Source organism: Cellulomonas sp. SG140, assembly GCF_025770785.1.
Lineage (GTDB): Bacteria > Actinomycetota > Actinomycetes > Actinomycetales > Cellulomonadaceae > Cellulomonas.
The window spans coordinates 567,709-760,429 of record NZ_JANZLA010000001.1; the positions used below are offsets into that span (position 1 = coordinate 567,709).

Consider the following 192,721-nt stretch of genomic DNA (forward strand, 5'->3'; position numbering starts at 1 on the left):
ACCCATGCGGGTCTCGGCGGGCTTCTTGGTGAGCGGCCGGTCCGGGTACACGTTGATCCAGACCTTGCCGCCACGCTTGATGTGGCGGGTCATGGCGATACGAGCAGCCTCGATCTGCCGGTTGGTGACGTAGGCGGGCTCGAGAGCCTGGATGCCGAAGTCGCCGAAGGCGATGGACGTGCCACCGGTCGCGGCGCCGGAGCGCCCGGGGTGGTGCTGCTTGCGGTGCTTCAGCCTGCGCGGGACGAGCACGGCTCAGGCCTCCGTTCCGGTCTCAGGGGTGGTGTCCGACGACGGGGCGTCCGACTGCTCGGAGCGCTCCGGCCGACGGGCGCCGGCACGCGGGCCGCGCTCGGGACGGTCGCCCCGGTCGCCGCGCGGACCACGGGACGGGCGGGGAGCCGCCGTCGCCTGCTCGCGGGCGAACTCCTTCTCGGTCATGTCGCCCTTGTAGACCCAGACCTTCACGCCGATGCGGCCGAAGGTGGTGCGGGCCTCGTGGAAGCCGTAGTCGATGTTGGCGCGCAGCGTGTGCAGCGGCACCCGACCCTCGCGGTAGAACTCCGTGCGGCTCATCTCCGCACCGCCGAGGCGGCCGGAGACCTGCACGCGGATGCCCTTCGCACCGGCGCGCTGGGCGGACTGGATGCCCTTGCGCATGGCGCGACGGAACGACACGCGGCTGGCGAGCTGCTCGGCGATGCCCTGCGCGACCAGCTGAGCCTCGATCTCGGCGTTCTTGACCTCGAGGATGTTGAGCTGCACCTGCTTGCCGGTGAGCTTCTCCAGCTCTCCGCGGATGCGGTCGGCCTCCGCGCCACGACGCCCGATGACGATGCCAGGGCGGGCGGTGTGGATGTCGACGCGGACCCGGTCACGGGTGCGCTCGATCTCGACCTTGGCGATGCCGGCGCGCTCGAGGCCCGTCGACATCAGCTTGCGGATCTGCACGTCCTCGCGCACGTAGTCGCGGTAGCGCTGACCGGTCTTGGTCGAGTCGGCGAACCACCGCGAGCGGTGGTCGGTCGTGATGCCCAGGCGGTACCCGAGCGGGTTGACCTTCTGTCCCACTATCGGGCCCGTCCCTTCGTGCTCTGTGCCGTCGCCTGCTCGCGCTCGGCGACCACCACGGTGATGTGGCTCGTGCGCTTGAGGATGCGGCCGGCACGACCCTGCGCGCGCGGCCGGAACCGCTTCATCGTCGGGCCCTCGTCCACGAAGATCTCGGAGACGTAGAGGTTCGCCTCGTCGAGCCGCGTGCTCGCTCGCTTGGCGCCCTCGACCGCGTTCGCGATCGCCGACTCCACGGTCTTGAGGACCGGCTGTGCCGCGACCTGCGGGGCGAACCGCAGCACGGCCACCGCCTCGCTGGCCTGCTTGCCACGGACGAGGTCCACGACGCGCCGGGCCTTCTGGGGCGTGACGCGGACGAACCGCGCCTTCGCCATGGCTTCCATCGCTGTCCTGCCTTCTGTCTGCGCCGTCAGGGCGTCGTCACCGACCCGGGGGGTCAGCGGCGACGGCCCTTCCGGTCGTCCTTCTCGTGGCCGCGGAACGTCCGCGTGGGGGCGAACTCGCCGAGCTTGTGGCCGACCATCGACTCGGTGACGAACACCGGCGTGTGCTTGCGGCCGTCGTGCACGGCGAAGGTGTGGCCGAGGAACTCGGGCGTGATGACCGAGCGGCGCGACCACGTCTTGATGACGTTCTTGGTGCCCGCCGTGTTCTGGACGTCGACCTTCTTCTGCAGGTGGCCGTCGACGAACGGGCCCTTCTTCAGGCTGCGTGGCATCTCAGGCTCCTATCAGCGCTTCTTGCCGGTGCGCCGACGGCGCACGATGAGCTTGTCGCTCGGCTTGTTCGGACGACGGGTACGACCCTCGGGCTGGCCCCAGGGGCTGACCGGGTGACGGCCACCGGACGTCTTGCCCTCACCACCACCGTGCGGGTGGTCGATCGGGTTCATCGCGACACCGCGGACGGTCGGGCGCTTGCCCTTCCAGCGCATGCGGCCGGCCTTGCCCCAGTTGATGTTCGACTGCTCGGCGTTGCCGACCTCGCCGATCGTCGCGCGGCAGCGCAGGTCGACGTTGCGGATCTCGCCGGACGGCATGCGCAGCTGGGCGTACGGCCCGTCCTTGGCGACGAGCTGCACCGAGGCACCCGCGGAGCGGGCGATCTTCGCGCCGCCGCCGGGCCGCAGCTCGATGGCGTGGATGATCGTGCCGGTGGGGATGTTGCGCAGCGGCAGGTTGTTGCCCGGCTTGATGTCCGCCGTGGCACCGGCCTCGACGAGGTCGCCCTGGTTCAGCCGGTTCGGCGCGAGGATGTAGCGCTTCTCGCCGTCGGCGTAGTGCAGGAGCGCGATGCGCGCCGTGCGGTTGGGGTCGTACTCGATGTGCGCGACCTTGGCCGGCACGCCGTCCTTGTCGTGGCGACGGAAGTCGATCACCCGGTACGCCCGCTTGTGACCGCCGCCGTGGTGGCGGGTCGTCACGCGACCGGTCGAGTTGCGACCGCCCGACTTGGTCAGCGGACGGACCAGCGACTTCTCCGGCTCGGAGCGCGTCAGCTCGACGAAGTCGGCCACGCTCGAGCCACGACGGCCCGGCGTCGTCGGCTTGTACTTACGGATTCCCATGTCAGTAGTCCTCTCGGGCCGCTCAGCCGACCGGTCCGCCGAAGATGTCGATCGAACCCTCGCGGAGGGTGACGACCGCACGCTTCGTGGCCTTGCGACGACCGATGCCGAACCGGGTCCGGCGGGCCTTGCCCTGCCGGTTGGCGGTGTTGACCGAGTCGACCTTGACGCCGAAGACCTGCTCGACGGCGATCTTGATCTCGGTCTTGTTGGCGCGCGGGTCGACGAGGAACGTGTACTTGCCCTCGTCGAGCAGGCCGTAGCTCTTCTCCGAGACCACCGGGGCGATCAGGATGTCGCGCGGGTCCTTGCCGACGGTGCTCACTTGGTCTCCTCCTTGGCGGCCGCGGTGCCGGCGAGGAACGCGTCGAGCGCACCCTGCGTGAACACCACGTCGTCGCTGACGAGCACGTCGTAGGTGTTCAGCTGGTCGGAGACCAGCAGGTGCACCCGCTCGACGTTGCGCAGCGACTTCCACGTGATCTCGTCGGCCCGCTCCACGACCACCAGGACGTTCTTGCGGCCCGACAGGTTGTCGAGGACCTTGATGGCGGCCTTGGTCGACGGCGCCTCGCCCGGGGCGAACCCGGTGACGACGTGCACACGACCCGCACGGGCGCGGTCCGAGAGAGCACCGCGGAGCGCCGCGGCCTTCATCTTCTTCGGGGTCCGCTGGCTGTAGTCACGCGGCTGCGGGCCGTGGACGGTGCCACCGCCGGCGAACTGCGGCGCACGCGTCGAGCCCTGACGGGCACGGCCGGTGCCCTTCTGCTTGTACGGCTTCTTGCCACCACCGGACACCTCGCCACGAGTCTTCGTGGCGTGCGTGCCCTGGCGTGCCGCCGCGAGCTGCGCGACGACGACCTGGTGGATCAGCGGGACGTTGGTCTGCACGTCGAAGACGGTGCCGGGCAGGTCGGCCGTGCCGGCCTTGTTGCCCTCGGCGTCCAGGACGTCGACGGTCAGCGTGTCACTCATCGTGGTCACGCACCCTTCACAGCGGTACGCACGAGGACCACGCCGCCCTTGGGGCCGGGGACGGCGCCCTTGACGAGCAGCAGACCCCTCTCGGCGTCGACCGCGTGCACGGTCAGGTTCTGAACGGTCTGACGGGCGTTGCCCATCCGGCCGGCCATCCGCATGCCCTTGAACACGCGCGACGGGGTGGACGCCCCGCCGATCGAGCCCGGCTTGCGGTGGTTGCGGTGCGAACCGTGGGAAGCGCTGACGCCCTTGAAGCCGTGACGCTTCATCACACCGGCGGTGCCCTTGCCCTTGGTGGTGCCGGAGACGTCCACCGACTGGCCCGCCTCGAAGGCGGTCGCGGTCAGCTCCTGGCCGACCGAGTAGTCGGCGGCGTCCGCCGTGCGGATCTCGGCCACGTGCCGGCGGGGGGTGACCCCGGCCTTCTCGAAGTGGCCCTTGAGCGGCTTGGTGACCTTGCGCGGGTCGATCTGGCCGTAGGCCAGCTGCACCGCGACGTAGCCGTCGGCCTCAGCGGAGCGCACCTGCGTCACGACGTTCGTACCGACCTCGACGACCGTGACGGGGACGAGGCGGCCTGCCGCGTCCCACACCTGGGTCATGCCGAGCTTGGTGCCGAGCAGCGCCGTGACCGGGCGAGCGGTCTGCTGGGTTGCCATGAAGATCAGTCCTTCCCAGCGATCAGAGCTTGATCTCGATGTTCACGTCCGCAGGCAGGTCGAGACGCATGAGCGAGTCGACGGCCTTCGGCGTGGGGTCGATGATGTCGATCAGCCGCTTGTGCGTGCGCATCTCGAAGTGCTCGCGGCTGTCCTTGTACTTGTGGGGCGACCGGATGACGCAGAAGACGTTCTTCTCCGTCGGCAGCGGCACCGGGCCCACGACCTGCGCACCAGCTCGGGTCACCGTGTCGACGATCTTGCGCGCCGAGCTGTCGATGACCTCGTGGTCGTAGGACTTGAGCCGGATGCGGATCTTCTGTCCCGCCATGGCGTCGTCTACTTCTCTCTCTTCGAAACCGGTCCGTCCGACCCCCGCACTCGGGCGTGTCGCCTTGAGCGACACACTCTCGCGCTGCGCACCGTCAGGTACGAGGTCAGTGGTTGCGGTCGAGCCCCTCACCGCCGGGTGACCCCGGGGTCCGTGGGCTCTCCACGTCGTCGCGCCCACCTGTCTGCGGCGCGCGAACGCACCACACCCCAGCGGGCAACCCCGACAGTCTGCCAGACGGTCGGCCGATTGGCCAAACCCGGGTCGATGACGACCGCGTCACACCCGACCCGGCCCCACCTCCGCCGCGCCGCCACGAGCGGGCGGCACGTCCTGCGGCCACGGATCCAGGAGGCGTTCCCGTGCGGAGCGCCGCGTGAGGATGCCGAAGGGCCCGGGTGCGGTGTGCGCACCCGGGCCCTTCGTGGAACAGCTGCCCCGAGGGGCTCGGATCACTTGATGATCTTGGTGACCCGGCCGGAGCCGACGGTGCGGCCACCCTCACGGATGGCGAAGCCGAGGCCCTCCTCCATGGCGATGGGCTGGATCAGCTGGACGCTGATCTCGGTGTTGTCGCCCGGCATGACCATCTCGGTGCCCTCAGGCAGCGTGATGACGCCGGTGACGTCGGTCGTCCGGAAGTAGAACTGCGGACGGTAGTTCGAGTAGAAGGGGTTGTGACGGCCACCCTCGTCCTTGGCGAGGATGTAGACCTGGCCCTCGAACTCGGTGTGCGGGGTGATCGAGCCCGGCTTCACGACGACCTGGCCGCGCTCCACCTCCTCGCGCTTGGTGCCGCGGAGCAGCAGACCGGTGTTGTCGCCGGCCTCGGCGTAGTCCAGAGTCTTGCGGAACATCTCCACGCCGGTGACCGTGGTCTTGATCGACTTCTCCTTGATGCCGACGATCTCGACCTCCTCGTTCACCTTGAGGCGACCGCGCTCCACACGACCGGTGACCACGGTGCCGCGGCCGGTGATGGTGAAGACGTCCTCGATCGGCATGAGGAACGGCTTGTCGATGTCGCGCACCGGGTCCGGCACGTTCTCGTCGACGGCGTCCAGCAGGTCCTCGACGGACTTGACCCACTCCGGGTCGCCCTCGAGCGCCTTCAGCGCGGAGACGCGGATCACCGGGACGTCGTCGCCCGGGAAGCCCTGCGAGGAGAGGAGCTCGCGCACCTCGACCTCGACGAGCTCCAGGATCTCCTCGTCGTCCACCATGTCGGACTTGTTCAGCGCGACCAGCAGGTAGGGGACGCCGACCTGGCGGGCGAGCAGGACGTGCTCACGCGTCTGGGCCATCGGGCCGTCGGTGGCGGCGACCACCAGGATGGCGCCGTCCATCTGCGCCGCACCCGTGATCATGTTCTTGATGTAGTCGGCGTGCCCAGGGGCGTCGACGTGCGCGTAGTGGCGCTTGTCGGTCTGGTACTCGACGTGCGCGATGTTGATGGTGATACCGCGCTGCTTCTCCTCCGGCGCCTTGTCGATCTCGTCGAACGGCGTGAAGGGGTTCAGGTCCGGGTGCTTGTCGTGCAGCACCTTCGAGATCGCGGCGGTCAGCGTCGTCTTGCCGTGGTCGACGTGACCGATGGTCCCGATGTTGACGTGCGGCTTGGTCCGCTCGAACTTCGCCTTGCCCACTGGGTGTCCTCCTCAGGACTTGGTAGAGATTGCCCGTCGTCGCCTACGAACGGTAGCCGACGAGCGTGCGGTCCTCCGGGTCGGGTGTGTTGCTGGTACTGCGAGGGGTCGACCCTCGGGACTCACTCGCCCCGGGTCTTCTTGATGATCTCGTCGGCCACGTTGCGAGGAACCTCGGCGTAGCTGTCGAACTGCATCGAGTACACCGCACGACCCTGGGTCTTGGACCGCAGGTCGCCGACGTACCCGAACATCTCCGAGAGCGGGACGTGCGCACGCACGACCTTCACGCCGGTGGCGTCCTCCATCGACTGGATCATGCCGCGGCGGGAGTTCAGGTCGCCGATCACGTCGCCCATGTACTCCTCGGGCGTACGCACCTCGACGGCCATGATCGGCTCGAGCAGGGCCGGGTCGGCCTTGCGCGCTGCCTCCTTCAGGACCATCGAACCGGCGATCTTGAAGGCCATCTCGGACGAGTCGACCTCGTGGTAGGCACCGTCGAGCAGGACCGCCTTGACGCCGACCATCGGGAAGCCGGCCAGCACGCCCTGCTGCATGGCGCTCTGGATGCCCTGGTCGACCGACGGGATGTACTCGCGCGGGATGCGACCACCGGTGACGGCGTTCTGGAACTCGTAGACCTCGCCCTCGGCGGTGTCCAGCGGCTCGAACGACAGCTGGACCTTGGCGTACTGGCCCGAACCGCCGGTCTGCTTCTTGTGGACGTACTCGATCTTGTCCACCTTGCGGCGGATGGTCTCGCGGTACGCCACCTGCGGCTTGCCGACGTTCGCCTCGACCTTGAACTCGCGACGCATGCGGTCGACGAGGATGTCGAGGTGGAGCTCGCCCATGCCGCCGATGACGGTCTGGCCGGTCTCGTCGTCCAGGCGAACCCGGAACGTCGGGTCCTCCTCCGCGAGCTTCTGGATGGCCGTGGACAGCTTCTCCTGGTCGGCCTTGGTCTTCGGCTCGATCGCCACGTCGATGACGGGCTCGGGGAAGGTCATGGACTCCAGGACCACCGGCGAGCTCGGGTCGCACAGGGTGTCACCGGTGGTGACGTCCTTCAGCCCGATGAACGCGTAGATGTGGCCGGCCTGGGCCTCCTCGACCGGGTTCTCCTTGTTGGAGTGCATCTGGAAGAGCTTCCCGATGCGCTCCTTCTTGCCCTTGGTCGAGTTGAGCACCTGGGCACCCTGCGCCACCTTGCCCGAGTACACCCGGACGTAGGTGAGCTTGCCGAAGAACGGGTGCGCGGCGACCTTGAACGCGAGCGCGGAGAACGGCTCGGTCGCGTCGGCGTGCCGCTCGACGACGATCGACTCGTCCTTGACGTCGTGGCCCTCGATCGACGGGACGTCCAGCGGCGACGGCAGGTAGTCGATGACGGCGTCGAGCATGGGCTGCACGCCCTTGTTCTTGAACGCCGACCCGCACAGCACCGGGTACGCCTCGGACGAGATCGTCAGCTTGCGGATGCCCGCCTTGATCTCGGCGACGGTGAGCTCCTCGCCGGACAGGTACTTCTCCAGCAGCTCCTCGTCGGTCTCGGCGACCGCCTCGATGAGCTCGGCGCGGTACTGCTCGGCACGCTCGACCAGGTCGGCCGGGATCTCCTCGACGTCGTACTTCTCGCCGAGCGCCGTCTCGCCGCGCCACACCAGGGCACGGTTCTCGACCAGGTCGACGACACCGATGAACTGGCTCTCCGAGCCGATCGGCAGCTGGATGACCAGCGGGCGGGCCTTCAGGCGGTCGACGATCGTCTTGACCGTGAAGTAGAAGTCGGCGCCGAGCTTGTCCATCTTGTTGACGAAGCAGATGCGCGGCACGTCGTACTTGTCGGCCTGGCGCCACACCGTCTCGGACTGGGGCTCCACGCCCTCCTTGCCGTCGAAGACGGCGACCGCGCCGTCGAGGACGCGCAGCGAGCGCTCCACCTCGACGGTGAAGTCGACGTGGCCGGGCGTGTCGATGATGTTGATCTGGTTGTTCTTCCAGAAGCAGGTCGTCGCGGCCGACGTGATGGTGATGCCGCGCTCCTGCTCCTGCTCCATCCAGTCCATCGTGGCGGCGCCCTCGTGGACCTCACCGATCTTGTACGTGATACCTGTGTAGTACAGGATCCGCTCGGTCGTGGTGGTCTTGCCGGCATCGATGTGCGCCATGATGCCGATGTTGCGGACCTTGGTCAGGTCGGTGAGCACGTCGAGTGCCACGTTGTGTACGCCCCTTGTCGGTTGGCTCGGGTGGTCGGGCGGGGCGGCAGCCACGTGGGCCGCCGCCCCCCGACCCGCCGGTTGTTACCAGCGGTAGTGCGCGAAGGCGCGGTTGGACTCGGCCATCTTGTGCATGTCCTCGCGGCGCTTGACCGCGGCACCGAGGCCGTTCGATGCGTCCAGGATCTCGTTCATGAGGCGCTCGGTCATCGTCTTCTCGCGACGGGCGCGGGAGAAGTCGGTGAGCCAGCGCAGGGCCAGGGTGGTGGCGCGCACCGGGCGCACCTCGACCGGGACCTGGTAGGTGGCACCGCCGACACGACGGGACTTGACCTCGAGCGCGGGGCGCACGTTGTCGAGCGCGCGCTTCAGCACGACGACCGGGTCGCCGGAGGTCTTCTCGCGGACGCCCTCGAGGGCGCCGTACACGATGGACTCCGCGACGGTCTTCTTGCCGTCCAGCAGCACCTTGTTGATGAGCTGGGTGACGACGGGAGACCCGTAGACCGGGTCGACGACGAGCGGCCGACGGGGGGCCGGACCCTTGCGAGGCATTGGACTCAGCCCTTCTTCGCGCCGTAGCGGGAGCGCGCCTGCTTGCGGTTCTTGACGCCCTGCGTGTCGAGGGCACCACGGACGATCTTGTAGCGGACGCCGGGCAGGTCCTTCACACGGCCGCCGCGCACCAGCACGATCGAGTGCTCCTGCAGGTTGTGGCCGACACCCGGGATGTAGGCCGTCACCTCGACCTGCGAGGACAGGCGCACGCGCGCCACCTTGCGCAGGGCCGAGTTCGGCTTCTTCGGGGTCGTGGTGTAGACGCGGGTGCACACACCGCGTCGCTGGGGGGAGCCCTTGAGGGCAGGCGTCTTCGACTTGTTCGTCTTCGCCTGCCGGCCCTTGCGGACCAGCTGCTGGATCGTGGGCACTGCGTCTCCGTCTGTCGATGGATCTCTGGTCGACCGGACCCGTCACCCAGGACGGCCGGCAGGTTCCCGGATCGACGCTCGTCGCGCGACTACCCCGGCTGGTCTAGCGTCCCGCACCGACCCCCGCGCCCGGGCGTGTCGACCCGGTCCTCCGCGGCGCGGGCCAGGACGGGGTCCTGGTCGGTCGTGACGGTCGGGCTGTCACCCGGTGCCGCTGCCACCGCCTCGGAGCTGGTCCGAATCAGCGGCGCGATGCGTGCACGCACAAGGGCCCGACGACGCGGGCACGGTGTCCCAGGCTACCCGGCGGTCGAACAGGCGTCAAAGCAGCACGTGGGACGACGTGCGGTCAGCCCTACCTCCGTGCTGCAGGTGCGCCGAGGGGCCCACCGGCGAACCGGCAGGCCCCTCGGGCGATGCGATCGACGTCAGCGGTAGTCGCCGAAGTCGATGTCCTCGAGCGGGATCGCGTCGCCGGTCCCCATGCCGAGGGCCGGGAAGTCGATCTCGTCGTAGCCGAAGGCCGGGTACAGCTCGGCCTTCGCCTCCTCGGTCGGCTCCACCGCGACGTCCCGGTACCGGGCGAGCCCGGTGCCGGCGGGGATCAGCTTGCCGAGGATGACGTTCTCCTTCAGGCCGAGCAGCGGGTCGGACCGGCTCGACATCGCAGCCTCGGTCAGCACCTTGGTGGTCTCCTGGAAGGAGGCCGCCGACAGCCACGAGTCCGTGGCCAGCGACGCCTTGGTGATGCCCATCAGCTCCGGACGGCCGGACGCCGGCTGACCACCCTCGGACACGGCCTTGCGGTTCGCGTCCTCGAAGCGGCCGCGCTCGGACAGCTCGCCCGGCAGCAGGTCGGTGTCGCCCGAGTCGAGGACCGTCACCCGGCGCAGCATCTGCCGGACGATGACCTCGATGTGCTTGTCGTGGATGTCCACGCCCTGCGAGCGGTAGACCTCCTGCACCTCGTCGACCAGGTGCTTCTGGGTCGCCCGGGGGCCGAGGATCCGCAGCACCTTCTTCGGGTCGACGGCGCCCTGGACCAGCTGCGTGCCGACGGAGACGTGGTCGCCGTCCGCGATGAGCAGCCGCTGACGCTTGGTCACCGGGATGGAGATCTCCTCCGACCCGTCGTCCGGCGTCAGGACGATCCGGCGGGACCGGTCGCCCTCCTCGATCGCCACCCGGCCGGAGAACTCCGCGATGGGCGCCTCACCCTTGGGGGTGCGGGCCTCGAAGAGCTCCTGGACGCGCGGCAGACCCTGCGTGATGTCCTCGGCGGAGGCGACACCACCGGTGTGGAAGGTACGCATCGTCAGCTGCGTGCCGGGCTCGCCGATCGACTGGGCGGCGATGATGCCGACCGCCTCGCCGATGTCGACGAGCTTGCCGGTGGCCAGCGAACGGCCGTAGCACTTCGCGCAGGTGCCGACGCGCGACTCGCAGGTGAGCACGGAGCGCACCTTGAGCTCGGTGACACCGGACTCGATCAGCCGGTCGAGCAGCACGTCGCCGACGTCGTCACCGGCGTGGCCGATCACCTCGCCGTCGATCTCGATGTCGGTGGCCAGCGTGCGGGAGTAGACCGAGGTCTCCACCTTGTCGTGCCGGCGCAGCGTGCCGTCACCGGCGTCGACCGCGATCGGCATGGTCAGGCCGCGCTCCGTGCCGCAGTCCAGCTCACGGACGATGACGTCCTGCGACACGTCCACCAGACGACGGGTGAGGTAGCCGGAGTCGGCGGTCCGCAGCGCGGTGTCCGCCAGACCCTTGCGGGCGCCGTGCGTGGCGATGAAGTACTCCAGCACGGACAGACCCTCGCGGTAGTTCGCCTTGATGGGCCGCGGGATGATCTCGCCCTTCGGGTTGGCCACCAGACCACGCATGCCGGCGATCTGCCGGACCTGCATCCAGTTGCCTCGGGCACCCGAGCCGACCATGCGGTAGACCGTGTTGCGGGCCGGGAAGTTCGCCTGCATCGCCTTGGCGACCTTGTCCGTCGCCTCGGTCCAGATGTTGATGAGCTCCTGGCGACGCTCGTCGTCGGTGATCAGACCCTTGTCGTACTGGCCCTGCACCTTGGCCGCGCGGGCCTCGTTCTCCTCGAGGATCGCCTTCTTCTCGGTCGGCGTCGCGACGTCGGAGATGGCGATGGTCACGCCCGAGCGGGTGGCCCAGCGGAAGCCGGCCTCCTTCAGGGCGTCGAGGGACGCGGCGACCTCGACCTTCGGGTACCGCTCGGCCAGGTCGTTGACGATGGCCGAGAGGCGCTTCTTGTCGACGACCCCGTTCTCGTACGGGTAGTCCACCGGGACCAGGTCGTTGAACAGCGCGCGGCCCAGCGTGGTCTCGAACAGCAGGGGCTCGCCCTGCGTCCAGCCCTCGGGCGCCCGCTCCTCCTCGAGGACCAGGCCGTCCATGCGGATCTTCACGACCGCGTTGAGGTCGAGCGTGCCCTGGTCGAAGGCCATGATCGCCTCGGACACCGAGCTGAACGCGCGGCCCTCGCCCTTGGCACCCGGGCGGTCGGACGTCAGGTGGTACAGGCCGATGATCATGTCCTGGGTCGGCATGGTCACCGGACGGCCGTCCGACGGCTTGAGGATGTTGTTGCTGGACAGCATGAGGATCCGGGCCTCGGCCTGCGCCTCGGCGCTCAGCGGCAGGTGCACGGCCATCTGGTCGCCGTCGAAGTCGGCGTTGAACGCGCCGCAGACGAGCGGGTGCAGGTGGATCGCCTTGCCCTCGACCAGCTGGGGCTCGAACGCCTGGATGCCGAGACGGTGCAGCGTGGGCGCACGGTTCAGCAGCACCGGGTGCTCGGTGATGACCTCCTCGAGCACGTCCCACACGACCGGGCGGGCACGCTCGACCATGCGCTTGGCGCTCTTGATGTTCTGCGCGTGGTTCAGGTCGACCAGCCGCTTCATGACGAACGGCTTGAACAGCTCGAGCGCCATCTGCTTGGGCAGGCCGCACTGGTGCAGCTTGAGCTGCGGGCCGACCACGATGACCGAACGGCCGGAGTAGTCGACGCGCTTGCCGAGCAGGTTCTGGCGGAACCGGCCCTGCTTGCCCTTGAGCATGTCGGAGATGGACTTGAGCGGGCGGTTGCCCGGACCCGTCACCGGACGGCCGCGGCGGCCGTTGTCGAACAGCGAGTCGACGGCCTCCTGGAGCATCCGCTTCTCGTTGTTGACGATGATCTCGGGCGCGCCGAGGTCGAGCAGCCGCTTGAGGCGGTTGTTCCGGTTGATCACGCGGCGGTACAGGTCGTTCAGGTCCGAGGTGGCGAAGCGGCCACCGTCGAGCTGGACCATCGGGCGCAGGTCCGGCGGGATGACCGGGACCGCGTCCAGCACCATGCCGGTCGGCGAGTTGTTGGTCGTCAGGAACGCGTTGACGACCTTGAGGCGCTTGAGGGCACGCGTCTTGCGCTGGCCCTTGCCCACCCGGATCGTCTCGCGCAGCGACGCAGCCTCGGCCTCGAGGTCGAAGGCCTCCAGGCGCTTCTTGATCGCCTGGGCGCCCATCGAGCCCTCGAAGTAGTTGCCGTACCGGTCCTGGAGCTGCCGGTAGAGCATCTCGTCGCCCTCGAGGTCGGCGACCTTGAGGTTCTTGAACCGGTCCCAGACCGTCTCGAGGCGCTCGAGCTCGGTGTCGGCACGCTTGCGCAGCTGTGCCATCTCGCGCTCGGCGGAGTCGCGCACCTTGCGGCGGGCGTCCGCCTTGGCACCCTCGGCCTCGAGCTCGGCCAGGTCGGCCTCGAGCTTGGCGGCGCGAGTGTTGATGTCGTTGTCGCGGCGGTCCGCGATCTCCTTCTTCTCCAGGTCGATCTCGTTCTGGAGGTTCGGGAGGTCCTCGGCGCGGCCGTCCTCGTCCACCCACGTGATCATGTAGGCGGCGAAGTAGATGACCTTCTCCAGGTCCTTCGGCGCGAGGTCGAGCAGGTAGCCGAGGCGCGACGGGACGCCCTTGAAGAACCAGATGTGCGTCACCGGGGCGGCGAGCTCGATGTGACCCATCCGCTCACGGCGCACCTTGGAGCGGGTCACCTCGACGCCGCAGCGCTCGCAGATGATGCCCTTGAAGCGCACGCGCTTGTACTTGCCGCAGTAGCACTCCCAGTCCCGGGTGGGACCGAAGATCTTCTCGCAGAACAGGCCATCCTTCTCCGGCTTCAGGGTCCGGTAGTTGATGGTCTCGGGCTTCTTCACCTCACCGTGCGACCAGGCACGGATGTCGTCGGCCGTGGCCAGGCCGATGCGCAGCTCGTCGAAGACGTTGACGTCGAGCAAGGGGTCCTACTTCCTTCGCATGCCGGCCTCGCGGTGTGCGGGCCGACGGACGGAATGGTGCAAGGGGTGCGGGCTGACGGTGCGGGCCCCGTGAGGGACCCGCACCGGGCTCGTCGTCAGATCTCTTCGACGCTGCTCGCGTTGGGGCGCCGGGACAGGTCGATGCCGAGCTCCTCCGCCGCGCGGTAGACCTCGTCGTCGTTCTCCTTCATGTCGATGGAGACGCCGTCCGAGGACAGCACCTCGACGTTCAGGCAGAGCGACTGCATCTCCTTGAGCAGCACCTTGAACGACTCCGGGATGCCCGAGTCGGGGATGTTCTCGCCCTTGACGATGGCCTCGTAGACCTTCACGCGGCCCGGGACGTCGTCGGACTTGATGGTGAGCAGCTCCTGCAGCGTGTACGCGGCGCCGTACGCCTCGAGCGCCCACACCTCCATCTCGCCGAACCGCTGGCCACCGAACTGGGCCTTACCGCCCAGGGGCTGCTGCGTGATCATCGAGTACGGACCGGTCGAACGGGCGTGGATCTTGTCGTCGACCAGGTGGTGCAGCTTGAGGATGTACATGTAGCCGACGGCCACCGGGTCCGGGAACGGCTCACCGGAACGGCCGTCGAACAGCCGCGCCTTGCCGTCGTGGCCGACCATCCGCTCGCCGTCGCGGTTCGGCAGCGTCGAGCCGAGCAGACCGGTGAGGGTCTCCTCCGGCACGCCGTCGAACACCGGCGTGGCGACCGGGGTGCCGGGCGCGGACTTCGCCGCGATCGCCGGGACCTCGTCGCGCCACTGGACGTCGCCCTCGGCGAGCGAGATGTCCCAGCCCTGCTTGGCGATCCACCCGAGGTGGACCTCCAGCACCTGGCCGACGTTCATGCGGCCCGGCACACCCATCGGGTTGAGGACGATGTCGACCGGCGTCCCGTCCTCGAGGAACGGCATGTCCTCGGGGGGCAGGATGATCGAGATGACGCCCTTGTTGCCGTGACGGCCGGCCAGCTTGTCACCGGCGGTGATCTTGCGGCGCTGGGCGATGTACACCCGGACCAGCTCGTTCACGCCGGCGGGCAGCTCGTCGCCGTCCTCGCGGTTGAAGGTGCGCACCTCGATGACGGTGCCGGACTCGCCGTGCGGCACCTTCAGGGAGGTGTCGCGCACCTCGCGGGCCTTCTCGCCGAAGATCGCGCGCAGCAGGCGCTCCTCCGGGGTCAGCTCCGTCTCGCCCTTGGGGGTGACCTTGCCGACCAGGATGTCGCCGGCGTTCACCTCGGCGCCGATGCGGATGATGCCCCGCTCGTCGAGGTCGGCCAGCACCTCCTCGGAGACGTTCGGGATGTCCCGCGTGATCTCCTCGGGGCCCAGCTTGGTGTCGCGGGCGTCGACCTCGTGCTCCTCGATGTGGATCGAGGAGAGCACGTCCTCCTGCACCAGGCGCTGGCTCAGGATGATCGCGTCCTCGTAGTTGTGGCCCTCCCACGACATGAACGCGACCAGCAGGTTGCGGCCGAGCGCGAGCTCGCCGCCGTCGGTCGCCGGGCCGTCGGCCAGCACGGAGCCGGCCTCGACGCGGTCGCCCTCGTTGACCAGGACGCGCTGGTTGTAGCTGGTGCCCTGGTTCGAACGACGGAACTTCGCCACGCGGTAGGAACCGGTGGTCGCGTCGTCGTGCGCGATGGTGATCAGGTCGGCCGAGACCTCCGAGACCACACCGGGCTTCTCGGACACGATGACGTCGCCCGCGTCGACCGCCGCGCGCCACTCCATGCCGGTGCCGACCAGCGGCGCCTCGGAGCGGACCAGCGGCACGGCCTGACGCTGCATGTTCGCGCCCATGAGGGCACGGTTGGCGTCGTCGTGCTCGAGGAACGGGATCAGCGCGGTGGCCACGGAGACCATCTGCCGGGGGGAGACGTCCATGTAGTCGACGTTCTCGCCGGCGACGTACTCGATCTCGCCGCCCTTGACGCGGACCAGCACGCGCTCCTCGGCGAACGTGTTGTCCGCCTTCAGCTCGGCGTTGGCCTGCGCGATGACGTGGCGGTCCTCGTCGTCGGCGGTGAGGTAGTGCACCTCGTCCGTGACGACGCCGTTGACGACCTTGCGGTACGGGGTCTCGACGAAGCCGAACGGGTTGATCCGGCCGTAGGTCGCCAGCGAGCCGATCAGACCGATGTTCGGACCCTCAGGGGTCTCGATCGGGCACATGCGGCCGTAGTGCGACGGGTGGACGTCACGGACCTCCATGCCGGCGCGGTCGCGGGACAGACCACCCGGGCCCAGGGCCGACAGGCGACGCTTGTGCGTCAGGCCGGCGAGGGGGTTGTTCTGGTCCATGAACTGCGACAGCTGGCTGGTGCCGAAGAACTCCTTGATGGAGGCGACGACAGGCCGGATGTTGATCAGGGTCTGCGGCGTGATCGCCTCGACGTCCTGGGTGGTCATCCGCTCGCGGACGACGCGCTCCATCCGGGACAGGCCCGTGCGGACCTGGTTCTGGATCAGCTCGCCGACGGCACGGATGCGGCGGTTGCCGAAGTGGTCGATGTCGTCCGTCTCGACGCGGACCTCGATCGCCTCGCCGTTGCGCACGCCCGCCATCGAGGTGCGGTCGATGTGCAGGCTGGCCAGGTACTTGATCGTCGCGACGATGTCCTCGCGGGACAGCACCGAGTCGCTCAGCGCGGCGTCGCGGCCCAGCTTCTTGTTCAGCTTGTAGCGGCCGACCTTCGCCAGGTCGTAGCGCTTGGGGTTGAAGTAGAAGTTGTCCAGCAGCGCGCGGCCGGCCTCGACCGTCGGCGGCTCGCCCGGGCGGATCTTGCGGTACAGGTCGAGCAGGGACTCGTCCTGCGTCTGCACGTGGTCCTTGTCCAGGGTGTCGAGCACCGCCGGGAAGTCCGCGAACTCGGCGCGGATCTCGGAGTCCGTCATGCCGAGCGCCTTGAGCAGCACCGTGGCGTTCTGCTTGCGCTTGCGGTCGACGCGCACACCGACGTTGTCGCGCTTGTCGATCTCGAACTCGAGCCAGGCCCCGCGGCTCGGGATCATCTTGGCGGTGAGCACGTCCTTGTCGCTGGTCTTGTCGGCCACGCGCTCGAAGTACACGCCCGGGGAGCGGACCAGCTGGGAGACGACGACACGCTCGGTGCCGTTGATGATGAACGTGCCCTTGTCGGTCATCAGCGGGAAGTCGCCCATGAACACGGTCTGGCTCTTGATCTCACCAGTCGTGTAGTTGACGAACTCCGCCGTGACGAACAGCGGTGCGGCGAAGGTGAAGTCCTTCTCCTTGCACTCGTCGGCCGTGTACTTCGCCGGCTCGAAGCGGTGCTCGCGGAAGGAGAGGGACATCGAACCGCCGAAGTCCTCGATCGGAGAGATCTCCTCGAAGATCTCCTCGAGACCGGCGGTCTGCGGGACGTCCTGACGTCCCGTCTCGAGCGCGGCGGCCACCCGGGCCTGCCAGCGCTCGTTGCCGAGCAGCCAGTCGAAGCTCTCGGTCTGCAGCCCGAGCAGGTCCGGTACCTCGAGGGGCTCGGAGATCCTGGCGAAGGAGATGCGGCGAGAAGCGGTGCGAGTGGCGATGGCGTCGGCGGAGGGTGCAGAAGGGGTGCGCGAGGCAGCCAAGAGGGGTCCTTCCCTGCGGATCGAGTGCACGCTGCGCCGGTCCCGGCGAGATACGACCCCCCGGCCTCGGAACCACCCGGCGTCGCGCACGAACGACGAAAGGAAGGCTCGGGTTATACGGGATCGCGGACACAGGCCAGCGCAAAGCGCGAGCATACTCGCTTCGGCGCGCGCCGTCCAGCAGCGCACTCCCTCGTCCACTCTCCGGCCGCTGCCCCGCGACCGACCACCACGCCCCCGGCCCGATCGGCCGTGGACCTCAGGACACCGACGCCGGCGCCGTTGCCGTCCCCCCGCTGTCCCGCATGCTCACTCCTCGTGCTTCCCGGCGGGCGAGCCCGACGGGTGCGGCCCGGTGAGCCGTGAGGCCCGGTCCGGTGTCGCCGCGGCCCATGATGGCACACGACGGTCCGCGTCGCCGCAGGCGCCCCTCGATCGGTGGACAGGAACGCCGGGCACGACGAGGGCCCGCCCCCATGTGCGGGGACGGGCCCTCGTGCTGTCGGCGGCCGCGTCAGCGCGCGACCGCCGCGGGGGTCACTTGACCGAGACGGTCGCGCCAGCGCCCTCGAGGGCGGCGACGGCCTTGTCCGCGGCCTCCTTGTTGACACCCTCGAGAACCGGCTTCGGGGCGCCGTCGACGAGGTCCTTGGCCTCCTTCAGGCCGAGGCTCGTCAGGGCGCGCACCTCCTTGATGACCTGGATCTTCTTGTCGCCGACGGTCTCGAGGACGACGTCGAAGGAGGTCTTCTCCTCGACCTCCTCGGCCTCGGCGGCACCACCGGCGGCCGGCGCGGACGCGACGGCGACGGGGGCGGCGGCGGTGACCTCGAAGGTCTCCTCGAACGCCTTGACGAACTCGGACAGCTCGATGAGCGTGAGCTCCTTGAACGCGTCGATGAGCTCGGCGGTGGACAGCTTCGCCATGGTGGCGGTTCCTTCCGTGTGGGCCCGCCGGTCGCGGCGACCGGCGGTGATGCTGGGGTTACGGGGTACGGCCGGAGCGGAAGCTCAGGCCGCGGACTGCTCGGACTCGTCGCGCTTGGCGCGCAGGGCCTCGACGGTGCGGACGGCCTGGGCCGCCGGCGCCGTGAACAGGTAAGCGGCCTGGTAGAGCTTGGCCTTCATCGCGCCGGCCGCCTTGGCCAGCAGAACCTCGCGGGACTCGAGGTCCGCGAGCTTGGTGACGTCCGCCGCGGTCAGGGCGCGGCCGTCGAGGACGCCCCCCTTGATGACCAGGGCGGGGTTCGCCTTGGCGAAGTCACGCAGACCCTTGGCGGTCGCAACCGGGTCACCGGTGACGAAGGCGATGGCGGACGGGCCCTTCAGCTCGTCCGCGATCCCCTCGACACCGGCCTCCTTGGCCGCGATCGCGGTCAGCGTGTTCTTCACCACGGCGTAGTTCGCGTTACCGCTGAGCGCCTTACGCAGCTGCTTGAGCTGCGCGACGGTGAGCCCGCGGTACTCGGTCAGCAGGGCCGCGTTCGACCCACGGAACTGCTCCGTGAGCTCTGCGACCGCGGCTGCCTTGTCCGGCCTCGCCATGACGATCCTTCCGATGGTGGTGCCGCCGGTCTCCAGACGCACGACGAGCCCCGGCGCAGGCGCGGGGCTCGGACGGACTGCGCGCACGACGGCGCGGGACCGGGAACACTCACCTGCGCCGGTCTCCGCGTGAGCGGGACTTCGGACGACGGGTCGGTCCCGCGAGGCGGGCACGACGAGCCGACGACCGGCGGTCTTGGGCGCGTCAACGGTACGGCACGGTGCGGTGACAGCCAAATCCCGGCCGTCCGGCCGGGTGATGCGGGGTTCAGACGGGGGCGCCGAACACCTGCAGCGGGACGTGCCGGCCGGTGGCAGCCAGGTCCTCGGCCGTGGCCCGGGCCAGGGCCGGGGCGATCGGCTCCCCGTCGCGGAGCAGCTGGTGCGCGCGCGTCATCACCCGGATCGCCGTGTCGTCGGGCAGCGGCGCCGTCGCGGCGACCACGGCACCGACACCCGTCCGCAGCAGCACGCTCGCCATGCCGAGGGCCTCGCCGCCGGCGCGCACGCTCGTACGGCCGACCTCGCACGACGAGAGGACCACCAGGTGCGGTGGGCTGCCGCCGGCGTCGAGCTCGTGCGCGAACAGCGGACCGTCGGCCAGGCGGACCGAGGAGAACAGCGGGTTGTCCGGCTCGTGCCGGCCGTGGGCGGCCAGGTGCACGATTCCCGGGGACCCGAGCAGCTCCACCATCCGCCCCACGGTCGCCTGCTCCCCGACCAGCGCGTTCGCGGACGGCCACAGGCCCGCGACCCGGCGGGCCTCGTCCTCGCCGTGCACCAGGCCCGGTCCCGCCGCGGCGGTCACCCGTTCCGGACGGCGCGGCGCGCCGCCCGCATGCGTGAGCCAGTGGCGCACCGAGGGCGCCACGACCGTCGGCAGACCACGCCGCGTCGGCAGCATCGCCCAGGGCACCAGGCCGAGCCACCCTCCGGCGACGACGACCAGCTCGGCACCGCCCTCGTCGACCACCGCGCCCAGCCTGCGCTGCAGCGCCTCGAGCCCCTCGGCCAGGGACCGGGCGGCCGCCGCGCGCAGGTCGCGCGGCACGAGGGGGTTCGCCAGCACCTCCAGGTCCGCGTGCACCCGGTGCACGTGCTCCCGCAACGGCGCGGCGTCGCCGAGCCTGCGAAGACGGAGGCCCGACGCGTCGGCACGCACCCCGAGCACCTCGCCGCGGTGCTCGACCACGTCCACCAGGACCGCACCGGGGCGGTCGGAGAGCGCGCGCCGCACCTCCGCCGACCGGGCCGCACGGTCGTCCGCCAGACGCCCCTGCTCGTGCCACGAGCGCGCCAGGATCTCGTGCTGCAGGCGGCGGCTGTCGGCCAGCAGCCGGTCACGTCCCGGGTCGCTGGCCGGACGGCCCTGGAGGTTGCGGTTCTCGGCGACCAGCTGGCGCAGCTCGGTGAGCAGCGTCGCGGTGACGGGGTCCTCCGGTGGCGTGACCCGCGGTGTGCCTCCGATCACCGCACGCACACGCTCCACCGCGTCCAGCACGGATCCCGGGCGGCCGGTGGCGGTGGCGAGCTGAAGGTCCAGGTCGGCCAGGGCGGTGCCGTGCACCGCGCCGGCCGTGCGCAGGTCGAGCGAGCCGAACCGGGCCCGGTGCACGCGCAGGTCCCGCTGGCCGGCGCGCACGTCGCGGACCGCGGCCTCGCGCCGGCCTGCCGCGAGCTGGAGGAGGGCTCGGACACGGCGCGCCTGGAGCCGTACGGCGATCGGCGCCTCGACCGGCACGGGGCCGAGCAGCTCGAGGGTCGCCGCCGGGTCCTCGCAGGCACCGCGGGCGAGATCCGCCTCGACCCGGAGGCACGCGGCACTGAGCGCCCACAGCGGTCGCCCGGTCTGCCGGCACAGCTCCTCGACGCGGGCGGCCCGGCGCGACACCGAGGCCCACCGTCGACGCAGCGCGGCGTCGCGCGAGGGTTCCGCGGCCAGGAGAGCCGCGTCGGCCTGCAGCTCGCCGAGCGTCGCCCGCACCACCCACGTCTCGTCGCCCCTGCGGCGGAAGAGGTGCCGAGCCGCGGCCGCGTGCTGCCGAGCCGCCGCCGAGTCGCCACGCACGGCCGCGCACTCCGCCCGGCCCAGCTCGCACTCCCCCACGTCGTGCGGCAGGTGCTGGTCCGCGAACTGGGCGGCCGCCTCCGCGAAGGTGCGGTCCGCGACCTGGACCAGGCCCGCCTCGAGCAGCACGAGAGCGCGGTCGAGGAGCGCGATGGGCCACTGACCCGGCATCGTGCGGGCGGCCGCCTCCATCCGCGCGAGCGCCTGCGGCAGCCGACCGGCGTAGAGCTCCAGGTGGCCGCGGTTGTGCTCGGCCTTGAACTGCAGGCGGGCGAACCCCTCGGCACGCGCCCGCCGAGCGCACTCGGCGTAGTCCGCACGCGCCTGCGCGAGCTCGCGACGCTCGGCGTGGGCGACGCCGCGGTTCAGCAGCATGCGGCAGGCGTCCAGCGGCTCGGCGTCGGCGATGTGCGTCACAGCGGTGTCCAGCCAGGTCAGCGCCTCGTCGAGCCGACCCGCGCGCAGCGCGAGCAGACCGTGCAGGCCGGCCACCGCGGGCCGTAGCCCCGGCCACCCGGCGCCCGACGCCTGCGACCGGTGGCCGGCCTGGGCCTCCACCATCTCGTCGAGCCGCTCGACCGGGGCGTCGGCGCTGCCCTGCGTCTCGAACTCGCTGCGTGCGAGCTCCATCAACGCCCAGGCGCGCACGCGGACCACGTCCGGGTCCCCGTCCGGAACGGTGTCCAGCGCCCGAAGCACCGGGAGCAGACGACGGCGGGCTCGTGCCGGCCGGCCCTCGGCGTTCTCCTGTTCCGCCTCCCGCACGCGCAGCGTCAGCTCCGCCAGGTCCGGCGACCCGGCCTGCGCCGGGGCACCGGTGGGGCACATCCGGCTACAGCTCGATCTGCGGGGTCACGATCGGCACGGTGGGCTCGGCCGGACGGCGCAGGACGAACCTCGCCGGTCCGCGCTCCACGTCCGAGAACGAGAACCGGCCGTCCGCGTTCGAGCTGGTCACGACGACGTCGCCGTGCTGGTGCAGCTCGACCGTCAGCAGTCCCGCCGGGGCGGCCCAGCCGTCCACCCGCAACCGGTCCCCCTCCGGGTGCACGGAGACCATCACCGTCAGGACGTCGGTGGTGAAGGTGATGGTGCCGGCCTCGATGCTGGTCTCGTCGGCGCGCACGGCGCCTGCCGCCTCGCCGACCAGGTGCAGCTCGGCCACCTCGGCGTGCAGCGCCTCGACGGTCAGCGCGATGCCGATCCGTTCCACCAGGCCGGCCGGGACGGGGTCGACCGCGTCGACCAGGGCGTCGAGCCGGCGCAGCACCTCGAGGTCGAGCTCGTCGAGCGGGGCGTCGGCGAGTGCCTCGAGGTCACGGCCGTCGGCGTTCACACCAGGCTCCACGTGGGATCGGAGGTGAGCGCCTGGCGGAGCTTGGCCAGGCAGCGACCGCGCGTCGGCCCGATGCTCCCGACCGGCATGCCGAGGGAACGGGACACGACGGCGTAGTCGGGTCGGTCGACCGTCGCCACCAGCCCGAGCAGCTGCCGGCAACGCTCGGGGAGCTCCCGCACGTGCCGCCACAGCGCCCGGTCGCGCTCGTCCCGCACGGCGACGACGTCGGGCAGCTGGTCCGCAGGGGCGGCGAGCCAGTCGGTCACCGTCTCGTCCTGCTGCTGGCGCACCAGGTCGTCGCGGCTGCGGCGGACCGCCCGCCATGCCGCCCGGCGCGCGGTGACGAGCATCCACTGCAGCGTGGCGCGGGGGTCGCGGATCGTCTCGATGTCGCGCACCAGCGTGAGCCACACGTTCTGGACGACGTCCTGAGCCTGCTCCGGATCCGCACCCTGCGCGCGCACCGTGTGCCACAGCAAGGGCGTCATCACCTCGACGAGCTCGGCGAGCGGGGCACGGTCACCGGCGCGATAGGCGAGCACGGCGTGCGCCGCACGGAGCGCGAGCCCCTGCTCGTGGTCGCGGAGCCCGGCCTCGACCGGTCCCACCACCTCGTCACTCATCATCGACCCCTCGCACGTGTCCTCGGCGGGTGGCCGCCCCTGCCGTGCAGACTAGGACGACCCGGACAACCCCGACAAGGACGCAAGGGACCTCCGGCCCGTCGCGGTGCCCGCTCGCGACGGCGTCGACGTCCCCCACGTCCAGCCGCGTCGAACGTCAGGAGCGGCCGCGTCGCACGCAGATACACGACGCGGCGATCCCGCCCGCGAAACGGCCCTGTATCTGGCACGCCGCGGGATGCTCCTGTCGATCGCGTGGCGCCCCCGAGCCGCGCCTGAGCCATGAGGAGTGCGTACCCCATGACCGCACCGGAGCGACCAGTGCCCTCGAGCCCGTCGCCGACCGTCGCTGCCCCGTCGGCGGCCGCCGAGCCGCCGGGGCGCGCCGAGCTGCGGCCGGTGAAGCGCGCAGCGGAGGACGCGCTGCTCGCGCGACCTGGCGTCGTCGGCGTCGACATCGCGGAGAAGCTCACCGGTGGCCGACCCTCCGGCGTGCTGGCGATCGTGGTCCACGTCGAGGTGAAGCGTGGCGCCGACGAGCTCGGCCCCGGGGAGCGCATCCCCGAGCAGATCGAGGGCGTGCCGACCGACGTCGTGGTGCACCACGTCGGGCTCGAGCCGACGGCGCCCCCGCCGGTCAGCCCGGAGCGGTTCCGGCCCCTCGCCGGCGGCATGTCGATCGGCCCCCTGGACCCCGTCACGCTGCCGTCCGACGAGGGCGCCCGGCTCCGGTCCGTGAACGGCACGCTCGGGCTGCTGGTGACCGAGCCCGGGACGGACCGCACGCTGGCCCTGACGAACTGGCACGTGGCCGCCGGTGACGGCCTCGAGGACGTCGGCAGCGCCTGGGTGCAGCCGGCGGTCGCCGACGGCGGGTCCCGGGCCGACCGGTTCGGCTCGCTGGCGCGTGGCGTGCTGACGGAACGCGTCGACGCGGCCGTGGTCGCCCTCGCACCGGGAGCGCGGTGGACGCCCGCCGTCGTCGGCATCGGAGCCGTGACCGGCTGGGCCTACGCGGAGGTCGGCACAACCGTGCGCAAGCACGGACGCACCACGGGTCTGACGTCCGGCGTGGTCGCGTCGACCGACCTGACCGTCAAGGTCGACTTCGGCCCCGGCACGGGGCCGAAGATCCTCCGCGACCAGCTGCGGATCGAACCGGCGCCGGGCACCTCGCGGTTCTCGGCCGGCGGCGACTCCGGCTCGGCCGTGGTGGACCTGCAGGGCCGGGTGGTCGGGCTGCACTGGTCCGCCGAGGACGACGGCAGCTTCGCCGTGTCCAGCCCCATCGACGTGGTCCTGGCGACGCTCGGCGTCCAGGTGGCCACGCCGGCATCAGTCGCAGCGACCGCCGCGCGTCGCGCCGCGCAGGCCCGGCTGGTGGCGTCGATCCGGCGGGACGTCCTGCTGCCGCCGATCGAGGCGGCGTTCGGGATGGGTGGCGGCGGAGCGCGTCCGACGGCACCCGGAGGCGGTGCGGCCACGGACGGTGTGCGTACCGGAGGTCCAGGGGCGGCGCCGGCGGCCCGAGTCAGCGCCGCGTCGACCGGGGAGGACGTGACGTCGGCCGTGCGACCGGAGGCCGCGACGGAACCCTTCACCGAACCGTTCACGGAGCCCTTCACCGAACCGTTCACCGAGTCAACGGCCCAGCCGTTCACCGAGCCGTTCACCGAGCCGTTCACGGAACCGTTCACGGAACCCTTCACCGAGGCCGCGGCCCAACCGTTCACCGAGCCCTTCACGGAACCGTTCACGGAGCCCTTCACCGAGCCGTTCACCGAGGCCGCGGCCCAGCCGTTCACCGAGCCGTTCACGGAACCGGTCTCCGACGCGGCGGCTCAGCCGTTCACCGAACCCTTCACGGAGCCGTTCACCGAACCGGTCGCCGCCACGGTCACGGAACCGTTCACCGAACCGTTCACCGAGGCCTCGGGTGTGTGGGCCGCCGACCCCGCCGTCCGCGCACGCGCCGTCGCCACGCTGCGGCTGCGCCGGGCGTTCTGGGAGGGCTGGATGGCGGGCCTGCGACAGAGCCGGCGTCGATGACGGTCCCGCCGCACCGCCACCCACGCTGACCGTCGTGATGGCGGAACGGCCCCGCAGGGGGAGGTCGTTCCGGCACCACGAGCACCGCCCGCCGCCACGCGGCGGGCATCCCGGGCGGGCGGAGGGCCGTCCGGGAACGACGAAGGCCCGGTCCCTGCGGACCGGGCCTTCGTTCGTGCTGCGGGGAGGGCGACCGTCAGGCCGCGTCCTCCTCCGTGAGCCGACGCGTCTTGTTCTGGTCGAGCGGGATGCCCGGGCCGTTCGTCGTCGACATCGTCGCCTTGGAGATGTACCGACCCTTCGAGGCGGCCGGCTTGAGCCGGAGGATCTCCTCGAGCGCCGCGGCGTAGTTCTCCACCAGCTGCACGTCGGTGAACGACGTCTTGCCGATGATGAAGTTGAGGTTCGCGTGACGGTCCACGCGGAACTCGATCTTGCCGCCCTTGATGTCGGACACGGCCTTGGCCACGTCCATCGTCACGGTGCCGGTCTTCGGGTTCGGCATCAGGCCACGCGGACCCAGCACCTTGCCCAGTCGGCCGACCTTGCCCATCAGGTCCGGCGTCGCCACGGCGGCGTCGAAGTCGGTGTAGCCACCGGCGACCTTCTCGATCAGCTCGTCGCCGCCGACCTCGTCGGCACCCGCGGCGCGCGCCTGCTCGGCACGCTCACCGACGGCGAACACGACGACGCGAGCCGTCTTGCCGGTGCCGTTCGGCAGGTTCACCGTGCCACGGACCATCTGGTCCGCCTTGCGCGGGTCGACACCGAGGCGGAACGCGACCTCGACGGTGGACGGGTAGGACGTCGTCGACGTCTCCTTCGCCAGCCGCACCGCCTCGAGGGGGCTGTAGATGCGACCGGCCTCGATCTTCTCGAGAGCGGCGCGGTACTTCTTGCTGTGCTTGGCCATCTGCTTCTCCTTGTTCAGCAGTCGTGGTCGACGGGCCGCACAGGGCCCTGCCACTGGTGTGACGTGCCGGGGGCTCAGCCCTCGACGCGGATGCCCATCGAGCGGGCGGTGCCGGCGATGATCTTCGCGGCGGCGTCCAGGTCGTTCGCGTTGAGGTCCTCCAGCTTGGTGCTGGCGATCTCGCGGACCTGGGCGTTGGTCAGGGTGGCCACCTTGGTGGTGTGCGGCGTCGGCGAGCCCTTGGCCACACCGGCGGCCTTCTTGATCAGCTCGGCGGCCGGCGGGGTCTTGGTGACGAAGGTGAACGAGCGGTCCTCGTACACCGTGATCTCGACCGGGATGACGTTGCCGCGCTGCGACTCGGTCGCCGCGTTGTAGGCCTTGCAGAACTCCATGATGTTCACGCCGTGCTGACCGAGCGCCGGGCCGATGGGCGGGGCGGGGGTGGCAGCACCAGCGTTGATCTGGAGCTTGATGAGGCCGGTGACCTTCTTCTTCGGGGGCATTGCAGTCCGTTCTGGTCGTGGGCCGACGCCGTGGGCGATGACCCGGTTGCACTGCCGCGCGGCGAGCGCCGCCCGGCGGGATCAGGGGTGCAGGTCAGATCTTGGAGACCTGGCTGAAGGAGAGCTCGACAGGGGTCTCGCGGCCGAACAGCGAGACGAGCACCTTGAGCTTCTGGTTCTCGGGGTTGATCTCGGAGATCGTCGCCGGCAGCGTGTCGAACGGGCCGCCGTCGGTGACGGTGACGGACTCGCCGACGGTGAAGTCCACCTGCACCGGCGCCGCAGCCTTGGCTGCCTTCGCCGCGGCCGGGGCTGCCGGCTGCAGGCTGGGCGCGAGCATCGAGAAGACCTCGGACTGCGTCAGCGGCACGGGCTGGTGGGTGTGGCCGACGAACCCGGTGACGCCGGGGGTGTGGCGCACGGCGCCCCACGACTCGTCCGTCAGGTCCATGCGCACCAGGACGTAGCCGGGGATCCGGACGCGCTTGACGACCTTGCGCTGCGCGTTCTTGATCTCCACGACCTCCTCCATGGGGACCTCCACCTGGTAGATGAAGTCCTCCATGTTGAGGCTCTGGGTGCGGTTCTCCAGGTTCGTCTTCACGCGGTTCTCGTAGCCCGCGTACGAGTGGATGACGTACCAGTCACCGGGGAGCCGGCGGAGCTTGGCCTTGAACGCGGCGACGGGGTCCTCGTCGGGGTCCGGCTCGTCCTCGTCGGACGCCAGGTCCTCGTCGGGCTCCGCGGCCTCGTCCTGCTCGGCCTCGTCCTGCTCGAGCTCGTCCTGGACCGGCGCCTCGTCCGCGTCCGTGCTGGACGGAGCCACGTCCGACGTCCCCTCGACGGCCTCGACCGACTCGAGGGCGTCCTCGAGCTCGGCCTCGGCGCCCGGGGTGGGCTGCGGCGACTCCTGCGACACGTGCGAACCTGCTTCCTGCTCGGGGACGAACTGACGGGACCTCACGGGTCCCGGTGGGCGGTCAGCCGCCGAACACCCAGAAGGTGAGCTGGCCGGCGCCGAAGTCGACGACCGTGATGAAGGCCATCACGATCACGACGAACGCGATCACGACCATCGTGTAGGTGCCCAGCTCGGAGCGGGTGGGCCAGACCACCTTCTTCAGCTCGGCGACCACCTGGCGCCAGAAAAGGGCGATGCGGGCGAAGAGCCCACGACGCTCCGCGCCGGCGCGAGTGCTCGGTGCCGTGCTGCGGCGCGGCGCCTTGCCCTCGGACGCAGCCGCGGGTGCGGGTTCGCTCACGTCTGGCCTCTCCCTCTCATGACGGACGTCGCTGGCGCCGAGCCGGACATCCGTCGCGCGTCACGTCCCGGAGGGACCTGACGGCTGCGGTGCCGGCGTGACCCGCTGGACCGTCCGGCAGACCTGCTCGCGATCGGATGACCGCTTGCGCAGGGCAGACAGGACTCGAACCTGCAACCTGCGGTTTTGGAGACCGCTGCGCTACCAATTGCGCCACTGCCCTACGGTCGTTCGACGTCCGGCACGTGCGATCGGTTCCCGCCGAGGGCGCAACTGATCATGACGGACGTCAACCGCCGGGGGCCCACTGTACGCGACCGTGGACGCCCGGTCGAACCGCCCCCGGTCCGCGCGATGATGGCCCGGTGAGCCAGCAGACCTCGTCCCCCCGCCCCCGCGTGTCCGCCCGGGTCGGCGCCATCGCCGAGTCCGCCACCCTCGCCGTCGACGCCCGCGCCAAGGCGCTCAAGGCGGCCGGCCGGCCCGTGATCGGCTTCGGTGCCGGCGAGCCGGACTTCCCGACGCCCCAGCCGATCGTCGAGGCGGCGATCGCCGCGGCCGCCGATCCCCGCAACCACCGGTACACGCCCGCCGCGGGTCTGCCGGAGCTGCGCGAGGCGATCGCGGCCAAGACGCTGCGCGACTCCGGCTACGAGGTGCGCCCGGCGGACGTGCTGGTCACCAACGGCGGCAAGCAGGCGGTGTTCCAGGCGTTCGCGACGATCGTCGACCCCGGTGACGAGGTGCTGCTGCCCGCGCCGTACTGGACCACCTACCCCGAGGCGATCCGCCTGGCGGGCGGCGTGCCGGTGGAGGTGTTCGCTGACACGGACGCCGGGTACCTGGTCACGGTCGAGCAGCTCGAGGCGGCGCGGACCGAGCGCACCAAGGCGCTGCTGTTCTGCTCGCCGTCCAACCCGACCGGCGCGGTGTACTCCCCCGAGCAGACCGAGGAGATCGGCCGCTGGGCTCTCGAGCACGGCATCTGGGTGATCACGGACGAGATCTACGAGCACCTCACCTACGACCACTCGGTGTTCACCCCGATCGTGCGCGTGGTGCCCGAGCTGGCCGACACGACGATCGTGCTGAACGGCGTCGCCAAGACCTACGCGATGACCGGTTGGCGCGTGGGCTGGATGATCGGCCCGTCGGACGTCGTGAAGGCCGCGACCAACCTGCAGTCGCACCTGACGTCGAACGTGGCGAACGTGTCGCAGCGCGCGGCGATCGCGGCGCTCACCGGCGACCTGTCGGCGGTCGAGGCGATGCGGTCCGCGTTCGACCGACGGCGCCGGACGATGGTGTCGATGCTCGAGCAGATCGACGGCGTGCGGATCCCCGCCCCGCAGGGGGCGTTCTACGCCTACCCGTCGGTCAAGGGTGTGCTGGGCCGGACGATCCGCGGCGTCACGCCGGCGACGTCCGCCGAGCTGGCGGCGCTGATCCTCGACCAGGTCGAGGTCGCGGTGGTGCCGGGCGAGGCGTTCGGGCCGTCGGGGTACCTGCGGCTGTCGTACGCGCTGGGCGACGACGACCTGGTGGAGGGCGTCGGCCGGATCGTGTCCCTGCTGGGCGAGGCGAGCTGATCCGCGGGGTGCGCGGAGGGCCGACGCTCGCCGCGCACCACGACGGACCGGCCCGTCCACCGATCGGTGGACCCGTAGGGCGGTGACCCGGCCGTCGCGGCCGGGGTCTCCCGGCGACCACGCTCGTGGTCATGACGAGAGACACCGGCAGCCGCGCGGTCGACGTGGTCGGGCTGCACAAGAGCTACGGCGACAAGCACGCCGTCGACGGGGTGAGCCTGCACGTCGACACCGGCGAGGTGGTGGCGGTGCTCGGGCCGAACGGCGCGGGCAAGACCACCACGGTCGAGATCCTCGAGGGCTACCGGCACCGGGACGCGGGCGAGGTGCGGGTGCTCGGCGCGGACCCGCAGACGGCGGACCGAGTGTGGCGCTCACGCGTCGGGATCGTGCTGCAGAGCGTCAACGACCTGGCCGAGGCCACGGTCGAGGAGCTGGTGCGGCAGTTCGCGGCGTACTACCCGCGACCGCGGGACGTCGACGAGCTGATCGCGGCGGTCGGGCTGGAGGACCGGCGGCGCACGCGGGCGCGGCAGCTCTCCGGCGGGCAGCGCCGGCGGCTCGACGTGGCGCTCGGCGTCGTCGGGCGTCCTGAGCTGCTGTTCCTCGACGAGCCGACGACGGGCTTCGACCCGGAGGCACGCCGGGCGTTCTGGGACCTGGTCAAGGGCCTCCGCGACGGCGGGACGACGATCCTGCTGACCACCCACTACATGGACGAGGCCGAGCAGCTGGCGGACCGCGTCGTCGTGGTGAGCTCCGGGCACGTGGTGGCCGAGGGTGCACCCCACACGCTGGGCGGTCGGCAGGCGCACCGCGCACGGGTGCGGTGGCTGCGCGACGGTGAGCTGCAGGAGGTCGCCACCGACACCCCGACCCGGACCGTGTCCGAGCTGGCCACGCGGTTCGCCGCCGAGGGGGTCGACGAGGTGCCGGGGCTGCAGGTGGTCCGCCCCACCCTGGAGGACGTGTACCTCGGGCTGGTGGGCGCCGCCGAGGCTATTGGTGCGGGGGCCGGTGCGGCCGACGCGTCGGCCGTGCTCGTCGGCCGCTCGGCTGCGGAGCGGACGGGGGCCCGGCGATGAGCGCGCTCCCCGTACCGACCGACCGCGCGGCGGCCGTCACGACCCCTCCCCTGCCCGGTGTGCTGCGCCTGGGCCTGGTCCGTGCCGGGTACGAGCTGCGGGCCTACGCCCGCGAGCGCGACGCGGTGGCGTTCATCTTCCTGTACCCGGTGGTGATGCTCGGCATCTTCGCGACGGTGTTCGGCCGGGACGGCGGCACCGTCGGTCCGGTCAGCTTCGCCCAGTACTTCCTGCCCGGCATGGTGGCGACCGGCGTGATGCTGTCGAGCTTCCAGAACCTGGCGACGTTCGTCGCCGTCGAGCGCGACGAGGGCGCCCTCAAGCGCCTGCGCGGCACCCCCCTGCCGGCCGCGTCGTACTTCCTCGGCAAGGTGGGGCAGGTGCTGGTGACGGCCCTGCTGCAGACGGCGCTGCTGATCGGCGCGGCTGCCCTGCTGTGGGACGTGCCGCTGCCGAGCGACGCCGGCCGCTGGCTGACCTTCGCGTGGGTGTTCGTGCTCGGTACGGCCACCGGGTCGGTGTGCGGGGTCGCGTTCTCCTCGGTGCCGAGGTCCGGCCGGTCCGCGAGCGCCGTGGTGGTGCCGATCGTGCTGGTGCTGCAGTTCGTCTCCGGCGTGTTCTTCCAGTACGACCAGCTGCCGACGTGGATGCAGGACGTCGCGTCGGTGTTCCCGCTGAAGTGGATGGCGCAGGGCATGCGGTCGGTGTTCCTGCCGGACGGTGCGCTGTCGATGGAGCCGTCCGGCTCCTGGCAGCACGGGCCTGCCGCGGCGGTGCTCGCCGCCTGGCTGGTGCTGGGCCTGGTGCTCGGCGGCCGGCGGTTCCGGTGGCTGCGGCGGGACGACGGATGACGGTTGCACCTGGCGACGCCGGGGTCGGTCCGCGCGAGGTGCGGACCGACCCCGGCGTGGCGCGCGCGTGGTCCTCCAGGGCGTCGTGGTGGCTGCGGGGTCTGTGGGAGGGTCGGGCCATGCCAGCGCAGCTGCCGCACGAGGCGGTGAGCGGCCCGACCACGGTCGCGCAGCGGGTCGACCGCGCGGTGCGCCGGCTCAGCGGCTGGGACGCGCTGTTCTTCGCGCTGACCGCGGTCGCGGCCGTCGCGATCGTCGTCTCGGGGCCCGCCGGTTCGCGGACGTGGTGGGCCCTGGGCGTGATCCTCGCGCTGGTCACGGCATACGTGCTGGTCGGCCGGGCGGCGATGGACGGCCGGCACCCCGGCCGGGCGGACGCCTACCTCGCGCTGCTGCTGCCGCTGACGGCGGTCTCCACCGCCCTGACCAGCGCCGGGTTCGTGCTGCTGTTCGTCGCCTATACCCAGATCTGGTTCTTCAGCCGGAGCCGGTTGCGGGGCGCCGTGTGGTGCACCGGCCTGACAGTGGTGGTGATCGCGGCCGCGACCGTGGCCGCCGGGGGCTGGCGGGACGATCTGGTCGGCTTCGCCGCGCAGATGCTGGCCAGCCTGGTGTTCAGCATCGTGCTCGGCCTGTGGATCACCATGACGGCCGAGCAGAGCGAGGAGCGGGCCGAGCTGCTGCGGCGCCTCGAGGCGGCCCAGGCCGAGCTGGCGGCGACCCACCACGCGGCGGGCGTGGTGGCCGAGCGGCAGCGGCTGGCGCAGGAGATCCACGACACGCTCGCCCAGGGGTTCACCTCCGTGGTGATGCTCGCGCAGACCACGCAGGCGGAGCTCGACCGGGGTCGACCCGAGGCGGCGCGGACCCGGGTGACCCAGATCGAGCAGGTCGCGCGGGACAACCTCGCCGAGGCGCGCAGCCTGGTCGCCGCCTTCGGGCCGGCCGGGCTGCGGGACGCCTCGCTGGGCGAGGCGCTGGTCCGGCTGACCGAGCGGTTCTCCGCGGAGGCCGACGTGCAGGTGCGGCTGGTCGGGGACCGCACCGCCGGTGACGACCTGCCGCGCGAGGCGCAGGTGGTGCTGCTCCGCGCGGCGCAGGAGGCCCTGGCCAACGTCCGCAAGCACGCTGCCGCGAGCACCGTGACGCTCGAGCTGGTGCCGTCCCACGGCGAGGTGCGGCTCGAGGTGGTGGACGACGGTCGCGGGCTGCCCGCCGGCACCACCGAGGGGAACGGGCTGCGCGGCATGCGGGAACGCGTGCGCGAGGGCGGCGGCTCGCTCGACGTCGGAGCGGGACCGGCGGGTGGGACGCGCGTCGCGGTGACGGTGCCGGACGGGACGGCGAACGAACGACCGCCGGCACGCGGGCTCGGACCCGCACCGCAACGAGCTGAGCAGGAGGTTCCGTGATCCGCGTCCTGATCGCCGACGACCACCCGGTGGTGCGCTCCGGCCTGGCAGGCATGCTCGGTGTCGAGCCGGACGTCGAGGTGGTCGGCGAGGCGTCCGACGGCGAGGAGGCCGTGGCGCTCGCCACCGGGTTGCGTCCGGACCTGGTGCTGATGGACCTGCGGATGCCGCGGATGGACGGAGCCGAGGCGACCGCTCGCATCGCGCGGGAGGTGCCCGGCGTGCACGTGCTGGTGCTCACCACGTACGAGACGGACACCGACATCCTGCGCGCCGTCGAGGCGGGCGCGACCGGGTACCTGCTGAAGGACACCCCGCGCGACCAGCTCGTCGCCGGCCTGCGGGCCGCTGCTCGTGGCGAGTCGGCGCTGTCCCCGTCCGTCGCCCGCCGGCTGGTGCAGCAGCTGCGCGGCGGCGACGAGCGCCTGACGGCCCGTGAGCAGGAGGTGCTGGCGCTGGTGGCCCGGGGGCTGTCGAACGTCGCCATCGGACGCGAGCTCTACATCACCGAGGCGACCGTGAAGACGCACCTGCTGCGCGCCTTCGCCAAGCTCGGTGTCGACGACCGGACGCGCGCCGTCACGGTGGCGATCGAGCGCGGCATCCTGCCGGGGGCATGACCTGCGTCCGCCCCGACGGCGGGCGCCACGTAGGGTGACGGGCATGCTGGAGGCCCGCTGAGCACCGAGAGCGGGCGCGACCTGCGGGCCCTGCCCAAGGCGCACCTGCACCTGCACTTCACCGGGTCGATGCGCTCGGCCACGTTGACGGACATGGCGGCCCGCCGCGGCATCGTCCTGCCCGACCTGCTGCAGGAGGGCGAGCGGGTGCACGTGCCGGCCGACGAACGCGGCTGGTTCCGGTTCCAGCGGCTCTACGACGCGGCGCGTGCGTGCGTGCGCTCCGAGGCGGACATGCGGCGGATCGTCGACGAGGCCGCCGCGGACGATGCCGCCGAGGGCTCGGGACGGCTCGAGATCCAGGTGGACCCCACGTCCTACGCCCCGTTCGTCGGCGGCCTGACCCCGGCCCTGGAGATCGTGCTCGACGAGGCCCGGGCGGCCTCCGCCCGGCACGGTGTGGAGGTGGCCGTCGTCGTCGCCGCGTCGCGGCTGCGCCACCCGCTCGACGCCCGCACCCTGGCCCGGCTGGCCGCGAGGCACGCCGGTGAGGGGCCGGGCGAGGTGGTGGGGTTCGGGCTGTCGAACGACGAGCGCCGGGGCGACACCTCCGCGTTCGCGCCGGCGTTCGCCATCGCGCGCCACGCAGGCCTCGCCTCGGTGCCGCACGGCGGTGAGCTGCTGGGGCCCACCCACGTCGACCAGGTGCTGGACCAGCTCGAGCCGGACCGGCTGGGGCACGGCGTCCGTTCCGTCGAGGACCCCGCGGTGCTGGAGCGCGTGCTCGAGTCGGGCGTGGCGCTGGAGGTCTGCCCGGCGTCCAACGTCTCGCTCGGCATCTACGCCACGTCGGCGGACGTGCCGCTGCGCGCCCTGGCGCAGGCGGGCGCGCAGGTGGCGCTCGGTGCGGACGACCCGCTGCTGTTCCGGTCGCGGCTGGTGGAGCAGTACCGGACGGCCCGCGAGGTGCACGGGTTCACCGACACGGAGCTCGCTCAGCTGGCCCGGGGGTCGATCCTGGCCAGCCGCGCGTCGGCGACGACGAAGGACCGGCTGCTGGCCGGCGTGGACGACTGGCTCGCGACCCCGGCGGGCTGACCCGCGCGACGGCCGGCGGTCAGAGCGCCGCGCCCACCAGTACCGGCTCCGGCTCCAGCACCACGCCGAAACGCCGCGCCACGCCGTCCCGGACGGTGCGAGCCAGCGCCAGCAGGTCCGCAGCCGTCGCGCCGCCACGGTTGGTCAGCGCCAGCACGTGCTTGCCGGAGAGCCGCGCGGGACCGTCACCGAACCCCTTCGCGAAGCCGGCGTGGTCGATCAGCCACGCGGCGCTCGTCTTGACGCCGCCAGGCACACCGTCCCGCGTGCCGTCGTCCGGCAGCGGGAACCGCGGGGCGTCCGGCGGCAGCTGCGCCGCCTGCTCGGGCGTCAGCAGCGGGTTGGTGAAGAAGGACCCGGCGCTCCACGTGTCGTGGTCGGACGGGTCCAGCACCATGCCCTTTCCCGCGCGCAGGCTCAGCACGGCCTTGCGCACGTCGGCCAGCGGGGCACGCTCACCGAGCTCGACGCCGAGCGTCCGCGCCAGCTCGGCGTACGCGATCGGAGCCGACAGCGCGCCCTGCCGCAGCTGGAGCGTGACGTCGAGCACGACGTAGCGGGGGGTGGGCCACCACGGCGCCCCGGGGTCCTCGTCGGACGGTGCCGCACGCATGGACCGCTTGAGCAGCGAGCTGCGGTAGGACAGCTGCAGGTCGGACAGCGCGAGCGTGCGGACCCGGCCGCGCGCCCGGTCCCACGTGCGCACGCTGGCGATCGTCTGGGCGACCTCCTGCCCGTAGGCCCCGATGTTCTGCACCGGTGCGGCACCGACGGAGCCGGGGATGCCGGAAAGCGCCTCGATCCCGTAGAGCCGGTGCTCACCAGCGAACGCGACGACCTCGTCCCACGGCTGACCGGCTGGCAGCTGGTACGTCACCCCGGCGCACGCGGAGTGGTCCGGGACGTCGATGCCGGTGCGGACGTCGCGCACGACGACGCCGTCGAACCCCTCGTCGGCCACCAGCAGGTTGGACCCGCCGCCGACGACCAGCAGCGGCTCGCCGGCCTCGTCCGCGGTCCGTACGGCGTCGATCAGCTCCGCCTCCGTGGCCGTCTCCACGTAGCGGGCGGCGGGGCCACCGACGCGCAGCGTGGTGAGGTCCGCCAGCGTCGGCACCGGTGCCGGACCGTCCTGCGCGGGCTCGCTGGCGGACGTGGTGGTCGGCTCGGCAGTCACTCGGCCAGGCTAAGCCCGGTCGTGCTTGGCCCGGTCGCGCTGGGCCCGGTCGAGCTGGGTCCGGTCGCGCTAGGCCCGGTCGTGCTGGGCCCGGTCGCGACGCAGGGGTGCCGCGGCACCCATCACGGCCAGGCTCAGTGCGACGGGCACCAGGATCGCCAGCAGTGCGTGCCGGTAGCCGACGTGCTGCGCCAGGAGCCCGAGCAGCGGTGGGCCGCCGAGGAAGGCGGAGTAGCCGATGGTCGACACGACGCTCACGCGCGCCGGTGCCCGCCGCGGGTCGTCGGCGGCCGCGCTCATCCCGACCGGGAAGCCGAGCGCGGCGCCCATGCCCCACGCGACGATGCCCACCATCGCCAGCCACAACGGGCCCACCAGGCCGAAGACGGCGAGACCGACCAGCGCCAGCCCGGCGCACAGCCGCAGCACCGTCACGCGTCCGAACCGGTCCAGCAACGGGGTGCCGAACATGCGCATGGCCGTCATCGCCGTCACGAAGATCCCGAACGCCAGCGCGCCCACCGCGTGGCTGGTGCGGAACCCGTCGACCACCGACAGGCTCGCCCAGTCGTTGGCGGCACCCTCGGTCAGCGCCGCGGCGAGCACCACCAGGCCGATGAGCAGCGTCCGGGGCTCCGCCCAGGCGGCCAGGGCTCCGCGTGCGCCGCGCGGTGCACTGACGGCCGGGTCGGCCACCAGGTCCACAGGCTGCTCGACGACGGCGGTCGCCGCGCGCGAGCCGGTCGTCGGACCGGCGACGTCGGCATCCGGCACGGCGTCCCCCGGCCGCTCCGGCCGCATGAGGTGGTCGGCGTGCCCGGTCGGCAGGAAGCGCCGCACCGCCACGGCGACGAGGACCGTGCTGACCACCATCACGGCCGGCAGGTGCGTCACCACCGGCACGTGGGCCTCGGCTGCAACCGCGGCGATCCCGGCCGCCGCCATCGTCCCGAAGGAGAAGCCTGCGTGGTACCGCGGCATGACGGTGCGGCCCAGCCGCTGCTCCACCAGGGCGCCCTCGAGGTTCATCGAGGCGTCCCACACGCCGGCACCCACGCCCACCAGGACCAGCCCCGCGACCACCAGCGGGACCAGCCGCTGCTGCACGCCCACCGAGGAGAGCACGAAGCCGGCCGCGTTGACCACCGCGAACACCATGACCGTCCGGCGGGCGCCGAGCCGCTCGACCACCATGCCGGACAGCGGGAGCGACAGCAGCGAGCCGATGGAGGCGACGAGCAGCAGCAGACCCATCCGGTCGGGCGAGAACCCCAGGCCGTCACGGATGGCCGGCATGCGCGACGCCCAGCTGGCGAAGTTCACGCCGCTGAGCGTGAACACCGCCGCCACCGCCCACGACGCGGCGCGGACCGAACGGTCGGGTGCAGGGGTGCTCATCGTCAGCTCTCCACGGGGGTCTCGGGCATCCTCACGCATCGGCGCAGCAGTGACCAGGCTCGGATCAGGCCGCGGTCAGCGTGAGCCGGCGGGCTCGGGCAGGGCGGCGGCACCGGTCGGCAGTCCCGCCACGGACGGTTCCACCACGGACGGTTCCACCACGGGCAGCAGGTCCGCGGCCGGTCCGGGACGCGCGGCCGGCACCGCGGCCGGCACCACGGTCGGCACCGTCGCCGGTAACGGTGCGCGCAGCCGGGCGACCTGGCGGGACACCGAGACGCTGGCCACCATCGCGACGACGACGAGCAGCAGCATGTGCCGCGCGCCCATCGTCTCGGCGGCGAGGCCCAGCAGGGGCGGCGCCGCGATCGAGGCGCCCGACGCGAAGGTGGAGACGAGCGCGACGCGGGCAGCCGCCCGCCGGGGGTCGTCGGACGCGGCCGCGATGCCGATCGGCACGGCGAGCGCGGCGCCGAAGCCCCAGGCCACCACACCGAGGCAGGCCAGCGGCAGGGACGGTGCGAGCCCGAACGCCAGCAGCCCGACGAGGGACACGAGGCCGGAGGTCCGCAGCACGACCACCCGGCCGAACCGGTCGATCAACCGCGTGCCGAGCAGCCGGACCACGGTCATGGCGGCCACGAACAGGCCGAGCACCACGCCGCCCATCGACTCCGGCTCGCGGAAGCCGTCCACCACGGCCAGGGACAGCCAGGTGTTCGCCGAGCCCTCGGACAACGAGGCCGCCAGCACCACCACGCCGATCAGCACGGTGCGCCGCTCCGTCCACGCCGACAGCGCGGAGCCGAGCCGTCCACCGCTGGTCCCTGCCACCGGACGCTGCGCGGCGGCCAGCTCGTCGGCCGCCGGCTCGAGCACGACGCCACGCACGGACGCCAGCCTCCAGACCACCGCCACCGCGGCGACCGCCGTCAGCTGCGCCGTGACGGAGACGCCGAGCCGCGAGGCGAGCGCCCCGCCCGCCGAGCCGGCGACGGCCCCCACGGAGAAGCCGGCGTGGAAGTGCGGGATCACGGTGCGGCCCATCGCACGCTCGATCCGGGCGGACTCGAGGTTGAACACCATGTTGGCGAGCGACACGCCGACGCCGTTGAGGAAGATCCCCACCGCGAGCACGGCCGCCGAACCGACGCCCGGCCCGATGCCCATCAGGGCGTAGCCCGCACCGAGCACCCCGGTGGACAGCACCAGCGACCGCCTGCTGCCGATGCGCTGCACCAGCACGCCGGACGCCATGACGGTCAGCAGGGCGCCGACGGACCCGACCAGCAGGAGCGCCCCCAGCGTCGCGGTGGACAGGTGCAGCTGGTCGCGGACCGCCGGGATGCGCGCCAGCCAGCCGGACGTCATCAGGCCCATCAGCACGTAGCAGCCGATCAGCAGCAGGCGCGCACGGGGGACGGGGCCGGTCCGGGATCGGCGGGCGTGCAGCACGGCGAGGACTCCAGGTGACGACGACGAGGGACGGGTCCGGCGCCGCGAGCGGTCGAATCGATTCGATCGGAACCCACAGAGCCTGTCGAATCGATTTGAGGACGGGCGCCATTTTGGCCGGTACGCTGACCGACGTCAACCAGGTGGCCGCCTCGGTGACCCCGAAGCGCGGTGCCACCAGCGGCCTCATCTGCCCGGCGACGCGCCCCGGCAGGCGACCGACGAGAAGGAGAGCGCCCTGTCCTCCCAGCGGCCCACGCTCGCCGACGTCGCGGCCTCCGCCGGGGTCTCGGTGTCCACCGCCTCGCTGGCGTTCTCCGGTGCCGGCCCGATCGCGGCGGCCACCCGGCAGCGGGTGCTCGACGCCGCGCAGGCGCTCGGCTACGCCGGTCCGAACCCGCTCGGCCGGCAGCTGCGCCGCGGACGCTCCGGCATCGTCGGGGTGATCGTCGGGGACGCACTGCGGCGCGCGTTCCGGGACCCCGTGTCCATCCAGGTGCTCGACGGGATCACCAGCACCCTGGGCCCGATGGGTCTGGGCGTGCTGCTGATCGCCGGCCCGCACGACCCGACCGACCCGCCGGTGGACCCCCTGGTGGAGCTCGCGGCGATGGACGTCGCGGTGATGATGTGGGGCGGGACCACGGACGACCCGGTGCTGAGCGCGCTGCGCCGCCGCGGCATCCCGACGGTGCTGGTCGAGGGCAGCCGCCACCCCGACATCTCGGTGATCGGCATCGCGGACCGTGCCGGCATCGCGGACGTCACGCGCCAGCTGCTGGGCCTGGGCCACACGCGCATCGCCACCGTGACGCTGCCCTTCACCAACGACCGCTCCGAGGGGCTGGTCGACGCCGCCCGGCTCGACGCCTTGGAGTGGGAGCTGACCCGACGTCGGCTCGACGGCGTCTTCGACGCCGGTGTCCAGCCCGTCGCCATCTGGGAGACGCCCGCCTCGCTCGTCGAGCACGGAGCCACCGCGGCGCGCGCCCTGCTGGCCGGCCCGGACCGGCCGACCGCCGTGGTGTGCCAGTCGGACCTGCTCGCGGCCGGCGTCGTGCTGGGCGCCCGCGAGCTCGGCCTGCAGGTACCCCAGGACGTCTCCGTCGTCGGGTTCGACGGGCTCGACCTCCCCTGGTTCAAGCCGGACGTGCTGACGTCGGTCGCACAGCCGCTCGCCGAGAAGGGGCGGGCCGTCGGTCGGGAGGTCGCGAGGCTGCTCGAGGGCGAGCCGCCGCAGTCGCTGGACCTGCCGGTCGAGCTGGTGTGGGGCACCACGGCGGGGCCCGCACCGACGGCCTGACGCGCCGCCGACGGACCGCTCCGGCCGTCAGCCCAGCCGCACCAGCACCTGCGCCTTGCCGAGCACCCGGGTGCCCAGGGCGCTGACCTGCAGGTCGATGCGCGCCGTCCCGGCCTCCGCGTCGAGGCCGCCCACCGTCGCGACCACCTCGACCTCGGCCTCACCGGGGTCCGGCACCGGGATCGGGCGGGTGAACCGCACCTGGTAGTCGAGCACCGCACCGGGGTCGCCCAGCCAGTCGACGACGACGCCGACGGCGGCACCCATGGTCCACATGCCGTGGGCGATCACGCCCGGAAGGCCGACGGACGTGGCGAACCGCTCGTTCCAGTGGATCGGGTTGAAGTCACCGCTCGCACCGGCGTACCGCACCAGCCGGGACCGGTCGACGGTCCGCGTACCGCGAGCGACCTCCTGGCCGACGGACAGGTCGGCGAGCACCGGGAGCGCCATCAGCCCTCCTCCGGTCGCACCGCGAGCGTGGAGACGACCGTCGCGACGGCCTCGCCGTCCTCGGCCGCGATCTCCGCGCGCGTGGTCACCATCGCCAGCCCGGCGCGCTCGGTGATCGAGTCGACGTGCAGCGTGGTCACCAGCCGGTCTCCCGCGTGGATCGGCCGGTGGTGCGTGAACCGCTCGTCGGCGTGCACCACACGGCTGAAGTCGACGCCGGCCGCAGGGTCGCGCACGTACTGGGCCTCGGCCCGCTGGGCGATCACCACGGCGAACGTCGGCGGGGCCACCACGTCGGGGTGGCCCAGCGCCTGCGCCGCCGCCGGGTCGGTGTACGCCGGGTGGTCGGCGCCCACGGCCTCGGCGAACTCCGCGAGCTTCTCCCGGCCCACCTCGTACACGGGACCGGCCGGGTACATCCGGCCGGCGTACGACGCGTCGACGGGCACGAAGGTCAGCGGGTCTCGCGGTGGACGGTGTGCCGACCGTCGCGCGGGCAGTACTTCTTCAGCTCGAGCCGGTCGGGGTCGTTCCGGCGGTTCTTCTTGGTGATGTAGTTGCGCTCCTTGCACTCCGTGCAGGCGAGCGTGATCTTCGGACGGATGTCCTGGGCCTTGCTGGCCATGGTGCTGCCACCCTCTCGCGTGGTTACCCGACGCACGACGAGCGGCCGGGAAGCTGACAGCGGCGGGGTACCCGCACGCTGGACCCGTCAATGTTACGGCATGCCCGGGCCTTCGGCCGACGCCTGGTCTCCTTCCACCGACGGCGCCCGACGCGGCCGGTCCCGCGCTGCCGAGAGCGCCACGCCGTCGGGCGCCCGACGGGAGAAGATGTCGCCGATGCTCCTCGACCTCGTGCTCGCGCTGATCCTCCTCGCCACGCTGCTGGGAGGCTTCGGCCGCGGCCTGCTGGCCACGCTCGGCGGGCTGCTCGGCCTCGTCGCCGGCGGTGCCGCCGCGTACTGGGTGGTCCCCCTGGTCAACGACTGGGCGCCGGCCCGTTGGCGGGCCGCGCTGGTGGTCCTGACGGCCGTCCTGCTGCCGCTGCTCGGGTCGTCGGTCGGCGCGCGCATCGGGCACGCGCTGCGCCGCGGCGTCGACCGGACACGGCTGGCCGTGGTCGACCGGCTGCTCGGCGCGGTCGCCAGCGTCGTCGTGATGGCGCTGGCGATGGCGTTCGTCGGGTCGGCGATCGCCGCGACCGGCGTCCCGGTGCTGGCGCCCGCGATCGCCTCGTCGTCGGTGCTCCGCACGATCGACCGCCTGACGCCCGCACCCGTGACCCGCACCCTGGCGCAGCTGCGCGGTGCCGTGCTGCACTCCGGCCTGCCCCAGCTCGGCGACCTGCTGGGCCCGCAGCCGTCGCCCACCGTGCCGTCGGTGGACCTGTCCGCCGCACCGCTCGCACAGGCGTCCAAGGCGGTGGCCCGCATCCAGGGCACCGCGTACGCGTGCGGCATCAGCTCCAGCGGCTCAGGGTTCGTCGTCGCCCCGGACCGGCTGGTGACCAACGCGCACGTCGTCGCCGGGGTGGACAAGCCCGTCGTCGAGCTGCCCGGCCAGCGCGCGAAGGTGGGGCGCGTGGTCTACCTCGACCCGGTGAACGACCTCGCGGTGATCGCGGTCGACCGCCTCGGCGTCGCGCCCCTCCCCATCGTGCCGACGCTCAGTCGCGACGCCGTCGCGGTGGTGCAGGGCTACCCCTACGGCGGCCCGCTGACGTCCGGCGGCGCCCGCGTGCTGGCCGTGAGCACCGCCAAGGTGCCGGACATCCACGGGCAGGGCGACTCCGAGCGGGAGATCTACGCGCTGGCCGCCGTGGTGCGGCCCGGGAACTCCGGCGGACCGCTGCTGACCACCGACGGGAAGGTGGCGGGCATCGTCTTCGCCCGCTCGGACTCCAACCCCGACCTGGCGTACGCGATGACGCCGACCGAGCTGCTGCCCGTGGTCGCGCGCGCCCCGGGCCTCAGTGCGACGGTCCCCTCGGGCGCCTGCACCACCGGCTGAGCGCACCTACGCACGGATGCGGTGCACCGGGGCGGTGCACCGGGTGCACCGCGTGACCGACAGACGACAAGGGCCCGGGTTCCGAGGAACTCCGGGCCTGCCGTGCCGTAGCGGGAGCGGGACTCGAACCCGCGACACCACGATTATGAGCCGTGTGCTCTAACCACCTGAGCTACCCCGCCGCGCCGGTGGTGCGGCCAGCCGCCGAGGCGGCTTGACCGGCAACACACCAGAGAGCCCCGAAAGGGAATCGAACCCTTGACCTTCTCCTTACCATGGAGACGCTCTGCCGACTGAGCTATCGGGGCGGCGCGGATCAGAGTACACGGCGGGCCGGGGGCGGCGAAATCGCGGGCCCACGCGGCGAGCGCCGTGCCACGCGGCCCGCTCGCGCCCACGTCCGGCCTGCCGGCGGGACGCCGGCGCTGCCTCTCCGGCCGCGTCCGACGAGCCGGCTCCGACATGCGGACGGGGCGCCCTCTCCGCGGAGAAGACGCCCCGTCCGTGCGTGGCGGGTGAGGGATTCGAACCCCCGTAGGCGTTGCCAGCTGATTTACAGTCAGCCCCCTTTGGCCACTCGGGTAACCCGCCTCGGCCAACCCGTCCCCGCCGCCCACCCTGACCCCGAAGGACCGTCCGGGCGAGCCGACGCGAACGCGCGGATGGAAGGATAGCAACTCGCGAGGGCCACCCGGTCCAGGGGTGGACGACGACGGCGCCCAGGGGGCGCGAGGGAGGCACAGCGATGGCGAACGAGTCGTCGTTCGACGTGGTGAGCAAGGTCGACCGGCAGGAGGTCGACAACGCGCTCAACCAGGCCGCGAAGGAGATCGCCCAGCGGTACGACTTCAAGGGCGTCGGCGCCTCGATCGCCTGGAGCGGCGAGACCATCGTGCTGGTCGCCAACTCGGCCGACCGGGTCCGGGCGGTGCTCGACGTCTTCGAGACCAAGCTGATCAAGCGCGGCATCTCGCTGAAGTCGCTCGACCTCGGCGACGGCGAGCCGAAGCCGTCCGGCAAGGAGTACCGCCTGGTCACCTCGATCAAGGAGGGCCTGTCCTCGGAGGTGGCCAAGCAGCTGGCCAAGCTGGTGCGGGACGAGGGCCCGAAGGGCGTCAAGACGCAGATCCAGGGTGACGAGCTGCGGGTCTCCGCCAAGAGCCGGGACGACCTCCAGGCGACGATCGCGCTGCTCAAGGGCGCGGACGTGGACGCCGCCCTGCAGTTCGTCAACTACCGCTGACGGAGGCCGCCGTTCCTGCCGCGCCGAGGTCGGTGACGGGCCTCAGGCGGCCGGCAGACCTGCGGCGGCGCGGGCCGCTGCCTCGATGCGCGCGGAGTACGCCGCCCACTCCTGCGCGGTGCGCCCGGGGATGTTCGGGTCGTCGGGCTTCATGCCGACTCGCCCGTCGAGCGTCTCGCGCAGGATGTCCGCCTGGCCGGCGTGCCGGGACGTGTCGACGATCACGTGCACGGCGATGCGGTGCAGGGTCACGTCCTGGTGGCCGGGCCGCCACCACGGCACCACGCCGGGGGCGTCCAGCGGCAACTCCGTCAGCGTCGCGTCCGCCTGCTGCGCGGAGTACCGGTGCAGCTCCAGGATCGCCTCGCGGGACTCGTCCGCCTGCGCCCACATGTCGTCGTCGGGGTCGCCGCCCGCGCGCTCGTACGGCGCCAGCCGTCCCTGCGGCCGCCCGAACACGGTGGTGAAGTACCCCAGCTGGATCCAGGCCACGTGCTTGACCAGGCCGAGCAGGTTGGTGCCGGTGGGTGTCAGGGGTCGACGTACGGCGTACTCGTCGAGCCCGTCGAGCTTGCCCACCAGGCTGGTGCGCTGCTCGTCCAGGTAGTGCCGGAGGGCGTCCTTGGGGTCCATGAGCGGCAGTCTGCCGGTGAGGTCCGACACCTGCGCCTGCGGGCGTCTCCCGCCTGCGGCCCTGACGCCGCGCGACGGCTCAGTACCGGGTGATCGGCCCCTGGTTGCCGGCCATCGCCTCGAGGCGGGCGATCCGCTCGGCCATCGGCGGGTGGGTGGCGAACATCTTCGCCACGCCGGCGCCCCGGAACGGGTTGGCGATCATCAGGTGCGAGACGTCGACCAGCTTCTGGTCCTGCGGCAGCGGGCGGGCGTTGGTGCCCACCTCGAGCTTGCGCAGGGCCGACGCCAGGGCCAGCGGGTCGCCGGTGAGCGACGAGCCGTCCTCGTCGGCGTCGTACTCGCGGGTGCGGCTGATCGCCAGCTGGATCATCGTGGCGGCCAGCGGCGCCAGCAGCACCATCACCAGACCCGCGATCGGGTTGCCGCCGCGGTCCCGGTCGGAGCCGCCGCCGAAGAACAGGGCGAACTGGGCCAGTGACGTGATCACGCCGGCCACGGCGGCCGCGACCGACGACGTGAGGATGTCGCGGTTGTAGACGTGCATCAGCTCGTGGCCCAGCACGCCGCGCAGCTCGCGCTCGTCGAGCATCCCGAGGATGCCCTCCGTGCAGCAGACTGCCGCGTGCGCCGGGTCACGGCCGGTGGCGAAGGCGTTCGGGGACGACGTCGGCGAGACGTACAGCCGCGGCATCGGCTGCCGGGCCTTGGTCGACAGCTCCCGCACGATCCGGTACATGCCCGGCTGCTCGAGCTCGCTGACCGGGCGGGCGCGCATGGCCCGGATCGCGATCTTGTCCGACGCCCAGTAGCTGTACGCGGTGCTGAGCAGACCGATCGCGGTGAACAGCAGGAGGAAGCGCGGCGTGCCGCGGCCCAGCAGCCAGCCGATGCCGAGCAGCAGCGCCCACATGCCGCCGAACAGCGCGGTGGTCTTCAGACCGTTGAAGTGCCGATGACTCATGGTGGCGTCGAGCTCCTGATCCGTGCACGGCGCCGGGCGGCCCCTACGGGCCGACGCGTACCGGCGTCCTGTGCCTGACAACGCCCGCTCCGCTCGCGGCGTTCCCGAGGCGCCGCCCCGGGGCAGCGCAGGGCACCGCAGCCGTCAGCCGCGCCGACCCAGCGAGACGTCCACCATCTCCTCGCGAGGCACGACCTTGACCCGCTCCCGGCCCTGCACCTCGCCGAGCGCCCGCTCGTACGCGTCCAGCAGCTGCCACCCGGACCACTCGATCGCGTCGACGCCGCGCTCGTCGAGCAGCTTGGTGACCGCCTGCGGGTCGCGCTCCGTCGCCGCGGGCAGCAGCTCCGCCTCGGCGTCCTCGCGCAGGTGCGCGATCGTCTCCGTCGCGTCCGACTTGGTGTGCCCGATCAGGCCGACCGGACCCCGCTTGATCCAGCCGGTGGTGTAGAGGCCGGGCAGCGGCTCACCGCCCTCGTCGACCACCCGGCCCTCACGGTTGGGGATCACCCCGCCCGCCTCGTCGAAGGGCAGGTCCGGGAGCGGCGAGCCGAAGTAGCCGACGGCGCGGTAGACGGCCTGCACCGGCCAGTCGGTGGTCCGTCCGGTCCCGGTGACGTTGCCGTCGCCGTTCAACGCCGTGCGCTCGGTCCGCAGGCCGACGACGTGGCCGTCCTCCCCCAGCACCTCGACCGGCCGCTGCAGGAAGTGCAGGTGGATCCGGCGGCTCGCCGTCAGGTCCTCCGGCTCCTTCAGGGTCCAGTCGGTGAGGGTCTTGACCACCTGCTTGGTCTGGTTCGAGGAGTGGATGGCCGCCATCGACCCCTCGTCGAAGTCGAAGTCCTCCGGGTAGACGATCACGTCGACGTCCGGCACGTGGCCGAGCTCGCGCAGCTCCAGCGGGGAGAACTTCACCTGTGCCGGACCGCGGCGCGCGAACACGTGCACGTCCGTGACGGGGCTGGCCAGGAGCCCCTCGTAGACGTTCGGCGGCACCTCCGTCGGCAGCAGGTCCTCGGGGTGCTTGGCGAGGATGCGGGCCACGTCGAGCGCGACGTTGCCAGCACCGATCACGGCGACCTCGCGGGCCTCCAGCGGCCAGGTGCGCGGGACGTCCGGGTGCCCGTCGTACCAGGAGACGAAGTCGGCGGCGCCGTACGAGCCGACCAGGTCGACGCCGGGCACGCGCAGCGCGGCGTCCCGGATCGCACCGGTGGCGAAGATCACCGCGTCGTAGTGCTGCCGCAGGTCCTCCAGCGTGAGGTCGGTGCCGTAGTCGACGTCCGCCAGCAGCCGGATGTCACCGCGCTCCAGCACCTTGTGCAGCGCGACGATGATCTGCTTGATGCGCGGGTGGTCGGGTGCCACGCCGTAGCGCACGAGCCCGAACGGGGCCGGCAGCCGCTCGATCAGGTCGATGCTGACGTCGAGGCCCGAGCGGGCGAGGATGTCGGACGCGTAGATACCGGCGGGCCCGGCGCCGACGACGGCGACGCGCAAGGGCGTGGTGGTCACGGGACGAAGGGACCTTCCGCGAGGGGGTTCGGTAGCTGCCGGCCAGTCTAGGCGGGACGCCCTCGGCGCCCGCCAGCACGTCTCGCATCCGGACGGACGCACGGCGTGGATGTCGGCGGCGCCACCTACAGTCAGCCGGTGGCCGACGAGCGGACGACCCCTGCCCCGACCGACGGAACCAGCCCCGCAGCCCGCCCCGGCCGCGGCGGCCTGGCGGCCGGCATCGGCGCCTACCTGCTGTGGGGTGGGCTGCCGCTCTACTTCCCGCTGCTCCAGCCGTCCGGCGCGGTCGAGATCATCGCCCACCGCGTGGTGTGGTCCCTGCTCTTCTGCCTCCTGCTGCTAGTCGCCACCCGCAGCTGGCGGCCCTTCGCCGAGCTGCTGCGCCGACCGCGCACGCTGGCCACGCTCGGGGTCGCCGCGGTGATGCTGGCGATCAACTGGCTGGTGTTCGTCTACGGCATCCTCACCGACCAGGTGGTGGACGACGCGCTGGGGTACTTCATCAACCCGCTGGTGACCGTGGGCCTCGCGGTGCTGGTGCTGCGGGAGCGGCTGCGCCGGGTGCAGTGGGCGGCGCTGGCGTTCGGCGCGGCCGCCGTGGTGGTGATCACCGTCGGCTACGGGCGGGTGCCGTGGATCGCCCTCTCGCTGACGGCGAGCTTCGCGCTGTACGGGCTGATCAAGAAGCAGGTGGGCCGGTCCGTCGGCGCCCTGCCGGGCCTCGCGGCCGAGACGTTGGTGCTCACCCCGGTGGCCGCCGGCTACCTGGTGTGGCTGCAGGTGGCCGGCACCGGCTCGTTCACCGGGCACGGCGGCTGGCACGCCGCGGCCCTCGCCTCCGCCGGCGTGGTGACGGCCGTCCCGCTGCTGCTGTTCAACAGCGCCGCCCGCCGGCTGCCGCTGTCCGTGATCGGGCTGCTGCAGTACCTGACGCCCGTGCTGCAGTTCCTCACCGGCGTGCTGCTGCTGCACGAGCACATGCCGCCCGCGCGGTGGTGGGGCTTCGGGCTCGTGTGGGTCGCGCTGGTGATGCTGGCGGTGGACGGTCTGCGGCACCGGCGGACGCAGGTGCTCGAAGCCCGGGCGGCCGTGGACGCGAGCGGGGACTGCGAGGCGGTCGCGGGGCGCTGACGGCGCACCGTGGCCCGAGGACCGGCGGGCTCAGCCGACGACGTCGACGACGACGACCGTGACGTTGTCCCGGGCGCCGACGGCCAGCGCCGCGGCGACCAGGGCGTCCGCCGCCTGCTGCGCGTCGGGGTGCGCCCGCAGCTCCGCCTGGATCCGGGCGTCCGGCAGCGCCTCCGACAACCCGTCGCTGCACACGACGATGCGCTCCGTGGGGCTGACTGGAAGCGCGAACACGTCCGGCTCGACGTCCGGAGAGCCACCGCCGAGGACTCGCGTCACCACGTGCCGCTCAGGGTGCCGCGGCACGTCCTGCGGGTCGAGGAAACCGGTGGCCACCAGCTCCGCCACCCGCGAGTGGTCGGTGGTCAGCTGCTCGAGGACGCCGCCCACCATCCGGTAGGTGCGCGAGTCGCCGACGTTGAGCACCAGCCAGCACGGCAGCCCGTCGCGCTCGCTCAGCACCACGCCGGACACCGTCGTGCCGGGGCGCCGCTCACCACCGACCGGCAGCGCACGCACCCGCTCGTGCGCCGTGCGCAGCGCCGCGCGCACGTCGTCCTCGTCGGGAGTGCCGCCCGTGAGGCTGCCCAAGGACTCGACGGCCGTCGCGCTGGCCACCTCGCCCGCCTCGTGCCCACCCATGCCGTCGGCGACCAGGTACACGCCGTCATCGGCACGGTACGAGTCCTCGTTGTCCAGGCGACCGCCTCGGTGGCTGGCGGCGCCCACCCGCACCGTCGGACCGCCCTCCCGGGGCGCCGGGTCAGCTGCGCTCATGCGGTCTTCTCCGACGACGACCAGGTGGACGTCGGTCAGCATAGCGAGGGCCGGACGGACCGCTGACCACCCGATGACCGGCCCGTGACGGTGCTCGGCCGGCCGCTCCCCCGTCGCCCGGTCCGCGCCGCAGCAACGCCCGACCGGGCGCTGGACAGCTCAGGCCGCGCGGTCCACCAGCGCGTCGGCGAACTGCACCAGGGACTCCTTGACGGGGCCGTCCGGCAGCGGTGCGAGCTCCGCCACGGCGGCACGCGCCACGGCGACGGCGCGCTGCCGCGTCTCCTCCACCACCGGGTGCCGTGCGAGGGTCGCCACCGCGGCCGCCAGCCGGTCGTCGTCCGACAGGTCCGAGTCAAGCAGGGCCACCGCCGCACGGTCCTCGTCGGTGGCGTCGGGGCCTGCCGCCCGCGCGCGCAGCAGCAGCACCGGCATGGTCGGCACGCCGTCACGCAGGTCGGTGCCGGGCGTCTTGCCGCTGAGCGACCCGTCGGAGGTCAGGTCCAGCACGTCGTCGGCCAGCTGGAACGCCAGGCCGATCAGCTCCCCGAACCGGCCCACGGTCGCGACCACCTCCGGCGAGCAGCCCGACAGCATCGCGCCGAACTGCGCCGAGGTCGCGATCAGGGACGCCGTCTTGTCGGCGAGCACCTGCAGGTAGTGCTCGACCGGGTCCTCTTCCGTCGCCGGCCCGACCGTCTCGTGCATCTGACCCATGCAGAGCCGGACGAACGTGTCCGCCTGCAGGGTCAGCGCCGGCTGACCGAGGTGCGCGACCACCTGGGACGCCCGGGCGAACAGCAGGTCGCCCGTGAGGATGGCGATCGAGTTGCCCCACACCTCGTGGGCGGCGGGAGCGCCACGACGCAGCGGAGCGTCGTCCATCACGTCGTCGTGGTACAGCGACGCGAGGTGGGTCAGCTCGACCACCACGGCGCCGTCGATCACCTGCGGGCGGTCGGCGTCGCCCAGCTCCGCCGTCAGCAGCGTCAGCAGGGGACGCAGCCGCTTGCCGCCGGCCGAGACCAGGTGCGTGCTGGTGGCGCCGACCAGCAGGTCGGTGGTCGCCACCGCCTCACGCAGGCGCGCCTCGACCGTGCCGAGCCGCTCCGTCAGTCGCGCGGAGAGCTCGGGGTCGGCGAGGGCGAAGGCCGTCGTCGTCGTCACGGGATGAACCTATCTTCCGGACCCGGTGGCGGCGCAGCGGCGGACAGCCGTCACTGCAGGAACCGCGCCACCGCGTCGACCAGGTCGAGCACCGGGGTGGGGAACACGCCGAGCAGCACGGTGCCGACGGCGCAGACCGCGATGGCGATCGCCGCGAAGCCCTCGGACCGGACGACGACGGTTGCGGTGGCCCGCTCGGTGAGCGTCGGGGCCACGGCGACGGCCGTGGCGGTGCCGCCGCCGGCGACGTCGGTCGTGAGCAGCTCGTCGGTCGCGGCCGCGGGCACGGCCTCCCCGCCAGCGACCGCCGTGTCCTCGACCGCCGCCGCAGCCGTCTCCTCGTGCGCCGCCGTGAAGAACATCAGCACGATGATCCGGACGTAGAAGAACGCGGCAGCCGCCGAGGCGAGCACACCGATCAGCGCCAGGGGCCAGGCGCCGCCGGCCACCGCCGCGGAGAACACCGCGAACTTCCCCATGAAGCCGGCCGTCAGCGGGATGCCGGCGAACGACAGCAGGAAGAGCGTGAAGGTCAGCGCCAGCAGCGGGTGCGACCGGCCGAGACCGGCCCACTGGGACAGCGCCGTCGCCTCACCCGTGATCGAGTCGCCGCTGCGCTCCCGCACCAGCGAGACGATCGCGAACGCGCCGACCGTCGCGAGGCCGTAGGCCAGCAGGTAGAACAGCACCCCGCCGATGCCGCGCTGGTGCAGCGCCACCACGCCGGTGAGCACGAAGCCCGCGTGCGCGATCGAGGAGTAGGCGAGCAGCCGCTTCACGTCGTTCTGCACCAGGCCGGCGACCGTGCCGACCACCATCGTGGCGATCGCGACGATCCACAGCAGGGCGCCGAGGTCCCACTTCATCCCGGGCAGCATCGCGTAGACGATCCGCAGGATCGCGCCGAACGCGGCCACCTTGGTGCACGCGGCCATGAACCCGGTGATAGGGGTCGGGGCGCCCTGGTAGACGTCCGGGGTCCACATGTGGAACGGCACCGCACCGACCTTGAACAGCAGGCCCGCGAACAGCAGCACCGTGCCGACCAGCAGCAGGCCCTCGGTGCCGCCGGGCGTGCCGGTCGCGGCCGTGATGTCGGCGTACCGGATCGAGCCGCTGTAGCCGTACAGCAGCACGATGCCGAAGAGCAGCAGCGCCGAGGCGAACGCGCCGAGCAGGAAGTACTTCATCGACGCCTCCTGGGACAGGAGACGGCGGCGACGCGCCATGCCGGACAGCAGGTACAGCGGCAGCGACAGCACCTCGAGCGCGACGAAGAGCGTCAGCAGGTCACCCGCGGCCGGGAACACCATCATCCCGCCGAGGGCGAACAGCGTCAGCGGGTAGACCTCGGTCTGCGACAGCCCGGCGCGGCGCGCCTGCTCCTCGTAGTCCGAGCCCGGGACGGCCGCGGCCAGGGGCGCGAACGAGTCCTCGCCGGTCTGCGTCCGGTCCGCGATCACCAGGACGGACAGCAGGCCGAGCAGCGCCAGCGTGGCCCACAGCACCAGCGTCGGGCCGTCGACCAGCAGCGAGCCGCCGAGCACGACGGTGCCGCCGGAGCGGTGCACCCCGCCCCACAGGGCGGCGACGGCGACCAGCGCACCGGCCGTGGCGGCGATCGCGAGGGCGACCTGCGTGGTGCGGCGGAGGCGGTCGGGCACGAAGGCCTCGACCAGCACACCGACCACGGCGGCGCCCAGCACGACGACCACCGGGGCGAGCGCCGTCCAGGCGACGCTCGGCGCGGTGAAGGCAGCGGCGATCACTTGGCGGTCCCTTCGGATGCGACGGCCGGCAGGTCGGCGACGCCGACGTTCTGCACGGTGGTCTGCGCGGCTGGGCGGACCAGGTTCAGCGCGGGCCCGGGCAGGAAGCCGAGCACCAGCATGACGGCGACCAGCGGGCCGATCGCCCACCGCTCCACGGTGCTGACGTCCTTCATGGTGTCCAGTCCGGGCCGCACGGGACCGGTGAACATCCGCTGGTAGGTCCACAGGATGTACAGCGCGGCGAGCACCACGCCGATGCTGGCGACCACCGCGGCGGCAGGCACCGCCGGGAAGCTGCCGACCAGCACCAGGAACTCGCTGACGAACGGTGACAGGCCCGGCAGCGCGAGCGCCGAGAGGCCGACCACCAGGAACAGGCCCGCGAGCACCGGGGTGACCCGCTGCAGCCCGCCGAAGTCGTCGATCCGCTGCGAGCCGCGGCGCGAGATCAGGAACCCGGCGAGCAGGAACAGGGCGCCGGTCGAGAACCCGTGGTTGACCATGTAGAACGACGAGCCGGCGACGGACGTCGACGTGAAGGCGAAGATGCCGAGCACGATGAAGCCGAAGTGGGACACCGACGTGTACGCCACCAGGCGCAGCAGGTCGCGCTGGCCGATCGCCAGCAGGGCGCCGTACAGGATCGACACCACCGCCAGGACGATCACCACCGGTGCGGCCCAGCGCGAGGCGTTCGGGAAGAGCGGCAGGCAGAGCGTCAGCATCCCGAAGGTGCCCACCTTGTCCAGCACGCCGACCAGCAGCGTCGAGGTGCCGGCGGGCGCCTGCTCGGCGGCGTCGGGCAGCCAGGTGTGCACCGGGAACATCGGCGCCTTGATGGCGAACGCGACGAAGAACGCCACGAACAGCAGCCGCTCGGTGGTGGGGTCCAGGTGCAGGCCGACGAGGTTCTGCGTGAGGAAGCCTTGCGGACCGCCGGGGCCCTTGAGGTACAGCGCGATGACGCCGACCAGCATGACCAGCCCACCGGCGAGCGAGTACAGCAGGAACTTCACCGCGGCGTACCGGCGTCGGGGCCCGCCGTAGCTGCCGATCATGAAGTAGACCGGGATCAGCATCGCCTCGAACAGGATGTAGAAGAGGAACACGTCGCGCGCGGCGAACACCGCGACGACGAACGCCTCGAGCGCCAGCACCAGCGCGAGGTAGCGACGCAGGCTGTTCGACGCGGACGTCGTGCTGCCCTGCTCGTGCCAGGCGGCGAGCACCACCAGCGGCACCAGCAGCACCGACATGCCGATCAGCGCCAGCGCGACGCCGTTGACGCCGACCGCGTAGGAGACGCCGAACGCCGGGATCCAGCTGTGCACCTCGGTCAGCTGGTACTCACCGGCACGGTGGGTGTCGAAGGCGAGGAACGCCAGGCCGGTCAGCACCAGCTCGGCGATCGCGAAGGCCAGGGCCACCGGCCGGACGACGTTGCGCGGCGCGGCGGGCAGCACCCACAGCACGACGGCGCCGACCAGGGGCAGCAGCACCAGGACGGTGAGCCAGGGGAAGGAAGACATCGGTCGCTGCTCTCCCGTCAGCTCTGCAGGGCCAGGACGACGACCACCAGGGCGACCAGGCCCAGGAGCATCGTCGAGGCGTAGGAGCGGACGTAGCCGGTCTGTGGACGGCGGGCGAGGTCGCCGGTGGCGACCGTCCCCTTGGCGAGGCCGGACACGGCGCCGTCCACCAGGGCCCGGTCCCCGTACACGAGGGACCGGGTGAGCACCTGGCCGGGGACCACCAGCACGCCGTCGTTGACGACGTCCTGGTAGAGGTCCTTGCGGGCGGCCCGCGTGAGGGTGGTGCCGAGCGGCGGCGTGGTGGGCACCGCGGCGACGGCGTACCGGCGCCAGGCGATGACGACGCCGACCACGACGACCAGCAGGCTCAGCGCGACCAGCACCGGCGCGGGGATCACCGGCTCGGCGTGGTCGGTCGCGCCGACCGCCGGCTCCAGCCAGTGCGTGAACCGGGACCCGGTGGCGAGGATGCCACCGAGCGCCACCGAGCCGACGGCCAGGATGATCATCGGCACGGTCATCAGGGCCGGGGCCTCGTGCGGGTGCTGGTGCGACCCGTCGGCCTTGTCGGTCCACCGCTTGGTGCCCTCGAAGGTCATGAAGAACAGCCGGGCGATGTAGAACGCCGTGATCGCGGCGCCGAGCAACGCCACCGTGCCGAACAGCCAGGCGCGCCACGGCTGGCCGTCCGTCGGCACGAACGCCGCCTCGATGATCGGGTCCTTGGAGAAGAACCCGGAGAACGGGAACATCCCGACGATCGCCAGGGCACCGGCCATGAACGTCAGCCAGGTGATCTTCATCGAGCGCGCGAGGCCACCGAAGAACCGCATGTCCGTCTGGTCGTCCATCGCGTGCATCACGGAACCGGCACCGAGGAACATGCCCGCCTTGAAGAAGCCGTGCGTCACCAGGTGCAGGATCGCGAACGCGTACCCGACCGGGCCGAGGCCGGCGGCCAGGATCATGTAGCCGATCTGGGACATCGTCGAGGCGGCCAGCGCCTTCTTGATGTCGTCCTTCGCGCAGCCGACGATCGCACCGAACAGCAGGCTGATCGCGCCGACGATCGTCACGACGAGCCGGGCCGTGGGCGCCGCGTCGAAGATCGCGTTGGACCGCACCACCAGGTAGACCCCGGCCGTGACCATGGTCGCCGCGTGGATCAGCGCGGACACCGGCGTCGGGCCGGCCATGGCGTCACCCAGCCAGGACTGCAGCGGGAACTGCGCCGACTTGCCGCACGCGGCGAGCAGCAGCATCAGCCCGACGCCGGTCCAGAAGGCGGTGTCCTTCGACCCGGACGCCGCCGCGGCGTGCACCGTGGTGAAGTCCAGCGCACCGACCTTGGCGAAGATCATGCCCATGCCGATGATCAGGCCCAGGTCGCCGATGCGGTTGGCGACGAACGCCTTCTTGCCGGCTACCGCGTAGTCGAGGCGGTAGTTCCAGAAGCTGATCAGCAGGTAGGACGCCAGGCCGACGCCCTCCCAGCCGACGAACAGCAGCAGGTACGAGTCCGCCAGCACCAGCAGGAGCATCGCCGCGACGAAGAGGTTGAGGTAGGCGAAGAAGCGCCGGCGGTCGACGTCGTGCTCCATGTAGGCCACGGAGTAGACGTGGATCAGGGTGCCGACGAAGGTCACCAGCAGCACGAACGTCAGCGACAGCGGGTCGACGCGCAGGCCGGCGTTCAGGTGGAACGAGCCGGCGTCGATCCAGGTGCCGAGCTTGACGTCGAGCACCCGCTGGTCGGCGCGGCGGCCGAGCACCGTGACGAACGCGACGAGGCCGAGCACGAAGGCGGCGCCGGAGGCGAGCACGCCCACCCAGTGGCCCCAGCGGTCGGCACGCCGGCCGAGCAGGAGCAGCACGGCGGCGGACGCCAGCGGCAGGCCCACCAGCAGCGAGGCGTAGGAGACGGAGCCGCCGTCCACCGGGGAGGCGGAGGCGACCAGTTCGGTCAACAGATGCACGTGCCGGCCCTCAGCTCTTCAGCAGGTTGACGTCGTCGACCGACGCGGAGCGCCGGGTGCGGAAGATCGCGACGATGATGGCGAGCCCGACGACCACCTCGGCGGCGGCGACCACCATGACGAAGAAGGCCAGCACCTGGCCCGTCAGGTTGCCGTGCAGCCGGGCGAACGTCACCAGCGCGAGGTTGCTCGCGTTGAGCATCAGCTCGACGCCCATGAACACGATGATCGAGTTGCGTCGCAGCAGCACCGTCAGGGCGCCGATGGAGAACAGGATCGCCGCGAGGACGAGGTAGTGGGTCAGGCTCACGGCTTGGGCTCCGTCCGCTGGTCCTGCACGGTGGCGTCGCCGGCGTCCTGCGGCCCGCTCGGGGCGTGCACCCCGGGTACCGGAGCACCGACGACGGCCGCCTCGTGGTCCGCCGCCTCGGGCGGCGTGGTGCCGCCCGTCGGGCCGATCTGGGAGGCCGAGGTGAACGCACCGCCACCGGAGGCCCAGCCGCCCGCGAGCACCCGGTCGATGCGCGCGGCGTACTCGGCGGCGTCCGCCTCCTGGCCACGCACGCGCAGCACCCGCGGCACCGAGACGTCGAGCGGCTGACCGTCCGGTCCGAGCGCCGGCACGTCCATCGCGTTGTGCCGGGCGTACACACCGGGGGCGGGCAGCGGCGTCAGCGTGCGGCCGTCGCGCACCCGGGCGTCGGCCCGCTCCTTCTGCGTCACGCGGGTCGTCAGGCGGCGGCGGTGGGTCAGCACCAGCGCGCCCAGCGCCGCCGTGACCAGCAGCGCGCCGACCACCTCGAACGCGAAGACGTACTGGCCGAAGACGATCCGGGCGAGCTCGACGGGGTTGGAGTCGGCGTTGGCCTGGGTCAGGCCCTTCGCCGGACCGTACGTCGCACGTCCGACCACACCCGCCAGGACCACCACCAGGCCCAGGCCGCCGAGCAGCGCGGCGACCCGCTGCCCGCGCAGCGTCTCCACCAGCGAGTCCGAGGTGTCGACGCCGACCAGCATCAGCACGAAGAGGAACAGCATCATCACGGCGCCGGTGTAGACGACCACCTGGACGACCCCGAGGAACACCGCGTCCTGCGCGACGTAGAGGAACGCCAGGCTGATCATCACCACGACGACGGACAGCGCCGCGTGCACCGCCTTGCGGGCGAACAGCAGCCCGAGGGCGGCGATCACCATGATCGGGCCGAGGGTCCAGAACAGGATCGCCTCGCCCGTCGTCGTGACCCCTGCGCCCGTCAGGGAGGCCGGGACCAGGGCTGCCAGCGCGCTCATCGGGTGCCCTGCCGGGTAGCCGCGGCGGTGAGGTCGGCCTGCGCCTGCGCCGTCTCGCCACGGGGTGCCGGCGGCACGCCCTTGGCGACGTTGGCCGGCAGCGACGGGTCGTCGGGCCGGTTCTCCGTCACCCACGCCTCCTGCTGCTCGGTGGGGCCGGTGACGGCGCCGTTGTAGTAGTCGGTGTCCGTGGTGCCCTCCACCATCGGGTGCGGGGAGGAGAGCATCCCGTTGCGCAGCGGCGCGAGCAGGTCCTGCTTCTCCCAGATGAGCCCGGCACGGGTCGGTCCCGCCAGCTCGAAGTCGTTGGTCATGGTCAGCGCCCGCGTCGGGCAGGCCTCGATGCACAGCCCGCAGAGGATGCAGCGCAGGTAGTTGATCTGGTAGACGCGGCCGTACCGCTCCCCCGGCGAGTACTGCTCGTCGGGGGTGTTGTCCGCGGCCTCGACGTAGATCGCGTCCGCCGGGCACGCCCACGCGCAGAGCTCGCAGCCGATGCACTTCTCCAGGCCGTCCGCGTAGCGGTTGAGCTGGTGACGGCCGTGGAACCGGGGCTTCGGCGGGATCTTCTCCGACGGGTACTGCTCGGTCACCGTGGGCCGGAACAGGTTGGCCAGCGTGACGCCGAACCCGGCGACCGGCGCCAGCACGGCCTGGAGGCCCGTCGACTCCGGCATCCGGGACGTGTAGCCCTGGGCCGGGGCGCCGACCTCGCGGCCCGCGGCGGGCTTGGTCGAGGGCGTGCCGGCGGGTCGACGGACCGGCGTCGCCGTCGGGCGGGCGGCCGGGGTCTTGCTCGTCGCGCCCTGCTTCTTCGGCGTCGGCTTCTTGGGCGTCGGCCTGGTGGGCTCAGCCACGGGGCACCTCCTGCGTGACCTGGGGGGCGGTCGCGTCGGTCGCCGTCTGCACGGCCATCCGGCGCTGGGCGCGCGGCGAGGGCGGCAGCACCTGACCGGGCAGCGGTGGGACGGGGTAGCCGTCGGCGTACGGGTCGAACGCCTTGACCGGTGCGGCGCGCTGCTCGGGCTTCTTCTCCGGGATGAGGAACGACACGATCAGCCCGACGACGACCAGCCCGGCCAGCACGTAGAGCAGGGTGCTCAGCTGCAGGTGGGTGAACTGGCGCACGCCCTGGACGACGGCCACGCAGACCACCCACACCAGGGCGGACGGGATCAGCACCTTCCAGCCGAGCTTCATGAACTGGTCGTACCGGAACCGCAGCAGCGTGCCGCGCACCCAGACGAAGAAGAACATCAGCAGCCAGACCTTGGCGAGGAACCACAGCAGCGGCCACCAGCCGGTGTTCAGCACGCCGTGGTCGATCGCGGTCAAGGGCCACGGTGCACGCCAGCCGCCGAGGAACAGCGTGGTGGCGACGGCCGAGACGTTGAGCATGTTGATGTACTCGGCGAGGAAGAACCAGGCGAACTTCATCGAGGAGTACTCAGTGGTGTAGCCGCCGACCAGCTCGCCCTCGGCCTCCGGGAGGTCGAAGGGCAGGCGGTTGGTCTCACCGACCATCGAGATCACGTAGATGACGAAGGCGGGCAGCAGCGGCAGGAACCACCAGACCCGGATCTGGGAGTCCACGATCTGCGACGTCGACATCGAGCCGGCGAGCACGAAGACGCTGACCAGGGACAGGCCCATCGCCAGCTCGTAGCTGATCACCTGGGCGGTGGAGCGGACCGAGCCGAGCAGCGGGTACGTCGAGTTGGACGACCAGCCGCCGAGCACGATGCCGTACACGCCGACGGAGGCGCACGCGAGGATGTACAGCACCGCCACCGGGAAGTCGGTCAGCTGCAGCGGCGTGCTGTGGCCGAACATGCTCACCTGCGGACCCATCGGGATCACCGCGTAGGTGAGCAGCGAGCAGAACACCGCGATCATCGGGGCGACCAGGTAGACGATCTTGTCGGCCGCCGAGACGTCGATGTCCTCCTTGACCAGGAGCTTCATCGCGTCCGCGAGCGACTGCAGCAGACCGAACGGGCCGTGCACGTTGGGGCCGGGGCGCACCTGCATGCGGCCGACCACGCGGCGCTCGAACCAGATGGCGAACAGCACCGACAGCAGCATGAACACGAGGATCGCGACGGCCTTGATCGCCCAGATCCACCACGTGTCGTGACTGAAGTCGGCACCGGTCGGCGCACCGCCGACGGCCGCCGCCACGCTGAGCGCGTTCACGCCGTGACCCCTTCACCCGTCGCGTCGGCGGTGACCCCGTCGACGATGTCCAGCGCGGCCGCGCTCAGGCGCACCACCGCCCCGGCGTCCGCCCCCAGCGTGTCCCGCACCGCACTGCCCACCGAGTTGGTCGGCAGCCAGACCACCCGGTCCGGCATGTCGGTCACCAGGACCGGCAGCGTGATGCTCCCGGCGTCGGTGCCGACGGTCAACGACCCGCCGTCCGCCACGCCGGCCGCGGCAGCCGTGGCGGCGGACACGCGGGCGACCGGCCGCTTGGCGGTGCCGGCCAGGAACGGCTCACCCGTCTGCAGCCGGCCGGCGTCGACCAGCTGGTGCCAGGTGGCCAGCACGGCGGACCCGTCGGGCACGGCCGGCGGCTGCGCGGCGTCGACGGCGGGGGCCGCGACCCGCGCGCCGTCCCAGCCGCCGAGCTGGTCGAGCTCGGCGTGCACGGCGGCGACGGTCTGCAGCCCGAGCGGCTCGCCGAGGGCGTCGGCCAGCAGGTCGAGCACGCGGTGGTCGGCCATCTGGTGGCTGGCCAGCGCCTGCGGGAACGGCCGCGGACGGCCCTCCCACGTGACGAAGGTGCCGGCCTTCTCCACGGGCGGGGCGACCGGCAGGACCACGTCCGCCAGCGCCGTCACCTCGGAGGCGCGCACCTCGAGCGACACGACGAACGGGACCGCCTCCAGCGCCCGGCGCGCCTGCGCCGGGTCGGGCAGGTCGGCGAGCTCGAGACCGCCGACGACCAGACCGCCGAGCAGCCCGGCCTCCGCCGCAGCGAGGATCTCCGTCAGCGACCGGCCGCGCTCGGCCGGCAGGCCGTCGACGCCCCACACCGCGGCGAGGTCGACGCGTGCGGCGGAGTCGTCCACCGGACGGCCACCCGGCAGCAGGCCCGGCAGCGTGCCGGCCTCGACCGCACCGCGCTCACCGGCACGGCGCGGCACCCAGGCCAGCTTGGCGCCGGTCCGCTCGGCCAGGCGCAGCGCGGCGGACAGGGCACCGGGTGCTCCCGCGAGCCGCTCGCCGACGAGCACCACGGCTCCCGGGGCGGTCAGCGCGGCAGCCGCGTCGGACAGCAGCGAGTCGGACGAGCCGGCGACCAGGCCGTCCAGCACCTCGGCCTCGGTACCGGGGGCGGCCGGCAGGAGGGTGCCGGACAGCCGCTCGAGACCGCGGGTGGCGAAGGGCGCCACCGACAGCACGCGCTGCTTGCGGGCCCGGACCGCCTGGCGGAGGCGGACGAACAGGATGCCGCCCTCCTCCTCGGCCTCCAGGCCGGCCAGCAGCACCGCGGGGGCCGCCGCCAGGTCCGCGAACGTCACCTCGAGCGTGCGGCCGGCGACCGCGTGGGCGAGGAACTGCTCCTCCTCCGACGAGTGCGGGCGGGCACGGTGGTCCACGTCGTTGGTGCGCAGCACGGTGCGTGCGAACTTCGAGTAGGCGTACGCGTCCTCGAGCGTGACGCGGCCGCCGGGGAGCACGGCAACGCCGTGAGCGGTGCCGTCGGCACGCTGCGCCGCGGCCAGCCCGTCGGCGGCGACGTCCAGCGCCTCCTGCCAGCTGACCGGCTCCAGCTCACCGTCGCGGCGCACCAGCGGGGTGGTCAGCCGGTCGGCGGCCACCTGCCAGGTGAACGCGAAACGGTCCTTGTCGGTGATGAACTCCTGGTTCACCGCCGGGTCGTCCCCGGCTTGCCGGCGCAGCACCACACCGCGGCGGTGGTCGATGCGGATCGCGGAACCGTTGGAGTCGTGCTCGGCGATGCCCGGCGTCGACACCAGGTCGAACGGGCGGGAGCGGAAGCGGTACGCCGCCGAGGTGAGGGCGCCGACCGGGCAGATCTGCACCGTGTTGCCCGAGAAGTACGACGAGAACGGCTTGCCGCTGACGTCCAGGGTGGCCGGTCCGGCCGGCGCCTCGCCGGCGAAGTCGAGCACGTGCGTGTCGAACGTGCCGATCTGCTGCACCGCCCCGCGCATCTGCAGGTCGATGAAGGGGTCGCCCGCGACCTCCTCGGAGAACCGCGTGCAGCGCTGGCACAGGATGCAGCGCTCACGGTCCAGCAGGATCTGCGTCGAGACGTTGATCGGCTTGGGATACGTCCGCTTGACGTCGATGAACCGGCTGGTCGCGCGGCCGTTGCTCATCGCCTGGTTCTGCAGCGGGCACTCGCCGCCCTTGTCGCAGACCGGGCAGTCCAGCGGGTGGTTGATCAGCAGGAACTCCATCACGCCGTGCTGGGCCTTGTCGGCCTCGGCGGACGTGTGCTGCGTCTTGACCTGCATGCCCGGCGTCGCCTCGAGGGCGCACGACGGCTGCGGCTTCGGCATCTTGGACAGGTTGCCGTCCCGGCCGGGCGCCCAGACCTCGACCAGGCACTGCCGGCAGGCGCCGACGGGCGCGAGCAGCGGGTGGTCGCAGAACCGCGGGATCGCGATGCCCAGCTCCTCGGCGGCGCGGATCACCAGGGTGCCCTTGGGCACGGTGGTCTCGATGCCGTCGATGCTGAACGTCACCGTGGCCGCGGGGACCTCCGGAGCCGCCGGCGGCGCCGGCGGGACCAGCGGCGTCGCCGCGTCGGTACGGGATGAGGTGACGGTCATCAGTGCACTCCCGCCAGCTGCGCCTTGCGGGGACGCGGCGTGTACGCGAACAGGGAGCTGCGCTCCGGGGGGAACAGGACGTCGGCCGGGGTGTGCATACCGGCCTCGAACTCCTCGCGGAAGTACTTCACGGCGCTGGTGATGGGGCTGGTCGCACCGTCACCGAGCGCGCAGAAGGCGCGGCCGAGGATGTTGTCGCACTGGTCGAGCAGCAGCTCGATGTCGCCCTCGGCGCCCTGACCGGCCTCGAGGCGCTGGAGCACCTGGAGCAGCCAGTAGGTGCCCTCGCGGCACGGCGTGCACTTGCCGCAGGACTCGTGCTTGTAGAACGCGGTCCACCGCGTGACGGCGCGCACCACCGAGGTGGTCTCGTCGAAGATCTGCAGTGCGCGGGTGCCGAGCATCGAGCCCGCCTTGCCGACCGACTCGTAGTCCAGCGGGACGTCGAGGTGCTCGGCGGTGAAGATCGGCGTCGACGAGCCGCCCGGGGTCCAGAACTTCAGCTCATGGCCCTCGCGGACGCCGCCGGCCAGCTCGAGCAGCTCGCGCAGGGTGATACCGAGCGGCGCCTCGTACTGGCCGGGCCGCTGCACGTGCCCCGAGAGGCTGAACAGGCCGTGGCCGGTGGACCGCTCGGTGCCCATCGCGGTGAACCACGACGCACCGCCGCGCAGGATGCCCGGCACGGAGGCGATCGTCTCGACGTTGTTCACCACCGTCGGCCGCGCGTACAGGCCGGCGACCGCCGGGAACGGCGGCTTCAGGCGCGGCTGACCGCGCAGGCCCTCGAGCGAGTCGAGCAGGGCCGTCTCCTCGCCGCAGATGTAGGCGCCGGCACCGGAGTGGACCGTGACCTCGAGGTCGAAGCCGGACCCCAGGACGTTCTTGCCGAGGTAGCCCTTGGCGTAGGCCTCCGCGACCGCCTGGTGGAGCCGGCGCGCGACGTGCAGCACCTCGCCGCGCACGTAGACGAACGCGTGGTGGCAGCCGATGGCGTACGACGTGATCGCGATGCCCTCGATCAGCTCCTGCGGGCTGGCGAGCATCAGCGGGATGTCCTTGCAGGTGCCCGGCTCGGACTCGTCGGCGTTGACGACGAGGTAGCGGGGGCCGCCGTCCGGCGCGGGCAGGAAGCTCCACTTCATCCCGGTCGGGAAGCCGGCGCCGCCGCGGCCGCGCAGGCCCGAGTCCTTGACGGCGGCGATCACCGCGGACGGCTCCATCGCCAGCGCGGCGCGCAGGCCCTTGTAGCCACCGTTCTTCTCGTAGGTGGCCATCGTCCAGGACTTGTCCGCGTCCCAGTGGGCGCTCAGCACGGGGGTCAGGGTGGTCATCAGGACTCCTTCGCCTCGGACGGGCGACGTGCGCCCTTCTCGTCGCCGAACGGCGCCGCGGCCCAACCGTGCTCGTGGGCCACCTCGAGGCCGACGAGCGTCGCCGGTCCGGCGCCGACGCCCTCGTCCGCACGCCCGTCGGGGAAGCCGGCAAGCACGCGGCTCATCTCGCGGAACGGCACCACGGTGTCGGCGCCACGGGTGGGGTGCACCGGGCGGCCGGCCTGCAGGGTGTCCACCAGCTCGACGGCGGAGGCCGGCGTCTGGTTGTCGAAGAACTCCCAGTTGACCATCACCACGGGTGCGTAGTCGCAGGCCGCGTTGCACTCGATGCGCTCGAGCGTGATGGCGCCGTCGTCCGTCGTCTCGTCGTGGCCGACGCCGAGGTGCTCCTCGAGCTCCTCCCAGATCGCGTCGCCACCCATCACCGCGCACAGCGTGTTGGTGCAGACGCCGACGGTGTAGTCGCCGTTGGGGTGCCGCTTGTACTGCGTGTAGAAGGTCGCGACGGCCGACACCTCGGCGGTGCTGATCCCGAGCTGCTGCGCGCAGAACGCGATGCCGCGGGGGCTGACGTACCCGTCCTCGGCCTGCACCAGGTGCAGCATCGGCAGCAGCGCCGAGCGCTGCTGCGGGTACCGGGCCATGATCGCCGCGGAGTCGGCGGCGAGCCGGGCGCGTGTCTCCTCGTCGTACCCGGCGCGGTGCGCCTGGCCGTGGACGCGGCCGGTGACCTCGCCTGTGACCTTGCCCGGCACGGGTCCGGTCGTGTCTGCGGACATCAGCGGTCCACCCCTCCCAGCACGGGGTCGAGCGAGGCGACGGAGACGACGACGTCGGCCAGGTTGCCGCCCTCGCACATCACCGAGACCGCCTGCAGGTTGTTGAACGACGGGTCACGGAAGTGGGCCCGGTACGGCCGCGTGCCGCCGTCGGAGACGACGTGGCAGCCCAGCTCGCCGCGGGGGTGCTCCACCGAGACGAAGGCCTGCCCAGCGGGGACCCGGAAACCCTCGGTGACCAGCTTGAAGTGGTGGATCAGGGCCTCCATCGAGGTGCCCATGATCTCCTTGATGTGGTCCAGCGAGTTGCCCATGCCGTCGGTGCCGATGGCGAGCTGCGCCGGCCAGGCGATCTTCTTGTCCGCCACCATCACGGGAGCCTGGCCCAGCTTCTGCAGCCGCTCCAACGTCTGCTCGACGATGTGGATCGACTGCCAGCACTCCTCGAACCGGACGATCATCCGGTCCCAGGCGTCGGCGCCCGTGCCGGTCGGCACGTCGAAGTCGTACGTCTCGTACCCGCTGTACGGGGCCGCCTTGCGGACGTCGTACGGGAGTCCGGCGGACCGCAGCACGGGGCCGGTCAGCGCGAGCGCCGTGCAGCCGGCGAGGTTCAGGTAGCCGACGCCGACGAGCCGCGCCTTGAGGATCGGGTTGGCCAGCATCAGCTTCTGCAGCTGACCGAGGTAGTGCCGGACGCCCACCAGCGCCTCGCGGATGGTGTCGATCGACCCCGGCGGGATGTCCTGCACCACGCCGCCCGGACGGATGTACGCGTGGTTCATCCGCAGGCCGGTGATCAGCTCGAAGATCTGCAGGATCTCCTCGCGGGCCTGGAAGCCCAGCGTCATGATCGTGGTGGCGCCGAGCTCGTTGCCGCCGGTGCCGAGACAGACCAGGTGGGACGCGATCCGGTTCAGCTCCATCATCAGCACGCGGATGACGGAGGCCTTCTCCGGCACGTCGTCCGTGATGCCGAGCAGCTTCTCGGTCGCCAGGCAGAACGCCGCCTCCTGGAACAGGGGCGCGAGGTAGTCCATCCGGGTGCAGAAGGTCACGCCCTGGGTCCAGGTGCGGAACTCCATGTTCTTCTCGATGCCCGTGTGCAGGTAGCCGATACCTGCGCGGGCCTCGGTGACCGTCTCGCCCTCGATCTCGAGCATGAGCCGGAGCACACCGTGGGTCGACGGGTGCTGGGGGCCCATGTTGACGACGATGCGCTCCTCGCCGAGGCGAGCAGCCTCCTCCGCGATGTCCGACCAGTCGCCGCCGGACGCCTCGAAGGTGGGGATGCCGGCGGTCTGGTCGTCGACGATGTGCCCGGTGGCGTGCGGGACGCCCGGCCGGTGCGGTGCCTGCGTGCTCACGTGTACGACCTCCGCTGGTCCGGGGGCGGGGTTGTCGCGCCCTTGTACTCGACCGGGATGCCACCGAGCGGGTAGTCCTTGCGCTGCGGGTGGCCCGGCCAGTCGTCCGGCATCTCGATGCGCGCGAGCGCCGGGTGGCCGTCGAAGACGATGCCGAAGAAGTCGAACGTCTCGCGCTCGTGCCAGTCGTTGGCCGGGTACACGTCGACGGTCGACGGGATGTGCGGGTCGGCGTCCGGGGCGGCGACCTCGAAGCGGAGGCGCCGGCCGTGGGTCACCGACACCACGTGGTAGACGGCGTGCAGCTCGCGGTCGGTGTCGTGCGGGTAGTGCACGCCGCTGACCCCGAGGGAGACCTCGAACCGCAGGTCCGGGTCGTCACGCAGCGCCTGGGCCACCTCGTGCACGTGCTCGCGCCGCACGTTGAGGGTCAGCTCGCCGCGGTCGACGACGACGCTCTCGACGGCGTTGGCGAAGCCGGTGCCGGACTCGTCGAGCACCTCGGTCAGCACGTCGACCACCTCGTCGAACCAGCCGCCGTACGGCCGCTCGCTCGGGCCGGGGAGCGCCACCGTGGCGACCAGGCCGCCGTAGCCGGAGGTGTCACCCGAACCGTGCACGCCGAACATGCCGTGCCGGACGTCGACGACCTCGAGCGTCGGGGTGCCCGCCGGCACGGCGACCGTCGTCGCGGGGATGTTGGCGGCACCGGCCTCGGCCGTGGCGGCCGACGTGGCCTGCGCGGCGGCGGCGGCCGGGGTGGTGGCCTCGCCGGGCTTCGCGGCGTTCGCGGCGTCGGCCTTCTCCCCCGTCGGCGCGGGGGTCGCCGGCTCGTCGCGGGTCGCGTCCTTCGGGACCTCGACGGGTGCGCGGGTGTCCGGCGGGGTGGTGCCGACCTCGGCGTCGCCGGGGACGTCCTTCTTCTTCGGCGGCGTCATCGCAGCAGACCCGTCATGTGGGAGGTGGGGGTGGCCGCCAGGGCGGCGCGCTCGGCGGCGGCGGCCGCCTCCTTGCGGTCCACGCCGAGCGGGGAGTTCTGGATCTGCTCGTGCAGCGCGAGGATCGCGTGGATCAGCATCTCCGGGCGGGGCGGGCAGCCGGGCAGGTAGATGTCCACCGGGACGATGTGGTCGACGCCCTGCACGATCGCGTAGTTGTTGAACATGCCGCCCGACGAGGCGCACACGCCCATCGACAGCACCCACTTCGGCTCGGGCATCTGGTCGTAGACCTGCCGCACCACCGGCGCCATCTTCTGGCTGACCCGGCCGGCGACGATCATCAGGTCCGACTGCCGCGGCGAGGCCCGGAACACCTCCATGCCGAACCGCGAGATGTCGAACCGCGGACCGCCGGTCGCCATCATCTCGATCGCGCAGCAGGCCAGGCCGAACGTCACCGGCCACAGCGACGCCTTGCGGAAGTAGCCGACGAGCGTCTCGACGGACGTCAGCAGGAACCCCTGGGGTGCGCCCTCCTCCAGACCCATCTCAGGCCTCCCTTCCCATCGTCGTCGTCGTGCGCGTGCCTGCCGTGCCTGCCGGGGCGGGGGTCAGTCCCACTCGAACCCGCCCCGCCGCCACTCGTAGACGAACGGCACCGTGATCAGCGCGAGGAACCCGAGCATCGCGATCAGCCCGAACATCGCGAGCTCGGTGAACGTCACGGCCCACGGGTAGAGGAAGACCACCTCGATGTCGAAGATGATGAACGTCATCGCGACCAGGTAGTACTTCACCGGGAACCGGCCGCCGCCGACGGCGTGCGGGGTGGGCTGGATGCCGCACTCGTAGGCCTCGAGCTTGGCGCGGTTGTACCGCTTGGGGCCCAGGATCGCGGAGGCTCCGACGCCGCCGAGCGCCATGACGGCGGCGATCGCCATCATCCACAGCAGCGGGACGTAGGGGTTGTTCATCGGTGAGCCCTCCTCGACCGGGGCCGTACGTGATGCCGTGCGGGATGTGCGGAAAGACGGTGGTTCATGCTGCCGGGGCCATCCTCGCCAGCCCGGCGATGACGCGGTCCACCACGTCGCCGCCGTGCGGCTCGTAGCAGTCCGAGAGCAGCTTGAGCGTGAAGCGCATGACGAGCGGCCGGGGCAGACCGTAACGCGTGCAGACGCGCATGACCTCGGGGTGCTCGATCAGCCGGACGAACGTACGCCCCAGCGTGTAGTACCCGCCGAGGTCGTCCTTCATGCGGGACTGGTAGGAGGCGAGCGCGCGCTCGCGCCCGGCGGCGGAGCCCCGGGCGAGCCCCTGCGCGATCGCGTCGGCCGCCACCCGGCCCGCCTGCAGGCCGTACGCGATGCCCTCGCCGTTGAACGGGCTCACCATCCCCGCGGCGTCGCCGGCCAGCAGCACGCCGTTGCCGTACAGCGGACCGCGGTTGAAGCCCATCGGCAGGGCGGCGCCACGCACGGGACCGAGCTGGTTCTCGGGGGTGAACCCCCACTCGGGCGGGGTGTTGGCCATCCAGGTGGCGAACAGCGCCTTGTAGTCGACCTTGGTGGCGGCGTTCGTGGAGCTGACCGAGCCGAGGCCGACGTTCACGGTCCCGTCGCCGAGGGCGAAGATCCAGCCGTAGCCGGGCATCAGGTTGCTCGTGCCGGGTTCGCCGTCCCACAGCTCGAGGTGGGACTCCATCCACGGGTCGTCGTGGCGGGGGGAACGGAAGTAGGTGCGGACGGCCACCCCCATGGGGCGGTCCGGTCGGGTGGTGCGCCCCAGCGCGGTGGCCAGGCGGGACGAGACGCCGTCGGCGGCGACGACCACCGGCGCGCGGTACGTGGTCTCGCTGCCGTCCGCGGTACGGGCGCTGACGCCGACGACGCGGCCGGTCCGCTCGTCGTGCACCGGGCCCGTCACGCGCGTGCCCTCGAGGACCTTGGCACCGGCAGCGCGGGCGTGGTCGACCAGCAGCGCGTCGAGGCTGGTGCGCGCCTTGGCGAGGCCGTAGGACGGGTAGCTGGACAGCTCCGGCCACGGCAGCTCGATCGTGTGACCGCCGCCGTGCACGCGCAGGCCGCGGTTGCGGATCCAGCCGTCCTGCTCGCGCAGCGGCACGCCCATGCGGACCAGCTCCGCGACGGCGCGGGGGGTCAGCCCGTCGCCGCAGACCTTGTCGCGGGGGAACGTCGCCTTGTCCAGGAGCAGCACGTCGAGGCCTGCGGAGGCGGCCCAGAAGGCCGTCGAGGACCCTGCGGGACCGGCGCCGACGACGACGACGTCCGCGTCATCGTGTGCTGCGTCCACCACGAAGTCCCCATCTTGTGACGATGTTCACGTGCGACCCCCGGCGAGTGTAACCAGCGCCTCTGGGCATGTCTGCGAAGGCTTGGCTTACTTGAGGGTCTGGAGCGGGACGGTGGTCCCGGTTACCCCTCTTTACCTGCGATGACGCGGTGCGGGGGTGGCCGGCCTCGAGGCTCCGTCCACGACTGGAAGGGTCACGATGCGTCCTCCGGCCGCGTGGCCCGGTGCAGCGCCACGATGCCCCCCGAGAGGTTGCGGTACGCCACCTTCGACCATCCGGCCCGCTTGATCTGCCGGCCCAGGGCCGCCTGGTCCGGCCACGCCTGGATCGTGTCCGCCAGGTACGTGTAGGCGTCGGACTCCTTGGCGACGGCCGCCGCGACCCTGGGCAGCGCCCGGACCAGGTACTGCGTGTAGACCGCCCGGAACACCGGGTTGGTTGGGCGGCTGAACTCGCAGACCACCAGGCGGCCCCCCGGCCGGGTGACCCGCAGCAGCTCCGCGAGCGCCGTGTCGACGTCCGGGACGTTGCGCAGCCCGAACGACATCGTCACCGCGTCGAAGGAGCCGTCCGCGAACGGCAGGGCCAGCGCGTCCCCGTTGACGAACGCCAGGTCGGGACGGCGGCGGCGCCCCTCGGTCAGCATGCCGAGCGACAGGTCGCACGCCACCACGCGCACCCCGCGGTCGGCGAGCGGCTCGGCCGACGTGCCGGTGCCGGTGGCCAGGTCGAGCACCGTGTCGCCGCGCTGCGCCCCGACGGCGTCGAGGGTGGCGCGCCGCCACAGCCGGTCCTGACCCATCGAGAGCACGTCGTTGGTCAGGTCGTAGCGGTGCGCGACGGCGTCGAACATCGCCGCGACGTCGTGGGTCTGCTTGTCCAGGCTGGCACGGGGCATGGAGACATCGTCGCAGGTCCGGCTGACGGGACCGGCGGCGTGGGGCGTGGCGGTCGTGCCCCGACGTGGGAGCCGGGCCCCCGTGCGCGGGTGCGGTGCGCCAGCACCTACGCTGACGGGCGATGAGCATCACGTCCTCGGCGCCGTCCGCGCCGTCCCTCCCGCTGGTGGTGCGGACCGTCCCGCTCGACGACCTGGCGCAGCCACCCGGGCTCGGGGCGCCGTCCGCCGCCGGCGACCTCGCCGATCGTGCGGCCGACCTGCTGGCTCTGCTACCCACCCAGGCCCCTCTCGCGTGGGTGCGGCGCGGCGACGGGCTGGTCGCGTGGGGCGAGGCGATGCGAGTGGAGGTGCACGGGCCGGACCGGTTCGCCGACGCCGAGCGCGCCTGGCACCAGGTGCTCGCGCACGCCGTGGTGCGCGACGAGGTGCGGCTGCCGGGGACCGGTCCGGTGGCGTTCGGCTCGTTCGCCTTCGACGACGACTCCCCCGCCGGCGGCGTGGTCGTGGTGCCGCAGGTGGTGGTCGGGCGACGGGACGGCCGGGCATGGCTGACGACGCTGACGACCGGCGGCCATCTCGGCGCGGCGCCGCGGCTGGCCGACGTCGCGGCGGACGGCGCCGGTGAGCAGCCGCGGTCGCCGGGGGCGGTGACGTACGCCGAGGGCGCGGTGCCGGCGCAGCAGTGGCCGGACGTCGTCAGCGCCGGTGTCGCCGCGATCCGCGCCGGCGAGGTGGACAAGGTGGTGCTGGCGCGGGACGTCGAGGCGACCGCCGAGGAGCCGGTGGACGTGCGCTGGCTGCTGCAGCGGCTGGCGCGGCGCTACACGTCGTGCTGGACGTTCAGCGTGGACGGCATGGTGGGGGCGACGCCCGAGCTGCTGGTGCGCTCCGACCAGGGGCTGGTCACCTCCCGCGTGCTGGCCGGGACCATCCGGCGCACCGGGGACGACGCAGCCGACATGGCCCGCGCGGCGATCCTCGCGCACTCCTCGAAGGACCTCGAGGAGCACGAGTACGCGGTCGCCTCGGTGGCCCGGGCGCTGGCGCCGTTCTGCTCGTCCAGCAACGTGCCGGACGTGCCCTTCGTGCTGTCGCTGCCGAACGTGCTGCACCTCGCCTCCGACGTGACCGGCGTGCTCGCGACGCCGACCGACGGACGTCCGCACCCCTCGTCGCTCGCACTGGCGGCGGCGCTGCACCCGACGGCCGCGGTGTGCGGCACGCCCACGCAGGCGGCGGGAGCGCTCATCCGGCGCATCGAGGGGATGGACCGGGGTCGGTACGCCGGGCCGGTCGGGTGGTTCGGTGCCGACGGCGACGGCGAGTGGGGCATCGCGCTGCGGTCCGGGCGGGTGGACCCGGACGACCCGCGGCGGGTGCGGCTGTTCGCCGGGTGCGGTGTGGTCGCGGCGTCCGACCCGGCGGCAGAGCTCGCCGAGTCGGAGGCGAAGCTGGTGCCGATGCGCTGGGCGCTCGGCTCGGACTGACCACGGCAGGGCGGACGAGGATCCGACGACGACGGGCCGGCCCCGGGTGCTGAACCCCGGGACCGGCCCGTCCGTGGTGCTGACGAGCGTCAGCCCTGGTTGGGGCTGCTCCCGCCGGTGCCGCCGCCCTGCTGCTGCAGCCACTGCCACAGCTGCTCGGGGCTGAGGTTGCCCGGGGCGGTCGAGCCGTTGGACCGGTTCGATCCGTTGGAGCCGTTCGAACCCGAGCCGGAGCCGTTCTGGGTGGCGGTCTCCTGCTTGGTGGCCAGGGTGACCTTGACGTCCATCGCCTTGCCGTTACGGACCACCGTCAGGGTGGCCTGCTGACCGGAGGTCATCGCCCGCACGAAGGCCGTCAGCGACTCGGCGCCGCCGGTCGGGTTGTTGTCGATGGCGACGATCACGTCACCGTTCTGGATGCCGGCGTTCGCAGCCGGGGAGCCGGAGCTGACCGACTGGACCGCGGCACCACGGCGGGTGACCCCGTCGGCCGTGGCCGTGCCGTCCTTGAGGCTGACCCCCAGGAAAGCGTGCTTGGCGGAGCCGGAGTCGATCAGCTGCGCCGCGATGTTCTTCATCAGGTTCACCGGGATGGCGAAGCCCAGACCGATCGAGCCGGACTGGCTCGACGTGGTGGCGATGGACGAGGTGATGCCGATCACCTGGCCCTGGGCGTCGAACAGCGGTCCGCCGGAGTTGCCGGGGTTGATCGCGGCGTCGATCTGGATGGCGTTGGTCACCACCGGCTGCCCGCCCGACTCGGACGTGGACACCGGGCGGTCGACGGCGGACACGATGCCCGTGGTGACGGTGTTGGCCAGGCCGAGCGGGTTGCCGACCGCCATCACCGCCTGGCCGACCGCCACCTTGTCGGAGTCGCCGAACTGGGCGACGGTCAGGTCGTTCGGCGCGTTCTTCAGCTGCACGACGGCCAGGTCGGTGGTCGGGTCCGTGCCGACGATGGTCGCCTCGAACAGCCGGCCGTCGTCGAGCGTCACCTGGACGGTGTTGTTCTGGGCTCCGGAGACGACGTGGTCGTTGGTGAGCACGTGCGCCTTGGAGTCGATGATCACGCCCGACCCCTCGGCCTGACCCGACGCGGTGGTGACGGAGATGGCCACCACGGACGAGTGCACCGCCTGCACCACGGCCGGCCAGTTCGGGTTCTGGGAGCTCGAGCCGGACACCGGCACGGAGCTCGAGCCCGAGTGCCCGATGGTCGCCAGCGACGCCGGGTGCGATCCGCCCGCCGTGCTGCGCGAACCGCCCCGCGATGCCACGGCGACCGCGCCGATGGCGAGGAGCAGCACCACGACCAGCGTCGCGACCAGCGGCAGCCAGCGCCGTCGCGCCGCGCTGCCGCGGGGGGCGTTCGGGTCGACCTCGGCCGCCTCGGCCGTGCCGGTCGGCTGACCCGGACCGGCGTACGGGTCGAAGCCGGCGTACGGCTGGCCGGTGCCCTGCGACGGGTAGGGCTGACCGGGGTACGTCTGACCCGGGTACGCCTGACCCGGGTAGGACTGACCCGGGTAGGACTGACCGCCGTAGGGCTGTCCGGGCGCCTGGCCCGGGTACGGCTGGGCGCCGTACGGCTGGGCGTAGGGCCGACCCGCGACGGGCGGGTACGGCTGCTGGCCGGGCTGTGCGGGGCCGCCGTACGGCTGCTGGCCCGGCTGGCCGGGGTACGGGGTGCCGTAGCTGCGGATCGGGTAGCTGTGGCCGGCCTGCGGCGGCACCGGCGCCTGCGACGCCGTGGGCTGCTGCGCCGTGGGCGCCGTGGGCGGCTGCGCCGAGGTGGGCAGCGGCTGCGTGGGGTGCTCGACGGGCAGCGCCTGGGTGTCCGCGGCCTGCGGGTGCTCCGGCTGGGCCGTCGGCTCCTCGCCTGCGTCGGCCGTCCCCTGCGGTCCCTGGTCCGCCGGCGGCTGCTGCGCGCCCTCGGGGCGGTCGGTCCCGTCGGGTCCGGGCGAATCAGTGGTGGTCATGGGTCCCCTCCTTGTCACGACCATGAGACGTCCTCGCGCTGGAGAGAGCCTCCACCGAACCTGGGAATCCGCTGCGAGTTCGGCATGTGTCCGGCGACGATCCTGCCGCACGGCGCCCACAGCTCAGCTGGAGAGCAGCTCCCGGACGGCCTCGGCCACCTCGGCGGCGATGCGCTCGCCGAGCTCCCGACGGCCGGCGCGGTCCACCCGCACCTCCACGACGCTGAGCCCGGTCCCGGGCGCCGCCAGCGCCGGGAGCAGGCCGTCCAGGTCGTTCACCCGCGTGTGCCGCACCCCGTACCCGGCGCACAGCGCCGCGAGATCGGCGCCGTGCGGCGTGCCGAACACGCGCTCGAACACGGCCGCATGGGCGGGCGCGCCCGGCTCCAGCGTGCTGAACACCGAGCCGCCGTCGTCGTTCGCGACGACGACCTGCAGGTCCAGCGGCGGCTCTCCGGGTCCCCGGAGCAGCCCGCCGACGTCGTGCAGGAACGTCAGGTCGCCCACGTACGCGCGCACGCGGCGCGCGGGCAGGGCGAGCGCGGTCCCCGCGGCGGTGGAGAGGATGCCGTCGATGCCCGCGAGCCCCCGGTTGGCCAGCACGAGCGGGGCCGTCTCCCAGCGCGCGACCAGGTCGAGGTCGCGCACGGGGTTGGACGAGCCCGCCACCAGCACGTCCGCAGGCGAGCTCGCGGCGGCGACCGCCCGGGCCACCGCGGGACCGCTCAGCCGGGCCGACGAACGACCTCGCCGGCCCGCCGTCGGCCCGTCCTCCACCCCGAGGAGCCGGTCGAGCACCGCGAGTGCCGCCTCGTCGGCCGCGCGCCAGGCGTCCCACCACCCCTGGGGGGCGCCGGAGCGACGCCATCGCACCGGGACCTCGGGCAGCACGGCCGCGGCGTTGCGGGCGGCGTCCGGCCAGGGCGCCCCGCGCGGGGCGATGACGGCCACCTCGACGTCCGGGTCGGCCAGCAGCCGCTGCACCGGCCGCGACAGCGTCGGCCGGCCGAGCACCACCACGCGGCGGACCTCGCCACCGAGTCGGTCGTCGCCCAGCAGCAGGCGGTAGGTCGTCAGTGCCCGCGAACCGGCGCGGGCGCCGGACGACGGCTCGGCGAGCAACGGCCAGCCGGCGGCCTCCGCGAGCTGGCGTGCGGCCGGGCCGGCGCCGTCACCGGCGACGACGACGGTCGGCACCGGGCCACGCGAACGCCGGCGGCGGGCGGCAGCGGGGTCGACGACGGCCGGGATGGCTGCGGTCAGCGCGGGGAGCGGGGCACCGGCCGCCGCGGACCACCCGCCGACGGGCTCGACGACGCTGAGCCCCGCGGTGGACGGCGTCGGCCAGCCCTCGTCGTCGGGCGACGGCACCAGGGGCTCCCGGAACGCGAGGTCGAGGTGCACCGGCCCCGGGGTGCCGGTGCGGGCGCCCGTCGCGGCGGCGACGGCCCTGGCCGCGAGCGCCCGCAGGTCGCGGTCCTCGTCGGGACGCCCGGTCGGGGCGGGGACGTCCGCCGCCAGCCGCACGGCCGAGCCGAACATGCCCGGCTGCTCGGTGGTCTGGTTCGCCCCGGTGCCGCGCAGCTCGTGCGGGCGGTCGGCCGTCAGCAGCAGCAGCGGGACGCCGGCGTGGTGCGCTTCGAGGACGGCCGGGTGCAGGTTCGCGACGGCGGTTCCGGACGTGGTGACCACGGCCACCGGCCGGGCCATCGCCGGACGGCCCTCACCGGGTCCCGTCGGCACGTCGCTCCACGGAGAGGCCTTGGCCAGCCCGAGGGCGAGGAACGCGGCGTCCCGCTCGTCGACCCGCACGTGCAGGCGCAGCGCCGGGGCGTGCTGCGGCCGCTCGTCGTCCGGCAGCGCCGCTGCCGCCAGCGCGAAGGCCAGCGGTGCGCTCCGGGAGCCCGGTGCCAGCACGACGTCGCGCACGCCGAGCGCCGCGAGCGCCTGGACCAGCACGCGGGCGGCGAGGGTCGACGGGGTGGTCGACGGGGTGGTCACGGCCGCCATCATGCCCGAGGAGCGCGAACCGCTCCTGCCACGCGCGCGACCCGCTCCCGCCACCGGGCCTCGAGGTCGGGCCCGGCCGCGGCGGCCGTGAGCAGGTCCGCCTCGGGCAGCGGCCGGCGCACGTCGATCGCCCCGGCTCGCGGCAGCAGCGGTTCCGTGACCAGGTCGTGGGTCAGCAGCGCCGCCGTCGCCAGGCCGCAGGCGTACGGCAGCTCCGGCAGGGCCGCCGCGAGCGCGAGGCCGGCGGCGAGCCCGACGGAGGACTCCAGCGCGGAGGACACCACCACCGGCAGGTGCAGCTGCTCGGCCAGCCGCAGGCAGGCGCGCACGCCGCCGAGCGGCTGCACCTTGAGCACCACCACGTCCGCGGCGTGCCGACGGGCCACCTCGAGGGGGTCGGCCGCCCGACGCACGGACTCGTCGGCCGCCACGGGCACGTCGGTGCGGCGGCGCAGCGCCGCGAGCTCGTCGACGGTCCGCACCGGCTGCTCGGCGTACTGCAGGCCGCCGGCGGCGCGGTCGAGCGCGGTCAGCCGAGCGGCGGCGGTGTCGACGTCCCAGGCGGTGTTCGCGTCCACCCGGATGGCCCCGTCCGGTCCCAGCGCGTCGCGGACGGCCTCGAGCCGGGCCTCGTCGTCGGCCGGGGACTGCCCCGGCTCGGCGACCTTCACCTTGGCGGTCGTGCAGCCGCCGGACTCCCGGACGATGCGGTGGGCGGTGGCCGCGTCCACCGCCGGGACGGTGACGTTCACCGGGATGCGGTCCCGCAGCGGTGCCGGCCAGCCCTCGTCGGCGGCCTCCCGGGCCGCGAGCCACCAGCGACGCGACTCGTCGTCGTCGTAGTCCCAGAAGGGGCTGAACTCTCCCCAGCCCGCATCGCCGCGCACCAGGGTGCCGTCCCGGGACGTCAGCCCCCGGAACCGGGTGCGCATCGGGACGGACCAGACGACGAGGTCTCCGGGGACGGGCACGTCTGCCACCTTAGGCACCCGGCCCCGAGCCTAAGGTGACGGGCGTGACCCCCGCCGTCGCCCTGCAGCCCCTGACGCCCGAGCCCGCCGCCGTCTCGGCCACCTTCGACCCGTCCCGCTGGCGCAGCGTGGCGGGCTTCGAGCAGCTGACCGACCTCACGTACCACCGCGGGGTCGCACGCCAGGCCGACGGCCAGCGGGACCTGCCGGTGGTGCGCGTGGCGTTCCACCGGCCCGAGGTGCGCAACGCGTTCCGCCCGCACACCGTCGACGAGCTGTACGCGGTGCTGGACCACGCGCGGATGACGTCCGACGTCGGCACGGTGCTGCTGACCGGCAACGGGCCGAGCCCCAAGGACGGCGGCTGGGCGTTCTGCTCCGGCGGTGACCAGCGCGTGCGCGGGCGGGACGGGTACCGGTACGCGGCCGGCGAGACCGCCCAGACCGTGGACCCCGCGCGGGCCGGGCGGCTGCACATCCTCGAGGTGCAGCGCCTGATCCGCACGATGCCCAAGGTGGTGGTCGCCCTGGTCAACGGCTGGGCGGCCGGTGGCGGGCACTCGCTGCACGTGGTGGCCGACCTGACCATCGCCAGCCGCGAGCACGCCCGGTTCATGCAGACGGATGCGAACGTCGGCTCGTTCGACGCCGGCTACGGCTCGGCGCTCCTCGCCCGGCAGGTCGGGCAGAAGCGTGCGCGGGAGATCTTCTTCCTCGCCCGGGAGTACTCCGCGCAGCAGGCCTACGAGTGGGGTGCGGTGAACGATGTCGTCGCGCACGACGACATCGAGGCGGCCGGTCTGGAGTACGCGCGGATCATCGCCACCAAGTCGCCGCAGGCGATCCGGATGCTCAAGTTCGCGTTCAACCTGGCCGACGACGGGCTGGCCGGTCAGCAGGTGTTCGCCGGTGAGGCGACCCGGCTGGCGTACGGCAGCGACGAGGCCGTCGAGGGGCGCGACGCCTTCCTGCAGCACCGCGACCCCGACTGGTCCCGGTTCCCGTACGCGTTCTGACCGGGACGTCGCCGGTCGCCGAGCCGACTCCCGCGGGGCTCAGCGCCGCGCCGCCGTGCGCGCCGCCAGGTGCTCGGCGAACGTGACTCGGCCGTACGGCGTACCCGGCACGAGCCCCGCACCGGACCGGTAGCCGGCGAACGTCTTCCCGGGCAGCACGAAGGGCAGCACGGGACGACGACCGCCCGCCGCGCCGCGCCACAGCCGCGCCAGTTCCGGCACCGTCCGCTGCTCCGGGCCACCGATGTCCGGGACCCGCCCGGCCGGCCCGTCGGATGCCAGCTCCACGAGCCGGTCCGCCACCTCCTCGACCGCGATCGGCTGCACGGTGAACGCCGGGGCGACGACGACGGGCAGCGCGCGCTGTGCGGTGAACAGGGCCTCCACGAAGCCGTGGAACTGCGTGGCCCGCAGGACGGTGAACGGCACCCCGGACTCGCGCACCAGCCGCTCGATCACCACCTTGTCCCGGTAGTAGGCCAGCGGGATGCCGTCGATACCCACGATCGAGATCAGCACCAGGTGCCGCACGTGCGCGTCGGCCGCCGCCCTCAGCAGCGTCCGGGCCGCCTCGACGTCACCCTTCCCGCGCGGGGCGGTCGCCAGGTGCACCACGGTGTCGACCCCGGCGAGCGCCCGGTCCAGTCCGGCGCCGGTGACCAGGTCGCCGGTCGTCAGCCCGGGGCCGGTGCGCCGGCTGAGGGCGCGGACGTCGTGCCCGGCTGCGCGCAGCCGGAGGACGGTGGGGGTGCCGAGCGTGCCGGTCGCGCCGGTGACCAGGGTGGTCGTCATGGGTGTGCTCCTCTCGTCACCCCTCACGACCAGGCAGCGCGCCGATCCGTGACAGCTGCCGCTCGGCGTGGGCGAGCTTGTCCGGGTTCAGCACCAGATCCAGTGCCGACACCCGGCCGTCGCGCGCCTGCAGCACCAGCACGGCCCGGAGGTTCGTGCCGTCGGTGAAGGCCGCCGCCGGCACGCCGTTGACCTCGACGAGCACCCGCTGCAGCCCGGCGGCGAAGCGGTCCACCACGCCGGTGACGTAGCGGGACACCTTCTCGCGGCCCTCCACCGGACGGCGGCCGGCGCTGACGACCCCACCCCCGTCGGCACGCGCGACGACGTCCTCGCTGAGCAGCGCCTCGAGCGCGGCCAGGTCGCCACCGCGGGACGCGTCGAGGAACGTCTCGACCAGCTCGCGCAGGCGAGCGGGATCCGCCTCGCGCGGCGGCGCACCCGCGCCCGCGCCGGAGACGCGGCGCCGGGCCCGCGCGTGCAGCTGGCGCACGTTGGCCTCCGACGTGCCGATCAGCTCCGCGACCTCGGCCGCGCTGTAGGCGAAGGCCTCCCGGAGCACGTAGGCCGCCCGCTCCGGCGGGGACAGCCGCTCGAGCACCATGAGCAGGGCGAAGGACACGCTGTCCCGCTGCTCGGCGTGGTCGAGCGGCCCGAGCTCCGTGCCGGCCGGACCGGTCAGCACCGGCTCGGGCAGCCACGGGCCCACGTAGACCTCACGGCGAGCCCGGGCCGACGTCAGCGCCGTCAGGCAGAGGTTGGTGACGGTCCGGGCGAGGTAGGCCGCCGGGGTCTGCACCGCCGACCGGTCCGCCGCCTGCCAGCGCAGCCAGGCGTCCTGCAGCACGTCGTCGGCGTCGGCGGCCGATCCCAGCATCCGGTAGGCGATGCCGAACAACCGACCGCGCTGTGCCTCGAACTCCTCCAGCGCCCCGTCGCCGGCCACGGCCCCGACCCGGCTCAGCCCGCGGTGACCGACCCGTTGGTCGGCACCATCTCGACCCAGGTGTTCCCCGGGGCGAGGGACACCGGCTGGCCGTCCGCGCCGGTCAGCTTGAGGACGTCCGGCTTGGCGCCCTTGGTCCACGTCGCCTTGACGGTCTTGCCACCGGTCGCGACGAGCGCATCGCCGGACCCCGTCAGCACCGTCTCCGGCACGGGGTTGCCGGCCGGGTCCTTGGTTCCGGTGTCCACCAGCGTCACGCGCAGCACCACCACGTTGGTGGCCGCCAGGCGTGCACCGGACCGCACCACCGCCGGCGTGCCGCCCTCGGACCGCAGCCACGTGCCGCTGCCGGCGTCCCAGGTCCACGACGGCTGCGAGTAGCCGCTCATCGTGATCTTGACGGCGGCGGCCGGCGTCCCCCCCACCACGGCGGATGCGGAGGCGGCCTGCCGGGCGATCACGAACTGGGGTGCCGGGGGCGCCTGGTGCTGCGCGTCGGCGTTGGACCACCACGTCGACGGGGTGCCGTACACGTTGTGCGGTGCGGGCGCCACGCCGGCCTTGCGGGCGAAACCGGGTGCGCCCCGGTCCTGCGAGAAGAGCTGCAGCCCGGCGTCCGACAGCATCTGCACGAAGCCCGGCTGACCGCCGGAGAACGCGATGAGGCCGTGCATCGGCGCGAGGATCGTCGAGTCCATCGGCCGCACCGAGCGCACCGGGCCCACCTCGGCCGGCACCTGCGAGTCGAACACCGCGGCGAAGCGGGTGATGCCGCCCTCCACGACCTCCTCCCAGACCATGTCGGCCTGGTCGAGACCGGTCTGCGGCCGGGCCTCGCGCGAGTTCTCGATCTTGACCGCGAGCGCCGGCCGGTTCGCCACGGTGCCGGCGACACCGGTCAGCGGCCAGCGTGCCGGCACGGCGGCCGTGGGGGCCGCCTGCTTCTGCACGGCGACGCTGGGTCCGACGGTGACGTCCCCCGCCGTGGTCCGTGACGGGCCCGGGCCGCCGTTGGAGCAGGCGGCCAGGGCCGCCAGCACGGCGACGGTCGAGGCCGCCGCGAGCAGCCGGGGCAACGTGCCGGTGCGCCGCTCGAGCGGGCGTGCGGCGTCACCGCTCCGGACGGGCACGGCGTGGACGGCGTCAGGCACGGCAGCTCCTCGGGACGGGACGGCCGACACTCTACGGTGGACGACCGCCCCGGCGGGTCGGTCCGCCGTCGCGTCGCACCAGGTTTCCGCCGACGGGGTGGCCGCGGGGGCGGACCTACAGTGGCGGCATGTCCCGAGCCGTCCGCGTGCTGCCCGCGCGGGCGGACGTCCTGGTGGGAGCGCTGCGGGCGGCGCTCGAGGAGTCCGGCCCCGCGGTCCTGCCGGTCGCCGAAGGCTCGCACGGCGGCAGCTTCGACCACGGCGGGTCCGACGACGGCGGGTCCGGCGACAGCCGACCGGACGACAGCGAGGACGCACGTCCCGACGGCCGGCTGCCGGCCGACGGCGTGCCCGACGACGTCGTCCTGGTGGTGCGGACGTCCGGCTCCACCGGCGCCCCGCGCGGCGTGCTGCTCTCGGCGGCGGCTCTGCGCGCCTCGGCGGACGCGACCGCCGAGCGGCTCGCGGGCCCGGGTCGCTGGCTGCTCGCGCTGCCGGTCGACCACATCGCCGGCCTGCAGGTCCTGGTGCGCTCGGTGCTCGCGGGGACCGGACCGACCGTCCTGCCGCCGGGCCCCTTCCGCGCCGACCGCTTCACCTCCGCCGTGACGGCCGCCGTCGGCACGGCCCCCGGCGGCCCCTGGTACACGTCGCTGGTCCCCACGCAGCTGGTGCGCCTGCTGGACGACGCGGCCGGGACCGCGGCGCTGCGCCGGTTCGACGCCGTGCTGGTCGGCGGCGCGGCCACCGCCGGCAGCCTGCTGGACCGCGCGCGCGACGCCGGCGTGCGGGTGGTGACGACCTACGGCATGACCGAGACCTGTGGCGGCTGCGTGTACGACGGCCGACCGCTGGAGGGTGTGGACGTCCGGCTGGACGCGACCGGGCGGGTGTGGCTGGCCGGTCCCGTGCTGGCCGTCGGCTACCGCGGCCGGCCCGACCTGGACGCCGAGACGTTCACGGTGGACGACAGCGGCCGGCGGTGGCTGCGCACCGGCGACCTCGGCCGGCTCGCAGGCGGCGTGCTCACCGTGACGGGCCGTGCCGACGACGTGCTGGTCACCGGGGGTGTGAACGTGGCGCCCGGTCCGGTGGAGGACCTGCTGACCGGGCTGCCGGGCATCCGCGAGGCCTGCGTCGTCGGGGTGCCCGACGCCGAGTGGGGACAGGCCGTCGTCGCCGTCCTGGTCGTCGGGCCGGAGGGGCCCCCACCGCTCGCCGACCTACGACGGCACGTGGCCGACCGGCTCGGCGCGGCGGCTGCGCCCCGGCGGGTGGTCGTCGTCCCCGCCCTGCCGCTGCGGGGGCCGGGGAAGCCCGACCGCCGGGCCGCCGCCGCGCTGGCTGCGACCTCGGCGGGGGCCGAGGGCCGCACGGACCCGCACTGACCGACCCGACGGACCCCGACCGGCCCGACAGGGACGCCCCGGGCGGCACCGTAGGCTCGGCGCATGGCCACCTGGACGGAATGGGTCGCCGGCGCGCGCCCACGCACGCTGCCCGCGGCGGTCGCACCGGTGCTCGTCGGCACCGGGGCCGCAGCGCAGAGCCACTCCGCCTCGCTGGTGCGCGCGCTGCTGGCGGCAGGCGTCGCGCTCGCGCTCCAGGTGGGCGTCAACTACGCCAACGACTACTCCGACGGCGTGCGGGGCACGGACGTCGACCGGGTGGGACCGATGCGGCTGACCGCCTCCGGAGCGGCGCGGCCGGGACACGTGAAGCTGGCGGCCTTCGGGGCGTTCGGCGTCGCCGGGGTGCTCGGTCTGGCACTCGTCGCCCTGAGCGGTCACTGGTGGCTGCTGGCCGTCGGCGTGCTGTGCGTGCTCGCCGCCTGGGGCTACACCGGTGGGCGGCGGCCGTACGGCTACCGGGGTCTCGGCGAGGTCGGCGTGTTCGTCTTCTTCGGCCTGGTGGCCACGCTGGGCACCACGTACACGCAGGCCGACGGGCTGACCTGGCCCTCGTGGCTCGGCGCGGTCGGCGTCGGGCTGCTGGCGTGCGCGCTGCTGATGGTGAACAACCTGCGGGACATCCCCACCGACGCCGTGTCCGGCAAGCGGACGCTGGCCGTGCGGCTGGGTGACCACCGTGCCCGACGCGCGTACGCCCTGCTGGTGATGCTGCCGGTGCTGCTCGGGGCGGGCTGCGCGTTCGCCTCCGGCTGGGCGCTGATGGTGCTGGCCCTGTTCCCGGCCGCCGTCGCGCTCGCGGTCACCGTGCTGGTCGGCGCGCGCGGACGCGCGCTGGTGCCGGTGCTGGCCGGCACCGGGCTGCTGCAGCTCGGCTACGGCATGCTGCTGGGGCTCGCGCTGGCGCTCTGAGCGCTGCCGGGCCCGGCACGTCGGTCCCCGTCGGCCGGCCGCTCGGCGGCGCCCTCCTCGGGGGCGGCGGCGTCACCGGCCGCGTCGCCGGACGCCGCGTCACCGATCACCTCGTCGCCCATCACCCCGTCGCCGAGCGCCGCGTCCACAGCTGCGTCCTCCACGTCCGCGTCCTCGCGTGCGTGCGGCGACAGGACGGGCCGCCCGGCGTGCGCGGCACGCACCGCGGCGCGCTCGGCGAGGTACCGAGCCGCGGCGTCACGCGGGCCGCCGAGCGCCACGTAGGACAGCCCCCACGCGACGAACGCCGCGACCAGCAGTGCCGCGAGCGGGTGCAGACCCGCCCAGGTCAGCAGGAGCCAGCTGACCACCAGGAGGGCGACGCGCAGGACGGAGTAGACGACGACGGGCACGGATCCAGCGTAGGTGGCGCTACTTGAGGCCGGAGTACGAGTGCAGGCCCGAGACGAAGAGGTTCACCAGCGTGAAGTTGGCGATCACCACCGCGTACCCGGCGAACACCAGGTACGCCGCCCGCCGGCCGTTCCAGCCGCGGGTGGTGCGGGCGTGCAGGTAGGCGGCGTACACCACCCAGGCGACGAAGGTGCCGATCTCCTTGGGGTCCCAGTTCCAGTACCGGCCCCAGGCGTGCTCGGCCCAGATCGCGCCGCCGATCAGGGTGAACGTCCACAGCACGAAGCCGACGGCGTTCAGCCGGAAGGACAGCGCCTCGAGGTTGCGCGGACCCGGCACCTGCTTCAGCCAGGCGAACCGGGGACCCGTGACGCGCCAGCCGGCCAGCGGCCGGCGCAGCCCGTCCGCCGCACCCCACGAGCCGGCCAGGTGCGAGCGGCCCTCCTCGCGGGCCGCCGAGAGGAGCTGCAGGGCGGAGGCGGCGAAGGCGACGGTGAACACGCCGGTCGCGGAGATCGCCACGCCGACGTGGATCACCAGCCAGTAGCTCTGCAGCGCCGGCTGCACCGCCTCGGCCTTGACGTAGAACAGCAGCAGGTCGGCGGCGAGCGCCAGCACCGTGATGCCCATCACCACGACACCGACGAACGCGATCACGCGCCGCCGCTGCACCAGGCTCAGCACCACGGCGGCGACCAGGACGCCGACCAGCGTGAACTCGTACATGTTCGCCGTCGGCCAGCGGCCGGCGGCCACGCCGCGCATCACGATGCCGGCGATGAGCAGGGCCGTGCCGAGGTAGGTCGTCGAGCGGGCGATGCCCTCGCTGCGTGCCGACCGTCCCTCGGGACCGTCGGCGGCGCCGTCGGTCGACGCCGTCACGCGGTTGTCGTCGGGGCCGCCCGCGGCCACCGCCGCGGGGCGCGCCGCCGTGGTCGTCGCACCGCTGACCAGCCCGGCCGCACCGACGGCGACAGGCGCACCGGCCGCGACGGCGACGCCCGCCGGGACCGCACGAGCGCGGGCCGCCGAGGTCCGGCGCTGACCGGCCCGCCGCTGCCCCGCCTCGACGATGCCCGCCAGGTCCACCGTGTAGGCGATCCAGGCGATGGTGAAGGCGGTCGTCGCCGCCCACACCAGCAGCGTGCTCAGGTCCCCGGTCGTCATGGCGTGTCCTCTCCGAGCGTCGCGGCGAGCACGCGGTCCAGCTCCGGCTGCAGCCCGATGTCGTCACCCCGGGCGAGACCCGCGGCGCTGACCACTGTAGTAGGACCTTGGTCCCGCGCAGCACGCAGCCAGATGCGACGTCGGGGTGCGAACAGGGAGGCTGCGAGGCCCGCGAGCGCCAGGAGGGCGAACGTCAGCACGAAGGCCAGCGCCGGGTCGTGCCGCAGGTCGAGCGCGACGTACCGCGGCAGGCCGTTGAACGTGAACGAGCCCAGGCCGTCGGGCAGCTGCACCGTCTGACCCGGGTGCACGTACAGCGTCACGGGCTTCCCCGAGGCGTCCACCGACTGCGTCATGCGGCTCTGGTCGAGCATGTACACGTTCTGCGGCACCCCGGTGTCCAGGCCGAGGTTGCCCGACCAGACGGACAGCACCAGCACCGGGTCGTCCGACTGGGGGCTGACCGACCGCCACACCCCGCTGGCGACCTCCTTGCCGGTCGGCAGCAGGAACCCGACCAGGCCGATCTGCTTCTGCCCGCCGGACACGTCAGGCACCTTGATCACGCCGCGCGAGGTGTAGACGGTGTCCTGCGGCAGGAAGGGCACCGGCCCTGCGAAGGCCACCGAGCCGGACGCGTCCTTCACCGTGACGTCCGGCGCGTAGCCGTTGCCCATCAGGTACACGTTGGCGCCGCCGACCATCAGCGGGTGGTTGACCTTGATGGTGCTGGCCGACGAGCCGCCGCCCGGCGCCGTCACGGTGACGTGCGCGGTGAAGTCGCGCGCGGCGTCCGTCTCCGGGTCGAACCGCGCGTCCAGCTGGTCCAGCTTCAGGGTGAACGGCACCAGCGACGACGACGAGTAGAACCGCCCGTGCTCGAAGGGCGAGTACGCCACCTCGGCGTTGGCGAACCCGTGGCCCTGCACCACCAGCACCTGGCCGCGGTAGTGCAGCACCTGGCCGGTCGCCACCGAGACGAGCAGCCCGACGAGGGCGAGGTGGAACAGCAGGTTGCCCGTCTCGCGCAGGTAGCCGCGCTCGGCGGACACCGACCACGTGCCGGCCCCCTCGTCGTGCACGTCCACCCGGTACGCCGGCCAGAACGGGAGCCACCGGCCGCGGCGCAGGACCCGCGCGGCGCGCTCGACCACGACCTCCGGCTCGTCGTCGCTCGAGCCAGCGCCCTGTGCCGGGAACCGGGTCAGCCGGCGCGGGGTCCGCGGCGGCCGGCCCCGCAGCGCGGCGGCGTGGGCCCGCACCCGCGGCAGGATGCAGCCGACCAGCGAGATGAACAGCAGCAGGTAGATCGCCGAGAACCACACCGACGTGTAGGTGTCGAACATCCCGACGCGGTCGAGGAACGGCCCGAGCGCCGGGTGGTTGGTGAGGAAGGCGGCGACCTTCTCCGGGCTCTGCGCGCGCTGCGGGATCAGCGTGCCGGGCACGGCCGCCACCGCGAGCAGGACCAGGAGCAGCAGCGCCACGCGCATGCTGGTCAGCTGCCGCCACGCCCAGCGCAGCCAGCCGACCGGACCCAGCGTCGGGAGGGTCGGCGCCGACGCCTCCCTCGGCTCCGCGGCGCCGTCCTGCGAGGGCAGCACCGGCTCGGCCGAGTCCGCGTCGTGCTCCGGCACGAACGTGTCGTGCAGACCTTCCGGCCGGTACCCGCTCATCGCCACCTCTCGTCCGCCCCTGCCCGAACCTGCTCGAGCCTGCCCGAACCTGCTCGAACCCTGCCTCGCGCACCTGTGCGGTGCGCCTGACCGTGCCCCACCGTGCCTCAGACCACCGGCACGAACCCGTTCGTCCCGGTCAGCAGGCCCTGCAGCCAGCCCGCCCACGTGCTCCACACACCGGTGACCATCGCCAGACCCAGCACCACCAGCAGCCCACCGCCGATGCGGGTCACCGCGACCCGGTGCCGGCGCACCAGCGCCATCGCCCGGCTCATCCGCTCCACGCCCAGCGCGACCAGGAGGAACGGCAGGCCCAGCCCCGCGCAGAACACCGCCGCCAGCACCGCGCCACGCGCGGCCGAGCCGTCGCCGAGGGACAGGGCGAGGATCGCCGCGAGCGTCGGGCCGATGCACGGCGTCCAGCCCAGGCCGAACGTCAGGCCCAGGATCGGCGCGGCCCAGACGCCGGCCCGCGGAGCGAGGTGCATCCGCCGCTCCTGCTGCAGGAACGGCACGAAGCCCAAGAAGGCGAGACCGAGCAGCGCGACGACGACGCCGAGCACGCGCGAGATCGGCCCCTGCCAGTGCAGCAGCGCCGCACCGACCGTGCCGGCCAGCGCACCGAAGGCGACGAACACCACGGTGAACCCCGCGACGAACAGCCCGACGCCGGCCAGCAGCCGCCGCCGACCGGCCCGCGCTTGCGCCCGCTCGTCGGCCCGCTCGTCGACGGTGGCCGAGAGCGCACCGCCGGCACCGGGCACGGCCGGCGCACCGGCGAGCAGAGCCGTCGGCCGCGCCGTCACCCCGAGGGCGCTGCCGAGGTAGCCGAGGTACCCCGGCACCAGCGGCAGGACGCACGGCGACGCGAAGCTCACCACGCCCGCCAGCAGCGCCACCGGCACCGCCAGCAGCAGCGACCCGCTGGCGACCGCCTGCCCGAACGCGTCGCCGATGCCGGCGGCCACGCTCATCCCGCCGCCCCGGCGGTCGTCGAGGCGCTCGACCCCGAGGTGGCGCCGGACGTGGCCGTGGACCCGCCCGGCTCCGCCAGCAGCGCGTCGACCAGCGTGCGCAGCGTCGAGGGGTCGGCCAGCCCCAGGATGCGGGCCGCCACCTTCCCCTGCCGGTCGAGCAGCACGGTGGTCGGCACCGCGTTCACCGGCACCACGCCCTGCAGCGCCGCGATCGCCGAACCGCCGGTGTCCTGGATCGTCGGGTACGGGACGGAGAACTGGCGGACGAAGGCGTCGGCCGCGCCGGCGGCGTCGGTGCCGTTGATCCCCAGCACCTTCAGCCCCTTGGCGGCGTCCTCGTTCGCGAGCGCGACGAGGGTCGGTGCCTCGGCACGGCACGGCGGGCAGGCCGCGTACCAGGTGTTCAGCAGCACGACGTCTCCCCGCCACGCGCTCACGTCCTGCGCGGCGCCCGTGAAGTCCGTGCCGGACAGCGTCACCGGGCCCTTGCGCTGGCCGACCGGCCAGGTCGTGGTGCTGCCGTCGCCGGACTGGTAGCCCTGGTCCACCACGTCGGACGGACGGCTCGCGGGACGTGCCGCTCCCCCGCACGCCGCGGTGCCCAGGACGACGGCCAGCCCGAGGGCGGCCGCCAGGGGCGCCCGCCACCGGCGCCCGTGCAGCCGCGCCATCACGCCCCCGCCACCGTGGACGCACCGGCCAGCAGCGCCGCCGCCGGCTCGCAGTACCCGATGCCGATCAGCGTGTCGCCCTCGAACCGCAACGAGGTCAACGAGCCGAGGGCGCACTGCCGTCGGCGGGGGTCGTGCCACAGGTGCCGGCCCTCGAGCGCCATCCGGGTGATCCAGATCGGCAGCTGGTGGCTGACCAGCACCGCCTCGTGCCCGCGGGCGGCCGCCCGCGCATCGGCGACCGCCGCGAGCATCCGCTCCACCTGCTGGGTGTACGGCTCCCCCCACGAGGGGCGGAACGGGTTGCGCAGGTAGGGCCAGTGCCGGACGTGCCGCAGCGACCCGTCGCCGACGCCGAACGTCATGCCCTGGAAGTGGTTCTCCGCCTCGAGCAGGCGCGCGTCGCTGCCGATCGGAAGCCCGAACGCCGCGGCGACCGGCGCCGCCGTCTCCTGTGCGCGTTGCAGCGGGGAGGCGATCACCACCGTCACGTCGCGCCGCACGCCGCCGGCCTCGAGCGCGGGGTCGGCGTCGGGCCCGCTGCCCGCCTCGACACCGGCCAGGTAGTCGGCCACCACCTGGGCCATCCGCGCACCGGCCTCGGACAGGCGGTAGCCCGGCAGGCGGCCGTACAGAACCCCCTCGGGGTTGTGCACCTCGCCGTGGCGCAGCAGATGGACCGTGGTCGCGACCATGGGCCCAGTGTCGCAGCCCGCGCTGGGGGTGGTGCGCGGCGTCAGCGCTCGGGCGTCTCCCGCAGCCGGTGCTCGACGACGGCCATCGCCTCTCCGAGCGCGGCGAGCTGCTCGTCGCTCAGCACGTCGACCAGGTGCGCCCGGACGCTCTCCACGTGGCCCGGTGCTGCCTCCACCAGCCGCTGGAACCCGGTGTCGGTCAGCGCGCACTCCACGCCGCGCAGGTCGGACGCGCACGCCCGCCGCTGCACCAGGCCGGCTGCCTCCATCCGTGCGATGGTGTGGGTGAGGCGGCTGCGGGAGTGGCCGATCCCGCTCGCGAGCTCGGACATCCGCATCCGGCGGTCCGGCGCCTCCGACAGCCGTACCAGCACCTCGTACTCGTGCAGAGAGAAGCCGCTCTCGTCCTCGAGCTCGCGGCCCAGCGCCTCCATCAGCAGGGCGACGCCGTTGCGGAACGCGCGCCAGTGCCGCTGCTGCTCCGCCGACAGCCAGCGTGTGGCCCGTTCGGTCTGCTCGCTGCTCGACGTCACCGTCCTGCTCCTGTCCTGTGCTGCCTGCCCATCGGGGTCCACCTGTCGGTGCGCCCCTTGCATCCGACGTTCGAGTGTAGTAGAAAGTTCAACGAATCAGTTGACTGTTCAACCAACCGGCCGGAGACGGCCACGGAGGACTCCCATGACCACCACCGCCATCCCGCAGGGTCTCGCCACCGGCACCTGGACCATCGACCCGTCGCACAGCGAGGCCAGCTTCACCGTCCGCCACGCCGGCATCTCCAAGGTTCGCGGCACCGTCGCGATCGTGTCCGGTGAGATCGTGCTCGGCGACTCCCTGGCCGAGTCGCGCGTGACGGCCACGCTGGACCCGAGCACGGTCAGCACCGGCGACGCGAACCGCGACGGCCACCTGAAGAGCGGCGACTTCTTCGACGTGGAGAAGTTCGGCCAGTGGACCTTCGTCTCCACCGAGATCCGCCAGGCCGGCGGCAGCACCTACGAGATCGCCGGCGACCTGACCATCCACGGCGTGACGCAGCGCGTCGAGCTCGCCACCGAGTTCAACGGCACCGCGACGGACCCCTTCGGCAACCTCCGGGCCGGCGGCGAGGCGACCACCACCATCTCCCGCAAGGACTTCGGCCTCACCTGGAACGCGGCCCTCGAGGCCGGCGGTGTGCTGGTGGCCGACAAGGTGCGCATCGACCTCGACGTGTCGGTGATCAAGCAGGCCTGAGCCTCGGCTCGCCCCCGCGCCCGGGGTCCTGCCCCGGCGCCACGACCCGGCCCGGTCCGCCACGTGCGGGCCGGGCCTCGTCATACCCCCGCTCACGCCCCCTCGCCGTCGACCGCCCGGCGCCGCCCGTGCCCGTGGAACGCGAGGATCTGCAGCTCCGAGGCGACGTCCACCGACCGCACGTCGACGTCGTCGGGGACGTGCAGCACCGCGGGGGCGAAGGTGAGGATGCCGGTCACCCCCGCGGCCACGAGCAGGTCGGCGACGTGCTGGGCGGCCGACGGCGGGGTGGTGATCACGCCGATCGTCGCGCCCTGCACCGCCACCAGCTCGGCCAGCGCCTCGAGCGGCCGCACCGGCAGCCCCGCCACCACCGTGCCGACCACGTCCGGTGCGACGTCGACCAGACCCACCAGCGTGAAGCCGCGCTGTGCGATCCCGGCGTAGCCGGCCAGGGCGCGCCCGAGGTTCCCGACGCCGACCACGACGAGTCGCTGCGGCACCGCGACGCCCAGCACCCGTCCGATCTGCTCGCGCAGGTGCGGCACGTCGTACCCGACGCCTCGGCGGCCGTAGGTGCCGAGGAACGACAGGTCCTTGCGCAGCAGCGCGGACTGCACGCCGGCGCGGGTGGCCAGCTCCTCCGAGGACGTCAGCAGGTGCCCCTCGGCCGCCAGCACGTCGAGCGTGCGCAGGTACGCGGGGAGCCGGGCGACGGTGGCCGGCGGCACCTGGGGGCGGGCGCGCACCGGTGTCACCGGACCGAGGCTAGGGCGCCGACCAGGCGCTGACCAGGGCCAGCGCCGGGGGGAGCCGCGGCAGGTCGACTCAGCGTCCGACGAGAGCCCGGCGCAGCGCCTCGCCGTCGACGCGCCACCACGCGTGCCGGACCCCGTCCACCTCGACCACCGGCACCAGCTCGCCGTACTCCTCGAGCAGGTCTCGGCCGCCCGCCGGCGGGGCGTCGTCCACGTCCACCTCGGTCCACGCGGTGCCGGTGCGCGCGCAGACGTCCGCCACGACCACACGCGCCTCGACGCACAGGTGGCACCCGACACGTCCGTACAGCACCACCCGGGGAGAGCTCACGGGCCCACCGTAGGCGGCGCACCGGTCGAGCCGCCGCCCCACGACGACCCCCGGGACGGGCGGCACCGACCGCCTGGCTACAGTGGCAGGGTGGCCCCGACGAGCGAACCGTCCGACGTGACGGCGCCGGACGAGGGTCGCACGCCCGTCACTCGTTCGGGTGATCGCCGCCCCGCTCCGGGTCGCGGTGCATCCGGCGGCCCCGGTGCCGCCCCCGGGGTCCCCGCGCCGGCCGTCCCGGAGGACGACGAGAGGGCGGGACGCGCAGCGGTGCGAGAGGCCGTCGTGGGCCCCGGTGCGCCGCCGCACGGGTGCATCGGGGCGTTCTTCGACGTCGACAACACGATCATCCGGGGGGCGAGCGCCTTCCACCTCGCCGTCGGCCTGTACCGGCGCGGGTTCTTCCGGCGGTTCGACATCGTCCGGTTCGCGCTGCACCAGGCGCGCTACCTCGTGTTCGGCGAGAACAAGCAGCAGATCGACGAGCTGCGCTCCGAGGCGCTGGCGATCATGCGGGGGCACTCGGTCGCCGAGGTCGCGGTGATCGCCGAGGACGTCTACGACGAGGTGCTCACCCTGCGCATCTACCCCGGCACGCGACGGCTGCTCGACGAGCACGTCGCGGCCGGGCACGCCGTCTGGCTGGTGACGGCCACCCCCGTCGAGGTCGGTGAGCTGATCGCCCGCCGCCTCGACGCGACCGGGGCGCTGGGCACGGTCGCCGAGCACCGCGACGGCTTCTACACGGGCCGGCTGGTGGGCGACCTGCTGCACGGCGAGGCGAAGGCGGCCGCCGTGCGAGCCCTCGCCGAGCGGGAGGGCATCGACCTCGCGTCGTCGTTCGCCTACGGGGACTCGGCGCACGACGTACCGATCCTGTCGCTGGTGGGCCATCCGTTCGCCATCAACCCGGACCGCCGGCTGCGCCGGCACGCCGCGGACGTCGGCTGGCCGGTGCGCGAGTTCCGCGCCCGTCGCCGGGCCACGCGCCGCAGCATCAACGCCGCCAGCCTCGCCGGGCTGGCGTGGGTCGCCGGGCTGGTCGCGCGAGCCGTCCGTCGGTCCCTGGCGGACCGGCCGTGAGCGCGCAGCAGCCGGCCGCGCGGACCGGGCGGGGACCGCTCGGCGAGGAGGCCCGCGGCGCCCGGCGGGACGGGCAGCCCTCGCAGGGGAGACCCGTTCGCGTGCGCACCGCGCAGGTCGAGGACGCCGGCGCGCTCGCCGAGCTCGCGGCGGTGACGTTCCCGCTGGCGTGCCCGCCCGGCTCCACCGCCGCCGACCAGCAGGCGTTCCTCGCGCAGCACCTGTCCGCCGAGCGCTTCGCCGGCTACGCCGCCGACCCCTCACGGCTGCTGCTGGTGGCCGACGACGCCACCGGCCCCCTGCTGGGCTACACGATGCTGGTGCAGGCGACCCCGGCCGACCCGGACGTGCTCGCCGCGCTGACCCTCTCCCCCACCGTCGAGCTGTCGAAGTGCTACGTGCACCCCGACCACCACGGCTCCGGGGTGTCGAGCCGGCTGATGGCCGCGACCCTCGAGGCGGCCTGCGGCACCGGCGCGGCCGGCGTGTGGCTCGGCGTGAACCAGCTCAACGGGCGGGCCCAGCGGTTCTACGCCCGGCACGGGTTCGCCGTGGTCGGCACCAAGCACTTCCGGGTCGGCAGCCGGGTCGAGGACGACTACGTGCTGGAGCGCCCGCTCTAGCAGCAGGAACGACCTCGAGCGGCAGGGCCCTCTAGCGGCAGGAACGACGAAGGCCCGGTCGCGAGACCGGGCCTGTCGGGTGCGGCGCCACCCGGACGGGCGGCGCGGCGGTCACTTCTTGTTGCGACGCTGGTGGCGCGTCTTGCGCAGCAGCTTGCGGTGCTTCTTCTTGGCCATCCGCTTGCGGCGCTTCTTGATGACGGAGCCCATGTGGTCCTCACTCGCTTCGGTCGGCCCGCACGGGGCCTCGGTTTGGTCGATCGGCGCGGGACGGACGCACTGGATCAACCGAGGCGCCCACGCAGGAAAGTCCGGTCGCCTACCTTACGCCCTCGGCACGGGGCAGCGCGACGCGCGGTCGGGGCCTGCCAGCAGGCCCTGTCGACCCGGCAGCGGGCTGTTCAGGAGGTGCGGCGCTCCTCGCGCCGGGCCGAGCCCTCGTCGTCGACGAACGCCGTGGCGGACGAGCGGAGGTAGGCGTCCAGCGCGTCCTGCGGCACGCGGAAGGAGCGTCCGACGCGCACCCCGGGCAGCTCGCCCGAGTGCAGCAGGCGGTACACCGTCATCTTCGACACCCGCATGACCTCGGCGACCTCGAGCACCGTGAGGAACCGCACCCGGCCGGACTGCTCGCTCATGTCAGCTCTCTCTCGGGCGCGCGCCCGGGGAACGGTCGCGGCCGGGTGTCGCCGCGGGACGAGCCCGACGACGCCGGGTGCTCGGCGCACAGCGTAGTGGCTGGTGGGACGCGTGGGAAAGGGGTGACCGAAGGGTCCGGTGTGACGGAATTCATGCGTACTCGACGTCCAGCCCGAGGTGCGGGAACACCTCCGCTCGCGTCGCCCGGATCGCCCTGTCGACGTCGTCCGCGGGGTCGTAGCCGGCCGACCACGGGCGGAAGGTCGCGGGCTGACCGTCGGTCATCCGGTGGGTCGACAGCGGTCCGTACCGGGCCTCCACGATGGTCACCCAGTCCTCGGGCAGCGGGGTGTCCGGAGGCACCGACCGGTGCGTCGCCGTGGCGATCAGGTGGGACCAGACCCGCGGCACCACGTCGGCCATCGCGTAGCCCCCACCGCCCAGCGCGAGCCAGCGGCCGTCCACCAGCTCGTGCGCCAGGTCGTGCAGCAGCTCCGCCGCACGTCGCTGACCGTCCACCGACGTGCGCAGGGTGGTCAGCGGGTCGGAGACGTGCGTGTCGCACCCGTGCTGGGTCACCAGCACGTCCGGCGCGAACTCCCGGACCACCGGCGGCACCACCGCGTCGATCGCCCGCAGCCAGCCCGCGTCGCCCGTCCGGGAGGGCAGCGCGACGTTGACGGCCGTGCCGAGCGCGTGGGGCCCGCCGATCTCGCTCGCCCACCCGGTGCCCGGGAACAGGGCGTGGCCGGTCTCGTGCAGCGAGATCGTCAGCACCCGCGGGTCGTCCCAGAAGGCGGCCTGCACGCCGTCCCCGTGGTGCGCGTCGATGTCGACGTACGCCACCCGTTCGGCGCCCGCGTCCAGCAGCGCCCGGATCGCCAGCGCGGCGTCGTTGTACACGCAGAACCCGGAGGCGGCGCCCGGCATCGCGTGGTGCAGGCCGCCCCCGACGTTGACCGCGTGCTGCACGTCGCCCGTCCACAGCGCCAGCGCGGCGTCGACCGACCCGGTGACCACGCTCGCGGCGGCCGTGTGCATCAGCGGGAAGATCGGGTCGTCGGACGTCCCGAGACCCCGCGCGAGGTCCGGCAGACCCTGCTCGGCGGCGGCGTGCACCGCGGCGACGTAGGCCGGCTCGTGCACGGTGGTCAGCAGCGCGTCGGAGGCCGGCTCGGCACCGACCACCTCGACGTCCGGCTGGTCGAGCAGGCCCAGGCCGGCCGCGAGCGCGATGGTCAGGTCGATCCGCTCGCTGGTCATCGGGTGGCCGGGGCCGAAGTCGTACGCCAGCAGCTCGGTTGACCACACCACCCGAGCGACCGTCGTGGTGCGGGACAGCGAGGTCATGGGTTCACGGTCGCACCGCGGGGCGCCGGTGTCGATCCAGCGTCCACGCGACCGGGCCGGACCGGTCGCGCCGGAGGCGGCGCGGGACGAGGATCCGTGCCACGTGACGACGGTCCGCGGCACGCGCGGCACCACCGCGACGGCCGGGGCCCGCGCGGCAGAGGACACGGAAGGGGACGGCGATGGTGGCGGACGGCTGGTCGACCAAGGCGGCGGAGGCCCTGGCGGTGCACCCGGGGTTCCGGCTGGCGGACCTCGACACGCGCGGCACACCCGGGTTCGGCGACGGCAAGAGGACCGGCGCCGCGGTCACGCGCGCCATCGGAGAGCGGATGTCCGACCTGCAGGAGCGCCTGTTCGCCGAGGGGCGCACGGGCGGGAGCCGCTCGATCCTGCTGGTGCTGCAGGGCCTGGACACCGCCGGCAAGGGCGGGATCGTGCGGCACGTGATGGGGATGGTGGACCCGCAGGGCGTCGCGCTGCACTCGTTCGGCGTCCCGACGGCCGAGGAGCGCCGGCACGACTACCTGTGGCGGATCCGTCGCGCCCTGCCGCCGGCCGGGAGGATCGGCGTGTTCGACCGGTCGCACTACGAGGACGTGCTGGTCGCGCGGGTGAACGAGCTCGCGCCGCGGGACGAGATCGACAAGCGGTACGACGAGATCGTGGACTTCGAGGCCGGGCTCGCCAAGGCCGGCACCCGCGTGATCAAGGTGGCGCTGATGATCTCCCGCCGGGAGCAGTACCGGCGGCTGCACGAGCGCCTGGAGCGCTCGGACAAGCACTGGAAGTTCAACCCGGGCGACGTGGACACCCGCGCGCGCTGGGACGACTACCAGGAGGCCTACCAGGTGGTGTTCGACCGGACGTCGACCCCGGACTGCCCGTGGCACGTCGTGCCGGCGGACCGCAAGTGGTTCGCCCGGCTGGCCGTCTCGCAGCTGGTGCTGGACGCGCTCGAGGACCTGGACCTGCACTGGCCGTCTGCGGACTACGACGTGGCGGAGCAGCTCGCCCGGCTCGAGGCGACCCGCTAGGCCGAGCCGTCGGGCCGACGACGCGTCGTCCGGCGGGCGCTCAGGCGGTGCGCCGACGCAGCGTGCTGATGCCCAGCAGCAGCGAGCCGACGATGAACAGGGCGATCACCCCCACGTCGCCGCTCACCTTCGACCACCCGTCGCCGAAGGCGATGCGCTGCATCGCCTCGACGCCGTAGGTCAGCGGCAGCACGCGGGACAGCCACTCCAGCGCCGTCGGCATCTGGCCGCGCGGCATCAGGAGCCCGGCCGTGATCAGCTGCGGGAAGATGATCGCCGGCATCAGCTGGACGGCCTGGAACTCGGTGCGGGCCACCGCCGAGGCGGCCAGCCCGAGGGCGCAGCCCAGCACCGCGTCGAGCACCGCGACCAGCACCATCAGCAGGAACGGACCCTTGACGTCCATCCCGCAGACCCAGACGGCGAACCCGGTCACCACCAGCGACTGCACCAGCGCCAGCACCGCGAACGCGATCGCGTAGCCGATGACGAAGTCCCCGCGCCCGATCGGCAGGGTCATCAGCCGCTCGAGGGTGCCCGAGGTGCGCTCGCGCAGCGTCGCCACGGACGTGACCAGGAACATCACGATCAGCGGGAACAGGCCCACCAGCATCGGCCCGAACCGGTCGATCACGTCGGTGCCGTGGAACATCCAGGCGATCAGCCCGAGCAGCAGGCAGGGCAGCACCAGGATCAGCGCGATCGTCCGCGGGTCGTGGCGCAGCTGGTTGAGCACACGGCCCGTCGTCGCGGCCGTCAGCCGGGGGCTCATGCCGCCACCGGTCCCTTCCCGGACGCCCGGTCGACGAGGGTCAGGAAGGCGCCCTCGGCGTCCGACGCGCCGGTCGCCGCGAGCAGCTCGGCCAGCGTGCCGTCCGCCAGCACGGCACCGTTGCGCATCAGCACCAACCGGTCGCAGCGGGCCGCCTCGTCCATCACGTGGCTCGACACCAGCAGGGAGCGACCCGCGTCGCGGAGCCGGCCGAACAGCGTCCACAGGTCGCGCCGCAGCACGGGGTCGAGGCCGACCGTCGGCTCGTCGAGCACCAGCAGCGCCGGGGTGTTGAGCAGGGCGACGGCCAGGGAGACCCGGGACAGCTCGCCGCCGGACAGCGTGCCGGTCAGGCGGCGGTCGAACCCCGTCAGCCCCACCTCGTCGAGCACCCGTGCCGGGTCCGTCGCCGGGGCGCCGAGCAGCGCACCGGCGTAGCGCAGGTTCTCCCCCACCGTCAGGTCGGCGTACACGCTCGGCGCCTGCGTGACGTAGGCGACCTCGCGGCGCAGCGCCGGCGACCCGGCCGGCCGCCCGAGCACCGTCACCGTCCCGCCGGCCACCACCTGCGCGCCGACGATCGAGCGCATCAGCGTCGTCTTGCCGCTGCCGCTGGGCCCGAGCAGGCCGACCACCTCACCGGCCGGGACGGTGAGGTCCAGGCCGTCGAGCACCACGTTGCCGCCCCGGACCACCCGGAGCCCGCGCACCTCGACGGCGACGGACCGTCCGCCGCCGTTCCCGTTATTCCTCATGTGAGGAATAGTCCTCCTCCGCGTCCACGCCTGCAAGGGGCGCCCTGGGCCGATCGGGTGACCGGACATCACCGAGGGGGCCGGTGAGGGGGCCGGTGAGGGGGCCGGTGAGGGGCCCGGTCAGGTAGCCCTGCAGCGCCGGCCCGACGAGCGCCGCCAGCCGGTCGGTGCCCATCCCGGCGATCTCGGGCAGCTGCAGCACGTGGCGAGCGATGAGCACGCCGACCACGTGGGAGGCTGCGAGCGCCATCCGCAGGTCCGCGTCCGGCGTCGGCAGCACGGCCACGACGCGCGCGAACACCTGCCGGCCGAGGAACTGCGCCATCGCCTGCACGTGCGGCTCGCTGGAGCCCAAGGCACCGAACAGGACCCGGAACCGCTCGCCGTGCTCGTCCTCCCACACCTCGAGCACCGCCCGGGCCAGCCGTTCCCCGAGCCCGTCGAGCCCGCCCTCCAGCAGCCGGCCGACCACCTGCGCCGGCTCGACCCCCGTCGGCACCATCGCGGCGGCGAACAGCTCGGCCTTGTCCTCGAAGTAGTGCCGCACCAGCGCGGGGTCCACCCCGGCGCGGCGCGCCACCGACCGGACCGAGGCGCCGTCGTACCCGCGCTGCGCCAGCTCCGCCCGGGCCGCGGCGACGATGTCGCCCCGGGTGTCCGAGCCTGCGGGCCGGCGGCCGCGCGGCCTGGCCTGGTCCTCGCCGCCCCCGACCGCGCCCGCGGCACCGTCGGCCGCCCGCGCTCGTCCCGCCACGGCCCCAGCGTAGGGACTGGGGACGGCCGACGACCAACCCACCGAAGGGGCGGAGGGCGGGTCGTGGGCGCCGGGCGGGCGGGGGACGGCCGACGACCCGCCCCCCGAGGGGCGGGTGGGGGGGTGGTCGGCGCCGGGCGGGCTGTGCCCGGCGGTGAAGCCGTGCAGGTCAGCGGCTGACGCCGGCCCGCCGCTTGTTGTACACGTCGAACGCGACGGCCATCAGCAGCACCAGGCCCTTGATGGCCTGCTGGTAGTCGATGCCCACGCCCATGATCGACATGCCGTTGTTCATCACACCGATGATCAGGCCACCGGCGATGGTGCCGACCACGGTGCCGACACCGCCGGTGACCGCCGCACCGCCGATGAACGCGGCTGCGATGGCGTCCAGCTCGAAGCCGGTACCGGCCTTCGGGTTGGCCAGGTTCAGGCGGGCCGTGAACACCAGGCCGGCGAGCGCGGACAGCACGCCCATGTTGACGAAGATCCAGAAGTTGACCCACTTGACCTTGATGCCGGACAGGGTGGCCGCGTTCAGGTTGCCGCCGATCATGAACACGTGGCGGCCGAAGACGCTGTTCTTGGTGACGGCCGCGTACACGAGGATCAGCGCCGCCAGGATGATCAGCACGATCGGCAGGCCCTTGTAGTTGGCCAGCTCCCACGCGAACGCCATGACGACCGCGCCCATGATGACGATCTGGCCGATGAACAGCGGCATCGACTCGACGTCCTGCTGGTAGGCGATGCGCGCACGCCGCTTGCGCCACTGGCTGAAGGCGTAGCCGATCACGCCGAGGGCACCGAGAAGCAGGGTGAACGCGTCGTACCCGTTGCCGCCCAGCACCCCGTTGAGGTAGCCGGACGCGATGTTGCGGAAGTCGTCCGGGAACGGCGAGATCTGGGTGTTGCCCAGCGTCACCATCGTGGCGCCGCGGAACAGGAGCATGCCGGCCAGCGTGACGATGAACGCCGGGATGCCGACGAACGCCACCCAGTACCCCTGCCACGCGCCGACCGCGGCGCCCACCAGCAGGGCGGCGACCACGCCGATCCACCACGGCAGGCCGTGCCGGACGGTGACCACTCCGGCGACGGCACCGGTGAACGCCACCACCGACCCGACCGACAGGTCGATGTGGCCGGCGATGATCACGATGACCATGCCGATGGCCAGGATCAGGATGTACGAGTTCTGGACGACGATGTTCGTGACGTTCTGCGGCGTCAGCAGAACGCCGTCCGTCAGGAAGTAGAACAGGATGATGATCGCAACGAATGCGAGGTAGATCCCGCTCTGGCGGAAGTTCTTGGTGAAGGCGTCCTTCACCCCGGCGAGCGCGCCCATCGGCGTCAGTCCTTTACCTTGGTCATGAGCTGCATGAGGGATTCCTGGGTCGCCTGCTCGCGCGGCACCACACCGGTGATCCGGCCGGCGCTCATCGCATAGATGCGATCGCACATGCCGAGGAGCTCGGGCAGCTCGGAGGAGATGAACAGCACCGCCTTCCCGGCGTCCGCGAGGCGATTGATGATCGTGTAGATCTCGTACTTGGCGCCCACGTCGATGCCGCGGGTGGGCTCGTCGAGGATCAGCACGTCAGGGTCGGCGAAGATCCACTTGCTCAGCACGACCTTCTGCTGGTTGCCGCCGGAGAGCTTGCCGGCGAGCGCCAGGACCGACGGGGCCTTGATGTTCATCGAGACCCGGGAGTCCTGCGCGACCTTGGTCTCCTCGTTGTCGTTGACCCAGCCGCGGCGGGACACCTTGCCGAGGGCGGCGACCGAGATGTTCTGCTTGATCGTCTCGATCAGGTTGAGGCCGTAGCGCTTGCGGTCCTCCGTGGCGTACGCGATGCCGGCGGCGATCGCGTCCGGCACGCTGTGCAGGCGCACCTCCTTGCCGTCCTTGATCACCCGGCCCGAGATGTCGGCGCCGTAGGCCCGGCCGAACACGCTCATGGCCAGCTCGGTGCGGCCGGCGCCCATCAGACCCGCGAGGCCGACGATCTCGCCGCGCCGCACGTTCAGGGAGGCGTGGTCCACCACGACCCGCTCGTGCTGGATCGGGTGGTGCACGGTCCAGTCCTCGATCCGGAAGATCTCCTCGCCCACGCTCGGCGTGTGCTCCGGGAACCGGTGCTCGAGGTCGCGACCGACCATGCCGCGGATGATCCGGTCCTCCGTGACCTCGTCGCGCTTCATGTCGAGCGTCTCGATGGTCCGCCCGTCCCGGATGACGGTGGTGGAGTCGGCGATCTCGGCGATCTCGTTCAGCTTGTGGGAGATCATGATCGAGGTGATGCCCTGCTCCTTGAGCTGCCGGAGCAGGTTGAGCAGGTGCTCGGAGTCCGCATCGTTCAGCGCCGACGTGGGCTCGTCCAGGATGAGGAGCTTGACCTCCTTGGAGAGCGCCTTGGCGATCTCCACCAGCTGCTGCTTGCCGACCCCGATGTCCGCGATGCGGGTGGTCGGGTTCTCGGTCAGCCCGACGCGCGCCATGAGGCGCGCGGCCTCGGCGTTCGTCTTGTTCCAGTCGATGAAGCCACGCTGCGACAGCTCGTTGCCGACGAAGATGTTCTCCGCGATCGACAGCAGCGGGTTGAGCGCGAGCTCCTGGTGGATGATGACGATCCCGCGCTGCTCGCTCGCGCGGATGCTGTTGAACTGGCACAGCTCGCCGTCGAAGTAGATCTCGCCCTCGTAGTCCCCGTACGGGTAGACGCCCGAGAGCACCTTCATCAGCGTCGACTTGCCGGCGCCGTTCTCTCCGCAGATCGCGTGGATCTCGGCCCGCGCGACCGTGAGGTTCACGTCCTGGAGCGCCTTGACTCCGGGGAACGTCTTGGTGATGCCACGCATCTGGAGGATGTCGTCACTCATGTGCCCAACCGATCCTGCTGTCTCGGGGCGGGGGCCCCCCCGAAAGAGCCCGGGGGGGGCGCCCCGGGGGGGGGGGCGGGCGCGCGGGGCCGCCGGGAGGTTGTAGTAATTTATGTGCCCAACCTATTCTGCTGTCTCGGGGCGGCGCCCCGCCGTATGGCCGGGGGGGGCGCCGCGCTGCTGATCGTGGCGGGACGTCAGCTCAGCTGCGCCTCGGTGTAGTAGCCACCGTCGACGAGGACCTTCTTGTAGTTGTCCTTCGTGATGATCTGCGACTCGAGCAGGTAGGACGGGACCACCTTGACGCCGTTGTCGTAGGTCTTGGTGTCGGTGACCTTCGGCTCCTGACCCTTGAGGATCGCGTCGGTCATGGCAACCGTGACCTTGGCCAGCTCACGGGTGTCCTTGTAGATGGTCGAGTACTGCTCGCCCTTGATGATCGACTTGACCGAGGCCGCCTCGGCGTCCTGGCCGGTCACGACCGGGTACGGCTGGGAGGCCGTGCCGTAGCCGACGCCCTTGAGGGCGCCGAGGATGCCGATCGACAGACCGTCGTACGGGGACAGCACGCCGGCGACCTTGGAGCCGTCCGCGTAGGTGGACGTCAGCAGGTTCTCCATGCGGGACTGCGCCGTGGCCGGGTCCCACCGCAGCGTGGCGATGGTCTTGAAGTCGGTCTGGCCGGACTTGACGACCAGGACCTTCTTGTCGATGTACGGCTTGAGGATGCTCATCGCGCCGTTGTAGAAGAACGTCGCGTTGTTGTCGTCCGGCGAGCCGGCGAAGAGCTCGATGTTGAGCGGGCCGGTCTTGCCGGTGTCCTTGCCGCTCGCGTCGAGGATGCCCAGACCGGTCAGCAGCGAGGTGGCCTGCTGCACGCCGACCTTGAAGTTGTCGAACGTCGTGTAGTAGTCCACGTTCGCCGAGTTGCGGATCAGGCGGTCGTACGCGATGACCTTGATGCCGTTGGAGTGGGCCTGCTCGAGCTGGCTGGTGAGGGCCGTGCCGTCGATCGAGGCGATGATCAGGACCTTCGCGCCCTTGGTGATCATCGTGTCGATCTGGTTCACCTGGGTCGGGATGTCGTCCTCGGCGTACTGCAGGTCGACCTTGTAGCCCAGGGCCTCGAGCTGGCTCTTGACGTTGTTGCCGTCGTTGATCCAGCGCTCGGAGGACTTGGTCGGCATCGCGACGCCGATCAGGTCGCCCTTGGTGGCGGCGCCGCCGGCGGCGGCGGTGCTGCCGGAGGTGGAACCGGAGGTGGAGCCCGCGCCGCCGCCGCTGCACGCGGCCATCGTCAGGGACAGGGTGAATGCTGCCGCAATGGCAGCGATGCGCTTGAGGTGCATCGATGATCTCCTCGTTGAGATTCACGGCCATACGACGATATGACCGCGGGTACTGCGTCAGTGGAGCTCAGACGGACGAAGGTAAACCTCCGGCGTCACGTGTTCTCATGGTCCAGGTTAGCGCTCACATCTGCGTTTTCCCAAGGCCGTGGAGTCACATTTGGGTAACAGCTAGATTCGCTGCGCCAGGCGGTAATACGCGGCGTTGAAGCGCACCTGGTCGCGGAACCCGCGGGCCGTGGTGGCCTCGTCGATGACGAGCAGCTCGGTGCGCGCGATGGTCGCGAACACCTCGAACGCGTCGACACCGGCGGCCGTGGACAGGACCGTGTGGTGCGCCCCGCCGGCGGTCAGCCAGGCCTCCGCCGACGTGGTGAAGTCGGGGCGCGGCTGCCAGACCGCCCGGGCGACCGGCAGGTTCGGCAGCGCCGGGTGCTCCACCAGGTCGACGACGTTGGCGGTCAGCCGGAACCGGTCCCGCATGTCCGCCAGCGACACCACGACGCCGACGCCGGGGTCGGCGTCGAACACCATGCGGACCGGGTCCTCCTTGCCGCCGATGCCGAGCGGGTGGATCTCGACCTTCGGCGTCGAGGTGGTCAGCGACGGGCAGATCTCGAGCATGTGCGCACCGAGGATGCGCTCGTCGCCCGGCGTCAGGTCGTAGGTGTAGTCCTCCATCAGCGACGCACCACCGGGCAGGCCGGCGCCCATCACCTTGGCGGCCCGGACCAGGACGGCCGTCTTCCAGTCGCCCTCGGCACCGAAGCCGTAGCCCTTGGCCATGAGGCGCTGCACGGCGATGCCCGGGAGCTGGCGCAGCGCGCCGAGGTCCTCGAAGTTCGTCGTGAACGCCTTGGCGCCGAGCTCGCCGAGGAACGCCTCGAGCGCCGCCTCCTGGCGCGCCGCGTAGCGCAGCGACTCGTGCCGCTCGCCGCCCTTGCGCAGCTCCGGGACCACGTCGTACAGGTCCTCGTACTCCGCGACCAGGGAGTCGACCGTCGCGTCCTCGACCGCGTCGACCGCGGCGACCAGGTCGTTCACGCCCCACGTGTTCACGCTGACACCGAAGACGTGCTCCGCCTCGGTCTTGTCGCCCTCGGTGACGGCGACGTTGCGCATGTTGTCGCCGAAGCGCGCCAGGCGCAGCTCGTGCGTGGCGGCCCAGCCCGCGGCACCGCGCACCCAGGTGCCGACGCGCGCGGTGACGGCCGGGTTCGAGGCGTGCCCGACGACGGTGGTGCGGGCCACGCCGAGGCGGGCCAGCGCGTAGCCGTACTCGCGGTCGCCGTGCGCGGCCTGGTTGAGGTTCATGAAGTCGAAGTCGATGCCGTCCCACGGCAGCTCGACGTTGGCCTGGGTGTGCAGGTGCAGCAGGGGCTTGCTCAGCACGTCCAGGCCGGCGATCCACATCTTGGCCGGGGAGAAGGTGTGCATCCAGGTGATGACCCCGAGGACGTCGTCGCGGCTGTTCGCGTCGAGCATCGCCCGGCGGATCGCGGCGGAGTCGGTGAGCACCGGCTTCCAGACGATCTTCGCGGGCACGTCGTCGCTCGCGTCGAGGGTCCGGGCGACCTCCTGCGACTGCTCCGCCACCTGGCGCAGCGTCTCCTCGCCGTACAGGCCCTGGCTCCCGGTCAGGAACCAGACCTCGCGGTCGGCGTACGGCTTGCTCATGCTCGGGACTCCTCGTCGAGTGCGGAACCGGTGGAGACCGGGGCGCTGTCGCCCTGGCCGTAGACGTTCTGGTAGCGGGCGTACAGCGCGTCGATGTGGCGCTGGTCGATCGGGATCAGCTCGCCCAGCTGGCGGGACAGGTGCACCGTGCGGGCGACCTCCTCGACCATGACGGCCGCCTTGACGGCGTCCTTGGCGTCGCGACCGATGGTGAAGGGCCCGTGGTTCTGCATCAGCACCGCGCGGCTCCGGGAGCCGGACAGCGTGTCGACGATGCCGCGGCCGATCGAGTCGTCGCCGATCAGGGCGAACGGGCCGACCGGGATGGGGCCGCCGAACTCGTCGGCCATCATCGTCAGCACGCACGGCACCGCCTCGCCGCGGGCCGCCCACGCCGTCGCGTAGGTCGAGTGCGTGTGCACCACGCCGCCGACGTTCGGCATGTGCCGGTACACGTAGGCGTGCGCCGCGGTGTCCGACGAGGGGCTGCGGGTGCCGTCGACGAGGTTGCCGTCCAGGTCGCAGACGACCATCGACTCCGGCGTCAGCTCGTCGTACGTCACGCCCGAGGGCTTGATCACCAGCAGGTCCTCGCCGTCCTCCACCGGGACGCGCTGCGAGACGTTGCCCGCGGTCCACACGACCAGCTCCCAGCGCGGCAGCTCGGCGTGCAGCCGGGCGACCACCTCACGGGTGCGCTCGACCTCGGCGCGCACGGCGGCCGAGTGGTCGGACAGGGGTCGGACGGTCATCGGTGACGGCTCCTGGGTGGTGGGGGTCAGAGGGCCAGCGTCGCGGCGCGCTCGACGGCGAGCCCGGCCTGGTAGCGGTCGAGGTAGGCGGCGAACCCGGCCACGTCGGCCGCGTCCGGCTCGACGACGTCGAGGTCCGCACCGGCGAACACGCGGGTGCGCAGGTACTCGCCGAGGTCCTGCTCCGCGCCGGAGGTCAGGTAGGCGGCCAGCACGGCGATCCCCCAGGCGCCGCCCTCACCGGCGGTGCGACCAACGGCGACCGGCGCGCCGATCGCCGCGGCGAGGAACCGCTGGGCGACGCCCGCGGTGCGGAACACGCCCCCGTGGGCGAACATCGCGTCGAGGCCGACGCCCTCGGCCGCCAGCACGCGCATGCCGAGGCTGAGCGTGGCGAAGGCGCCGTAGATGCTGGCGCGCATGAACGTCGGCAGCGTCAGGCTGCTGCCCGGGGTGCGCACGACGAGCGGCCGGCCGGACTCCAGCCCGGTGACCGGCTCGCCGGCCAGGTAGTTGTAGGCGAGCAGGCCGCCGCCGTCCGCCTCGCCCTCGAGCGCGGCGCGGAACAGGGTGCCGAACACCTCGTCGGACGAGGACCCGTGGCCCGAGCGCAGCGCGAACTCCCGGAACAGGCCCACCCACGCGTCCAGCTCGCTCGCGCCGTTGTTGCAGTGCACCATCGCCACCGGGTCGCCGGCGGGCGTGGTGACCACGTCGAGCTCGTGGTGCACGTGCGCGAGCGGCCGCTCGAGCACCACCATCGCGAAGATCGAGGTGCCGGCGCTGACGTTGCCGGTGCGCGGCGCGACCGAGCTGGTGGCGACCATCCCGGTGCCGGCGTCGCCCTCCGGCGGGCACAGCGGGATGCCCGCGCGCAGGCTGCCGGTCGGGTCGAGCAGCGCGGCACCCTCCGGGGTCAGGTTGCCGGCCTCCTCGCCGGCGCACAGCACCTGCGGCAGCAGGGCGTCGAGGACGAGGCCGGGTCCGAGCCGCCGGTGGCTGGCGAGCAGCCCGTCGACCGCCGCCAGCATCTCCTTGTCGTAGCCGCGGGTGGCCGGGTCGATGGGGAACATGCCGGAGGCGTCGCCGACGCCGAGCACGCGGCGGCCGGTCAGCTGCCAGTGCACGTAGCCGGCGAGGGTGGTGACGAAGCGGACGTCGGGGACGTGGGGCTCGTCGTCGAGCACCGCCTGGTACAGGTGGGCGATCGACCAGCGCAGCGGGATGTTGTGGCCCAGCAGCTCGGTCAGCTCGGCCGCGGCGCGGCCGGTCGACGTGTTGCGCCACGTGCGGAACGGCACCAGCAGCCGGTCCTCGGAGTCGAACGCCAGGTAGCCGTGCATCATCGCGGAGACGCCGATGGCCCCGAACGTCGTCGGGCGCACGCCGTACTGGCGCTGCACGTCCGCGAACAGGTCCGCCACCGCCGCCTGCAGGCCGGCCCAGACGTCCTCGAGCGAGTACGTCCACACGCCGTCGACCAGCTGGTTCTCCCAGTCGTGGCTGCCGTTGGCGATCGGCGTGTGGTCGGGACCGATCAGGCACGCCTTGATGCGCGTGGAGCCGAGCTCGATGCCCAGACAGGTGCTGCCGGAGGTGACGGCATCCCGTGCGGCTCGCGTCACGTCGGTCTCGTCGCCTGCTCCGTGGGCACGGGCGGCACTGGGCACGACCACCATTGGTCAGCTCCTTCACGATCGGTCGTGGAGGATGTTAGCGCTCACATGCCCCGGTGCCAAGCTGCCTGGTGAGCAGGGGTTTCGCCGACGGGCGCAGGTGCGCGGGCGACGTGGCGAGACCGAGGACCTCAGGTCGGTGGGTGCGGCACCGCGCACCCGCTGCTCATGCGCGCGGACGCAGCGACGACGCGCGTACGACGAGGTGCGCGGGGATGATGCCCACGGTCGGAGGGCTGCCCGCCGTCGCTCCCATCAGCACGCGGACCGCCCGGGCGCCGAGCGCCGCCAGGTCCTGCCGGACGGTGGTCAGCGCCGGGATCGCATAGGCGGCGGTCGCCTCGTCGTCGAACCCCGCCACCGCCACGTCCTGGGGCACCCGCACGCCGGCCTCCCAGAAGGCGTGCAGCAGGCCGAAGGCGAGCTGGTCGTTCGCGGCGAACACCGCGCGCGGCAGCCCCTCCCTGATCAACCGTCGCCCGACCGCAGCGCCCTCGGCCGCGGACCATCCGGCCTCGATCGGCGCGGGCGGCTCGACGCCCACCGCGCGGCACGCCTCCTGCCACCCGGCGAGCCGCTCGCGGGCGTCGAACCAGTCCTGCGGGCCGGCGACGTGCGCCACCTCGCCGTACCCCTGCGCCAGCAGGTGCGACGTGGCGAGCCGCCCACCGCCCCGCTGGTCGACGGACACCTGGTGCAGGTGCTCCGCCTCCGTGCCGAGGTCCCCGGAGGACACGATCACCACCGGCAGCGAGGTCGGCGCCTGCTCCAGCACGCCCATCACCTCGACGGTCGGGGCGATCACGGCGAGGCCCTCGACACCCTGGGTGAGGAACTGCTCGACCGCCTGGTGCATCGAGTCGGCGTCGAAGCTCCGCAGCATCGCCACGGCGACCACCGCACCGACCAGGCGGGCGGACTCCTGCAGGCCGACCAGCGTGCTCGTGGGGCCGAACAGCGTGCTGGCGGGCGCGACGACGCCCAGGACACCGGTGCGCCGGGTGACCAGCGCGCGGGCGGCGCTGTTGCGGCGGTAGCCGAGCTCGGCGATGGCGGCCAGCACCCGGGCGCGCGTCTCCGGCCGGACGCTCGGGTGGTCGTTGAGCACGCGCGAGACGGTCTGGTGGGAGACCCCGGCGACGGCGGCCACGTCGCTCATCGCGGGCGGGCGCGGCGTGGCGGCGCGGGACGTCGGCACAGCGGGGACGTTCGGCACGGCGCGCGCCGTCAGTGCCGCGGCGACGCGGACTGGGCCGAGCCCAGCTCGCGGGAGCGCTCGTACGCCGCCCGGGCCGCCGCCACCACACCGGCACGCACCCCGTGGGCGTCCAGCTGGGCGACGGCAGCGACGGTGGTGCCGCCCGGCGACGAGACGCGCTCGCGCAGCACCACCGGGTGGTCGCCGCTCTGCGCCGCGAGCGCGGCGGACCCCTCGACGGTCGCGACCGCGAGGCGGGTCGCCAGGTCACGGGGCAGACCGAGCAGCACACCGGCCTCCGCCATCGCGTCGATCAGGTAGAACGCGTACGCCGGGCCGGAGCCGGAGATCGCCGTGACCGCGTCGAGCTGCTTCTCGGGCACCCGCACCACCAGGCCGGTGGGACGCAGGATCGTCTCGGCGAGCGCCAGGTGCCGCTCGGTGGCCGCCGAACCGGCGGCGAGCGCCGCGGCACCCTTGCCGACCACGGCCGGCGTGTTGGGCATCACGCGGATCACCGGGGTGCCGGCGGGCAGCCGCTGCTCGTAGAACGCGAGCGGCACACCGGCGGCGACGCTGATCACGGGGGCGCCGCCGCGCAGCGCGGGGCCGACCGCGGTCAGCACGTCCCCGACCACGTCGGGCTTGACCGCGACCAGGACGACGTCGGCACGGGCGGCCGCGTGCTCCGTGGAGGCCGCGGTGAGGACGCCGAGCCGGCGGCGCAGGTCCTCCGCACGGGCGACGTCCCGCTCCGCCACCTCGACGTCGCGCGGGGACCAGCCCGCCGCGAGCAGCGCCTCGACCAGCGTGCCGCCCATCACGCCGCCGCCGACGACCAGCACGTGGGCGCGCTGCGCCCGCTCGTCGTCCGCCCGGTCGGTCCCGGACCCCTCGGTCATGCCGGCCTCCCCCGTCGCGGCCGGGTGCTCCGGCCGTCCGCGCCGAGCCTAGTTGGGCCCGCCGATGGTCGGTGCCGACCGCGCGTCAGGGGAGCGCGCGGCCGGCACCGGGACGACGACGGCGCCGACAAGTCCGCCGCGTCGTCGGGCAGGGTGGGCCCGTGGACGGGGCCCACCCGGATCACCTGCCCGGCACTGCACCGCCGGCAGGCGGGCCGTTGAACGTGCCGCCGCCGAACTGGCGGTTGGCGCCGCCGTTGCCCCCCGACAGCAGCCCGGTGGACGACGAGGAGCGGGTGCTGCTCACCATCGGGACCGAGAGGTCCGCGAGCACCACCTTCTGACCCTCGGTCAGCCCGGAGGTGATCTGGGTCAGCTCGGAGCCGACCGCACCGCGCTGCACCGGCACGTCCTTGGCGGTGCCGTTCTCCAGCACCTCGACGGTCGCCGTCTGGCCCTCGACGTGCACGGCCGAGGTCGGGACGGTCAGCACCTGGCCCGTGCCGGCCACGGTGATCACCAGCTGCGCGGACGAGCCGCCGTACAGCTTCTCGGTGGTGGGCGTGACCGCGACGGTCACGGCGTAGGACGGCGTCGAGGTGGACGAGACGTCCAGCACGCCGATGCTGCTCACCGTGCCGGCGAGGGTCGCCGTGGTGGACGGCACCGTGATGGCCACCTTCTGGCCGACCTTGACCGCGTCGATCGAGCCGAGCGGGACGGTGGTGCTCACCACGTAGCCGTCGGTGCCGACCACCGTGACGACCGCCGACGTCGACTGCGCCCCGACGCTGCTGCCGACGGACAGCGAGACGGCTGCCACCGTGCCGGCGATCGGGGACGTCAGCGTCGTCAGGGACAGGTTCTGGGTGGCTATGTCGACCTTGGCCTGTGCCGAGTCGATGGCGGCGCGGTCGGACAGGATGTCCGCGGCGCTCGGGACCGTGGTGCCGGTGCCGCCGGCGGTCGCCGTGCCGGTCGAGGAGCCGGTCCGGGGCGCCGACGAGGTCGACGAGGCGCCGGACGTGGTCGATGCACCGCTGCGGACGGTGCCGGTCGAGGCGCCGGAGCCGGTCGAGGCACCGGAGCCGCTCGAGGACCCGGTGGACCCGGTGGAGGCCACCGCCTTCTGCAGCGCGGCGACCGCCTTGTCCAGGGCAGCTGCCGTCGTGTTGACCGAGGTCTGGGCGGCGCCCGTCGCGGTCTGGGCGGTACCGGCGGCGACGAGCGCCTTCTGGCAGGCCTGGAGCTGGGCCGCGGTCGGGGAGCCGGTGCCCGTGATCGCCGACGTGGTGGTGGCCGACGGGCTCGGCGTCGGCGTGGCCGACGCGGTGGGCGTCGGCGTCGGCGTGGGCGTCGCGCTGGCCGATGCGGACGGCGTCGGCGTCGGCGTCGGCGTGGCCGAGCCCGACGGGCTCGGCGTGGGGGTGGGCGTGGCCGTCGGTGTGGCGGTGGGGGTCGGCGTGACCGGGGCGCAGGCCGTCTGGGCGTCCTGCAGCGCGGTGGTGCTGGTCGCCAGGGCGGCATCGGCCGCGTCGTACGCCTTGAGCAGCGCCTGCTGCGCCTGCTGCACGGCCGCGAGCGCCGGGGCGACGGCAGAGCCGGAGGCCGCCGAGCCTGCGCCCGGGGCGCCGTTCGAGGAACCGGCGGAGGCGCCGGACGCGCCGGCGCTCGACGTGGTCGCCGCCGCGGACGAGGCGGTCGACGCGCCGGACGTGGTGGAGGTCGCGGCGCTCGTCTGCGAGTCGAGGTCCGTCTGGAGCTGCTGCTGGGCCGTCTGGAGGGTGGTCGTCGCCGAGTTCACCGCGTTCTGCAGCGAGGTCGGGTCGAGGGTGGCCAGCGTCTGACCGGCGGTCACCGTCTGCCCGACCGTCACGGCGACGGACGCGACCGTCCCGGCGACCGGGAAGGCGACGTCGCGCCGCGTGGCCGAGGAGACCGTCCCGACGGCGGAGACCGTCTGCGTCACCGAACCCATGCTGGCGGTCGCGGTGGTGTACCGGGTGTCCTGCTGCCGCGACATCGCGAGGGCCACCCCCCCGCCGGCGAGCGTCAGCACCACGGCACCGGCCGCGGCCAGCGCGGCGACCCGGCGCCCGCGGGACCGGCGCCGGCGCCTGACGACGGGCTCAGGCATTGGTGCCCGCCGCCGGAGCGCCCTGCTGGCCGGTCTGGCCCTGACCGGAGCGGTTGCCGCCGAACCCGCGGTTGGCGGTGACGCACGTGCCGTTGGTCGGCGGCGACACGACGATGCTGGTCGCCGTCACCTTGCCGGAGCTGTCCGCCTGGCCGCGGGCCGTGGCGCACTGGCCGACGACGATGGCCGACCCGTCCGCCGCCTTGGTGGTGCGGAACATGGTCGCGGAGTCGACCGTGACGGTGGCAGTCCCGGTGGTGGCTGTTCCGCTGGTGGCCGTGCCCCCGGTGCCGGTGGTCGTCTGCACCGTGATCGTGTCCCCGGACACGGCCGTGACCAGGCCGTCCACCGGCCGCACGAACCCACCCGCACCGCCTGTCGGCGCGCCGCTCGGCCGGGTGCCGTAGCGCTGTCCACCGGCAGGTGCGCCGCTGGGCATGCCGCCGCCCGGCGCGCCACGGGTGCCGGGCGTCCCGGCGCCGAAGCCGGCCGTGCAGGCACCGTTCACCGGCTGGCTGATGGCGACGGACGTCGCGGCGCCGGACGCCGAGGTGGTCGACGAGCTGCCGCTGGGCGCCGTGACGGCGAGCACGCACACCCCGGGCTTGACGTCGGCCAGGGTGCCGGCGACCTGCGCGGTGATGGTGGTGCTGGCCGTCCACGCGACCGCGGTCTGGCTCGAGGTGTCCTGCAGCTGCATCAGCTGGCCGGTGACGGCCGCGATGGTGCCGCGCACGCCGCCGCGGTCCTGCTGGGCGGTGCCGGACCCGGGTCGCGTGCCGGCGGAGGCCGAGGCGGCCGGAGCGGCGGCCTGCGCCTTGGTGGTGCCGGCACCGCCGCCGCAGGCGGCGAGGGCGAGGACCACGACGGCGCCGAGCGGAAGGGCCCAGGCGTGGTGCAGCCGGGCGGCCGTGGGACGGGACGACGACATGGCGGTGCTCCTCGACGTGTGGGTGGTGCTGGTACGGGCGCGGCGCATGCGGATCACTCCGACCGCAGCGCGTCGATGGGGGCGAGCCGGGCGGCCCGCGTGGCGGGGTACACCCCGAAGACGAGACCGATGGCAACGGCGATCACCACCGAGCCGGCGACCGCGACGCCGGACACGACGATGGTGCTGTTCAGCAGCTTCGGCAGCGTGTTGGCCGACACCACGCCGAGCAGGCAGCCGAGCAGCCCTCCGGCCAGGCCGAGGATCGACGCCTCGACCAGGAACTGCCGCCGGATGGCCCACGGCGGGGCGCCGAGCGCCTTGCGCAGGCCGATCTCGCGCGTCCGCTCGGTGACCGACACCAGCATGATGTTCATCACGCCGATGCCGCCGACCAGCAGGGACAGCGCTGCGATGCCGGTCAGCAGCACGGTCAGCGTGCGGGCGACCGCGGTGGCCGTCGACACCAGCGACTCCTGCGACGACACCGTGAAGTCGGCGTTGGACGCGCTGGTGATCGAGTGCAGGTTGAGCAGCAGCTGCGTCGCCTCCTGCGAGGCGCCGGACAGCTGGCCGGCGGAGGCCGCCTCGATGTAGATGCGGTTGACGGCGTCGCGGGTGCTGCCGCCCACCAGCTGCTCGGCGGCGGTGGACAGGGGCACGACGGCCATGTCGTCGAGGCTGGTGCTGCTGCTGGAACCGGCCTTCGACAGCACGCCGATCACCGTGAACTCGACGTTGTTCATGGTCACCGTGCGGCCCACGGCGTTGGTGGTGCCGTACAGCTGCGTGGCGGTGTCCGCGCCGAGGACCACCACGTCGGCGCGCGCGGCGTCCTGCGCGTCGGTGACGAACTGCCCGGCGGACAGCTGCCGCGCCCGGACGCCGAGCCACGACGCCGTGGTGCCGGTGACGGTGGTGGTCCAGTTGGTGGTGCCGTTGACCAGCGACAGCTGCGTGGACTTCTCCGGCGCGACGGCTGCGATGTCCGGCGCGTCCTGCTTGGACGTCAGGGCCACCGCGTCGGACCGCTTGAGGGTCGTGTTGGAGCCGAAGCCGCCGCGGATTCCGGTGGCGCTGGTGGTGCTGCCCGGGGTGACGATCAGCAGGTTGGAGCCGAGCGAGTTGATCCGCGCGGACACGTCCTTCTGCGAGCCGAGCCCGAGCCCGACGGTCAGGATCACCGCGGCGATGCCGATGAGGATGCCGAGGATGGTCAGGGTCGAGCGCAGGCCGTGCGAGCGCACCGCCGACCAGGCGGTGTGCAGGGTCTGGGTCCAGGTCATCGCCGGCCCCCGTCCTGCGGCCGGCCGGCGGCGTCCGCGTGGGCGCCCAGGTGCTCGTCGGGGTCGGTGTCGGACAGCACCAGGCCGTCCCGGACGCGCACCATGCGACGGGCCCGCTCGGCCACCTCGAGCTCGTGCGTGATGAGCACCACCGTCCGGCCCGCCTCGTGCAGCTCGTCGAACAGGGCGAGCACGTCCGCCGTGGAGTGGGAGTCGAGGTTGCCCGTCGGCTCGTCGGCGAGGATCAGGTCCGGGTCGCTGACCAGGGCCCGCGCCACCGCGACCCGCTGCTGCTGACCGCCGGACAGCTCGCCGGGCCGGTTGGCGGTCCGGTCCGCGAGGCCGACGCGGCTCAGCGCGTCCATCGCGCGGGCCTTGCGCTCGGCCGACGGGACGCCGGCGTAGACGAGCGGCAGCTCGACGTTGCGCCACGCGGACAGTGCCGGCAGCAGGTTGAACTGCTGGAACACGAACCCGATGCGCCGGTTGCGGATGTGGGCCAGGTCCACCTCGTCCAGCTCGGACACGTCCTCACCCGCCAGCCGGTACGTGCCCGTGGTCAGCACGTCCAGGCAGCCGAGGATGTTCATCAGCGTCGACTTGCCGGAGCCGGACGGCCCCATGATCGCCACGTACTCGCCCTGGTCGATCCGCAGGTCGACGCCGCGCAGCGCCTCGAACGTGATGCTGCCGGTCGTGTACGTCTTGCTCACGCGGAGCAGCTCGATCACCGGGGTGGCGGGCTGCTGGGACGGGTGGTCCTGCAGCGCCGTGGGGGCACCGATGGGGTGCGCGGCACCCCCCGAGCCGTCCAGCAGGTCCTCGAGCGCCGTGCCGTCGCGCCGCGCGCCGCCGTCAGCCATTCGACCGGCTCCCCGTCGTGCCCGCCTGCTGGCCACCCTGGCCCGACTGCGCGCCCTGACCCCCTTGACCGGGGAAGCCGCCCGGGAACTGACCCGTGCCGCCGTTGCCGTAGCCCCTGGTGCCGCCGTTGCCGCCGAAGCCGCCGTACCCACGCTGGCCGCCCGTGCCGGAGCCCGTCGCGCTGCGGGTGTACGTGACCTCGCGCACCAGGTCGCCCTCGGCCAGGCCGGACGTGATCTCGGTCAGCTGCCCGGACGTCTCGCCGACCTGCACCTCGACCGTCTGCACCGCGCCCTCGGCGTCGACCTTCTGCACGGTGCTCTTGCCGTTGGCGGTGGTGACGGCGGCCGTGGGCACGGCCAGCACGTCGGCGCGCCGCTCGTAGACGATCGCAGCGGTCACCGAGATGCCGTCGTGGAGCTTGCTGACGTCGCCGGTGACGTCGACCACCACCGGGTAGCTCGCCACGCCGGAGGAGGTCGACAGCAGGCCGATGGACGACACCGTGCCGAACACCGTGCCGGACAGGCTGGTCGACGTCATCTCGACCTGGTCACCGACCGCCACCTTGGCGATGTCGCTGTCGCTGACCCCGACCGACACCTGGTAGGCGTCCGTGCCGACGATGGTGAACTGCGCGCTCGAGGAGCCGGCGGACGCGGACGACGACGAGCCGCCGGCCGACCCGGTCCCGCCCTGCGCCCCCGCGCCCTGCGACGTGCCCGACGATCCCGAGGCGCTCGACCCGCCGGCGGTGCTGGTGCCGGTGCTCGTGGTGGTCGACGACCCGGTCACCTTCTGGCCGACGACCACGTTGACGGTGGTCACCAGCCCGGCGACCGGCGCGGTCAGCGTCGCCTGGCTCAGCGCGGTCGTCGCGCTGTCCACCTGCGACTGAGCGACGGCCACCTGGGCGCTCGCCGCGGCGATCTGCGCCACCTGGGCGGCGGTGCCGGTGGAGGCCGCCTGGAGGTCGGCCAGCTTGGCCTGGTCGGTGGCGAGCGTCGCCTTGGCCGAGAGCAGGTCGGCGTTCAGCTGCAACGTGTCGACGGTGGCCAGCGCCTGGCCCGCGGTGACCGTCGCCCCGGCGGCCACGTCGACCGCGGTGACCGTGCCGCTCACCGCGAAGCTGACGTCCTGCTTGACCTTGGGGGTCAGCGTGCCGGTGCCGGACACGGACTTCTGCATCGTGGTGAGGCTGGCCGCCACGTCGCGCGTGGTGGTCGTCGCCGTCGTCGCGGCCGAGGCGGAGTCGCGTCCCGCGAACCACCAGATGCCCGTGCCGGCGGCCGCCAGCACCACGGCCAGCAGCACCACCGCGATCACCCGACCAGCCGGGCGCGCCGACCTCCACCGCTTGCGCATGTCGTCCTCACGTCGTGTGCCGATGTTCGCGAGCGACGTTAGGGAGGGCTGCTGGACGCGCTGCCGATCCCGGCTGTGACGAGCCTGTGAATCCCGGGTGGGCGGTGCGGGGCGGACGCAGCAGAGCCCGGCGTGAGGGGGGTCTGCTCACGCCGGGCTCTGGGCCCGGGGGGCGCCGGGGGTGCGCCGCCCACGGTGGCCAGGCCGAACGGCCTTGGTGTGGGTCGGGTCGAGGGATCAGTCGAGGGACAGCTCCGCGCGTCCGCCGACGGCGTCGACGACCTGGTCGGCGGCCTGCAGTCGGAACGGCACGTCCGCGGGTCCCTCGGCCAGCAGCCGGTCGCCCTCGCGGCGCACGACGAACGTCGTCGTCGCCCCGCCGGTCGAGGACGGCACCACCACCTCGCGGCGGTCGCCGTCCGCCAGCTCGAACGCACGCAGCGTCACGCCGTCCGCCCAGTCGTAGTCCGGCCGGTCGGTGACGGCACCGACCGGCAGCACGGTGCCGGGCCGCACCAGCACGGGCAGCGAGTCGAGGCCGTGCACCTGGTTGACCCAGCGCGGACCGGTCACCGTGGACCCGTCGAGCAGGGAGGTCCACGTGCCCTCGGGCACGTACACCTCGGCGACGCCGTCCGGGGAGAGCACCGGCGCGACCAGCAGGCTGTCGCCCAGCATGTACTGCGTCTCGGCGGTGAAGGCCGACCGGTCGTCGCCGAACTCGAGCAGCATGTGCCGCAGCATCGGGACGCCGTCGGTGTGCGCCTCCTCGGCCACCCGGCCCAGGTACGGCATCAGCGAGAGCTTGAGGTGGGTGAACCGCCGCGTGATCTCGACGGCCTCGTCGTCGAACGCCCACGGCACCCGGACCGAGCCGGAACCGTGCAGGCGCGAGTGCGACGACAGCAGGCCGAACGCCAGCCACCGCTTGAACACCAGCGGGTCGGGCGTCCCCTCGAACCCGCCGATGTCGTGCGACCAGTACCCGAAGCCGGACAGGCCGAGCGACAGCCCGCCGCGCAGCGTCTCCGCCATCGAGGCGAGCGAGGAGTCGTTGTCGCCGCCCCAGTGCACCGGGTACTGCTGCCCGCCGACGGTCGCCGACCGGGCGAACAGCACCGCCTCGCCCTCGCCGCGCACGTCGCGCAGCACGTCGAACACCGTCTGGTTGTACAGGTGCGTGTAGTAGTTGTGCATCCGGTCCGGCTCGGAGCCGTCGAACCACGCGACGCCCTCGGTGGGGATGCGCTCGCCGAAGTCCGTCTTGAAGCAGTCGACGCCCTGGCCGAGCAGCGTGCGCAGCTCGCCGGCGTACCAGTCCGCTGCCGCCGGGTTGGTGAAGTCGACCAGCGCCATGCCGGCCTGCCACAGGTCCCACTGCCACACCGAGCCGTCGGTGTTGCGCAGCAGGTAGCCCTTGGCCTTGCCCTCCTCGAACAGGCGGGAGCGCTGGGCGATGTACGGGTTGATCCAGACGCAGATCCGCAGGCCCTTGGCCTTGAGGCGGGTGAGCATGCCCTCCGGGTCCGGGAAGGTCGCGGGGTCCCAGACGAAGTCGGTCCAGTGGAACTCGCGCATCCAGAAGCAGTCGAAGTGGAACACCGACAGCGGCAGGTCCCGCTCGGCCATGCCGTCGATGAACGAGCTGACCGTCTTCTCGTCGTACTCGGTGGTGAACGACGTGGTCAGCCACAGGCCGAAGGACCACGCGGGCACGCGCGCCGGCCGGCCGGTCAGCGCCGTGTACCGGCGCAGCACGTCCTTGGGGGTCGGACCGTCGATCACCAGGTACTCCAGCACCTGGCCCGGCACCGAGAACTGCGTGCGCTCCACCATCTCCGAGGCGACCTCGAAGGACACCTTCTCGGGGTGGTCGACCAGCACGCCGTAGCCCCGGGACGTCAGGTAGAACGGCACGTTCTTGTACGCCTGCTCGGAGGACGTGCCGCCGTCGAGGTTCCAGATGTCGACGGTCTGGCCGTTCTTCACCACCGGCCCGAACCGCTCGCCCAGGCCGTACACCAGCTCCCCCGGCGCGAGCGTCAGCTGCTCGTGCACGTACGTGTCGCCGTCGGGGCCGGTCGCCGCACCGACCGAGCGGGCGGCCGACGAGGTGAGCAGCCGGCCGCCGGACCGGAACTCCACCAGCCACCCGGGGCCGCGGCGCACGCGCACCGTCAGGTCTCCGGCGACCAGCTCGGCGACCTCGTCGTCCACCCGCACCTGCGGGACGAAGCCCGGCTGACCGGCGATCGCGAAGCCGGGGCGCCGCTCGGCACCGCCGTCGAAGTGCGCGATGCGCACCCGCACCACGCCGGGGGCGGGCGCGGAGTACGTGACGGTGATCAGCGGGAGGTTGAGCGTGTCGCCGCGGGTGCGGATCCGCTTCGCCGTGCCGTACACGGTCAGCGTGCCGGCCTCCGGGTCGGCGACGACGTCCCGCACCTCGGCGGGGCGGATCAGGGTGAACCCGTCACGGTCCATCCAGTAGCCGTTGGTGAACTTCATCGCAGGGGATTCCTTCGCGGGTCGGGTGCTACTTCACCGCGCCGGCGGTCACCCCACGGGTGAGCGTGCGCTGGAAGAACAGGAAGAACAGGAGGGTGGGGAGCAGGGACACCAGGGCGCCGGCGTTCAGGGTCGGCACGTCGAGCAGGCGGTCGCCCTGCAGCGAGCTGAGCGCGATCGGGACCGTCTGCGACGCCGGCGTGGTGAGCATCACCAGCGGGATGAAGAACTCGTTCCACGTCCAGATGAAGAAGAAGATCATCAGCACCGCCAGCGTCGGCCGGACGATGGGGAACACCACCCGCCACAGCACGCGCCAGCTGTTCGCCCCGTCGAGCGCGGCGGCCTCCAGCAAGGCCTTGGGAAATGTCCCGAGAACGCTGGCGAGTAGGTACGTGCCGAATGCCGACTGGATCACCGTGAAGATGATGACGATCGACCAGCCGCTGTTGTTCAGGCCCACCTTCTGGGCCATCGTGTACAGCGGGTACAGCAGCACCTCCTGCGGCAGCATGTTGGCCAGCAGGAACACCGCCACCAGCCACGCCCGGCCGCGCACCCGGCCGACGCCGATCGCGTAGGCGGTCAGCAGCGAGAGGCCGGTGCCGAGCACCGACACCGCGGCGGACGTCCAGATCGAGTTCCACAGCTTCACCGGGAAGTCGACGGTGGTCCAGAACTTCGTCAGGCCCGTGAAGTACAGGTTGGTCGGCAGGCTGAGCGGACCGTGCGTCGAGTAGTCGGCCGGCGACTTGAACGCGTTGATCAGCATCAGCACGAACGGCGCCAGCATCAGCACCGCGATGACGACGCAGCCGACCAGCACCACCCAGCGCAGCGCGCCGCGGTGGTGGCGGTCGCCGGTGCGGGTGCCCTTGACGGGTGCGGCGACCTGGGTCGGCGCCTGCGCGAGCGTGGTCATCGGACACCCTCCTCGTCCTTGCGGGCGGAGCGGTTCTGCAGCAGCTGGATGACGGCGGCGACCACGACGATCACCAGCGTCAGGACGGTGGCGACGGCGGCGCCGTAGCCCACCTTCGACTTGTCGAAGAAGTTGAGGAACGAGTAGTACGACGGCACCAGCGTCGACAGCTCGGGGCCGCCTCGGGTCAGCACGTAGATCGGTGCGAACACCTTCAGCGCCGCGATGGTGCAGGTCAGCGTGATGACGAAGGTCTCGGGCTTGATCTGCGGGATGGTGATCGCGCGGAACCGGCGGAACCAGCCGGCGCCGTCCAGCTCGGCGGCCTCGTACAGCTCGGGGTCCACCCGCTGCAGGGCCGACATGAAGATCACGGTCGGGTAGCCGATCTGGATCCAGACCAGCACCAGCATCACCGCGGGCAGCGCGGTCGACGGGCTGCCCAACCAGTTCGGCGGGTTGCTCACGCCCAGGGAGCGGAGAAGCGCGTTCAGCGACCCGGTCTCGGCGTTGAAGATCCAGTTCCAGACGATGCCCGCGACGGCCACCGGCATGATCTGCGGCAGGTAGTAGGTGGCCCGCAGGAAGCTGGCCGTCCGGTTGCCGACGTTCTTGCCGATGTAGTCGAACAGCACGGCCGCCAGCACCAGGCCGATCAGCGTGGGGACGACCACCATCGCGACGATCATCCAGACGGAGTTGCGGAACGAGCTCCAGAACGCGGCGTCGTGCAGCAGGTCGGTGTAGTTGCCCAGCCCGTACCAGTGCATGGGCGACAGGCCGCCCTTCCACCGGTGCAGGCTGTAGAACAGGTTGAGGCCGAACGGCACGATGATCACGGCCGTCAGCGCGATGACACCGGGCAGCAGGTAGAGCCAGTAGACCGCCTGGCGCCGGCGTGCGGCGCGGTGGACGCGGGGCGTCTGTACCGACATGAGGGATCTCCTGGTCCGGGTCGTCGGGGGTGTCAGCGCAGGTGGGCTCCTCGTCGGGCCCCGGGTTCCGTCCGGGGCCCGACGAGGTCACCTCACTTGCCCGTCAGGTCCTTACGACCGGAGTCGTAGAACGTGCCGAGGTCCTTCAGCGCGTCGGCCGGGGCCTTCGAGCCGTTGACCACCGTCTGGCCGAAGCTGACGAGCTGGTCGTAGAAGCCGGCGACCGGCCAGTCGGGGTAGAACGCGAGACCGTCGTTCTTCACCACGGAGTCGAAGTTGTCCTGCAGGGTCTTGGTGTTCGGGTCCGTGATCACGGACGAGTCACCGGCGACCGGCAGACCACCGAGCTTGGCCATCGTGTCCTGCGACGTCTTGCCCAGCGTGGCGTCGATGAACTTGGCGGCGAGCGCGGCGTTCTTCGAGTTCTTCGGGATCACCAGCAGGTTGCCCGACGAGCCCGGGTTCAGCTTGTTGCCCGGGAAGGTGAACTGGCCGAGCTTGAAGGAGGTGACCTCCTTGTTGAGGCGGCCGAACCACCACGAGCCGGAGACCATGATCGGGTACTTGCCGGCGATGAACGCCGTGCCCATGTCCTCGGCCTTCAGACCGGACGAGTCCTTGGAGATGTAGCCCTTGGACACCCAGTCGGCGAGGGTGTTGGTGCCGTCCAGCAGCGGGCCGGACGTGAAGTCCACGTTGCCCTTGAACAGCTGGAAGTTGTCGACGAAGGAACGGTCGGCCTTGTTCAGCACCAGCTCGTACCACAGCTGACCGAGGGGGTACTCGGCGCCGGCCTCGGCCAGCGGGGTCACGCCGTTCTGCTTGAACGTCGCCAGGGCCTTCTCGAAGTCGGCGAAGTTCGTCGGCACGGAGATCCCGTACTTGTCGAACATGTCCTTGTTGTAGAAGACGGTGACGTACTCGCCGTAGCTGGGGACGCCGTACCACTTGCCCGACCCCATCAGGCCGTTGTCGTCGTACTTGGCGGTGGTCTGCACGGACGACGACAGCTTGGTGTCCCAGCCGTACTTCTTGGCGTCGGCGCTCAGGTCGGTGAGCAGGCCCTGCGAGGCGAGCTGACCCGCGGTCGCGTTGCCCTTGTTGTACTCCATGACGTCGGGCACGTCGTTGCCCGCCAGCACGATCTTGGCGTTCTTCTGCAGCTGCTCGAACGTCTGCTTCTCGACCTTGACGGTGACGCCCGGGTTGGCCGCCTCGAACTCCTTGATGGCGGCGTTCCAGCCCTGCGTCATCGCCGAGTCGTCACCCTCGTAGTGCCAGAACGTGAGGGTGGTGGGGTTGGCGGTGCCGCCGGCGGCAGCGCCGGAGCTCGAGGACGAGCTGCCCCCGGACGAGCAGGCGGCCAGCGAGAGGGCCGCGAGGGCGGTCGCGGCGACCACCTTCAGGCGGGTCGAACGGGTCATGACTTTCCTTCCGTCGTGCGGCTCGGCATCGAGCAGCGGGTGGGATGGAGCGGGTGCGGCTCGTCAGGGGGTGGTGAGCCGGGTGACCGGACCGGACGTCTCCCGGACCTGCAAGGTGCAGGGCAGGTTGACGCCGGCCGGGGCTGGGCGGCCGTCGAGGACCTCGAGCAGGCCGTGCACCGCACGTCGGCCCTGGTCGGGGCCCGGTGCGGCGAGATAGGTGAGCGGGTGGTCGTACATGTCGCTGATCTCGCCGGAGATCGCGATGCCCACCACGGACACGTCCCGCGGGACGGAGCGGCCCGCCTCGCGCAGGGCGGAGGCGACGCCGAACAGCGCGAGCTCGTTCATCACGATCACGGCGGTCAGCTCGGGGTGCTCGGCGAGCAGCGCTGTGGTGGCACGACGACCGGCACCCGGGTTGACGTCGCACGGCGTGCTGACCGGGGTCAGCCCGCGCTGCGCCATCGACTCCTCGTAGGCGTGCAGCGCGCGGACCGACGGGCCGTAGCCGGCGTCGAGGTCGGCCTGCGAGCGGTTGACGAAGGCGATGTGGGTGTGGCCCTGACCCACCAGGTGGTCCACCGCCACCTCGAGGCTCTCCTCGAAGTCGATGTCCACCCAGACCCGGTCGGCCGGGTCGGCGGAGCGGCCGATCAGCGCGCACGCGAGGCCCTGGCTCTCGACGGCCTCGATACGGGGGTCGTCCAGCGCGACCTCCATCAGCAGCACGCCGTCGGCGGTGCGACCCGCCGCGAGCTCCCGCAGCACCTCGGGCTCGCTGCTGCTGACCGGCCACAGCACCAGCTCGTAGTCCGCCTCGCGGGCCGCCTCGACGGCGCCCTGGACGATCTCGTTCAGGGTCGCGCCGAGCGAGACGCCGTAGACGGGGTAGGCGAGGGCGAGCACGTGGGTGCGACGCGAGGCGAGCGCGCGGGCGACCGGGCTACGACGGAAGTCGAGCTGGGCCATCGCCTGCTCGACGCGGGCGCGGGTGGCCGGTGAGACCGGCCGCTTCCCCGTGAGGGTGTACGACACGGTGCTCAGCGAGACATGGGCCAGATCGGCCACGTCCTGCATCGTCGCCATGGCGAACCCCTTCGTTCGAAGCGCTTCCGCGAAGCGCTTCGACAAGAATGCGCGGCGAAGGAGATAACGTCAAGCGCGCGAACAAACCCGTGACCTGATCGAGACCGTCGGTGACTGGACGGCCGTCCAGAGGGACGCTCAGGGCGCCGGGTGACCCGTCACCGGGCGACCCGGGCGCATCGGGTGCGACGTCGGCGGGGCCCGCGCGCGCGGGCGGCCGGAGCCACGGCGCGAGCACGCGCCGGCGCGCTGCGGCTCAGACCGGCAGCAGGAACCCGTCGGCGACCAGGCCGCGCACGGTGGGCAGCACCTCTCGGGCGACGTCGTCCACCGACCGCTCCAGCAGGGCGCCGAGCGCCCCGACGATCGTGCCGACGCTCAGCTCGCCGTCGCACGCCCCCACGAGCCCCGCCACGGCCGTGCCCACCTGCACGGCACGACCGAATCCGCCGCCCTGCCGCAGCAGCACCACGCGCGGGTCGGACTCCCCCGGCACCAGGTGCCGCTCCTCGGTGACGTCGCCTGCGACGACGAGGTGCTCGCCGGCCAGCGCGTCGTCGGCACGCGCGCCCAGCCAGTCGTGGGCCGCGAGCCCCGCGGCGATCGCCGGGCCGACGGGGCCGGGCAGGGGGTTGGTCAGCTCCTCGAGGCGTCGGAGCCGCGGCCGGTGCTCGTCGACCACCGACGGCCGACGCAGGGTCACGATGCCGAAGCCGATCGCGGTGACGTCGCGGGACGCCAGGTCGTCCAGCCAGGCGCCGTACAGCGACCGCCACGCGGTCCGGTCGGTCGCCGACGTGGTGCCGGCGTCGCGGATCCAGGTCTCGGCGTACTGGGCCGGGTCGAGCAGCTCGCGCTGCACCACCCACGCGTCCAGCCCCGAGGCGTCCACCCAGGCGCCGATCCGCTCGGTCCAGTCGGCCTGCCCGTGCACCTCCCAGTTGGCCAGCAGCTGCGCGACGCCGCCCGGTGCCAGCACGCCACCGACCCCGGTGACCAGCTCCTCGACCAGCGAGTCGCCGGCGCGACCGCCGTCGCGGTACTCGTACACCGGCACACCCGGCGTGCGCGGGGTGATGACGAACGGCGGGTTGCTCACCACCAGGTCGAACACCTCGCCGGCGACCGGCTCGAGCAGCGAGCCGCGGCGCAGGTCCACGCGGGAGTCGTCGAAACCGGCCAGCGCGAGGTTGAACGCCGCGAACGCCAGCGCCCGGTCGGACACGTCCGTGGCGGTGACGTGCCGCGCGTGCCGCGAGGCGTGCAGCGCCTGCACACCGCAGCCCGTGCCGAGGTCCAGCACCCGGTCGACCCGCGTGGGGACCGTGGCGGCGGCGAGCGTCACCGACGCGCCGCCGATGCCCAGCACGTGGTCGGTGCCCAGGGGGCCGCCGGTCGCCAGCTCGCCGAGGTCGGAGGCGACCCACCACGTCGTCTCGTCGGCACCGTCGACCGCCGTCCACGGGCGCAGGTCGACGAGGGGCCGGAGCCGGTCAACTGTCGCCTGGCCCGGTGCGCCCGCACCAGGCGTCTCCGCGCCCGCCGTCACCTCGCCCGGTACGCGCTCACCAGGCGTCGCCTCGCTCGCTGTCCCATCGCCCGGTGAGCCCTCGCCCGATGAGCCCCCGCGCGCTGTCCCGTCGTGGCCGGCACGCGCACCTTCGGCGCTCTCCACCTCGTCCGCGCGGGCGACGAGCCCGAGCGCCAGCGCACCCGCCGCGCCGGCCGTCGGCAGCGCACGGTCGAGATCCGCCCTCGTCACGGCCTCGCCGAGGAGGAAGGCCCGCACCAGCGTCGCGACGGGTGGGGCGTCCGGGCCGGCCGTCGCCCGCAGTGCTGGGGTCGGCTCACCGCGCTGCAGAGCCGCCGAGGCGACCGGGCCGAGCAGCGCCTCGACGGCGTCGACGGTGAAGGCGGCGAGGTCCGCCCGGAGGGCCGCGACGGCGGTCTCGTCGACCACGGGGACGCGACGCGGCGTGCGGTCGTCGGACGTCGCGGCAGACGTCGTCACCGCTCCTCCCCGACCACGAGGTCGACGACCACGGGCAGGTGGTCGCTGGCCACGCGGGCCGCCGGGACGTCGAGCACACGGGCGGCTGTCACGCGCAGACGGTAGCCGACCGGCGCGGCGTCGACGCCCTGGGCCGGAGCGGACGGCGGGGACGTCGGGCCGACCAGCACGGCGTCGATCCGCTGGGCCGGAGCCGAGGCCGGGAACGTCGGGCCGGCCTGTGCAGCCGCATCCGTCAGCTCCTCGTCGAGCAGCGTCCGCCACGACGGCTGGTCCGGCAGCTCGTTGAGGTCGCCTAGCACCACCAGCGGGTCGGTGCGCGGCAGCCGGTCCAGCACCAGGCGCAGGTGCCGCTCCCGCTCACCGGCGTCCAGGCCGAGATGGATCACGACCACCCGGACCGGCTCGCCGCCCGGCAGCACCCGGGCCGTGCTGGCACCGCGCCGGGTGCGCGGAAGCTCCCAGGGCAGCCGGTAGGCCGCCGCCTGGTCGGACGGCAGGTCCGCGCGCACCAGCAGGGCGGTGCTGCGGGAGGCGCCCCCGCCGACGACCACGCGGAGGCCCGCTCGGCCGGCGACGCGGCGCAGGCGCCAGCGACCGAGGGGGCCGAGCGGACGTTCCTGGACGCCGACGACGTCCGGAGCCGTGTCCCGCAGCACGCCGACGACGGCGTCCACGCAGCGTCGGGTGGTCAGCCAGGGCGTGCCGAGGGCGTGCAGGTTCCACGTCATCACCCGCAGCGGCCGGTTCGCCTCGGCGGCCTCGGTCGCTCCCCCGGGCTCCGGCACGGCCGCGGGCTCCGTCACTCCCGCGGGCGCGGTCCCCGCGGAGCCGTGTCGGCGAGGCTGTCGTCGTCCAGGTCCTGGTCAGGCAGGTCGGCGGCGAGCTCGGCGTCCGAGAACTCGTCCGTCTCGTCGAACTCGAGCTCCGCCTCGAGCATCTCCGGGTCCTGCGAACCGTCGGACGCGCGCCGTCCTTCGGCCGACGCCGCGGCGACCGACTCGCGGTCCACCCGCGCCGCCCGGAGCCGGGACACGATCACCGCCCCGAACGCCACCCCGGCCGCGAGCACGGCGATCACCAGACGCAGCGCGTGGTTGGCGCCGGCGCCGGCCGACACTGACACGACGGCCGGCGCGACCAGCAGTGCCACCAGGTTCATCACCTTGATCAGCGGGTTGATCGCCGGTCCGGCGGTGTCCTTGAACGGGTCGCCGACGGTGTCACCGATCACGGCCGCGGCGTGCGCCGCCGAACCCTTGCCGCCGTAGTGCCCGTCCTCGACGATCTTCTTCGCGTTGTCCCAGGTGCCGCCGCTGTTGGCGAGGAACACGGCCATCAGCACACCGGCGCCGATCGCACCGGCGAGGAAACCGGCGAGCGGGCCGATGCCCAGCCCGAACCCGACGGCGATCGGTGCGAACGCCGCCAGCAGGCCGGGGGTGGCCAGCTCCCGCAGCGAGTCGCGCGTGCAGATGTCGACCACCCGGCCGTACTCCGGCCGCTCGGTGCCGCCCATGATGCCGGGGTGCTCGCGGAACTGGCGGCGCACCTCGAAGACGATCGCACCGGCGGCGCGGGTCACGGCGTCGATCGCGAGGCCGGAGAACAGGAACACGGTCGCGCCGCCCAGGATCAGGCCGACCAGCGTGACCGGGCTGATGATCTGGTAGTCCATCATCGCGGTGACCAGGTCGTCGCCGATCCGGCCGCTGACCCCCGCGAGCGACGTGCGCACCGCGTCGGCGTAGGAGCCGAACAGCGCGGTCGCGGCGAGCACAGCCGTGGCGATCGCGATGCCCTTGGTGACGGCCTTGGTGGTGTTCCCGACGGCGTCGAGGTCGGTGAGGATGCGCGCACCCTCGTCGGTGACGTCGCCGGACATCTCCGCGATGCCCTGGGCGTTGTCGCTGACCGGACCGAAGGTGTCCATCGCGACGATCACGCCGACCGTCGTCAGCAGGCCGCAGCCCGCGAGCGCGATGAGGAACAGGGCCAGCGGGATCGACCCGCCCGCCACCAGGAACACGGCGCAGATCGCCGCGGCGATGATGCCCGCGGTGTAGACGGCGGACTCGAAGCCCACGCCGATGCCGGACAGCACCACGGTGGCGGCACCGGTCAGCGTGGTCCGGGCGACGTGCAGGGTGGGGTTGCTGGTGGTGTTGGTGAAGTAGCCGGTCACCCAGAGGATCACGCCGGCCAGCACCACGCCGACCAGCACCGCGATCGACGCGATCAGGCGCGGGTCGCCGTGGTGGGTCTGCAGCCCGGCGGTGCCGTCCGTGAAGGCCGAGAACGACGACGGCAGGTAGACGAAGGCGGCGACGGTGGCCAGCACCACGCCGAGCAGCGCCGCCGTGTAGAAGCCGCGGTTGATCGCCTGCAGCCCGGACTCCTGGCCACGGACCCGCGTGATGAACACACCGAGGGCTGCCACGAGGGCGCCGACGGCCGTCACGAGCAGCGGGAACACCATGCCGTGCTCGCCGAACGCCGCCTTGCCCAGGATCAGCGCGGCGACCAGCGTCACGGCGTACGACTCGAACAGGTCGGCCGCCATGCCGGCGCAGTCGCCGACGTTGTCACCCACGTTGTCCGCGATGGTGGCGGCGTTGCGCGGGTCGTCCTCCGGGATGCCCTGCTCCACCTTGCCCACCAGGTCGGCGCCGACGTCGGCCGCCTTGGTGAAGATGCCGCCGCCCACCCGCATGAACATCGCGAGCAGCGCGGCGCCGAAGCCGAAGCCCTCGAGCACCGCGGGCGCGTTCCCCCGGTAGACGAGGACGACGGCGGACGCGCCGAGCAGCCCGAGGCCGACGACCGACATGCCCACCACGCCGCCCGTCCGGAAGGCGATCCGGGCACCGGCCGCCCGTCCGTCGGGACCGGAGGCCGCCGCCGCGACGCGCAGGTTGGCACGCGTGGCCAGCCACATGCCGAGGAACCCGATCGATGCGGAGAAACCTGCCCCGAACAGGAAGAAGATGCTGCGGCCCAGCTTGACGCCACCGTCGCCCGGGAGCAGCAGCAGCAGCGCGACGACCACCACGGCGAACAGGCCGAGCGTGCGCAGCTGCCGACGGAGGAACGCCGAGGCACCCTCCTGCACGGCGTGCGCGATGTCCTGCATGCGGACGGTCCCCTCGCCCGCGGCCAGCACCTGACGGGCCAGCACCGCGGCGACCGCCAGGGCAGCCACCGCCACGGCGGCGATGCATCCGACGATCACCAGGCTCGTGGTGCCGAGCTGCAGCATGGATCCTCCCCCAAGGACGTCGCACGGCTCTCGGCCGAGTCGTTCCTCGGCACCGTTGCCGGGAATCCGGGCAGTCTAGCCAGGGAGTGTGACCTTGGTCCTACCGAGGGCCGAACGAGAGGTGTCTAGGCCGACGTCCTGCGACCGGCGGCGTCAGCGCGTCGGCTCCTCGACCAGCGCGTCGTCGAGGGAGGGCCTGATGGTGAACACCTGCTCCAGCGCCGTGATGCGGAACACCATGAGCAACCGCTCCGAGTCGACGACCAGCTGCAGCCGGCCACCGGCGGTTCGCACCCGCTTCAGCGTGCCGACCAGCAGGCCCAGGCCCGTCGAGTCCATGAAGGTGACGCCCCGCAGGTCGACCACCAGGTCGACCTGCTGCCGGTCGATCAGGGCGTTCAGCCGCTCGCGCAGGGTGTCGGCGGTGGCGACGTCGATCTCGCCGTCGACCTCGACCACCGTCTGCTGGCCGACCTCACGGCTCACCACACGCAGCGCCACGGCCTGCCCCTCCACGTCCGCTCGGCACGACACCGGAATTGAAACATCCGCGCCGGCCAGGAGCCACAACAGCGACAGTGGCACTCGTCACCGCGACCGAGCTTCGGGTCAGAAGGGTGGGACGTCCGGGTAGGCAGCAACCGCACGACGAGCACCAGGCATCGCTGAACGAGCAGGAAGGCGAGCGGAGGCATCCGCCCGGGGACGGTCGGCGGTTGACGGCGGCGGCCCGGTGTCGAGACGTACAGCCGGCTCGTCGTGGTAACGCCGACCCGACGGCGTCTGCCAAACGACCTCACCGCCGCGCCGATGCGTCACCTTCCATCGACCCAGGTGCTTGAGCCGGTGGTGCTTGCGGCACAGATGGGCGAGGTTGTCCGCCGCCGTCTCGCCGCCGGCCGCCCAAGCCGTCGAGTGGTCGACGTCGCAGCGAGCGGCCCGGCGCGCGCAGCCGGGGAACCGGCAGGTGACGTCCCGCACCGCCAGCGCGGTACGGAGATCTGCCGGCACCCCGTACCGGCGGCGACCGACGGACAGCACCGTCCCCGTGTGCGGGTCGGTGAGAACCCTGATGAACGACGGCGCGTCCGCCGCCAGGCGACGAGCCGTCTCGATGTCGATCGGTCCGTGGCCCTCGAGCACGGCCGGCTCGTCATCGTGTCCGAGCAGCGTCAGAACCGGCACCGTGAGCACCACGGTCGCCCGGATTCCGCGCGCGCTGTCCGGGAGCGAGCTGCCGAGGCCACTCGGGTGGGCGTCCACGTGGTCGGAGCGGCTCGGATCGTCGCGTCCGTCGACGCGGCCGGGGTGCCGCTGCTGCTCCGGCGGCCGCCGCGGGGCGGCGGCGACCGACCGGACGGCGTCCGAAGCGTCCGGGTCGATGAGGAGGGCGGACATCACGTCCGCACGCAGCTGCGGCAGCGAGCGGCCTTCATCAGGGCCCTGGACCTCCGCGGCCAGGTCGGAGATGCGGTGGAACGCCGCATAGGCCTGCTCGGCTGGCAGGAGGGCACTGAGCCACGCGAGGTGGTCGTCAGCAGGCGTCACGGTGACGTGCCGGTCGGCAACCGCCGCGCGGCGCGCCTCCGGGGTCACCGGACCGGCGTGCCGCGCGCGCCACCGACGGGCCACGGAGCGGAACCGGGACGGGTCCAGCGCCAGCGCCCGCGGGGTCAGCGCCTCGTCTGCCGCTGAGCGCACCTGCTCCGGGCACCGCTCGAACAGCTCGAGCATCACGTCGACGTGCCACCGGGAGACCTCACCGTCGGCGTTCGCCTGCGCGAGACGCGGGAAGCACCTGGTGAGGACGGCCGTGCGGCGCACCCGCGACGAGACGGTCGACTCCGGCAGACGAAGAGCGAGCGCGAGCTCCGCGATCATGTCGGTCCGGGCCCACTCCCAGGCGACGCTGTCGGACAAGGTGTCCGACAGCTCGGCACGACGCATGGCGGCGCCGCTCCGGAACGCCTCGACGACGAGAGCGTCACGCCAGGCCGAGATGCGGTTCACCAGGCGGTCCGCCGCCGAGACCGCCGAGATCATGTCGTCGACCGGATCGCGGTCGTCCCCGTCCGCGAGCTCGGCGGGCACGGCGGGCACGGCGGGCACGGCGGGCACGGCAGGCACGGCAGGCACGGCAGGCACGGCAGGCACGGCGGGCACGGCAGGCACGGCAGGCACGGCGGGCACGGCGGGCACGGTGGGCACGGCGGGGAGCGTCCCCGCCGGTGCCAGCCGCCCGTCATCCATGGGGAGATCCCATCACCGACCACTGAAATAGCAACCCAAACCGGGCGCCGGGCGCTCGCCGTCGGCGATCAGCCGTTGCTGAGGTGACGTGGTAGTCGGTCACGGCTGGGCGGGCAGGCGACAGCAGGCGGGTATGCAGACAGCAGGCTGCGCAGGCTGCGCAGGCAGGGCAGGCGGGGGAGGCAGGGCAGGCAGGCAGCGCAGCGCAGAGCGTGCTCAGTCCGAGCCGACCACAGCCCCGTCAGCGAGCGCCCCGGACCGCCGCCAGCGCAGCCCGGTACTCCTCCGTGGTGCCGTCCGCTCGTACGGTCTGCAGCACGTGCTCGCGGACCCCCCGCTCCGCGAGCACGGCAGTCAGCTCGACGACGTCGTCGTCGGACATCACCGTCGGATCCACCGTGGTGCGCACCTGCACGTCCACGCCCGACGCGAGCACCAGCTCGAGAGAGGAGAACGCCTGGTCGGCACTGGTCGTCGGTCCACCGGTCCGCGTGATCGCGCGGTACAGCCGCGCCGGCGCCTTGATGTCGAGCCCCACCCAGTCCACCAGCGGCAGCAGCTGCCGGAGCCGACGTGGATAGGTGCCACCCGTGTGCAGTCCGACGAGGAAGCCTGCCTCCTTCACCTCACGCATCGCGGCCACCAGCCCGGCCTGCCGGGTCGGCTCACCGCCCGAGAAGACCACGCCGTCCAGCAGCCCCCGACGTCGCGCGAGCAGGTCACGGACCGCCTGCCACGGGACCACGCCGGGCGTCCGCGGATCGAGGATCGCGCTGTTGTGGCAGTAGGTGCACCGCCACGGGCAGCCCTGCAGGAACGCCGTGGCGACCAGGTGGCCTGGCCAGTCGACGGTGGAGAGCGACACGAGACCGGCGATCTGCAGGTCGTCGGCAGCGGCGCCACGAGCGTGCGAGCCGACCGGTGCCGTCGAGGAGTCCGAACCGCGCCGCGCGGCCTGCGACGGCGAGCCGGCACGGGCCGACGACGAGGCAGCGCGCCCCGTCGTCGGCCCGGTCGTCGTCATCGTCATGCACCCACCGCGACGGGCTCGCCCGCGCCCACGATCTCGTCGTGCGCGTACGCGTGCATGCCGGGGTCCGCACCGAACGCGACCCGCTCCTCGAAGGAGACCCGCTCCGCCTGCTCGCCCTTCTTGCCGACGTTGAACGAGCTCACGGGCCGGAAGTAGCCCATGACGCGCGTCCACACCTCGCACTCCACCGGCGCGGCGTCCGGGTGCGCCTCCGCGCAGCGCGGGCACGTGTGGTGCTCACCGGCGAGGTAGCCGTGGTTCGGGCAGATCGAGAAGGTCGGCGTGATGGTCAGGTACGGCAGGCGGAAGCTCGACAGCGACCGCTTCACCAGCTCGCGGCAGGCCTCCGCGGTGCTGATCCGCTCCGACATGTACAGGTGCAGCACCGTGCCGCCGGTGTACTTGGTCTGCAGCTCGTCCTGCCGGGCCAGCGCCTCGAACGGGTCGTCGGTGAAGCCCACCGGCAGCTGCGAGGAGTTGGTGTAGTACGGGTTGGCGTCCGTACCGGCCTGCAGGATGCCGGCGAACCGCTTGCGGTCCTCCTTGGCGAACCGGTACGTCGTCCCCTCGGCCGGCGTCGCCTCGAGGTTGTACAGGTGACCCGTCTCCTCCTGGAACTCGACCATCCGGCCGCGCACGTGGTCGAGGATGCGCAGCGCCAGCTGGTGGCCGCGAGGGTCGGTGATGTCGTACTCGTCGCCGGTGAAGTTGCGGATCATCTCGTTGATCCCGTTGACGCCGATCGTGGAGAAATGGTTCTCCAGCGAGCCGAGGTACCGCTTGGTGTACGGGAACAGGCCCTCCTCGAGCAGCCGCCCGATCACGTCGCGCTTGAGCTCGAGCGACGTGCGAGCCAGCTCCAGCAGCCGGTCGAGCGCCGTCGTCAGGCCGGCCTCGTCTCCCGGGAAGAGGAAGCCCAGGCGCGCCATGTTGACCGTCACCACGCCGACGGACCCCGTCTGCTCCGCGGAGCCGAACAGGCCGTTGCCGCGCTTGAGCAGCTCGCGCAGGTCCAGCTGCAGCCGGCAGCACATCGACCGCACGTCGCCGGGGTTCATGTCCGAGTTGATGAAGTTCTGGAAGTAGGGCAGCCCGTACTTCGCCGTCATGGCGAACAGCCGCTCGGCGTTCTCGGACTCCCAGGGGAAGTCCTTGGTGATGTTGTACGTGGGGATCGGGAAGGTGAACACCCGGCCCGACGCGTCGCCGGCCGTCATCACCTCCATGTACGCACGGTTGATCATGTCCATCTCGACCTGCAGCTCGCCGTACGTGAAGTCGCACGGCTCGTCGCCGACGAACGGCACCTGCTCCTTCAGGTCCTCCGGGCAGGTCCAGTCGAACGTCAGGTTGGTGAACGGGGTCTGCGTGCCCCAGCGGCTCGGGACGTTCAGGTTGTAGATCAGCTCCTGGATGCCCTGGCGCACCTGCTCGTAGGTGAGCTGGTCCAGCCGGACGAAGGGGGCCATGTACGTGTCGAACGAGCTGAAGGCCTGGGCGCCGGCCCACTCGTTCTGCATGGTGCCGAGGAAGTTGACGATCTGGCCGATGGCCGACGAGAAGTGCTTGGGGGCGGTCGCCTCGACCTTGCCGGGCACGCCGTTGAGACCCTCCTGCAGCAGCGTGCGCAGCGACCAGCCGGCGCAGTAGCCGCTCAGCATGTCGAGGTCGTGGATGTGGATGTCGCCCTCGCGGTGGGCCGCACCGATCTCGGCCGGGTACACGTGGGACAGCCAGTAGTTGGCGACCATCTTCCCGGCGGTGTTGAGGATCAGACCACCGAGCGAGTAGCCCTGGTTCGCGTTGGCGTTGACCCGCCAGTCGCTGCGGTCCAGGTACTCCTCGATGGACGAGCCGACCTCGACCATGACCGGCGCGGCCGGCTGCTGCGGCACGGTGGACGTCGTCGTCCCACGCTGCGCCTCGACCTGCTGGGGCTCTGCACCGAGCCCCGACCCCTGCGTCGCGTGCTGCGACGACTCCTGCACCGACATCTGCGCCCTCCTGAGCCTGCGTCACCCGCGGTCCGGGTGGAGCCCTATCCGAGCGCACCCGACACAAGATGTTGTGGTCCGACTCGCCCGACACGCCCACATGTGCCACGAAGACATTCCGTTCAACGCCCGGCGCGGGCGGCAGGCCCGGGACCAACGTCCCGGAACGCGGGTGATCTTGACGCCCGACGAGGGCACCACGCGCGGATGCGACCATGAAGAGGTGGGGACCGGCGAGCTGCTCGACGTGCTGCTCGCGGGAGGCCGCCGAGCGGACCGGATGACGCACGTCCGGCACCTGCCGAGCCGGCCCGGCCGCACGGTCGACTGGCCGGCCTGGGCCGACCCGGCACTGGTCACCGGCTACCGGCGCCTCGGGGTCGAGGCGCCCTGGGCGCACCAGGCCGAGGCGGCGGACGCCGCGTGGTCCGGCACCCACACCGTGCTCGCGACGTCCACCGGCTCGGGCAAGTCGCTGGCGTTCTGGCTCCCCGCGCTGAGCGCCGTGCGCCGCGCTGGCACGGACGCCGCGACGGGCGCCGGCCAGGGCCGCATCGAAACGGTCCGGCGACGTGCCACGACCCTCTACCTGTGCCCGACGAAGGCGCTGGCGGCGGACCAGCTCGCCGGGCTCGAACGGCTGTTGCACGCCGCCGAGCTGCGCGACGTCCGCGTCGCCACGTGCGACGGCGACACCTCGCGCGAGGAGCGTCGTTGGGTGCGCGAGTACGCCGACGTGGTGCTGACCAACCCCGACCTGCTGCACGTCACCCTGCTGCCGCAGCACCAGCGGTGGTCGCGCCTGCTCTCCTCGCTGCAGTACGTGGTGCTCGACGAGTGCCACGCGTTCCGCGGCGTGTTCGGTGCGCACGTGGGGCTGGTGCTGCGCCGGTTGCGACGCGTCGCCGCGGCCTACGGGGCGCACCCGACCTTCGTGATGGCGTCCGCCACCACCGCGGACCCGGCGGCGAGCGCCGCCCGGTTGATCGGCGTGGGTCCCGACGAGGTGCGGGCGATCACCGACGACGCATCGCCGGCCGGCACCAAGACCGTGGTGCTGTGGGAGCCACCCGAGCTGCCGGGGTCCGATGCGCCGTGGTCGGCGCTGCTGCCGGAGGACGACCCCTGGGCACAGGTCTCGGTGGTGCCGGCTCCCCTGCCGGTGCTGACAGGCGCGCAGGTCCCGGCCGTCGTGCCCGTGCCGACGGCCGCGCAGGCCGCCCCGGCGACGCAGACGTCGGGATCGGGTTCCCTCGCGACCGGCACGCCGCTCGCCGGCCTGCCGTCGGGCCCGCTCGGCACGGGCGAGCAGCTGGTGGTCGAGCGCACCGACGCCCCCCGGCGCACGGCGACCGCCGAGGTGGCGGAGCTCCTGGCGGACCTGGTCGCCGCCGGCGCCCGCAGCCTCGCGTTCACCCGCTCACGCCGAGGGGCGGAGTCCGTGGCCACCACGGCTCGCGCCCACCTGGAGCGCAGCGTTCCGGAGCTGGCCGGACGGGTCTCGGCGTACCGCGGCGGCTACCTCCCCGAGGAGCGACGCGCGCTCGAGCGGGCGATCGGCACGGGCCAGCTGCGCGGGCTCGCCACGACCAACGCCCTGGAGCTCGGCGTGGACATCTCCGGCCTCGACGCGGTGCTCATCGCCGGCTGGCCCGGCACCCGCGTGTCGTTGTGGCAGCAGGCGGGCCGCGCGGGGCGGGCCGGCGCCGACGGGCTCGTCGCGTTCGTCGCCCGCGAGGACCCGCTCGACACCTATCTGGTGCACCATCCGGAGGCGGTGCTCGACGCACCCGTCGAGGCCACCGTCTTCGACCCGGGCAACCCCTATGTGCTCGCGCCGCACCTGTGCGCCGCGGCGGCCGAGGTGCCGCTGCGCACGGACGAGCTCGGGATGTTCGGGCCGGCCGCGCCGGCCCTGCTGGACGAGCTCGTGGAGCGGGGCGCCCTGCGCCGCCGAGCCTCCGGGTGGTACTGGACCCACGCCGAGCCGGCGAGCGGGCTGACCGACCTGCGCGGCACCGGCGGTGACCCGGTGCGCGTGGTCGAGTCCGGCACCGGCCGACTGCTGGGCACCGTGGACGCCGCGTCCGCCGACTCCACCGTGCACGAAGGCGCCGTCTACGTGCACCAGGGCGCGACCTTCGTCGTCGACGAGCTGTCCCTGGACGACGGCATCGCCCTGGTGACGCGGCGCGACGTGGACTACGGCACGTGGGCCCGATGGGTCACCACGACGCAGATCCGCCAGGTCCGTCACGAGCTGACGTGGGGCCCGGTGACATGGGGTTTCGGGGACGTGGACGTCACCAGCCAGGTGCTCGGCTACCAACGCAAGCGCGTCCCGGACCTGCAGGTGCTCGGCTCGTCCGACCTGGACCTGCCCGCACGAACCCTGCGCACCACCGCCGTCTGGTGGACAGCACCGCCTGAGGTCCTCGAGGCCGCCGGCGTGACCCTGGAGCAGACGCCCGGCGCCCTGCACGCCGCCGAGCACGCCTCGATCGGCCTGCTCCCCCTGCTCGCGACGTGCGACCGCTGGGACCTCGGTGGCCTGTCGACTGCCGTGCACGTCGACACCGGCACCGCCACCGTCTTCGTGCACGACGCGTACCCCGGAGGGGCCGGGTTCGCCGAGCGGGGGTTCGGCCTGGGCGCCGTCTGGCTGCGGGCCACGCGTGACGCGATCGCGTCCTGCCCGTGCAGCTACGGGTGCCCCGCCTGCGTCCAGTCGCCCAAGTGCGGCAACGGCAACGACCCGCTCGACAAGGCGGCTGCGATCCGGCTGCTCGACGTGGTCCTGGCTCACGCACCGGGCTCGACGGTCGGTCCAGAGGCGCTCGCACCGGGTTCGACGGCCGGTCCACGGACGCAGGAACCCGGCTCGACGGTCGATCGAGCACCGTCCGACCTGAGGCCGACGGTCGATCGGGCGGGGTCCGAGCCGCGCTGAGCGCGCGGTCACGGCGCCCGTGGGTCGACCGCAACCAGGCTCGGTCGCGCGTGGTCACGGCGTCCGCGGCCCGACCGCAACCGGGCGCGGTCCCGCGCGGGCGCGCGCTCGAGCGGCGCCAGCAGGCCCGTCCACCGTCACCTGCACGGTCACCGTTCCGAACGCTGCCGTCCCCGACGCGTCCGTCTCGCACCGCGTCGCGCGGCCGCCGTTGCGCTCGGCGACGGCGGCGGCGAGGACGCACGGGCCCCCGGCCGGTGCGGACGCGGGTTCGGCGTCGTCGGGGAACGCGGACTGCCGCTGCAGCCGTTCCGCGGCCGCGAGCGCCGCGAGGTCCGCAGCCGCCTGCGCACGTGCGTGCCCGAGGAACGACGCCGCCAGGACCCCGAGCAGCCCCGCGACCAGGACGACCACTGCGGCCACGCCGAGAACGAGAACGGTTCCGGACCCGCGGTCGCCGTGCGGACGCCGTCGCCACGCCGGCGCGACCTGCCCGGGTGGCGTGCTCACGGCTCCACCGGTGTGCTGCTGCGCGCCCGCGCCTCGAGACCGCCGAGGCCCCATGCGCCGGTCACGGGCCGGTCGACCGTGACCGTCACCCATCCGTCGGCGCGGACGACGGCGACGGACGCGCCGTCACCGGCCGAGCGTCTGACGACGCCCACCACGGTGGCATCGTCCTCACCGAGCGCGGCGCTGCGCGCACCGGCACGCGCCGCCTCGGTGCACCGCAGCTGGGTGGTGGCCGCCGTGGTGAGCAGCAGTACCAGCCCGAGGAGCACCACGACGCCGACCAGGCCGACCGCGAGCTCCACGGTGACGGCGCCCCGATCGGTGACTGCCCCGCGAGCGCCGCCCCCGGGAGGACGTCGCACCGCGCGGTCCCGCCGTCGCACCGGAGGCTCGGCGACAGCACGCGGCGTCACGACGACAGCGCGCGCCGCACGATGCCGAGCAGCAGTCCGCGCACCTCGTCGCTGCGCAGGATCGCCACCAGCAGCCCCGCGAACCCGACCGCCGCCAACGTGGCGATCGCGTACTCCGCGGTCGCCATCCCGGCGTCCCGCGCGCCCGCCCGCAGCGCCCACAGCCTCGCGACGACCCACCGCGCGAAGCCCCGGAGTGGCCCGACGCCGAGGGGACCCTCCGCGCCCGAGCTCGTCGTGCCGGCACGCACCGGCCCCACGTTCGCCACGTCAGCACGCACCGGCTCGCCGCTCGTCGTACCGGCACGCGCCGCCCCCGCGCTCGTGACGTCAGCACCGCTCGCCCCGGCATCGGCCACACCCGCACCGATCACGTCCGCACCCATCCACGTCTCCTTCCGACCAGGCCGGTCCCGCGACCGGCGGGCCGAGCCTGGTGGCCCGAGGCCCGGCGGCTCCCCGCCCACCGCAGGCCCGGATCGCCCACGGGATCGCCCCGGGCTGTGGACGGGTGGCGTGCCCGGTCACCCGAGCACGCGACCCGCGATCGACAGCACCACCGGCACCACACCCAGCAGCAGGAAGGCGGGCAGGAAGCACAGGCCCAGGGGCAGCACCAGCCAGACGCCGAGCCGCCCGGCCGCCGCTCGACCGGCAGCCCGGCGCCGGCGACGTGACGCCGCGGCGGCGGCGCGCAGGAGCGGTACCGGTGACGCCCCGGCCACCGCGGTGGGCTCCAGGGCGTCCGCCACCGCACGAGCTGCCGGCGGCGCGTCTGCCCACGCGGCCTGCCACGTCGACCCGAGCGTCAGCGCGCCCGCCGCGCGGCGCAGCGGGGCACCGACGCGCCCGGGAAGCGCGTCGGCGACGGTCGAGAGTGCTCGCGGCATCGGTGCACCCGCCGCCAGTGCGGCTGCGACCAGGTCCAGCAGCAGCGCCGGGTCCGGACCGGCCTCCAGCGCTCCGGACCCGCGCGGTGCGCCTCCCGGCCGCCACCGGGCGCACCCGGACCCGCGCCACCCGCGGCGTCGCCGGGCAGCGGCGGCGTCGTGCTCCCGCGACACGGGCGATCCTCGACCGACCGACCGCGCCCTGTCGCCGACGCACCACCACGGGGCGCTGCCGAGCACAAAGAGCGCCACGAGCACCACCGGGCCGCCGGTCACGGGGCTGCCGCTCTCCGTGCCCGGGCGACGAGGAGCCTGGTCCAGCCCCATCCCCCGGCGACGAGGCCGCAGCCCAGCACCCCGGACACCGTGCCGAGCCGGCCGTCGAGCAGCACGCCGACGGGGTCCGCGCCGGCGGCGGCGCCCAGCAGCACACCGAGCACGGGCAGCCCGAGCAGCACGCGCACCGATGCGCGCGGACCCGCGAGCGCCGCGGCGAGCTCCGCCTCAGCCTCCGCGTCGGCCGCGACTGCCGCGGCGACCTCGTCCAGCACGGCGGCGAGCGGAGCTCCCAGCTGCTGCGCCACGACGGCCGCTGCGACGACCGCCTGCGCCCGCGCCCGTTCACCGGGAGGCACCCCGCGACGTCGTCGACCACGGGCCGGCGGCGCAGCACCGTGCAGGAGCTGGTCAACCGTCGGGACTGCACCGCACGCGGACAGGCGGAGCGCTCGCGCCCACGCGTCGGCAGGTCGCGCACCGGCTCGCAGCAGGGTGCTGACGGTGGTGACGACTGCCGCCAGGTCGACCGTGCCGGTCGACGCACCACGGCGGGACGCCAGCCGCGCCGTCCAGCCGACGGGCGTCGCTCGGGCGCGCGCCGCCACCGCAGGAGGCGGTTGCTGCCGCTCCCCGCCGTCGGTCCGTGGCCGGGCCCCGTCCTGCGCTCCACCCCTGCCCGCCGAGGCCCACCCCCGCTGCTCGGCTGCGGGAAGGAACCCGCGCCGAACGCTCGGGCCCGCGACGAGCAGCACCGCCAGTGTCACGAGCAGCCCGAGGACGGCCGTCACGACGCAGTCCGGTCGAGGCGTGCCGCGAGGCGATCCCACGCCGGGCCGCGTTCCACGGCTCCCGCACCGTTGCAGCGCACAGCAGGCTCGACGGCCAGGGACCCGTCGTCGGCCCGGCGCACCACACCGATCTCGGTCAGCCGGCGCTGCGCCCGGTCCGGGCCGGCCCGGCGCAGGTGCAGCACCGCATCGACGGCGCTGACGGCCTGGGCTGCCAGGGCGTCCCGCGACATCCCGGCGAGGGCCGCCAGCGCCTCGAGCCGCGCCGGGACGTCGGCCGCCGTGTTGGCGTGCAGCGTCGCGCAACCGCCCTCGTGCCCGGTGTTCAGTGCCGCCAGCACCTCCCGGATCTCGGCACCGCGCGCCTCGCCGAGCACCAGCCGGTCGGGACGCATCCGCAGCGCCTCCCGGACGAGCCGCGCGAGGTCCACCGCACCGGCCCCGTCGACGTTGGCGTGGCGGGTGGTGAGGTGGACGACGTGCGGGTGGTCCGGCCACAGCTCGCCGGCCTCCTCCACGACGACGATCCGCTGGTCCGGCGGGACGGCGGTCAGGAGCGCTGCCAGCAGGGTCGTCTTGCCGGACCCCGTCGGGCCGGACAGCAGCAGGTTGGCGCGGCGGTGCACCAGCGCCTGCAGGAGCGGCATGACGGCGGGCGCGAGCGTGCCGCGGTCGACCAGCTCCTCCAGCGTGAACGGCTGCCGGCGCAGCACCCGCAGGCTCAGCACCGTGCACGGCCCCGCCAGCGGAGGCAGCACCGCGTGCAGCCGCGTCCCGTCGGGCAGGCGGGCGTCGACCGTCGCCGTCGCGTCGTCGAGCCGCTGGCCGCCCGATGCCGCCAGACGCACCGCCAGCTCCCGCACGTCGGCCACCGAGCCGAGGTCGGCGTCGGTGCGCACCAGGCGCCCGGCGCGCTCCACCCACACGTCGGCCGGTCCGTTGACCAGCACGTCGGTGACGAGCGGGTCGTCGAGCCACCGCTGCAGCGGCCCGGCGCCGAACAGCACCGCACGGACCTCCCGCACGGCCGTGGCCAGGGCGGACGGGCCGAGCAGCGTGCCTTCCTGGTGCACCGCGTCACCGACGAGCGCGGCCAGGAGCTCGTCCGACGGGACCGTCCCGCCGCCGCCGTCGGCTCCGCGACCGGACGCAGCAGAGGTCGAGGACACCGGCGGCGCTCCGAACCCGTCCTGCAACCGCGCGCGCACCCGCTCGGCGAGCTCTGTCAGCCCGTCGCCCGTCAGCACCGCCGCACCACGGGCCGCCGACCCGGGCTGCGCGTCCCGAGGCACCAGCCGCCCGGCACTCATCCGCTCACCACCGCGCCGTCATCCGAGCAGCCACGACGCCTCGACCTGCGCCGCGACCGCACGGGCTGCCCGAACCGCCGTCCCCCGGCTCGGCAGCGCGCCCCGCTCCGCCGCACGCGCGAGCCGGCGCGTCGTCCCGCCGGCCCAGAGCACGGGGAGGTCGACGGCGGCCGAGAGCTCCGCCACGGAGAGCCCGCCGGGACCCCGCCCGAGGACGACCAGCCCCACCGAGGCACCGGCCGCGACCAGCCGTGGTCGAACGGCGAGGGTGCCCGCGACCGACCTGAGGTCCCGCCGCGCCACCACGACCACGACGTCGCACGCCCCGAGCACGGCGGCACCGCCCGACGCGCCGCCCCGCGGCAGGTCCAGCACGATCGCGCCGACGGCACCGGCCAGCGCCTGCAGCACGTCGGCCACCAGACCGGGCTCGGGCTCGGAACCGTCCCGGTCGGCACTGAGCACCGCACAGGCGCCCCACCGCGGCAGCAGCGCGAGCACGTCCTCACCCGGCACGTCGCCACGCGCACCCGCCAGCTCCGGCCACCGCGCACCGTCGGCGTCCTCCACCCCGACGGTGACGTCCAGGCCGCCGCCCCCGGGGTCGAGGTCGACCAGCACCGTGCTGGTGCGGCGGGCCAGCCGGGCCGCGGTCAGCGCCGCCAGCGTGGACGTGCCGGCACCGCCGCGGGCTCCCACCACACCGACGACGGCGGCCCGCGGCGCGGGCCCCGCGCCGGTGGCGGCTGCGCCCGGCCCGGGCGGCAGCAGCACCCTGCTCGACGACATCACGCACCTCCTCAGCGGCCGCCCAGCCTGCCGTCCCGGCGCCGCGAACGGCGGCACCGGGGCGACGTCCCGACGCGGGCCGACGTGCGGAGCCGGGCTGTGGGTGGGTGGCCGCCGATACGCTCGCGGGAGCCGGCGCCCGTCGGGTGCCGCCGCAGCACGTGGTCCCGGGCCGCCGAGGAGGCCGATCGATGAGCGACGCCACCGCGGAGCCCACAGCCGACCCCGCCGCCGAGGAGCCCACGGGCGACCCCACCGCCGACCGCGCACCGGCCGACCCGCACCGGGCGGCGGCCTTCTTCGACCTCGACAAGACGATCATCGCCACGTCGTCGGCCACGGCCTTCTCGCGCCCGTTCCTCGCCGGAGGCCTGCTGACCAGGCGCGCGATGCTGCGCGCCGCCTACGCGCAGTTCCTGTACCAGGTGGGCGGCGCCGACGAGGTGCAGACGGAGCGCATGCGCGCCCAGCTGTCCCGGATGGTGACGGGCTGGGACGTGGACCAGGTCTCGGCCATCGTCGAGCGGACGCTGCACGAGTCGATCGACCCGGCGGTGTACGCGGAGGCGGTGGTGCTGATCGACGAGCACCACCGCGCGGGCCGGGACGTGATCGTGGTGTCGGCGTCGGGCCGGGAGCTGGTGGAGCCGATCGCGCGGCTGCTCGGCGCGGACGGCGTGATCGCCACGCACATGAGGGTCGCGGACGGGCGGTACACGGGGCTGATCGACTTCTACGCGTACGGGCCCGCCAAGGCGGAGGCGATGGCCGACCTCGCCCACCTCAGGGGGTACGACCTGCAGGCGAGCTACGCGTACTCCGACTCGATCACCGACGAGCCGATGCTCGCCGCCGTCGGCCACGCCGCGGTGGTCAACCCCGACCGGGCCCTGCGGCGGCTCGCCGAGGAGCGGGGCTGGGAGACGCTGCGGTTCGTCCGCCCGGTGTCGTTGCGGCTCATGTCGCGCCGCGACTCACGGACGGCGGCGGTCGTCCTGCTGCTGCTCCTGGCGGCGGGCGCTGTGGTGTGGGTCCTCGCGGGCCGGTGGCGCCGGAACGGCGGACGCGGCCGCGGACTCGGCTGAGCGCACGGCTCGTCCACATGCCGGTCCGCCGTCCCACCAGGTGACCGCGCCCCGGCCCTGACCTCGTCGGACACCGCCAGGGGTAGGCAGACGGCTCGGCAGGAGGTACCAAGGGTGCACAACTGAACGTGCGGGGGCACCCACGCGCAGGAGTGCCCACCTACAGGGCAGGTCGACCGGGCTGGACCCGTAGCGACCGAATCGGTGCACGCCATGTTCACCCCCGCACCTCGGTACCGACGGCGGCGTCCTGCGGGGCGCCGTCGCTGGCGTCCCCGGGCAGCCTCGACCCCGGGGCCGACCCGACCCCCGAGCGGTGCGACACGCTCGCATCCCGCGCGCCGACGGGCGCAACGGCCTCGCGTCGTGACAATGACCGCATGGTGGCTGCCCCCAGCGTCTCGTCGTCCATCACCGCGCGCCTGAAGGTGACGGCGCGCCCGACGGCGGTCAGCGAGCTGACCACCGCCATCGAGACCGCCGGCGGGATCGTCACGGCGCTCGACGTGCAGTCCTCGGGCCACGAGCAGATGACCGTCGACGTCACGTGCGCGACGCGCGGCGAGGAGCACGCGGCCACCATCGTCGCCGGGCTGGAGCAGCTGCACGGGGTCGTCGTCGAGCGGGTGTCCGACCGGACGTTCCTCATGCACCTCGGCGGCAAGCTGTCGATCGAGTCGAAGGTGCCGCTGCGCACCCGCGACGACCTGTCGATGGCCTACACGCCCGGCGTGGCCCGGGTCTGCGAGGCGATCGCGGCGCACCCGGAGGACGCCCGGCGGCTGACCATCAAGCGCAACACCATCGCCGTGGTGACCGACGGCACCGCCGTGCTGGGCCTCGGCGACATCGGCCCCCTTGCGGCGCTGCCCGTGATGGAGGGCAAGGCCGTGCTGTTCAAGCGGTTCGCCGACATCGACGCGTTCCCGATCGCCCTGGACACCACGGACGTCGACCAGATCGTCGAGACGGTGGTGGCGATCGCCCCGGTGTTCGCGGGCATCAACCTCGAGGACATCAGCGCGCCGCGGTGCTTCGAGGTGGAGCGCCGGCTGCGCGAGCGGCTGGACATCCCCGTGTTCCACGACGACCAGCACGGCACGGCGATCGTGGTGGTCGCGGCGCTGACCAACGCGCTGAAGGTGGTGGGCAAGGCGATCGGGGACGTGCGGATCGTGCTGTCCGGCGCCGGGGCGGCCGGGACCGCGGTGCTGAGGCTGCTGCTCGCGGCGGGTGCCCGCGACGTGGTCGTCGCCGACATCGACGGCGTGGTGCACCCCGCGCGGCCCGGGCTGGCGCCGTCCTTGCGGTGGACGGCGGAGAGCACCAACCCGCGCGGCGTCACGGGGACGATCGCGCAGGCGCTGGCCGGGGCCGACGTGTTCATCGGCGTCAGCGCACCGGACGTGATCACGGGCGACGACGTGGCGACGATGGCCGACGACGCCATCGTCTTCGCGCTGGCGAACCCCCGACCCGAGGTGGACCCGGACGACGCCGCCCGGCACGCCGCGGTGGTGGGCACCGGCCGTTCCGACTTCGCCAACCAGATCAACAACGTTCTCGCCTTCCCCGGGGTGTTCCGGGGGCTGCTCGACGCGCAGTCGCACAAGGTCACCGAGCACATGCTGCTCGCGGCGGCCAACGCGCTGGCGTCGGTGGTGCGCGACGACGAGCTCAACCCGACGTACATCGTCCCCAGCGTGTTCAACCCGGAGGTCACCCGCGTCGTCGCCGCCGCCGTGGCGAACGCTGCACGCCTCGCCGAGTGGGGCTGATCACAACCCGCGGTCCTCGCACTGGTCAGCGCCCCGCACCGGACCATTCGTCCCAGGAATGACCCCCGGCGAGCCGTCACCCTGGTCGGGTGCTGACCATCCCGCAGACCGTGGACCTCGAGGCGGACGCCGCGCACCACAAGGTGGACCTCACGCACCGGCCGGGGGTGTTCCTGGTGCGCACCATGCTCGCCGGCGCCTACATCGGCATCGGCGTGCTGATCATGGTGACCGCCGGCGGGCCGCTGGTGCAGGCCGCATCGCCGTGGGCGCCGTTGGTCCAGGGCCTGGTGTTCGGGGTGGCGCTGACGATCGTGGTGGTCGCCGGGGGTGAGCTGGCCACCTCGGCGATGATGATCCTGACGCAGGGGGTGTTCCGGCGGTCGGTGCGGCCGGGGCGGGCGGCGCTGACGCTGCTCGCGGTGCTCGTCGGCAACCTGGTCGGTGCCGCGGTGTTCGCGGCCCTGCTGCGGGGCTCCGGGGTGCTGGCGCCGACGACGGCGGCGGGCAAGACGATCGCCGCGATGATCGAGCACAAGGCGGCCGAGACCACGGGCCAGCTGTTCGTCCGCGGCATCCTGTGCAACCTGCTGGTCTGCCTGGCGATCTGGTGCGCCGGCCGACTGGAGAACGAGGGCGCCAAGATCGCCGTCATCTTCGCCTGCGTCATGGTGTTCATCACGTCGGGCTTCGAGCACGTGGTCGCCAACATGACCACCTTCTCGTTCGGCCTGATCGCGGGGCTGCCGCACGCGACCGTCGGGGAGTTCGCGCGGAACCTGCTGGCCGTCGGGCTGGGCAACCTGGTCGGCGGCGGGCTGCTGGTGGGCGCGTCGTACGCCTACGGCGTGCACGGGCCGCGCGGTGCGGCGTCGGACGCGAAGCCGGGTGCCGTCGAGCCGATGCCGGGCGCCTCGGCCGTCGCGGACCCGGAGATCGACGAGCAGCTGACCCCGGTCGCCGCCGCTCGCTGACGCCTCGGCACCCCGTGCGGGTGCCCTCACCTGCGCGGTCGCATCGCGGCGCGCCCGCCCGTGCGAGGGCGCGCCGGGCCGCAGCGCAATAGCGTGACCTCGACGCGCCCGCGCAGGGCGCCGACGACCAGCCGAGGAGCATGCGCGCGATGAGCACCAGCGACCCCCAGGACCGCCCCGCTCCGACCGAGCCCGTGTCCCCGGCACCGGACGCCGGCGCCGCTGCCGGCACGGCGCCGACCCGCCCCGCCGGCACCGCAGCCGGCACCGAGCCCAGCACCGAGCCCGGCACAGCACCCGGCAGCGAGCCTGCCGCCGCGCACGAGAGCGCGGCACCGGCGGACCTGCCGCCGTCGGGCGAAGGTCTGACCGTCACCGACGAGACCGCGCACCGGCACGCGCAGGCGCGGCCGCTGCCGACCCCGCCGGAGCCGGAGGCTGCCGACCGCCGCCTGCCGCCGCCGCGGTTCACCGCCGCCCGGTCGGAACGCCAGGAGCCGGCACCGGACTCGCGCAGCACCACGGCGCTCCCCGCAGCGGGCGCACCAGTCTCCACCCCGGCCCGCGACGTGCCCCCGGCGCCGACGCCCGGGCCGGCGCTCGCGGCCGGCGCGGCCGCAGGTGCGGCGGGTGCGGCCGGTGCGGCCGGTGCGGCGGGTCGGCCGGGTGAGCGCACCGGCGCCGCGCCGCTCGCCACCCCGGCCACCGTCGCGTCGACGCCGGGAACCGCGGACGACGGGACGCTCTTCCCGGACCCCAACGCACCGCGCACCATCGGGGCGGGCACCCACGTGCTCGGCCTGATCGTGGGACTGCTGCTGCCGGCCGTCGCCGCCGTCGTCACGCTGCTCGGGGTGTCCCGCATCCTGTCCGTCGAGGCGGACGGCTGGGTGGCACGGGTCGAGGTGCTCGGCATCGTGCTGGTGACGCTGGGCGCGCTGCTGCTGGCCGCGGTGGCGCTGCTGTCCCTGTGGACGCCGTGGGTCGGCTACACGGGCGGGGTGCTGCTGACGCTGGCCGGGGCGCTGGCGCTGTTCGCACCGGGCGTCAGCCGCAACGCGATGCTGCACGTGGTCAGCACCGAGGGGTGGCAGCCCACCGTGGTGCAGACGTCGGTCGCGGCGACGTCGGGCACGTTGCTGGTGATCGGGGTGATGGTGCTGGCCAGCGGCATCGTGTCGCACGTCGCCCGCCGGCACGGGATCCACCTCGGTGCCTTCCGGGAGCGCAACGCCCACTGAGGTCCAGCCCGACCCGCAGGCACGAGATCTGGGGCTAAAGTCCCAGTCACTCGACCGATCGCATCATCGTCGCTGCGGAGGAGACACCGTGACCGAGCCGGACACCGGGGACAACGGCCTGGAGAACCTGCTGACGGAGGAGCGCCGGTTCCCGCCGTCCCCGGAGTTCGCCGCCCAGGCGAACGCCACCCGGGACCTGTACGCGTGGGCCAACGCCGACCCGGAGGGGTCGTGGGCGGAGCAGGCGCGCCTGCTGCTGAGCTGGAGCACGCCGTTCACGCAGACGCTGGACTGGTCGGACGCGCCGTTCGCCAAGTGGTTCGCCGACGGGACGCTGAACGCCTGCGTCAACGCGGTGGACCGGCACGTCGAGGCGGGCAACGGCGACCGCGTCGCGCTGCACTTCGAGGGCGAGCCGGGCGACACGCGCACGCTGACCTACGCCGACCTGCTGCGCGAGGTGTCGCGGGCCGCCAACGCCCTGGAGTCCCTGGGCGTGCGGACGGGCGACCGGGTGGCGATCTACCTGCCGCTGATCCCCGAGGCCGTGATCACCATGCTGGCGTGCGCGCGCATCGGCGCCCCGCACTCGGTGGTCTTCGGCGGCTTCTCCGCCGAGGCGCTGCACTCGCGGATCCTCGACGCCGAGGCGACGCTCGTGGTCACCGCCGACGGCGGTTACCGCCGCGGCCACCCGAGCGCGCTCAAGCCCGCGGTCGACGAGGCGCTCGCCAAGGGCGCCCCCACCGTCCGCAACGTCCTGGTGGTCCGCCGCACCGGCCAGGACGTCGACTGGACCGACGGCCGCGACGTGTGGTGGCACGACGTGGTGGACGGCGCCTCCGACCAGCACACCGCGGTCGACCTGCCGGCGGAGCACCCGCTGTTCATCCTCTACACGTCGGGCACCACCGGGAAGCCGAAGGGCATCTTCCACACCACCGGCGGGTACCTGACGCAGGCGGCGTTCACGCACCTGAACGTGTTCGACCTCAAGCCCGACACGGACGTGTACTGGTGCACCGCCGACATCGGCTGGATCACCGGGCACACCTACGTCGTCTACGGCCCGCTGGTGAACGGCGCCACGCAGTTGATCTACGAGGGCACGCCGGACACCCCGGACCGCGGCCGCTGGTGGGACATCGTCGAGAAGTACAAGGTCTCCATCCTCTACACGGCGCCGACGGCGATCCGCACGTGCATGAAGTGGGGCGACGACATCCCGGCGGCACGCGACCTGAGCAGCCTGCGCGTGCTGGGGTCGGTCGGTGAGCCGATCAACCCCGAGGCGTGGATGTGGTACCGCCGCGTGATCGGCGGCGACCGCACCCCCGTGGTCGACACGTGGTGGCAGACCGAGACCGGCGCGATCATGATCACCCCGCTGCCGGGGGTCACCGAGGCGAAGCCCGGCTCCGCGCAGGTGCCGCTGCCGGGCATCGCCGCCGAGGTGGTGGACGACGAGGGGCACCCGGTGCCCAACGGCGCCGGTGGCTACCTGGTGATCGCCAAGCCGTGGCCGTCGATGCTGCGCGGCATCTGGGGCGACCCGGACCGGTACGTCGACACCTACTGGTCCCGGTTCCGCGGCCTGTACTTCGCCGGCGACGGCGCCAAGAAGGACGAGGACGGCGACATCTGGCTGCTCGGCCGCGTGGACGACGTGATGAACGTGTCCGGCCACCGCTTGTCGACCACCGAGATCGAGTCGGCGCTGGTCTCGCACCCGTGGGTGGCCGAGGCCGCGGTGGTGGGCGCGCACGACGAGACGACCGGCCAGGCCGTCGTCGCCTTCGTCATCCTGCGCGCCGGCTCCGAGGGACTCGACAAGGGCCCCGACGAGGTGGAGACGGAGCTGCGCAACCACGTCGCCACGCAGATCGGCCCCATCGCCAAGCCCCGGCAGATCCTCGTGGTGCCCGAGCTGCCGAAGACACGCTCCGGCAAGATCATGCGGCGGCTGCTGCGGGACGTGGCCGAACACCGGCAGGTCGGGGACTCCACCACGCTGGCGGACGCCTCGGTGATGGAGCTGATCTCCCAGGGCCTCGCCAAGGGCGCCTGACCGCTTCGGCCGAGCCGGGGTTCCCGCCAGGGCTCCGGCTCAGCCGCCGGCCGCCTCGTTGGCGGGGCTGCGTGCCAGCACCACGCACCCCGCCAGCGCGACGCCGACCGCGAGCACCACCGCGGGCAGCCAGCCCGCCCGCACGGTGTCGCCGAGGAACGCCGCGCCGACCAGGCCCGGCACCAGCACCTCCACCACGGACACGGTGGCGGCCGCCAGCCCTACCGGGCCGCGCTCGAGCGCCCGGACGTAGGCGACCACGGCGATCACGCCGCAGCCGACGACCACGGCGGCCATCGGCTGCAGCACCACGTGCAGCAGCGGACCGTCGGTGCGGGCGCCGCGGGCGCCGATCGCCACCCCGGCGTAGCCGAGGGCGCTGACCAGGCCGAGCAGCCACGCCGGCCCCGTGGCGTACGCCGCGGCGAGCAGCACCGCGAGCGCACCCGCCCCGACGACCGTCGCGGTGAGGAACACGCCGTGCGCCTGCACGGGCGGCTGGTCGCCCGAGGCGGCGGCCAGCACGACGAGGGAGAGCACCACGCCGACCGCGGCGGCCAGGTCGACCGGCCGCAGCGGGGCGCCGAGGAACGGCCGGGCGAGGAGCACGACGACGACGACGGAGGCTGCGATCACGGTCTCCACCGCGAACAGCGGCAGCCGCGCGAACGCCAGCAGCGACAGCAGGAAGCACGCGCCGTCCAGCGCGAGACCACCGAGCACCAGCGGGTTGCCGAAGGCCGCCATGCCGTGCGCCCGGCGCGTGCCGACCGCCTGCATGATCGTCGCCACGCCGTACCCGATGCTGGCGCCGACCGCCGCGAGGAGCCCGACGATCATGCGGTGGTCCGGCCGAGGAACCGGCCGATCACCGGGATCTCCGTGACGCCCTCGGCACCCGCCATCACCAGCGCCTGCGTGCCGACGAACTCGGCGGCGTCCAGCACCACGTACCGCGGCTGCCAGGACGGGCCGAACTTCTCGTTGAAGCTGGCCAGCGAGCTCATCTGGGTCTGCTGCGACAGCCGCTGCAGCATCGGCCGCACCAGGTCCTCCCACCGCGAGTCGCCACGGCCACCGAGCACGTCCCGCATCACCGCGAAGTTCAGGCCGACCGCCCGCTGACCGCGCGCCGCCACCTCCTGGATGGTGCGCACCACCGTGAAGTCGATCAGCCCGTTGGGCAGGTCCGGCACGTCGAGCCGGCGACGCATCACGTCCAGGGACCACCCGTCGATACCGGGCGCCGGCGCCCACTGGCAGAAGGCGTCCACCCGGCCCTCCGGTGACGTGGTCACCGAGAGCATCAGGCCGACGTCGTGCGGGTCGAACAGGCGGGACAGCGTCATGGAGAACCCGCGCTCGGCCTCGCCGCGCCGCGACTGGTCGGCGACCTCCTCGATCTGCTGCCGCAGCGCCGGGTCCACCGCCGTCGACTCGACGAACGTGGTCGTGTAGCCGGCCTTGCCGACCCGGTTCACGGCCTGCCGCAGCGACTTGCGGGCGTGCCCCTCGAGGCTGAAGCCCGGGCAGTCGACGATCGCCTCGTCGCCCAGGTACACCGAGCGCAGCCCGCTGGCCTCGTAGACCGGCAGCCAGTCGGCCGAGGCGCCGAGCACCGCGACGGACCAGCCGCAGTCGACGGCGTAGTCCAGGAACTCCGCCCACGCGTCGGCCTGCTCCCCCGGCGGGCCGATCGGGTCGGGCGACACCAGGCAGACGCCGCCGCGGACCGCGTGGGCCACCACCGACTCGCCGACGAAGAACCAGTCCTTGTCGTCCCGCAGCGCGAAGTAGTCCAGCGTGCCGCGGCCCCACCGCTCGATCACCCGGCGGGCGCGCTCCCGCTCGTTCAGGTGCGCCGCGGTGTGCAGCCGTCCGGGGCGCTGCGGCGACATCACGAACCAGACGAGCGCGACGACGAAGACGACGACGAGGGCCAGGTCGATGTCCGCCGACAGGTCCCGCAGCGCCGACCGGTGCTCCGGCTCGGAGCGCAGCACGAGCCGGAACAGCACCTCCGCGGCACCGGTCAGCAGCAGCCACGTGCCGGCGATCAGGGCGACCCGCCGTGCCTCGCGGCGGGTGGCCCGCACGGGGAACGACCGGCGCTGCAGCGCCAGCCAGACCGCGGCGCCCAGCACCAGCACGGTCGGGATCACGTCCACGCGGTGCGCCAGGTGCAGCACCGCGGAGACGGCCAGCACCGCGAGCGTGCCGGCCCACGCGATCGAGTGCCCGCGGCGCAGGCCGCGCGACGTGCCGAGCATCACCACGGCCGCGAGCACCAGCGACGGGCGCGCCACGTGCGGCCGGGCGTTCCAGGCCACCTGACCCAGCACCGCGACGGGCTGCCACAGGTGCGGCCGCGCGGCGGAGATCAGCGTGATCACCGCGAGCGCGAGGATCGCGCGGGACGCGACCGTGCGGACACGCACCTGACGACGGTGCCGGGCGAGGGCCTCCATCCGGTCGTCCGTGGCCACCCGCCCGGCCCCTCGAGAGCCTGCTGTCGCCGCCGTCGCCACGGCCCCAGTCTCGCACCGACCCGGCCGTCGCATGGGGCAGGATCGGCCCGGTGAGGAGCGACGCCGACCCCGTGCTGCCGCCGGACGTGCTGCACGAGCTCGGTCAGGGCGGCGACTTCCTCGGGTCCTGGTGGACGGCGGTGGGGCTCGCCCTGCTGACGGCGGTGCTGGTCACGGTCGCGGTCCGCCGGCGGCGCCCGCGTCCCGGGCGGCGACGTCGACGGGTCTGGCCCGCCTGGACGGCGGCGGTGACCGCCCTGGTGCTGTGCCTGGCGATCGCCACCAACGTGGTGGTCGGGTACATGCCGAGCGTGGCGGCGGCACGCGTGACCCTGGCGGGCTGGGGCATCGGGCACGCGCACGCCCTGCCGCACGGCATCCCCGTCGCCAACGCGGCGTCGGTGGCGACCGGGGCCACGCAGCCGGTCACCATCCCGGCGCCGCCGGAGCTGCGGATGGGCACCGCACCGAGCTGGGTGTACACGCCGCCGGGGTACGCGGAGAGCGCCGACCGGTACCCCGTGGTGTACCTGGTCCACGGCAGCCCCGGGCACGCCGGCGACTGGTTCGCGGCCGGCAACGTCGGGCACGCGATGGACACGCTGCTGGCGCACGGGCTGGTGCAGCCGATGATCGTCGTCTCGGTCGACGTGAACGGCACCGGCCCGGCCGCCCGGGACACCGAGTGCCTCGACTCCACCACCGGCGGGGCGCTCGTCGAGACGTACCTGACCACCGTCGTGGTCCCGTACGTGGACACCCACCTGCGCACGGTGGCCGACCGCACCGGGCGGGCGTTCGGCGGCTTCTCCTCCGGCGGGTTCTGCGCCCTCGACCAGGTGCTGCGTCACACCGGGCTGTACAGCACGCTGCTGGCGATGGCGCCCTACGGCGACCCCGGCACCGGCGGCACGGCGATGCTGGCCACGGGTGCCGAGTGGGCGACCCACCACGTGACGGCGTACGCACCCACCATCCCGTTGCCGCACCCCGTCGCCGCCTTCGTCGCGGTGGCGGGTGCCGACCACGGTCAGGACTCCCGGGACGCCCGCACGATCGCGGCCGCCCTGCGCGAACGCGGTCAGGACGTGGTGCTGCACGTCGCCCGTGGCGACGTGCACACCTGGAACATGGCACGCGCGACGCTGCCGTACGCGCTGGTGTTCGCCTCGCACCACCTGAGCGCCGCCTGAGCTCTCATGGCGCCGGCACAGGATCCGTGCGCACCATGAGGCGGTGAACCCCGGCCGGCCCCGCCCGTGGTGAGCTCCGTGCGGTCCCCGATCAGCCGGCTCGCCGACCCGCCGAGGCTGCTGCGCGCCCGCTGGCCGGTGGCCGTGGCGGCCGGGCTGACCGCCGCCGGTGTGCTGCTGGGCCGCCGCTCGGGGGGCCGGCGCTGGACGCTCGGTACGGGCGGCGCGCTCGCGCTGACCACGGCGCTCGCGGTCAACCGGTACGTCGGCTACGTGCCGACCCCGGGCGCCGTCGGCATGTACCTGGCGAGCTGGTCGGCCCGGCTGCACCGCAGCACGCCGCCCCCCGGCACCGTCCGCACGTGGCGGCAGGCGGAGGACGGCTCCGGACGGGTGCTCGCGGCGCAGGTGCCGGTACCGCGCGAGCTGCGGCTGCCCGCCTCGATCACGTGGGTGTGGACGCCGCCGGGCTACGACGACGAGCCGGAGCGCCGGTACCCGCTGCTGCTGATGCTGCACGGCACGCCGGGGTCGTCCGCCGACTGGTTCGCGGCGGCGGAGGTGCCCCGGCTGCTGGACGAGCTGGTCACCTCAGGCGCGATCCCGCCCGTGGTGGCGGTGGCGCCGGACCTCAACGGCACCGGCCTGTCGTGGCTCGACACGGAGGGCCTGGACTCGACCACCGGCGGCGCCCAGATCGAGACGTTCCTGTGGCAGGTGCTGCTGCCCTGGGTGCAGCAGCACCTCCGGGTCAGCGACGACCGGCGGCGGCGGATGCTCGCCGGGTTCTCGGCCGGCGGCTTCGCTGCCCTCGACCAGGGGCTTCGGCACCCGGAGCTGTTCGCGACGCTGCTGACGTTCGAGCCGTACGGCGACCCGGGCCTGGGCGGGCGGCTGATGCTGCGGACGCCGGAGGAGTGGGCCGAGCACGACGTGTCGTCGTACGTCGGCGACGTGCCGCTTCCGCCGGACCTCGGCGTGTTCGTCGACATCGCCGGCCATGCGCGCGGGCGCACCAACGGCCAGGTCGCCCGCTCGATCGCCGGCGTGCTGCGGGCGCGCGGCGCCCAGGTGCTGGTGCGCAACGAGCCGGGGCACGACCACACCTGGGTGATGGCCAAGCACGGGCTGCCGCACGCCCTGGCGTTCGCCGCCTCCCGGCTGCCCGCCGACGAGCGCCGGCTCACGACCGAGCCGGCGCGGCACCCTCGACGACCGTCGGCGCAGCCTGCGCCGCCGGCGCGCGAGCCCGGGCCGCCGCCGACGAGCGCGCCCGACGCGGCCTGACACCCCTACAGCGCGAGCGTCCGCCGCAGGTTGCGCACCGCCTCCCGGCCGGCGCGGTTGGCCCCCACCGTCGACGCGCTGGGCCCGTACCCGACCAGCTGGATCCGCGGGTCCGCCACCACCTGCGTGCCGTCCATCACGATCCCGCCGCCCGGCGCCCGCAGCCCCAGCGGTGCCAGGTGGTCCAGCGACGCGCGGAACCCGGTGGCCCACAGCAGCGTCCGGGCGGGCACGTGGGCCGGGCCGGTCACCCACCCGTCGGCCGCCGGGTCGGGGTGGTCCCACTCGACGCCGTCCGGGACGATCCGGTCGAACATCGGCCGGGCGCGCAGCACGCCGGACTCGATGCCGGCGCGGTACGCGGCCGTCAGCGGCAGCCCGGTGACGCTGACCACGCTCGCCGGCGGCAGCCCCGCCCGGGTGCGGGCGTCCACCTGCGACACCGACTCGCGGCCGTGCTCGGGCGTGAACTCGGCGTCGATCCACTGCGGGGGCCGCCGGGTGACCCACGTGGTCGGCGTGAACGGGGCGATCAGCAGCAGCAGCTGCACCGCCGAGGTGCCTCCACCGACCACCACCACCGGCCCGTCGGCCAGCTCCTCCGGCGTGCGGAAGTCGTGGGTGTGCAGCTGTCGTCCGGCGAACGTCGACCGTCCGGGATAGGCCGGCCAGAACGGCTTCTGCCACGTGCCGGAGGCGTTGACCAGGCCGCGGGTGCGCCAGACGACCTCCGCGTCGGACCCGTCGAGCACCCGGCTGCGCACCAGCAGCCGGCCGCCGCCGTCGTCGGACACCCGCTCCACCCGCACCGGACGCTGCACCTGCAGGTCGTACGCGTCCTCGTACTGCGCGAAGTAGTACGGCACCGCCTGCGCCGCCGGCTCGGACTCGTCGGGCACGTGCAGCGGCATGCCGGGCAGCTCGTGCACCCGGTGCGCCGCCGCCATGGTCAGCGCCGGCCAGCGGTGCTGCCAGGCGCCGCCCGCGCGCGGGTTGTCGTCGAGCACCACGAACGTCGCCCGCGCCTGCTCCCAGCCGCGCGAGCCGACGGCCACCAGTCCGGTGCGGCGCAGGTGGTAGGCCGCCGAGAGCCCGGCCTGCCCGGCACCGACCACCACCACGTCCACGTCGACCGTCCGGGGACCCGCAGGCGGCCCGGAACGCCGTGACCGGCGCGACCCGGACGGCGGGGCGGGCGTGGACTCCATCGCCCGCCCACGGTAACCCAGCCCCCGGCGCCCCTGCCGTCCGTGCGCGCCCCGTGATGGGATCGCCCCATGCACCCCGAGCAGCTGACCGGTCCCCTGCCGGCGGCCACCGCCGCCCGGGTGCGCGCGCTCGCGGCCCGCGCCGAGGCGGCGGACGGCATCGCGCCGCTGTCCGAGGAGCCCCTGCTGCGCCTGACCGACCCGGAGGCGCCCGTGCGGCACCTGCTGGTGCACGAGCCCGGCGTCCCGGAGATCCGCGGGTACGCGCAGCTGGCGCTGGACGACGCAGCGGCACCGCTGGTCGAGCTGGTGGTGGACCCGTCGTCCCGCCGCCACGGCGTGGGTCGCGAGCTGCTCGCCGCCGCGCACCGCATCGCCGGTCGGCCGCCGCTCGTGTGGGCGCACGGGGACCTGCCCGCGGCGCGGGCCCTGGCGACGGCCGCGGGCCTGGTGCCCGTGGAACAGCTGTGGCGGATGCGCGCGCCGCTGGCCGTCCCGCCGCCGGCACCGTCGCTGCCGGACGGCGTCCGGGTGCGGGCCTTCGTGCCCGGACAGGACGAGGACGCCCTGGTCGGGCTCAACGCGCGGGCGTTCGCCGACCACCCCGACCAGGGGCGGTGGACGCGTCACGACGTGCTGGCCCGGGAGGCGGAGCCCTGGTTCGACCCCGCCGGCCTGCTGCTCCTGGAGCGCGGCGGGGTGCCGGTCGGATTCGTCTGGACCAAGGTGCACCCGGCGGGGGACCTGGAGCCCGGGCCCGTCGGCGAGCTGTACGTGGTGGGCGTGGACCCGGACGCGCAGGGGGCGGGGCTCGGCGGCGTGCTGACGGCGCTGGGCCTGCGGCTGCTGGCGGGACGAGGACTGACCGCCGCGGTGCTGTGGACCTCCGGGGACAACGTGCGTGCCGTCCGCACCTACCGTCGCGCCGGCTTCGAGCCGGTGGTGGTGGACGTGCGGTACGGACCCCGCCTGACGTCCGACGGCGCCGCACCGGACGTCGGCGGACCCGCCGCGCCCCCGGCCTAGCCGGGCCCACCGGACCGGACCCGCGCGAGGGTGCCACGATGGGCGCATGAGCGACGCGACCGTGCTCCAGAACTCCTTGGCGGCCACCATCGCCGAGCACCTGGACACCTCCGCCATGCCGGTGGTCCCCGTGGACACGACCCCGCTGCCGGAGGGCCGGTTCCTCGACCGCGAGCTGTCCTGGCTGGCGTTCAACCAGCGGGTGCTGGAGCTGGCGGAGGACCCGACGGTCCCGCTGCTGGAGCGCGTGCGGTTCCTGGCGATCTTCGCGTCGAACCTCGACGAGTTCTTCATGGTGCGGGTGGCCGGTCTCAAGCGACGCATCGCCACCGGCATCGCCGTCACGGCCGCGTCGGGCCTGTCCCCGCGGCAGGTGCTCGAGGCGATCAGCGAGCGGGCGCACCAGCTGATGACCCGCCACGCGCAGGTGTTCACCGAGCAGGTGCAGCCCGCGCTGGCCGCGGAGGGCATCACCATCGTCCGCTGGGACGACCTGGGCGACGCCGAGCAGGACCGGCTGCACAAGTACTTCCGCCGGCAGATCTTCCCGGTGCTGACCCCGCTGGCCGTCGACCCGGCGCACCCCTTCCCCTACATCTCCGGGCTCTCGCTGAACCTCGCCGTCTCGGTGGTGAACCCCACCAGCGGCAAGGAGCACTTCGCCCGCGTCAAGGTGCCGCCCCTGCTGCCGCGGTACGTCGCCGTGGACGCGTCCGGCCGGCCGAGCGCCCCGGACCTGCAGACCGCCGCGGTGGAGAAGGGCCCGACCAGCTTCGTACCGGTCGAGGACGTGATCGCCCAGCACCTGGACTACCTGTTCCCCGGCATGGAGATCCAGGAGTTCCACACGTTCCGCGTCACCCGCAACGAGGACGTGGAGGTCGAGGAGGACGACGCCGAGAACCTCCTCAAGGCGATGGAGAAGGAGCTGCTGCGCCGCCGGTTCGGCCCGCCGGTGCGGCTCGAGCTCGCCGCCGGCACCAGCGCACGCGTGCGCAAGCTGCTCGTCCGTGAGCTGGCGATGGCCGAGGAGGACGTCTACGAGCTCCCCGCCCCGCTGGACGCCACGGGCCTGAACCTGATCGCGGACCTGGACAGGTCGTCCCTGCACTTCCCCACCTACGTGCCGACCACGCACCGGCACCTGGCCGAGGTGGAGTCGGCGACGCCGACGGACGTGTTCGCGGCGATCCGCGCGCGGGACATCCTGCTGCACCACCCGTACGACTCGTTCTCCACGTCGGTGCAGGCCTTCCTCGAGCAGGCCGCCGCCGACCCGCAGGTGCTGGCGATCAAGCAGACGCTGTACCGGACGTCGGGCGACTCCCCGATCGTCGACGCGCTGATCGACGCCGCCGAGGCCGGCAAGCAGGTGCTGGCGCTGGTGGAGATCAAGGCCCGGTTCGACGAGCAGAACAACATCTCCTGGGCCCGCAAGCTCGAGCAGGCGGGCGTGCACGTGGTGTACGGCATCGTCGGGCTGAAGACGCACTGCAAGCTGTCTCTCGTCGTGCGCCAGGAGAGCGACGGCCTGCGCCGGTACAGCCACGTCGGCACCGGCAACTACCACCCCAAGACGGCGCGCCTGTACACCGACCTGGGCCTGCTGACCTGCGACCCGGAGGTCGGCCAGGACCTGACCCGCCTGTTCAACCAGCTGTCCGGCTACGCCCCCAAGTCCCGGTTCCACCGGCTGCTGGTCGCCCCGCGCTCGGTGCGGGCCGGCCTGATCGAGCGGATCGAGCGCGAGGCCGCCTCGGCCCGCGCCGGCCGGACGGCGTGGATCAAGATCAAGGTCAACTCGATGGTGGACGAGGCCACCATCGACGCGCTGTACCGGGCCTCGATGGCCGGCGTGCCGATCGACATCAGCGTGCGCGGCATCTGCGCGCTGCGGCCCGGCGTGCCGGGTCTGTCCGAGACGATCCGGGTGCGCTCGATCCTCGGCCGGTTCCTCGAGCACTCGCGGATCTTCGCGTTCGCGCACGCCGACGGCACGCCCGAGGACGGGTTCGACTTCGCCGGCCCCGAGGTGTTCATCGGCTCCGCCGACCTGATGCACCGCAACCTCGACCGCCGGGTCGAGGCCCTGGTGCGGGTGGCCGACCCCGACCACGTCGTGGAGCTGCTCGACCTGATCGACCTGCAGATGGACGACGGCGTCTCCTCCTGGCACCTGCTGCCCGACGGCGCGTGGGAACGGCACTCGACCGGGCCCGAGGGACCGCTGGCGGACGTGCAGGCGGTGCTGATCGCGCGGCAGCGGCGCCGGCCCGGGCTCGGCCAGTGAAGGCAGCAGCTGCGCCGGTCGTCGTCGAGGCGGCCGGCGCGCTCGTGTGGCGGGTGCGTCGCGGCAGGCTGCAGGTGGCGCTGGTGCACCGCCCGCGGTACCGGGACTGGTCGTGGCCCAAGGGCAAGCTGGAGGCCGACGAGACGGCGGTGGAGGCCGCCGCACGCGAGGTGGCCGAGGAGATCGCGCAGGACGTGGTGCTCGGCATGCCCCTGCCGCAGCAGGAGTACAAGCTGCGCGACGGTCGCATCAAGCGGGTGCAGTACTGGGCCGCGCAGGTCGCCGGGCGGTCCGACGCCCCGGCGGTGCACGCCAGGCACCCGGTGCCCCCGGCCGCGCGCACCGAGATCAACGACGTGCGCTGGTTCGACGCCCCGGACGCCGCGCGGCAGCTGACCCGCTCCTCCAACATGGCGCCGCTCGACGCACTGATCGACGCCTACGCCAAGCGCCGCCTGGACACCCGGGCGCTCGTGGTGGTGCGGCACGGGTCCGCCCGCAAGCGGGCCGCGTGGACGGGGACGGAGGCGGACCGACCCCTGACGTCCGACGGTGAGCGGCAGTCGGGCCACCTGGTGCCGCTGCTGTCCGCGTTCGGCGTCACCGGCATCGTCTCCAGCGAGTGGCTGCGCTGCGCGGCCACCGTCCAGCCGTACGCGCAGGCCGCCGGCATCCCCGTGCGCACGTCGCCCACTCTCACCGAGCTCGGCCACCGCACGAGCCCGGGGCTGGTGGCTGCGGAGGTCGCGGACCTCATCCGCGGGCGCCACGACGTCGCCCTGTGCACCCACCGACCCGTGCTGGCCACCGTCATGGACGTGATCGCCGAGCACTCCCGCCGCGAGGTGGCCGACGGGTTGCCTGCCGAGGACCCGTTCCTGCACCCCGGTGAGATCCTCGTGGCCCACGTGGCCGACACGATGCCCGGCCCACGGGTGGTGGCCACCGAGCGCCACCGGCACGTCTGAGGCAGGACCGGCCGGGTCCCCGCGGAAGGCGCGGGCCGGCGGGCCGCCCTGCAGGCGGATCAGCCGATCAGCGGTCGCAGCGCGAGGTAGCAGAGCGCCGCGACGGCCGCCGCCGCGGGGATGGTGAGCACCCAGGCCGTGGCGATGTTGCCCGCGACGCCCCACCGCACGGCGGACAGCCGCTTGGTGGCGCCGACGCCCATGATCGCGGACGTGATGGTGTGCGTCGTGGACACCGGGGCGTGCAGGCCGACGGCGTTCACGTAGAGCAGCACGGCGGACACACCCTCCGCGACGAAGCCGCGCGCAGGGTCCAGCTCGATGATCCGCCGGCCGAGCGTGCGCATGATCCGCCACCCGCCGGAGTACGTGCCGGCCGAGATGGCGGCGGCCGCCGCGAGCTTGACCCACACCGGGATGCCCGTGTGCGGGTTGGCCCAGCCGACGCTGATCAGCGCGAGGTAGATGACGCCCATCGTCTTCTGCGCGTCCTGCAGGCCGTGGCCCAGCGCCATGCCGGCGGCGGAGACGGTCTGGGCGAGCCGGAACCGGCGCAGCGTCCGGGCCGGCGGCCGGCGGCGCACCGCCCACAGCACCCCGATCATCACCACGAAGCCGAGGCCGAAGCCGAGCAGGGGCGAGACCACCATCGGCAGGACGACCTTGTTCTCGATCGCCTTGCCGTACACCCCGAACCCGGCGACGAGGCCGGCACCGACGAGGCCGCCGATGATCGAGTGCGTCGAGGACGACGGCAGCCCCAGCCACCAGGTGATGAGGTTCCACACGATCGCGCCGATCAGCGCGCAGAGCACCACCACCAGGGCGTCGTGCGACGAGGCGTCCTTGAGGTCGACGATCGACTTGGCGATCGTCTCCGCCACCCCGGTGCCGAGCAGGGCACCGGCGAAGTTCATCACCGCGGCCATGATCAGCGCGACGCGCGGCGTCAGGGCCCGGGTCGAGACGGACGTGGCGATGGCGTTCGCCGCGTCGTGGAAGCCGTTGGTGAAGTCGAACCCGAGTGCGAGCGCGACGACCACGACGACGAGCGCGACCTCCACGGCGGCTCAGGACTCCTTGACGGCGATGGTCTCGATGGTGTTCGCCACCCGCTCGAACGCGTCGGCCGCGTCCTCGAGCTTCTCGACGATCTCCTTGAGCTTCATCAGCAGGATCGGGTCCGCGATCTCCTCGAACATCTGCGCGAGCAGCTTGCGGTGCGCCTTGTCCGCCTGGTTCTCCAGCCGGTTGATCTCCACGACGTACTCCGACAGGGAGCTCATGGAGCGCAGCCGCGGCATCGCCTCGGCGGTGAGCTCGGCGGCGCGCTGCAGCGCCTGCACCTGGTCGGCGACGCGCGGCGGCAGGCCCTCGATCTTGTAGAGGACGACGAGGTCGGCAGCCTCCTCCATGAAGTCCATGCAGTCGTCCAGGCCGGAGGCGAGCGTGTAGATGTCGTCCCGGTCGAACGGCGTGATGAACGTGAGGTTCAGCTGCCGCATGATCGTGTGCGTCGCCTCGTCGGCCTGGTGCTCCGCCTCGGCGAAACGCTTGCCGATCTCCTTGCGCGCGGCACGGTCGGCGCCGAGCATCTCGCCCAGCAGGTTCGCACCGGTGACCAGGTGCTGGGCCTGGGCGGCGAAGAGGTCGTAGTACGAGTTCTCGCGCGGTGTCAGGCGCAGGCGCACGGCAGGCTCCGGTCGAGGAATGGGGTGCCCGGGCGAGCCGCTCGGACGTCCGACAGCCTAACGGCACCCGACCGGGACATGGACGCCGGGTGTCTGGTACGTGCAGGTGATGTGCGCGGGGCGAGCGGCCGTGGGCGCGGCAGGTCGGTCTGCCGGAGGAGTGGGTGCGTCGGGCCGCAGAGCGCCTCTCGGCGCGTGGCCGCTCGAAGCGGCGAAAAGTGGAGCCCGGGGCTACCGCGACCCGACGCCCGCCCAGTGTAGGCACGCGCCCGGACGGGACGCCGGGCCGGCCCGTCAGTCGAGCGTGCCCGCCCGCCACGAGCGGGCGTCGTCCGCCAGCTCGTCGGCCGTCCTGAGCAGGGCGGACGCGCCGTGGGTCTGCCGTGCGGCCGCAGCCGGGTCGGCCAGGTCGAGGTGGTCGGCGTCCAGGGCGGCGCCCGCGGCGAGGACCCGGCAGAAGGCCGCCGCCCGCTCCAGCGCCACCGCGAGGTCGCCGGAGTACACCCCGCCGAGCACCTCGTCGGCCGCGCGCCGCACGTCCTCCGGTCCGGGCGGCGTCACCACGCCGGCCACCGCGTCCTGCACCGGCGCCACCGCCATGCCCTGCCGGTACCGGTCGGCGACCGTCCCGGGGTCCCGGCGCACCCACTCGCGCAGCACGTAGAGCCGCCACAGGGCCCCGGGCAGCGTCCCCGCCGGGCTGTGCGACCACAGGTCGGCGACGACGTCGAGGCCCTCGGTCTCCACCAGGGCGGTCAGCCGGGCCAGCACCTGCGGGTCCTCGCTGGCGCGGCCGCGGTGCACCAGCAGCCGCGCCGTGGTGTGCGCCACCTCCTCGCGCAGGCGCGCGTCCGACGGGTCGGCGAGCCCGTCGGTGGACGCGGGGTCGACCAGCACCGGCCGGTGGTGGCGGGGGGCGCCGGAGCCGGTCGGTCGGCTGCGGTTGTCGTCGGGCACGGCGCCGATCATCCCTCCCGCACGGCCGCCCTGCCCGCGGCGGTCGTCGCCGACGACGCCTCGGCCCGGCGTGCGCACGCGCAGGTGCGGACGGAAGGTGAAGGTCACAACGCCGCGACCACAGGGGGTCCACACATGTCCAGCCCGAGCGACCGCCCACGTCCCGCCCACCACAAGGCCGCCATCGGGCTGGCGGTCGCCGCGGCGACCGGGGGCTTCCTGTTCGGGTTCGACAGCTCGGTGATCAACGGCGCCGTGCAGTCCGTCACCGAGCACTTCCACCTCGGTGGCGTGGTGACCGGCCTGGTCGTGGCCGTGGCGCTGCTCGGCTCCGCGCTCGGCGCGTGGCTCGGCGGGCGGCTGTCCGACCACTGGGGCCGCACCCGGGTGATGCTGCTCGGCGCGGTGCTGTTCTTCGCCTCCTCGATCCTGTCGGGGCTGGCGGTCACGCCGTGGGACCTGGCGCTGTGGCGCGTGCTGGCCGGCGTGGGCATCGGAATCGCGTCGGTCATCGCGCCGGCCTACATCGCCGAGATCTCCCCGGCCGGCGTGCGTGGGCGCCTCGGCTCGCTGCAGCAGCTGGCCATCACGCTCGGCATCTTCGCGGCACTGCTCTCCGACCAGCTGCTGGCGACGTCCGCGGGCGGCGCCTCGCACGTCCTGTGGCTGGGCATCCCCGCCTGGCGGTGGATGTTCGGGGTCTGCGCCGTCCCCGCCGCCGTCTACGGCTTCCTCGCGCTGCGCCTGCCGGAGTCGCCGCGCTACCTGGTCGCGCAGGGCCGGCACGACGAGGCGCGCGAGGTGCTCGCCAGCGTGCTGGGGCCCGACGAGGACGCCGGCCGCCGGGTGGAGCTGATCCGCGAGACCATCCGCGCCGACAAGAAGGCCTCGGAGCGGGTCACCCTGCGCGGGCCGGTGCTGGGGCTGCTCGGCGTGGTGTGGGTGGGCATCCTGCTGTCGGTGTTCCAGCAGTTCGTCGGGATCAACGTGATCTTCTACTACTCGACGACGCTGTGGCAGGCCGTCGGGTTCGGCGAGCAGCAGTCGTTCCTGTTCTCGACGTTGACCAGCGTGACCAACGTGCTGGTCACCCTGATCGCCATCGCGCTGGTGGACCGGCTCGGCCGGCGTCCGCTGCTGCTGATCGGGTCCGCCGGCATGGCCGCGATGCTCGGCCTGATGGCCCTGGCGTTCGCCCACTCCGGCGGCACCGCCCAGCACGTGACGCTGTCCCACGGCTGGGGTGTGACGGCGCTGGTGGCCGCGAACGCCTTCGTCGTCTTCTTCGGCGCGACCTGGGGACCGCTGGTGTGGGTGCTGCTCGGCGAGATGTTCCCCAACCGCATCCGGGCGGCGGCCCTCGGCGTGGCGGCCTCGGCGCAGTGGCTGGCCAACTTCGCCATCACGGTCAGCTTCCCGCAGCTGCTCGCGCAGTTCGGGCCGAGCGTGCCGTACGTGCTCTACGCGGTGTTCGCGGCCGTGTCCTTCGTGTTCGTCCTGGTGCGCGTCCCGGAGACGAAGGGCGTCCAGCTGGAGGACATGGAGTCGCTGCACACGGTGCGGCAGGAGCAGCGCGCGCACAGCGGTGCGGCAGCCCGGGCGTAGGGCAGCCGGCGGTCGGGCCGGTCAGCCCATCCAGGTGGTGCGGCGGCGGGCCACCTTGGCCAGCGCGGCCACCCGTGCCTCGTCCAGCACCGGCTCCATCCGCCGGAAGACCGCCGGGACGTCGCTGCGCGGCACCGCCAGCGGGTCGCTCGGGCTGGTCGCGGCGACGTCGAGGTCCAGCTCGCCCTGCAGCACCAGCACGCCGCGCACGTGGATCTGCGCGCAGCCGGCGGCCATCAGCCGGTCCTGCGTGCGCGCCGCCTCGAGCCGGCAGTCGCGCAGGTAGCTCACGGGCTGACCGGACACGGTCACCGTGCGGCCGCGAGCGCGGACGCGCTCGCCCGGGTGCCGGCGCTCGGTCACGGTGAACAGGCCGCCCGGGCCGATCAGCAGGTGCTCGACGAGGCTGCCCTGGCGGCCCAGCGGCACGTCGTGCACCGTCTCCCAGCCCTCCTCGGCCAGCCGGTCCAGGCGCTGGGCGACGGAGCTGCCGCGCTGCGCGGCCGAGCCGGTGGCGAGCACGCTCTTGCCGAGCCACTCCTCGATCGCGGCGTCCAGCCGGCGCAGGTCCTCCTGCGCACGGACGGTGGTCGCGGGCAGCACCAGCTCGGTGACGTCGGCCCGCAGGAACTCCTGGGCGGCCCGGCGCAGCTCGTTCTCCATGCCCGGGTCCGCGGCGACGACCTCGCCGGACTGCAGGTCGACCGACCCGACCGGACGGCCGCTGTCCTGGGTGACGTACAGACGGTCCGCGCCGTAGCGGCGCCAGCGGCGCACGGTCAGCAGATCATCCACGACCTGATTATCGGCACCGGGCGGCCTGTGCGTGAGGTGAGAGGACCGGCGCGTCCGGCACCGGATGTGCGGTTCTGCACACCCGGTGCCGGCTCACCCGGGACCTCAGCCCTGCGTGACCTCAGCCCTGCGTCGGCTCGAACGTCAGGCTGACCGAGTTCATGCAGTAGCGGTCACCGGTCGGCGTCTGGGGGGCGTCGTCGAACACGTGGCCCAGGTGCGAGCCGCACCGGGCGCACCGCACCTCGGTCCGCACCATCCCGAGGGTCCGGTCCGTCAGCAGCTCCACGCGGTCACCGGCGAGCGGGGAGAAGAAGCTCGGCCAGCCGCAGTGCGAGTCGAACTTGGTGTCGGAGCGGAACAGCTCCGCACCGCACGCCCGGCACCGGTACACGCCCTCGCGGTGCTCGTCGAGCAGGGCGCCGGTCCACGGCCGCTCCGTCGCGGCCTGCCGCAGCACGGCGAACTCCTGGGGCTCGAGCTCCAGCCGCCACTCCTGCTCGCTCTTGTCGACCTGGTAGGTCATCACGCCTCCTTCGCGTCAGCCGGTGCAACACCCGGCGCCACCATGACGTTCCCCGCCGTGGGTGTCCGCGGTTATCGCCCAGCGGCGGGACCACGCCATACCCTGTCCGCAGGTGCCCCGCCGGGCGCCCCCCGCCGTCCAGCGAGGTCCCCGTGCCACGTGCAGCCCGACGACGCTCGAGCCTGACCCGATACTTCGTCGTGGTCAGCCTCGTCGCCACCACGCTGCTGGGTTGTGCCCTCGTGTGGGTGTCCTCGTCCGTGATGCGGCAGCAGGCGGTGCGGCTCGGCACGGTGACGGCGTCGTCGGTCGGCTCGTACGCGGTGGCACCGCTCAACGCGGAGATGTTCCGCACCGGCATCCTCGACGACACCCAGCGCGCCGCCGTCACCGCCGCGACCTCGGGGTTCAAGGACAAGCTGGTCGAGCTGCGGCTGTGGAGCATCGACGGCCGGCTGATGTACTCGACGGCCCGCAACACCACCACGGGGCTCCCGGACAACACCCGGTTCGAGCGGATGCGGGCCTCCGGCGAGCCGGACGCACGGATCGTCACCGACGTGCGCCGGCTGCCCGGCGGCTCGGCGCTCGCGTCCACCGAGCAGCCGGTGCTGGACGTGTACGTCCCCGTGCGCGCCGGCGACACCAGCGACCCGACCACCAGCGTCGGCGTGCAGCCCAAGGACGCGATCATCGGCGCGGCCGAGGTGATGATCGACCAGACGGTGTCGCAGCAGTCCCTGGCAGACGCCGTGCGCACCGTCACGTACGTCGTCGTCGGCGGTCTGGTGCTGCTGTGGCTGCTGCTGTTCCGCACCGTGCACTCGACGTCGAAGCGGCTGCACAACACCGCGCTGGAGAACGCCCGGCTCGCGCTGCTCGACTCGTTGACCGGCCTGCCGAACCGGCGGCTGCTGGCGGACCGGATGCGCCGCGGCATCCAGCAGGCGCGTGACGAGGGCACCCGCGTCGGCCTGGTGCTGCTGGACATCGACCGGTTCAAGGAGATCAACGACACCCTGGGCCACGACCGCGGCGACGAGCTGCTCGAGCTGGTGGCCGAGCGGCTGCGGCACTCCCTGCGCGACGAGGACGTCGTGGCCCGGCTGGGCGGCGACGAGTTCGCGATCCTGCTGCCGGACGTGCGGACCGTCGAGAACGCGGCACGCCTCGCCCACCGCGTCCGCGACGTGTTCGGCGCGCCGTTCCGGCTGGGCGGCATGGAGCTGCACGTCGAGACGTCGATCGGCGTGGCGTGCCTGCCGGACCACGCCGACGACGCGTCGTCCCTGATGCGGACCGCCGACGTGGCGATGTACACCGCCAAGACGCACCGCACCGGCGTGGCGGTGTACGACGCCGACGACGACCACTCGTCCCCCGCCCGGCTGATCCTGCTCGGCGACCTGCACCGGGCCCTGGAGCAGGCCGAGTCCGGGGCGTCCACCGAGCTCGAGATGCACTACCAGCCGAAGATCGACCTCGCGTCCGGCCGGACCGTCGGCCTGGAGGCGCTGATCCGGTGGCGGCACCCCGAGCACGGGCTGCTGCTGCCGAGCTCGTTCATCCCGCTCGCCGAGCAGTCGGGGCTGATCCACGTGGTCACCCGGTTCGCCCTCGAGGAGTCGATCCGGCAGCTGGCCGCCTGGAACGGGCAGGGCTCCACCACGCCGGTCGCCGTGAACCTCTCGGCGCACGACGTCGCGACGGACCACGTGGTGGACCTGATCGAGACGTTGCTGCAGCGGTACCACGTGCCGGTCGGGCAGCTCGAGGTCGAGATCACCGAGACGGCCCTGGTCTCCGACCGGTCCCGGGTGATCCCGGTGCTGCAGCGGCTGGCCGGGATGGGCGTCCGCGTGGCGATCGACGACTTCGGGATCGGCAACACGTCGATCTCCCAGCTGCGGGACCTGCCGGTGGACCAGCTGAAGATCGACCGCCTGTTCATCGCGGACCTGCGGGACGACACCCGCGAGGGCTCGCAGGTGGTGGTGCAGGCGATGGTGGACCTGGCCCACTCCTTCGGCCTGCGGGTGGTCGCGGAGGGCGTGGAGGACGAGTCGACGTCGACGATCCTCGCCCGCCTCGGTGTGGACGAGGCCCAGGGCTTCTTCTACGCCAGGCCCGCGGCGCCGACCGAGCTGCCGGTGCAGGTGCGGCTCCCCGGCCAGCGCGTCGGCAGCGGCCGGGGCCGACGGCCCGCGGCACCCCGAACCGCCTGACCGCGGCGCGCGGCGGAGGCCGCGGCCCGATCGACCACCTCGACCCGTCCGGCCGCCACGCCGCCCGGCGTGCTCGCGGTCGGTGGGCTCGCGGTCGGTCTGCCACGGTTATGACCCTTTTGACCGGTGCCGGAGCGGTGTCGACCGCCCGATAGAGTGAAACCCCGGCCGAAGTGCTCAAGAACCGCGCAGCGCGCGTCGATAGGGATCGACGACCGGACGTGTCGCACGTCGATGCCCGCCTTCGAGGAGACCCGCTCGCGATGGACGAACTGCTCCAGGAGATGATCGACCCCGAGCCGCCGCGCCGTGACGGTGCGCGCCGGTGGCGGCTCTGGACGACCATCGGGGTGTTCACCCTGGTCGGCGTCGGGGTCACGTCGCTCACCACGAGCGCGGTGTTCACGGACACGGACTCCGTCGCGGGCGACCTGCTCTCCGGGACGGTCGTCGTCACCCTGGACCCGACGGACCCCACCTCGACGCTGGCGCTCAACGCCGGCAACGTGGCGCCCGGCGACGTCGTGAACGCACCGCTGGTCGTGACGAACTCCGGCTCGCTGGCCCTGCGGTACGCCGTCTCCTACTGGTCCGAGAACACGACGCAGAACCCGCCGACCGGGGCCGGCGACCTGCGCAACATGCTGTCGCTCGCGATCCTCCCGCTGGGCACCTACGCCAGCTGTGCCGACGTGCCCGCGGGCACCACGCCGCTGGGCTCGGTGACCACCCTCGGCACCGTCGCGGTGAGCGACGCCACGGCGGCGAAGATCGTCGGCGACCCCGCCACCGGTGCGCAGACCGGCGACCGGGACCTGTCGGCCGGCACGCAGGGCGGCAACACCGAGACCCTCTGCGTCCGCCTCGCGTTCGACAAGAGCGCCACCAACATCTACCAGGCGACCAGCGCCAAGCTGCACCTGCGGATCGACTCCGAGCAGACCGTCAACAACTGATCTGGATGACCCAGCTCACCGGCGCGGAGGAGTCGGCGTTCGTCGATCGACGAGTGCCCACCCCTGTCGCGATCCGGCGGCGGCGGCGGTCCCACCGACCGCGCTGGCGGGTGGCCGTCTCGGCGGTCCTGTGGACGGTGGTGGTGCTCGGCACGGTGGCCTACGCCTCCACGCTGGCGGTGCCCCTGTCGTTCCAGCTGCAGGGCGAGCGGCTGCTCATCGTCACCTCGGGCTCCATGGCACCGACCTTCGTGGCCGGTGACGTCGTGGTGCTCAAGGCCATCACCGACGAGTCGCAGCTCAAGGTCGACCAGGTGGTGACGTTCCGGCCGGTGGGCAGCCAGACCCTGGTGACCCACCGGATCGTCGAGCTGCACAAGCTCCCGGCGATGACCCAGACCGCGGGCGGTCGAGCGGTCCCCCGGCTGGACTCGAACGGCAACCAGATCCTGCAGCCGTACATCATCACGCAGGGCGATGCGAACAAGAGCCCCGACCCCGACGCGACGCCCGTGAGCCGCGTACGAGGCGTCGTGCTGGGCTGGCACCACGGGTGGGGTCGCGTGCTGCTCTGGGCCGGTTCGCCGCAGGGACGTGCGACCATGCTGGTGCCGCCGCTCGTGGCGCTCGGGCTGCTCGAGCTGCTCAGCGTCCTCGAGGCCAGAGGTCCCGGCGCGCACCGCCGTTCCCGAGCGAGAGGGCCGCACGATGAGCTCCTCCTCGACTGAGCCCACGCCGCCGAGCGGGACCGCCGCACCGGAGGGTGGCCCCGGAGGTCCGCGCTTCCTCCCGACCGGCCGGACGGGCTGGCTGCGGCTGGTGGTGGTGGTGGTCCTCGCGCTGGCGGCGATCCTCGCACCGCGCCTCATCGCCACGACGGGCGCGATCTACACGGACAGCGACAGCGTGAGCGGTGCCATCACCGCCACGGCCTCCATCAGCCCGTAGGGCCTCTTCCGAGCTCCCGTGCCGCGTGCGCGCTCGGGAGGGGTGCAGACGACGGAGGGCGGGACGCCGGCCCTCCACCGGCGTCCCGCCCTCCCCGCAGCGACAGGGGCTCAGGCCCCCAGCACCAGCTCCTCGTCGGTGGCCCCGACCGTCGGGTGGCCCACCGGCAGGTCCCGCACGTTGCGGCTGCCGAGCAGCACGCCGTCCGGGTCGTAGCGCAGCGAGACCTCGCGCAACCGGCGGGCACCGTCCTGACCGAACACCTCGCGTGCCCAGTCCGGGCCGCTCCCGGCGTGGAAGTTCGGCAGCGCGCCGGGGCGGCGCCACGGCGCCAGCCCGTCGACGATGCGCCGCGCGTCGGCGCCGACCACGTCGGCGGTCTCCGGGACGCCGAGCCCGACGGCCAGCACGGTCCACTGCGCGTCGCGGTGCGGGAACACCGTCCGACCGCGCAGCGGGGTGGTGACGGCACCGCCGAGGCGGCGCACCTCGACCATCAGCTGCGCGGTGACGGCGTCGGGACCGACCAGCTCGAGCAGCCGCTCGACCGCGTCGGCGTCGAGCTCCTCCAGCAGCAGGTGGGTCTCGACGGCGGGCATCGGGTCCTCCGGGTCCGCGTGCACCAGCCCGATCTCGGCGTAGGGGCGCAGGGCGACCAGGTCGACGAGCGGTGCCGCGACCGAGCGGATCGCGCGCAGCAGCTCCTCGCCGACCACCGGGTCGCCGGTCCACGCGAAACGGACGGAGACGGTGGTGCGGCCGGCGAGCATCGGCGGGACGCCCGGCATGGCGGGCAGCCGCATGACGGCGACCGACGTGGTGCCCTCGTCGGGAAGCAGGCGGGACCACGCTGCCCAGGTGCGCACCACGGCCGGGATGTCCGGGGCATCGAACCACAGCGCACCGGCGTAGACCTCCGGCTGGCGCACCAGCTCGAGCTCGAGGCCCGTGACGATGCCCAGCGTGCCCTTGCCGCCGCGCAGCCCCCAGTACAGGTCCGGGTTCTCGGTGGCCGACGCGCGGCGCAGCACGCCGTCGCCGGTGACCACGTCGAACGAGAGCACGCGGTCGGCGGACAGCCCGTACGTCCGGGCGAGCGGGCCGTGGCCGCCCCCGGTGAGCAGACCGACCACGCCGACGGACGGTGAGGAGCCGCAGAGCGGCGCGAGGCCGTGCGGCGCGGCCGCCTCGATGACGGCGGACCAGCGCACGCCGGCGCCGATGCGCGCGATGCGGCTGACCGGGTCGACCATCACGCCGTCCAGACCACGCGTGGCGACGAGCACCGCGCCGGCCATGGTGGCCCACGGACCGTGGCCGGTGCTCTGCACGCCGACCGGCACGCCGTGCTCCCCCGCGACACGCACGGCCGCGGCCACGTCGTGCACGGTCTGCGCCTCGACGACGGCCAGCGGGGTGAGCCGCGTGCACAGGTTGTAGGTGGCGGTCAGCTCGGCGTAGCCGGCCGACCCGGGCAGGTGGACGCGCGAGACGGCAGCGCCCAGCGCGTGGGCGAACGCGCCGGTGGTGTCGGGGGCGACGGACATCGCAGGGACTCTCCTGGGCATCGTGGACGCCGGTCGTTCGGACCGGGTCGCGGTGGACGGGGGCACCGGTTCTCGGTGCACGAGTCGTCAGGAGTCGCCGTCCCGCTGTCTGATACGTCCGGTTCCGGTTCAGATACGGACCTTGGTCCCGGGAAGCGGAATACGGTGGCCGGGCACGGCGTTCGGTGCGATGTTCATGCAAACGCATAGATCGTGAGGCGACCTGATATGCAGTTCGGCATCTTCTCCGTCGGCGACGTCACCACCGACCCGGTCACCCGGCACACCCCCGACGACACCGAGCGCGTGCGGAACATGCTCACGATCGCCCGGCACGCCGACGAGGCCGGCCTCGACGTCTTCGCCACGGGCGAGCACCACAACCCGCCCTTCGTGCCGTCGTCCCCCACGACGATGCTCGGCTACCTCGCCGGCGTGACGAAGCACATCACGCTGTCCACGGCCACCACGCTGATCACCACCAACGACCCGGTCCGGCTCGCCGAGGAGTACGCGATGCTCCAGGTGATCAGCGACGGCCGCATGGACCTGATGCTCGGCCGCGGCAACACCGGCCCCGTGTACCCCTGGTTCGGCAAGGACATCCGCCAGGGCATCAACCTCGCGGTGGAGAACTACGCGCTGCTGCGCCGGTTGTGGACCGAGGACGTCGTCGACTGGTCCGGCAAGTTCCGCACGCCGCTGCAGGGGTTCACCTCGACGCCCCGACCGCTGGACGGCGTGCCGCCGTTCGTCTGGCACGCGTCGATCCGCTCCCCCGAGATCGCCGAGCAGGCCGCCTACTACGGCGACGGGTTCCTGCACAACGCGATCTTCTGGCCGATGGAGCACACGGCCGCGATGGTGAACTACTACCGCCAGCGGTTCGAGCACTACGGCCACGGCCGTGCCGACCAGGCGATCGTCGGCCTCGGCGGGCAGGTGTTCGTGCGGCACGACTCGCAGAAGGCGTGGGACGAGTTCCTGCCGTACTTCAACGAGGCGCCGGTGTACGGGCACGGCCCGTCGATGGAGGAGTTCACGCGGGACACCCCGCTGACCGTCGGCAGCCCGCAGCAGGTGATCGACCGGTACGGCGCCTTCTGGGAGCAGGTCGGGCACTACCAGCGCCAGCTGTTCCTGGTGGACCACGCCGGCCTGCCGCTGAAGACGGTGCTCGAGCAGATCGACCTGCTCGCGGGCGAGATCGTGCCCGCGCTGCGGCACGAGGCCGAGCTGCGCCGTCCGGCGGACGTGCCGTCGGACCCGCCGTCGCACGCCGCGATGGTGGCCGCGGCCCGGGCCGCCGGCCAGGTGCACGAGCAGCTGGTCGCCGCGGGTGACCACTGGACCGGCAAGACGGCCGAGGACGACATCGAGGCGGCGGACGAGGTGACGGCATGAGCGCCCGCTCGATCGTCGTGGTCTCCGCCGGCGTCTCGCAGCCCTCGTCGACCCGGTTGCTGGCGGACCGCCTCGCGGAGGCGACCGTGACGGCGCTGGCCGACCTCGGTCAGCAGTCGCAGGTGACCGTCGTCGAGGTGCGTGAGCTGGCGCACGACGTGGTGAACATGACGCTGACCGGCTTCGCGGCGGCACCGCTGGCGGCGGCCCAGCAGGCGATCGCCGAGGCAGACGGCGTCATCGCGGTCACCCCCGTGTACACGGCGGGGCCGGCCGGGCTGTTCAAGTCGTTCGTCGACGTGCTCGGCACCGACGCGCTGACCGGGACGCCGGTGCTGCTCGGCGCCACCGGCGGGACCGCCCGGCACTCACTGGTGCCGGAGGTTGCCGTCCGCCCGCTGTTCACGTACCTGCACGCCGACGTGGTGCCGACCTCGGTGTTCGCCGCGACGGACGACTGGGCCGACGAGGGCGGCGACGACGTCAAGCCGCTGCCGGCCCGGATCACCCGGGCGGCCACCGAGCTCGCCGAACGGGTGGCCCGACGGCCGACAGCCGCCCGGCCCGGGCTGTACGACGCGGTGCCGGACTTCAGCGAGCTGCTCGGCGGCGCCTGAGCCGCCGCAGGGCGGGCGCGTAACCGCCCGGGTCGCGGCTGGACGACGGCGCCGGACCGGCGCCCGCCCGCTCCCGGCCGGCGTCGCGGCGGACGGTCCCGGTCGGCTGCTGCGCGCCGGCCGACCCGGCGTGCGCCGCGCCGGCACGGGCGGCCGCCGCACCGATCCGCACGTCCACCACCAGGGCGCGGTGGTCGGACAGGCCGAGGTCGACCGCCTCGGCCGGACGGACGGCGGCGACCGCGCCGTCCCCGAGGATGTGGTCGAGCTGGCGCACCGGCCGGCCGACGGGGTAGGTGGGCGCCGTGGCGAGCGGCGTCATCCGGGCGAGCTGCGCCGGCTGACCGTCCTCGAGGTTGAGGTCCCCCAGCACCACCAGGGGCCGCGGCAGCTCCTCGACGGCGCTCGTCAGGCGCCGCAGCTGCAGCCCGTTCCACCGCGGGATGAACGTCAGGTGCGTGCACACCACCGTCAGGGTGCCGCCGGGCGCGTCGAGCACCGCGGCGATAGCGGCGCGCGGCTCGTCGCGCACCAGCTCCGGCCACCGACGTCCCGGGAACCGGACGGGCGCCCGGCGGTTCAGCACCGGGAGGGTCAGCACCCGCCACTCGCGCACCGGGTGCCGGCTGAGCAGCGCGATCCCGTAGGCCGCGCCGCGGGGCTGGTGGGCACCGGTGGCGGCGACCCACAGCCCGGGCTCGCCGTGCAGCGTCGCGGCGAACCGGTGGGCGTGCGCCCCCATCGCCTCGGCGGCGATCGACGTCAGGTCCGCACCGTGGGACCGCGCCTGGTCGCGGTCCACCTCCTGCAGGCCCAGCACATCTGCGTCCAGGCGCCGGACCGCGGCGGCGAACCGGTCCAGGTCCACCCGGCCGTCGGCAGGCGAGCGCGCGTGCAGGATGTTGAACGTGGCCAGCCGCACCCGTCGAGTGTGGCCCGACGGGCCGCTCACGTCCTGCTGAGGCGCGATGCGCGGGCAGGGAGCCGGCGCCGGGACCGAGCCGGGACCGTGCCGCGCTGCGGGCCGACGCCCAGGGGTGTAGACAACCGAAGGTGACGGACCACGTGACGACGCCGGCAGACGAGCGCGCCGCCCTGCAGGACGGCCTGCGCCGCACCGCCGTGGCTCTGCTGGAGGCCGGCATCCCGTTCGCCCTGGTGGGCGGCTATGCGGCCTGGGCGCGCGGTGCGCCGGAACCGAGCCACGACGCCGACTTCGCGGTGACGGAGGAGGACGTCGGCCGCGCCAAGGAGGCGCTGACCGCGGCAGGTCTCGAGGTGGTCCAGCCCGCCGAAAACTGGCTGTTCAAGGCCTACCACCACGGCCAGCTGATCGACGTGCTGTTCCGGATGGTCGGTGAGCCGATCACGCACCAGATGCTGGCCACCGCCGAGGAGCTCGAGGTGCTCGCGGTGCGGATGCCCGTGCTGCAGGCCACCGAGATCGTCTCGGCGAAGATGCGCGTGCTCGGCGAGCACTACTGCGACTTCACGTGGCTGCTGCCCACGGCGCGCGCGCTGCGCGAGCAGATCGACTGGGACCGCGTGCGCCAGGAGGTCGGCGACCACCCGTACGGGCGGGCGTTCCTGTTCCTGGTGGACGAGCTGGGGATCACCGGCGGGGGGCCGCGGTCCACGTCCTCACCCGGACGCGCCGAGCTGGCCGACGAGGACTGACGCCTCGCGGCGCAGGGCCTGCGGCGTCGCCCGTCAGACGGCGCGCCTGGTCAGGCGGTGTGCTCGGTCAGCGGCGTGCCCGGTCAGGCCGCGACGGGACGGGAGGCCGAGCGCCGGACCACAGCGCCCGCGGGGATCGTCTGGTCGGAGTGGACGACGACGCCGGGCTCCACCCGTGCGCCGGCGCCGACGGTCACCCGCGTGCCGAGGCGCGCACCCGCGCCCACCACCGCGTCCGCCTCCACGTGCACGTGGCTGCCGAGCCGCGCACCGGCGTGCACCACCGCGCCGCGCTCCAGCCACACGTGGTCGCCCAGGTGGGCGCCCGCGTTCACGTGCGCACCCGGGTCCACCCACGCCGTGGCCGCCACGTAGGCGTCCGGTGCCGCGTGCGCGCCCGCGCCGATGAGACCGCCGCCGTTGTCGTGGCGCCGGTACCGGACGACGGTGCCGTCGTCGTTCTCGAGGTCTTCGTATCGCTTCATCTCGGCTGGCTCAACGATGCGCGACACGCCGGTGTTCCCGCCTGTGCACAGGCTGTGCCACGCCGTGCGCGACGGCGCGTCCGGACGTCGTCACGCCCTCCAGGTGCGGCTCGGCGGGGATGGCGGCGAGGATGGCCGCATGACGTCCTCCCCCACCCTGGCCCTGCCCGGCGGCACCATCCCGATGCTCGGCCTGGGCACCTGGCAGTCCACCGGTGACGAGGCGGTGCGTGCCGTCAGCGGCGCCCTGGAGCTGGGCTACCGGCACCTGGACACCGCCACCGGCTACGGCAACGAGGGGCAGGTGGGACGCGCCCTGTCGCTGGTGGACGTCGACCGCGACGACGTCTTCCTCACCACCAAGCTGCCGCCCGAGCACGCCGGCCGCGAGCGCCGGACGATCCTCGAGTCGCTCGCCGCCCTGGGAACGGACCACGTCGACCTGTGGCTGATCCACTGGCCGCCCGGCGGCAAGGCGGCGCCCGAGGTGTGGCAGGAGCTGCGCCGGGCCCGCGACGAGGGCCTGACCCGGTCGATCGGGGTGTCCAACTACTCGATCCCGCAGATCGACCAGCTGATCGAGGCGACCGGTGAGGCCCCGGCGATCAACCAGATCCCGTACAGCCCCGCGGACCACGACCCCGAGCTGCTCGACGCGCACCGCGAGCGTGGCATCGCCGTCGAGGGCTACTCGCCGCTGAAGCGGACCGACCTGGCGTCGGACGCGATCACCAAGGCGGCCGCGGTGCACGACGCGACGCCGGCTCAGGTGGTGCTGGCCTGGCACCTGGCGCACGACGTGGTGGTGATCCCCAAGACGACGCACCTGGCCCGCCTCGAGGAGAACCTCGCGGCGCTCGACCTGCAGCTGACGGCCGAGGAGGTCGCGGCGATCGACGCCCTGGGCTGGTGAGCGGCCGGCGTCAGGAGACGGGCGCCCAGGACGCGGCGGTGACCAGGACGTCGCCGACCACCGACCTGTCGAGCCGGTCGATCACACCTCGCTCCAGCGGCCGCACGGCCCGGCGGACCACGGTGCCACCGCTCGAGTAGGTGATCGCCACGGGTCGCCCGAGGCAGGCGGCCGGGACGTCGTCCACGCGGATGCCCTCGATCGAGAAGCCCCCGTCAGCCCCCGGGACGAGCCCAGCCTCGTACCCCCACCGCACCTGGTTGCCGTCGCAGCCGGACGGCGCCGCACCGGCCGCGGACGGCGGGGCCTGGGCCATGGCCTGGGACGAGGCGTAGAGACCCGCCACGGCGAACGCCGTCAGCACCGCGGCCAGCTTGAGCCGGAACGCGCGCGAGCGCAGGGACCGGATCGGCGCCCAGAGCGCGGTGCGCGCAGAACCTGCGGACACCTGTGTCACGGTCGCCTCCCCTCCGTGGGCGGCGGATCGTCGGCGGACCGACGTGTCAGCGTCGTGCTGACAGCACAGAGGCTAGGTGCTAACACCCAGAGGCCGCGAGCCGGGATACCCGATCGGGGCAGAACTTCACCCCTCTGACCTGGTACGACGCGTCAGGCGCAGCTCAGACCGACTCATCGGTCGGGCGTCCCCGATGCTGAGGGCTTCGGCGAGACATCACCCGTTCGGAGCAGCGGCCTGTCGGGTCAGAGCACCTGTCGGGTCAGGCGCAGACGAGGCCGGAGGCGCCGGTGCGGTTCTCGACCGCGTCGAAGTACACCTGCGCACCGTTGGCGGCCCAGCCGGGCGCGTAGGCCTGGAGCATCGGGAGGGCCGAGCAGCGGTCGCCGGGATAGGGCGTCAGGTTGCCCGTCGTCACCCCGGCGTTGCCCCACTGCCAGTTGTTGGGCAGCCCCGACGCGGCGCCGAGGTTCAGCACCAGGTAGGCCTTCTCCGAACCGTCCGTGGCCATGGTCGGCGCGGACAGCACCAGGTACATGTGGTCGGTGCGGTAGCCGCGACCGGCACCGTCCCCGTTGCTCACCGCCGTGAGGCTGGTGATGGAGCACGGCTTGGTGGTGCTCGCTCCCGTGGCGGCGGCGACGACGACGCAGCCGCCGTAGGTGGACGGCATCCACGTCGCCTTGATCGGCCAGGTGTTGCCGGAGACGAACAGGCGCGCGTTGGCCGTGCTCGGCGGCGTGTACTGGCCGGAGCTGGTGGACACGGAGAAGACGCCGCCTGAGATGGTGCCCGTGCCGGAGATCAGGCTGGTGCCGTAGTTGTCGCGCAGCTCGAGGTACCCGGTGGAGCAGGAGCCCGACAGCCCCGTGACGGCCGCCTGCGAGTACTTCCCCGCACCGTTGGGGTTGCCCATCGGTGTGACCAGCACCGGCCCGGCGCACGGCCGGGAGAAGGTCGCGGAGTGCCACACCGCCCCGACCGAGCTGAGCGGGATCTGGGAGGCGGACGCCTCGGCAGCGCCGAGCAGGCCCAGCACCAGGACCGTGAGCGCGGCGAGCAGCCGGAACCGCGGGTGTCGCGTCATCGGGCGTGGTCCACGGCCACGGGTCGGCTGCCCGCGGAGACGTCACCCGCGACGTCCCCAGCGCCGACCGTGACCACCTCCGCGACGTCGTCGGGCACCCCGGACGGCGCGGCGTCGACGCCCGCGTCCGCGTCGTCGTCGTGCGGCTCGTCCTCCGCGGACGGCCAGATCAGCAGCACGATCGCCGCCAGCACGGCGAACGCCCAGAGCCACGGGTTGAGGAGCAGCACCGACAGCCGGCCGAGCTTCGGGATGTGCAGCACCGCGACGCCGACCACGTCGGCGTTCGTCGGGGAGAACGGGTCGGCGTACGTGTTGTTGTCGCCCTTCAGCTGCCAGCCCGTGGCACCGTCACCGCCGACCACCCGGTGGATGATCCGCGCCGACCGGTCCACCGCGGTGGGCCGGTAGACGGCCACGTCCCCGACCTTGGGGGTGCCGCACCGCGCCACCACCAGGTCGCCGGTGTAGTACGTCGGCTCCATCGAGTGCCCGGAGACCACCGTCAGGGTGGTGCAGCCGCCGAGCGACGAGGGCCAGACGAGCCACAGACCCGCGGCCAGCAGCACCCAGCCCAGGACGCCGCGCACCACTCGCAGCACACGCGGCGCGGACGACGCCGGTGCGCTGGTGCGGTGCGCGGCTTCCTGCACGGCCGAACCCCCTGGTTCGTGGGTGTGCGCGAGGGCGGCCGCCTCGAGTCGGCCGCCCTCGCCCGGGACGTCAGCTGTGGATGGTCAGCGCCCAGCCGGTGATGGTGCTGGGGTCGGTCACACCGCTCGGCAGCGCGACGGCGATGGAGCCGGTGGTGTCGACCTTGGCGCTCGGCGTGGTCAGGCCCGTCTGGACCCAGCCGTTGCTCGAGGAGGTGGAGTAGGCCACCTCGTAGGTCTTGCCCTGGCAGGCCGTGTCGATGGACGAGAACGTCACGTTGGAGACGGTCCAGCCGGTGGAGGAGAACGACGGCGTGCCGTACGCGACGCCGACGGTGCTCTTCTGGCAGTCGCTCATGACGGTCGGGACCGAGCCGGACTGGAAGCTCTGCGTGTTCCAGTTGAAGTTGATCTGCGACGCGGAGGCCAGGGAGAGGCCGGCCACGCCGACGACGGCCAGGCCGATGGCCAGGGACTTGCGACGGGTGGACCACTTGCTGCGAGACATGGACGTGCTCCTCTGGTTCCGGGGGGTTCTGACGACGATCCGCCCGGAACGTAGGGCTTCACATAACCAAGTTGGACAAGTGTCTAGGTGGCAGCACCCAAGGGTGTCGAAATTGTCCGATTCTTTCACCCAGCCGCAGGTCAGCGGCTCACTCCGGCGGGTGAAGAGGCGAGCGCGGCAACCGCTCCGGTGGCCTATAGCAGGCCTAATCCGCGCCATTTTCCACGGCTGCCCTGCCACGCCGATCGTGAGGCCCACGACGGGGCTCGCGCACCCCCGTGCGGCCGTCCTCAGCGACCGCGGAGCGCGTCCACGGGGAGCGTCGCGACCACCTCGGTACCGACCCCGAGCACACCCTTGACGTCGAGCCGGCCGCCCACGATCGACAGCCGCTCGGCCAGCCGCTTGGTGCCGGACCGGGTCACCGCCGCCGGGTCGAAGCCGCCGCCGTCGTCCCGCACCCGCAGCGCGATGCCCGTGCGGTTCACGCCGAGCCGCACGTCCACCTCCGTCGGGGTGCCGTGCCGGAGCGCGTTGCTGACGGCCTCCTCGACCACGCGGACGGCCAGCAGCCGCTCCGCCTGGGTGAGCTCCGGTGCGGCCGGGTCGTCGAGCGCGCGCAGCTCCTCGTCGACCTCCAGGTGCGTCGCGATCGCCGGCGGCACGCGGCGGAGCAGCGCGCGGACCGCCGGCACCATCCCGATCTCCAGCTGGTCGGGGTAGAGCAGGCGGCTCATCTGCCGCACGTCCTGCTCGCGCACGTTCTCGATCTCGGTGCGCACCTCGCGCAGCGTGGTGAGGTCCTGCGCCGGGGCACCCGCGGCGGCGAGCCGGGCCAGCGCACCGTCCAGTCGGGCGGTCACCAGCACCAGGCGCTGCTGCATCGACGAGTGCAGCCCGTCGGCCACCTCGCGCCGCACCCGGACCTCCTCGTCCTCGAGCGCCTGCACCGCCGTCTCGACCGCGTGCGCCGTGCGCACCCGCTCGCGGACCTCCGCCCGCAGCCGACGGCGCGACATCATCACCCAGGTGCCGAGCACGGCCGAGCCGACGCCGATCGCCGCGCCCGTCACAGCCTCGGCGGCCACCGTCTTCGGCCCGAACGCCGGGTACACCCCCAGCAGCACCTGCAGTGCCACTCGCGTGAGCGCGGCGATCAGCCCGGCGAGCACCGCCCCGAGCATCTTGCCGAGCCGGGTGATCCGGTGCGGCTGGCGCCACAGCGCCAGGACCCCGATGAGCACCAGGACGGTCAGGGCGTTGACGACCACGCGCGAGACGACGGAGACGAACTGCCAGCCCGGCACGAACGCGGCGAAGATGTAGGTGGACTGGGCGACGGCGCCGAGCGCGAACATCGAGGCGACGGCCCCGGTGGTCACCCAGAGGGTGCGCCAGTCCGACGCCTCGTCCGCGGGGTCCGAACCGCCGTCCGGCGCGCTCTGGGCGGGCACGCTCACCTCAGCTCTCGTCGGCCGGTGCGACGTTGCGCCACAGCATCCGGTCGGCACAGACGATACTGAGCAGCGATGCCGAACCAATCCCCCGCCGCGCTGCGCGTCGCCGTGGTCGAGGACCAGCCACTCTTCCGCTCGATGCTCGAGCGGACCCTCGGCGAGCAGCCGGGGCTGCAGGTGGTGGCCAGCGTCGGGAGCGTCGCCGCGGCCCGGAACGTGATCACCCCCGGCCTGGCGGACGTGGTGGTGCTGGACATCGACCTGCCGGACGGCAACGGCATCGCGCTCGGGGTGCAGCTGCGCCGCGGCCAGCCGTCGCTCGGCATCCTGCTGCTGTCCGCGCACGACGCGATGGACCTGCTGCTGGACCTGCCGGCCGACGTGGCGGTGGGCTGGGGCTACCTGTCCAAGACGTCGGCGACCACCGTGGAGGCCCTGGTCGGGGCGCTGCACGCCGCAGCACGCGGCGAGACCGTGCTGGACCCGGCGCTGCTGGCGAAGATGCGGCCGCGACGCGGGTCGGCGGTGGCGGCACTGACTGACCGGCAGTTCGAGGTGCTGCAGCTGCTGGCCCAGGGACTGAGCAACTCCGGCATCGGCGAGCGGCTGGGCATCACCGAGAAGTCGGTGCAGAACCACGTGAACGCCATCTACGGCACGCTCGGGATCGACTCCGACCCCGAGCGGAACCCGCGGGTCAGCGCGGCGCTGCGGCTGATCGAGGAGACCGGCCCACTGGGCTGAGGCGCAGGCGCAGGGTCGTCGTCCTGGGCCTCGGCGCCGCCGCGGTCGGCGTCCTGGATCACCCGGTAGACCGTGGCGCGGGACGTGCCGAGCGACTCGGCGATCTCCCGCACCGTCGCGCCCTGGTCGCGCAGCATGAGCACGCGCTCGACGTTGGTGGCCGACAGCGCCCGGGGACGGCCGCCGACCCGGCCACGGGAGCGTGCGGCGTAGACGCCGACGATCGTCCGCTCCCGGTGCAGCCGGCGGTCCAGGTCGGTGAACGCCGCGACGAAGCGCAGCAGCGCAGCACCGTCGGGACCGGTGGTGTCGAGCTTGTCCGCGACGCTGACCACGCCTACCTGTCGTCGGCCGAGCAGGTCGAGCAGGGAGATGACGGCGGAGGTGGTCGCACCCAGCCGGTCGAGGCGCCACACGAGCAGGGTGTCGCCGGCGTGCAGCTCGTCGAGCGCATCGGTCAGGTGCTCGCGCATCTGGGTGGACGTGTGGGCGCTGACGTCCTCGAACAGCCGCTGCGCCCCGCGCTCGAGCAGCAGCGCCCGCTGGTAGTCGGCGTTGTGCTCCAGCGGGCCCACCCAGACGTAGCCGACGGTGGTCATGACCCGGGGCCCTTCGGACGGCACTTCGGACGGCGCGGCGGTGGACCGCCTGGCGGACGCGGCGAGCGTACTACCGCCGACCGTGCGGAGACGGGCGAACCCTCGACTTATGGACAGGTTTTCGGAACACTGTCCGATGGCGGTCCGGGGAGGACCGCCCGGGGGCAGCGCCCTCGGTTCAACAAGGAGGTTGGGCCACATGCACGTACCCAGACCACGGCGCGCACCCGGTGCGCTCCTGGCGTTGGCCGCAGTCTTGACCCTCACGCTCCCGGCCGCGACCGCAGACGCCGCGACCGGCACCACCACCACCGCATCCGCCGCCACGACCGTCGCCTCGACGGCGGCGTGGACCAAGGGGACGCCACCGCTGAGCACGCCCTGGACGGCCGACGTCTCGCCGACCAACGCGCTGCCCGACTACCCCCGTCCAGAGCTCGCCCGCCCGAGCGCCGCGGCTCCCGAGTGGGCCAACCTCAACGGCCTGTGGCAGTACCAGCCGTGGGACGGGTTCAGCCCGCTGCCGTTCGGCACCGACCTGGCCAAGCAGATCCTGGTGCCCTACCCGATCGAGTCCGCCCTGTCCGGCATCCAGTCGCACTCGGACTACATGGTGTACCGCCGGACCGTCACCGTCCCCGACCCGTGGAAGCACGGTGACCAGCGCATCCACCTGAACTTCGGCGCCGTCGACTACGAGGCGACGGTGTACGTCAACGGGCGCGAGGTGGCCCACCACACCGGCGGGTACACGGCGTTCACGGCGGACATCACCGACGCGCTGGTCGCCAAGGGTCCGCAGGAGATCCTGGTGGCGGTGCACGCCCCGGCGAACAGCGAGAACATCCCGGTCGGCAAGCAGAGCCTGACGCCAGGCGGCATCTTCTATACCGCGTCGTCGGGCATCTGGCAGACGGTGTGGATGGAGCCGGTCTCGACGACGAGCATCTCCGCCCTGACCGCCACGCCGACCGCCGACCTGACGGGCTTCGACGTCAGCGCCACGACCCTCGGCGACGCGGCCGACGCCCGGCTGCGGGTCACCGCCTTCGCCGACGGGCAGCAGGTCGGCAGCGCCGAGCGCCCGGCCGGTCAGCCGCTGCACATCGGCATCGACCATCCGCACCTGTGGACGCCGGACGACCCGTTCCTCTACACGTTCACCGCGACCCTCACGGGCGCCGGCCGTGCGGACCAGGTGGAGAGCTACGCGGGCCTGCGCACCATCGCCGTCGCGAACCTCAACGGCAAGCAGCGCATCACCCTCAACGGCAAGCAGCAGTACCTGCTGGCCACGCTCGACCAGGGCTTCTGGCCGGACGGCATCTACACCGCCCCGACGGACGCGGCGCTGAAGTCCGACATCCAGCACACCAAGGACCTGGGCTTCAACACCATCCGCAAGCACATCAAGGTGGAGCCGGCCCGCTGGTACTACTGGGCCGACCGCCTCGGGATGATGGTGTGGCAGGACGCACCGTCCATGCCGGCCGGCAGCACGCCGCGGCTGAACACCGCCGACAAGGCGACGTTCCGCTCGCAGGTCTCCGACATCGTCACGCAGCTGCGCGGCGAGACCTCGGTGATCGGCTGGATCCCGTTCAACGAGGGCTGGGGCCAGTGGAGCATCCAGGCGGCCGCCGACCTGACGACGCAGATCAAGTCCCTCGACCCGACCCGTCTGGTCGACTCGCGCAGCGGCGCGAACTGCTGCGACATGGCCGGCGACCCCGGCAGCGGCAACATCATCGACTGGCACCAGTACCAGGGCCCGGCCCTGCCGTCGCCCGACGCGAACCGTGCGGCGATCGACGGTGAGCACGGCGGGCTGACCCTGCCCGTCGCCGGTCACGCCTGGCCGGGCGCCGACGTCAACCCCTACGGCGCCGTCAAGGACTCGGCCGCCCTCACCCAGGGCTACGTCGACAACACCACGGTGCTGAAGGACTACGCGCCGTGGGGCCTGTCGGGCAGCGTGTACACGCAGATCACCGACGTCGAGGGCGAGCAGAACGGCTTCTGGACGTACGACCGCCAGGTGCTGAAGGTCGACGCCGGCGCGGTGAAGGCGATCAACCTGGCGACCATCGCCGCGGGCTCGTCGTCGTCGGCGCCCCAGCCGCCGGCCGGGACCCCGGGGCTCAACGGCATCGGGCACTGGCCGCTCGACGACGGCAGCGGCACCACCGCCACCGACGTCTCCGGCAGCCACCCGCTGACCGTGGTCAACGGTGCCTGGAGCGCCGACGGGCTGACGTTCACCGGCAACGGGTACGCGCACTCCAGCGGCCCGGTGATCGCCACCCAGGGCACCGACTACGCGGTGTCGGCGTGGGTCAAGCTCGCGGCCGCGGGCGGCGGGTTCCAGACGGTGGTCAGCGAGGACGGCGTCACCAACAGCGCCTTCTTCCTGCAGTACTCCGGCGCGGACCACCTGTGGGCGTTCTCGTTCGCCGGCACCCGCGCGCTGGCGACCGGCGTGGGCACCCCCGTCGTCGGACGCTGGTACCACCTGGTCGGTGTCCGGGACGTCGCGGCGTCGACCCTGACGCTGTACGTCGACGGCCAGCAGGCCGGCGTGGCGCACGTGCTCGGCTCGGTCGACGCCGGGACGGGCGACTTCACCGTCGGCCGCGGGCGGTACGGCGGCAACCCCGTCGACTACCTGACCGGCACCGTCGACGACGTGCGGGCCTACGACCGGGCGCTCTCGTCCGACGAGGTCGCGCAGCTGTTCGCCGCGGGTCGCGTCTGACGTGCGTGGGGTGGCCGGGTCGCCTCGACCCGGCCACCCCACGGCTCCCTCCGGCCGACCGGGCTGTCCTCAAGGCCGGGACGTCGGCGGCCGATCCCCAGAGCGGGGGGTGACGCATGAGGACCAGGACGCGCGACGACGGCCACGGCGCCGCGACGGCGAAGCGCCACGCTCCCGCGGCCGTGCTCGCAGCAGCGGTGCTCACCGGCCTGTTCACCGTCGCATTCCTGGTCGAGGCAGGTATCACGGCGGACATCCTGTTCGGGCACAAGGCGGGGCTCGCTCACGCTGCCGCCGTCGCCGATCGTGGTGCGGCGACCGTCCTCGTGCTGTTCCTGGTGGCGGCGGGATGGTCCGTCGTCGGGACCGCCCGGCTGCTCCGCGGGCAGGACGTGAGGGCGGTGGCCATCCCGCTCGGCGCCGTCGTCCTCATCGGCATCCCCGGAGAGATCGCGGACGCGATCGGCACGGCGAGCGGCAGCAGCCTCGCCATCGGCGCGGGGATCGTCGCGGCGGCGGGCCTCACGCTGGCGCTGCTCTTCACACCCGCCGCGCGCGCGTGGCGACGTGCTCCGGCGCCTCGCGGACCAGCCACGCCGACCGGACTCTGACCGGGGCCCCTGCGCCGAAGTACAGGGCGCGGGCGCCGCGAGCACCCTGGTCGCGGCACCGACCGCGTCCGCAGGCATCGCCTGCGCACCGGCGGCGCACTGTCAGCGTGCGGCTGCCCTGGGTCAGGTGGCGGCATCCGACGCCGGCGTGGACGCCGAGCAGCGCCGGCACGACCAGGGCCAGCAGAGACGCCGTGCCGAGCCGTCTTCGCAAGACCCCGGTGCACTTTGGCTAACTGAAGCGTGTGACACGGGGAAAGTCCGGGTGGTTCCGTTTTGAGATCCACATATCGAATGTGGATGGGAAGCGCAGGGGCACGTATTTTGCCTGGTAGGGCGTTAGCCCAAGGTACGCTCCGGCGCTTCGCGTTGCGACGGTCGTCAGTCGAACTCGAATAACAAAAAGGACAACCGCCACCAGGAAGAAGACGGCCGATGCGGCAACTCCAAAGGAGGAGCGGACGATCTGCGACCAAACTTCGCCAAGCACAAAGGCGCCGCCAGATGCGAGACCCCAGTGTTGATAGTGCATCGCTCTTTGCAAGGCGACAGCCGCTTCTGGGCCGATTCGCGGCGTCCAGTCCGCGAGGATCCGAGGCTGGTCGTGTCCCGTTGTCATGAACCGCAGGACCTCTCTTCAGTGGTCAGGCACACGGTGCGGGCGGCACGGCAGTCGAGTGAAGCTGTAGCGACACCATCGGGTCGCGGCTTGCTCGCAACGGCACCGCGTACCAGGTCATCGTGACGTCGTTGTGCTCCGTATCGCGCGACAGTGCTGTCTCCAGAGGCCATCCGGATGGCTGAAGTCACCACGCACGTCCGCCTTGCCCGTCGGCCGTCCACGTGTACTGATCGTCCCGCCCGGCCCAGTCGGTGGCCTTGGTCAGCTGCCCGGTCTTATCCTAGGCAGAGGAGACCGCATTCCCGCCCGGGTAGGTCAGCACCAACTTCGGGATCGCCGAGTCGTATCTTCGCAACTGCCTGCGTGACGCCGATGTCCGGACGGCAACCGTCCAGGCGCGACCCGGTCGGAGTCGACGGAGCTGCGCGAGGCGAATCACCGCATCCGTCTTCTGGGGCAGGTGAACGAAGTGCTGCGCCGCGCGGTGGCGTACTTGTCCCAAGCGAATCTGCCGGGAAAAGGCTCTACCCGCTCGTGAGTGAGCTCGCCGCCGACGGGGTGCCCGCCGCGGTCCTCAAGTTCGCCAGGCAGCCGTACTACCGCTGGCTCGCCGCACCCGTGACCTCCGGTGAGCTCGGGCAGGCGCACCTGGCCAACACCGTGTTTGACGCCCACCTCGACGACCCGGGGTCCGGTCACCGACTCCTGGCTGACGAGGCGGCCCGGGAAGGGATGGTCGCCTGCGACCGCAGTGACACCGTCGGTCCGAACCCTCGACGCGAGCCCGTCCACAGACGCGGTCCAGTCGTTCAGGTGCGAGGCGTCGGCGCAGGCCAGCACACCGTTTTGGCAATCGGGGCTTTCACCAACCGAAAGCTGGACCTTCACCAACCACACAACAGAAGAGAGAGTGGTTGGATGACCTGGTCAGGATAGAGCGGTCGGGTGGGCGCCAGGGGCTTGGTGTCTGAACTCCAGGGGATTGGCATTCTTCGGAATGGCGCATGGGTTACGCCGCTGCGGCCTGCGGCGTTACGGGTCCTAGCGTTCTCCCCGGCGTGTCGCGCGGAATCCCTTTTGCCCCTTTTGCTTGTCTGATCTCCAAGGGTTCACTGCGCGTCACGTTCGCCGTCGCGTCGTAAGATATTCAGCGACGGGCGATCAGTGCTTCATGCCCCGCATTGCGCGCTGAATGCGATGCTTCCTTGCGCGCCTCGCGGCCAACCGTGGGGTGTACGGCATGTTGTCCACCAAACCGTAACGGTCCACCACGTCCTCTACTCGCACCATGCTTTGCATCCCGGCCGTGGCTGCGGCGAGGAACCCGACGCGGGCTCGGCCCATCGTCTGAGTTGCTGACACGTCGAGGTTGCCGATGTCGAATCGCTTCACCTCAGCGTTCTGCCGTTCGATACCGCTGCGGGCCATGAACCGGTCGGTGTGCTCGAAGAAACCTCGGATGTCGTTGTCCGAGTGCTTCAATATCTTCGGGGGATGTGAATGCGGGTGTACGTGTTCTGCCACACAGGGTACTTCTGGTCTGGTGCCATGTGCGCGTCTGCGTCGGTGACGCGGCCCGCCGGCGCACGGCACTGAGCCGTCGTTCTCCCGCTTCGCACTCGCGGTGACAGCCAGGACCCCAAGGTGCGGGCTTGAGCTCCACTGGCGTCTTCGGCCATACAGGTGAGCGGACGCCCCACGCTCAAGCGCCAGAGAGCAACCGCCGACGAACTGGTGTGCGCTCGTGTGTCCAGCTTTCAATCGTCAGCATCGACTCGACCCGCGTGGCCGTCCACGCCACTGGCAAGGCACCGTGCAGTCCTGAGGCTCCGGTGTGCCCCGAGACTCAACCCAGACTCCCGGGGGATCGCTGGTGAGCAGACCGACCCACACAGAGCGCGACGAACCGCACGCATCACTGCGACATCCCGACCTGCGTTCCCTCATGTCACAACGGGTTGCCGCCGCCCAGTTCGACGGGGCCACATCCGTCGGAGGTCCTCCCCGTGTCTCGGCAGCTGCGGGCCATTGTCGTCTGCCGACAGGCCTAGACGCTGCACTGCGCCGATACGTGGCTGTTGGTGTGACGGAGGGTGCGGCCGAGTGCCTCCGCAGCCTCATCGCTGGGGAGGCGTGGGCGAAGGACCGTGGGCTCCAACTCCACCCCCGGGTCTCAGTACGAAGCGGTGCCGAGCTGCTGGATGCCCTACGGGTGTCACAACTAGGCGAGGGTGACCTCCTCCATATCGAAACGCACGGAGCATGGGAACCGGACGGCTCGTGGGGATTCTGGTTCGGCCGCGGCTCAGAAGTCTTCTCACCAGGCGCACCCGCCGCACCAGCGGTCGGCCCCTTCTGCCCTTCGTTGGTGCTGATCGGCGCCTGCAAGGCAGCGACCCCCGGCGCAAGAGGAAGCCTCAACGCGTTGTTCGGCCCGGGCGTGCCGGTCATCGCATGTCATGGCCGCGCCACGTCGAAACACCTGATCAGCCGCGTGTTCCCTTCGTTGACGGCCGCGCACGCTGTGCAGAACGGGCCGCCCCGGCCGGGCACAGAGGAGTACCGGGACCTGCAGAGTGCCCTCGCCGGGAGAAAAATGTCGCGGACGGTCCAGTGGCAGCTGGTCTCCGCCGGTAGCTAGGTTGAGTGTTGGGCCGTCTGTGCGGAACCCGGGGTCGGCGGAATTTCGCGGTCGCCCCGGCCTGCCGCCGTCTGCACCTGGTGCTGTCAGCACATTACCGCGGCCGGTCCACCCACCGGCCGGTCGGCGGACACCCCAAAGCAGCGGCGATCGTCGTGTGACCCCGACCCTCGCGTTGGTGTTGACGAATGGCGACTCCCTCGCACAACTCACGGCACAGATGATCCCAGATCACCGATCCGAGAACACCGAGTTCCTGAAGAGACTCAGCCTCATTCGTTCTCCGCCTCCGGATGTGGTCCGTTGGTCGTCATGATGATCGAGCCTCAGCACCCGGCCGGACTCTGGGCCCGCAGTCCCAAAGACCTAGCCCGGGGCACGGCCGGCAGTTGGAGGATGCCCGTATGGCAAGCGTTCCTTGGTCGGTACGGCGACTCAGTACCCGAGAGCAGCAACTGGCTGTAGACCTGTTCGAGCAAGAGGTCTCGATCTTCACTCGCGAGCAGTATGAGAGCGACCTCGTCGAGCAACGGAAGGTCTCCCGGTGGATGACGAGCCGCGGCATCTCAGCGCCACTCGATACGTGGATGGGCGTGCTCGAGAACGACCGGTTGGTTGCCGCAGCGCATGCGGGGCCGCACTACGGCCAGGCGCGTGACGTGCTCCAGCGTCAGGAGGCCGATGCGCCCACTGCCTGGGGTTCGCTCTGGCTACAGTCGTATCTGGCGCAGGTGGCAAACCTCGATGACATAGCTGTGGCCCCGGACTACCGGCGCCGCGGCATCGCTTCGGCGCTTGTGCGCGCCGTCTGCGCGGACTTGCGTGATCGCGGCGCGCACACCGTGGCCGGATTCGCGTCAGGTGCGGCCAGCATGGGGCTGTTCAAGCGCCTCGGCTTCACGATTGGTCAACCGCGCGAGTCTGTTCCGGAAGAGTTCGCCAACGGATTGCGGACCTTCTGGTACCCGGGCGCTCCGGTCGACGGTAGGTACTTCTGGAAGCGACTTGCTTACCCCGCCGGCGCGTCGTTCATCCGAACGTGATCAACCGCACATCGCCCGACAAGCGCCGAGGCGCTACCACCATAATGGTCCATCGGGCCGACTGCGAATGCCCGGACCGGGAATGCAACGGTGATCACGGACGTCAACCGATGCGGCGGGTGCCACTACGGGTCCCCTACCTGCACGTGGGGGCCACTGCTGACCCGAACCGCGGGGCGGTGGCCATCCCCGGTCGAGGCTTCCCGAAGCGAAGCGCCACTGCTCGGTCAGCGGTCCTCTGTTGTCGCGTGCAAGACCGTCGCGCCGGGCATGGTTGGACGCCAACCGGGGCGCCATCGTTGAATTCAGCAGTTCCCTATCTCGATGCCGCCAGGTGGGCTACATCACCCACTCCACCGCCGAGTCCGGGCTGGACGGATTCATGCGGTCTTTGGCCCTCGAGCTCAGCCCGAGCGGCATCCGGGTCAACGTCGTGGCTCGGGGCATGACAGAGACCGACGTAACAGCGCACGTCCCTCCACGTCAAGGCGGCGCTGGCCTCGTTCCCACCGTTGGGGCGGATTGCATGCGCGGACGACATCGCCGGCGCCGTGGCACTGCTCGCCTCCGAAGACGCCGGCTTCCTCACCGGGACGTACCTCTGCGCATCCGGTGGCTCACCAATGAGCTCAACCAGTAAGTCGGCGCGGTGGATGCGCCGACATCGCCGCAGCCGTTCGCCGCGGAGCCGTGTGTACCGCGCCCGCTCGTCCCCCGTGCTCCGACCCGTCGGCCCGAGGTTGCGCAGCTAGCCGGCGGCCCGTGTCATTGGCCCGGGGACAGCAGCACTCGAACGTTACCCGAGACGCTCGTCGGAACCGCGAGATAGCCCCGGTTGAGGAGAGACTTCAGCACACCGTCGGCCACCGCACCCTGAGCCGCGCGAACGCGCCACCGGAACGTTTCGCGCCGCTAGAGGTCACTAGCGGAATCGACGGCGTCCTCGTCGGCGGTATCAGTCCACCACTGCGGCGAGGGCCGGATGGCGCGAATGTAGTCAGCGGTGAACTCGAGCCGCGGCGACGGTTGGAGCACAAGGCCCAGCGCTTCGTCACGGAACTCCCGCACGGAACGCATGTGCTTCGCTATGGACGCCCAGCGCAGATATGCAATGTCGTCAACGCGGCGTAGACAGTCGAGCACTCCGGAAGCAAGTTGTTCAGTCAACACGACTCGCTGTCCAGCGATGCCCCACAGGATCCACCGCGCAACTTGCATGCTCGTCCTCTCAGCCCGAGGTCGGCCTGCGAGTGCCACCTCGATGCTGTGGGAGAACCTGTCGAGGTCGAACGGCTGGCGAGCACGAGTGCCTCTCTTCACGACTGTCTGAGGGACAGGCGGCTCGGAGGGTGACCACCAGACGTCTTTGGCCACCGGCACTTCAGCCGGCGGCAGTTCGATTGCTAGGCGGGGGTAGTTGCTGCTGTGCCCAATCCATTCGAGCACTTGCCGCGCACCAGCGAACCCGGGACGCCCGCGACGGTCGGACCGGCCCAGGGTGCTGAGGGCGTACTGGACGTGCTGCATGCGGTCTGTTCGCCGCAATCGCGCCTCCACAGCCTCGCGGATGTCCGAGTCGAGGATGCAGTGCCGGTATGGCGTGTTGTTGCGCAGTTCGGACTCGTCGAGGTCCTTGGCCAGGCGAGGGAGTGCATGCTCTAGGTCTTCGATGACGAGCCCCGCGAGCTTCCGGACCTCGTCTCTGTCCATCTGGGCCAAGAGGCCGACGTAGATGTCTTCCTCAAGGCGTTCACGGTCGAACGGTCCCTTGGCGAGCCGACCGTCACCAGTGCGGCGCACAAGCATCCGATCGATCGCTTCCTTTGGCTCTTCGACGGTCTCGAAGACATGAAGCCGGGGTTCTTCCACGCAGTAGCGCCTGCGTCGAACGGCGGCGCCTTCGCGCTCCGGTGTCGTTCGGTCGACCTTCGTCGCAGCTCGGCACCATGGGCACCGCATGGCGGTGGTCCCCGCGTCAAGACCTGTAGCAGACACTGGTTCGCCCTCCATCAGATGGTCGGTACATCCACAGCTCCGCGGTCGCCGTGTCATCTCACCACGGCGCATGCACGGGTCCGGGTCCCCTTTCGGGTGACATCTGCGGCACCCAGTCCGCTTCGTCCGGATTGCTGAGACGCTGTGCCTGCCCGCACGACCCAACGGAAGGCAGGCCCGGCCATGTCCATCGACGCTACAGGTTCGACCGAGACGCTCAGGCTCTTCGCCGAAGACCTCCGACGCACGGCGGTCGAGTCCGCCGAGGCTTCGACCATCGCGGTGCAACAGGAACTAGCTCGAGGACTCTCCGACGCTGAGGACGCCCTCGAAGACTTCCTCATGTCGTACGCCGAGGGGCACACCGGAGCCGCACCCGAGCCTATCGACGAGGCGGCGAAGGACGCGGCCGAAGAGCCCCTCCGAGAAGGCCTGCGACGACTGGGCATCTCAGAGCGCCAGGTCCTGTTCGCGGGCGAAGAGGCCGGCAATGCAACTCGAGCCGTCGTACCCAACATGATCATCTGCCGACAGGACGCGCTGGACGGGACGAGCCCGGCCCTCCTGCGTTGGGACGGTCACGCGTCGGTGTGCATGATCGACCAGGTCCGGGCTGATGGTCGCCGCGGGGGCATCTACGCCCGTCACATCGCTGGCGCGATCTCCTGCGCGACCGGGTGGGTTGTCAGCTGGGCGCAGTGGAGCCGGCACAACGGAGTCGACGGCTACCGCAACATCCTCGGCGCGGTCCACCTGGCGAACCCGAGGGCCGGCGTGGCGGAGTTCCAGTTGTCGTCTCTGCGGTGGGACCGCCGGCAGGGGACTCTCGCTGCGGTGGCGGCCACGGCATCGCGACGGTCCAAGACTCAGCAGCTCGCGAAGAGGTTCGGCATCTCATCGGAGAAGGCGTTCTACACCACGTCAGGGACGCCGCTTGCCCCTGCGCTTCTCGTCGGCGCGATCAGCGCGGTCATTGAACCGAACGCGGTGTCACTCCACGACAGTGCACTCCTGCTGCCGTTCCAGATCCTGGGCGGCCCGATCTCGTCGCCGGACGGGAGTGCGCTCAACTACCTGCGCGTCTACGAGGCGAACGCACTCGATCTCCGCGCCAGTTCCCGTCCCGTCGGCGGCTACATCGCCTGGGTCAAGTAGGTCCCAGCCCGCGACGCGCTCGGCTCCTCGATGCGCATGCGTTGCGGGCGGATATGACATGCGTGCCGGAGCAGGACTTGCTGGTCGGCGCAGACCAAGGCGCCCCGAAGCCTGGCCCAGGGATGCGCGGGAAGCCGCACATCCCTGGGCCAGCGTTACTTATCGCGACCGAACGGGCTCGCTGACCGGTGCGGAGGGTGCGGGGCGCGTCGATCAGCCGGCCGCTGGCAGTACGATCCGTGAGAACCGTGAACGAGAGACGGTTGCCAGAGCTGGCGACCTGTGGCAATCTAACCGTGAGAACCGTGAGCCGGAGGAAGTCGGGATGGGTACCGTTCGCAACGCCAGGACGAGCGAGGTCGCCCGCGCTCTGGGAGTATCACCGGCTAGCGTTCAGGCGTACGCACGCCAGCGACGCATCCCCTTCCGCACGACACCGGGCGGCCAGTACCGCTACAACGTCGAAGAAGTGATCGCCGTACTTGCACCGCCGGCCATCGAGCTCCGGGACGACCTCGCTGATCTCACATCAGCGAGCTCATCCGTGATCACGGACGAGCTCTCGGCCTACAGAGTCGGCACGTTCGACGAGGCGACGATGTCCCGCCTTCGGATGCGAGGCCACCATCACCAGCGGGGCACAAGCATCGCCCCTATCGAGGTCACGGACGGGCTCGCGGAACTTCGCGACGCCGTCAGCCGCGCCGGGGGCGCCGCGGTAGCCGTCCTGCACCGATGACGTCGGCCACACAAAGTCCGGTGATCCTCGGCACCGCGGCGGCACCCGTTTCACTGACCGCGCTGTCCCCGCTGCAACAAGGGGACGCCATCTCCGGGCTTGTGCTCGCCGTTGCGGGTGTTGGGCCTGCCGCCTCGACTGGCCTACCGCTGGCTGACTGGCCTACCGGCGTGGACGCTGGTGATGCTTGGGGGGTCACGTTCGGAGCGGACACCGGCTGGTACGTGCTCATCTCCCAAGACTGCGACGCGGTGCGCGCACCCGCTGACGAACCGACAGTCGTGGTTGCCCCGCTGACGTTGGTGGAGCTCGGAGAGTGGCATGACCTCGTTCGTAACGGTTACTCGGCTCGCAAATGGCCGTATCCGGCAGAGAAGTTCGCTGGTCTGCCCGAGGGCAAGGGCCTCGTCGTGGACTTGGCGTGGACGACAAGCATCCTCAAAGGATCGCTAGCGGCACCGTCCGTGCATGCCCAGCGACCCCTCACCGGTCCGAACCGAAGGGCTTTCGGGGAGTGGCTCGCCGCCCGCCACGGGCGCATCCCGTTTCCGGACGACGTCGTGAGGTGCGTGCTCAACCCGTGCTATGAAGTGCGAAACAAGTTGGCGGCACGGTACGTGCAACATGGGAAGTCCGCACCGTTCGAGGCTCGGGCGGTCGGAGCGGTCTTGCGGTGGTTCGCTCAGGTTGATGGGCACGTAGTTCACGTCTTCGGCCAGACGTCCGGGCCCTTGCTCATCCACGCGGGCTTTGTAGACGACGAGGGCGCAGTCAAGGAAGAGTTCACTAAGGCAACGCAGCGTCTCGAAACTGCTATCAACAAAAGGATCGCCGCCGTGGCGCCGCAGGAGGGCTTCGTCTTCAGATTGACCCTGGGCGATCTGGCAAAGGTCTCGGCCGAGTCGTTCGTGAAGTTCGCACTGCTTCTTCGGTAAAGGGCTGTAGCCCGCACACCCCATAGCCGCGGGCCGTTGCGCGCCGCCGATCGCGACACGCATGTCCGATGCTGACCGTCTACGGGGTGCCGGTCAGGGTCGTCGGGCCTGCTTACCCAGCCGCGTCGGAATCGCTCTCGACAAGCGGCGACGGAGTTCGCCGCCCCCGCGCGCCTGAGAGATGGTTGACCCACCGCGTCGTACTCGCGCATCACGCGGGGGTTCACGTCCTTGGTGCCGAAGTTGACCCGGCGGCGAGTGCATGTTCGAGGATGCGCATCGTCTGGCCGGTAAGGCCGGCCGCTTTGTCGATCACGTACCAGATGACCGGCGCCGCCGACCGTGCCGCTCGGCACCAGCCACCCGGCCGGCCGCGCCACGCCAAACGCAGGCACCGTGATGAAGGACGAGTAGTGGGCGCGGATGGAGCGGTTGCTGCCCTCGAACTTCGGTAAGGTGGGTCGCCCGTTCCGGCCGTGGCAGACGGTTTGGAAGCGGCACAGGAAGTTTGCCGACGACGGGACCTGGGACCGGGCTTTGGCGCAGTTGATGGCCGAGGCCGACGTAGCTGGGCCGATCGACTGGACGGTGTCGGTGGACTCCACGGTCAACCGGGCTCACCAGCACCGCGACGAACACGACCCGCCCCGAGCAGGACACAGGGGGCTTCGTCGAATCACAAGGAACTCCCCCGCCGCTCCGATACTGAACCTGCAGGTCACGGCATCGGGCGGTCCCGCGGTGGGCTGACCAGCAAGATCCACCACGCCGTGGACGGCCGGGGTCGTCCGCTGGCTGTCGTGACCCCGGGCCAGTCGCACGACGGACGTGCGCTCGAACTCGTCCTGGCCGACATCCGCGTCCCGCATGTCGGCGTTGGGCGTCCTCGGACGACGCCGGAAGTCGTGCTCGGCGACAACGCGTACTCGTCGCGCGCGACCCGGGCGATGCTGCGCCGGCGCGGGATCAAGGCCGTCATTCCCGAGCCGTCCGACCAACAGGCCAACCGTCGACGCCACGGCGCCCGAGGTGGGCGGCCTCCGAAGTTCGACGGCGAGACATACAAGCCGCGCAACGTCGTCGAACGATCGTCCAACCTGCTCAAGCAGTGGTGCGACCTTGCCACCCGCTACGACAAGCGCGCCGCCATCTACCGCGCCGGCGCGGTCCTGGCCGCCATCGTCGTCTGGCTGCGCCGACTCTGATCAGGCAGAACGTGCGCCGGGCGCCTCGGCCTCCATGGGAGCATGCGTCTCGTGGACGCTCTGGAGCTGCGCGGTCGACTCTTCGCCATGCTGGTCTGTCTGGACGATCGCCTCCCAGCCGACCAAGCCGCGCTCATTCACAAGTTCGTCGACGTCGGCGAGTGGGGCTTGGCCCTGGAGCAGATCGCCGACGTCCTCTCCGAAGACGAGATCGGACTGCACGACGAGGAGCGAGCGGAGTTGCTCGCGCACAACTCACGCATGGAGATGGGCGACCGAGTGCCGAATGCGCTGGGACTCTGCCCATCCATCCACTGACGGCTGGCACCGAGCTGTTGGGAGACACGCCCTAGTGGCCTGGCCGGAGGTCGCCTCTGCTCGTTCGCCTTGGGATCTCGGCTTGCGGGAAGGGTTCTTCACCGAGTTCTTCGCGCATCAGGTCTCTGAACGTGCCGATGGCATGACTGACGTCCGCCAACCGCTCCTCGAGTGCGGCTTCCTGGGACTTGAGCGGCCACCAAGGTGCGACGCTCATCAACAGACGCTGCCCCGTGGTCGTGGCAACGGCTGTGTTCACGTACGTCGAGACGGACTCGGCGACGGTCGCTGCTGCGGCCGCCGCAGCGGGCGTTCCGCACGCCAGCACGCGGACCTGGGCGTCAAGGAGCGGCCTCAGCTCGGCGGCGATCCGCCAGCCCTGGCCGACTAGATCTGTTGGTTGGCGAAGTCCCATCAGGATCGCGAGGGCCGCACCGCCGCCTGACTGCACCCGGTTCACCGTTCGCATGACCTGCCCGGCAAGGAGCACACCGTTCGCCGCTACGAGAAGACCCTCGTAGGTGACGCGACGCGTGTCGACGACGCGTTGAGACTGACCCTCTGACGACGGATTGGGGCTGACCCCTCCGGGACTCTGGAGGGGTGATCGCACTGGAGGATTGGGCGGAGATCCGTCGGCTGCATCGGGCCGAGGGGATGC

At 72.8% G+C, this 192,721-nt stretch carries 173 protein-coding genes, 4 tRNA genes and 1 pseudogene (1 of these 178 cut by a window edge); 49 read left to right on the top strand and 129 right to left on the bottom strand.

From position 1 onward, the window contains the following. The 20 genes from rplP to N0B34_RS02780 all read right to left on the bottom strand — a co-directional run. Positions 1-252: the 5' portion of a 50S ribosomal protein L16 gene (rplP, locus tag N0B34_RS02685; RefSeq protein ID WP_263729691.1), read on the bottom strand. The gene continues 168 nt to the left of window position 1, outside the view; only the first 252 of its 420 coding nucleotides appear in the window; the start codon lies at positions 250-252; its stop codon lies off the left edge, out of view. Between the two features lie 3 nt (positions 253-255). Beyond that, complete coding sequence (gene rpsC, locus N0B34_RS02690; protein ID WP_263729692.1) at positions 256-1,071, bottom strand: 30S ribosomal protein S3; 816 nt, start codon at positions 1,069-1,071, stop codon at positions 256-258. Further along, the gene (gene rplV, locus N0B34_RS02695) at positions 1,071-1,457 is read right to left on the bottom strand and encodes a 50S ribosomal protein L22 (protein ID WP_263729693.1); all 387 of its coding nucleotides are present in this window, start codon (positions 1,455-1,457) and stop codon (positions 1,071-1,073) included. Before rplV ends, rpsC begins: the two co-directional genes overlap by 1 nt. Positions 1,458-1,510: 53 nt before the next feature. Next, a complete protein-coding gene (gene rpsS / locus N0B34_RS02700; RefSeq protein WP_263729694.1) occupies positions 1,511-1,792 on the bottom strand; it encodes a 30S ribosomal protein S19 in 282 nt (93 codons plus the stop codon). Positions 1,793-1,804: 12 nt separating this feature from the next. After that, on the bottom strand, positions 1,805-2,641 hold the full coding sequence (rplB, locus tag N0B34_RS02705) for a 50S ribosomal protein L2 (protein WP_263729695.1): 837 nt from the start codon (positions 2,639-2,641) through the stop codon (positions 1,805-1,807). A 22-nt stretch (positions 2,642-2,663) separates the two neighbouring features. Next, positions 2,664-2,966 (bottom strand): 50S ribosomal protein L23, encoded by a 303-nt coding sequence (gene rplW / locus N0B34_RS02710; protein ID WP_263729696.1) that lies wholly within the window; start codon positions 2,964-2,966, stop codon positions 2,664-2,666. Beyond that, entirely contained in the window at positions 2,963-3,619 is a 657-nt protein-coding gene (gene rplD / locus N0B34_RS02715) for a 50S ribosomal protein L4 (RefSeq protein ID WP_263729697.1), read from the bottom strand. The genes rplW and rplD overlap by 4 nt, the downstream gene beginning before the upstream one ends. Before the next feature lie 5 nt (positions 3,620-3,624). Then, positions 3,625-4,284, bottom strand: coding sequence for a 50S ribosomal protein L3 (gene rplC / locus N0B34_RS02720; RefSeq protein WP_263729698.1), 660 nt, complete (start codon positions 4,282-4,284; stop codon positions 3,625-3,627). A gap of 22 nt (positions 4,285-4,306) precedes the next feature. After that, positions 4,307-4,615, bottom strand: a complete 309-nt coding sequence (gene rpsJ, locus N0B34_RS02725) for a 30S ribosomal protein S10 (RefSeq protein WP_263729699.1) — start codon at positions 4,613-4,615, stop codon at positions 4,307-4,309. Positions 4,616-5,067: 452 nt separating this feature from the next. Continuing rightward, positions 5,068-6,261, bottom strand: coding sequence for an elongation factor Tu (tuf, locus tag N0B34_RS02730; protein ID WP_263729700.1), 1,194 nt, complete (start codon positions 6,259-6,261; stop codon positions 5,068-5,070). A gap of 122 nt (positions 6,262-6,383) precedes the next feature. Then, positions 6,384-8,486 (bottom strand): elongation factor G, encoded by a 2,103-nt coding sequence (gene fusA / locus N0B34_RS02735; RefSeq protein ID WP_263729701.1) that lies wholly within the window; start codon positions 8,484-8,486, stop codon positions 6,384-6,386. An 84-nt stretch (positions 8,487-8,570) separates the two neighbouring features. Beyond that, positions 8,571-9,041 (bottom strand): 30S ribosomal protein S7, encoded by a 471-nt coding sequence (gene rpsG, locus N0B34_RS02740; protein WP_263729702.1) that lies wholly within the window; start codon positions 9,039-9,041, stop codon positions 8,571-8,573. 5 nt (positions 9,042-9,046) lie between these two features. Further along, the gene (gene rpsL, locus N0B34_RS02745; RefSeq protein WP_263729703.1) at positions 9,047-9,415 is read right to left on the bottom strand and encodes a 30S ribosomal protein S12; all 369 of its coding nucleotides are present in this window, start codon (positions 9,413-9,415) and stop codon (positions 9,047-9,049) included. A 428-nt stretch (positions 9,416-9,843) separates the two neighbouring features. Further along, positions 9,844-13,713, bottom strand: coding sequence for a DNA-directed RNA polymerase subunit beta' (locus tag N0B34_RS02750; protein WP_263729704.1), 3,870 nt, complete (start codon positions 13,711-13,713; stop codon positions 9,844-9,846). Between the two features lie 116 nt (positions 13,714-13,829). Further along, complete coding sequence (gene rpoB, locus N0B34_RS02755; RefSeq protein WP_263729705.1) at positions 13,830-17,336, bottom strand: DNA-directed RNA polymerase subunit beta; 3,507 nt, start codon at positions 17,334-17,336, stop codon at positions 13,830-13,832. A 537-nt stretch (positions 17,337-17,873) separates the two neighbouring features. Beyond that, positions 17,874-18,263, bottom strand: a complete 390-nt coding sequence (gene rplL / locus N0B34_RS02760; RefSeq protein WP_263729706.1) for a 50S ribosomal protein L7/L12 — start codon at positions 18,261-18,263, stop codon at positions 17,874-17,876. Positions 18,264-18,347: 84 nt separating this feature from the next. Further along, positions 18,348-18,881 carry a 50S ribosomal protein L10 gene (rplJ, locus tag N0B34_RS02765; protein WP_263729707.1) on the bottom strand — a complete coding sequence of 178 codons (534 nt, stop codon included), beginning with the start codon at positions 18,879-18,881 and terminating at the stop codon, positions 18,348-18,350. A gap of 268 nt (positions 18,882-19,149) precedes the next feature. After that, on the bottom strand, positions 19,150-21,777 hold the full coding sequence (locus N0B34_RS02770; protein ID WP_263729708.1) for a CHAT domain-containing protein: 2,628 nt from the start codon (positions 21,775-21,777) through the stop codon (positions 19,150-19,152). Between the two features lie 4 nt (positions 21,778-21,781). Beyond that, entirely contained in the window at positions 21,782-22,285 is a 504-nt protein-coding gene (locus N0B34_RS02775) for a carboxypeptidase regulatory-like domain-containing protein (protein ID WP_263729709.1), read from the bottom strand. Continuing rightward, positions 22,282-22,911, bottom strand: a complete 630-nt coding sequence (locus N0B34_RS02780) for an RNA polymerase sigma factor (RefSeq protein ID WP_263729710.1) — start codon at positions 22,909-22,911, stop codon at positions 22,282-22,284. The genes N0B34_RS02775 and N0B34_RS02780 overlap by 4 nt, the downstream gene beginning before the upstream one ends. A gap of 300 nt (positions 22,912-23,211) precedes the next feature. Here N0B34_RS02780 and N0B34_RS02785 point away from each other — a divergent pair, with 300 nt between their 5' ends. Then, positions 23,212-24,960 carry a peptidase S32 gene (locus N0B34_RS02785; RefSeq protein ID WP_263729711.1) on the top strand — a complete coding sequence of 583 codons (1,749 nt, stop codon included), beginning with the start codon at positions 23,212-23,214 and terminating at the stop codon, positions 24,958-24,960. 196 nt (positions 24,961-25,156) lie between these two features. Here the strand turns inward: N0B34_RS02785 and rplA are convergent, their stop codons facing one another. From rplA to N0B34_RS02810, 5 genes are all read right to left on the bottom strand, one after another. Continuing rightward, the gene (gene rplA, locus N0B34_RS02790; protein WP_263729712.1) at positions 25,157-25,873 is read right to left on the bottom strand and encodes a 50S ribosomal protein L1; all 717 of its coding nucleotides are present in this window, start codon (positions 25,871-25,873) and stop codon (positions 25,157-25,159) included. 74 nt (positions 25,874-25,947) lie between these two features. Then, the gene (gene rplK, locus N0B34_RS02795) at positions 25,948-26,379 is read right to left on the bottom strand and encodes a 50S ribosomal protein L11 (RefSeq protein ID WP_263729713.1); all 432 of its coding nucleotides are present in this window, start codon (positions 26,377-26,379) and stop codon (positions 25,948-25,950) included. Positions 26,380-26,473: 94 nt separating this feature from the next. Beyond that, a complete protein-coding gene (nusG, locus tag N0B34_RS02800; protein ID WP_263729714.1) occupies positions 26,474-27,298 on the bottom strand; it encodes a transcription termination/antitermination protein NusG in 825 nt (274 codons plus the stop codon). 61 nt (positions 27,299-27,359) lie between these two features. Then, complete coding sequence (gene secE, locus N0B34_RS02805; RefSeq protein WP_263729716.1) at positions 27,360-27,641, bottom strand: preprotein translocase subunit SecE; 282 nt, start codon at positions 27,639-27,641, stop codon at positions 27,360-27,362. A 150-nt stretch (positions 27,642-27,791) separates the two neighbouring features. Continuing rightward, positions 27,792-27,864, bottom strand: a tRNA-Trp gene (locus N0B34_RS02810). 142 nt (positions 27,865-28,006) lie between these two features. Here N0B34_RS02810 and N0B34_RS02815 point away from each other — a divergent pair. The 6 genes from N0B34_RS02815 to N0B34_RS02840 all read left to right on the top strand — a co-directional run bounded on the left by N0B34_RS02815 (position 28,007) and on the right by N0B34_RS02840 (position 34,296). After that, entirely contained in the window at positions 28,007-29,230 is a 1,224-nt protein-coding gene (locus N0B34_RS02815; protein WP_263729717.1) for a pyridoxal phosphate-dependent aminotransferase, read from the top strand. Between the two features lie 131 nt (positions 29,231-29,361). Next, positions 29,362-30,315, top strand: coding sequence for an ABC transporter ATP-binding protein (locus tag N0B34_RS02820; RefSeq protein ID WP_263729718.1), 954 nt, complete (start codon positions 29,362-29,364; stop codon positions 30,313-30,315). After that, the gene (locus N0B34_RS02825; protein ID WP_263729719.1) at positions 30,312-31,166 is read left to right on the top strand and encodes an ABC transporter permease; all 855 of its coding nucleotides are present in this window, start codon (positions 30,312-30,314) and stop codon (positions 31,164-31,166) included. Before N0B34_RS02820 ends, N0B34_RS02825 begins: the two co-directional genes overlap by 4 nt. A 119-nt stretch (positions 31,167-31,285) precedes the next feature. Further along, positions 31,286-32,578, top strand: coding sequence for a sensor histidine kinase (locus tag N0B34_RS02830; protein WP_263729720.1), 1,293 nt, complete (start codon positions 31,286-31,288; stop codon positions 32,576-32,578). Beyond that, positions 32,575-33,198, top strand: a complete 624-nt coding sequence (locus N0B34_RS02835) for a response regulator (protein ID WP_263729721.1) — start codon at positions 32,575-32,577, stop codon at positions 33,196-33,198. The genes N0B34_RS02830 and N0B34_RS02835 overlap by 4 nt, the downstream gene beginning before the upstream one ends. Before the next feature lie 57 nt (positions 33,199-33,255). After that, positions 33,256-34,296, top strand: coding sequence for an adenosine deaminase (locus tag N0B34_RS02840; protein WP_263729887.1), 1,041 nt, complete (start codon positions 33,256-33,258; stop codon positions 34,294-34,296). A 19-nt stretch (positions 34,297-34,315) separates the two neighbouring features. On the opposite strand, the gene N0B34_RS02845 is transcribed toward N0B34_RS02840, so the two are convergent. From N0B34_RS02845 to N0B34_RS02855, 3 genes are all read right to left on the bottom strand, one after another. Continuing rightward, positions 34,316-35,413 carry a UDP-N-acetylmuramate dehydrogenase gene (locus N0B34_RS02845; RefSeq protein ID WP_263729889.1) on the bottom strand — a complete coding sequence of 366 codons (1,098 nt, stop codon included), beginning with the start codon at positions 35,411-35,413 and terminating at the stop codon, positions 34,316-34,318. 129 nt (positions 35,414-35,542) lie between these two features. Beyond that, positions 35,543-36,871 carry an MFS transporter gene (locus N0B34_RS02850; RefSeq protein WP_263729722.1) on the bottom strand — a complete coding sequence of 443 codons (1,329 nt, stop codon included), beginning with the start codon at positions 36,869-36,871 and terminating at the stop codon, positions 35,543-35,545. A 75-nt stretch (positions 36,872-36,946) separates the two neighbouring features. Next, positions 36,947-38,326 carry an MFS transporter gene (locus N0B34_RS02855; RefSeq protein ID WP_263729723.1) on the bottom strand — a complete coding sequence of 460 codons (1,380 nt, stop codon included), beginning with the start codon at positions 38,324-38,326 and terminating at the stop codon, positions 36,947-36,949. Positions 38,327-38,564: 238 nt separating this feature from the next. Between N0B34_RS02855 and N0B34_RS02860 the strand changes: the two genes are divergently transcribed. Then, positions 38,565-39,629 (top strand): LacI family DNA-binding transcriptional regulator, encoded by a 1,065-nt coding sequence (locus N0B34_RS02860; RefSeq protein WP_263729891.1) that lies wholly within the window; start codon positions 38,565-38,567, stop codon positions 39,627-39,629. Positions 39,630-39,656: 27 nt separating this feature from the next. Here the strand turns inward: N0B34_RS02860 and N0B34_RS02865 are convergent, their stop codons facing one another. From N0B34_RS02865 to rpmG, 3 genes are read right to left on the bottom strand one after another with little or no spacing between them, the layout of a single operon-like run. Next, a complete protein-coding gene (locus tag N0B34_RS02865) occupies positions 39,657-40,082 on the bottom strand; it encodes a MaoC family dehydratase (protein WP_263729724.1) in 426 nt (141 codons plus the stop codon). Further along, complete coding sequence (locus tag N0B34_RS02870) at positions 40,082-40,531, bottom strand: MaoC family dehydratase N-terminal domain-containing protein (protein WP_263729725.1); 450 nt, start codon at positions 40,529-40,531, stop codon at positions 40,082-40,084. Before N0B34_RS02870 ends, N0B34_RS02865 begins: the two co-directional genes overlap by 1 nt. 5 nt (positions 40,532-40,536) lie before the next feature. Further along, entirely contained in the window at positions 40,537-40,707 is a 171-nt protein-coding gene (gene rpmG / locus N0B34_RS02875; RefSeq protein WP_263729726.1) for a 50S ribosomal protein L33, read from the bottom strand. A 217-nt stretch (positions 40,708-40,924) separates the two neighbouring features. Here rpmG and N0B34_RS02880 point away from each other — a divergent pair, with 217 nt between their 5' ends. Continuing rightward, positions 40,925-42,094: a MarP family serine protease gene (locus N0B34_RS02880; RefSeq protein WP_263729727.1), complete on the top strand. Its 1,170-nt coding sequence runs from the start codon at positions 40,925-40,927 to the stop codon at positions 42,092-42,094. A 108-nt stretch (positions 42,095-42,202) separates the two neighbouring features. Here the strand turns inward: N0B34_RS02880 and N0B34_RS02885 are convergent. From N0B34_RS02885 to N0B34_RS02895, 3 genes are all read right to left on the bottom strand, one after another. Beyond that, positions 42,203-42,276 (bottom strand) — tRNA-Met (locus N0B34_RS02885). 53 nt (positions 42,277-42,329) lie between these two features. Beyond that, positions 42,330-42,402, bottom strand: a tRNA-Thr gene (locus tag N0B34_RS02890). A gap of 201 nt (positions 42,403-42,603) precedes the next feature. Next, a tRNA-Tyr gene (locus tag N0B34_RS02895) sits at positions 42,604-42,685 on the bottom strand. A gap of 154 nt (positions 42,686-42,839) precedes the next feature. Between N0B34_RS02895 and N0B34_RS02900 the strand changes: the two genes are divergently transcribed. Beyond that, positions 42,840-43,337 (top strand): YajQ family cyclic di-GMP-binding protein, encoded by a 498-nt coding sequence (locus tag N0B34_RS02900; protein ID WP_263729728.1) that lies wholly within the window; start codon positions 42,840-42,842, stop codon positions 43,335-43,337. Between the two features lie 42 nt (positions 43,338-43,379). Here the strand turns inward: N0B34_RS02900 and N0B34_RS02905 are convergent, their stop codons facing one another. The 3 genes from N0B34_RS02905 to N0B34_RS02915 all read right to left on the bottom strand — a co-directional run bounded on the left by N0B34_RS02905 (position 43,380) and on the right by N0B34_RS02915 (position 46,449). Next, complete coding sequence (locus N0B34_RS02905) at positions 43,380-43,970, bottom strand: DinB family protein (RefSeq protein ID WP_263729729.1); 591 nt, start codon at positions 43,968-43,970, stop codon at positions 43,380-43,382. 79 nt (positions 43,971-44,049) lie between these two features. Then, a complete protein-coding gene (htpX, locus tag N0B34_RS02910; protein WP_263729730.1) occupies positions 44,050-44,934 on the bottom strand; it encodes a zinc metalloprotease HtpX in 885 nt (294 codons plus the stop codon). Between the two features lie 144 nt (positions 44,935-45,078). Then, positions 45,079-46,449: an FAD-dependent oxidoreductase gene (locus tag N0B34_RS02915; protein ID WP_263729731.1), complete on the bottom strand. Its 1,371-nt coding sequence runs from the start codon at positions 46,447-46,449 to the stop codon at positions 45,079-45,081. Between the two features lie 138 nt (positions 46,450-46,587). Here N0B34_RS02915 and rarD point away from each other — a divergent pair, with 138 nt between their 5' ends. Next, entirely contained in the window at positions 46,588-47,583 is a 996-nt protein-coding gene (gene rarD / locus N0B34_RS02920) for an EamA family transporter RarD (RefSeq protein ID WP_263729732.1), read from the top strand. A 30-nt stretch (positions 47,584-47,613) separates the two neighbouring features. Here the strand turns inward: rarD and N0B34_RS02925 are convergent, their stop codons facing one another. The 18 genes from N0B34_RS02925 to N0B34_RS03010 form a co-directional block, all read right to left on the bottom strand. Further along, positions 47,614-48,360 (bottom strand): PP2C family protein-serine/threonine phosphatase, encoded by a 747-nt coding sequence (locus N0B34_RS02925; RefSeq protein WP_263729733.1) that lies wholly within the window; start codon positions 48,358-48,360, stop codon positions 47,614-47,616. Positions 48,361-48,519: 159 nt separating this feature from the next. Further along, positions 48,520-49,527, bottom strand: a complete 1,008-nt coding sequence (locus N0B34_RS02930) for a polyprenyl synthetase family protein (RefSeq protein WP_263729734.1) — start codon at positions 49,525-49,527, stop codon at positions 48,520-48,522. Positions 49,528-49,577: 50 nt separating this feature from the next. After that, on the bottom strand, positions 49,578-51,296 hold the full coding sequence (gene nuoN / locus N0B34_RS02935; protein WP_263729735.1) for an NADH-quinone oxidoreductase subunit NuoN: 1,719 nt from the start codon (positions 51,294-51,296) through the stop codon (positions 49,578-49,580). Beyond that, the gene (locus tag N0B34_RS02940) at positions 51,293-52,828 is read right to left on the bottom strand and encodes an NADH-quinone oxidoreductase subunit M (RefSeq protein WP_263729736.1); all 1,536 of its coding nucleotides are present in this window, start codon (positions 52,826-52,828) and stop codon (positions 51,293-51,295) included. Before N0B34_RS02940 ends, nuoN begins: the two co-directional genes overlap by 4 nt. A 17-nt stretch (positions 52,829-52,845) precedes the next feature. Beyond that, complete coding sequence (nuoL, locus tag N0B34_RS02945; protein ID WP_412175687.1) at positions 52,846-54,798, bottom strand: NADH-quinone oxidoreductase subunit L; 1,953 nt, start codon at positions 54,796-54,798, stop codon at positions 52,846-52,848. Between the two features lie 19 nt (positions 54,799-54,817). After that, on the bottom strand, positions 54,818-55,117 hold the full coding sequence (nuoK, locus tag N0B34_RS02950; protein WP_263729737.1) for an NADH-quinone oxidoreductase subunit NuoK: 300 nt from the start codon (positions 55,115-55,117) through the stop codon (positions 54,818-54,820). After that, positions 55,114-56,100 carry an NADH-quinone oxidoreductase subunit J gene (locus N0B34_RS02955; protein WP_263729738.1) on the bottom strand — a complete coding sequence of 329 codons (987 nt, stop codon included), beginning with the start codon at positions 56,098-56,100 and terminating at the stop codon, positions 55,114-55,116. The genes nuoK and N0B34_RS02955 overlap by 4 nt, the downstream gene beginning before the upstream one ends. Continuing rightward, the gene (nuoI, locus tag N0B34_RS02960) at positions 56,097-56,777 is read right to left on the bottom strand and encodes an NADH-quinone oxidoreductase subunit NuoI (protein WP_263729893.1); all 681 of its coding nucleotides are present in this window, start codon (positions 56,775-56,777) and stop codon (positions 56,097-56,099) included. The genes N0B34_RS02955 and nuoI overlap by 4 nt, the downstream gene beginning before the upstream one ends. Positions 56,778-56,949: 172 nt before the next feature. Continuing rightward, the gene (nuoH, locus tag N0B34_RS02965; RefSeq protein WP_263729739.1) at positions 56,950-58,296 is read right to left on the bottom strand and encodes an NADH-quinone oxidoreductase subunit NuoH; all 1,347 of its coding nucleotides are present in this window, start codon (positions 58,294-58,296) and stop codon (positions 56,950-56,952) included. After that, complete coding sequence (locus tag N0B34_RS02970; RefSeq protein ID WP_263729740.1) at positions 58,293-60,908, bottom strand: NADH-quinone oxidoreductase subunit G; 2,616 nt, start codon at positions 60,906-60,908, stop codon at positions 58,293-58,295. The genes nuoH and N0B34_RS02970 overlap by 4 nt, the downstream gene beginning before the upstream one ends. After that, on the bottom strand, positions 60,908-62,245 hold the full coding sequence (nuoF, locus tag N0B34_RS02975) for an NADH-quinone oxidoreductase subunit NuoF (protein WP_263729894.1): 1,338 nt from the start codon (positions 62,243-62,245) through the stop codon (positions 60,908-60,910). Before nuoF ends, N0B34_RS02970 begins: the two co-directional genes overlap by 1 nt. Next, the gene (gene nuoE / locus N0B34_RS02980) at positions 62,242-63,024 is read right to left on the bottom strand and encodes an NADH-quinone oxidoreductase subunit NuoE (RefSeq protein ID WP_263729741.1); all 783 of its coding nucleotides are present in this window, start codon (positions 63,022-63,024) and stop codon (positions 62,242-62,244) included. Before nuoE ends, nuoF begins: the two co-directional genes overlap by 4 nt. Further along, positions 63,024-64,391 (bottom strand): NADH-quinone oxidoreductase subunit D, encoded by a 1,368-nt coding sequence (locus N0B34_RS02985; protein ID WP_412175688.1) that lies wholly within the window; start codon positions 64,389-64,391, stop codon positions 63,024-63,026. Before N0B34_RS02985 ends, nuoE begins: the two co-directional genes overlap by 1 nt. Next, positions 64,388-65,089 (bottom strand): NADH-quinone oxidoreductase subunit C, encoded by a 702-nt coding sequence (locus N0B34_RS02990; RefSeq protein ID WP_412175692.1) that lies wholly within the window; start codon positions 65,087-65,089, stop codon positions 64,388-64,390. The genes N0B34_RS02985 and N0B34_RS02990 overlap by 4 nt, the downstream gene beginning before the upstream one ends. Positions 65,090-65,325: 236 nt before the next feature. Beyond that, positions 65,326-65,880 (bottom strand): NuoB/complex I 20 kDa subunit family protein, encoded by a 555-nt coding sequence (locus N0B34_RS02995; protein ID WP_263729743.1) that lies wholly within the window; start codon positions 65,878-65,880, stop codon positions 65,326-65,328. A 63-nt stretch (positions 65,881-65,943) separates the two neighbouring features. Next, positions 65,944-66,306, bottom strand: a complete 363-nt coding sequence (locus N0B34_RS03000) for an NADH-quinone oxidoreductase subunit A (RefSeq protein ID WP_263729744.1) — start codon at positions 66,304-66,306, stop codon at positions 65,944-65,946. Between the two features lie 64 nt (positions 66,307-66,370). After that, positions 66,371-67,645 (bottom strand): geranylgeranyl reductase family protein, encoded by a 1,275-nt coding sequence (locus tag N0B34_RS03005; RefSeq protein ID WP_263729745.1) that lies wholly within the window; start codon positions 67,643-67,645, stop codon positions 66,371-66,373. 194 nt (positions 67,646-67,839) lie between these two features. Next, positions 67,840-68,544 carry a demethylmenaquinone methyltransferase gene (locus N0B34_RS03010; RefSeq protein ID WP_263729746.1) on the bottom strand — a complete coding sequence of 235 codons (705 nt, stop codon included), beginning with the start codon at positions 68,542-68,544 and terminating at the stop codon, positions 67,840-67,842. A gap of 122 nt (positions 68,545-68,666) precedes the next feature. Here N0B34_RS03010 and N0B34_RS03015 point away from each other — a divergent pair, with 122 nt between their 5' ends. Further along, positions 68,667-70,034: an isochorismate synthase MenF gene (locus tag N0B34_RS03015; protein WP_263729747.1), complete on the top strand. Its 1,368-nt coding sequence runs from the start codon at positions 68,667-68,669 to the stop codon at positions 70,032-70,034. A gap of 89 nt (positions 70,035-70,123) precedes the next feature. Here the strand turns inward: N0B34_RS03015 and N0B34_RS03020 are convergent, their stop codons facing one another. The 3 genes from N0B34_RS03020 to N0B34_RS03030 all read right to left on the bottom strand — a co-directional run bounded on the left by N0B34_RS03020 (position 70,124) and on the right by N0B34_RS03030 (position 74,997). Beyond that, a complete protein-coding gene (locus N0B34_RS03020; RefSeq protein ID WP_263729748.1) occupies positions 70,124-72,016 on the bottom strand; it encodes a S1C family serine protease in 1,893 nt (630 codons plus the stop codon). Positions 72,017-72,139: 123 nt separating this feature from the next. After that, positions 72,140-74,029: a 2-succinyl-5-enolpyruvyl-6-hydroxy-3-cyclohexene-1-carboxylic-acid synthase gene (gene menD / locus N0B34_RS03025; RefSeq protein ID WP_412175689.1), complete on the bottom strand. Its 1,890-nt coding sequence runs from the start codon at positions 74,027-74,029 to the stop codon at positions 72,140-72,142. Then, complete coding sequence (locus N0B34_RS03030) at positions 74,026-74,997, bottom strand: o-succinylbenzoate synthase (protein WP_263729750.1); 972 nt, start codon at positions 74,995-74,997, stop codon at positions 74,026-74,028. Before N0B34_RS03030 ends, menD begins: the two co-directional genes overlap by 4 nt. Positions 74,998-75,041: 44 nt before the next feature. Between N0B34_RS03030 and N0B34_RS03035 the strand changes: the two genes are divergently transcribed. After that, positions 75,042-76,013 carry a 1,4-dihydroxy-2-naphthoyl-CoA synthase gene (locus tag N0B34_RS03035; RefSeq protein WP_263729751.1) on the top strand — a complete coding sequence of 324 codons (972 nt, stop codon included), beginning with the start codon at positions 75,042-75,044 and terminating at the stop codon, positions 76,011-76,013. 39 nt (positions 76,014-76,052) lie between these two features. Here N0B34_RS03035 and N0B34_RS03040 read toward each other — a convergent pair whose 3' ends face one another. From N0B34_RS03040 to N0B34_RS03050, 3 genes are read right to left on the bottom strand one after another with little or no spacing between them, the layout of a single operon-like run. Continuing rightward, entirely contained in the window at positions 76,053-76,805 is a 753-nt protein-coding gene (locus N0B34_RS03040) for an SDR family oxidoreductase (protein ID WP_263729752.1), read from the bottom strand. 16 nt (positions 76,806-76,821) lie between these two features. Then, positions 76,822-77,751: an RNA polymerase sigma factor SigJ gene (gene sigJ / locus N0B34_RS03045; protein WP_263729753.1), complete on the bottom strand. Its 930-nt coding sequence runs from the start codon at positions 77,749-77,751 to the stop codon at positions 76,822-76,824. Between the two features lie 14 nt (positions 77,752-77,765). After that, positions 77,766-78,902 (bottom strand): DUF3048 domain-containing protein, encoded by a 1,137-nt coding sequence (locus N0B34_RS03050; RefSeq protein ID WP_263729754.1) that lies wholly within the window; start codon positions 78,900-78,902, stop codon positions 77,766-77,768. 128 nt (positions 78,903-79,030) lie between these two features. Between N0B34_RS03050 and menE the strand changes: the two genes are divergently transcribed. Further along, entirely contained in the window at positions 79,031-80,290 is a 1,260-nt protein-coding gene (gene menE / locus N0B34_RS03055) for an o-succinylbenzoate--CoA ligase (RefSeq protein ID WP_263729755.1), read from the top strand. A 63-nt stretch (positions 80,291-80,353) separates the two neighbouring features. After that, on the top strand, positions 80,354-81,223 hold the full coding sequence (locus N0B34_RS03060; protein WP_263729756.1) for a 1,4-dihydroxy-2-naphthoate polyprenyltransferase: 870 nt from the start codon (positions 80,354-80,356) through the stop codon (positions 81,221-81,223). Here the strand turns inward: N0B34_RS03060 and N0B34_RS03065 are convergent. The 7 genes from N0B34_RS03065 to N0B34_RS03095 all read right to left on the bottom strand — a co-directional run bounded on the left by N0B34_RS03065 (position 81,187) and on the right by N0B34_RS03095 (position 87,359). Then, positions 81,187-81,636 carry a DUF4229 domain-containing protein gene (locus N0B34_RS03065; RefSeq protein ID WP_263729757.1) on the bottom strand — a complete coding sequence of 150 codons (450 nt, stop codon included), beginning with the start codon at positions 81,634-81,636 and terminating at the stop codon, positions 81,187-81,189. The genes N0B34_RS03060 and N0B34_RS03065 overlap by 37 nt on opposite strands. Positions 81,637-81,655: 19 nt before the next feature. After that, the gene (gene ccsB / locus N0B34_RS03070) at positions 81,656-82,804 is read right to left on the bottom strand and encodes a c-type cytochrome biogenesis protein CcsB (protein ID WP_263729758.1); all 1,149 of its coding nucleotides are present in this window, start codon (positions 82,802-82,804) and stop codon (positions 81,656-81,658) included. After that, a complete protein-coding gene (locus N0B34_RS03075; RefSeq protein ID WP_263729759.1) occupies positions 82,801-84,480 on the bottom strand; it encodes a cytochrome c biogenesis protein ResB in 1,680 nt (559 codons plus the stop codon). Before N0B34_RS03075 ends, ccsB begins: the two co-directional genes overlap by 4 nt. A gap of 107 nt (positions 84,481-84,587) precedes the next feature. Further along, the gene (locus N0B34_RS03080) at positions 84,588-85,457 is read right to left on the bottom strand and encodes a cytochrome c biogenesis CcdA family protein (protein ID WP_318529956.1); all 870 of its coding nucleotides are present in this window, start codon (positions 85,455-85,457) and stop codon (positions 84,588-84,590) included. Continuing rightward, on the bottom strand, positions 85,454-86,131 hold the full coding sequence (locus tag N0B34_RS03085) for a TlpA family protein disulfide reductase (RefSeq protein WP_263729760.1): 678 nt from the start codon (positions 86,129-86,131) through the stop codon (positions 85,454-85,456). The genes N0B34_RS03080 and N0B34_RS03085 overlap by 4 nt, the downstream gene beginning before the upstream one ends. Next, complete coding sequence (locus tag N0B34_RS03090) at positions 86,131-86,826, bottom strand: histidine phosphatase family protein (RefSeq protein ID WP_263729761.1); 696 nt, start codon at positions 86,824-86,826, stop codon at positions 86,131-86,133. The genes N0B34_RS03085 and N0B34_RS03090 overlap by 1 nt, the downstream gene beginning before the upstream one ends. A 41-nt stretch (positions 86,827-86,867) precedes the next feature. Then, positions 86,868-87,359 carry a MarR family winged helix-turn-helix transcriptional regulator gene (locus N0B34_RS03095; protein WP_263729762.1) on the bottom strand — a complete coding sequence of 164 codons (492 nt, stop codon included), beginning with the start codon at positions 87,357-87,359 and terminating at the stop codon, positions 86,868-86,870. Positions 87,360-87,504: 145 nt separating this feature from the next. On the opposite strand from N0B34_RS03095, the gene N0B34_RS03100 reads away from it, so the two are divergent. Then, positions 87,505-88,062 carry a YceI family protein gene (locus N0B34_RS03100; RefSeq protein WP_263729763.1) on the top strand — a complete coding sequence of 186 codons (558 nt, stop codon included), beginning with the start codon at positions 87,505-87,507 and terminating at the stop codon, positions 88,060-88,062. A gap of 92 nt (positions 88,063-88,154) precedes the next feature. Here the strand turns inward: N0B34_RS03100 and N0B34_RS03105 are convergent, their stop codons facing one another. Beyond that, the gene (locus N0B34_RS03105; protein ID WP_263729764.1) at positions 88,155-88,820 is read right to left on the bottom strand and encodes a redox-sensing transcriptional repressor Rex; all 666 of its coding nucleotides are present in this window, start codon (positions 88,818-88,820) and stop codon (positions 88,155-88,157) included. A 70-nt stretch (positions 88,821-88,890) separates the two neighbouring features. Further along, entirely contained in the window at positions 88,891-89,151 is a 261-nt protein-coding gene (locus N0B34_RS03110; protein ID WP_263729765.1) for a glutaredoxin family protein, read from the bottom strand. A 270-nt stretch (positions 89,152-89,421) separates the two neighbouring features. On the opposite strand from N0B34_RS03110, the gene N0B34_RS03115 reads away from it, so the two are divergent. Beyond that, positions 89,422-90,234: an HAD family hydrolase gene (locus N0B34_RS03115; RefSeq protein ID WP_263729766.1), complete on the top strand. Its 813-nt coding sequence runs from the start codon at positions 89,422-89,424 to the stop codon at positions 90,232-90,234. 101 nt (positions 90,235-90,335) lie between these two features. Next, positions 90,336-90,857, top strand: coding sequence for a GNAT family N-acetyltransferase (locus tag N0B34_RS03120; RefSeq protein WP_263729767.1), 522 nt, complete (start codon positions 90,336-90,338; stop codon positions 90,855-90,857). 111 nt (positions 90,858-90,968) lie between these two features. On the opposite strand, the gene N0B34_RS03125 is transcribed toward N0B34_RS03120, so the two are convergent. The 3 genes from N0B34_RS03125 to N0B34_RS03135 form a co-directional block, all read right to left on the bottom strand. Then, positions 90,969-91,067: a 30S ribosomal protein bS22 gene (locus N0B34_RS03125; RefSeq protein WP_003792170.1), complete on the bottom strand. Its 99-nt coding sequence runs from the start codon at positions 91,065-91,067 to the stop codon at positions 90,969-90,971. Between the two features lie 191 nt (positions 91,068-91,258). After that, a complete protein-coding gene (locus tag N0B34_RS03130; RefSeq protein WP_263729768.1) occupies positions 91,259-91,495 on the bottom strand; it encodes a helix-turn-helix domain-containing protein in 237 nt (78 codons plus the stop codon). Positions 91,496-91,646: 151 nt separating this feature from the next. Then, positions 91,647-92,846 (bottom strand): acetoin utilization protein AcuC, encoded by a 1,200-nt coding sequence (locus tag N0B34_RS03135; protein WP_263729769.1) that lies wholly within the window; start codon positions 92,844-92,846, stop codon positions 91,647-91,649. A 182-nt stretch (positions 92,847-93,028) separates the two neighbouring features. Between N0B34_RS03135 and N0B34_RS03140 the strand changes: the two genes are divergently transcribed. Next, entirely contained in the window at positions 93,029-93,883 is an 855-nt protein-coding gene (locus N0B34_RS03140; RefSeq protein ID WP_263729770.1) for a PPK2 family polyphosphate kinase, read from the top strand. 40 nt (positions 93,884-93,923) lie between these two features. On the opposite strand, the gene N0B34_RS03145 is transcribed toward N0B34_RS03140, so the two are convergent. The 28 genes from N0B34_RS03145 to N0B34_RS03280 form a co-directional block, all read right to left on the bottom strand. After that, on the bottom strand, positions 93,924-94,655 hold the full coding sequence (locus N0B34_RS03145; RefSeq protein ID WP_263729771.1) for an ABC transporter permease: 732 nt from the start codon (positions 94,653-94,655) through the stop codon (positions 93,924-93,926). Further along, positions 94,652-95,410, bottom strand: a complete 759-nt coding sequence (locus N0B34_RS03150) for an ABC transporter ATP-binding protein (RefSeq protein WP_263729772.1) — start codon at positions 95,408-95,410, stop codon at positions 94,652-94,654. Before N0B34_RS03150 ends, N0B34_RS03145 begins: the two co-directional genes overlap by 4 nt. Beyond that, entirely contained in the window at positions 95,400-96,164 is a 765-nt protein-coding gene (locus N0B34_RS03155) for a TetR/AcrR family transcriptional regulator (RefSeq protein ID WP_263729773.1), read from the bottom strand. Before N0B34_RS03155 ends, N0B34_RS03150 begins: the two co-directional genes overlap by 11 nt. Positions 96,165-96,333: 169 nt before the next feature. Further along, entirely contained in the window at positions 96,334-97,515 is a 1,182-nt protein-coding gene (mmsB, locus tag N0B34_RS03160) for a multiple monosaccharide ABC transporter permease (RefSeq protein ID WP_263729774.1), read from the bottom strand. A gap of 5 nt (positions 97,516-97,520) precedes the next feature. Next, entirely contained in the window at positions 97,521-99,050 is a 1,530-nt protein-coding gene (gene mmsA, locus N0B34_RS03165) for a multiple monosaccharide ABC transporter ATP-binding protein (RefSeq protein ID WP_263729775.1), read from the bottom strand. Positions 99,051-99,247: 197 nt separating this feature from the next. Further along, positions 99,248-100,399: a multiple monosaccharide ABC transporter substrate-binding protein gene (gene chvE / locus N0B34_RS03170; protein ID WP_263729776.1), complete on the bottom strand. Its 1,152-nt coding sequence runs from the start codon at positions 100,397-100,399 to the stop codon at positions 99,248-99,250. Positions 100,400-100,570: 171 nt separating this feature from the next. Next, positions 100,571-102,076: an L-arabinose isomerase gene (gene araA, locus N0B34_RS03175; RefSeq protein WP_263729777.1), complete on the bottom strand. Its 1,506-nt coding sequence runs from the start codon at positions 102,074-102,076 to the stop codon at positions 100,571-100,573. Then, the gene (locus N0B34_RS03180; protein ID WP_263729778.1) at positions 102,073-102,828 is read right to left on the bottom strand and encodes an L-ribulose-5-phosphate 4-epimerase; all 756 of its coding nucleotides are present in this window, start codon (positions 102,826-102,828) and stop codon (positions 102,073-102,075) included. The genes araA and N0B34_RS03180 overlap by 4 nt, the downstream gene beginning before the upstream one ends. Before the next feature lie 26 nt (positions 102,829-102,854). After that, on the bottom strand, positions 102,855-104,507 hold the full coding sequence (locus N0B34_RS03185) for a xylulokinase (RefSeq protein WP_263729779.1): 1,653 nt from the start codon (positions 104,505-104,507) through the stop codon (positions 102,855-102,857). Positions 104,508-104,670: 163 nt separating this feature from the next. Beyond that, positions 104,671-105,720: a LacI family DNA-binding transcriptional regulator gene (locus N0B34_RS03190; protein WP_263729780.1), complete on the bottom strand. Its 1,050-nt coding sequence runs from the start codon at positions 105,718-105,720 to the stop codon at positions 104,671-104,673. Between the two features lie 11 nt (positions 105,721-105,731). Next, positions 105,732-106,604 (bottom strand): pyrroline-5-carboxylate reductase, encoded by an 873-nt coding sequence (gene proC, locus N0B34_RS03195; RefSeq protein ID WP_263729781.1) that lies wholly within the window; start codon positions 106,602-106,604, stop codon positions 105,732-105,734. Between the two features lie 181 nt (positions 106,605-106,785). Then, on the bottom strand, positions 106,786-108,741 hold the full coding sequence (locus N0B34_RS03200) for an efflux RND transporter periplasmic adaptor subunit (RefSeq protein WP_263729783.1): 1,956 nt from the start codon (positions 108,739-108,741) through the stop codon (positions 106,786-106,788). Then, positions 108,734-109,672 (bottom strand): hypothetical protein, encoded by a 939-nt coding sequence (locus N0B34_RS03205; RefSeq protein ID WP_263729784.1) that lies wholly within the window; start codon positions 109,670-109,672, stop codon positions 108,734-108,736. Before N0B34_RS03205 ends, N0B34_RS03200 begins: the two co-directional genes overlap by 8 nt. Positions 109,673-109,725: 53 nt before the next feature. Next, positions 109,726-110,958 (bottom strand): ABC transporter permease, encoded by a 1,233-nt coding sequence (locus tag N0B34_RS03210; RefSeq protein ID WP_263729786.1) that lies wholly within the window; start codon positions 110,956-110,958, stop codon positions 109,726-109,728. Then, on the bottom strand, positions 110,955-111,821 hold the full coding sequence (locus N0B34_RS03215; protein ID WP_318529957.1) for an ABC transporter ATP-binding protein: 867 nt from the start codon (positions 111,819-111,821) through the stop codon (positions 110,955-110,957). The genes N0B34_RS03210 and N0B34_RS03215 overlap by 4 nt, the downstream gene beginning before the upstream one ends. After that, positions 111,814-113,187, bottom strand: a complete 1,374-nt coding sequence (locus N0B34_RS03220) for an efflux RND transporter periplasmic adaptor subunit (RefSeq protein WP_263729787.1) — start codon at positions 113,185-113,187, stop codon at positions 111,814-111,816. The genes N0B34_RS03215 and N0B34_RS03220 overlap by 8 nt, the downstream gene beginning before the upstream one ends. A 237-nt stretch (positions 113,188-113,424) precedes the next feature. Beyond that, the gene (gene yicI, locus N0B34_RS03225) at positions 113,425-115,695 is read right to left on the bottom strand and encodes an alpha-xylosidase (RefSeq protein ID WP_263729788.1); all 2,271 of its coding nucleotides are present in this window, start codon (positions 115,693-115,695) and stop codon (positions 113,425-113,427) included. Between the two features lie 28 nt (positions 115,696-115,723). Then, positions 115,724-116,617 carry a carbohydrate ABC transporter permease gene (locus N0B34_RS03230; RefSeq protein WP_263729789.1) on the bottom strand — a complete coding sequence of 298 codons (894 nt, stop codon included), beginning with the start codon at positions 116,615-116,617 and terminating at the stop codon, positions 115,724-115,726. Beyond that, positions 116,614-117,552: a carbohydrate ABC transporter permease gene (locus N0B34_RS03235; protein ID WP_263729790.1), complete on the bottom strand. Its 939-nt coding sequence runs from the start codon at positions 117,550-117,552 to the stop codon at positions 116,614-116,616. Before N0B34_RS03235 ends, N0B34_RS03230 begins: the two co-directional genes overlap by 4 nt. 92 nt (positions 117,553-117,644) lie before the next feature. Further along, positions 117,645-118,976: an ABC transporter substrate-binding protein gene (locus N0B34_RS03240; RefSeq protein WP_263729791.1), complete on the bottom strand. Its 1,332-nt coding sequence runs from the start codon at positions 118,974-118,976 to the stop codon at positions 117,645-117,647. Positions 118,977-119,039: 63 nt separating this feature from the next. After that, positions 119,040-120,065 carry a LacI family DNA-binding transcriptional regulator gene (locus N0B34_RS03245; RefSeq protein ID WP_263729792.1) on the bottom strand — a complete coding sequence of 342 codons (1,026 nt, stop codon included), beginning with the start codon at positions 120,063-120,065 and terminating at the stop codon, positions 119,040-119,042. Between the two features lie 256 nt (positions 120,066-120,321). After that, complete coding sequence (locus N0B34_RS03250) at positions 120,322-122,076, bottom strand: methyltransferase (protein WP_263729793.1); 1,755 nt, start codon at positions 122,074-122,076, stop codon at positions 120,322-120,324. Continuing rightward, on the bottom strand, positions 122,073-122,864 hold the full coding sequence (locus N0B34_RS03255) for an endonuclease/exonuclease/phosphatase family protein (protein WP_263729794.1): 792 nt from the start codon (positions 122,862-122,864) through the stop codon (positions 122,073-122,075). Before N0B34_RS03255 ends, N0B34_RS03250 begins: the two co-directional genes overlap by 4 nt. A 14-nt stretch (positions 122,865-122,878) precedes the next feature. Then, the gene (locus N0B34_RS03260; protein WP_263729795.1) at positions 122,879-125,335 is read right to left on the bottom strand and encodes a sodium-translocating pyrophosphatase; all 2,457 of its coding nucleotides are present in this window, start codon (positions 125,333-125,335) and stop codon (positions 122,879-122,881) included. A 153-nt stretch (positions 125,336-125,488) separates the two neighbouring features. Further along, a complete protein-coding gene (locus N0B34_RS03265) occupies positions 125,489-125,836 on the bottom strand; it encodes an STAS domain-containing protein (RefSeq protein ID WP_263729899.1) in 348 nt (115 codons plus the stop codon). Between the two features lie 108 nt (positions 125,837-125,944). Next, positions 125,945-127,543, bottom strand: a complete 1,599-nt coding sequence (locus N0B34_RS03270) for an HNH endonuclease signature motif containing protein (RefSeq protein ID WP_263729796.1) — start codon at positions 127,541-127,543, stop codon at positions 125,945-125,947. Between the two features lie 283 nt (positions 127,544-127,826). After that, positions 127,827-128,615: an anaerobic ribonucleoside-triphosphate reductase activating protein gene (locus N0B34_RS03275; protein ID WP_263729797.1), complete on the bottom strand. Its 789-nt coding sequence runs from the start codon at positions 128,613-128,615 to the stop codon at positions 127,827-127,829. Beyond that, positions 128,612-130,486, bottom strand: coding sequence for a ribonucleoside triphosphate reductase (locus N0B34_RS03280; protein WP_263729901.1), 1,875 nt, complete (start codon positions 130,484-130,486; stop codon positions 128,612-128,614). The genes N0B34_RS03275 and N0B34_RS03280 overlap by 4 nt, the downstream gene beginning before the upstream one ends. A gap of 406 nt (positions 130,487-130,892) precedes the next feature. Between N0B34_RS03280 and N0B34_RS03285 the strand changes: the two genes are divergently transcribed. After that, the gene (locus N0B34_RS03285) at positions 130,893-133,562 is read left to right on the top strand and encodes a DEAD/DEAH box helicase (protein WP_263729902.1); all 2,670 of its coding nucleotides are present in this window, start codon (positions 130,893-130,895) and stop codon (positions 133,560-133,562) included. Positions 133,563-133,616: 54 nt separating this feature from the next. Here N0B34_RS03285 and N0B34_RS03290 read toward each other — a convergent pair whose 3' ends face one another. From N0B34_RS03290 to ssd, 7 genes are all read right to left on the bottom strand, one after another. Continuing rightward, positions 133,617-134,072 carry an Rv3654c family TadE-like protein gene (locus N0B34_RS03290; protein ID WP_263729798.1) on the bottom strand — a complete coding sequence of 152 codons (456 nt, stop codon included), beginning with the start codon at positions 134,070-134,072 and terminating at the stop codon, positions 133,617-133,619. Continuing rightward, on the bottom strand, positions 134,069-134,377 hold the full coding sequence (locus N0B34_RS03295; RefSeq protein WP_263729799.1) for a TadE family type IV pilus minor pilin: 309 nt from the start codon (positions 134,375-134,377) through the stop codon (positions 134,069-134,071). Before N0B34_RS03295 ends, N0B34_RS03290 begins: the two co-directional genes overlap by 4 nt. Before the next feature lie 107 nt (positions 134,378-134,484). Next, complete coding sequence (locus N0B34_RS03300; protein WP_263729800.1) at positions 134,485-134,874, bottom strand: DUF4244 domain-containing protein; 390 nt, start codon at positions 134,872-134,874, stop codon at positions 134,485-134,487. Positions 134,875-135,012: 138 nt separating this feature from the next. Beyond that, positions 135,013-135,552 (bottom strand): type II secretion system F family protein, encoded by a 540-nt coding sequence (locus N0B34_RS03305; protein ID WP_263729801.1) that lies wholly within the window; start codon positions 135,550-135,552, stop codon positions 135,013-135,015. A gap of 98 nt (positions 135,553-135,650) precedes the next feature. Then, positions 135,651-136,445 carry a type II secretion protein F gene (locus N0B34_RS03310; RefSeq protein ID WP_263729802.1) on the bottom strand — a complete coding sequence of 265 codons (795 nt, stop codon included), beginning with the start codon at positions 136,443-136,445 and terminating at the stop codon, positions 135,651-135,653. Further along, positions 136,442-137,755 carry a TadA family conjugal transfer-associated ATPase gene (locus tag N0B34_RS03315; RefSeq protein ID WP_263729803.1) on the bottom strand — a complete coding sequence of 438 codons (1,314 nt, stop codon included), beginning with the start codon at positions 137,753-137,755 and terminating at the stop codon, positions 136,442-136,444. The genes N0B34_RS03310 and N0B34_RS03315 overlap by 4 nt, the downstream gene beginning before the upstream one ends. Before the next feature lie 18 nt (positions 137,756-137,773). After that, a complete protein-coding gene (gene ssd / locus N0B34_RS03320) occupies positions 137,774-138,544 on the bottom strand; it encodes a septum site-determining protein Ssd (protein WP_263729804.1) in 771 nt (256 codons plus the stop codon). 191 nt (positions 138,545-138,735) lie between these two features. Here ssd and N0B34_RS03325 point away from each other — a divergent pair, with 191 nt between their 5' ends. The 5 genes from N0B34_RS03325 (at position 138,736) to acs (ending at position 145,690) form a co-directional block, all read left to right on the top strand. Further along, positions 138,736-139,629, top strand: coding sequence for an HAD family hydrolase (locus tag N0B34_RS03325; protein WP_263729805.1), 894 nt, complete (start codon positions 138,736-138,738; stop codon positions 139,627-139,629). A 380-nt stretch (positions 139,630-140,009) separates the two neighbouring features. Then, positions 140,010-141,407 (top strand): NAD-dependent malic enzyme, encoded by a 1,398-nt coding sequence (locus N0B34_RS03330; RefSeq protein WP_263729806.1) that lies wholly within the window; start codon positions 140,010-140,012, stop codon positions 141,405-141,407. Positions 141,408-141,496: 89 nt separating this feature from the next. Further along, positions 141,497-142,381 (top strand): formate/nitrite transporter family protein, encoded by an 885-nt coding sequence (locus tag N0B34_RS03335; RefSeq protein WP_263729807.1) that lies wholly within the window; start codon positions 141,497-141,499, stop codon positions 142,379-142,381. 149 nt (positions 142,382-142,530) lie between these two features. Continuing rightward, positions 142,531-143,622: a hypothetical protein gene (locus tag N0B34_RS03340; RefSeq protein ID WP_263729808.1), complete on the top strand. Its 1,092-nt coding sequence runs from the start codon at positions 142,531-142,533 to the stop codon at positions 143,620-143,622. A gap of 88 nt (positions 143,623-143,710) precedes the next feature. Further along, positions 143,711-145,690 carry an acetate--CoA ligase gene (gene acs / locus N0B34_RS03345; RefSeq protein ID WP_263729809.1) on the top strand — a complete coding sequence of 660 codons (1,980 nt, stop codon included), beginning with the start codon at positions 143,711-143,713 and terminating at the stop codon, positions 145,688-145,690. Positions 145,691-145,729: 39 nt separating this feature from the next. Here the strand turns inward: acs and N0B34_RS03350 are convergent, their stop codons facing one another. Further along, positions 145,730-146,530, bottom strand: coding sequence for a hypothetical protein (locus N0B34_RS03350; protein WP_263729810.1), 801 nt, complete (start codon positions 146,528-146,530; stop codon positions 145,730-145,732). Further along, the gene (locus N0B34_RS03355; RefSeq protein ID WP_263729811.1) at positions 146,527-148,176 is read right to left on the bottom strand and encodes a bifunctional lysylphosphatidylglycerol flippase/synthetase MprF; all 1,650 of its coding nucleotides are present in this window, start codon (positions 148,174-148,176) and stop codon (positions 146,527-146,529) included. The genes N0B34_RS03350 and N0B34_RS03355 overlap by 4 nt, the downstream gene beginning before the upstream one ends. Before the next feature lie 92 nt (positions 148,177-148,268). Here N0B34_RS03355 and N0B34_RS03360 point away from each other — a divergent pair, with 92 nt between their 5' ends. Then, the gene (locus N0B34_RS03360; RefSeq protein ID WP_263729812.1) at positions 148,269-149,411 is read left to right on the top strand and encodes an alpha/beta hydrolase; all 1,143 of its coding nucleotides are present in this window, start codon (positions 148,269-148,271) and stop codon (positions 149,409-149,411) included. Positions 149,412-149,489: 78 nt separating this feature from the next. Then, positions 149,490-150,698, top strand: a complete 1,209-nt coding sequence (locus N0B34_RS03365) for an alpha/beta hydrolase (protein ID WP_263729813.1) — start codon at positions 149,490-149,492, stop codon at positions 150,696-150,698. A gap of 5 nt (positions 150,699-150,703) precedes the next feature. Here N0B34_RS03365 and N0B34_RS03370 read toward each other — a convergent pair whose 3' ends face one another. Further along, positions 150,704-151,906, bottom strand: coding sequence for an NAD(P)-binding domain-containing protein (locus N0B34_RS03370; RefSeq protein ID WP_263729815.1), 1,203 nt, complete (start codon positions 151,904-151,906; stop codon positions 150,704-150,706). A gap of 69 nt (positions 151,907-151,975) precedes the next feature. Between N0B34_RS03370 and mshD the strand changes: the two genes are divergently transcribed. From mshD to N0B34_RS03385, 3 genes are read left to right on the top strand one after another with little or no spacing between them, the layout of a single operon-like run. Next, positions 151,976-152,932: a mycothiol synthase gene (mshD, locus tag N0B34_RS03375; RefSeq protein WP_263729816.1), complete on the top strand. Its 957-nt coding sequence runs from the start codon at positions 151,976-151,978 to the stop codon at positions 152,930-152,932. Between the two features lie 46 nt (positions 152,933-152,978). Next, the gene (locus tag N0B34_RS03380; protein ID WP_263729817.1) at positions 152,979-155,222 is read left to right on the top strand and encodes an RNA degradosome polyphosphate kinase; all 2,244 of its coding nucleotides are present in this window, start codon (positions 152,979-152,981) and stop codon (positions 155,220-155,222) included. Beyond that, positions 155,219-156,190, top strand: a complete 972-nt coding sequence (locus tag N0B34_RS03385) for a histidine phosphatase family protein (RefSeq protein ID WP_263729818.1) — start codon at positions 155,219-155,221, stop codon at positions 156,188-156,190. The genes N0B34_RS03380 and N0B34_RS03385 overlap by 4 nt, the downstream gene beginning before the upstream one ends. 59 nt (positions 156,191-156,249) lie before the next feature. Here N0B34_RS03385 and N0B34_RS03390 read toward each other — a convergent pair whose 3' ends face one another. The 3 genes from N0B34_RS03390 to N0B34_RS03400 form a co-directional block, all read right to left on the bottom strand. Further along, entirely contained in the window at positions 156,250-157,254 is a 1,005-nt protein-coding gene (locus tag N0B34_RS03390) for an inorganic phosphate transporter (protein ID WP_263729819.1), read from the bottom strand. 6 nt (positions 157,255-157,260) lie between these two features. Next, positions 157,261-157,881 carry a DUF47 domain-containing protein gene (locus N0B34_RS03395; RefSeq protein WP_263729821.1) on the bottom strand — a complete coding sequence of 207 codons (621 nt, stop codon included), beginning with the start codon at positions 157,879-157,881 and terminating at the stop codon, positions 157,261-157,263. 294 nt (positions 157,882-158,175) lie between these two features. Beyond that, positions 158,176-158,946, bottom strand: coding sequence for a hypothetical protein (locus N0B34_RS03400; protein WP_318529958.1), 771 nt, complete (start codon positions 158,944-158,946; stop codon positions 158,176-158,178). Between the two features lie 27 nt (positions 158,947-158,973). Here N0B34_RS03400 and N0B34_RS03405 point away from each other — a divergent pair, with 27 nt between their 5' ends. Next, positions 158,974-160,443, top strand: coding sequence for a sugar porter family MFS transporter (locus N0B34_RS03405; protein WP_263729823.1), 1,470 nt, complete (start codon positions 158,974-158,976; stop codon positions 160,441-160,443). A gap of 21 nt (positions 160,444-160,464) precedes the next feature. Here N0B34_RS03405 and N0B34_RS03410 read toward each other — a convergent pair whose 3' ends face one another. Then, a complete protein-coding gene (locus N0B34_RS03410) occupies positions 160,465-161,238 on the bottom strand; it encodes an NERD domain-containing protein (RefSeq protein ID WP_263729824.1) in 774 nt (257 codons plus the stop codon). Between the two features lie 121 nt (positions 161,239-161,359). Further along, a complete protein-coding gene (msrB, locus tag N0B34_RS03415) occupies positions 161,360-161,764 on the bottom strand; it encodes a peptide-methionine (R)-S-oxide reductase MsrB (protein WP_263729825.1) in 405 nt (134 codons plus the stop codon). Between the two features lie 152 nt (positions 161,765-161,916). Here msrB and N0B34_RS03420 point away from each other — a divergent pair, with 152 nt between their 5' ends. The 4 genes from N0B34_RS03420 (at position 161,917) to N0B34_RS03435 (ending at position 165,893) form a co-directional block, all read left to right on the top strand. Next, a complete protein-coding gene (locus N0B34_RS03420) occupies positions 161,917-163,989 on the top strand; it encodes a putative bifunctional diguanylate cyclase/phosphodiesterase (protein ID WP_263729826.1) in 2,073 nt (690 codons plus the stop codon). A gap of 263 nt (positions 163,990-164,252) precedes the next feature. After that, positions 164,253-164,945, top strand: a complete 693-nt coding sequence (locus tag N0B34_RS03425) for a CalY family protein (RefSeq protein ID WP_263729827.1) — start codon at positions 164,253-164,255, stop codon at positions 164,943-164,945. 5 nt (positions 164,946-164,950) lie between these two features. Continuing rightward, positions 164,951-165,673, top strand: a complete 723-nt coding sequence (locus tag N0B34_RS03430; RefSeq protein ID WP_263729828.1) for a signal peptidase I — start codon at positions 164,951-164,953, stop codon at positions 165,671-165,673. After that, positions 165,654-165,893, top strand: coding sequence for a hypothetical protein (locus N0B34_RS03435; protein WP_263729829.1), 240 nt, complete (start codon positions 165,654-165,656; stop codon positions 165,891-165,893). Before N0B34_RS03430 ends, N0B34_RS03435 begins: the two co-directional genes overlap by 20 nt. 110 nt (positions 165,894-166,003) lie before the next feature. Here N0B34_RS03435 and N0B34_RS03440 read toward each other — a convergent pair whose 3' ends face one another. After that, positions 166,004-167,440, bottom strand: a complete 1,437-nt coding sequence (locus N0B34_RS03440) for an FAD-binding oxidoreductase (RefSeq protein ID WP_263729830.1) — start codon at positions 167,438-167,440, stop codon at positions 166,004-166,006. 228 nt (positions 167,441-167,668) lie between these two features. Between N0B34_RS03440 and N0B34_RS03445 the strand changes: the two genes are divergently transcribed. Together N0B34_RS03445 and N0B34_RS03450 are read left to right on the top strand one after the other, a co-directional pair. Further along, positions 167,669-168,844, top strand: a complete 1,176-nt coding sequence (locus tag N0B34_RS03445) for an LLM class flavin-dependent oxidoreductase (RefSeq protein ID WP_263729831.1) — start codon at positions 167,669-167,671, stop codon at positions 168,842-168,844. After that, positions 168,841-169,461: a CE1759 family FMN reductase gene (locus tag N0B34_RS03450; protein ID WP_263729832.1), complete on the top strand. Its 621-nt coding sequence runs from the start codon at positions 168,841-168,843 to the stop codon at positions 169,459-169,461. Before N0B34_RS03445 ends, N0B34_RS03450 begins: the two co-directional genes overlap by 4 nt. Here N0B34_RS03450 and N0B34_RS03455 read toward each other — a convergent pair. Beyond that, positions 169,436-170,383, bottom strand: coding sequence for an endonuclease/exonuclease/phosphatase family protein (locus N0B34_RS03455; RefSeq protein ID WP_263729833.1), 948 nt, complete (start codon positions 170,381-170,383; stop codon positions 169,436-169,438). The genes N0B34_RS03450 and N0B34_RS03455 overlap by 26 nt on opposite strands. A gap of 143 nt (positions 170,384-170,526) precedes the next feature. Here N0B34_RS03455 and N0B34_RS03460 point away from each other — a divergent pair, with 143 nt between their 5' ends. Beyond that, positions 170,527-171,138: a nucleotidyltransferase family protein gene (locus N0B34_RS03460; RefSeq protein WP_263729834.1), complete on the top strand. Its 612-nt coding sequence runs from the start codon at positions 170,527-170,529 to the stop codon at positions 171,136-171,138. Between the two features lie 83 nt (positions 171,139-171,221). Here N0B34_RS03460 and N0B34_RS03465 read toward each other — a convergent pair whose 3' ends face one another. Beyond that, positions 171,222-171,623, bottom strand: coding sequence for a transferase (locus N0B34_RS03465; RefSeq protein ID WP_263729835.1), 402 nt, complete (start codon positions 171,621-171,623; stop codon positions 171,222-171,224). Between the two features lie 139 nt (positions 171,624-171,762). Between N0B34_RS03465 and N0B34_RS03470 the strand changes: the two genes are divergently transcribed. Beyond that, positions 171,763-172,536, top strand: coding sequence for an aldo/keto reductase (locus N0B34_RS03470; protein ID WP_263729836.1), 774 nt, complete (start codon positions 171,763-171,765; stop codon positions 172,534-172,536). A gap of 10 nt (positions 172,537-172,546) precedes the next feature. Here N0B34_RS03470 and N0B34_RS03475 read toward each other — a convergent pair whose 3' ends face one another. The 5 genes from N0B34_RS03475 to N0B34_RS03495 all read right to left on the bottom strand — a co-directional run bounded on the left by N0B34_RS03475 (position 172,547) and on the right by N0B34_RS03495 (position 176,701). After that, entirely contained in the window at positions 172,547-172,993 is a 447-nt protein-coding gene (locus N0B34_RS03475) for a hypothetical protein (protein ID WP_263729837.1), read from the bottom strand. A gap of 262 nt (positions 172,994-173,255) precedes the next feature. Beyond that, positions 173,256-174,080 (bottom strand): hypothetical protein, encoded by an 825-nt coding sequence (locus N0B34_RS03480; protein ID WP_263729838.1) that lies wholly within the window; start codon positions 174,078-174,080, stop codon positions 173,256-173,258. Continuing rightward, a complete protein-coding gene (locus N0B34_RS03485) occupies positions 174,077-174,733 on the bottom strand; it encodes a signal peptidase I (protein WP_263729839.1) in 657 nt (218 codons plus the stop codon). The genes N0B34_RS03480 and N0B34_RS03485 overlap by 4 nt, the downstream gene beginning before the upstream one ends. Before the next feature lie 70 nt (positions 174,734-174,803). Continuing rightward, entirely contained in the window at positions 174,804-175,241 is a 438-nt protein-coding gene (locus N0B34_RS03490; RefSeq protein WP_263729840.1) for a hypothetical protein, read from the bottom strand. Positions 175,242-175,531: 290 nt separating this feature from the next. Continuing rightward, positions 175,532-176,701, bottom strand: a complete 1,170-nt coding sequence (locus N0B34_RS03495; RefSeq protein WP_263729841.1) for a sensor histidine kinase — start codon at positions 176,699-176,701, stop codon at positions 175,532-175,534. 69 nt (positions 176,702-176,770) lie between these two features. Here N0B34_RS03495 and N0B34_RS03500 point away from each other — a divergent pair, with 69 nt between their 5' ends. After that, entirely contained in the window at positions 176,771-177,442 is a 672-nt protein-coding gene (locus tag N0B34_RS03500; protein ID WP_263729842.1) for a response regulator, read from the top strand. Here the strand turns inward: N0B34_RS03500 and N0B34_RS03505 are convergent. After that, complete coding sequence (locus N0B34_RS03505; RefSeq protein ID WP_263729843.1) at positions 177,349-178,041, bottom strand: recombinase family protein; 693 nt, start codon at positions 178,039-178,041, stop codon at positions 177,349-177,351. The genes N0B34_RS03500 and N0B34_RS03505 overlap by 94 nt on opposite strands. Before the next feature lie 244 nt (positions 178,042-178,285). On the opposite strand from N0B34_RS03505, the gene N0B34_RS03510 reads away from it, so the two are divergent. Beyond that, positions 178,286-180,796, top strand: a complete 2,511-nt coding sequence (locus N0B34_RS03510; RefSeq protein ID WP_263729844.1) for a LamG-like jellyroll fold domain-containing protein — start codon at positions 178,286-178,288, stop codon at positions 180,794-180,796. A 116-nt stretch (positions 180,797-180,912) separates the two neighbouring features. Continuing rightward, complete coding sequence (locus N0B34_RS03515; protein ID WP_263729846.1) at positions 180,913-181,407, top strand: hypothetical protein; 495 nt, start codon at positions 180,913-180,915, stop codon at positions 181,405-181,407. Positions 181,408-182,464: 1,057 nt separating this feature from the next. Here the strand turns inward: N0B34_RS03515 and N0B34_RS03520 are convergent. Together N0B34_RS03520 and N0B34_RS03525 are read right to left on the bottom strand one after the other, a co-directional pair. Then, complete coding sequence (locus N0B34_RS03520) at positions 182,465-182,917, bottom strand: hypothetical protein (protein ID WP_263729848.1); 453 nt, start codon at positions 182,915-182,917, stop codon at positions 182,465-182,467. A gap of 273 nt (positions 182,918-183,190) precedes the next feature. After that, positions 183,191-183,511, bottom strand: a complete 321-nt coding sequence (locus tag N0B34_RS03525; RefSeq protein WP_263729849.1) for a hypothetical protein — start codon at positions 183,509-183,511, stop codon at positions 183,191-183,193. A gap of 1,563 nt (positions 183,512-185,074) precedes the next feature. Between N0B34_RS03525 and N0B34_RS03530 the strand changes: the two genes are divergently transcribed. After that, positions 185,075-185,713 carry a GNAT family N-acetyltransferase gene (locus N0B34_RS03530; RefSeq protein WP_263729850.1) on the top strand — a complete coding sequence of 213 codons (639 nt, stop codon included), beginning with the start codon at positions 185,075-185,077 and terminating at the stop codon, positions 185,711-185,713. Positions 185,714-185,987: 274 nt separating this feature from the next. Next, positions 185,988-186,353: an SDR family NAD(P)-dependent oxidoreductase gene (locus N0B34_RS18085; RefSeq protein ID WP_412175690.1), complete on the top strand. Its 366-nt coding sequence runs from the start codon at positions 185,988-185,990 to the stop codon at positions 186,351-186,353. Positions 186,354-186,625: 272 nt separating this feature from the next. Here N0B34_RS18085 and N0B34_RS03535 read toward each other — a convergent pair whose 3' ends face one another. Beyond that, a complete protein-coding gene (locus N0B34_RS03535; RefSeq protein WP_263729851.1) occupies positions 186,626-187,582 on the bottom strand; it encodes a hypothetical protein in 957 nt (318 codons plus the stop codon). A gap of 309 nt (positions 187,583-187,891) precedes the next feature. On the opposite strand from N0B34_RS03535, the gene N0B34_RS03540 reads away from it, so the two are divergent. From N0B34_RS03540 to N0B34_RS03560, 5 genes and pseudogenes are all read left to right on the top strand, one after another. Continuing rightward, a complete protein-coding gene (locus N0B34_RS03540; RefSeq protein WP_263729852.1) occupies positions 187,892-188,863 on the top strand; it encodes a hypothetical protein in 972 nt (323 codons plus the stop codon). 325 nt (positions 188,864-189,188) lie between these two features. Then, a complete protein-coding gene (locus tag N0B34_RS03545; RefSeq protein ID WP_263729853.1) occupies positions 189,189-189,602 on the top strand; it encodes a helix-turn-helix domain-containing protein in 414 nt (137 codons plus the stop codon). Between the two features lie 20 nt (positions 189,603-189,622). Next, the gene (locus tag N0B34_RS03550; RefSeq protein WP_263729854.1) at positions 189,623-190,537 is read left to right on the top strand and encodes a hypothetical protein; all 915 of its coding nucleotides are present in this window, start codon (positions 189,623-189,625) and stop codon (positions 190,535-190,537) included. 423 nt (positions 190,538-190,960) lie between these two features. After that, positions 190,961-191,742: pseudogene (locus N0B34_RS03555) on the top strand (IS5 family transposase). Between the two features lie 51 nt (positions 191,743-191,793). Beyond that, positions 191,794-192,060 (top strand): MafI family immunity protein, encoded by a 267-nt coding sequence (locus N0B34_RS03560; RefSeq protein ID WP_263729855.1) that lies wholly within the window; start codon positions 191,794-191,796, stop codon positions 192,058-192,060. Between the two features lie 31 nt (positions 192,061-192,091). On the opposite strand, the gene N0B34_RS03565 is transcribed toward N0B34_RS03560, so the two are convergent. After that, positions 192,092-192,520 (bottom strand): hypothetical protein, encoded by a 429-nt coding sequence (locus N0B34_RS03565; protein ID WP_263729856.1) that lies wholly within the window; start codon positions 192,518-192,520, stop codon positions 192,092-192,094. Positions 192,521-192,721 lie beyond the last annotated feature (201 nt).

Excerpts from the sequence above, each read along its gene's own strand:
- rplV (WP_263729693.1), bottom strand. The coding sequence starts at position 1,457 with ATGGAAGCCATGGCGAAGGCGCGGTTCGTCCGCGTCACGCCCCAGAAG.
- rpsS (WP_263729694.1), bottom strand. The coding sequence starts at position 1,792 with ATGCCACGCAGCCTGAAGAAGGGCCCGTTCGTCGACGGCCACCTGCAG.
- rplB (WP_263729695.1), bottom strand. The coding sequence starts at position 2,641 with ATGGGAATCCGTAAGTACAAGCCGACGACGCCGGGCCGTCGTGGCTCG.
- rplD (WP_263729697.1), bottom strand. The coding sequence starts at position 3,619 with ATGAGTGACACGCTGACCGTCGACGTCCTGGACGCCGAGGGCAACAAG.
- rplC (WP_263729698.1), bottom strand. The coding sequence starts at position 4,284 with ATGGCAACCCAGCAGACCGCTCGCCCGGTCACGGCGCTGCTCGGCACC.
- rpsJ (WP_263729699.1), bottom strand. The coding sequence starts at position 4,615 with ATGGCGGGACAGAAGATCCGCATCCGGCTCAAGTCCTACGACCACGAG.
- rpsG (WP_263729702.1), bottom strand. The coding sequence starts at position 9,041 with ATGCCTCGCAAGGGTCCGGCCCCCCGTCGGCCGCTCGTCGTCGACCCG.
- rplL (WP_263729706.1), bottom strand. The coding sequence starts at position 18,263 with ATGGCGAAGCTGTCCACCGCCGAGCTCATCGACGCGTTCAAGGAGCTC.
- rplJ (WP_263729707.1), bottom strand. The coding sequence starts at position 18,881 with ATGGCGAGGCCGGACAAGGCAGCCGCGGTCGCAGAGCTCACGGAGCAG.
- N0B34_RS02770 (WP_263729708.1), bottom strand. The coding sequence starts at position 21,777 with ATGTGCCCCACCGGTGCCCCGGCGCAGGCCGGGTCGCCGGACCTGGCG.
- N0B34_RS02780 (WP_263729710.1), bottom strand. The coding sequence starts at position 22,911 with ATGAGTGACGAGGTGGTGGGACCGGTCGAGGCCGGGCTCCGCGACCAC.
- N0B34_RS02785 (WP_263729711.1), top strand. The coding sequence starts at position 23,212 with ATGACCGCACCGGAGCGACCAGTGCCCTCGAGCCCGTCGCCGACCGTC.
- rplA (WP_263729712.1), bottom strand. The coding sequence starts at position 25,873 with ATGGCCAAGCACAGCAAGAAGTACCGCGCCGCTCTCGAGAAGATCGAG.
- rplK (WP_263729713.1), bottom strand. The coding sequence starts at position 26,379 with ATGCCCCCGAAGAAGAAGGTCACCGGCCTCATCAAGCTCCAGATCAAC.
- N0B34_RS02820 (WP_263729718.1), top strand. The coding sequence starts at position 29,362 with ATGACGAGAGACACCGGCAGCCGCGCGGTCGACGTGGTCGGGCTGCAC.
- N0B34_RS02825 (WP_263729719.1), top strand. The coding sequence starts at position 30,312 with ATGAGCGCGCTCCCCGTACCGACCGACCGCGCGGCGGCCGTCACGACC.
- N0B34_RS02830 (WP_263729720.1), top strand. The coding sequence starts at position 31,286 with ATGCCAGCGCAGCTGCCGCACGAGGCGGTGAGCGGCCCGACCACGGTC.
- N0B34_RS02850 (WP_263729722.1), bottom strand. The coding sequence starts at position 36,871 with ATGAGCACCCCTGCACCCGACCGTTCGGTCCGCGCCGCGTCGTGGGCG.
- N0B34_RS02865 (WP_263729724.1), bottom strand. The coding sequence starts at position 40,082 with ATGGCGCTCCCGGTGCTCGCCGACCTGTCCGTCGGCCAGGAGGTCGCT.
- rpmG (WP_263729726.1), bottom strand. The coding sequence starts at position 40,707 with ATGGCCAGCAAGGCCCAGGACATCCGTCCGAAGATCACGCTCGCCTGC.
- N0B34_RS02880 (WP_263729727.1), top strand. The coding sequence starts at position 40,925 with ATGCTCCTCGACCTCGTGCTCGCGCTGATCCTCCTCGCCACGCTGCTG.
- N0B34_RS02900 (WP_263729728.1), top strand. The coding sequence starts at position 42,840 with ATGGCGAACGAGTCGTCGTTCGACGTGGTGAGCAAGGTCGACCGGCAG.
- N0B34_RS02905 (WP_263729729.1), bottom strand. The coding sequence starts at position 43,970 with ATGGACCCCAAGGACGCCCTCCGGCACTACCTGGACGAGCAGCGCACC.
- htpX (WP_263729730.1), bottom strand. The coding sequence starts at position 44,934 with ATGAGTCATCGGCACTTCAACGGTCTGAAGACCACCGCGCTGTTCGGC.
- N0B34_RS02925 (WP_263729733.1), bottom strand. The coding sequence starts at position 48,360 with ATGAGCGCAGCTGACCCGGCGCCCCGGGAGGGCGGTCCGACGGTGCGG.
- N0B34_RS02940 (WP_263729736.1), bottom strand. The coding sequence starts at position 52,828 with ATGTCTTCCTTCCCCTGGCTCACCGTCCTGGTGCTGCTGCCCCTGGTC.
- N0B34_RS02955 (WP_263729738.1), bottom strand. The coding sequence starts at position 56,100 with ATGAGCGCGCTGGCAGCCCTGGTCCCGGCCTCCCTGACGGGCGCAGGG.
- nuoI (WP_263729893.1), bottom strand. The coding sequence starts at position 56,777 with ATGCCGGAGTCGACGGGCCTCCAGGCCGTGCTGGCGCCGGTCGCCGGG.
- N0B34_RS02970 (WP_263729740.1), bottom strand. The coding sequence starts at position 60,908 with ATGACCGTCACCTCATCCCGTACCGACGCGGCGACGCCGCTGGTCCCG.
- nuoE (WP_263729741.1), bottom strand. The coding sequence starts at position 63,024 with ATGTCCGCAGACACGACCGGACCCGTGCCGGGCAAGGTCACAGGCGAG.
- N0B34_RS02995 (WP_263729743.1), bottom strand. The coding sequence starts at position 65,880 with ATGGGTCTGGAGGAGGGCGCACCCCAGGGGTTCCTGCTGACGTCCGTC.
- N0B34_RS03000 (WP_263729744.1), bottom strand. The coding sequence starts at position 66,306 with ATGAACAACCCCTACGTCCCGCTGCTGTGGATGATGGCGATCGCCGCC.
- N0B34_RS03010 (WP_263729746.1), bottom strand. The coding sequence starts at position 68,544 with ATGCCCCGTGCCAGCCTGGACAAGCAGACCCACGACGTCGCGGCGATG.
- N0B34_RS03015 (WP_263729747.1), top strand. The coding sequence starts at position 68,667 with ATGAGCATCACGTCCTCGGCGCCGTCCGCGCCGTCCCTCCCGCTGGTG.
- N0B34_RS03020 (WP_263729748.1), bottom strand. The coding sequence starts at position 72,016 with ATGACCACCACTGATTCGCCCGGACCCGACGGGACCGACCGCCCCGAG.
- menD (WP_412175689.1), bottom strand. The coding sequence starts at position 74,029 with ATGATGGCGGCCGTGACCACCCCGTCGACCACCCCGTCGACCCTCGCC.
- N0B34_RS03040 (WP_263729752.1), bottom strand. The coding sequence starts at position 76,805 with ATGACGACCACCCTGGTCACCGGCGCGACCGGCACGCTCGGCACCCCC.
- menE (WP_263729755.1), top strand. The coding sequence starts at position 79,031 with ATGTCCCGAGCCGTCCGCGTGCTGCCCGCGCGGGCGGACGTCCTGGTG.
- N0B34_RS03060 (WP_263729756.1), top strand. The coding sequence starts at position 80,354 with ATGGCCACCTGGACGGAATGGGTCGCCGGCGCGCGCCCACGCACGCTG.
- ccsB (WP_263729758.1), bottom strand. The coding sequence starts at position 82,804 with ATGACGACCGGGGACCTGAGCACGCTGCTGGTGTGGGCGGCGACGACC.
- N0B34_RS03075 (WP_263729759.1), bottom strand. The coding sequence starts at position 84,480 with ATGAGCGGGTACCGGCCGGAAGGTCTGCACGACACGTTCGTGCCGGAG.
- N0B34_RS03080 (WP_318529956.1), bottom strand. The coding sequence starts at position 85,457 with ATGAGCGTGGCCGCCGGCATCGGCGACGCGTTCGGGCAGGCGGTCGCC.
- N0B34_RS03085 (WP_263729760.1), bottom strand. The coding sequence starts at position 86,131 with ATGGCGCGGCTGCACGGGCGCCGGTGGCGGGCGCCCCTGGCGGCCGCC.
- N0B34_RS03090 (WP_263729761.1), bottom strand. The coding sequence starts at position 86,826 with ATGGTCGCGACCACGGTCCATCTGCTGCGCCACGGCGAGGTGCACAAC.
- N0B34_RS03100 (WP_263729763.1), top strand. The coding sequence starts at position 87,505 with ATGACCACCACCGCCATCCCGCAGGGTCTCGCCACCGGCACCTGGACC.
- N0B34_RS03125 (WP_003792170.1), bottom strand. The coding sequence starts at position 91,067 with ATGGGCTCCGTCATCAAGAAGCGCCGCAAGCGGATGGCCAAGAAGAAG.
- N0B34_RS03130 (WP_263729768.1), bottom strand. The coding sequence starts at position 91,495 with ATGAGCGAGCAGTCCGGCCGGGTGCGGTTCCTCACGGTGCTCGAGGTC.
- N0B34_RS03135 (WP_263729769.1), bottom strand. The coding sequence starts at position 92,846 with ATGACCTCGCTGTCCCGCACCACGACGGTCGCTCGGGTGGTGTGGTCA.
- N0B34_RS03140 (WP_263729770.1), top strand. The coding sequence starts at position 93,029 with ATGGTGGCGGACGGCTGGTCGACCAAGGCGGCGGAGGCCCTGGCGGTG.
- N0B34_RS03145 (WP_263729771.1), bottom strand. The coding sequence starts at position 94,655 with ATGAGCCCCCGGCTGACGGCCGCGACGACGGGCCGTGTGCTCAACCAG.
- N0B34_RS03150 (WP_263729772.1), bottom strand. The coding sequence starts at position 95,410 with ATGAGGAATAACGGGAACGGCGGCGGACGGTCCGTCGCCGTCGAGGTG.
- mmsB (WP_263729774.1), bottom strand. The coding sequence starts at position 97,515 with ATGGGCGCGCTCGCCGGGGTGAAGGACGCCTTCACCAAGAACTTCCGC.
- mmsA (WP_263729775.1), bottom strand. The coding sequence starts at position 99,050 with ATGAGTGACGACATCCTCCAGATGCGTGGCATCACCAAGACGTTCCCC.
- chvE (WP_263729776.1), bottom strand. The coding sequence starts at position 100,399 with ATGCACCTCAAGCGCATCGCTGCCATTGCGGCAGCATTCACCCTGTCC.
- araA (WP_263729777.1), bottom strand. The coding sequence starts at position 102,076 with ATGAGCAAGCCGTACGCCGACCGCGAGGTCTGGTTCCTGACCGGGAGC.
- N0B34_RS03180 (WP_263729778.1), bottom strand. The coding sequence starts at position 102,828 with ATGACCGTCCGACCCCTGTCCGACCACTCGGCCGCCGTGCGCGCCGAG.
- N0B34_RS03185 (WP_263729779.1), bottom strand. The coding sequence starts at position 104,507 with ATGGTGGTCGTGCCCAGTGCCGCCCGTGCCCACGGAGCAGGCGACGAG.
- proC (WP_263729781.1), bottom strand. The coding sequence starts at position 106,604 with ATGACCGAGGGGTCCGGGACCGACCGGGCGGACGACGAGCGGGCGCAG.
- N0B34_RS03200 (WP_263729783.1), bottom strand. The coding sequence starts at position 108,741 with ATGCCTGAGCCCGTCGTCAGGCGCCGGCGCCGGTCCCGCGGGCGCCGG.
- N0B34_RS03205 (WP_263729784.1), bottom strand. The coding sequence starts at position 109,672 with ATGTCGTCGTCCCGTCCCACGGCCGCCCGGCTGCACCACGCCTGGGCC.
- N0B34_RS03210 (WP_263729786.1), bottom strand. The coding sequence starts at position 110,958 with ATGACCTGGACCCAGACCCTGCACACCGCCTGGTCGGCGGTGCGCTCG.
- N0B34_RS03215 (WP_318529957.1), bottom strand. The coding sequence starts at position 111,821 with ATGGCTGACGGCGGCGCGCGGCGCGACGGCACGGCGCTCGAGGACCTG.
- N0B34_RS03220 (WP_263729787.1), bottom strand. The coding sequence starts at position 113,187 with ATGCGCAAGCGGTGGAGGTCGGCGCGCCCGGCTGGTCGGGTGATCGCG.
- yicI (WP_263729788.1), bottom strand. The coding sequence starts at position 115,695 with ATGAAGTTCACCAACGGCTACTGGATGGACCGTGACGGGTTCACCCTG.
- N0B34_RS03230 (WP_263729789.1), bottom strand. The coding sequence starts at position 116,617 with ATGACCACGCTCGCGCAGGCGCCGACCCAGGTCGCCGCACCCGTCAAG.
- N0B34_RS03235 (WP_263729790.1), bottom strand. The coding sequence starts at position 117,552 with ATGTCGGTACAGACGCCCCGCGTCCACCGCGCCGCACGCCGGCGCCAG.
- N0B34_RS03240 (WP_263729791.1), bottom strand. The coding sequence starts at position 118,976 with ATGACCCGTTCGACCCGCCTGAAGGTGGTCGCCGCGACCGCCCTCGCG.
- N0B34_RS03245 (WP_263729792.1), bottom strand. The coding sequence starts at position 120,065 with ATGGCGACGATGCAGGACGTGGCCGATCTGGCCCATGTCTCGCTGAGC.
- N0B34_RS03260 (WP_263729795.1), bottom strand. The coding sequence starts at position 125,335 with ATGCTGCAGCTCGGCACCACGAGCCTGGTGATCGTCGGATGCATCGCC.
- N0B34_RS03275 (WP_263729797.1), bottom strand. The coding sequence starts at position 128,615 with ATGACGATGACGACGACCGGGCCGACGACGGGGCGCGCTGCCTCGTCG.
- N0B34_RS03280 (WP_263729901.1), bottom strand. The coding sequence starts at position 130,486 with ATGGTCGAGGTCGGCTCGTCCATCGAGGAGTACCTGGACCGCAGCGAC.
- N0B34_RS03285 (WP_263729902.1), top strand. The coding sequence starts at position 130,893 with ATGACGCACGTCCGGCACCTGCCGAGCCGGCCCGGCCGCACGGTCGAC.
- N0B34_RS03300 (WP_263729800.1), bottom strand. The coding sequence starts at position 134,874 with ATGGGTGCGGACGTGATCGGTGCGGGTGTGGCCGATGCCGGGGCGAGC.
- N0B34_RS03315 (WP_263729803.1), bottom strand. The coding sequence starts at position 137,755 with ATGAGTGCCGGGCGGCTGGTGCCTCGGGACGCGCAGCCCGGGTCGGCG.
- ssd (WP_263729804.1), bottom strand. The coding sequence starts at position 138,544 with ATGTCGTCGAGCAGGGTGCTGCTGCCGCCCGGGCCGGGCGCAGCCGCC.
- N0B34_RS03325 (WP_263729805.1), top strand. The coding sequence starts at position 138,736 with ATGAGCGACGCCACCGCGGAGCCCACAGCCGACCCCGCCGCCGAGGAG.
- N0B34_RS03330 (WP_263729806.1), top strand. The coding sequence starts at position 140,010 with ATGGTGGCTGCCCCCAGCGTCTCGTCGTCCATCACCGCGCGCCTGAAG.
- N0B34_RS03340 (WP_263729808.1), top strand. The coding sequence starts at position 142,531 with ATGAGCACCAGCGACCCCCAGGACCGCCCCGCTCCGACCGAGCCCGTG.
- N0B34_RS03350 (WP_263729810.1), bottom strand. The coding sequence starts at position 146,530 with ATGATCGTCGGGCTCCTCGCGGCGGTCGGCGCCAGCATCGGGTACGGC.
- N0B34_RS03370 (WP_263729815.1), bottom strand. The coding sequence starts at position 151,906 with ATGGAGTCCACGCCCGCCCCGCCGTCCGGGTCGCGCCGGTCACGGCGT.
- mshD (WP_263729816.1), top strand. The coding sequence starts at position 151,976 with ATGCACCCCGAGCAGCTGACCGGTCCCCTGCCGGCGGCCACCGCCGCC.
- N0B34_RS03380 (WP_263729817.1), top strand. The coding sequence starts at position 152,979 with ATGAGCGACGCGACCGTGCTCCAGAACTCCTTGGCGGCCACCATCGCC.
- N0B34_RS03405 (WP_263729823.1), top strand. The coding sequence starts at position 158,974 with ATGTCCAGCCCGAGCGACCGCCCACGTCCCGCCCACCACAAGGCCGCC.
- msrB (WP_263729825.1), bottom strand. The coding sequence starts at position 161,764 with ATGACCTACCAGGTCGACAAGAGCGAGCAGGAGTGGCGGCTGGAGCTC.
- N0B34_RS03425 (WP_263729827.1), top strand. The coding sequence starts at position 164,253 with ATGGACGAACTGCTCCAGGAGATGATCGACCCCGAGCCGCCGCGCCGT.
- N0B34_RS03430 (WP_263729828.1), top strand. The coding sequence starts at position 164,951 with ATGACCCAGCTCACCGGCGCGGAGGAGTCGGCGTTCGTCGATCGACGA.
- N0B34_RS03435 (WP_263729829.1), top strand. The coding sequence starts at position 165,654 with ATGAGCTCCTCCTCGACTGAGCCCACGCCGCCGAGCGGGACCGCCGCA.
- N0B34_RS03440 (WP_263729830.1), bottom strand. The coding sequence starts at position 167,440 with ATGTCCGTCGCCCCCGACACCACCGGCGCGTTCGCCCACGCGCTGGGC.
- N0B34_RS03445 (WP_263729831.1), top strand. The coding sequence starts at position 167,669 with ATGCAGTTCGGCATCTTCTCCGTCGGCGACGTCACCACCGACCCGGTC.
- N0B34_RS03450 (WP_263729832.1), top strand. The coding sequence starts at position 168,841 with ATGAGCGCCCGCTCGATCGTCGTGGTCTCCGCCGGCGTCTCGCAGCCC.
- N0B34_RS03465 (WP_263729835.1), bottom strand. The coding sequence starts at position 171,623 with ATGAAGCGATACGAAGACCTCGAGAACGACGACGGCACCGTCGTCCGG.
- N0B34_RS03470 (WP_263729836.1), top strand. The coding sequence starts at position 171,763 with ATGACGTCCTCCCCCACCCTGGCCCTGCCCGGCGGCACCATCCCGATG.
- N0B34_RS03480 (WP_263729838.1), bottom strand. The coding sequence starts at position 174,080 with ATGACGCGACACCCGCGGTTCCGGCTGCTCGCCGCGCTCACGGTCCTG.
- N0B34_RS03490 (WP_263729840.1), bottom strand. The coding sequence starts at position 175,241 with ATGTCTCGCAGCAAGTGGTCCACCCGTCGCAAGTCCCTGGCCATCGGC.
- N0B34_RS03500 (WP_263729842.1), top strand. The coding sequence starts at position 176,771 with ATGCCGAACCAATCCCCCGCCGCGCTGCGCGTCGCCGTGGTCGAGGAC.
- N0B34_RS03505 (WP_263729843.1), bottom strand. The coding sequence starts at position 178,041 with ATGACCACCGTCGGCTACGTCTGGGTGGGCCCGCTGGAGCACAACGCC.
- N0B34_RS03515 (WP_263729846.1), top strand. The coding sequence starts at position 180,913 with ATGAGGACCAGGACGCGCGACGACGGCCACGGCGCCGCGACGGCGAAG.
- N0B34_RS03530 (WP_263729850.1), top strand. The coding sequence starts at position 185,075 with ATGGCAAGCGTTCCTTGGTCGGTACGGCGACTCAGTACCCGAGAGCAG.
- N0B34_RS03540 (WP_263729852.1), top strand. The coding sequence starts at position 187,892 with ATGTCCATCGACGCTACAGGTTCGACCGAGACGCTCAGGCTCTTCGCC.
- N0B34_RS03545 (WP_263729853.1), top strand. The coding sequence starts at position 189,189 with ATGGGTACCGTTCGCAACGCCAGGACGAGCGAGGTCGCCCGCGCTCTG.